Origin of the sequence: Streptomyces sp. 2323.1 (assembly GCF_900221035.1) — a bacterium.
Lineage (GTDB): Bacteria > Actinomycetota > Actinomycetes > Streptomycetales > Streptomycetaceae > Streptomyces > Streptomyces sioyaensis.
This window is the reverse complement of record NZ_LT907981.1, coordinates 4,975,099-5,202,411: the sequence shown is the minus strand read 5'-3', so window position 1 is coordinate 5,202,411 and position 227,313 is coordinate 4,975,099. Positions and strand designations below refer to the sequence as shown.

Below are 227,313 nucleotides of genomic sequence, written 5' to 3'. Positions count from 1 at the left end.
ACGGCGGCCGCCTGTCCCTGGGCGTACCAGGTGGCGGGGAAGAGCCGGGTGCGGCTGCGGCGGGCGATGAACCACAGGGCGGGGGCGACGGCCAGCGCGACGACGGTGAGCAGCGGGGACAGCAGCACCATCACGACCAGCGAGATCACGAACAACAGGACGTTCCCGATCATCATCGGGATCATGAACAGCAGGCTCTGGATCAGCTGGAGGTCGCTGGTGGCGCGGCCGACGACCTGGCCGGTGCTCAGCTCGTCCTGCCGCCGGCCGTCGAGCCGGGCGATCGCGGCGAACATCCGGGTGCGCAGATCGTGCTGGGCGTCCAGGGCGAGCCGGCCGCCGTAGAAGCGGCGTATGTAGGTGAGGACGTAGACGACGACCGCGGCGACGACCAGCAGGCCGGCCCAGGGGCCGAGGGGGCGCGTATGCCGGACGATGACGTCGTCGATGATCAGCCGCGGGACGAGCGGGACCAGGGCCAGCACCGCCATGCCGGCGAGCGAGGAGCCCAGCGCGAGCAGCACGTCCTTCTTGTACTGCCAGCAGTCGCGGGTCAGCCGCCGCGCCCAGCCCACTGGTTTCCTGTCCGTCCCCGCCACCCGGTGCCTCCCGCGCCTCGACACTTACCGCATGGCCCAACACCGCCGGCGGCGGATTTCATCCCGCCGTGACATTTCCGGCGGCCGCGGGGCCGGGCGCGCGCCGGTGCGGGCAGCGCGACGGCCCCGTCCCGCGGGTGCGGGGCGGGGCCGTCGCCGGGTGCGGCGCAGCGGGCTACTTCAGGCGCTGCACGGTCAGCTCGGTGATTCCCGGATGCGGCTTGGGCTTGCCGCCGGCCGCCGGGGTCCGGTCGCCCTCGACCGTGACCCGTACGTAGCGCGCCGTGGTCCGGCCCGAGTATCCGGTGCCCGTCCAGTGCTTTCCGTCCCGGGAGACCTGGACGTTGTACGACTTCGGGCGGGTCGCGGTCCAGTGCGGGGTGATCTGGCCGATGAGGGTGGGCCGGCCGAGGTCGACGGTGAGGGTGCCGGTGGCGGCGTTGGGCACCCATGCGGTGGTGGTGTTGCCGTCCAGCGCGGCGCCCGCGTACAGGCCGGGCTCCTCCGAGGTCGCCGTGGCCGTGGTGCAGCGGGCCGCGTTCGACGTCGGCGTCTGATCCGGGCGGCGGGTCTTCAGGACGGCCGGCACGCCCCGGCTGACGATCTTGTCGCCCTCGGGCGTCTCGATCTTCATCGGTGCCCCGGCGGTCAGCCGCACGGTGGTCTGGTGCGCGCCGATCTCGATGTCATAGGTCCGGCCCTGCCAGTGCAGCCCGCGCAGGGTGACGCCCTGGGACAGCTGAGGCGGCAGCATCGGGTCGAGGTGCACCGCGTTCTCCCGCAGCCGCAGCCCGGTCAGGCCGTTGGTGAAGGTCTGCAGGAAGCCGCCCTTGCCGGTGAGGAAGTCCTGGGCGGGCTTGCCGGCGTGCGGGTCGGTGGCGCCGGCCTTGTTGCCGCGCGCCTCGGAGAACTCCTTGAACGGCCCGCGGACGAACGGCTTGATGGCCCGCTGGAGGTAGGTGTAGGTCGCGCAGCCGGGCTCGCCGATGGCGGCCGCGTCGATGGCGTGCACGGAGTCCGTCATGGCCGGGCCGTCCGGGTCGGTGTGCCCGGCGTAGAAGTCCAGCGTGCGGGCCGCCTGCGCCTTCGACATCGGCCATTCCAGCGGGTACATCAGCAGCACGGTGTCGGCCTGCTTGATGGTCGTGCCCTTGTACCCGGCGTACTGCTCGAAGATCTTCTTCTTGCTGTCGTAGGGGATCCGCAGCTTGTCGGCGATGGTCTTCCAGGAGGCCGGTGCCTTCTCGCCGAGGATCCCGGCGACGCGGGTGGCGTTGCGCAGCGCGGTGGCGGCGCCGGCGTTGGTGAAGACCCCGTCGTTGACGCCGTTGCTGTACTCGTCGGGCCCGGCGACGTTCTTGACGGAGTAGCTGCCGTCGGCGTTACGGGTGGCCCGGGAGGCCCAGAATTCGGCGATTCCCTTGAGGACCGGCCAGCCGCGGGACTTCAGCCAGGCGGTGTCCTTGGTGGCGAGGTAGTACTGCCAGGCGGCCAGGGAGATGTCGCCCATGAGGTGGTTCTGGGTCTTGCAGTGCGGCGGGTCCCAGCTGTGGCACTCGTTCCACAGGTTGCCCTTGCTGCCGCTGGTCCAGGGGTAGAACAGCCCGTCGTAGCCGAGCTTCTTGGCGTTGGCGCGGGCCCCGGCGCGGGTCTTGTAGCGGTAGTCGACGATGGACCGGGCGAGCGTGGGGTGGGTGGCGAGCAGCCCCGGGTACATCCAGGTCTCGGCGTCCCAGAAGACCTCGCCGGCGTAGTTGTCGCTGGTCAGGCCGGTGGGGCCGATGCTGTTGTCGCTGCCGGCGCGAGTGGAGGAGAGCAGTCCGTACTGCGCCGAGCGCACCCAGGACTGCATGTCGGGCTGTCCCTTGACCTCGATGTCGCTGCGCCACAGCCGCTGCCAGGCGGCGGTGTGCCGGGCGAACAGGGCGTCCCAGCCGCGGGCCGCGGCCCGGCGCGAGGCGGCGTCGGCGGCGGCCCGCGGGGAGCGGGAGGTGAGCGCGGTGTCCACGCCGACGTACTTGGTCAGCTCGTAGGAGCGGCCGCTGCGGACCGGGAAGGACACCCGCTGGCGGTTGCTCAGCTTGTCCTTCTGCGGCTCCTGGCGGGGCTGTTGTGCCTGCACGCCGGGCCCGGTCCGCAGGGTGGAGGCCACCGTGCCGTCGGTGTTCGTCCCGTCGGTGCGGAACCCGACGTCCATGGTGCGGCCCTTGTGCGAGCCGCCGGCGGCGGACGGCGCCATGCGGCGGGCGCCCCGGCCGTCGAGGCCGTCGGTGACGGTGGCCGCGCCGCTCCAGTGGGGCGTCATCCGCAGCCGGACCGCGCCGGTGTGGGCGTCGTTGCGGTCGGCGAGCACGTCGTAGACCAGGTCGGTGCGGCGCCCGTCGGCGGCCGTCCAGGTCAGCGAGGTACGGACGAAGCCGCAGCGCAGGGAGAGGGACTGGCGGTAGTTCGAGATCCGGCCGGGTGCGGTGGCCGAGGAGAAGGTGTCGGGGCGGGCCCCGCCGGTGGCCACGTCGAGCGTGGACCAGGTGGGTATCGCGGCGATCGCCTGCCGGCCCTGCACGTCCTTGGGGCCCTTGGCGTACAGCCCGGACACGAACGCGCCGTCGTAGGCGGGCGTCTTCAGCGGCCAGCCGGTCTTGCCGCCGGGTGCGGCGTAGCCGGTGCCGTTGGGTGCGACCCGCGCGCCGAGGTACCCGTTGCCGACGTAGGCGTCGTAGCCGCCCTTGGGGTCGATCTTGGTGGAGGTGGCGGTCCAGCCGTCGCCGCCGTCGCCGTCCAGGCAGGGCTCCTGTTGAGCGCCACCGGCTGGCGGGCCTCCTGCGGGCACCCGCTCGGGCGCCGCGGCCGAGGCCGAGACGGGTGCGAGGACCGCGACCAGGGCCCCTGCGAGCAGCGGGGCGACCAGCTTGCGCGAGCGGCGGGCAGGCCGGGGCCGCCGCTCCGCCTCGTCCCGCGGCGGCCGGTCGACGGGGTGCTGTGCCGAATGATCCATGGTTCTCCGTTGTGACGTGCGCGTCCGTACCGCGTCATGGCATGCGGAACGGACATCACCTTGAACATCATCAGGCCCCCGCCTGCACGGCACCCTAGGACGTATCCGCCGTTCAGGTCACGGGATCCGCCGCACTTGGTCACCAACGGTTTCGTTCCGGGCCCCCGATTGGTCAGCGAGCTCCCTGCGGCTACACTTTTAGACTGACCAGTCAGATCAAAGGGGAGGGGTGTTCGTGAACACCACCCGCCAGGGGGCGGCCGTCAACGCCCGAGGAATAGGAGTGGAGGGCCCACGGGGGTGGGCGTTCCAGGGCATCGACATCACCGCGGAGCCGGGCGCGCTGATCGCCGTCCAGGGCTCCTCCGGTTCCGGCCGTACCTGCCTGCTGCTGGCCCTCACCGGCCGGATGCGGATCACCGCGGGCGAGGCGACGGTCGCCGGACTCCCGCTCCCGAAGCGCATGGGCACGGTGCGCAGCCGTACCGCCATCGCCCATGTACCCGGCGTCGTCGAACTCGAACCGGCCCTCACGGTCGGCGAACACCTCAAGGAACAGGCCCTGTTGGGCCACCGCTTCCAGGGCCTGAGCGCCTCGCTCCCCTGGGGCAAGCGACACAAGGAAGCCACCCGGGCCCGGATCGACGCCGCCCTCGCGGCCGTCCGGCTCGACCCCGGCACCCTCGTCAAGGGTCTGGGGACGGCCGTGCGGGACCTGGAGCGGATCGAGGCGCTGCGGCTCTCCGTCGCCCTCGGGATCATGCACGGCCCGCAGCTGCTGGCCGTCGACGATGTCGACCTCAAGCTGTCGGCGGAGGAACGCGCCGAGGCCTGGCAGATGCTGCGGCACCTGGCGCAGGCGGGCACCACCATCGTGGCCGCCGGCAGCGAGGCCCCCGCGGACGCCCTGGTCGTACGCACCACGCCCGCACCGACGACCGCGGCCAAGACCGAGGCGGCGCCTGCCGACACCGAGGCCGACGCGGCGCCCGAGGCCGAGGCCGACGCGCCCGCTGACGGCTCCGGCACGGCAGGCGGCACCCACACCGACGAGACCGACAAGGAGGAAGCAGCGCATGCGTTCGCCGAGACTGGCCGCGCTTGAGCTCCGGCGGTTCGGCCGGGGGAAGCTGCCCCGGCTGGGCCTGGTGGCCCTGACGCTGATCCCCCTGCTGTACGGAGCGCTGTATCTGTGCTCCTTCTGGGACCCCTACAGCCGCCTGGACAAGATCCCGGTGGCCCTCGTCAACGAGGACCGCGGCGCCACCGCCGACGGCAAGAAGATCACCGCGGGGGACGACCTGGCCGACAAGGTCAAGGACAGCAAGACCTTCCACTGGGAGGAGGTCAGCGCCGCGGACGCCGCCAAGGGCGTCGAGAACGGCACGTACTACCTCTCGCTGACCGTCCCGCAGGACTTCAGCAAGCGGATCGCCTCCAGCTCGGGCGACGACCCGCAGACCGGCGCGCTCAAGGTCCGTACGAACGACGCCAACAACTACGTCGTCGGCTCGATCTCGAGGTCGGTGTTCTCCGAGATCCGGGCCAAGACCTCGGCGAGCTCGTCGCGCGCCATGCTCGACAAGATCTTCGTGTCGTTCTCGGACCTGCACGACCAGACCGCCAAGGCGGCGGACGGGGCCGGGAAGGTCGACAAGGGGGTCGGCTCGGCCAAGAAGGGCTCCGGGGACCTCGCGGACGGCCTCGGCAAGCTCAACGAGGGCGCCGGCAAGGTCAGTCAGGGCGCCGGTGACCTGAGCAAGGGCGCCTCTTCGGCCGTCGCCAAGGCCCAGGAGCTCAGCGCGGGCGCGGGCCGGGTCGCCGACGGCACCCAGCAGCTCGCCGACAAGGTCCACGGCATCGCCAAGAAGGACCTGCCCTACCTGCGCAAGCACGGCAAGGAGATCGGCGAGGGCGCGCAGTTCGTCGCGAACGCCACCGAGACCCTCGACGACGTCCTCGACACCCTGCCGGGCGACTCCGCGAAGGCCGCCACCCAGGCCCGCAAGAACGCCGACAACGCCGCGGAGATCTACCAGGACCGCTGCGGCGGGCTGCTGGACACCGACCCCGACTGCACCAAGCTGAAGGCGCTCGCGGACGGCAGCAAGGTGGCCGCCGACGCGGCGGAGAAGGTCAACGACTCCATCGCCGGGGCGGACTTCGGGCCGATCCGCAGCAAGCTGCACGAGGTGCACCAGGGCGCGGTGATGGTCGCCGAGCAGGCACCGGGCATCGCCCAGCGCGCGGACACCGCGATCCGTCAGATCAACGCGCTCAACGCCGGCGCCCACAAGGTCTCGCAGGGCGCGGGGCTGTTCGCGGACGGCATCGGCACCCTCGCCGACGGCGCGGGCAAGGTCGCCGACGGCGCCGGCAAGGTCCACAGCGGCGTCGGCACCGCCAAGGACGGCGCCACCAAGCTCACCGGCGGTCTCTTCAAGCTCAAGGACGGCACCAACCAGCTGGCCGACGGCCTGCACAGCGGCGTCGCCAAGATCCCGGACTACAACAAGAAGGACCGTGACGCCCGCACCGAGGTGATGGCCGACCCGGTCGAGCTGGCCTCCCAGTCGATGCACAAGGCGCCCAACTACGGCACCGGCCTGGCGCCGTACTTCATCCCGCTCTCCCTCTGGGTCGGCGCGATGGTCGCGTTCATGCTGCTCCCGGCGCTGGGCAAGCGGGCCCTGGCCGCGGGCGCCCCGGGCTGGCGGATCACCCTCGGCTCCTGGCTGCCCGCCTACGCCGTCGGCGTCGTACAGGTGCTGGCCCTGATGGCCGTCCTGCACTGGGGCCTGGGCCTGCAGATGGCCCGCTCGGCCGGCACCGTCGGCTTCCTGCTGCTGGCCACGGCCTGCTTCACCGCCATCATCCAGCTGCTGGGCGCGTTCTTCGGACCGGCCGGCCGGGTGCTGACCCTGATCGTGCTGATGCTCCAGCTGACCTCGGCGGGCGGCACCTACCCGGTGCAGACCAGCCCCGGGTTCTTCGCCGCCATCCACCCGTTCCTGCCGATGAGTTACGTGGTCGACGGCCTGCGCCGGCTGATCACCGGCGGTGACCTCGGCATCGTCTGGCAGGGCTGCGGTGTCCTGGTGGCCTTCACCCTCGGCGCGCTGGCCCTGACCGCCCTCACGGCGCGCGGCCGGCAGGTCGTACGGATGAAGGATCTGCACCCGGAACTGAGCCTGTGAGTGTGCTCCCGGTCTCCCGGGGCGGTGCCGGCGACGGCGCCGCCCCGGGGGCCGACCCCGCCCCCCGGCGTGCCTCGACCCGCCGCCGGCTCTTCGACGCCGCCGTCGTCCTCATCGCCGAACAGGGCTTCTCGGCCACCACCGTCGACGAGATCGCCGACCGCGCCGGCGTCGCCAAGGGCACCGTCTACTACAACTTCGCCAGCAAGAACGTCCTCTACGAGGAGCTGCTGCGGGACGGCATGGACCTGCTCGCCGGCTCGCTGCGCCGGGCCGCCGACTCCACGGTGGCCGCCGGCGGCACCCGGGTCGACGCCCTGGACGCCATGATCCGGGCCGGTCTGGACTTCATCGCCGGCTCCCCCGCCCTGATGCAGCTCTACGTCGCCGAACTGTGGCGCACCAACCGCACCTGGCGCGCCACCCTCACCTCCGTCCGCGGCCGGGCCCTGACCGTCGTCGAGTCCGTCCTGCGGGACGCCGTGGCCGCCGGCGAACTCTCCGCCGAACTCGACATCTCCCTCACCGCCTCCGCCCTCCTCGGCATGGTCCTGGTGGCCGCCCTGGACTGGCAGTCCTTCCAGCCGGACCGCTCCGTCGAGGACGTCCATGCGGCGCTGTCCCGGCTGTTGCAGGGGCGGGTGGGGGCGGGCGGGCCGTAGGACCGGTCGCCGTACCGCTGCCGCACGAAGGCCGGCCCGGTCGTGGACAACTGCCCACGACCGGGCCGGCCGCACGCTTGCGGGCTCAGCCGGCCGGTGACCGGACCGGGGTCAGGGTTCGATGACCCCCGCGTGGGCGCTGGACGGGGACAGGATGGCCGTCGGGGTGGTCGCTCCGGCGAAGGTGGCGTCGTAGCCGCCGTTGAGGAGGATCAGCGGCAACAGCAGCGTCTCGTTGAACCGGGCGGTGCCCTGGGCATCGGTGGCGCCGGTGCCCATGATGTTGCTGCCGATGTGGAACACGATGGTCTGGCCCGGCACCGGCAGGCCGGTGACCGTGTCGGTCAGCGTGGCCGTCAGGAACGGGAAGTACACGTGCGGCGGGAACAGCTTCGTCAGCGCCGGGGTCGCGGTCAGCGAGGTGGCGTGGGTGGGCGCCACGTAGGTGAAGCCGCCCACCAGAGTGGCGCTGCCGGCAGGAGTGGTGACGGTGACGTCCGCGGGACCGGCCACCCCGGGCGGAGTGATCGCGGTGAGCTGCGTTCCGGTGGAGTTGACCATCACGCCGGTGGCGGGGTTGCCTCCGATGGTGACGGTCGCCCCGGTCAGGTTGGTGCCGTTGATCGTCACCGGCGTGCCGCCCGCGACGGGCCCGCTGGTGGGGCTGATGCTGGTCAGCGTCGGGTCGAACTGGATGACGCTGACATTGGCCCCGGCGATGTTGGTGACGTAGACCTTGTTGTTGGGGGCGACCACCAGGGCGATCGGCTGGTTGCCGACGGGGATCGGGACGCCGATGACCATGTTGGTGGCACTGTCGATCACCGAGACGTCGTTCGACCCCCGGTTGGCCGTGTAGACGTTGCCGTCGGCGCCGGCCGTGATGCCCCAGGGGTTGGTGCCGACGGGGATCGGGGCGCCCACGACGGTGTCCGAGACGGTGTCGATCACCGTCACGTTGTTCGAGTTGATGTTGGCGACATAGGCGTTGCCGTTGGGGGCGATCGCCACGAAGTCCGGCCCGGAGCCGACGGGAATCGTGGTGAGGACGGTGCTGGTGGCGGTGTCGATCACCGTCACGTTGTTCGCGTTCCGGTTGGCGACATAGGCCTTGCCGTTGGGGGCGACCGCGATGCCGACCGGCCCGCTGCCGGTGGGGATCGCGGCGCCGACGGCGGTGTTGGTGGTGGTGTCGATCTCCTGCACACTGTTCGCCGTGAAGCGGCTGACGTAGACGTTGCCGCTGGGGATGACCGCCGCCGCGGCGGGGCCGCCGCTGAGGGGGATGGTGGCGATGACCATGCTGGTGGCGGTGTCGATCACCGTCACGGTGTTGGAGACGTTGTTGGGGACGTAGGCGCTGCCGTTGGGGGCGACGGTCAGCCAGACCGGTACCGTGCCGGTCGGGATCGCGGCGCCGATGACGGTGTCCGTGGCGGTGTCGATGGTCTGCACATTGTTCGACCCGGAGTTGGTGACGTAGAGGTCGCCGTTGGGGATGAACGCCAGCCCGACCGGGTTGGTGCCGACGGGGATGGTCGTGGTCGCGAGGAAGATCTGCGCCGCCGCCCGGCCCACCTCCCCGGCCAGGGCGGCCGCCTGCGCCTCGCCGGAGAGGAACGTGGTCTGCAGCAGCTCCTGCTGCGGTGACTGAATGCTGGTACTCATGTGGACCCCTTCGGTCGGGGCCGCCCCGAGCCTGGCAGGCCCCGCACGGGAGCAGCACAGGTCCGGCGATCCCTGTCCGGGGCACCACGAACCACAGCCACAGCCATGGCCACAGACCGCACGTCACCACAACACGACGGGCTGCACACCCCCGAGAAGGGATGGGCAGCCCGTTTGGTTCGGTACGGGCTTCGTCCCCAGGCGGCGAGGCGGCGAAACCTCCGCCCGCGCCCCGCCCGTCAGGCGTCCAGATGCGTCGGCGCGAACATCCGCAGGCGGGCCGGGAGGACGACGACCGACGGGCCGGGAGCCGCCAGCGCCGCCGCCAGGTCCGTACGGAGGTGCTCCGGGCTCGTACGGACCGCGGGCACGCCGAACGACTCGGCCAGCGCCACGAAGTCCGGCCGGGCCAGTTCGGTGGCGGTGGCCGCGCCGAACGCGCCGGTCATGTATTCGCGCAGGATGCCGTAGCCGCCGTCGTCCACGATGAGCCAGGTCACCGGCGCGTCGTACTGCCGGGCGGTGGCGAGTTCGGCGAGCGAGTACATGGCGCCGCCGTCGCCGGAGACCGCCAGCACCGGCCGCGCCGGGTCCGCGGCGGCCACCCCCAGGGCCGCCGGGAGGCCGTAGCCCAGGCCCCCGGCGCCCTGCGCCGAGTGCAGGGCGTTGGTCCCCCGCGGGTCGAAGGCGGACCAGGCCCAGTAGGCGAGGATCGTCATGTCCCAGCAGCTGACCGCCCCGTCGGGCAGGGCCTCCCGCACCGAGGCCAGGAGCTGCTGCTCCAGGTCGAGTTGCTGCCCGGCGATCCGGTCGCGGACGCGCGCCAGGAGGGCGGACACGGCGGCCTCGGGGGCGGGCGCCCCGGCGCTGCCGGCCGCCTCGGAAGCGGGCGCCCCGGCGCTGCCGGCCGCCTCGGAAGCGGGCGCCCCGGCGCTGCCGGCGGCCGCGGGCTCCCGCTGGCCCACCTCCTTGACCAACGCGGCCAGCGCCGCCCGGGCATCCGCGTGGAGGCCCAGCGCGGCATGGTTCGACTCCAGCTTGCCGAGGTCCGCCTCGATCTGGATGACCCGGCCGCGCGGCCGGAAGGTGTGGTAGTTCGAGGAGAGTTCGCCCAGCCCCGAGCCGACGACCAGCAGGGTGTCCGCGTCCTCCAGGAAGGCCGTGGTGTGGCGGTCCTCCAGCCAGGACTGCAGGGAGAGCGGATGCTCCCACGGGAAGGCGCCCTTGCCGCCGAAGGTGGTGGCCACCGGCGCCCGCAGCCGCTCGGCGAGCGCCAGCAGCTCCGCCTCCGCCCCGGCCCGTACGACTCCGCCGCCGGCCAGGATCACCGGCCGCCGGGCCTCGGTCAGCCGGCTCGCCGCGGCCGCGATCAGTTCCGGCCGCGGCGGCAACTCCCTTGGCATGACGTGCAGTTCGGCCACCGGAGGGACATCGACCTCCGCCAGCAGCACATCCTGCGGGATCTCCAGCCACACCGGCCCGTGCGGGGTGCTCAGCGCCGACTCCCAGGCGGCGGCCACCGCGGAGGGGATCTGGGAGGCCGTACGCGCCATGTGGACGGACTTGACCACGCCCCGGAACGAGGCGCTCTGGTCGGTGAGTTCGTGCAGATAGCCGTGGCGGCCGCCGCCCATCCCGGCCAGCGGCACCTGACTGCCGACGGCCAGGACGGCCGCCGAGCCGGCCGCCGCCTCCTGGAGCGCGGCCAGCGTCATCAGCGCGCCGGGGCCGGTGGAGACCAGCAGCGGTGCGACCCCGTGCGTGGCCCTGGCGTACGCATCGGCGGCGAAGCCCGCGTTGTTCTCCACCCGCAGCCCTACGTAGCGCAGTGCGGAGCGGCGCAGTGCGTCGAACACCCCGAGCGCATGCTGGCCCGGCAGCCCGAAGACGGTGTCTGCGCCCAGGGCCGTCAGCGACTCGACGACCAGATCGCCGCCGGTGCGCTTCGCCTGCTCCGGCACGGGTTCGGTGGTGCTCGTGCTCATCTGCGGTCGGCTCTCCGTTTCGTGATGGGTGGGGAGGTGGGTGTCGTACGGCCCGGCGGCCGTACGTCGTCAGACGCGGGACAGGGGGGACGACGGTTCGTCCGCCCGGCCGGCCAGCCGCTCCCGCCAGACGGTCAGCACCGCCTGGTCCGTGGGACGGGTGGCCAGGCTGACGGCCACGTATGCGGCGAGCGAGGCGAGCAGCCCGTAGTAGATCGGCTCATTGGCGAGGACGCCGAGCGAGACCATCAGGCCGATGACGGTCAGCCCGCCGGCCGCGACCGAGGCGAGCGCGCCGGCGGCGGTGCCCCGCTTCCACAGCAGCCCGCCGAGGATCGGCACCAACAGGCCGCCGACCAGGAGGTTGTAGGCGAGGGTGAGCGCCTCGACGACGTTGTTGAGCGCGCTGGCGATGACGATGACCGCCAGGCCCATCAGCAGGGTGAAGCGGCGGTTGCCGCGCACCTCGTCGGGTGCCTCGTTCCGTTCGCCCTGCGGGCCGCCGGCCGCTCCGGACGCGGCCTCCGCGGCCGGGTGCCGCCGCGCCCGGGCGGCGCCCTTGAGCCGCGACCAGATGTCGTTGTGGGCGACCGTGGCACAGGCGATCAGCGCGCCCGAGGAGGTGGACATCACCGCGGACAGCGCCGCCGCCAGCACCAGTCCGCGCACGCCCACCGGCAGCGTGTCCTTGACGATGGTGGCGAACGCGTCGTCCGGGCTGCCCAGATGCGGGTAGAGCACCTTGGCAGCGGTGCCGATGACCGCCCCGGCCAGGGCGTAGACCAGGCAGTACGTACCGGCCGCGGTGCCGCCGAGGCGCGCGACCCGGTCGCTGCGGGCGGTGAACACCCGCTGCCAGATGTCCTGCCCGATCAGCATGCCGAAGGAGTAGATCAGCACATAGGTGAAGACCGTCTGGCCGCCGATGCCGAGCGGGGCGAAGTAGTCGTGCGGCAGCCGGTCGGCCATCGCGCCGAAGCCGCCCGCCTTGACGACGGCGATCGGCAGCAGGAGCAGCAGCACCCCGATCGTCTTGACGACGAACTGGACCATGTCGGTGAGGGTGATCGACCACATGCCGCCGAGCGTGGAGTACGCGACGACGATGGCTCCGCCGAGGACGATCGAGACCGTCCGGTCCAGGCCGAAGAGCACATCGAAGATGGTCGCGTAGGCGATCGTCGAGGTGACCGCCAGCATCAGCGTGTACGCCCACATGACGACGCCGGAGATGAGGCCGGCGGCGCCGCCGTAGCGCAGGTCCAGCATCTCGGAGACGGTGTAGACCTTCAGCCGGGCGATCCGGGCGGAGAAGAAGACGCTCAGCGCGAGCAGTCCGAGGCCGATGGCGAAGACCATCCAGGCACCGGAGAGGCCGTACTGGTAGCCGAGCCCCACCCCGCCGATGGTGGAGGCGCCGCCGAGCACGATCGCCGCCATGGTGCCCGAGTACATCGCCGGGCCGAGGCGGCGCCCGGCGACGAGGAAGTCGCTCTTGGATGTGGCGCGCCGCATCCCCCACCAGCCCATCGCGAGCATTCCGGCCAAATAGAGCACGATCACCGCATAGTCGACAGCCATGGGCCATCCCTTCCAGCTGCACCGAGGGGAGGAGGGAGAGGAGCGAGAGAAGACGGGAGCAACGGGGCGTGGGGGAGGGCGCGGCGGGCGCCCGGTGAGCGGGGGTCTCGCCGAGCGCCGCGCCTCGCGTGGGTTGACCCTAGGAGCCGGAAAGGCGACGCTGAAGTGTACGTTTCCTCCATTCACCGCCCGCCGATGTGGATGGTTCGCACATGCCGCCCCCTCTGCCCCCGCCGTCCACCCCGCCGGTGCCGCTCGCGGAGCTGCTCGCCCGGACGGATCTGGGCCTGCGCCAGCTGGCCGGGCCCCGCGAGGGCGTCGCCATCCACTGGGTGCACACCTCCGAGATGGCCGACCCGGTGCCGTACCTCCTGGGCGGCGAGATGCTGCTGACGGCGGGGGTACATCTGGCGGAGGTCAGCGGGGGCGCCCCCGCCGTGGACGCCTACCTCGACGGCTACGCCGCCCGCACCGTCGCGGCCGGTGCCGCCGCCCTCGGCTTCGGGATCGCGCCGGTGCACGACACCGTCCCGCCCGCCCTGGTGGCGGCCTGCGACCGGCACGGCCTCCCGCTGGTCGAGGTCCCGGCAGGCACCCCGTTCACGGCGGTGGAGAGCGCCGTATGGCAGGCGGTCACGCAGGCCAGGCACCGCGAGCTGACCCGGCTGAGCGAGGCGCAGCGTGCACTGGCCGCGGCCGCCGCCCGCCCCGAGCCGGCCGCGGCGGTGCTGCGCGCCCTGGCCCGCCATGTGCACGGCTGGACCGCGCTGCTCGCCCCGGACGGCGCGGTGCACGGCTCGGCCGGCCCTCGTCCCACCCCCGCCGTCCGGGCCGCGGCCGGGCGCCTCGCGCAGATCGTCGGGTCCGGCGGCCCGTCCTCGGCGACCAACACCCTCCCCGGTGCCTCGCTGTCCGCCTACGCCCTGACCGGACGCGGCCACGGCCCGCAGGCGCTCGCCCTGACCGTGGCCGCGGACCCGCACGACCCGCCCGCGCACACCATCGCCGGCGTCGCCGCCGTACTGCTCTCCCTGATCACCGGCCCGGCCACCGAGCCCGGTCCGGCCGCGGCCGGGCACTGTGCGGCCCTGGTCCGCCTGCTGCTCGGCGCCCGCCCGGACGAGGCCGCCCCGCTGCTCGGCCCGCGCCTGTGGTCCGTCGTCCACGCCGAGCGCCGCCGGGACACGACACAGCCGGCCGCCGGCCTGGCCGCCGCGCTCGGCACCCCGCTGATCGACCCGGGCCCGGAGCGGACGGCGGCCCCCGGCACCGGATCCGGCCCGCCGGCCGCCCCGGACGCGGACCGCCCCGTCCGTGCCCTGATCCCCGCCGAACGGGAGATCACCGCGCAGCCCGGCTGGACGCTCGGCGTCAGCCCACCCGCCCCCGTCACGGAGCTGCCGGCCGCCGACCGGCATGCCGCCGCCGCCCTGCGCCGCGCCCTCGCCACCCGTTCCCCCCTGGTACGCCCCCACGCTCCCGGCCCGCACGGCATCACCTCACTCGTCGCCGCCGACGACGCCCGCCAGCACGCCCGGGCCCTCCTCGCCCCGCTGGACGGCGCCCCGCAGCTCCGCACCACCCTCCACAACTGGCTTTCCCTGCACGGCAGTTGGGACCGCACGGCGACCGCGCTCGGCATCCACCGCAACACCGTCCGCCAACGCATCGCCCGGACCGCCGCCCTGCTCGACACCGATCTGGACGACCCCGACGTCCGCATGGAGCTGTGGTTCGCGCTGCGTGCGCTCGACCGGGACACGTCGGCGGGCCACCGGGACAACACGTCTACGGACTGAGGGCGCTGAGCCGTTCCCCCGGGGGGGGGAACCGCCTCCTGGGTTCGTCAGCCGAGTGCGGAGGCTCCGCGGTGCCGACTACGGTGGACGATCATGGATGTCATCGACTCGATCAAGGACGCCCGGATCGTCGAGGCTCGTACCTTGGCCACCCGTTCCGGGCGGCTGGCCGCGGGCCGCTGCCTGGTGGTGGGTGAGGGGCTGATCGGCCAGGTCGTGACCGCCGGAGCACGCCTGGAGTACGTGCTGTCCTCCGCGGGTTCCCACACCCCAGGCCTGACACAGAAGTTGCAGGCCGCCGGTGTGCCCGTCCACGCGGTGCGGGAGGGGCTGCTGCGCAAGGTCACCGGCGGGGCGAAGCCGGTCGACTGGCTCGCCGTGGCCGTCCTGCCCGCTGAGGCCCCGGCCGGCGAGGCGTACGGCGACTTCGCCGTGGTGTGCGAGCAGGTCGCCGACCCGGGCAACCTCGGCACGATCGTGCGCACGGCACGCGCTTTGGGGGTGCGGGACATCGTCCTCACGGACGAGGCGACCGACCTGACCTCCCGCCGCGTCCTGGACGCGGCACGCGGCGCCGTACTGGACTGCCGGGTGCGGCGCTTCGCCGACCCCGCCCGCGCGGTGCACGCTCTGCGGGGGTCCGGGTTCCACATCGTGGTGACCAGTCCGAGGGGCGCCCATCTGCAGTCGATGGCACCGCTGCGCGGCCGCAAGGTGGCTCTCGTCGTCGGCAACGAGACCGACGGCGTCAGTGATGCCGTCCGGGACGCGGCTGACCTGGTGGTGCAGATTCCGATGGCCGGTGCGGTGGAGTCGCTCAACGTCGGTGTCGCGACCGGCATCAGCATCTACGAACTACGGATGAGGATGATCCTGACCATGCTGACCGACCGCATCCGTGACACCCTCGGCCGGAACTTGACGGCGGCCTCCCACCTGGTTCAGCAGGCTCTCGATGCGCACCTGCGACAGATCGGCGACCTCGACGGCGCCCAGGTGATCCTGCTCATGGTCCTGGCCTGCGAACGCAGCGCCCCGCTGCGGCAGTTGCACCGCGACATCGGCGTCGGGGCCGAAGACTTCCAGGCGCTGCTGGGGCCGCTGCGCGAACGCGGTTACCTCACCGACCAGGACGACAGGGTCATGATCACCCGCGACGGGGAGCAGGCCGTCGCGGCCCTGTGGGCGGTGCAGGAACGCGTCGAGGAGGGCCTGTACGCGGGCTTCAGCGCCGCCGAACGCACCCAGTTGACCGATCTGCTGCACCGCGTGCAGCGCAACGCGGCCCAACTCGCCACGTCCGTCGGCCAGGATGCGGCCTCGCCGGACGTCCAGAGCCCGAGCTGATCACGACCGGAGCCGGATCACGAGCGCGGCGCCGTCCGCGAACCACAGCTGGTGGCGGAGGGCCCGGCCCTGCGCACGAACGCCGGCCCGCCACGTCCCTCCGTGACGGGCCGGCGTTCCGGGTGCCGGGTACGCGCGGCCCCACGGGGCCGCTCCTCGGGCCTACTGCCCGTCCCGCCCCGCCGCGATCTGCCGCGACATGATCGTCGTCAGCTCGTACGCGGTGTGCGACGCGGCCACGCAGGTGATCTCCGCGTGGTCGTACGCCGGAGCGACCTCGACGACGTCCGCCGAGACCAGGTTGCAGGACGACAACCCGCGCAGGATCTCCAGGAGTTCGCGGGAGGTCAGGCCGCCGGCCTCGGGGGTGCCGGTGCCGGGCGCGTGCGCCGGGTCCAGCACGTCGATGTCGATGGAGATGTACAGCGGACGGTCGCCGATGCGCTGGCGCAGCTGGTCGGCGACCTCGTCGACGCCGCGCCGCATGACATCGGCCGAGGTGACGATGCCGAAGCCCATCTTCTCGTCGTCGTCGAGGTCCTTCTTGCCGTAGAGCGGACCGCGGGTGCCGACGTGGGAGAGCGCGGAGGTGTCGAGGATGCCTTCCTCGACGGCCCGGCGGAACGGGGTGCCGTGGGTGTACTCGGCGCCGAAGTAGGTGTCCCAGGTGTCCAGATGGGCGTCGAAGTGCAGCAGCGCGACCGGGCCGTGCTTCTTGGCGACCGAGCGGAGGAGCGGCAGGGCGATGGTGTGGTCGCCGCCGAGGGTCATCATCCGGGCGCCGCCGGCGAGCAGATCGTCGGCCGCGGCCTCGACCGTCTCCACGGCCTCGTTGATGTTGAACGGGTTCGCGGCGATGTCACCGGCGTCGGCGACCTGGGCGAGCGCGAAGGGGGACGCGTCCTGGGCCGGGTTGTACGGCCGCAGCAGGCGGGACGCCTCGCGGATGGCGTTGCCGCCGAAGCGGGCGCCGGGGCGGTAGGAGACGCCGGTGTCGAAGGGGACGCCGACGACGGCCACGTCGGCCCGGCCGCCGACCTCGTCGAGGCGGGGCAGCCGCGCGAACGTCGCGGGCCCGGCGTAGCGCGGGACACGGGAGGAGTCGACGGGGCCCACGGGCCCGGAGGAGGTGGAGGTCATGAGGGTGAGGGTAGGGAGAGCCCGGCGATTGGCCCATGGACATTTGCGGGGCGCGAGCCAGCGGCATTCGACAATTTGGCCAGCCGCCCGTACGGGACTCCCGCACCCCGGTGACCTGGCATTCCTCCCCTACACACCCCGGCGGCGCCGTACCACTCCCCACACCCCCGTGTCCGGGCTGCGGAACCATCCGGCCCCGCATCATCCCTACGGGCACAATGGCGCTATGCCGATAGCCTCCGCAGCCACCGCCCCCACGCGCGCCGAACTCGTCGATCATCTCGTACGGACCCGGATCGCCGGTGAGGTCGCCACCCCCCGCGAGAACAACCTCACCCACTACCGCAGGCTCGCCAACGGCGACCGCCACTACTGGTTCGGCCTGGAGTTCGGCGACCGGTGGGCGGACGAGCAGGACATCCTGGCCGTCATGGCGGAGCGCTGCGGCGTGAACGACGATCCGCACCACCGGCAGGGCCAGGACACCATCGACCCGGAGCTGACGGTGGATGCGCTGGACCGCGCGGCCGCGGTGCTGCGCAAGGCGGCGGCCGACCGGCAGCGGGTGCTGTTCGCGACCGGCCATCCGGGCGGGCTGCTGGACGTGCACCGCGCCACGGCCGAGGCGCTGCGCGCGGCGGACTGCGAGATCGTCGTCATCCCCGACGGGCTGCGGGCGGACGACGGCATGGTCTTCCAGTTCGCCGACGTCGCAATGCTGGAACGCGGCGCAACGCTCTGGCACACCCACTCCCCCGAGCCGATGGCCGCCATCCTGGACGGCCTGGAACGGGAGGGACGCCCGCTGCCGGACCTGGTCGTGGCCGACCACGGCTGGGCAGGCTGCGCCGGCCAACGCGGCCTGGACGCGGTCGGCTTCGCCGACTCCAACGACCCGGCCCTCTTCCTGGCCGAGGCCGAGGGCACAGTACGGGTAACGATCCCCCTGGACGACCATGTCCTGAGCCCGCGGCATTACGACCCGTTGACTGCTTATTTGTTGGATGCGGCGGGGTTGGGCTGAACGAGCCCGGCGGAGCGGGCCGACCGACAAAGCCCCTGGGGCGGAACCGGTTCGGTGGGCCCGTACTCAGCGAACGGACCTGACCATCGCCATCAGGACCGGTGAGGCGGGCGAGGGCTGGCTCTGGCCGATGTCTGCGTATCCCCAGGACTCGTAGAGGCGGTGTACCTTTCCGTTTCCGGCGAGCGGGTTGACCATGAGCGAGACGTACGGCTCGTTGCGGTCGGCAAGGAGGGCGTCGTGGATGCGCCGGGCGATGCCGGTGCCGCGCCATGGGATACGAACGCCGATTTCTTTGAGGGCTACGGCATGCCGCTCGGTGTATTCAGCCGGCGGAGCCGGTGTGACGCGTTTCCACCAACGGTCCTCGGCATCAACCGTGTTGGCGTACGCATAGCCGATGGGCTCGTCCTGCCCATACGCAAGGAGCGCTACCCAACCTGGTTCCTGGGAATGCCGGTCGAGGCGCTCAGCGAAGGCAGTGACCGCGTAGTTCGGCAGGTGCAAGAGATCTGCACGGACATCGGCATACACGTCCAGGAGGTCTTGCCGGGCCGGTTCGAGCGAGTGGAACGTGCGCAGCTCGACGGTGGGCGTCATGCCGATTCCTTCCAGGTGGTGTGTACGTACTGATTCCACATGCGGGTGGTCTGACTGTTCGGCGCCATGGTGTGAATCTTGATGTGGAAGCCGCGGAGCATCCGGGCGACCCGCGGGTGATGTGCAGCAGCATCGAGGGGGACCGACATAGCGGTGGCGACAGCGGGCCCTACATCCTCCTGGCCGAGTTGGGCGCACGCCAGCCGAGTAGTGGCGATGGCCTTTGACCGTTGCATGTGGGGCCGGAGGGCCGCCAAGCATCGGTGCGCGTGCGCTTCCGCCGTCTCATAGTCGCCGAGGGCGAGGTATCCGGTGAGCGCGAGCGAATCCAACTCCGCCTGGTCATAAAACGAGGTCATCCACACGGGGCGGTTGGCGCGCGGATCGGCGCGGTCCATCGCTTCCTGGGCCTGAGCGAAGCTGCGTCGGGCAGCCGTGACATTTCTGGCCACACCGTGAATGGCTGCCTGCCTGGCAAGACCGAGGGATGCGAACAGTGGATCACGACGCGTGAGGGAGAGGCTTCGGGCAACGTCATTCGCAGCCATTGCTTCAGCGGGGCGCCCCATGTGCCGGTACAGCGTTCCGGCGTGTGACCAAATGCGGAATTTGATGGCCGGGTCGGCTGATAATTCGGCGAGTGCTTGGGCTTCCCGCATATGGACCATCGCCTCTTCGTAACGCCGCCCGTCGATCGCGGCCCACATCGCCGAGGACCGGAATGCCGCCGCGCATGCGTACACATACGCACGCACTCGCTGACTGGCGCTCCCGGAATTCTGTAGGGCCAGGGCCTCGTCGGCGAGCGCTACGGCTTTCTGCTCGATACCGAGCCGGCCGCCGTGCCGGTGATCGCTCGCGATGATTTCGGCGAAACGTTGTCGGAGTCGGTCAACGTCGCTCGTTCCGATCCGGCGGTGGGAACGGGACACAGGCGTGGCCGCGGCAGCGGCCACGGCCGTCCCGGCGGTGAGGAAACGACGACGTTCCACAGGGTCCTCCGGCGGTGGTGCGGGGGCGGACGACGGGGCACGGCCCCGCGGTACGAACCCTAAGGCGGTGGCGGGCAGCCCGGTGACTTTCTCCAGCGCCACCCGGGTCGCCGACTTCGGCCACCGCACCCGGCCCGCTTTCCAGTCCCGGACCGATGAGCCGTCCAGCCCTCCGACTTTCCCGGTGAGGTCCCCGACTGCCGAATTCACTGCCTCGGCCAGCGAATTGGAGCTGTAGCCGTTTTCCGTCATCCATGCTTCAAGCGTCGCGTTTCGCACAGCACTCATGCACGCACCGTAGCCCCGCAGTCACCGCATCGTCAGCTAAAGGGGTAGCCAAATCGCCCTAGGGGTGGTGAAAAAGAGATGGCCCGATCTCCCTAATCACCTTGCCCTGGCACCGCGTTAGCTGGTCATGAGCCGACTGCGCGGCTCCGGTGCCTGAGTGGCCGCGACACACACCTCTCGGGATTCCGGGACGACGCGACGGCTCTTCGGGCCGTCGCGCTCCCGTCGTGGCCGCCCGCGTCCACAGCGAACTGGAGGACCAGCAAGATGCCGACTGCATCAACCACTCACCACCCCCTCGCCGATGCGGCTGCGCACTCGCGATCGGCATCCTCCGTACAGGCCGGCACAAAACGCCTGCCACCTGAAGCTCGCGCTTTCCGCCGCCGACACGGCGACCCCGTCGGCTGGGACTCAGGCGAGTGGGCCGCCTACCTCGGCCTCGGAGGCGCGTCATGACCACGGGGTGGGATGCAGTTCCCGCCCCGGAGGCTTGGACGGTCCACGAGATCACGGGCCAGGCGTGCCCGTGCTGCCACAGCATCTACAGCCTGGCACGGGAGAAGGTCACCGGTCCGGACGGCCGGCACACATGCCGACCCTGCACCGTCCTGCTGGGCGTCGCCACGGAAGCGGAGGCCGCGCGGTGAGTCCCCGGCAGTCGCCGGAGGTCGGCGATGAAGTCGAGTACGCCCCTGGGCGGCTGGCCGTGCTGACCGACATCCGGACAGGCATCCTCTACCTGCGGATTCCGGGAAACAAGGAATGGCCGGTGCAGGACCCGACCACGTTGTCGGTGAAGCGGACTCGTGCCGAGCGGATCGCGGCCGACGACTTCCGTTGAGGCCAGGAGTCCTGGGTCCCTCAACACCACATCACCCCTACCCATCGAGAGGAGCACAGCATGAGTCCCACACAAACCCCGGAGCAGGTAGAACTGGGAAGGTTCTTTGAGGTCAGCGCCCGGGAGTTCGAGGCAGGCAACGCCGCTCCGGAGATGTTCTCCCCCACTGTCGATGCAGCATGGCATCGGCTGGCGGGCACTCCCGAGTACGCCCCGTTCTGCCATCAGCACGCCCGGCAGGTCTTCGGGCACGTCACCAGCCATGGGTCGGGAAAGGTTTCCTGGATCCGCACGTACGAGGAAATGTTCGGGCCGCTGCCCGGCATCTGGTTCACGGACGCAGACGGCACCGTCGACGAGAAGGCCGCGGACTACTACCGGGCAACCGGCGAAGTGTGGGCCGAGTGGAACTGCTCGCCCGTACCGGAAGACCCCGAAACCGCTCCGAAGCGGCGGAAGGTCACCATCCGGTGATCACTGCACACATCGGCGGAGCGTCCCGGCCTACCGCAGGGGCGCTCCGCCTCGTCGAGGGCCGGACCACGCGACCCCAGACGGCGGACATCAGCGACTACGTCCGTGCGGTGGCCCCCCACTGCCCGTTCCTGATGCCGTCGGTGGCACGGGGACTGACGGGCTGGACGGTGTACGAGATCGCCGAGGACGCCCGGGCAACCGATGTTGAGGCCGAGGTGTTCCACGCGGGGGTGCAGGCCGCAGAGTGGATACGGCCGTTGAGGACCCGGCGGCACGGCACGCTCGTATGCGAGAACATCGTGCTCCTGGGAGGCCACGCCACTCCCCATCGCGCACTGATGGCGTGGCCGCACTGGGCGCTGAAGCACCTCTACGGACCGGTGGGGCTGATGTTCGGCAAGTTCTGGACCGGCGAAGAAGGCGCCGCCCAACGCGGAGAACGCATTCCCGCACCGCCCGTCTCGTTCCTCGCCGTGCGCTGCGCCGTCCGGCCTGTCGACCCCCGGTTTCTTGCAGACACCCCGGACCTCGCTCTTTCGCTCTCAACAGCTGTGGATGACGGACGCGAGGTGTTTCAGGGGCTCCCGTACGAATGGAAGGCAGTGAAGAAATGGGCGAGTTCCCTGGTTTCCCCACAGCCGCCGTAGCCGCCACCGAAGCGGCCTGCGGCATTCCGGTCGCGCTGAAGGAGATCTCCTACCGGCGTGGCGCGGCGGTGTGGAAGGCGACCGGCCCGGAGGGGGCGGTGGCGGTCAAGGCCGGCGACGGCGAGGGTGCGGCCGTCACTCAACGGGAGGCAGCGGTCCTCAAGGCGATCGGTTGGCCCGACTACCTGCTGGCCTCCGGCGGGGACGAGGGTGCTGCCTGGCTGGTGACCCGATGGTTTGGGGGGCCTTCGACCTGGCAGGCCTTCGCTCCTGTGCGGGGTGCGGCGGACGGGAAGAATGGCGCCCTGTCAGCCTCCGTGGACCTGTGCCGGGCCGTGGCCGAGCTCCACTCCTCCGGCTGGATCCACTCCGACCTCCAGCCCTCCCATGGCCTCCATACCGACCACGGCGTACGGCTGATCGACTGTTCCTGGTCCTGGCGCGAAGGTACGCAACCGGTCACCGGATTCCGCGGCGGCATCACCCACCTGGTAGCGCCGGAACTGGCCGCGTCCATCAATGCCGGCCAGCCGGCCACCCCCAGTACCGCCGGCGACGTGTACGCCCTCGCCGGAACGTTATGGACCTGCGTCACCGGCCGCTGGCCACTGGACTACGCCGTGGCCGGAATCGAGCCCGGCCGGCTCACCCCGGCAGAAATCCGCGCGCACATCGCCGGCCATCGCATCCCCCTCGACACCGCAGCCCCCTGGCCGGCGTTCCAGGACCTCCTGCGGCTGGTCCTCCTAGGCAGGGCGAGTGACCGGCCCACGGCCGCCGAACTCGCCGAAACCCTGGCGAAGGTGGCTAGGTGATCGAGCTCCGGGAACTCGTCATGGAGGACGCTCCCGCGCTCCAACGGATCTATCGCGGCGCGTCCTTGAAGTACATCGAGCGCCGGGCACTCACCCTCGACGAGGCCGCTGACCTGGCGGCGAACACACTTGCCTGCGCCCGCGCCGAGCCACGTGACCGATGGGCGTTCGGCATCGCAGCCGACGACGACCTGCTCGGGATGGTCCGGCTGCGATGCCGCACCGAGCGGCACGCCATCATCAGTTACCTCCTGCGCGAGGACTCATGGGGCCGGGGATACGCCACTCAAGCCGTCGCCGGCATGCTGCGCCACGCCTTCACCACCACCGGGATCACGAGCGTCGGCGCCCGGCACCACCCCGACAACACCGCCTCCGGCCGGGTCTTGCAGAAGAACAACTTCATCTACCGGGGCACCCGTGACGGCTGGCCCTCATACGGCATCCACAGGCCCGACAACAGGCGGCCGTGAACCACCTCGTCCCCTGGGGGGATCCCTGCCAGGGTGCCGGCCAGCCCCTACCGCCGCAGCACCCGGATGACCTCCTGGATCACCGACACCGTCGGCTGTCTGTCCGCCGTGAAGATGCGGCCCTTGCCGATGTCGCGGCCGCCCTGGGCGGTGGGGGGTTCCTTGTCGTAGAGCACCACCCACCTGCCTACGCCCGCGGCACCCGAATAACCCCCTCCTGAATCACCGAAACCGCCAACGCCCCCTCCGCCGTAAAGATCCGCCCCTTGCCCAGCCCCCGGCCGCCCTGGGCCGTAGGCGACTCCTGGTCGTACAGCAGCCAGTCGTCGGCGCGCACTGGCCGGTGGAACCACATCGCGTGGTCCAGGCTGGCGCCGACGACGTCGCCGACCGCCCAGCCGCCGCGGCCGTGGGCGAGCAGGATCGAGTCCAGGAGGGTCATGTCGGAGACGTAGGTGACCAGGCAGATGTCGAGGAGGGGGCGGGTGACGGTGTCGCTGCAGTCGGCGCCGTCGGCGAGGGCCTTGTCCAGGTCGCCGTTCGTGCGGAACCAGACCTGGGAGCGGGGCTCGCGCACCTCGCCGACGGTGGCGTAGGGCGGCTCGTCGACGTATCGCAGGTCGATCGCGGCCCGGGCCTCCAAGAGCCGGTCGGCGACGGCCGGGGTGAGGTACCGGCCGGCGTGCCGCGGAAGGATCTCGGCGGGGGTGGGCAGGGTCAGCGGGTCCGGTGCGGGCGGCATCGGCTCCTGGTGTTCCAGGCCCTCCTCCTGGGTCTGGAAGGAGGCCGAGAGGTGGAAGATCGGCTGGCCGTGCTGGACGGCGACGACCCGGCGGGTGGTGAAGGAGCGGCCGTCGCGGATGCGGTCGACGGTGTAGACGATGGGCGCGCCGGGGTCGCCGGGGCGCAGGAAGTAGGCGTGCAGGGAGTGCGGCGGCCGGTCGGCGGGGACCGTCCGGCCGGCCGCGACCAGCGCCTGGGCGGCGACCTGGCCGCCGAAGACGCGGGGCACGACCGAGGCACGGCTCTGCCCGCGGAAGATGTCCTGCTCGATCCGCTCCAGGGAGAGCAGACCGAGCAGCGACTGCAGTGCGTCGTTCACGTGCGTATGGCCTGTCGGAGTCCGTTCCGGCCTACAGCCCCATGGACTTGGCGATGATCATCTTCATGACCTCGCTGGTGCCGCCGTAGATGCGGTTGACGCGGTTGTCGGCGTACAGGCGGGCGATCGGGTACTCGTTCATGAAGCCGTAGCCGCCGTGCAGCTGGAGGCACTTGTCGATCACACGGTGCGCGACCTCGGTGCAGAACAGCTTGGCGGAGGCGGCCTCGGCCGGGCTCAGCTCACCGGCGTCCAGGGCCTCCAGCGCGCGGTCGGCGACGGCCTCGGCGGCGTCCACCTCGGCCTGGCAGGCGGCCAGTTCGAACTTGGTGTTCTGGAAGGCGGCGACGGGCTTGCCGAAGACGGTGCGCTCCTGCACGTACTCCTTGGCGAACCGGACGGCCGCCTTGGCCTGGGCGTAGGCGCCGAAGGCGATGCCCCAGCGCTCGGAGGCGAGGTTCAGCCCCAGGTAGCCGAAGCCCTTGTTCTCCTCGCCCAGCAGGTCCTCGACCGGGACCTTGACGTCGACGAAGGCCAGCTCGGCGGTGTCGGAGACCTTCAGGCCGAGCTTGTCCAGCTTGCGGCCGACGGAGTAGCCCTCGGACTTGGTGTCCACGGCGAAGAGCGAGATGCCGAAGCGGCGGTCGTCCTCGCGGGGCGCGGCGGTGCGGGCGCAGACGATGACGCGGTCGGCGTGCACACCGCCGGTGATGAAGGTCTTGGCGCCGTTGAGGACGTAGTGCGTGCCGTCGTCCGACAGCTTGGCGGTGGTCTTCATGCCCGCGAGGTCGGAGCCGGTGCCCGGCTCGGTCATCGCCAGCGCCCACATCTCCTCGCCGCTGACGAACTTCGGCAGGAAGCGCTTCTTCTGCTCGTCGGTGGCGAGCATCTCGATGTACGGCAGACCGAGCAGCACATGCACGCCGGAGCCGCCGAAGGAGACGCCCGCGCGGGAGGTCTCCTCGTACATCACGGCCTCGAACTTGTGCGAGTCGATGCCGGCGCCGCCGTACTCCTCGGGGACGCGGATACCGAAGACGCCCAGCTCGCCGAGCTTGTAGTAGAAGTCGCGGGGTGCCTGGCCGGCGGCGAGCCACTCGTCGTGCACGGGCACGACCTCGGCCTCGATGAAGGCGCGTATGGTCTCGCGGAACGCCTCGTGATCCTCGTTGAACACCGTACGGCGCATTGCTACGTCGCCTCCTCCAGGTCGCCGGTCCAAGCGCATGGCTAAGCGCTTGCTCAGCGAAAGCTACCCGCCAGTCACCAAGGCTGTCCAGAGGTCAACGAAAACCCGTACGGGCCGGGGCCCGCCCTACGCGCCCGGCACCGCCGCCGCCATCGAGCCGTCCGCCGCGGACTCCTGCGCCACCGCCCCGAACGCCCCCAGCGCCAGCCCGTGCAGCAGCTCCGCCATCTCCGTACGCCCCGGGAGGGCGCCGGGGCGGCCGAGGTGCGGGGTGGAGTTGAGCAGGCCGAAGACGGCGTGCACCGCGGCGCGGGCCCGGGACTCGGAGGGGCCGGGGTGGACCTGCCGGACGACCTCCACCCACAGCTCCACGTACTGCCGCTGGAGCTGGCGGACCCGCTTGCGGTCGGCCTCGCGCAGCCGGTCCAGCTCGCGGTCGTGCAGGGTGATCAGCGGGCGGTCGTCCAGCGCGAAGTCGATATGGCCGTCGATCAGCGCGCGCAGCACCGCCTCGGGGCTCTCGCCGCCCTCCGCGACCCGCATCCGCCCGCCGGCGAGCAGCCGCTCGCTGATGCCGACCAGCAGCTCGGCCAGCATGGCGTCCTTGCCGGCGAAGTGCCGGTAGAGACCGGGGCCCGAGATGCCCACGGCCGCCCCTATCTCGTCCACTCCGACGCCGTGAAAACCGCGCTCCGCGAAGAGCCGGGCCGCCTCCCGGAGGATCTGCTCACGGCGACTGATCGGGGCGGGGGCCTGCGCATTACTCATGCCGTCGATTGTAGACAGCCGGGTTAGTGCTCGTTAACCTGAAGGGAGTGTGGTTAACGACCATTAACCCGGTCGCCGACCCGAACGGCCCGGCAGCCGCGGATCGCGGTGACGGGACAGCGACCGAGCAAGGGGGCTCGTTTGATGGAGCAGGCACCGGTGCTGGGGAGTACCGCCGATCCGGCGTCCGACTCCTGGCGTGCCAACGAGGCCGCGCACCGCGAGCTGGCCGCCCAGCTGCGCGAGAAGCTCGCGGCGGCCCGGCTGGGCGGCGGCGAGAAGGCCAGGGCGCGGCACACCGCACGCGGCAAGCTGCTGCCGCGCGACCGGGTGGACACCCTGCTGGACCCCGGCTCGCCGTTCCTGGAGCTGGCGCCGCTGGCCGCGGAGGGGATGTACGGCGGGGCCGCGCCGGCCGCGGGCGTGATCGCCGGCATCGGCCGGGTCTCCGGCCGCGAGACGGTGATCGTCGCCAATGACGCCACGGTCAAGGGCGGCACGTACTACCCGATGACGGTCAAGAAGCATCTGCGGGCGCAGGAGATCGCCCTGGAGAACCGGCTGCCCTGTCTGTATCTCGTGGACTCCGGCGGCGCCTTCCTGCCGATGCAGGACGAGGTCTTCCCCGACCGGGAGCACTTCGGGCGGATCTTCTACAACCAGGCGCGGATGTCGGGCGCGGGGATTCCGCAGATCGCCGCGGTCCTCGGTTCCTGCACGGCCGGCGGCGCCTACGTACCCGCGATGAGCGACGAGGCCGTGATCGTCCGCAACCAGGGCACGATCTTCCTGGGCGGGCCGCCGCTGGTGAAGGCCGCCACCGGCGAGGTGGTCACCGCCGAGGAGCTGGGCGGCGGCGAGGTGCACGCCAGGACCTCCGGCGTCACCGACCATCTCGCCGAGGACGACGCCCATGCGCTGCGCCTGGTGCGCACCATCGTCTCCACCCTCGGCGAGCGCGCGCCGCTGCCGTGGACGGTGCGGACCGTCGAGGAGCCCAAGGCCGATCCGGCCGGGCTCTACGGCGTGGTGCCCGCGGACTCCCGTACGCCCTATGACGTCCGCGAGGTGATCGCCCGGCTCGTGGACGGCTCGCGCTTCGCGGAGTTCAAGGCGGAGTACGGCACGACGCTGGTCACCGGCTTCGCCCATGTCCACGGCCATCCGGTCGGCATCGTCGCCAATAACGGCATCCTGTTCTCCGAATCCGCCCAGAAGGGCGCCCACTTCATCGAGCTGTGCGACCAGCGCGGCATCCCGCTGCTGTTCCTGCAGAACATCTCCGGCTTCATGGTGGGGCGCTCGTACGAGGCCGGCGGGATCGCCAAGCATGGCGCGAAGATGGTGACGGCGGTGGCCTGCACCCGCGTCCCGAAGCTGACGGTCGTCATCGGCGGCTCGTACGGGGCGGGCAACTACTCCATGTGCGGCCGGGCCTACTCGCCGCGCTTCCTGTGGATGTGGCCGAACGCCAAGATCTCGGTGATGGGCGGCGAACAGGCCGCCTCCGTCCTCGCGACCGTCAAGCGCGACCAGCTGGAGGCGCACGGCGAGGAGTGGAGCGCCGAGGAGGAGGACGCCTTCAAGGCGCCGGTCCGCGCGCAGTACGAGACCCAGGGCAACGCCTATTACGCGACCGCGCGGCTGTGGGACGACGGCGTCATCGACCCGCTGGAGACCCGGCAGGTGCTGGGCCTGGCGCTGACCGCCTGCGCCAATGCGCCGCTCCCCGAAAAGGACCGCACCGCGCCCGGCTACGGCGTCTTCCGGATGTGAGAGGGATGTCCCCAGGTATGCCCACCAATTTCGACACCGTGCTCATCGCCAACCGCGGCGAGATCGCGGTCCGTGTCATCCGCACCCTGCGCGCCCTCGGCATCCGCTCCGTCGCCGTCTTCAGCGACGCGGACGACGGGGCCCGGCACGTCCGCGAGGCCGACACGGCCGTCCGGATCGGCCCGGCCCCGGCCGCCGAGAGCTATCTGTCCGTGGAACGGCTGCTGGACGCGGCCGCCCGTACCGGTGCGCAGGCGGTCCACCCCGGCTACGGGTTCCTCGCCGAGAACGCCGCCTTCGCCCGGGCCTGCGCGGACGCCGGGCTGGTCTTCATCGGCCCGCCCGCCGACGCCATCGAGCTGATGGGCGACAAGATCCGCGCCAAGGAGACGGTGCGCACGGCCGGGGTCCCGGTCGTCCCCGGCTCCTCGGGCAGCGGGCTGGACGACGCCCAACTGGCCGCCGCTGCCCGGGAGATCGGCATGCCGGTGCTGCTCAAGCCGTCCGCGGGCGGCGGCGGCAAGGGCATGCGGCTGGTCCGCGAGGAGACCCTGCTGGCCGACGAGATCGCTTCCGCGCGCCGGGAGGCCCGCTCCTCCTTCGGGGACGACACCCTGCTCGTCGAGCGCTGGATCGACCGGCCCCGGCACATCGAGATCCAGGTCCTGGCGGACGGCCACGGCAACGTGATCCACCTCGGCGAGCGCGAATGCTCCCTCCAGCGCCGCCACCAGAAGGTCATCGAGGAGGCCCCCTCGGTGCTGCTGGACGAGGCCACCCGCGCCGCGATGGGGGAGGCGGCCGTCCAGGCGGCCCGCTCCTGCGGCTACCGCGGCGCCGGCACCGTCGAGTTCATCGTCCCGGGCAAGGACCCCGCCTCGTACTTCTTCATGGAGATGAACACCCGTCTCCAGGTGGAGCACCCGGTCACCGAGCTCATCACGGGTCTCGATCTGGTGGAGTGGCAGCTGCGGGTGGCGGCCGGCGAGCATCTCCCGTTCGCCCAGGAGGACATCACCCTGACCGGGCACGCCATCGAGGCGCGGATCTGCGCCGAGGACCCGGCCCGCGACTTCCTGCCGACCGGCGGCACGGTGCTGGCGCTGCACGAGCCGCAGGGCGGCGGGGTCCGCACGGACTCCGGGCTCTCCGAGGGCGGCGAGGTCGGCAGCCGCTACGACCCGATGCTGTCCAAGGTCATCGCCCATGGCCCGGACCGGGCCAGCGCACTGCGCCGGCTGCGCGCCGCACTGGCCGACACCGTCACCCTCGGGGTGACCACGAACGCCGGTTTCCTGCGCCGGCTGCTGGCCCACCCGGACGTGGTCTCCGGCGAGCTGGACACCGGCCTGGTGGAGCGGGAGGCGGCCGGACTGGTCGACGGCGCGGTGCCGGACGAGGTGTATGCGGCGGCCGCGGCGGTGCGGCAGGCCGCGCTGGAGCCGGCGGCGGACGACGGCGGCTGGCGCGACCCGTTCGCCGCCCCCAGCGGCTTCCGGCTCGGCGGCGAGCCCGCCCCCGTCCGCCACTGGCTGCGGGTGCCGGGCCATGACCCCGTCGCCCGGGACGTCCGGCCGGACGCGCCGGCCGGGCAGGTCACCCCGGACCGGGTACGGGTCACCGTCGACGGCGTGGTGCACAGCTTCCACCGCGCCGGCGACTGGCTCGGCAGGGACGGCGACTCCTGGCAGGTGACCGACCACGACCCGGTAGCGGCGGCGCTGCGGGGGGCCGCCGGGGCACACGGCGCGGACACCCTGGCGGCCCCGATGCCGGGCACCGTCACCGTCGTCAAGGTCGCCGTCGGCGATGAAGTGGCCGCGGGCCAGGGCCTGTTGGTCGTGGAGGCGATGAAGATGGAGCACGTCATCTCCGCACCGCACGCCGGACGGGTCACCGAACTGGACGTCACCGCGGGATCGACCGTCGCCATGGACCAGATCCTGGCCGTGGTCGCCCCGCACGAGGACCCCGACGAGGCCGCCGCATCCGCCGGCGCCCCCGAGGGCGGGCAGGAGAGCGCCTCATGACCGCAGCCGGACTGCCGATGGAGATCCCCGCGGAGGGGCTGCCCGCCCGCGTACGGATCCATGAGGTCGGCGCGCGCGACGGCCTGCAGAACGAGCAGACCGTCGTCCCCACGGAGATCAAGGCGGAGTTCATCCACCGCCTCGCCGCGGCGGGCCTGCCGCTCGTCGAGGCCACCAGCTTCGTCCACCCCAAGTGGGTGCCCCAACTCGCCGACGCGGAGCAGCTGTTCCCGCAGCTGAGCGACATCGATCCGCACCGGCTGCCCGTCCTGGTGCCCAACGAACGGGGTCTGGACCGTGCGCTCGCCCTGGGCGCCCGCCGGATCGCGGTGTTCGGCAGCGCCACCGAGTCGTTCGCCCAGGCCAACCTCAACCGCACGGTCGATGCGGCGCTGGCGATGTTCGCCCCGGTCATCGCGCGGGCCAAGGACGCCGACGTGCACGTCCGCGGCTATCTCTCGATGTGCTTCGGCGACCCCTGGGAGGGCCCGGTGCCCGTGGCGCAGACCGTCCGGGTCTGCCGGGAGCTGCTCGACCTGGGCTGTGACGAGCTGAGCCTGGGCGACACCATCGGCGTGGCCACCCCCGGTCATGTGCAGCAGCTGCTCGCCGCCCTCAACGAGGCGGGCGTGGCCACCTCCCGCCTGGGCGTCCACTTCCACGACACCTACGGGCAGGCCCTCGCCAACACCTTCGCCGCACTCCAGCACGGCGTCACCACCATCGACGCCTCGGCGGGCGGCCTCGGCGGCTGCCCGTACGCCAAGAGCGCCACCGGCAATCTCGCCACCGAAGACCTGGTGTGGATGCTGCACGGCCTCGGCATCGAGACCGGCGTCGACCTCGGCCGGCTGACCGCCACCAGCGCGTGGATGGCCGAGGTCCTCGGCCGGCCGAGCCCCTCACGTACCCTCCGCGCCCTCTCCCACAAGGAGTGACCCCCATGTCCCTGGACCACCGTCTGCCCGCCGAGCTGGAAGAACTCCGGCGCACGGTCGAGGCGTTCGCGCACGACGTCATCGCCCCGAAGATCGGCGAGTACTACGAGCAGCATGCGTTCCCGTACGAGATCGTGCAGGAGATGGGCCGGATGGGCCTGTTCGGCCTGCCGTTCCCCGAGGAGTACGGCGGGATGGGCGGCGACTACCTCGCGCTCGGCATCGCCCTGGAGGAGCTGGCCCGGGTCGACTCCTCGGTGGCCATCACCCTGGAGGCCGGCGTCTCCCTGGGCGCCATGCCGATCTACCACTTCGGCACGGAGGAGCAGAAGCGCGAGTGGCTGCCCAAGCTGTGCAGCGGTGAGGTGCTCGGCGCCTTCGGCCTGACCGAGCCGGACGGCGGCTCGGACGCCGGCGCGACGCGGACGACGGCTGTGCGCGACGGCGGAGATTGGGTGATCAACGGCAGCAAGTGCTTCATCACCAACTCCGGTACGGACATCACCGGTCTGGTCACGGTCACCGCCGTCACCGGCCGCAAGGCTGCATCCGACCCCTCTGGCGGCTCCCCGCTGATCTCCTCGATCATCGTGCCGTCCGGTACGCCCGGCTTCACGGTCGGCGCCCCGTACTCCAAGGTCGGCTGGAGCGCCTCGGACACCCGCGAGCTGTCCTTCTCGGACGTCCGGGTCCCGGCCGCCAACCTGCTGGGCGAGGAGGGCCGGGGCTACGCCCAGTTCCTGCGCATCCTCGACGAGGGCCGGATCGCCATCGCCGCGCTGGCCACCGGCCTGGCGCAGGGCTGTGTGGACGAGTCGGTGCGCTACGCCAAGGAGCGGCAGGCCTTCGGCCGTGCGATCGGCAGCAACCAGGCGATCCAGTTCAAGCTGGCCGACATGGAGATGCGCGCCCACACCTCCCGGCTGTCCTGGCGCCATGCCGCCTCCCGGCTGGTGCACGGCGAGCCCTTCAAGAAGGAGGCCGCGCTCGCCAAGCTCTACTCGTCCGAGATCGCGGTGGACAACGCCCGCGAGGCCACCCAGATCCACGGCGGGTACGGCTTCATGAACGAGTACCCGGTCGCCCGGATGTGGCGGGACGCCAAGATCCTGGAGATCGGCGAGGGCACCAGCGAGGTCCAGCGGATGCTGATCGCCCGGGAGCTGGGGCTCTGACGCCGGACCGGCCGGGCGTCCGCGGACGCCCGGCCGGCGGGCTCACTTACCGGGCCAGGGCACGTCCGGTGAGCGGTAGTAGTTGATGCCCAGGGCGTCCCAGCGCGGCCCCTGGGCGGCCAGCCGCACCTTGTAGCCGTCCCAGTCGTGGCTGTCCGCCGGGGACCAGCCCAGCTCCGCGATGCCCGGCAGCCGCGGGAAGGCCATGTACTCGATGTGTGCGGTGGTGGAGAGGGTCTCGGTCCACAGCGGCGCCTCGACGCCGAGGACGGATCCCGCGGGCGCGCCGTCGAGATAGCGGCCCGGGTCCCAGTCGTAGGACCGCTTGACGTCGACATAGCCGGCCCAGGACAGGCCCAGCGGGGTGTTCCGGTCGTACTTCATGTCGAGGTAGGCGCGGTCGGCCGGCGAGAGGATCAGCCGGGTGCCGTTCCTGGCGGCGTCGGCGACCTGGGTGCGCTCCGCCGTGCCGGTCTTGTCATAGCCCCAGTACTGGGCGACGGCGCCCTTGACCGGGTGCGCTCCGGTCAGCTGGTGCCAGCCGATCACGGTCTTGCCGTACTTGGCGACCACCGGCTGCACCTTGTCCATGAAGGCCACGTAGTCCGCATGGCTGGTGGAGTGCGCCTCGTCGCCGCCGATGTGGAGGTAGCGGCCGGGCGTCAGGGCCGCCAGCTCGCGGATGACGTCGTCCACGAAGTCGTAGGTCACCTGCTTCGGCACGCACAGCGAGCTGAAGCCGACCTTGGTGCCGGTGTAGAGCGGCGGGGCCTGGCCGTTGCAGTTGAGCTCCGCGTAGGAGGCGAGCGCGGCGTTGGTGTGGCCGGGCATGTCGATCTCGGGGACGACGGTCAGATAGCGGTCGGCGGCATAGCGGACGATCTCGCGGTAGTCGTCCTTGGTGTAGTAGCCGCCGGGGCCGCCGCCGACCTGGGTGGAGCCGCCGTAGGTCGCCAGCCGCGGCCAGGACTTGATCGCGATCCGCCAGCCCTGGTCGTCCGAGAGGTGCAGATGCAGCTTGTTGATCTTGTACATGGCTAGCTGGTCGATGTAGCGCTTGACCTGCGCGACGGTGAAGAAGTGCCGGGAGACATCGAGCATCGCCCCGCGGTAGGCGTAGCGCGGCGCGTCGGTGATGGTGCCGCCGGCGATCCGCCAGGGCCCACGGCGCGCGCCCTGCTGCCCGTCGACGGGCAGCAGCTGGCGCAGCGTCTGGACGCCGTGGAAGAGGCCGGCCGGGCGGGCGGCGCTGAGGGTGACCGTACGGCCGGCGGAGGTCAGCCGGTAACCCTCGGCGCCCAGGCCCCCGGTGCCGCGGCCGCCGAGCCGCAGGACGATGCCGTCCCGGCCGTCCTTGGTGGTCACCGGGAAGCCGAAGCCGGTGGCGGGCCGCAGCAGCCCCGCCAGCCGGCCGGCGATCTTCCGGGCCTCGCCGGAGCCGCCCGGGACGCGGATGGGGGTGTGCGCGCCGAGGGTGACGGCGTCCCCGCCGCCGTGCACGGACGCGGGAGCGGGGATCACCTGGTCCAGGGGGGTGGCGGCCCGGGCGGTGGCTCCGGTGGCGCCCGGCGGCGGTACGGCGGCGGTACCCAGCCCCGCCGCGGCGACCAGGAGCAGGGAGAACAGCAGTCTGCGTCGTCTCATCGACGATCCCTTCGGCGAACGTCGTACATGGCATCGTGCATGGCATGGAGCGACCGAACGGTGACCATGCGTACCGCGACCCTCTGATCCGGTCAAGGTCCAGACCACTTTCCGGCCGCCAAACCGGGGATGTGCCCGATACCGGGCAGATTTCTTGCGATTCCTCGCGCCGCCACGCAATATCGACGGGTGCTCGAACGCCGTAACCGCAGCGCTGACGCGCCGCACGAAGACCTGGTGGACCACCTGGTGCGCAGCACACCGCTGCAGCGCGGTGAGGCCGCCCGGGTGGTGCTGGACGTGCTGGCGTACTTCGACGAGACGACGGAGGAATTCGTCCGCCGCCGCCATCGGGAGCTGCAGTCCCAGGGACTGCGCAACGAGGAGATCTTCGAGCGGATCCGCCACGAGATGCCGCACCGCGCCGTGGCCCCGCCCGATCTCTCGGCCCGCCAGCTGCGCCGCCTCGTCTACGGCTGACGCCCCCGCCACGGGCGCCGGGTACAACCATTGCCACACGATTTTTCTCGGAGGGTCACTGTATGTGCGGGATCGTCGGCTACATCGGCAAACGTGATGTCGCTCCGCTGCTCCTGGAGGGCCTGCAGCGCCTGGAGTACCGCGGCTACGACTCGGCGGGCATCGCCATCCACGCCAAGGGCACCGGCAAGGCCGCGGGCGGCCTGAAGACCGCCAAGGCCAAGGGCCGGGTCCGGGAGCTGGAGTCCCGGCTGCCGAAGCGCTTCGCGGGCTCCACCGGCATCGCGCACACCCGCTGGGCCACCCACGGCGCGCCGACCGACGAGAACGCCCACCCGCACCTCGACACCGAGGGCAAGGTCGCCGTCGTCCACAACGGCATCATCGACAACGCCGCCGAACTGCGCGCCAAGCTCACCGCCGACGGCATCGCCTTCGCCTCGGAGACCGACACCGAGGTCCTCGCCCACCTCATCGCCCGTTCCGACGCCGAGAAGCTGGAGGAGCGGGTCCGCGAGGCGCTGCGGCACATCGAGGGCACCTACGGCATCGCCGTACTGCACGCCGACTTCCCCGACCGCATCGTGGTCGCCCGCAACGGCTCCCCGGTCGTCCTCGGCATCGGCGACCACGAGATGTTCGTCTCCTCCGACGTCGCCGCGCTGGTCTCGCACACCCGGCAGGTCGTCACCCTCGACGACGGCGAGATGGCCACTCTCAAGGCCGACGACTACCGCACGTACACCACCGAGGGCTCGCGTACGACCGCGACGCCGGAGACCGTGGAGTACGCGGCCGAGTCCTACGACCTGGGCGGCCACGACACCTACATGCACAAGGAGATCTCCGAGCAGGCGGACGCGGTGGACCGCGCGCTGCGCGGCCGGATCGACGACCGCTTCTCCACCGTGCACCTCGGCGGCCTGAACCTCGACGCCCGCGAGGCGCGCGGGGTGCGCCGGGTCAAGATCCTGGGCTGCGGCACCTCGTATCACGCCGGCCAGATCGGCGCCCAGATGATCGAGGAGCTGGCCCGCATCCCCTCGGACGCCGAGCCGGCCTCCGAGTTCCGCTACCGCAACCCGGTCGTGGACCCCGACACGCTGTACGTGGCGGTCTCCCAGTCCGGTGAGACCTACGACGTCCTGGCGGCCGTCCAGGAGCTCAAGCGCAAGGGCGCGCGGGTGCTGGGCCTGGTGAACGTGGTCGGCTCGGCGATCGCCCGGGAGACCGACGGCGGCATCTACGTCCACGCGGGCCCCGAGGTCTGCGTGGTCTCCACCAAGTGCTTCACCAACATGGTGGTCTCCTTCGCGCTGCTCGCCCTGCACCTGGGCCGGATCCGTGACCTCTCGGTCGCGGACGGCAAGCGGATCATCGAGGGCCTGCGCAAGCTGCCCGGCCAGATCGACGAGATCCTCAAGGGCGAGGAAGAGATCAAGAAGCTGTCGGCCGCCTACGCGGACGCCAAGTCGATGATGTTCATCGGCCGGGTGCGCGGCTACCCCGTGGCCCGTGAGGCCTCCCTGAAGCTCAAGGAGGTCTCCTACATCCACGCCGAGGCCTACCCGGCCTCGGAGCTCAAGCACGGCCCGCTGGCCCTCATCGAGCCCGCCATGCCGACCGTCGCGATCGTCCCCGACGACGACCTGCTGGAGAAGAACCGCGCCGCCCTGGAGGAGATCAAGGCCCGCAGCGGCCGCATCCTGGCCGTCGCCCACCAGGAGCAGGAAAAGGCCGACCACACCATCGTCGTCCCGAAGAACGAGCCCGAGCTGGACCCGATCCTCATGGGCATCCCGCTCCAACTGCTCGCCTACCACACGGCCCTGGCGCTGGGCCGCGACATCGACAAGCCCCGCAACCTGGCCAAGTCCGTCACGGTCGAATAACCCGGCCCAGAAACCTCGCCAAGCCGGTGGTTGTGGAGTGATCCACCCCACAACCACCGAAGCGACAATTGAGCACCCCCCACGGCGAGCAACCCCCTCCGCGAAAGCGGCGCCGGTTCAGGCGCAAAGGGGAGCCCGCAAAACAGCAGCTCCGCGCGTTGCCACCTAACGCGCGGAGCCGCCGCCTCCCCTTTGCCGGCGTCGCCCATACGCCGGCAGGATGCCGCCGCTCCGGGAACCGTCACCACCCGGGCGGCAGCACGCAGTTGCCGTGTGCGCGGCCGCCGGGCCCGAGATGCGGCGCGCCCACGTGACCGTTTTCTACCCCTCACAAGCGCACAATCCACCTCCGCCGGCCGGCGAAATGCGCCTGCGCACAATCCCCATGACGCCCCCTCACCTGTGGACACACAGCGGAGAGTCGAGGCGGCACGGGGACGGCACGCGACGGCGGCCGTGCCAGGGATGCATCCGGGGTACGTCAGGGATGCGCCAGGGGTACGTCAGAGACGCGTCAGGGGATCACGATGACCGGGCGCTGCGCCCGGCGGGCCAGCCGTCCGGCGACCGAGCCGAAGATCCGGCCGACCAGGCCGTGCGTGGAGCCGACCACGATGGCGTCGGCCTCGTACTCCTGGCCGACCTCCTCCAGCTCGTGACAGATGTCACCGCCGCGCTCGACGAGGATCCAGGGGACCTCGGAGAGATGATCGGCACAGGCCAGCTCCAGGCCGAGGACTTCGGTGCGGTGATCCGGTACGTCCACGAAGACCGGGGGCTCACAGCCCGCCCAGACGGTCGTCGGCAGCCGGTTGGCCACATGGACGATGATCAACCCGGAGCCGAGGCGCCGGGCCATACCGATTGCATACGCCAACGCCCGCTCGCTCGACATGGAGCCGTCGAAGCCGACCACGACGCCATGACGGAACGCGGGGTCGCAGGAGTGGCGCGTCTTTTCCGCCGCTTCGAGGTCCGCCATCGGATCGGCGACCTGCTTGCGGTCCGCGGGTTCGGGGATTTCGTGACCGGCCATTGATGTCTCGGCGAGGGCGTCCTCTTGCGGAGGGGCGAACGGGGAACAGCGATTGACTTGATCCGGCAGTTGACTGAGCTGGCTCGATCGAGGACCGGGAGCCATAGTTCAAAGAGGAACAACACGACTGGGAATCATCTTCCCAACCCGATACCCCAAGAGTACGGCGCCACTCCCCCGCTGCCCAGAGCACGCCGAGGACGCGGAGCGCCCGCGCGAGCCGGGTGGGGCCTCGAACGTTCCCCGGAGCATGCCGGAGCGTGGCGCGGATGGCAATGCCCCGGCCTGCCCCCGTACGTACCCTCTGACGGTGACCCATGATCGCCGGCGGCGTTGTATCCAGCAGCCCGTCCGAGGGGAGCACATGGTGCCGTTGCCGTCCGACAGATCACCCGACCCGGTGAGCGATGTGGTGCGCTGGGGCGCGTTCAGCTGCGCCCTGGTGCCCTTCGTACTGATCCTCAGCGGTGCCTCCTGGGCCGGCGCGGCCGGCGCCGCCGCCGGCCTGGGCGCGGTGACCTGCGTCTGCCGCGCGCTGTTGCGGCAATCCGAACGGACCGCCGCCCGGGTCCGGGTCCGCGACTTCGGAAGACACCGGGACAGAACGGGACGTCCGGGTCCGGCAGCGCACGGGGGCGGGCGCCATTCCGGAGGGCGTACGCCGGTCAACTGAGGCCTCTGCAAGTCTGCGCGCGACCGTTTTCAGCCAACTTCCGGCCGAGGTCCATACCTTCCCCTGAGCCCCCCTCAACCCTGGTGTGAGCAGGGAGGAAAGGACCGCTGGGCATGGTTGTGCCCTACTGCGAACGGGCAGAGCCGAGACGCGTACTTCCCATGGAGGCCCGACGAGTGGAACGCTTCGTGATCGAATGCTTCGCGCCAAGTTGCCATATCGACATACCAGCGGGTGGTGAACTTGGCACTCCATCCTCACGGAACACAGTAGATTCGATCTTGGTAGTGACGGCGGGGGAACTGTGCAGGACCGAGAGGGCGAGACGACCGAGGGGGGCTTAAGTGCCATGAGCCAGGACTCCGCTGCCGTACCAGATGCCGCACGCAAGCTCGCCGCCCGACGACGCCGCGAAATAGTCGCGGTGCTCCTCTTCAGTGGCGGCCCCATTTTCGAGAGCTCCATTCCGCTCTCGGTCTTCGGCATCGACCGCCAGGACGCAGGTGTCCCGCGGTACCGGCTACTTGTGTGCGCGGGCGAAGATGCGCCTTTGCGCACGACCGGGGGGCTCGAACTGTCGGCCCCCTACGGGCTGGAGGCGATCTCCCGTGCCGGGACGGTCGTCGTACCGGCCTGGCGTTCCATCACCCAGGCCCCGCCGCCCGCCGCGCTCGACGCGCTGCGCCGCGCGCATGAAGAAGGGGCCAGAATCGTCGGGCTGTGCACGGGGGCATTCGTCCTCGCCGCGGCCGGACTGCTCGACGGCCGGCCGGCCACGACCCACTGGATGTACGCACCGACGCTCGCCAAGCGTTATCCGTCCGTCCATGTGGATCCCCGCGAGCTCTTCGTCGACGACGGCGATGTGCTCACCTCCGCGGGAACGGCGGCAGGCATCGACCTGTGTCTGCACATCGTGCGCACCGACCACGGCGCGGACGCCGCGAACGCGCTGGCCCGCCGGCTCGTCGTGCCGCCCCGCCGGACCGCGTCCGACATGGGGCACCAGCGCTACCTCGACAGGTCATTACCTGAAGAGATCGGCGCCGACCCGCTCGCCGAGGTCGTCGCCTGGGCGCTGGAGCACCTCCACGAGCAGTTCGACGTGGAGACGCTCGCCGCGCGCGCCTACATGAGCCGGCGCACCTTCGACCGGCGCTTCCGCTCCCTGACGGGAAGCGCTCCGCTCCAGTGGCTGATCACCCAGCGGGTCCTCCAGGCCCAGCGGCTGCTGGAGACGTCCGACTACTCGGTGGACGAGGTCGCGGGTCGCTGCGGCTTCCGCTCGCCGGTGGCACTGCGCGGCCATTTCCGGCGGCAGCTGGGCGCCTCACCCGCGGCCTACCGTGCGGCCTACCGTGCGGCCTACCGCGCGCGCCGGCCGCACGGGGCACCCGAGCCCGCGCTCAGGCCGGAGCGGGCCGACCGCGCCGAGCGGCCGGAGCGCGAGCGGGCGGCGCTGGGCGCGAGCGGCGGGGAACGGTTCGCCCCCGCGCTGGCCGGCCACGGTCTGGCGTCCGCGGAACCGGGCGAAGCGGGCAAACCGCAGCCGGAGGGCTACGCCTCCCGGCTGGCGGAGGCCGCGGTCGGGCGGGGACCGGCCCGCCCCGTGCTGCCCGGACAGCGCGAGCGCCCCGTAGGGTGAGATGTATGAACGATCGCATGGTGTGGATCGACTGCGAGATGACCGGACTCTCGCTGGCGAATGACGCGCTCATCGAGGTGGCCGCCCTGGTCACCGACTCCGAGCTGAATGTGCTGGGCGACGGGGTGGATGTGGTGATCCGCCCTCCCGCCGAGTCGCTCGGCACCATGCCGGAGGTGGTGCGCCAGATGCACACCGCCTCCGGGCTGCTGGAGGAGCTGGACGGCGGGACGACGCTGGAGGCGGCCGAGGCGCAGGTGCTTGCGTACATCAAGCAGCATGTGCCGGAGCCGGGGAAGGCGCCGCTGTGCGGCAACTCCGTCGGCACCGACCGCGGCTTCCTGCTGCGCGACATGCCGACGCTGGAAAGCTATCTGCATTACCGGATCGTCGACGTCTCGTCCGTGAAGGAACTGGCCCGGCGCTGGTTCCCGCGGGCGTACTTCAACAGTCCGGACAAGAACGGCAACCACCGGGCGCTGGCGGACATCCGCGAATCCATCGCGGAGCTGCGCTACTACCGCGAGGCGGTCTTCGTACCGCAGCCCGGACCCGACTCGGACACCGCGAAGGCGATCGCCGCCAAGCACGTCCTTCCTGCTGAGCCGCAGTCCACGCCACAGTGAGCCGTGGGGGTGCGTGTCGTGTGGTTCCTTGCGGGTCCGCCGTGACCCGCACGACACGCCCTCGGTCCCGGGACGCAAAACCTGGGCGCGAGCACCCCTTGGGACCCTGTACACTTTTTCTCAGCCGGTGGGGAAAAAGAACCACACAGCACCGGTCATGGTGGGTATAGCTCAGCTGGTAGAGCACCTGGTTGTGGTCCAGGATGTCGCGGGTTCAAGTCCCGTTACTCACCCCACTTCAAGGCCCCCGACCTCAGGTCGGGGGCCTTGGCGTTTGTCGGCGACGGAGGCGAGGCCCAGTCGAGAATGTCGTCGCCGGTGGTCACCGTGGGGTTCGTGTGGGTGATGGTGATCTTCGCGGGCCGCGGACGGGCACTGCCCCGGTCGTCTTCCGTACGGCGGTGCGGGGCGGGACCGTACGGGCCGGTGGGCTGCCGTGGAGACGCGGCGGCGGGACGCGGCGGTAGGGGGAGTCCGCCGCGCCCCGCCGTGGGGGCGAGCGGCCCGGGCCGGCGCCCGGGCCGCCGGTGGGGGGTCAGCCGGTGAAGGCGCCGAAGGCCTTGGTGAAGTCCAGCGGCTTCTGGTCGATGGAGCTGCAGGTCGGCTGTGCCGAGGGGGCCGGGCCACCCGGGCAGGCCTGGTCGCGGGTCGAGGACCACATCGACAGCCCGCCCAGGTGCTTGCCCCTGGCGAACGCCACCAGCTGCTTGGCGTCGTCGAGCCGGAAGACCTCCTGCTGGACGTCGTTGACGCCGATCATCGGGGTCACGGCCAGGGTCTTCCAGGCGGCCGCGTCGCGCAGCCCGAGCGCCTTCTTGAGCTGGCCCTGGGTGGCGGTGGCGGCCTGGGTGGCGTAGGTGCCCATGTCGCCGCTGTAGGAGGCGCCGTAGTCCATCGCCATGATGTTGACGGCGGAGATCTTGACGCCGTTCTTCTTGGCGTCGGCGACCAGGTTCACCCCGTCCTGGGTCAGGCCCTCGGGCATGACCGGCAGGGTGAAGGAGACGTCCAGGCCGGGGTGGGTCTTCTGGAGCTTGGCGATGGCCTGGGCGCGGCGGGTGTTGGCGGCGGTGTCGGGCAGCGCGCCGCCCTCGATGTCGAAGTCGGCCTTGGTGAGCTTGAACTGGTCGATGACCTTGCCGTACGCGGCGGCCAGCTGGTCGGCGGAGCCGCAGACCAGGGCGAGTTCGGAGCCGGTGGCGCCGCCGAAGGAGACCCGGACGTCGCCGCCGGCCTTGCGCAGCGCGGGTATCTGCTGGGCCACCGCGTCGTTGCCGAGCTCGCCGGAGCCGCCCCACTTGGGGTCGCAGCCGCCGCCGGAGGTGATGAAGGCGAGGGTGAAGTGCTTCACGCCGGTCTTCTGCGCGGTGCCGGGCAGGTCGTAGGCGGGGGTGAGCGAGGTGTCGACGTACGGGGCGAAGCCGGCGGCGGCCTTGGCGGTGGTGCCGGCGGTCCGCGGGGCCTTGGCGGCCATGGCACCGCCGGCGACGGCGACGGCACCGCCCGCCGCGACCACGGCGGCCGCGCCGGTCACGATCAGCTTGGTGGTGCGGCTCTTGCGCCGGCGGTGTGCCGAGGAAGTCATCTCGTGCCTGCCTGTCGTCACGTGGGGGGTGGGAGGGGGTGCACCGTGGTGCGTCCCGCACGCTAGCGGCAGGGAAACGGACAAATGTCGGTAATGGTGCGGAGGTTGGGGGACTTATGACCGCCTTAAGGAAGCGGAAGGGGGTGGTTAAGAGCCAGGGGCACATGCCCCGCCGGGCGCCGGGGCATGTGCCCCAGCGGGCGGCCGGTCAGGAGCCGGTGCGCGTGGCCCGCCGCCGGCGGCCGAGGGTGCGGCGCAGCCGGTGCCCGCGCCGTCCGCCCTGGCGGGCGCGCCGGTCGTCCAGCGCCAGCCAGACCCGTACCTCGGTGCCACCGAGGACGGAACGGCCCAGGCGGACATCGCCGCCGGTGGATTCGGCCAGCCGCCGCACGATGTCCAGGCCGAGGCCGGTGGACCCTCCCCCAGCTACCGCTGGGCGGTGCCCCCAACCGCCCCCGCCCGACCAGCCGCGGCGCAGTGCGGCGTCCGGGTCGGCGATGCCCGGGCCGGCGTCCGAGACCAGCACGATCACCGCCTCGTCCGCGTTGTGGACGTCGACCGCGAAGGCGGTGCCCTCGGGGGTGTGGCGGAAGACGTTGCCGAGCATCGCGTCCAGGGCGGCGGCGAGTTCGGGGCGGGCGACCGGGACCCGTACGGGGCGGTCGGCGCCGGCGATGCGCACGGTGCGGCCCTCGTCCTCGGCGAGCGCGGACCAGAAGCCCATCCGCTCGCGGATCACCTCGGCGGCGTCACAGCCGGCCGCGGCGGCCGTCTGCTGGGTCTGGGCCTTCTGTTCGCGGACGGTGCGGATGATCTGGTCGACCTCCCGCTCCAGCTGGGCGACGGCGGCCCGGGTCTGCTCGGCGGCCGGGGTGTCGCCGAGCGAGGCGGCGTTGAGCCGGAGCACGGTCAGCGGGGTGCGCAGCCGGTGCGAGAGGTCGGCGGCCAGTTCGCGTTCGTTGCCCAGGAGTTGGACGACCTGGTCGGCCATGGAGTTGAAGGCGCTGGCCGCCAGCCGCAGTTCCTTGGGCCCGTCCTCCTGGACGCGTACGCCGAGCTTGCCCCGGCCGAGGTCATGGGCGGCGCCGGCGAGCCGCTGCGCGGGGCGCACCATGCGGGTGCCGAGCCGGTCGGCGACCGCGACCGAGCCGATGACCAGCGCCAGGCCGACGCCGGCCAGCACCACCCAGGCGGTGGTGACGCCGTTGGTGAGCGCCGCGTCGGGGACGAAGACCTCCACGACGGCGATCCCGGAGGCGACGGCGGTCGGCTGAAGGAGCGCGGAGCCGCCGCGGACCGGGGAGATGGAGGCCCGGCCGAGCTTCACGGCGGCCGCCACGTCCGCCTCCGCCGCGCGCCGGGCGCCGATCTCGGCGGGCCCGTTCCGGCCGCTCGCCGGCACATGGACGCCGATCCGGCCGCCGGGGCCGGTCTCGGCGCTGGCGACGGCGCGTTCGAGCTGGGTGCGGTCGGTGGTGATGGCGAGGACCGGACCGATCGTGGCGGCCTGCCGCTCGGCATTGGAGTACGCGCGGTCGCGGGCCAGTTCCTTGACGACCAGGCCGAGGGGGACGGCGAACGCCACCACGACCATGGTGGTGACCGCCAGCGCCACCTTGACCAGGGCCCATCTCACCGCGGCGGCTCCAGCTTCACGCCGACGCCGCGCAGGGTGTGCAAGTACCGGGGCCGCGCGGCGGTTTCGCCCAGCTTGCGGCGCAGCCAGGACAGATGGACGTCGATGGTCTGGTCGTCGCCGTAGGACTGCTGCCAGACCTCGGCGAGGAGTTCCTTGCGGGCGACGACGACACCGGGCCGCTCGGCGAGGAAGGCCAGCAGATCGAATTCCCGGCGGGTCAAGTCGAGTGCGGCGCCGTCGAGTTCGGCCTGCCGGCGCAGCGGGTCGATGGACAGGCCGCCGACCCGGATCACCCGTGAGGGCGGTTCCGCGCCGGCGGCGGTGGCCCGGGAGCGGCGCAGTACGGCCGCCATCCGCGCCGAGAGGTGCTCGACGGAGAACGGCTTGGTGAGATAGTCGTCGGCCCCGTCGTTGAGCAGCCGGACGATCTCGGCCTCGTCGTCCCGGGCTGTGGCGATGATCACGGGCACATCGGTGATCCCGCGCAGCATCTTCAGCGCCTCGCCACCGTCCAGATCGGGCAGGCCGAGGTCGAGGATGACCACGTCGAAGCCGACCTGAGCCACCTCGCGCAGTGCCTCCAGGGCGGTGCCGACGCTGCGCACCGTATGGGCGGCCTCGGTCAGATGCCGGATCAACGCCGAGCGTACGAACTGGTCGTCCTCGACGACGAGCACACGTGCCATGGGCGGCACCGTACGCCATTCGGGGCCGGTTTCCCGCCGGGTGTTGACACCGTGACAGAGCGGTCGGCCGTGCTCCAGCGGGCTGCGTCCGCGTGGTCCGGTGGTGCAGTATGAGCCGGATGCAACGAGGACTGGTTCACGCGGTGGCCTGGACGCTGGCGACCGGCGCCGCGGTCACGCTGTCGTGGTTCGGGGTGCACACCGTGCTGTCCGGCACCGCGTACGACCCGCCGCGCGCGCTGCCGCTGTCCGCCCGGGTGTCCGGGGCGCAGCCGGACGGCGGCGCCTCCCCGCAGGTCTCCTCCACGCACCGCCCCAAGCCGTCCCGTTCGCCGGACCGCGGCCCGGCGCCCGCCGACGGCAAGCCCTCCGGTCCGGCGTCCCCGTCCGCCACGAGCGGCGACCGGCCGCAGCACCCGGGCCCCTCCCCGCAGGACGGCTCCCCGCCGGCCTCCGACGCCCGGATCAAGAGCTACTCCACGGCGGGCGGCCGGGTGGTCTTCGATCTGGGCGGCCGCTCGGCCGAGTTGGTGTCGGCGACGCCCGACTCGGGGTGGCAGATGCAGGTGTGGAAGCAGGACGGGTGGATCCGCGTCGACTTCTCCGGCAGCGCCCATACGTCGGTGTTCTGCACCTGGAACGGCCATCCGCCGACCGTGCAGATCAGCAGCAGCGGGGCGTAGCGCCGGGCCGCCCTGCCCCCGACGTCCGGCCCCCAGCCCCTGGCCCTCGACTCAGTCGAAGGCGCCGGCCGGCGGGGCGGGCGAGGCAAGGGCGGTGGCGTCGGTGACCGGTGCCGCGCCGCCGGTGAAGTCCAGCAGCGCCCGCCCGTGTTCGACCCGTGCGGCCTGCGGATCGGTCGCCGCCCGCCGGGTCAGTTCGGCGACGGGCAGCTCCCCGTCGGCGGCCAGCAGGATGGCGTTGCCGAAGCGCCGGCCGCGCAGGACGGCCGGGTCGGCGGTCAGACACAGCTCGGGGAAGACCGTACGGACGGTGGCGATCTGGCCGCGCAGGAACCGCAGCGGCGGCCCGTCGGCGAGGTTCGCCGCGTAGAACCCGCCGGGGCGCAGCGCCCTGCGGACCTCCGTCACGAACTCCGTGCTGGTCAGATGCGCGGGCGTGCGCGCACCGCCGAAGACATCGGCGATGATCAGGTCCGCCCAGCCGTCGGGGATCTTCGCCAGGCCGGCGCGGGCGTCGCCGCCGCGCACCCGGATTCGCCAGCCGCTGTCCCACGGCAGCTGCCGGCGTATGAGCTGGACCAGCGGGGCGTCGATCTCCACGACCTGCTGGGTGGACCGCGGGCGGGTCGCCGCGACATAGCGGGCCAGCGTCAGGGCACCGCCGCCGAGGTGGACGACGCGCAGCGGTGCGCCGGGCGGGCCGGCGAGGTCCGCCAGATGCCCGAGGCGCCGCTGATAGGAGAAGTCGAGAAAGGACGGGTCGTCGAGGTCCACATGGGACTGCGGGGCCCCGTCGATCAGCAGCGTCCAGCCGCGCGGCCGGTCCCGGTCGGGCCGTAGCTCGGCGAGTCCGCCGTCCACCGTCTCCGTGACGGTCTCCGGGCCGCCGCGCCCGCGTCTGCTCTTCGCCATGCCCTCCAGTATGGCCCGTGGGGTGACGCCGGAATCCGCTGGTCAGCGCAGGGGCCCGTCTCTTGCGACGCGGCCGCCTCCGGTGGTGCGGGGGCAGAGTGGCGAACCACCCACGACCGGAGCCGGAGGTGGTCCGCCAACTTCACCTCACGAACCGAGCCGGCCCGATGGTGCCTTGGACCGGCCGGCCGATCAGCGGTTGATGCAGACGTTCCCGAAGGCCGGGTTCAGCAAGCCGGGCGCGTTGACGCTGTTGCCACAGATGTTGATCGGGATGTTGATCGGCACCTGGACGTTGTTGCCGCTGAGGATGCCCGGGGAACCCGCGGCAAAGCCCGCAGCGGTGGCACCGCCGAAGCCCCGGCCCTCGCGACCGAAACGACCGTTGTCGCCGAAACGACCGTGGTCGCCGCGGCCATGGCGGCCGTGGTTGCCGTGGTGACCGTCCACGCTTGCTGATGCGATGCCGGCGCCGCTGAGCACAACGGCACAGCTGGCGGTGGCGATCGCGGCGGTCGTAACAAACCGCTTCATCCCATTCTCCTTTCAGTTCGTGAATGGGGCAACCGGTCACAACGAGCGAAATGAGTCAGGGATGCGGGGGTTCCCCCGTCCGGGAAATCGTTAGCCCTTATGGCAGTAACGAAGCGGCTCCGCCGAAGTCCGGTATTCCGCTGTTCGGGAACCCTGACCCGGGTCCGGCGTGCCTGCCACAGTTTCCAGCATGATTTCTGTCAGAGTGCTCTCCTGTTTGACTGATTGAAGTCGGAGAGGAAGACATGCGGAAGTCGATGGACCGCACCGGGCGCGGCGTCGTATGCGCACTGGCTTCCTTGGCATTGTCGGCCGCACTGTCCTCGGCGGCTGCCGCGCCGGCCTCCAGGGATTCCGCAGGAATTCCCTTCACCGAGCGCTATCACGTCACCCAGCACGGCGGTATCGCCCGCGCGGCGAACTCCTCGGTCGTCTGCAAAGCGCCGGCCGGCCGCACGGGCGGACCGTGCGCGGCGGCCCGGCAGGACGTGGCCGGGCGAACAGGCCATTACGGGACGGCATACCCCGACGTCGACTCCGACGCCCGCACCGACAGCTCCAGCCGCGCGACCCTGCGGATCCCGGCCGGCTCCCGGGTCAGCTACGCCCGGCTGTACTGGGGCGGCACCCTGCGGGCCGGCACGCATCAGACCGCCGGGAACAACGGACAGGTGCTGGTCGCCGGGCCCGGCGGCCGGTACCGGACGGTGCGCGCCGACACCCTCGTCGGCCACCGCGGCAGGGCCGCGGCCGACGGCTTCCAGGCGTCCGCGGACCTCACCGGGCTGGTGCGCAGGAGCGGTGCCGGCGCCTACACGGTGGCGCAGCTCAAGGGCGCGAAGGGCCCGTCCGCGGCCGGTACAGGGGGCGGCTGGACCTTGGTGGCCGTATACGAAAACGCAAAGGAACCGCTGCGCAGAATCGCGCTGTGGGACGGTTTCCGGTCGCTGACGGCGGACCGTCGCGCGTTTACCGTACGGCTCAATGGACTACACATTCCGGCGAATTCACGGGGCCGCGCCGGCGTGGTCGCATATGACGGATACCGGGGCCGGGGAAATGACGCACTCACCGTACGGGCCGGCCGCCACCACCCGCTGAAGGTGCACGATTCCGCCAACCCGGCGAATGATGTGATGAACTCGACCATCACCGACTTCGGCCAACCGGCGGCGCGGCGGCCCGCTTACCGGAACACCCTCGGATTTGATTCCGATGTATTCGACATCACCCCCGCACTGCGGTCCGGCGCCGATCGGCTCACATTCCGTTTCACCACCCGCAACCCGGGATATCTGCTCGGCGCGCTCTTCGTCCAGGCCGATACCAGGCACTGAGCGGCGCGCCCGGAATTTCCCGCAGAGAGTTCTGTCGGCTCGCTATTCAGGGGAGCAGTGCGTGCTGCCGCAAGACCCGCAGTACCCAGCGCGGCCCATGGCTTCGGGCGCCCCCCGGCCCGTCGACGGCGGGGCGGGGCCCGGTGTGCCGGGCACCAGGACCAGGGAGCCGATCAGGCGATGACGACGGACAGCGCGGATGCGCCCCACTCCGCCCGGGTCCGGCCGCCGGCGGCCCCCGGATCTGCCCCCGGATCTGCCCCCGGACCGGCCTCCGGACCGGCCTCCGGACCGGCCACCGCCGCGGTCCACCCGCCGCGCGGCCCGGCCCGGGAGACCCTGCCACCGCCCCGGCCCGGCCGCGGCGTACGACCGCGGGCCGTCGCCCCGCTGCTGGCCGCCGACTGCCTGGCCACCGTCGGCACCGCACTGGCCGTCCTCGGCACCGGCACCGCGCCGACGGCACTCGCCCCCCTGGTCCCGGTACTGCTGCTGCTCCACTCCCGGGCCGGGCTCTACCGTCCGCATCCCGCCCCGAGCCTGCTCGGCGAGCTGCCGGCACTGCTCGGCCGCGGCGCCGTCTGCTGGTGCGCGGTGGCCGCGGTGCTCGCCGCCGTACGCCCCGGGCAGGCGCTGCCGCCGACCGTGCTGGTCGGCGCGGTGGCGCTGCACACCGCGCTGGTCTGCGGCGCCCGGGCCCTGGTCCACCGGGCTCGGCGCGCCGCCGCCCGCCGACACCCGCGCGCCACGCTGATCGTCGGCCCCGACCCGGCCGCCCGGCAGCTCGCCGCCGTGCTGCACGCCCGCCCCGGGTACGGGATGCGCCCGGTGGGCCTGGTCACGACGGGGACGCCGGCCGGGCCCGAGGTGCCCCCGGGCCACGCCGGGCCGCCGCGGCTGACCTCCCCGCACGACATCACCCGGGCCGTCATCCGGCACACGGTGCGGGACGCGGTGTTCACCGTGCCGCCGTACGGCGATCCGTACACCGCCGCGCTGCTGCGCCGCTTCATCGACCAGGGCTCGGCGATCTGGCTGGCCGGTGCCGCGGCCACCCTGGAGGGCCGCCCGCCGCCGTCGGCGTCCGGCCATCTGTGGGGCTTCGCCTGGCGGCGGCTGGAGACCGCGCCGCCACGGCACGGCGGCGCGGACAAGCGGGCGCTGGACCTCGTCCTGGCGGCGGTGGCGCTGGTGGTGACTGCCCCGGTGCTGCTGGGCGGTGCGCTGGCGGTACGGCTCGCGGACGGCCCGGGGGTGCTCTGCCGGCAGGAACGGATCGGCCGGGGCGGCCGCAGCTTCCTGCTGGTGACGTTGCGCACCCGGCGCCCGTGCGACGGGGACGCGGCGACGGTGCCCGGGAGCGGGACGGACCTCCGGACGAGCCGGGTCGGCCGGCTGCTGCGGCGCACCGGGGTGGCGGGGCTGCCGCGGCTGTGGAACGTCCTGCGCGGCGAACTGAGCCTGGTCGGGCCGTGCCCGGAACACCCCCGCACCGTCGAGCGGTTCAGCCGGAGCTGCCCGGAGTACGGCGCCCGGCACCGGATGGCGCCGGGCCTCACGGGGCTGGCGCAGGTGCACGGGCTGCACGGCGGCTCCCCCGTGGAGGACCGGGCCCGCTTCGACAACCTCTATATCGACAGCTGGTCGTGGGGGCAGGACGTCCGGATCATGCTGCGGGCCGCGGCCCGGCTGCTGCGGCGGGAGGGCCGATGAGCGCCGGCGCCGCGCCCACCCCCTGGCGTCCGCAGGCCCCCCGCCGCCGTGCGCTGTCCCCGGACGGCCCGGTCGACCCGGCCCGCCCGGCGACCGCCCACCAGATCACCACCCCGGCCGCTATCCCTGGAGGCATCCGGTGAAGGTTCTGCATGTCATCACAGGCCTCGAAGTGGGCGGCGCCGAACAGCAGTTGCGGCTGCTGCTGCGCCGGCTGCCCGCGTACTGCGAGGTCGTCACCCTGACCGGCCCGGGCCCGGTCGCCGAGGGCATCGAGGCCGACGGCACCCGCGTCACCCACCTCGGCATGACCGGCGAGCGGGATCTGAGCGCACTCCCCCGCCTTGCCCGGCTGATCCGCGACGGCGGCTACGACCTGGTGCACACCCACCTCTACCGGGCCTGCGTCTACGGCCGGATCGCCGCCCGGATGGCCGGCGTCCGGGCCGTGGTCGCCACCGAGCACTCCCTGGGCGACGCGGTCATCGAGGGCCGCCGGCTGACCCGTGGCGTACGGACGCTCTACCGGGCCACCGAACGGCTGGGGGCGGCGACGGTCGCCGTCTCGGACACCGTCGCCGCCCGGCTGCGCCGCTGGGGCGTACCGGAGCAGCGGATCCATGTGGTGCCCAACGGGATCGAGGCACACCGTTTCGCCTTCGACCCGGCCGCCCGGGCCCTGGTCCGCACCCGGCTGGGGCTGCCGCTGGACGCCTTCGTGGTCGGCGGGGCCGGCCGGCTGGTGCCCGGCAAGCGGTTCGACGTCCTGGTCCGGGCGGTGACCCAGCTGCCGGGCGTGCATCTGCTGCTGGCCGGCGAGGGGCCGGAGCGGGAGATGCTGCGGCGGATGGCGGAGCAGTTCGGCTCCGGCGACCGGATCCATCTGCTGGGCACACGGGGCGGCGCGGTCGAGGCCGAGGCCGCCGGCGAGGAGTCCGCCGGGCCCGATATCCCCGGTCTGCTCTCGGCCGTCGACGTCTTCGTCTCCCCCTCCCCGTCGGAGGCGTTCGGGCTGGCCGTGGTGGAGGCCCTCGCATCCGGCCTGCCCGTACTCCACGGCAGCTGCCCGGCGGTCGACGAACTGCCCGCCGACCAGGCGCCCGGCGCCCGCCACTTCAGCCCGGTCGTCCATGAACTGGCCACCGCACTACGGGAGTTGCGCCGCGGGGGGCCGGACCGATTGCCGGTCCCGCCGGTGGTGCGGCGCTATGACATCACCCGCAGCGCCGCGGCGCTGATGTCCGTCTACGAGCAGGTCCTGGCCGGCGCACCGGTACGGCGGCGCAGCCCGGCGCAGGTGTCCCCGGTGCCGGTGCCCCCGCCGCAGGGACGGGCGGCCGCGCTCCCGGTGGCGAGCGTGTCGCTGCCGGACCCGGCCCGCTCCCCCGCCCCGTCCCCGCTCTCGAACAGGTAGGCAGCGCCATGGCCGAGACCGTGCAGCAAGCACCCCCGGAGGAAGGGCCGGCGGGGGCCGGGGCCACCGGGGGCGCCGTGGTCCCGCTCCCCCGCACGGTCCGCGGTCGTGGCTGAGGGGCTGCGCGCGGTGCCCTCGTTCGACACCGAGGTGCCCGTCCTGCTGCTCCGGCTCGACCCCGGCCCCTTCCCCCGCAGCGCCCTCGGCGTCGTCCGCTCGCTGGGCCGGGCGGGCATCGAGGTGCACGCGTTGGCCGCATCGGCGGACGGCCCGGTGGGCCGGTCGCGGTATCTGCACCGGATGTACGCCAGGCCGCCCGGACCGATGGCGCACGCCCCTCTGCTGGACCTGCTGCGCGACCTCTCCGAGGGCATCGGCCGGCCCGCCGTGCTGCTCCCCATGGACGACCGGGGCGCGATCGCCGCGGCCCGGCTCGCCGGCCGGCTGCTGGGCCGCTATCTGCTCCCCGCCCAGCCCGCCGGCCTGCCCGAGCGACTCGCCGACCGGGCCCAACTCGCCCTGCTGTGCCGGGAGCTCGGCCTGCCGCACCCGGCGACCGTCGTCCCCGCCGGTGCGCGGCAGGCCGCCGACGCGGCGGCCGGGCTCGGGCTGCCGCTGGTCGCCAAGTGGAGCCGGCCGTGGCTGCTGCCCCCGTCGGCCGGGCTGCCCGGCACCATCCTGGTGCACACCCCCGACGACGCCCGGCGGCTGTACGAGCAGACCGAACGCGCCGGCAGCGCCCTGCTGTTGCAGCGCCTGCTGCCCGGCGGACGGGGCACCGACTGGTTCTTCCACGGCTGCTTCACCGGCGAGGGCGGGTGTCTGATCGGCGGCCCGGGCCGCGCGGGCCGCGGCCGGCCGTGGGCGGGACCGGCCGCGGCCGGCCGCCGGCTGCCCAACCCCCAGATCGAACGGGCCGCCCTGCGGCTGGCCGGACATCTGGGCTACCGCGGCCTGCTCGACCTGGACTTCCGCCGGGACGCCCACGGCCGCTACCACCTCCTCGGCGTCAGCGGCCGGCCCGGCGACCGGTTCCGGCTCTTCACCGACCCGTCCTCGGGACTCGACGCGGTCCGGGCGCTGCACCTGGACCTGACCGGCCGTACGGTGCCGCGCGGCCCCGGCGCCCCCGGACGGCGGTTCCGCCCGGGCACGTACCGCCGGCGCGCCGCCCCACCGAACGGCGCCCCGCCCCCACCGCTGCCCGCCCGCTCCTCCGCGGCGCCGCACGGCATGCCCCGCGGCGTGCCCCCCGCACCCACACCCGGGGCGCCGCCACGGCCTTGAGGGGCACGGCACCTGACGACTTGTAGCCGGGGCGGGGCGCTCTCCGGGTCGGAGGTGCGCGCCGCCCCCGGGGGCCGCCTCCGGCCCCGGGGCCCCGCCGGCTCGGGGCCCTCCACACCGCACCCAGAGAAAGAGCAGGGACCTTCCATGTACGACCTCGTGGTGGTGGGCGCCGGCCCCTACGGACTCTCGATCGCCGCACACGCGGCGGCGGCCGGACTGCGGCTGCGGGTCCTGGGCCGGCCGATGGCCTCCTGGCGCGACCACATGCCCGACGGCATGTTCCTCACATCCGAACCCTGGGCTTCCGACCTCTCCGCCCCGGAGGGCGCCCACACCCTCGCCGACTACTGCGCCGCCCACGACCTGACCGCCGAGCACGGCGTCCCGCTGCCCCTCGACACCTTCACCGCGTACGGCAGATGGTTCGGCGAACAGGCCGTGCCCCAGGTCGACGAGGTCACCGTCACCGCCGTACGCCCCGACGGCGACGGCTTCCACGTCGAGACGGACACCGGCGAGCAGATCGCGACCCGGACCGTGGCCCTCGCCGTCGGCGTGCTGCCGTTCGTCAACCGCCCCTGGCCGCTGCTCGAACTGCCCCCGGACCTCGCCTCCCACAGCAGCGACCACCGCGATCTGCGCCGCTTCGCCGACCGGGACGTCACCGTCATCGGCTCCGGGCAGAGCGCGCTGGAGACCGCGGCCCTGCTCGCCGAACAGGGCGCCCGGCCCCGCATCGTGGCCCGCGCCGACCGGCTGCGCTGGCAGGCCCCGCCGCAGCCGCTGGACCGCGGCCGGCTGCGGGCGCTGCGCGATCCGCACTCCGCGCTGGGCACCGGCTGGCCGAACCGGGTGTGGTCCCAGATGCCCTGGGCGGTGCGCCGGCTGCCCTCGGCGACCCGGCTGCGGATCGCGGAGCACGCGTTGGGCCCGGCCGGCGCCTGGTGGCTGCGGGAGCGCTTCGAGCCGGTGGTTCCGGTGCTGCTCAACCACCGGGTCCGGGCCGCGGCCGCCCGGGACGACGGGGTGCGGCTCCACCTCACCCATACGGAGGGCGGCACGGAGACGCTGGACACCCACCATGTGGTGGCGGCCACCGGGTTCACCCCCGACCTCGGGCGGCTGCGGCTGCTCGCGCCCCAAGTACGCACCACACTCTGGACGGTGGGCGGCAGCCGGGCACCCGAGCTGAACTCCGGCTTCGAATCGACCTGGCCCGGGCTGTTCTTCGCGGGGCTGCTCACCACGCCGTCGTTCGGCCCGTCGATGCGCTTCGTGCACGGCGCGGCCTTCACCGCGACGCGGCTGGTGCGCGGCGTCCAGCGCCGACTCGGCGAGCGGCGCGGCGCCACCACGATCCCCCGCCCGGCCCGGGACAGCGAACCGGCCGCCCGCTAGGCCCTGTCGTCAAACTCCCGCCTGCCGCGCGGCGCCTGGCACGCACGCTCTCCCCCACGCCTGAACGGCGCGGGGGGACCCCCACCGTTGTCGGGATCATCCACGTAGATCCACTACGAGGACGACCCTCCGCCTTGCGATCGCACGCACCAGACGCCGCGCGGCCTGCCCTTCGGGCAGACGACAGGAGTTTGACGACAGGGCCTAGCCCGGATCACCCGGGGGCCGGCCCCGGACACACCGAGGGCCGCCCGGCACCGGCCGGGCGGCCCTTCTTCACGGTCTCTTCAGGTCTCGTCAGGCCTCTTCAGGTCTCTTCCGGACGAGCCGTCGCGTACGGGCCGGCCGCTGCCTGCGACCCGTTGACGCGTAGGACCCGACCGCCCCTACTGGCAGCGGTCGACGGCCTCGATCGTGCGGGCGGCCTCGCCGAGTGCCGCGCGCAGTACGGCCGGGTCGGTGGCGTCGGCGCCCGCGCCCTCCGGGGGCACCAGCCAGCCGGTGCCGGTGGCCGGCGGCTCCACCGGGGTCCCTTCGCCGCACAGCGCCGCCAGGTTGATGCCCCGTCCGGAGGTCTGCGTACAGGCGCTGCCGGGCACGTCCCAGCCCGCGGCGGTGCCCGGCGGGACCAGGAAACCGAGGGTGTCGCAGGCGCCGTCGTGCAGCACCGGGCCGACGCCGTCCCGCAGCCGGAGGATGTCCACGGCTTCCAGCCCCTGCCGGGCCGGCACCGTGACGAGATCACACTGCCGGTCCGCTGCGGGCGGTGCCCCGCCCGTGACGACCTGCCCCCGCCGGCCGCCGGCCTGGCCCGCGGACCCGTTGCCGCCCCTGCTCACGCCGGTCTCCCACACGGAGAACCCCTCCTCCTGCACGCGGTGCGCCCTTTACACCGGGTTCAACGTCCAGGCGTGTCAACAGCTACGGCGGCGTAACGCTGCAAAGGATGGCAGTTCATGGCAGATCGCGCGTGAGATATCCGATTTGCGGCCAAACTGTGCGTATCGAAGCCATCACAGCCGGTACGGTCGTCCCGCCGCACCGCCAGGAGGCGGCAACGCCGCAGGATGGCACGGAGAGGGCACGGAGAGGGTCCGCCATGGCGTCGCCAGAAGCAAGATCAGCGTCGTCCCGCACCGTACCCGCCCGCCCGAACCTCGCTTTCCGACAGCTGCGCGGCCGGCTGTCGCCAGGCGAGTTCGCGGCGGCGGTCCGACGGTCCGCCCGTGAGATCGGCGAACAGGTCTCGTGTGACGCCCGCTATGTCGGGCGCGTCGAGTCCGGGGAAATCCGGTGTCCGAACTACGCCTACGAGCGGGTCTTCCGGCACATGTTCCCCGGGCTGACGCTGCCCGACATGGGGTTCGCGCCGCGCGAGGCGGTACGCGGACGGGGGGCGCGTGCCACAGCGGTCAGCGCCGCGCCCCTGGCACCCGTTCCCGACCACCGCGATACCCGTATCCAGATCTGCGAGGAGAGCGACGTGCTGCGTCGCGCGTTCATCACCGGCGGCCCGGCAGCAGCCCTGGGCATTGCCGCCCTGCATCCCATCGAGGCCGCTGCCGCCGCTGTATCCGCCCCCGTGCCGGGGCCCCGTACACCACCCGCCGGACGGGCCGGGGCCGCCGAGGCCACCGCCGTCGAGGAGGCGGTCCGGCACATCCGGCTGCTGGACGACCGGCACGGCGCGGAGGGCCTCTACCGCCGCGCCGCCCAGCCGCTGCGCGCCGCCTACGAGCTGTTGGACGCGGATGTCCAGCGCCGCTCGGTGTCCGACCGGCTGCACGCCGGCGCGGGCGAACTCGCCATCTCCGTCGGCTGGTTGGCGCACGACTCGGGCCGCTTCGACGACGCCCGCTCGCACTACGCGGAGGCGCTGGCCACCGCCCGGGTCTGCGGCGATGCCGCCCTGGAGGCACACGCCTTCTGCAATACGGCCTTCCTGGCCCGCGACGCCGGCCGGCCGCGCGAGGCGGTGCGTGCCGCGCAGGCCGCGCAGCAGGCCGCCAAGCAGCTGGCCTCACCGCGGTTGCTGTCGCTGTTGGCGCTGCGGGAGGCGGGTGGCTGGGCCGGGCTCGCGGACCGCTCCGGCTGCGAGCAGGCGCTGGCCAGAGCGGAGCGGCTGTTCGCGGGCGGGCCCCGGGACGGCGACCCGGAGTGGATGACGTTCTACGGCGAGGCCGAACTGGCGGGCCTGGAGGCGCAGTGCTGGTCGGCGCTGGGGGACGCGGAGCGCGCGGTGGAGCACGCGCGCCGGGCGGTGGCCCTGCAGAACCCGCACTTCACCCGCAATATCGCCCTGTTCACCGCGGAGCTCGCCGGCGACCTCGCGGACAGCGGGGCGCACGAGGAGGCCGCCGCGGCCGGGGTCCGGGCGCTGACGCTGCTGACGCAGGTCCGCTCGGCCCGTATCCGCACGATGCTCGACCGCACCGCCCGGACCCTGCGGGCGCACCGCGACCGGGGTGCGGTCGACGACTTCCTGGCGCGGCACGCGGCATCGGCCGCGGCGGCAGCGGCCTCCGCAGCCGGCGTCGGGACGCCGGACGCGGCTTCCGGATGAGCGGGCGGGCCGGGGCCCGGCTGACGCCCCGTCGGCCACCGGACAGGCCCTGGCCCGCCGGCCGGTCAGCCGAGGTGGCCGGTCAGCCGAGGTGGCCGGTGTCGTTCCAGCGCTCGATCGCCGGCTCCCCGTAGGCCCAGCCGAGCACCGACAGGGACGTCGGCTCCAGCCGGATCCGGGCGCCGAAGGAGATGTCCAGGCCGAGCCAGCGGGCGCCCAGGGCGCGCAGGATGTGGCCGTGCGCGAAGACCAGCACATCGCGGTCGGCCGACCGCGCCCAGCCGATGACCTCGTCGGCCCGGGCGGTGACCTCGGCGAGCGTCTCCCCCTCCGGCACCCCGTCGCGCCAGATCAGCCAGTCCGGCCGCCCGGCTTTGATCTCGTCCGGGGTCAGGCCCTCGTACGCGCCGTAGTCGATCTCCATCAGGGCGTCCCACGGCTGCGCCCGGTCGCCGAAACCGGCCAGCTCGCAGGTCTCCTTCGCGCGCACCAGGGGGCTGGTGCGGACCTCGACGTCCGGCAGGCCGTCCCAGGGGGCGCGGTGCAGCCGCTCGCCCAGCAGCTTGGCGCCGCGCCGGCCCTCGTCCAGCAACGGGACGTCGGTACGGCCGGTGTGCCGGCCGGACAGCGACCACTCGGTCTGTCCGTGCCTGGCCAGGAATATGCGCGGTGCCATGGTCGTACCTCTCGCCGGCTTCTCGGCTGATCGTTGCTCGGTGCGGGCGGCGCTGACCGCGGGCCTTCCATCATCGCGCATCGGGTCGTTTTGTCCCCGGCCGGGGGGAGGCCGGCCCCGGCGGGGAGGGGCCGGCCCTCGGCCGACGGGCGGGCGGACGCCCCGCTTGTCGGTGCCGGATGCGAGACTTCCGCGGGTGAACGTTTCACGCGACGGCCGACCCGCGTCGGCCGCCCCTCCCGCGGGGCGGCCGGCGGCGACACCGAGCCTGCGCCAGCGGCTCACCGAACTGCGCGGCCCCGGTGTCCGCCCCCGCTCCCTCGACGCCCGCGCGCTCGCCGCACTGGCCGCCAACCCCGGCTGCCGGCGCCGGGCGCTGCTGGACGGCGCGGGCATCGACAAGGGCGCGCTGGCCCAGGCGCTGGGCTCGCCCGCGGCGTACGGCCAGTCCCAGTTCGCGATCGTCCGCGGCCATGCCTTCGAGGCCAAGGTGACCTCCGACGGCGGCACGGAACTGCTGCGGCTGCTGCACGAGCGGCTGGCGCCCGGTACCCCGCCGCCCGCGCCCGACGAGGTCGCCACCCCGGATCTGTCCGCGGCCGGACCCGAGGGCCGTACGGCGCGGACGGCGCTGGCGCTGCGCGAGGCGACCGCGGCCAGCGGCTGGGCGCTGCTCCGGCATCCGATGCTGGCGGTCGAGGTGGCCGGCTCGCCCGCCTATGTGGAGCCGGATGCGGTGGTGGTGCATCCGGACGGCAGCTGGACGGTCGTCGAGATCAAGTCCTTCCCCATGATCGACGGTGCGGCGGACGCCGCCAAGGTGGGCGCCGCCGCCCGGCAGGCCGCGGTGTACGTCCTGGCCCTGGAGCCGGTCGCCGGCCAGGTCGGTGCGTACACGGGCCGCGAGGTGACCGTCCGCGACCGGGTGCTGCTGGTGTGCCCGAAGGACTTCTCCAACCTCCCCACCGCCGCGCCCGTCGACGTCCGCAAACAGCTGGCCACGACCCGGCGGCAGCTGGCCCGCCTCACCCGCGTCGAGGACATCGCCGACGCGCTCCCCGAGGGGACCACCTTCGACCTCCGCCTCGGGGACGACGGGAAGACGGCCACCCGCCCGCCCGAAGAGCTCGCCGAGGCCGTCGAGGCGGTCGGCGCGGCCTACGCCCCCGAGTGCCTGGCCGCCTGCGAGCTGGCCTTCCACTGCCGCAAGCGGTCCCGCGAGGAGGGCGCGGTGGAGACGCTGGGGCGCGGCGTACGGGGCGAGTTGGGCGGGCTGCGTACGGTGGCGGAGGTGCTAGCGGCGGCCGGTCCCGATGCCCCGGAGCCGTTCGATGCCCCGGAGCCGCCCGTGGCCCCCGGCGGCCCGGACGACCCGGACGACCCGGCCGTCGTCGCGCTGCGCCGGGCCGCCGCGCTGCGCGCCGAGGTACTGGCCCGGGCCGCAGTTCCCGGCCCGCGAGCGGAGGAGCCGGGATGTCCCTGATCGACACGCTGGCCCGGATGGAGGCGGTCGCCGCGGGCCGCGCCCGACCGCGGTGCACGGTCCGCCACCGGCATCTGTCCCAGCGGCCGCTGGTGCTGGTCCCGTTGACGACCGCGGGCGAGGCCGGTGCCCCGCTGGGCGCGCTGGTCGGCACGGACCGCGAGAAGCCGGCGCTGCTGGCCGTGCCCCAGCCGCGCGACCGTGAGCTGCGGTTCGCGTTCCTCGCCGAGCTGGCCGAGGCGGTGCTGCCGTATCTGGACGGCTTCGCGGACGCCGTCGAGTGGGAGGAGCGCAAGGAGACCGACCCCGCGACCGGCAAGAAGGTCCCGGTGCAGGTCGAACTGTGCGCGGACGCACCGCAGTTGATCGTGCCGAGCGGCAGCGGAATCGAGTTCGTACGGCTGCTGGGCCGCTCGATGCGGTTTAGGCGCACGGCCGAGCAGGAGCCGGAGGCGCCGTATCCCGCGCCGCCGCACGTCCCGCTGCTGGGCCGCTGGCTGACGCATGTCGGCGAGCGGGCGCGGGTCCCGGGCTCCGGTCTGCTGCTGTCCATGACGGACCTGCTGACCCGCCACTGGGCCACCGGCCAGAGCGCGCTGGAGGACCAGCATCTGGGCGCCCTGCTGTCGTGGATCGACCCGCCGCCGGGGATGTCGGGGCGGGCGGCCGCCGAACGCGCGGAGTGCGCGCGGGACGCGGACGGGCAGCTGCTCTGCCCGCCGGCCGGCCCGGCCACCGACCCGGCGTTCGACAACCGGCTGCTCGCCCCCGCGATGGCCCGCTACGACGCCGGGCTGCCGGGCGCCGAGGAGGCGCTCCGCGCCCTGGTAGAGGGCCAGTTGCGGCCGACCTGGGACGCCGTGTGGCACGGCATCGACCTGCTGCGGGCGCTGCCGGAGGGCGCGCGGGTCGCCGAGCGCTGGAAGCGCGACCGCTGGTCGTACACCGCACACCGGGACCGGGTACGCGCTGGCGAGCCCCCGCAGCCCCGGCAGGACGACGCGGTCACCGCCGCACAGAAGTTGTCGGCCCGGGAGACCGCACAGGCCCGGCTCGACGCCCAGGAGGCCCTGGACGACCCGCTGGTGATGGCGGGGCGCCGGCTGGCCGGCGAGGCGTTCCAGGGCACGGTCACCGCCGTCGAGATGGCCTTCTCCGAGGGGAAGCGGCCGATGCCGCGCCCGCTGGTCACCTTGCGCACGGACGACCGTCCGCAGCTGTCCGAGGGCGTTCGGCTCCACCGCCCGCTGGCGGACGGCCGCACGCAGACCGCGGAGTTCGTCGCGTTCGAGGGCTCAGAAGACGGGGAACGCAGCGAACACGGGGAACACAGCGCGCCGGTCGTACGGCTGACGGGCGGGATGGGGCGCGGGAAGACCCCGGAGCCCGGTTCGGTGCCGGAGCCGGGCGACACGGTGTGCTGGACGCTGTTCGAGCACTCCCCGCGCGGCGGCCCGGAGCTCCCGGACCCCGAGGACACCCCCTGGACCCACGGCGGCCCGCCGCCCGGTGCCGCCACCGAGGCGCCGCACGACGCCCCCGACCCCGTGACCGCGGAGGACTTCCTGTGACCCGTGCCCGGCCCTCGACCGCCCTGGAGAACACCGCCGTATGACGGCCACTCAGGCTCACCGTCCCGACCCGGGCCGGCCCTTCGACCCCGCCGCCGCGGCCGCCGCGGCGACCGACCGGATCCTGCACGACACCCTGCACGGCACCCTGCGCGGGGTGGTCGTGGACTCCCCGCCCGGCGCCGGCAAGTCCACCCTCGTGGTGCGGGCGGCCCGCGAACTCGCCGCGGCCGGACGCCCGCTGATGGTGGTGGCGCAGACCAACTCCCAGGTCGACGACCTCGTGCTGCGGCTCGCCGAGAAGGACCCGCAGCTGCCGGTCGGCCGGCTGCACAGCAGCGAGCCCGGAGCCTTCGACCCGGCGCTGGCCGGACTGCCCGCGGTCCGTACGTCCGCGAAGATCGCCGAGCTGGCCGGGATGGACATCGTGGTCTCCACGGCCGCGAAATGGGCGTACACCAAGGTCGACGAGCCCTGGCGGCACGCCATCGTGGACGAGGCCTATCAGATGCGCTCCGATGCGCTGCTGAGCGTCGCCGGGCTCTTCGAACGGGCGCTGTTCGTCGGCGACCCGGGCCAGCTGGACCCCTTCAGCGTGGTCGGCGCGGAGCAGTGGGCGGGGCTGGCGTACGACCCGTCGTCGAGCGCGGTGTCCACGCTCCTGGCCCACAACCCCGGCCTGCCGCAGCACCGGCTGCCGGTCTCCTGGCGGCTGCCCGCCTCGGCCGCGCCGCTGGTCTCCCGCGCGTTCTATCCGTACACCCCCTTCCGCAGCGGCACCGGCCCCGGCGACCGCCGGCTGGCGTTCGGGGTGCCGGGCGACGGCTCGGGCGTGGACCGCGTCCTGGACGAGGCCGCCGAGTCCGGCTGGGGCCTGCTGGAACTCCCCGCCCGCCACACCCCGCGCACGGACCCGGAAGCGGTGCGCGCGGTGGCCCAGGTCGTACGCCGGCTCCTCGACCGCGGCGGCGCCACGACCAGCGAGGCCGGACCGGCCGCGGCCGGGGAGGCACCCGCCCCGGCGCCCCTGACGGCCGCCCGGATCGCGGTCGGTACGGCCCACCGGGACCAGGCGGCGGCCGTCCGCACCGCGCTCGCCGATCTGGGGGTGACCGGCGTCGCGGTGGACACCGCCAACCGCCTCCAGGGCCGCGAGTTCGATGTCACGGTCGTGCTGCACCCGCTCTCCGGCCGCCCCGACGCCACCGCCTTCCATCTGGAGACCGGCCGGCTGTGTGTGCTCGCCTCCCGCCACCGCCACGCCTGCATCGTGGTCTGCCGGGCGGGCGTCGCCGACCTGCTGGACGAACACCCCTCGGCCGAACCGGTCAGCCTCGGCGTCACGGTCAAGTTCCCGGACGGCTGGGAGGCCAACCACGCCGTCCTCGCCCATCTGGCGGAACACCGGGTGGGGTGGCGTCCGTAGGCCGGGCGGCCGCCGGTCTCCCGCCGCCGCGGTCGGCCGGTACGAGCCCGCGGACGCTCCTGGGCGGGGCGTACTTGCGCGGGGCGGGACAATGGAATGCGGCACCCGATCTGGAGGTAGGTACATGTCCGAGCCGCAGCCGGCTCCCGACCCGCGTGGTGCGGCACCCGGACCACGGCGCATGAAGCCCGCGCAGCTGCTCTTCGAGCCGCCCGAGGCCGCCGCCGATCCCGAGCACTTCTTCGATCTGGAGTCGATGGAGGATCCGCGCGAGCTGCTCAGCCGCGCCACGGAGCTGACCCTCGCCTTTCGCGCCGCGGCCGACCGCGCCACGGAGTTCCAGGCGCTGGCCGCGGCCCAGCTGGCCGACCCCAGCCGGTTCGACCGGCTGCCGCTGGCCGTGCTGGCCGAGCAGGCGGAGTGGACCGAGGACTATGCCCAGAAAATGATCGAGTTCGGGCGCAGCCTGATGCGCAGCAGCAGCTCGTTGCCCGGCGACATGGACTGACGGCTCCGCCCCCGGCCGCTCCGGGGGTGCTGCCCGCCCCAGGTGTCCCCTCCGGCTCATGGTCCATGATCATGAGCCGGAGGCATATGCAGGGCGCGAAAGATACCGGCTCCCACACCGCCCCGCCCGGATTTCCCGCAATCAGCCAAGACCTGGCGCTCCAGCTGGGTAGACCTGTCCCCATGAGCGACTGGCTGCCTGACACCCCGCGCACCCTGGCCTTTCCCACCTCGGCATATGTCACGCTCGCCGGCGCTGACTGGCTCGCCTCCGCCGGCCCCGATCCGGACGCGATGCAGGCGGCGTGGGCCGCCCAGCCGGCCGCGCCGAGCGTGCTGCCGTGCGGCACCGCCTTCGACGTCATCAATGCCCCCGCACTCTTCGGGCGGCGGATGGTGGACCACTTATGGTCCACCGGCCCCGGCTCGGGGCCGGTGGCCGCGCACCGCGGCCGGATCCTGCTGTTCGCCGCCCCCGGCGCGGCCCAGCGACTGCCCGCGCTGCTCGTCTGGGAGGAGTGGGCCGCCGCCGTCCCCCCGCTGCTGTGCCACGGCAGCGGCGATGCGGTGACCGTCCCCCCGCTGCACCCCGGCCACGGCACGGCCGAGGTCGCCGCGGCCGCCGAGGACGGCCCGGCCTCCTCCCGCTGGCTGGTGGCACCGGATGTCCGCAACCCCTGGCTGCCGGGTCCGGACGTGCTGCTGTGGGCGTGCGTCCGGGCCGCCCGCTCGATGGCCGGGCCGGAGCGGGACACCGCAGCTCAGCACCGCGTTTCGGCGCTCACGCCGGGCTGAGACAAACCGATTTTTGCCCTCCCCGGCCAGGATGCTAATGTTTTCCCCGTCAGCAGGCGCCGCTAGCTCAGTTGGTTAGAGCAGCTGACTCTTAATCAGCGGGTCCGGGGTTCGAGTCCCTGGCGGCGCACAGACAGCCGAAGGCCTCCACCATGGTGGAGGCCTTCGTCGTATGCGCTCCGGTGGTGCGCCGGGCAGGGACGTCAGCCGTGCCCGATCTTGACCGCCCAGTCCCCGTCGGTGGTCCGGCCCGCGACCTGGATGCGGACGCCGTCCTTGGCATCGTCCATGCTCTCCCCGACGCCCAGCGGCGCGTCCGCGAGCGGCGGATAGACCGAGGTGCCCCAGCAGGCCGAGGTGCCGGGGTGGCCGTCGAGGACCTGCACGGGCCCCGAGCCGGAGGCGGTGTCGCTGTGCACGCGGTAGACCAGGACGCCCTCGGCGCACAGCGAGCGGTCGTTGCCCGTGGCATCGCGTGCCTCGATGGCGAGGGCGCTGTCGTGCCCCGTACGCAGCACCAGGAGCCGCGGCCGGCGCCGGGCGCCGGATTCCCCGGGGGCGGACAGCGTCCGCAGCGAGTGCATGGCCGGGCCGGCCAGATCGATGCACTCGACCTGCCGGTCGGTGATCCAGCCGAGCCGCCACTTGTGCCAGGCGAAGGGGTCGGGCGCCAGGCCGAACTGGCTGCCCATGAGGTCCCAGTCGCCGACATAGGTGTCCCAGTCGCCCTTGCCGCCCTCCGGCCGGTGGTAGAGGTCCGGCAGATCGAAGACGTGCCCGGTCTCGTGGGCTAGGACGTTGCGGTCCGGCGGGCTCTGCTCGAAGACGGTGACGAACCGGCGCAGATCGCGGTCGTCGGCATGCATCGGCTGGTCGAGGTTGACGACCTTGGTGGCGTCCGAGTCGACGCCGGGGGCGTCCGGGTCGGCGACGAAATAGACCACGTCGTAGCGGCTGAAGTCGACGGACGGGTCGGCGGCGGCGACCGCGTCGTGCAGATAGGCCGAGCGCCGGTCGGCGTCCCAGTCACGCTGTATCCCGTACGAGGCGGAGGCGCGCGGCATCCGCACCCAGGAGCGGTGGATGTGCGGCCGCAGCCGGAAGTGGCCGTACGAGGCGCGGGCGAAGAAGCCCGAGGTGGCCGGGAAGTAGTCGTGGGACAGCTCCTGCGGGGTGCTCTCGGGCCGGGCGTCCGGGAAGGACAGGTAGATCATGACGGCGTCGAGCCGGCGGTCCGGGCGCGGATAGGAGCCGTTCCAGCCGTCGACCCCCTCGGAGTGGTGCGCGTCGGTGCGTCCCAGGGCGCACGGGAGCACGGCCTCGGAGGCGGTGGCGGGGCCGGCGACGATGGAGGTCGCGATGAGCGCGCTCAGGGACGTGGCGACGGCCGCGAAGCGCCGCAGACGGCGGCGGTCTCCCCCGTCGGGGGTCCGGGCGCGCGGCACATATACCTCCAGGGACGGATTCGGAGACCTCATCTACCCTGGGGCGATTTAATGCTATTCGGCCCGTTTTGGAGACCCGGACGAGTGACCGGCGCGTCTTCGTTGACTCGTAACGGAAAGTCACAAACGACCAACTGGGCATTCGGCGCGAACACAGGCGGACAGAAATGGCTGAAGTTCCGTCATGCGGGCGGAGGATCCCGGTTGCGTCGCTGGATCGGCCGTTGCGCCAGCCTCTATGATCGCCACACTTTCCAGCGCGAGATCCCCCCTCCATCACGAGACAAGCGCCATGCGGGAGCGAGCAGTGAGCGGACACCCCGACAGCCCGGGCCGCACGCCCGGGGCGACGCTCCCCTCAGTGACGGAGCGTAATGGCACGACCAAAGAATCTGCCGAGACCCGGCCCGCCCCCGCCGGCCGCTGCGACGACGGCGCGGCCTCGCTCGGCGACTACCGCGCGGCCTTCTACGCCGGCCGGCTGGCGATGGCCGTGCTCAACCGCGACGGCCTGGTGCTCGCCGCCAACCCCGCCTTCGGCGAACTGGTCGGCACCGACCCGGAGGAACTGGTCGCCACCACCGCGGCGGACCTCACCGACCTCGGCGCCGATCCCCGGCTGTGGACCGCCTACCGCGAGGTGCTGTGCGGGCGCAGCGAACGGCTGCACTGCACCCGCCGGCTCAAACACACCGAGGGGCACTCCGTCTGGGTCGAGGTGACCGTCGAGCCGCTCACCCCGGAGCCGCTCAGCGGCGAGGAGCGGATGCTGCTGTCGGTCGCGGACATCAGCGACCGGCACGATCTGCTGGCCCGGCTGCGGCATCTGCAGATGCACGACCCGGTGACCCGGCTGCCCAACCGGGCGCTGTTCTTCGAGCGGCTCTCCACCGCGCTGGAATCCGCCTCCCTCGGGCCGTCCGGCACCGGCCGGATCGGGCTGTGCTACCTCGACCTGGACGGCTTCAAGGCCGTCAACGACACCCTCGGGCACCGCGTCGGCGACCGGCTGCTGAGCGCGGTGGCGCAGCGGCTGACGCGCTGTGCGGAGAGCGCCGCGGACCGCGGGCCGGGCCGCGCCGGGCATCTGGTCGCGCGACTCGGCGGTGACGAGTTCGCTCTTTTGGTGGAAGACTCCACCGGCACCGAACAGCTGGCCGAGCTCGCCCAGTGCGTCCTGGACGCGCTGCAGCACCCGTTCGACCTGGCCGGGCAGCGGCTGTCGGTCTCGGCGAGCATCGGCGTGGTGGAGCGGGCCGCCGACGGCACCACCGCGACCGGGCTGATGCAGGCCGCGGACACCACGCTGTACTGGGCGAAGGAGGACGGCAAGGCCCGCTGGACGCTCTTCGACCCGGAGCGCAACGCCCACCGGATGACCCGGCAGGCGCTCTCCAGCACCCTGCGGCCGGCCGTCGACCGCGGCGAATTCACCCTGGAGTACCAGCCGCTGGTCGGTCTGGGGGACGGCCGCGCGCAGGGCGTGGAGGCGCTGGTGCGCTGGCGGCATCCGCAGTTCGGGACGCTGTCGCCGAATCGGTTCATCGCGCTGGCGGAGGAGAACGGCGCGATCGTCGAGCTGGGCCGCTGGGTCCTTACGCGGGCCTGTTACCAGGCGCGCGCCTGGCAGCTGGCGCACCCGGGCCAGCCGCTGTTCGTCAGCGTCAATGTGGCCGTACGTCAGGTCTGGGACTCCGACCTGGTCGCCGATGTCGCCGGGATCCTCGCCGAGACGGGGCTGCCGCCGCATCTGCTGCAGCTGGAGCTGACCGAGTCGGCGGTGATGGGCTCGGCCGGCCGGCCGCTGCAGGCCCTGCAGGCGCTGAGCGACATGGGCGTACGGATCGCCATCGACGACTTCGGCACCGGCTACTCCAACCTCGCCTACCTCAGCCGCCTGCCGGTGTCGGTACTGAAACTGGACGGCTCCTTCGTCCGCGGCTTCCGCTCGCAGGAGCACCCCAACCCCGCGGACGAGATGATCGTCGAGGCACTGGTGGCACTGGCGCACCGGCTCGGCCTCACGGTCACCGCCGAGTGCGTGGAGAGCGCCGAACAGGCCGAGCGCCTCCGCCGGATCGGCTGCGACACCGGCCAGGGCTGGCTCTACTCCCGCCCGGTGGCACCGGACCGGGTGGCGGCCCTCCTCGACGCGGGCCGTCACACGGGCGCCTGAGCGGACCACGTACGCCCAATAGCTCCCGGGCGCGGGCGGACCCGGACGCGCCGGTGCGGGCGGAACAACGTTCCGCCCGCACCGAAAAAAGAATCCCGCCGCAACGGCGCGCAACCCCCACGGCGGGGGCCCGGCGGAATCACCACCGCCCGCAACCACCACGTACGAACGCCTACGCCGGCAGGCCATACGCATCGGCGATCAGCTCGTACGAACGCAGCCGGGCCGCGCCCCCATGGGCGTTGGCCGTGATCATCAGCTCGTCGGCGCCGGTGCGCTTGGCGAGGTCGTCCAGGCCCTGGCGGACCGCGTCCGGGGTCCCGTGGACGACATTGCCGAGCCAGCTGTCGACGAAGCGGCGCTCCGCCTCCTGGAAGGGGTACGCCTCGGCCTCCTCCGGGGTGGGGACCAGACCGGGGCGGCCGGTGCGCAGCCGGACCATGGACAGCGCGCCGGTCATGACCTGACGGCGGGCCTCCTGCTCGTCCTCGGCGGCCAGCGCCGCGACCCCGATCAGGGCGTACGGCTCCGCGAGCACCTCGGAGGGGCGGAAGGAGGCGCGGTAGAGGTCCAGCGCGGGGAGGGTGTGGGCGGCGGAGAAGTGGTGCGCGAAGGCGAACGGCAGGCCGAGCGAGCCGGCCAGCCGGGCGCTGAAACCGGACGAGCCGAGCAGCCACACGGGCGGCCGGTGGGCGGACTGGACCCCGCCGGGCGAGGTGGCCTGGACCGGGCCGGGGACCGCATGGATCCCGGCGTACGGATGGCCGTCGGGGAAGGAGTCGTCGAGGAAGCGGGTCAACTCGGCCAGCTGCTGCGGGAATTCTTCCGCACCCTCGTGGTGCGGACCCCTGCGGAGCGCGGCGGCCGTGGCGCCGTCCGTGCCCGGTGCCCGGCCCAGCCCCAGGTCGATGCGGCCGGGAGCCATCGCCTCCAGGGTGCCGAACTGCTCGGCGATGACCAGCGGGGCGTGGTTGGGCAGCATCACGCCGCCCGAGCCGAGCCGGATGCGCTCGGTGTGGGCGGCGAGATGGGCGAGGAGGACCGCGGGCGAGGAGGACGCGACGCCGGGCATGGAGTGGTGTTCGGCGACCCAGTAGCGGTGGAAGCCGCGGCGTTCGGCCGTACGGGCCAGCTCGACGGCGGTGCGCACCGCATCGGACGCGGTGTGGCCGGCGCCGACCGTCACCAGGTCGAGCACCGACAGCGGGACCGGGGCACTGCCCAGAGCGGTGCCCCGTATCCCGTCGCCGCCCTCGCGGATCGTCTCGCTGCTGCCCCGGATCTCGTCCGCTTCACCGCTCACGGTGCGGTCCTCCTCGCGTCGCTGGTCTGCCGGGAGGACAACCGGAGAGTATCTCCACTTATTCCCGGGTCAGATCCCGTGGGGAGGACCGCTTCCCGGGCCGGGGCGCGGGCCGCAGCGTCCGGCCGCCCGGGGTCAGACGTGCGCGGTCCGGGAGAAGAGGGTGCCGAGCACCGGGCAGGAGAGCGTGCGGTCGAGCAGCCGCAGCCCCTCCCAGACCGTCACCTGGTTCGCGGTGAGCACCGGCTTGCGCAGCTCCGCTTCGAGGGCCGGCAGATGGTCGGCGGTGTGCAGCGCGGTGTCCGGCAGCAGCACCACCTCGGCATCGGGATGGTCGCCGGCGCGGGCCAGTGCCAGCACCTCCTCGCGGCCCCAGGTGCCGACCTCGGCGGCGGTGATGATGCCGCTGGCGCGGGTCGAGACGACCTCCGTCCCGGCGGACTTCAAGAACGCGTGGAAGTGCTCGGCCACGTCGTCGGGGTAGGTGGCCGCGATCGCGACCCGCCGTGCCCCGAGCGCCTGGACGGCATGGGCGAACGCGAAGGACGTACTGGAGGCGGGCAGGCCGGCGGTGGCGGACAGCTCCCGGACCTGTTCGTGGGCGCCTTCCCAGCCGAAGACGAAGCTGGCGCTGGTGCAGGACCAGACGACGGCCTCGGCGCCGCGCTCCTTGAGCTCGTCGACGCCGGCCGCCAGCCGCGCGGCGGAGCCCATCTCCAGCAGCGCGTCGACGCGGTGGGCGTCCTCGCCGATGTCGGTGTGGACCAGCGGCAGGCGGACCGTGCCGCCCAGGAACTCTTCGATCCGGGGGTAGTCGTCCTCCGCGGAGTATCCGGGATAGAGGAAGCCGACCGATGCCATGCATGTCTCCCTTGCGTGTACGACTGCGGGTGCCGGGGCGTTCGTGGATGCGTTGACGGGTGGAGCGGTGCGGTACGGACGGAGCACTGCCGGCGAGCGGGATCACGCCGGCAGCGTCCGGGCCCGGGGCGGACCCTCAGACCGGGGGCAGACCTCCGGTGTCCTCGGGTGGGTAGGGCGGCGGTTCGAGGCCGTCGGCCACCTCCCCCTCCGGTGGCGCGGGAGGCCCGGCGAAGGCGGCCTCGGGGGTCGCCCGCGGTCCGGTGTCCACCGGCTCCGATCCGTTCATCGCGGCCGGCCCGCGCCGTGCCACCGGATCGAGCAGCGCCTGATACGGCCCCACCGCCGCGACGCCGATGGCGCGCAGCGCGGCCCACATCGTGACCTGGTTGGCCGACAGCACCGGCATCCGCAGCTCGGCCTCCAGCTGCGGGATGACGTCGTACGTCGGCAGGTTCGTGCAGCTGATGAAGAGGGCCTCGGTGTCACCGACCACGGCCGCGCGGGCCATGTCGACGACATCGCGGTAGGGCACCTTCCAGATGTGCCGGGTCAGCCCGAGATAGGCGCGGCCGGTGACCGTGATGCCCGCCTCGCCGAGGAAGTCCTCCAGGGAGTCGGTGACCGATTTCGTATAGGGCGTGACCACGGCGATGCGCCGTGCGCCGATCTCGCGCACCGCTTCGATCAGCGCGCCCGAGGTGGTGAGGGAGGGCACCTCCCCCGCCTGGACCATGGCAGCGCACATGGCCCGCTCGCCCGCCACCCCTCCGACGAAGCTGCCGGAGGTGCAGGCATAGGAGATGACCTGCGGTGATACCGCGCACAGCGCCTGGACCGCGGCGTCCAGGGTTTCGTGCTCGCTGACCAGCCGGGCCAGGTCGAGGCTGACCTCGACCGGCACGAAGGGTGTTCGGGTGAGGTGGAGGGACACGTCGTCGGGCACCCATCGCCACAGCTCTCGGTCGAGCGCGAAGTCGAAGGGAGCGACAACACCCACGCCGAGCTGCGGCTGTGGGCCACCCAGAAAAGAGACGTCCATGAAGGCCCCTAGAACAACAACGAAGGGCTGGAATGGCCAGGCCAGTGGCCGAGGAGGAGGTGCAGCCGGATCAAGCCGGGACGTCGGGACAGTGCCGTTGTTGACACGGTAGATACGACTTCTTAGCGTGGTCAATCCTCGCATCTCAGGCATCTGTCGGCGCCCCCTTTCCATTGAAGGGGGCTCACGTTTCAGAACGGTTTCTGGCTATGTCCGAAAGCACCGTCCTCGTCCTTGGATCCGACCCTCCGCCGAAGCTGGACCGGCTCGCCGGCCGGGCGCGGGTGATCTTCACCGACGAGGAGTCGCTCGCCGACCGACTCCCCTCCGCCGACGTGTTGTTGGCCTGGGATTTCACCTCCGAGGCGATCCGCAGAGCCTGGCCGGAGCAGGGCCCCAAACCGGGGTGGGTGCACACCGCCAGCGCGGGAGTGGATCAGCTGCTGTGCCCGGCGCTGATCGCCGACGACACCGTGGTGACCAATGCCCGCGGCGTCTTCGAGCAGCCGATCGCCGAGTACGTCGCCGGGCTGGTGATCGCGATGGCGAAGGACTTCTACGGAAGTTGGGAGCTCCAGCGGCAGCGGCGCTGGCGGCACCGCGAGACGCTGCGGCTGGCCGGGAGCCGGGCCGTCGTGGTGGGCTCCGGGCCGATCGGCCGGGCCATCGGCAGCACCCTGCTGGCTCTGGGCATCAAGGTCGATCTGGTCGGCCGCCGGGAGCGCCGGGACGATCCGCGCTTCGGCCGGGTGCACCCGAGTGAGGCGCTGGACGGGCTGCTGCCCCATGCGGACTGGGTGATCTGCGCGGCGCCGCTGACCGACGCCACCCGCGGGCTGTTCGACAAGGCGGCCTTCGAGCGGATGCCGCAGCGGGCCCGGTTCATCAACGTCGGGCGCGGGCCGCTGGTCGTCGAGGCCGATCTGGTCGCGGCGCTGCGCGCCTGGCGGATCGCGGCGGCGGCGCTGGACGTCTTCGAGCAGGAGCCGCTCACCACGGACAGCCCGCTGTGGGACGTACCGCATCTGATCGTCTCGCCCCACATGAGCGGCGACACCCTGGGCTGGCGGGACGCCCTCGCCGAGCAGTTCCAGGACAACTTCGACAAGTGGTCGGCGGGCGAGCCGCTGGACAACGTCGTCGACAAACGGCTCGGGTACGTACCGGTGCATTGACGGCGCCCGGCCGCCTGGCCCGGCGCGCGGCAGTCCCGCTCCCCCACCGCCCCGCCGGGGCGGCCGACGCTCGGAGGACGCATGACCACCGAACCGACCCACCTCGCCGACCTCACCGCCACCCGGCTCACCGCCGGGTACGCGGCCGGCGAATTCTCCCCCGTCGAGGCGGCCCGGGCGGTGCTGGAGCGCGCCGAGGCCGCCCAGTCCGCGACGAACTGCTTCACCCGGATCGACGCGGACGAGGCGCTGGCGGGCGCCCGGGAATCGGAGGAGCGCTGGCGGGCCGGTGAACCGGCCGGTCCGCTGGACGGGGTCCCGGTCACCGTCAAGGATCTGATCCTCACCCGGGGCGCCCCGACGCTGCGCGGTTCGCGCACGGTGCGGGCCGAGGGCCCCTGGGACGAGGACGCCCCGTCGGTCGCCCGGCTGCGGGAGTCCGGTGCGGTGTTCGTCGGCAAGACCACCACCCCCGAGTTCGGCTGGAAGGGCGTCACCGACAGTCCGCGGCACGGGGTGACGGGCAATCCGTACGACCCGGCGCGCACCGCGGGCGGCTCCAGCGGCGGCAGCGCGGCGGCGGTGGCCTCGGGGGCGGGGCCGCTGAGCCTGGGCACGGACGGCGGCGGCTCGGTGCGCATCCCGGGGTCGTTCTGCGGGATCTTCGCGCTCAAGGCGACCTACGGGCGGGTGCCGCTGTATCCGGCGAGCCCGTTCGGGACGCTGGCGCACGTCGGGCCGATGACCCGGGACGCGGCGGACGCGGCGCTGGCGATGGACGTGATCTGCGGGGCGGACTGGCGGGACTGGTCCCAGCTCGGTCCAGCGGCCGGCTCGTTCCGAGCGGAGCTGGCCGGCCCGGTGTCCGGACTGCGGGTGGCCTACAGCCCGTCGCTCGGCTGGAAGGTGCCGGTCGCTCCGGAGGTTGCCGCGGCGGTCCGCCGGGCCGTCGACACCCTCGCCGGGCTCGGTGCGTCCGTCGAGGAGATCGACCCGGGCATCGCGGACCCCGTGGAGGCCTTCCACACGCTGTGGTTCAGCGGCGCGGCCCGGGTGGTGCAGCATCTGGACGACGCGGACCGGGCCCTGCTCGACCCGGGGCTCCAGGAGATCTGCGCACAGGGTGCCCGCTACAGTGCGCTGGACTATCTCGCGGCGGTCGACACCCGGATGGCGCTCGGTCAGGCCATGGGCCGCTTCCACAGCGCCTACGACCTGCTGGTGACCCCGACGGTACCGATCACCGCCTTCGAAGCGGACGCCGAGGTGCCGTCCGGATCGGGCCACACCCGCTGGACCGGCTGGACCCCGTTCACCTACCCCTTCAACCTCACCCAGCAGCCGGCCGCGACGCTGCCGTGCGGGGTGGACGGCGACGGGCTGCCGATCGGCGTCCAGCTGGTCGGTGCGCGGCATGCGGACGCGCTGGTGCTGCGCGCCGCACATGCCCTCTACGAGGCGGGGACCGCACAGATCCCCGCGCCCGCTACGCCCGCCGGAAGCTGAGGGTCTCCCCCAACGCCCCGGCCCGCCACAGGTCCTGACAGGCGTCGGCCATCCGGTCCAGGTTGTCGACGACGCTGCCCCACACAATGCCCGGCACCCAGCCCGCGTCGCCGTTGATCAGCAGATTGTTGCGCTCGTAGAACAGCGCGAGATCGACGACGGTGGCGCGGCCCTGGTGTGCGGCCTGGGTCTCGTAACCGTAGGACTTCGTCCCCAGTTGTGTGTCCGTGAAGGTGAAGTAACACAGATCGCCGGGGATCGGAGTGATCGTCGGGTTCTCCAGCGGCGGCTCCTCAGGAGCGAACGGCGCGAGCAGGGCGTAGATCTCGTTGCGGGCGTATTTGGCGTGGTAGACGTCGCCGCCGAGCGGGAGTGCGTCCCACACGGCATTGCAGGTGATCGGCGCGCGGTCGTCGAGCAACTTGGCCGTGCAGCTCACGCCGCGCTTGTCCAGGGAGACTTCGATGAAGCGATCGGTCATGCCCCCGATCGTAGGTGGGCAATACCGGCGTACGGAACAACTCCGCGGCGCTTGCATCAAGGGCCGGAAACGATCGGCATATATGCCGGGGGTCCGGGTAGTCGCGCGCCCATGGCTCCACCACAGGAGAACAGAATGATCAATAGAAAATTGACCGGCGGAATCCGACGCCGATCGCTGCTCGCGGGGGTGGCGGCGCTCGGCGCAGCAGGTGCGATGGGAGCGGGCACCGGCTGCTCACGGGTCGACGTCACCGGGGCGACCGGCGGCGGACACCAGCTGGAGGATCTGCGGAAAAAGGGCACCGTCCGCATGGGAATCGCCAGCGAACCGCCCTATGCCTCCATCAACAGCAAGGGTCAACTGACCGGCGAGGCCCCTGCGGTCGCCAAGACGATCTTCCGGCGGCTGGGCATCAAGAACTTCGAGCCGGTACCCGTCGAATTCGGCGCTCTGGTGCCCGGTCTGCATTCGTTCCAGTACGACGTGATCGTCGCGGGCATGTTCATCAACAAGGCGCGCTGTGCGGCCGTCCTCTTCTCCGACCCGGATTACGAGAGCAAGGACGCCTTCCTCGTCCTGAAGGGCAACCCGAAAAAAATCCACTCCTATGCGGACATCGCCAAGGGGAAATACCGGATGGGTTCCGGTATCGGCTATGCGGAGATCGACTACGCGGTCGGCAACGGCGTCAAGAAGAGCTCGATCCAGACCTACGGCGACCAGATCGCCGGCATGGAGGCCCTGGAGGCCGGCCGGATCGACGTCTTCGCCGGCACCGCGCTGACCATGATCGAGGCGCTGAAGACCGGCGCCCACCCCAAGGTGGGGATGACCAAGCCGTTCACGCCGGAGGTCGACGGCAAGCCCCAGCGCGACGGCGGCGGCTACGGCTTCCGCATCGGCGAGACCAAGCTGCGCGACGCCTTCAACCACGAGCTGCACAAGATGAAGAAGAGCGGCGAACTCCTGCGCATCGCCGAGCCGTACGGCTTCACCAAGGAGTTCCAGACCGACCTCACGGCGAAGGAGCTCTGTAAGAAGTGACCGGCGCTCTGTGGAATCTCTTCTTCGAGGGGCTGTGGATCACCATCCAGCTGATGGTCTACAGCGCCGCCCTGGCCGCGGTCGTCGCCTTCAGCATCGGCCTCGCCCGCACCTCACGGTTCTGGATCATCCGCTTCCTGTCCGGTGTCTATGTGGAATTCTTCCGCGGCACCTCGGCACTGGTGCTGATGTTCTGGCTGTTCTTCGCACTGCCGCTGCTGGGCTGGCAGTTGGTCGGCATCTGGGCGGGCACCCTGGCACTGGGCCTGTCGTACGGCGCGTACGGCTCCGAGATCGTCCGCGGCTCCGTCCAGGCGGTGGCCCCCGCCCAGCGTGAGGCGGCCATCGCGCTGAGCTTCACGCCCTGGCAGCGGCTGCAGAAGGTGATCCTGCCGCAGGCCGTCCCCGAGATGATGCCGCCGTTCAACAACCTGCTGATCGAGCTCCTCAAGGGCACCGCGCTGGCCTCGCTGCTGTCCATCGGCGAACTCACCTTCCAGGCCAAGCTGGCCCGGCTGTCGACCGGTCAGAGCGCCCAGATCTACGGCATCATCCTCGTCCTCTACTTCGCCGTCGCGTTCGTGCTGACCCGGATCATGCGGGTCCTGGAACGCCGCGCCAAGGCCTCGATCGGCCGGGCGGTGCCCAAGGGCGAGGGCTGGTTCTCCCGCAAGCTGCCCGTCGAAAAGCAGGGTCCCGAGGCGCTGGCCACCGGAGGCAAGCCGTGAACAACTGGTCGTGGAGCTATGTCGGCGAGATCATGCCCGACATCCTCAAGGGGCTGTGGATCACCGTCCAGGCGACGATCTACGGCTCGCTGGTGTCGTTCGCGCTCGGCCTCGTCTGGGCGCTGGCACTGCGCGCGCCGAGCCGCTGGGTGACCTGGCCGGTGAGCGTCTTCGTCGAGTTCATCCGCAACACCCCGCTGCTGGTGCAGCTGTTCTTCCTGTTCTTCGTCCTGCCGAGCTGGGGGCTGACCTTCGCCCCGCTGACCACCGGCGTCATCGGCCTGGGCCTGCACTACTCGACGTACACCTCCGAGGTCTACCGCGCCGGCATCGAGGGTGTCCCGCCCGGCCAGTGGGAGGCCGCGACGGCGCTGAGCCTGCCGGCCCGGCGCACCTGGATCGCGGTGATCCTGCCGCAGGCGTTCCGCCGGGTGGTGCCGGCGCTGGGCAACTACGTCATCGCGATGTTCAAGGACACGCCGCTGCTGGCCGGTATCACCGTCGCCGACATGCTCTTCCAGGCGAACAGCATCAGCGCCACCACCTTCGACTACCTGGAGCCGATCACCGTCGTCGGCATCCTCTTCGTGGTCATCTCCTACCCCACCTCCCTCCTCCTGCGAGCCCTGGAGCGTCGCCTTGTCCGCTGACAGCAATCACCCGAAGGACCACACCGGAGACACGGCGAACCCTGCGGCGGAGGGGGGCACTTCCCGGACGGAGTCCGGGGAAGGCGCCGAGCTGATCCGCTTCGACAAGGTCACCAAGCGGTTCGGGACCAACACCGTCCTGGACTCCCTGGACTTCACCGTCTCGTCGGGCAAGCACGTCACCCTCATCGGCCCGTCCGGCTCCGGCAAGACCACGATCCTGCGGCTGCTGATGACGCTGCTGAAGCCGGACGAGGGCACGATCAAGGTCGGCGGCCAGTATCTGACGCACGAGGAGAAGGGCGGCAAGCTCGTACCGGCCGGGGAGAAGCACACCCGCGAGGTCCGCAAGAAGATCGGCATGGTCTTCCAGCAGTTCAACCTCTTCCCCAACATGAAGGTGCTGCGGAACATCACCGAGGCGCCGGTGCACGTCCTCGGGATGGACAAGGACGCCGCCGAGGAGCGGGCCCGCGATCTCCTCGACCTGGTGGGCCTGACCGAGCATCTCGACAAGTACCCCACCCAGCTCTCCGGCGGCCAGCAGCAGCGGGTCGCCATCGCCCGGGCGCTGGCGATGCGCCCGCAGGTGCTGCTGCTGGACGAGGTGACCTCGGCGCTCGACCCGGAGCTGGTGGCCGGGGTGCTGGACGTGCTGCGGGACATCGCCCACACCACGGACATCACGATGCTGTGCGTCACCCACGAGATGAACTTCGCCCGGGACATCTCCGACGACGTCCTGATGTTCGACGCCGGACGGGTCATCGAGTCCGGCTCCCCGGAGAAGATCTTCACCGAGCCGGAACACGAGCGCACCCGGGAGTTCCTGAGCGCCGTGCTGTGAACGGCAGGCCGTAGGCGAGGGGTTGGGGTGGTGTGTCCCTGCGGGGGCACACCACCCGCTGCCGTTCCCGGCCCGTGCGAATGGCCGGATCCCCCTCGCGGCCCGACGACTCCCGGACATCCGGCCTTGTGACCTTGGCATATGCCAATGTCTCTCGCCCCAGTCCAGAAAACCGGAGCGCGCTTCTTTTCGGTCAAGACCCCCTCCGCCGAAGGCCGTTGGCCGCTATCGTGAGCGGCAGCCCCCGTTGTCCGGGAGCGGCCGGGCATCGTCCGCCGGCCCGTGACCACCGGCGGAGGTCACGACGCAAGCGGTACCAACCTGCTAGGGGGACACCGTGGCGCTGAAGCCCGAGCCGACCGCGCCGTTCCATTCGGTGCAGTACGCCCTTCGCGTACTCGAAACGATCTCCAGGCACGCCGGCGGCGTGACCGATGCGCAGATCGCCCGCGACACCGGCCTGTCCCCCGGCCACCTCGCCCACATGCTGTCGATGCTCCGGCGCGAGGGCTATGTCGAGCAGCTCTCCGACGGCGCGTACGTCATCGGCGACGCCCTGCTGCTCCTGGGCTCGGGCAGCGAACGCAACCGGGCCCTGCGCGACAAGCTTCAGCTCACCCTCGACCAGCTGCGCGACTCGGTCGGCGCGGCGGTCTACATCAGCCGGTACATCGACGGCGAGGTGAAGATCCTCCACTACGCCGACGGGCCGCTGGCTCCCAAGGTCAACGAGTGGGCCGAGTTCCACCGCACCGCGCATGCCAGCGCGGTCGGCAAATGCCTGCTCGCCCAGCTCGACCACGACGGCCGCAAGGACCACCTCTCCCGGCACAAGACCGCCCGGCTCACCTCCCGGACGATCACCAACGAGAAGGTCCTGTTCCACAAGCTCGACAGCCAGCCGCCCACGGTCCCCGTACTCGATCTCCAGGAGTACGCCGTCGGCACGGTCTGTGCGGCCGTGCCGATCACCGCCGGTTCGACGGTCGGCTGCCTGGCCCTGTCCATGCCGTTGGAGCACGCCCACCGGCTGCGCCAGGCCGCCGACGCCCTCAACCGCAAGGCCGCTCCGGTACTGCTGTCGCTGGCGATCTGAGCCGGGTCGCGACCGGGCGGGACCGGCGCCCGGCGCTCCTGGCAGTGGTCCGGAGCACCCCTCTCGACCAGGTAGTATTTCTTTCGTCAGCGCGCGCCGCTAGCTCAGTTGGTTAGAGCAGCTGACTCTTAATCAGCGGGTCCGGGGTTCGAGTCCCTGGCGGCGCACGTATCGAGTGGGCGTTTCCGGTTCTCCGGGAACGCCCACTCTGCTGTGTGGCGGGCCGACGGGCGGCCACCGGCTCAGCGGTCCAGAAGGTGCGCCCGGTCGTGCTCGCGGTAGAGCGCCAGGAGGGCGGACCGGTCCCCGGCGGTGAACGGGCGGTAGGTGCTGCCGGCGGGGAGGGCCCGGGCGGCCGGGCCCGTCGGGGTGAGCGGGGACCACCAGACCGGGTCCGGGCACCGGAACCCTTCCCGCCGCAGGGCGACGCGGTGCACCTTGTTCGTGGCGGTCGCCGGCAGCGCGGCCATCGTCCGGACGAAGCGGGGCGCCATCTTCGTGCCGAGATCGGGCTGGGCGGCGAGGAAGGCCATGAAATCGTCCGGGTCGAACGCGACGCCGTCCGGCACCGCGAGGGCCGCCATGACCTGGTCGCCGGCGACGGGATCGGGCACCGCATAGACGGCGGCGCCGGCGGCCGGGGCGTAACGGGCGAGGATGTTCTCGATCATCGTGGCGGCCAGATTCTCGCTGTCGACCCGCAGCCGGTCGTCCGTCCGCCCGGCGAAGTGGAAGAAGCCCGCGGCGTCCCGGAAGAAGAGGTCGCCGGTCCAGTACCAGCCTGCGCCGGTCCCCTCGGCGCCCCGGCCGCGGGTACGGGCGGCGGTCGCCTCCGGGTTGCGCCAGTAGCCCTCGAAGGAGCTGCGGCCGCGGTTGACCAGCTCGCCGATCGCCTCCGCGCCGTTCAGCAGCCGGCCGGCCGGATCGAGGCGGGCGGGTGGCAGCTCGGCGCCGGTCTCCGGGTCGACGACGGCGAGATCGTCGCCGGGCGCGGGCCGGCCGAGGGCGCCGGGCGGGGTGTCCGGGGTGCGCTGGAGCGCGGCGCCGCCCTCGGAGGAGCCGTACCCCTCCGTCAGGCGGACGCCGAACCGTTCGGCGAAGCGGGCGGCGTCGACGGCGCCCGCCTCGGTGCCGAACCCGCGGCGCAGCGGATGGTCCCGGTCGTCGGGGGCGGGCGGGGTGGCGAGCAGATACTGCACGGCCCGGCCGACATAGGTGAAGTAGGTGGCCCCGTAGCGGCGGACGTCGGGGAGGAAGGCGGAGGCCGAGAAGCGGCGGACCAGCGCCACGGCCGCGCCGCCGGCGAGCGCCGGGGCCCAGCCGGCGATCACGGCATTGCCGTGGAACATCGGCATGCAGAGGTAGTGGACATCGTCCCGGCGCACCCCGAGACGGCCGGCCAGCGCGTGCCCGGCGGCGGCCAGCCGGCCCTGGCTGCAGACGGCGGCCTTGGGGGCGCCGGTGGAGCCGGAGGTGAAGGTGAGCAGCATCCGGGTGGCGGGCGCCGGGGTGCCGCCGGGGCCGGAGGTGATCTCGTCGGGCGTCGTGCCCTCGTACGGCGCGAGCAGCTGCCGGTAGGCCGGGTCGTCCACGACGAGGATCCGCTCGGGCGGGAGCGGGAGGGCCAGGCCGGACAGGAGCGGCAGCCGGGCGCGCTCGGTGATCAGCAGCGCGCAGTCGGTGTGGGCGAGGTCGCGGGCGAGCTCCGGGCCGCGGCGGGTGGGGTTGAGCCCGGCGACGGCGGCCCTGGCGAGCGCCGCCGCACTCAGCCACAGCGGATACTCCGGGACGTTGTCGAGCAGCACCCCCACGTGCGGCGGCACCCCACGCGGCAGCAGCTCGCGCAGCAACGCCGCCCGCGCCGCGGCGCCGCCCGCCAGCTGGTGATGGGTGAGCCGCAGCTCCCCGTACTTCGCCCCCACCCGGTGATCGCCCCACTGCGCCCGGACGAGCTCCGCGAGGGTGGCGGCGCCGGAACTGCCGCTGGGGGCGAGGCTGTTGGCTGCCATGGGGGTGGAGGGTAGCTGACGTCGCGTCAGATTTGGAGACCGGCGCGTACGCTCCTGCGGCCGCCGCCGGGGGCCGCGGCCGCCGGGCCGACGGCCACGGTGGTGCGCGCCTCGGCGGCCGGGCGCGGCGGGGCGGGTCCGGGTCCGGAGGTCAGGCGGCCACCGTGAGCGGGGCCGTGCCGGGGCGGGCGGCCGCCTGTACCAGGGCCGCGTACGTACGGCGGAGGGCGATCAGCGACTCCTGGGCCTCGCGGTAGACGGCGGCGTCCGGGCCGCCGCGGTGGGCGAGGGTCCGTACGGGTGCGCAGTGGCGGTCCATCGCGCTGAGCCAGGCACGCTGCTGCGCCGGGAGATGACGCCGCAGGAGCTGGCGCCGGCCCTCGCCCAGCCGGCGGCCGCCGATGCCCAGCACCGCGTCGGCCGCCTGGAGGACCGGCGGTTCCAGGGCGCCCTGTTCGGCGAGCGCACCGAGCACCGCGCGCTGTTGCGGGGTGGCCGGGGCCGCCGCCAGTTCCGCCGCCTCGGCGAGCAGCTGGGCGCGCAGTGCGTGCTGGACGCGTACCAGCCGGCGCAGCGCCGTCGGAGTGGAGGAGTCGTCGGGCGAACGGCCCGCGAGGGTTTCGGCGAGCCGGAAGAGCCAGATCCCGTGGGCCTCCAGCCGGGTCGCGGCCAGCATCAGCCGGTCCAGCCGGCTGAGCGGCTGCCCCTCGGGGGCCCAGCGGACGATCGGCACCAGCGTTTCGGTGCGGGCCAGTTGGTCGATGGGGATATGGCGGCGCGGTTTGCGTTCGGGGGCCCAGTTGTGGAGCGCGAGGGTGGGCAGCGCGACGAACTGGTCGTGGTCGATACGGTGCGCGATCGCCGCCCACAGGTCGAGAAAGGCCTCGTCGGCGACCTCGCGGGCGGCCGGCGCCTGCGGGTCGAGTCCGCACCAGCCGCAGGACACCGCGATCACCGCGATCCGCATGGCCGCGGCCTCCGCGTTCCGCAGCGAGAGCCGGGAGACGCGCTGCCGCAGGGCGGCCAACTCACCGGCCCGGCGGGCCCGTTCCACCAGTGCGACGGCCGCCTCCCGGTCGGGTGCGGTCGCGGCGGCCCGCGCCATGGCGTCCAGCCGGGTCCAGGTGCCGATCATGGATCGGACCGGGGGCCGCTCGGGCAGAAAGCCGTGCGTGCGGGGGTCGTGCGAAGCGGCCGTGGCGGGTTCGCCGGCGGTCGCCTCGGCGCCGCCGCCCGCCGCCCGGCCCGGTGGCGCGGCCTGCCGCGCGGCGGGTATAGGGGAGGCGGCGGGCTCGGCCGCTCCCGCCTCCGGAGTCGCAGCCCCGTTCACAGTCACCCCCATGGGCTCGGCCCCGGTCGGGGGCCCGGTCGTGGTCGTGATCGTCATGTCCCCCATCAGCACTTCCCCGCGAGCAGCCGGGCCAGGTGGGTGTCCAGGTCGAGGTAGTGGCCCTCGTGGCCGGGCGGGACGATCGCCGCGGTCTGCTCCAGCCAGGGGGTCAGCTCACTCGCCCGTACCGACAGCTCACAGATGCTGTCGTCGGTGGACAGCTCGATGTGCACCCGCCGCGGTTCGCCCGGCCGGCGGAACGGCCACACCCGTACGTCCCCCTCCCCCGCCTCACCGTGCAGCCCGGCCAGCAGCAGTTCACGGGCGAACAGCCAGGTGGCGACCGTCCGGCCGCGGCTGATGAAGGCGACCTCGACCTCGTACGGGCGGTCACTGCGATAGCTGAACCGGCCGGCCACCGGAACTGCTTCGTCCGGCCCGAGGAGGAGCTGCATCTCTAGGGTGCGCTTGGCTGTCGACACCACGACGATCAACCTTTCCGACGGAGGGGCGAGTCCCGGGGACCGGTCCGGGGCGCGCGTCCTGGCAGACGTTGCTTTGGAGGGTGGGGTTGCAAGAGGCGAAGGATGAGTGACGGACGCCATGGCCGGCACCTCTGCGGGCGTGTGCAGTTTTTTCGTCCTGACGGTCGCCTCAGCCTCTCAACCATCGGTCGATATCGCATGTTGACGGGGCAACGGATGATCTACCGCCCATTCGCCCCTTGCTCTCCCCTTACTCCCCCCTTGCTCTCGATCCTCACAGAGCGATGCGGGCGGACGAGCGGTCGAAGGTCCCAAGATCGCGGGACTTTCGACCGCGGCGCGATGGACCACCGGCGGGGTACGGAGAGACGGAGCGGGCGCCGCGACGAGTGTCGGGGATCACACTGCCCGGGCGCGTGAGCAGCGCGGTCGGGGGTACGGAGCACCCTCCGAGTTCGTGTAAAGTTCTTCAGGTCAGCGCGCGCCGCTAGCTCAGTTGGTTAGAGCAGCTGACTCTTAATCAGCGGGTCCGGGGTTCGAGTCCCTGGCGGCGCACGTCACACTGAGGCCCCTCGCCATGCGGGGGGCCTCAGTCATGGGGCGGCCGAATGGCGGGGTACCTCCGCCGGCCGCCCGCTTCCCTTCCACGGGTCCGGAAGCCGAACGGCGTAAGCGAGCGCCCCCACCGTGCGTCGCGGGCCATGATCAAGCCGGGGCGGAGACCTCTTCGCGATATGCGGAAGGCAGCGGGCTGAAATTCCGGCGGTCACGAACGGTAATTGTTCGGTCGCATAGGGATTCGGAAGCCGGGGTTGTCATTCCTTTTCCGCTGACTCTCCCCTCGGACACTTTGCGGCTTTCGAGCTGCCCCGGATCCGCCATGGCGGGTATCGACCCTCGTGGCCGTGGGGGCGACGCCGGCGACACGACGACCGTCGCCCGAAATCCCGGCGGCGCTGTCCACGGATTGGGCACTCCAGCGCCTTCCGCGCGCCATCGCGCCGTCGGCCGGCCGAGAACTGGGGGATTCCCGGGGCATGGTTCACACCTTCGGCCAAATCGCCGTACGCGGAGGTAACTTCGACGAAGTCGTCAAACGGGCCGGACCCGGCACGGACCCGCCCTCCGCCCGCTTTGTCGGTGAATTCCGCCGGCTGCCGCCCGATGCCGCACGCGGAACGCTTCAAGTCCCTTGAGCAGGAGGTTTATTCACGACGCAGCGGCATCCGCAGCGTCCCGCCGAGGCAACCCGGAATCCTGCGGCGGGGTCCTATTCTTCAGCGTCCGATGACCGATCGGCGGCGGACTTTACCGGTGCGGGACACGCCTCTTTGCCCGCCGGCGCATGCGCGCCCACGAGCAGGACAGGGCTCGGCCATCGCCCTGATATCCGTCGACAGCGGGAAAATTAGCAGCAGTTCCGGATCAAATGATGTGCGCTGCATCACACCGCGCCCCGTATTACGCATTCTGTGAGCACATTTAGAGTGACTCTTGCCACCATGACGGCGGTTAGGGACCCTGGCCTGGTCCCTCAGCAGAAATCAGGCCGGGTTCTGTGACGGGGGAACAGTGGGGTACGCCGGGTGGCGTGATGTGAACACGGGGAACTCTCCGCTTGGCAAGATCGCGGAAGTGTTTCACACACAACCGGAAGATGGTCGCCGCCATCCGACGGTGCAGGTCGCCGACATTTCAGAGCGCCCGGGTGGGCCGCGGGGAACCGCGGAACCGGGCCATCAGCAGAAGGGCACGCAGCCAAAGTTGCGTGCGGGGGGATGGATTCATGACATCGCCGCCTGAGGGCGCCGGGACGCAGCAGCCGTACGACCCCTCCGCCACGACACGCCTGCGCATGCCACGCCATCGCCGGCAGCGGCAGGTCCCGCGCAAGGCGCTGCCGCGCTACGACTACGAGCACTACAGCAGGCTGGCCGGTCCGCTCACCCGGCCCGACCCGGACCAGCCCTACACGGTCCGCTACCGCTCGCTGCTCTCCGGCGAACCGCACCGCATCCGGGCAGCCGTGCTGCTCGGCGCCGCGCCGCTGCTCTCGTTCGGGCTGCTGATCTGGCTGATGCTGCCGGAGCACTGGACCGAACGCGACTACCCCGCCTACGACTTCCTCCCGACGCTGGACGTCGTCATGCTGGTCTCGATCGGGCTGATCGAGTTCTTCCGCTGCATGAACGTGCTGTCCAACGCGCACGCCACCCTCGTCGCCCGCGACCCCATACCCGTCATACCGGAGAGCGGCACCCGCGTCGCCTTCCTCACGTCCTTCGTGCCCGGCAAGGAACCCCTGGCCATGGTGACGAAGACGCTGGAGGCGGCGGTCAAGATCCGCCACCGCGGGCTGCTGCACATCTGGCTGCTGGACGAGGGCGACGACCCCGAGGTCAAAGAGGTCTGCCGGCGGCTGGGCGTCCACCACTTCACCCGTAAGGGCGTCCCGGAGTGGAACCGCCCCAAGGGCCCGCACCGCGCCAAGACCAAGCACGGCAACTACAACGCCTGGCTGCAGGCGCACGGCGACGACTACGACTACTTCGCCTCCGTCGACACCGACCACGTCCCGCTGCCCAACTACCTGGAGCGGATGCTGGGCTTCTTCCGCGACCCGGACGTGGGGTTCGTCATCGGCCCCCAGGTGTACGGCAACTACGACACCTTCGTCACCAAGGCCGCCGAGTCCCAGCAGTTCCTCTTCCATGCGCTGATCCAGCGGGCCGGCAACCGCTACGGCGCCCCGATGTTCGTCGGCACGTCCAACGCCGTCCGTATCAGCGCGCTCAAGCAGATCGGCGGGCTGTACGACTCGATCACCGAGGACATGGCGACCGGCTTTGAGATGCACCGGCACCGGAATCCGGCGACCGGGAAGAAGTGGCGTTCGGTCTACACGCCGGACGTGCTCGCGGTCGGCGAAGGGCCGACGGCCTGGACGGACTTCTTCACCCAGCAGCTGCGCTGGTCGCGCGGGACGTACGAGACGATCCTCAAGCAGTTCTGGAAGGCGCCGTTCACGCTGCCGGCGGGCCGGCTCTTCAACTACTCGATGATGGTCATCTTCTACCCGATGTCCGCCCTGAACTGGATTCTGGCGGCCCTCAGCTGCGCGCTGTTCCTGGGGCTGGGCGCATCGGGCGTGGAGATCGACCCGGCCGTGTGGATGATGCTGTACGGCAATGCCTCCGCGCTGCAGATCGGGCTGTACATCTGGAACCGGCGGCACAACGTCTCGCCGCACGAGCCGGAGGGCTCCGGCGGTATCGCGGGCATGGTGATGTCCGCGCTGTCGGCGCCGATCTACGCGCGTTCGCTGTTCGATGCCGTGCTGCGCCGCAAGAGCAAGTTCGTGGTGACGCCGAAGGGCGACTCGTCCAGCCCGGACACCCTGTTCGGCACCTTCCGGGTGCATCTGTTCTTCCTGCTCGTCTTCGGCGGCTCGCTGGTGGCCTCGTTCGTACTGGGCCACAGCCATCCGGCGATGGTCACCTGGGCCGTGCTCGCCATGCTGATCACTGCCGCGCCGATCGTGGCCTGGCGGATGAGCGTGCGGGAGGAGAAGCGGAAGCGGGGGGCGGCGGGGGCCGCCCAGGGGGCAGCACCGGGTGCCGCAGCGGCCGAGGGTGCCGCCGGGGCCGTTGCCGACACCGTTGTCGGGGTCGGGGTCCGTGTCGGTTCCGGTGTCGGTGCCATGGGTGGTGCGGCTCCTGGTGTCGGTGTGGGCGGCGGTGCCGAGGGCGCTGACCGCGGGCGGCGGGTGGCCGCGCATGCCAGGCGAACCGCTGACCAGGCGGAGGGCCCGGCCGCTGACCAGGCCGAGGACCGGGGCCAAGGCCGGGTCCAGGACCGGGGCACCGATGCTGCCGAGACCGCGGCCATCGACCGGACCCGCGAGGAGTCCGCCGCCGCGGCCACCGACCAGGTCGGCATCCGGACCGCCGCCCGGACCACCGCCCCGGCCACCGAACCGTCCGCCGCCGAACAGACCATGCAGATCGCCCTTGGGGGACGTCACACATGAAGTACCGTCCGACCCGTCGCACCCGCCGAGTGGCGATAGCGACGGCAGTGGTGCTTGCGCTGGCCGGGATGAACGGGCCGGCCCTCTACAGCTTCGCCTCGGAGCAGTACCACCAGTACAAGATCAACAAGCCCGAGTACAAGGCGGCGAACGGCCACTGGGACGTCGTCAACGTCCCGCAGAAGTACCGCATCAACACCATCCACGCGGCCCTGCTGCACACGGGGAAGGTGCTGCTGGTCGCGGGCTCCGGCAACAACGCGGCGAACTTCAAGGCGAAGTCGTTCCGTACGGTCCTGTGGGACCCGGAGAAGAACACCTTCAAGAACATCCCCACGCCCAAGGACCTCTTCTGCGCCGGGCACACCCAGCTCCCGGACGGCAAGCTCCTGGTGGCCGGCGGCACCCAGCGCTACGAGAAGCTGAACGGCGATGTGAAGAAGGCCGGCGGCCTCATGATCGTCTACAACGAGAACCCGGACGGCCCCAAGACGTTCCCGGCCGGCACGCTCTTCACGGGCAAGCAGAACGGGAAGACCTTCGCCTCCAAGGACCCGGTCGTGGTGCCGCGGGCGAAGAAGAAGACCGACCCGGCGACCGGCAAGGTCACGGTGGTGCACAGCGAGGCCCGGGTCTATGTCGAGGCCCTCAAGGACGGCCGCGGCTACTCCACCGGTTCCCAGGACAACTACCGCATCCACGGCCTGACCGGCGCGGACGCCCGTAACTTCTACGGCATCGCGCAGAAGCTGTCGTTCGACAAGAAGGACTTCCAGGGGATCAAGGACTCCTTCGAGTTCGACCCGGTGGCCGAGCGCTACATACCCGTCAGCCCGATGAACGAGGCCCGCTGGTACCCCACACTGACGTCCCTCCAGGACGGCAAGGTGCTCTCGGTCTCCGGCCTCGACGAGATCGGGCAGGTCGTCCCCGGCAAGCAGGAGATCTACGACCCGAAGACGAAGAAGTGGCGCTATCTGCCCAAGCGGCGCTTCTTCCCGACCTACCCGGCGCTCTTCCTCACCGACAAGGGCCGGATCTTCTACACCGGCTCCAACGCCGGCTACGGCCCGGACAACATCGGCCGCAAGCCCGGCATCTGGGACCTCAAGTCCAACAAGTTCCAGGTGGTGCCCGGGATGAGCGACCCGAACATCCTGGAGACGTCGATGTCGGTGCTGCTGCCGCCGGCCCAGCAGCAGCGGTACATGGTGCTGGGCGGGGGCGGCGTCGGCGAGGACCCGAAGTCCACCGACAAGACCCGGATCGTGGATCTGCACTCCCCCTCACCTCGCTTCAAGGACGGGCCGCCGCTCTATGCGAAGGCCCGCTACCCGAGCAGCGTGATCATGCCGGACGACACCGTGCTGACCACCAACGGCTCCGGTGACTACCGCGGGCGCAGCGACTCCAACGTCCTCAAGGCGGAGCTGTACGACCCGGCGGCCAACTCGGCCCGGCAGGTGGCCGACCCGCTGGTGGGCCGCAACTACCACTCCGGTGCGCTGCTGCTGCCCGACGGCCGGGTGATGACCTTCGGGTCCGACTCGCTCTACGCCGACAAGGACAACACCAAGCCGGGCGTCTTCCAGCAGCAGATCGATCTCTACACCCCGCCCTACCTCTACCGGGACTCCCGCCCCGAGCTGACGGACCGCGGGCCCACGACGGTCCCGCTCGGCGGCAGCGCCACCTTCGGCTCCCCGCACGCCTCCGCCATCAAGAAGATGCGGCTGATGCGCCCGGGGTCCTTCACGCATGTCACCAACGTCGAACAGCGCTCGATCGCAGTGGACTTCACGGCGACCAAGGACGGGAACGGGGTACGGGTCACCCTGCCCAAGGACCCCTCCCTGGTCCCGCCGGGGTGGTACATGCTGACCGCGGTCGACGGCGCGGGAACGCCGTCGAAGGCGGTGTGGGTGAAGGTGCCGGCGGCGCAGGGGTAGGCGTACCGCCCGCGCACGCTGGGGGGGCGGGACGTCGGGGACCGGACGGAGCGCGGGAGGCCAACCCGCCCCCGGCCAACCGGCCGCCGAGGCCCGGGTCTTCGCGGGCCTCTGTCAGTGGTGAAGGCGGCGGGAGCGAGGGGCTTGCCCCCGCCCCGCGCCCGTCCGCTACTTCGCGCCGCGCGCCAGACCCAAGGCGTACGCGGGCCACCAGGCGCCTGCCTTCGGGCCGCCCTTGCAGGTGCCGTCCGACTCACCCGGGCGCTTGATCCACAGGTAATCGGCCACCAGGGGATCGGCGGTCTTGGTCGTCGGTGGAGTGCCCAGGGCACGCCCGGGCGGGTTGCACCAGTTCTCCGGGTCATCGCCACCGGGCGCCGGGCCGTTGCCGTTGCGGCTGGTGTCGATGACGAAGCGCTTGCCGCCGACCATGGCGGACAGCTGCTTGCCGTACTTCGTGTTCTCCGCGGTGGTCTGGTAGTTGGAGATGTTCAGCGCAAAGCCGTCGGCCCGGTCGATACCGGCCCGCTTGAGGGGGTCGACCATCCGGCCCGGGTCCTTGATCCAGTGCGGATTGCCGGCGTCCAGATAGACCTTGGTGTGCGGCAGCGCCTTGAGCTTGCCGACCGCCTCCGTCAGCAGGGCGTACCGCTCCTCCTGGAACTTCTGCGGGGTGCACCTGTCCGCGATGTGCGGCAGCGCGTCGGGCTCCAGGATGACGGTGGTGGGACGGTCGCCGATGCCCTTGAGCACACCGTCCAGCCACGCCCGGTAGGCATTGCCGTCGGCGGCGCCGCCCTGGGAATAGCTGCCGCAGTCGCGGTGCGGGATGTTGTAGAGGACCAGCAGCGCCTCACGGCCGGCCTTGGCGGCCGCCTCGGTGAAGCCGCCGGCCTCCCCCTGCGGGTCGTCGACCCCTATCCATTCGGCAACCGGCTGCGCCGCGATCTTGTTGACCAGGCGGGCGTCGGCGGCTTTGTCGTCCTTGCGGTACGCGGACATCTGACGGGCCGCCTTGGTGTCCGGGTTGACCCAGAACGGCGTGACGGACTTGGGGCGTTGGCCCGGCGTGGCCGGCAGACCGTCATCCTTGCCGCCGTCGGACGAGGAACAGCCGGCGAGCAGCAGCAGAGCCACCGCTCCCGCCGCTGCCGCACCGGGATGCGCGAGACGCCGCCGGCCGGCACCGTACCGCCCCGTCGGCGGCCCGCCCCCGGCCGTCCGCCGCAGATTGCCGTCCATCCACTCCCCCTCGGAGCACGGAACACGACCGGCTGGAGATCACCGGCCGCCCCCATCGTGGCACACGGCCCCCCGTCCGGGTCGCCCTGTGGACAGGCCCTGCACCGTCCTCGCTAAGGCACTTGACGAAGCGGGCCCGTCATGATTCCCGACCCTCTCCCGCGTTCCCTGCCTGGAAGGACGTCAGATACGCCGAGACCACGACCACCTTCGCGGGACCACCCTCGCGCCGCGCCAGGGCACCGCCGTGGCGGCCGTCATCGACGATCAGCCGCAGTTCGGAGCGTCCCCGGTCGTGCGGGGCGTAGACCCGGTGCGGGTCGAAGCGGTCACGGTCGTAGAGCCGGACATCCTCGACGGTGAAGCGCGCGGTGCTGCCGTCGGCACGCCGTACGTCCACCCGCTGCCCCGGCTTGAGCCCGGTCAGACGCCGGAAGACGATCCGCCCGGCACCGGAGCCGCGGTCGGCACCGGCCCGTCCCACGAGCAGCGCCGCACCCGTCTCGCCCGGTTGCGGCCCTCCGGCGTACCAGCCGACGACATCCGGAGAGGCGGGCGGGGGCGGGGCGAGGAGGCCGTTCTCGTCGAGATCGTGTGCGGCGATACCGGCCGCCCGTACACCGAGCGCTTCGATGGTGAGCCCTACGGGATCCGCGGCCGCGGAGGCCGGTACCGGGGCATGCGCCTGCGCGGGCCCCTGACGCCCCAACGGACGGCCGACCGCGGCCACATCCCCCGTCGTGGCCAGCTGCGCGGCCACCCCGTCCGCCAGATCACGCCCCCACAACCACAGCCCCAGCAACAACACCGCCCAGGCCACACCCGCGACAAGCTGGCCCGGACGGTGGGTGGAGGCATTCCCCCTGGCTGTGTGGGTCGCTGTGGCTGTAGCTGTAGCTGTGCGTGTCGCTGTACCCGTGCTCGTCACCGTAGTTGTAGCCGTAGTTGTAGCCGCTGCCCTGGACGTTGCCGTAGCCGTACGTGCCGCTGCGGACCGATCGGGCCCTGCACCGGGCCTGGTTCCCGGAGGTGCTGCGACGCCCACCCCCGTACCGATTCCGGGACCTGCGACGGGCAGCTTCAGGGGTTGAAGCGGGCCTGGGGTGCCGTACGAGCCGGTGGCGCGGCGCGCGGCCCGCTCGGGTCTGTCGACCACATCCGCAGCACGCCCGCCGGACGGGGTCCCGCCTTCCTCGTCAGTGCTCATCGACGTCGCCCCGTCGCGTACGCCGCAACCGCAGCCGGAGGCGGAGCAGCTGTCCCGCGATGACGAGCACGGCGCCGCCGGCCAGCACCAGGCCGACGGCCGAGGTGCTGCTCAGCTCGCGGCGCGGGCCGGCGTCGGCGGCCGGCCGGGAGTCGGCAAGGGAAGCCTCATCGGCGGTCAGGGGCCCGGCGGGCCGTACGGGCGGGGCCGCGGCGGCCAAGACAGCCGAGCAGGCGGCGTCCCATGCGGCGTGACAGCCGGTGACCTGCCGGGCGACCGTGCTCCCCGAGGCGGACGAGACGTACGGGGTGTACGTGGCGTACGGGGCCGCTGCGGCAAGGGTCCGGCCGGTACCGGTGCCGCGTGCGCCCATGCCGTAGGCGGGCGCCGTCGTCACCGCGCACGCCGCGACCGCGGCACAGAGAGCAAGTTGCCGTGAGCGCATGGTGAACCTCCGATACCTCCGAAGGTCCGCCCGAGCGAGCCCGCCCGCATCCGGTGCGGTCCGTAGCTGCGCCGTTCGGGTGGGGCCGGGGCACCAGCCTCCGTCGCCCCGGGCCAGCGACAGCGACACCGGCAGGCCCTGGGCGCAGCGACAGCGATCAGACCAGGTCGATCAGGTCCGCGATCGAGTCCACCACGCGGGACGGGCGGAACGGGTGCCGCTCGATCTCCTCGGGACGGGTCAGCCCGGTCAGGACCAGGAAGGTTTCCATGCCCGCTTCCAGTCCGGCCAGGACATCGGTGTCCATCCGGTCGCCGATCATCGCGGAGGTCTCGGAGTGGGCGCCGATGACGTTGAGGGCGTGCCGCATCATCAGCGGGTTGGGCTTGCCGACGAAGTACGGGTCGACGCCCGTGGCCTTGGTGATCAGGGCGGCGACCGATCCGGTGGCGGGGAGCGGGCCCTGCGGCGAGGGGCCGGTCTCGTCGGGGTTGGTCGCGATGAACCGGGCGCCCTCATTGATCAGCCGGATCGCCTTGGTCAGCGCCTCGAAGCTGTACGTACGCGTTTCGCCGAGAACGACATAGGAAGGGGAATGGTCGGTCAGGACGTATCCGATGTCGTGCAGGGCGGTGGTCAGGCCCGCCTCGCCGATGACGTACGCGGTGCCGCCGGGCCGCTGCTCGTCCAGGAACTGGGCGGTGGCCAGCGCGGAGGTCCAGATGCACTCCCATGGCACGTCCAGCCCGATGCGGCTCAGCCGGGCGTGGAGATCACGCGGAGTGTAGATGGAGTTGTTGGTCAGCACGAGAAAGGGCTTGCCCGATTCGCGCAGCCGCTTGATGAAGGCGTCCGCCCCGGGGACCGGAATGCCCTCGTGCATCAGGACGCCATCCATGTCGGTGAGCCATGACTCGATCGGCTTGCGCTCTGCCACTGCCGGACTCCTGCCGTGCGTGATGACCAGGGGCGCCGACCGCCTCCCGCACGCGCCGTGGACCACGAGGGTGCTCCCCGGGTCGTACGTACGGCCGACTCCCCCACCCTAAGTCAGGCGACCGCGGCCCCGACCCGGCGAAGACTGCTGATCTTCGGCAGGGGTCGGGGCCACTGTCGCGGAGGCACAGGCTGCATCGCCAACGGGTCAGCTCCCCGTCGCCGTCCGCCACGCCTCGACGTACGACGTCAGGTTCTTGTCGATGTCGCTCCAGTCCGGCTGGAAGATCTCGACGTTCTTCATGATCGCGGCGAGGTGGGTGGCGTTGGCGTCGGTGGGCTTGACGTCCTTGCGGGAGGTGAAGCCGCCGCCGACGGCGGAGACCTGCTGCTGGACCTCGGGGGACAGCAGATAGTCGAGGAACTTCTGGGCGTTGGCGCGGTGCGGGGCGTTCTTGACCAGGCCGGCGGCGTACGGCAGGGCGAAGGTGGTGGGCTTGGCGCCGGGCCTGGCGGCGGGGAAGAAGATGCCCTGGTTCGGCATCGACTTCTGGTTGGCGTAATTCATCTGGACATCGCCGTTGGCGACGAGGAGTTCGCCCTTGTCGGTCTTGGGAGCGAGCTGGCCGGTGGAGGAGGACGGGCCGACGTTGTTGGCCTGGAGCTTCTTGAGGAACGTCATGGCCGGGCCCTGGCCGCCGAAGTCGTGCAGGGCCTTGATGAGCACGGCGGTGCCGTCGCCGGCGACGCCGGGCGTGGAGTACTGGAGCTTGTTCTTGAACTTCGGGTCCAGCAGGTCCTGCCAGGTGGTGGGGGCCTGCTTCAGCTGCTTCCTGTTGTAGATGAAGCAGAAGTAGTTGTTGACGATCGAGGTCCACTTGCCGGACGGGTCCTTGTCCGCGGCGGCGACCTGATCGGCGCCCTTGGGGCGGTAGGCGTCCAGCAGGCCCTTGCCGTCGGCCTGCTGGATGAACGGCGGGAGGGTGACGACGACATCCGCCTTGGTGTTGGCGCGCTCGCGGGCCAGGCGCTGGACGGCGGCGCCGGAGCCGGACTCGACGTAGTTGACCTTGATGCCCGTCTTCTTCCGGAAGTCCTGGAAGACCTTGTCGTAAAAGCCGTCGCCCTTCTCGCTCTTGAGGCCGTCGGCGCTGTAGACGGTGATCTCCTTGGCGTCGGGGTCGGCGGTGGAGGCGCCGCCGCAGGCGGTGAGCGAGGCACCGAGGACGAGGGTGGCGCAGCAGGCGGCGAGCGGCTTGCGGAAGGGGCGGATGCCGGGTACGGACATGGCGGGGTAACTCCTGGTGAGTGCAAGGGGATTCGGGGGAGGTCAGCGGTAGGAGGCCTTGGTGCGGAGGCGGGAGAGGCTGAGGAGGACCAGCAAGGTGGTGGCCATCAGGGCGACGGCCAGTGCGGCGCCGGTGAAGAGGGAGCCGCGGTCGGTGGCGGCGAAGATCTGGACCGGCAGCGGCAGCCAGTCCGGGGGATAGATCATCATCGTGGCGCTCAGCTCGCCCATGGACAGGGCGAAGCACAGGCCCGCGGCCGCGGTGAGGGACGGCAGGAGCAGGGGGAGCTTGACCCGCCACAGGACGTAGGCGGGGCGCGCGCCGAGACCGGCCGCGCTCTGTTCGTACGCCGGGTCGAGGCGGGCAAGTGCGGCGGTCACGGACTGGTAGGCGAAGGCGGTGACCAGGACGGTGTGGGCGAGGATCACGATCTGCGGGGTGCCGTTGAGCAGGAGCGGCGGCCGGGAGAAGGCCACGAGGAGGGAGAGGCCGACCACTACGGAGGGGACAGCGACGGGGAGCAGGAACAGGGCGTCGATGATCCGGCGGGTGCGGCGGGTGCGCTTCTCGGCGGCCAGGGCCGCCCAGGTCCCGGCGGTGAGCGCGGCCAGGCTCGCGGCGAGGGCGGTCAGCACGCTGGTGAGCAGGGCGTCGAGCGCCTCGCCGTGGGCGATGTCCCGGTAGTGCGCCAGGGTCGCGCCGGAGGGGAGGGCTCCGCTCCAGCCGGTGGCGAACGACGCGGCGACGATCACCAGCAGCGGCAGCGCGAAGACCGGGACGAAGAGGGCGAAGAAGAGGAGGTGGATGGCCCGGCGGGCGGACTTGCTAGGCACCAGCACGGTCAGCACCTCCGGTGCGACGGGCCCGACCGCCGCCCGTACGGGACATCACCGTCCGGTACAGGGCGTACAGCGCGACGGACAGCACGATGTTGACGACGGCGACGACGCAGGCTCCGGTGTAGTCGCCGTCCAGAAGCGCCTTGGTGTAGACGAGCATCGGGAGGGTGACCACGTCCTTGGCGCCGGTGAAGAGCACGATGCCGAATTCGTTGAGGCCGAGGACCAGGACGAGTGCGCCGCCCGCCGCGAGCGAGGGCAGCGCCTCCGGCAGGATCACCGTCCGTACGATCCGCCACGGCCGGGCGCCCAGCGAGGCGGCGGCCTCCAGTTGTCCGGACTCCACCTGGGAGAAGGCGGCGAGCAGCGGGCGCATCACGAACGGCGTGAAGTAGGTGACCTCGGCCAGCAGCACGCCCCAGGGGGTGTGCAGGAAGTCCAGCGGCCCGTGGGCGGCACCGGTCACGTCCGTCCACAGACCGTTGGCGATGCCGACGGTGCCGTAGAGGAACAGCAGCGCGAGGGTGATCAGGAAGGAGGGGAAGGCGAGGAAGAGGTCGATGACGCGGCTGATCGCCCTGCCGCCGGGGAACGGGACGAAGGCGATGACGAGGGAGAGCGCCAGGCCGAGGAGGAGCGCGCCGACGGTGGCGCCGACCGCGAGGAGCACGGTGTTCGTCAGCGCCGCGCGGAAGGAGGCCTCGGCGAAGACCGCGGTGTACGGGGCGGTGGAGTGGCCGCCGTCCTCGGGGCTGAAGGACTGCCACACCACCAGGGCCAGGGGGTAGAGGAAGACCAGGGCCAGGGCGGCGATCGGGGGGAGGGTCCATAGGGCGGCGGCCGATGTGCGGCGGGGGCGGGGGCTCGCCGCGGGCGGGGCCGGCGTGGCCGCCGTGCTGCCGGCCGTCGCCGCTTCGGTCCTGGCCGCCGTGCCTGCCGTCTCCGTTTCCGTCCTAGGCATGGTGCGCACCGTCCCCGGCATCGCGCGCACCGTCCTGGGCATCGCGCGCTCCGTCCTCTGCCAGCCCCGCCGGGACGAGAACCGCGTCCTCGGGCGCGAAGTGCAGTGCGATGTCCTCGCCCAGGGCGGGCGTCCGGCGCCGTTCGGGTACGTCAGCCAGGACGCGGTGGCCGTCGACGGAGACATACAGCCGGTGGGTGGCGCCGCGCCACTGCACTTCGGTGACCGTGCCGCGCAGGGTATTGCCGGGGCCGCCGCCGTGCGGGCGCTCGCCGAGGCCGACGAGGTGCGGGCGCAGACAGAGGGTGGCGGTGGCGCCCCCGGCCAGGCCGTCGCCCACCGGAACCGTCAGCTTCCGCCCCGCGAAGTCGATGCCGCCGCGGTCCGCGCGCACCGTCACCGGCAGCAGATTCGCGGTGCCGACGAAGGAGGCGGTGAACTCGGTGCGCGGGCGCCGGTAGAGCTCCTGCGGTGTCCCGCAGTCCTGCAGCCGGGCCCGGTCCAGGACGGCGATCCGGTCGGCCAGGGTCAGCGCCTCGATCTGGTCGTGGGTGACGTAGAGGATCGAGACGTCGGGCAATTCGCGGTGCAGCCGGGCGAGTTCGGCGAGCATGCCGGAGCGCAGCTGGGCGTCGAGTGCGGACAGCGGTTCGTCCAGCAGCAGGACGCCGGGGCGGATGGCGAGTGCCCGCGCGAGGGCGACCCGCTGCTGCTGGCCGCCGGACAGCTCCCGGGGGTGCCGGCCGGCGTACGCGGCCATGCCCGTCATCTCCAGCGCCTCGGCGACCCGGCCGGGGATCTCGGCGCGCGGGGTCTTCTGCGCCCGGAGGCCGAAGGCGACGTTCTCGGCGACCTTCATGTGCGGGAACAGCGCGTACTGCTGGACGACCATGCCGATGCCGCGCCGGTGCGGCGGCAGCCCGGTCACGTCACGGTCGCCGATCAGCACGCGCCCCGCGGCCGGCTGGACGAACCCGGCGACCGTCCGCAGTGCGGTGGTCTTGCCGGAACCGGACGGCCCGAGAAGGGCCATCACCTCACCCGGTGCGACGGTCAGATCGAGGGAGTCCAGGACGGTGTGCTCGCCGCGCCTGCCGTACGTGACACTGACGCCGTCGAAGCGGATGCCCGATGCGGGGCGGCCAGGTGCCGAGGGGGCTTCCTTCAGGGTGGGTGCCGTGGCAGCCGGGGCGGGCATCTCACACCACTCCCAGCAGGGCGGGCAGTTCGGCGACCGAGCCGAGGACGTGGGTGGCGCCGGCGGACTCCAGCTGCGCGCGGTCGTGCGCCCCGGTGAGCACCCCGGCGACGATCCCGGCGCCGGCCCGCCGCCCGGAGAGCATGTCGTACGAGGTGTCGCCGGCCACCGCGATCCGCCGGACGGAGTCCGTGGCGCGGGTGCGCAGCAGCGCGGTGAGCACCATGTCGGGGTAGGGACGGCCACGGCCGCCCGCGTCGGCCGGGCAGAGGGTGAGGTCGGCCAGTTCCTGCCAGCCGAGCGCGGCGAGCAGGGCGTCCTGGGTGACCCGGGCGAAGCCGGTGGACAGCACCACAGTGCGGCCGGCGGCCCGCAGCGCCTCGATCGCCTCGCGGGCGCCGTCGACCGGCGCGATCCGCCCGCCGTCGACCAACTCTCCGTAGGCCGTCTCGAAGGCGGCGTTGGCGCGCCGGGCGGTCGGCTCGTCCCCGAAGAGATGGCGGAAGACAGAAATCTTGGATTCGCCCATGGTGGCCCGCACGTAGGCGAGTTGCCAGCCATGCTCGGCGCTGCCCGGCGCCACGCCCAGGCTGCGGGCAGCGGCCTCGAAGGCCTCCTCCACCAGGCCCCCGTCGGCGACGGTGGTGCCGGCCATATCCAGAACAACCAGCTGGATGTCGTCGGGGGCCGGGGTACGGTCGGGGTGCGTCAACGGTCTCACCATCCCAGTTCGTTCGCGGTGGTCTCGGCGATTGCCGGGGAGCAGGTCATGCCGCGGCCGCCGGGCCCGGTGACCAGCCAGACGCCGTCGCGGGCCTGCTGGCGGTGCACGACGCGGCTGGTGTCGGTGCACTGTGCGTAGACCCCGGCCCAGCGGCGGCGGATGCGGGGCAGCGGGCGGCCGAGGATCGACTCGACGACGCCGGTCAGGTGCTCGTAGGGCTCCTCGACGGTGTCGAAGGCGAACGGCGCCTCGTACTCATGGGTGTCGCCGATGGTCAGCCCGCTGTCGGCACGCTGGACCATCAGCAGCTGCATCTTGTGCGCGGCGGCGGTCGGCGTCTGGGCCTGGCCGGCCTGGAGCGCGTCCAGGGCATCGCTGCGGTACGCCGGGTAGTAGCGGAAGCTGTCGGCGTCGGCGACGGAGGTGGTCAGCGGCTCGCCGAGCGGGTCGGTCTGCATCATCTGCAGCCGTACGCGGCGCACCGGCAGCTCGGGGACCAACTCCCGGACCAGCCCGCCGAGCCAGGCGCCGGTGCACAGCACGACCGCATCGCCCCGGTGGATCTCGCCGTGATCGTCACGCACCGCCCGCTCCCCCACGACCTCACGGACCTCCCGGCCGCCGAGATAGGCGTACCTCCCGGACCCCAACAACTCATCTTTCAGGGCCCGTTGGGCAACTCGCGGCTCTACGGCGGCATCCCGCTCGCACCACAGCGCGCCGGCGAACCCGCCGCGCAGGGCGGGGTTGATCTCCCGCGCCTCCTCGGCGTCCAGCAGCCGGTACCCGCGGGCGGCGGCGTCCGGGCGGCGGGTGGCGGCCTCGGCGACCGCCCGCTCGGCGGCGTTCTTGACGACGGTCAGCGAGCCGATGGCCCGGAACCCGAGCCCGGGGACCCGGTCGCCGATACCCTCCCACAGCTCACGGGCGCGCAGCGCGGTGGCCAGCTCCTCTCCCCCGGCCCGGCCACTGACCCAGATCTGCCCGAAGTTACGGACCGAGGCACCACGGGCCTCGACCTCCCGCTCGATGTGCAGGACCTCATGACCCCGCTCGACCGCCTGCCAGGCATGCATGGCCCCCAGCACCCCGGCTCCGACAACTATGACTCGCATGCCCCCGACGCTCGCGGCGGCGGGTGGCCCGCCGGGGGCCCGTTGGCGACGCGACGGTGAACGGGGCGGCAAGTTTGGCCTAGACCAGTTATCTTCTCGTGACCAACCGGCCCGCTCTACGCGCACCCCAAGGCCGCGCGAAGCGGAACGGCAAACACTCCTTCGCGAAGAACTCTTTGCGAAGGAGTGTTTGCGGTTTAGTGTGCGCGGCATGACTGAACCGAACGAGAGGCCGCACGGCCCCGCCCCCGAGACGAACGCGGCCGTCCTGGACGCGAAAGGGCTGCGCGCCCTGGCACACCCGGTACGCCTCCAGTTGGTCGGGCTGCTACGGAAGCACGGCCCGTCCACGGCCACCCGGCTCGCCGAGCGGCTGGGCGTCAACTCCGGTACGGCCAGCTACCACTTGCGCCAGCTGGGTGCGGCAGGATTCGTCGAGGAGGACGCGGAACGTGGGAACGCGCGAGAGCGCTGGTGGCGCGCGGTACACCAGTCCACCTGGTTCGACGACCCGGAGCTGGCCGAGCGGGAGCCCGAGGCCACGATGGCCTATCTGCAGTCCGTCGCTGCCACGTACACCCTGCGCGTACAACGCGCGCTCAACGAACTCCAGACGATGCCCCGCGCATGGCGGGACACGTTCGACATGAGCGACTGGCCGCTTCGCCTCACACCCGAGGAGGCCTCGGCCCTGCACGAGGAACTGCGAGCGGTCGTCACCCGGTACCGGCCGGACACGCCGGAGGGGGCGGCCACGGCCCCCGACGGCGCCGAGCGGGTCTCCGTGATCACCCACTTTCTGCCCGAGCCGGATGCCACGTCCGTGCCGGCGGACTCGTCCGGTCCCGGGTCCGGGTCGGGGACGGAGGCATCGTGACGGAGATCGTCATGATCGACGACGGCATATCCGGCGGGCGGTCCTTACGGCCGCTGAGCGGGTTGCTCGCGGCGATGGCGGTGTCGTTGACCGGCACCCGCATCTCGGCCATCGCTCTGCCCTGGTTCGTGCTCGCCACCACCGGCAGCCCCACGCAGACCGGTCTGGTGGCCTTCTGCGAGATGGCCCCGTACGTCCTGGTCAAGGCCTTCACCGGGCCGCTGGTGGACCGGGCCGGCCCACGCGTCATCTCCTGGTCCACCGACCTGGCCAGCGCGACCGCCGCCGGCGCCGTCCCCCTGCTCCACGCCCTGGACCTGCTCTCCCTGCCGCTGCTGCTGACCCTGGTCGCACTGATCGGTGCCGCCCGCGGTCCCGGGGACCTGGCCAAGGAAGTCATGGTCCCGGAGGCGGCCGACCGCAGCGGCATGCCACTGGAGCGGGCCGCCGGCCTGGCCGGTGCGACCGAGCGGCTCGCCGCCACCCTCGGTCCCGCTGCCGGCGGTTCGCTGGTGGCGCTGTTCGGCCCGCTGACGGGTCTTGCCGTCAATGCGGGATGCTTCGTACTCGGCCCCGTGATCATGCTGCTGACACTGCCTCGCGGCATGGGGCAGGCAGCCGCGAACGTCCCGTCGCCCCACGACGCAACGGAGTTGGGCTACTGGAAACGGTTCGGCGAGGGGTTCGCCTTTCTGCGCGGCGATCCGCTGCTGCTCACGATCACCGTCATGGTGGCGATCACCAACCTCTTGGACACGGCCTTCAGTACGGTGCTCATGCCCGTGTGGGCCCGCGCGTCCGGTCATGGGCCGGCCATGATCGGCCTGACCAGCAGCGTGGGGGGCATTGCCGCGATCGCCGGAAGCGTGGTCGCTGCGGCGGCTGCGCACAGAATGCGGCGCCGGGTGGTGTTCTTCACCGGTTTTCTGCTCGCCGGGGCGCCGAAGTTCCTGGCCCTTGCCTGCCACGCCCCGATGTGGACGGTGCTCCTCGTCTTCGCCGTCGGTGGATTCGGAGGAGGCTTCCTCAACCCGGTGCTGGGAGCGGTCTCCTTCGAGCGCGTCCCGCGGCGGCTGCTGGGCCGGGTCAACGCCCTGGGTGATTCCCTGGCCTGGGCCGGGATCCCGCTCGGCGGACTGATCGCCGGAGCGGCGGTGGCCTCCTTCGGGCTCGTGCCCGTGCTGCTGGCCGGCGGTGCCGCCCACTTCCTCACGACGAACGTGACCGGACTGCGGCCGGAATGGCGTGAGATGGACCGCCTGCGCGAGCGGGGCGTCCCCACACAGCGACCCATGGCAGGCGAACGGGCGCCCCACGGCGACCTCGCCCCTTGACTGCTGCGGGTGGCAGCACGAGCCACCGCACCCTGAGGACGTCTCCGTACGCCGCGGCCCCGCCGGACCGCCTCAGCCCCCCGCCGCCCTCCCCAGATGGGCAGTGAACGAGAACCGGTCCCCCCGGTAGAGCGAACGGACCCGTTCCAGGGGGCGGCCTCCCGTATCCCGTGACAGTCGATGGATCAGCAACATGGGCAGGGCGCCCGGGGTGCCGATCAGCAGGGCCTCGCGTGGGGTGGCGAGGACGGTTTCCAGGCGTTCGTCGGCGTCGCCGAAGCCGATGCCGAGGCTCCGGTGGAGGTAGGCGTAGAAGGAGGAGTCCGGGTTGAAGTCGGTGGCCAGGTCCGGGACCCGTTCGACCGCGACATAGGTACTCTCCAGCCCGACCCGCTCCTCGTCGGCGAGCAGGACCCGTTCCATGTGCCATACGGCGTCGCCGACCGCCAGCCCCAGATCGGTGGCGAGCGCGGGCGGGCAGGGGAAGCGGTCGAGGGAGACGAGGCGCCGGCCGGGCTCGCGGCCCTGGTCCCGTACGCCTTCGGTGTAGCTCGCCAGGGACAGCGGCTGCGCCATTTTGGGGCCCGCGACGACCGTGCCGCGCCCCGCCCGCCGCAGCCGCCCCTCCAGGATCAGCTCCCGCAGCGCCTGGCGCAGCGTCTCGCGGGACACCTCGAAGCGCAGCGCCAGCTCGCGCTCGGCGGGCAGCACCTCGCCCTCGCCCAACTCCTCCAGCAGCGCGGCGATTTCGACCTTGGCCGCGTAGTACTTGGGAATGCGTCCGTGCTCGGGGATGCCGGACCGGATGGGTGCGCCAGGATCCTGGCCGTACGGGAACTCCACGCGGTGATCCTCGCACTACGACGCCGGGGCAAGGTCACGGGGCAGTGGGCACTAGGACCCCTCGGTGTCCTCGGCGGGCACTTCCGGCCGCTCCTTGGAGACGAAGGAGCCCAGGCCGGGCTCGGTGTAGATCAGACCCTCCGCCCGCAGCCCGCGATGCACCTTCTGACCGGTGGACGTGGCGATGCCGAATTCCTCCAGCAGCTCGACGACCGAAGGGACGCGCGTTCCGGGCTGGTAGGTGCCGTCGTCGATGCGCTGGCGAATGATTCTGGCGACCTGGCGCCAGCGGGGCTCGTCGGGAGCAAATTCGATCACATGACCAAACTAAGCAGGGTGTCGCGTGCCAGGCGAGATGCAGCATGGGGTACCTAGGGGTACTACGGTGCACTAGACTCAAGGAAGGAAGGCCCCGGCGGGTGGGTCAACACCCCCGGGGCGTGGCCAACGCCGCCCAAGGAGCGTCGACATGCCTCAACGTATCGCCCGCGCCATCGCCCGGTTACGGGCATCGCTCACCTCCCGCCCGGAGGCCGCCTCATGAGCGACCTCCTGCGGCTCCTCCCCTGGTCGGGAGCGGACGGCCAGCCCTGCTACGTATCGGCGGGCTCCGGCGGGGGCCCGGTCTCGCGGCTCGCCGACCGACTGGAAGAGCTTCAGCTCGACACCGCGGCGGAGCTGCTCGACCACATCGAGGAGCTCCTCCGCGCGCACCGGGTCTCGGCCGATGAACTGCGCTTCTGCGTCCACAGGTTGGTCGAGGCGCTGCGGGACGCATTACGCGTCGCCGAGAGCCGGGGCAGGCGGATTCCCGGGGCGGGCGACGACATGGAAGGGCACCCCGAGCCGCCGGATCTGTGCTGACGCGACCTCAGGAAGCGCCGAGCCCGCCCGTCAGGCCGGGCCCCCGCCCCCCGAACAGCGGCGCCAGCACCAGTTCCGCCGCGCCGTCCGCGACCGCTCGCGCGCCGCCCCCGGCGAGGGTCACCGGCACCGCTCCCCCGCCTCCGGCCCCGGACCCGCCGCGGATGCGGGCGAGCTCGGCCAGTGCCCCGGTCACGCCGTCGAGGAACGGCTCAGGGTGCTCCAGTACGGTGCGGCCGCCGAGCAACACCCGGTCGATGTCGAGGAGTTCGACGAGGTTGGCGGCGCCCACGCCCAGTGCGCGGGCCGCGGCCGGCAGGTCGCCGCGGGCCACCGCCGCCAGGCACAGCGCCTCGATGCAGCCGCGCCGGCCGCAGGTGCAGCGCGGCCCGTCCCACTGCACCGTCTGGTGGCCGAATTCGCCGGCGCCGGTGCGGGGGCCGCGGTAGAGGCTGCCACCGAGGACGAGTCCGGCGCCGAGGCCGGTGCCCAGGTGGAGGTAGCCGAAGGAGCCGGCGGCCTGCGGCAGGTCCTGGGCCAGGCCGAGGGCCGCCGCGTTGGTGTCCTTGTCGAGGACGACGGGCAGGCCGAGGCGTGCGGCGAGCGCGTCGCGCAGGGGGAAGCCATCCCACCGGGGGGCGCCGGTGACCCGGTGCAGCACGCCGGTGGTGTGGTCCAGCGGGCCCGGGCAGGCCACCCCGACGCCGAGCACCGGGGACCCTCCGGCCCGTGCGCGCAGCGCCGTGACCTCCCGGGCGGTGGTGGCGAGCACCTGCTCGGCGCCCGCCTCGAAGGCCAGCGGGGCGCGGCGTACGGCGACCGCCTCGCCCGCCAGATCGGTGAGGACGGCGGTGAGTTCGTCGCGGTCCAGGTGCAGGCCGACGGCGTACCGGGCGCCGGGGACCAGCCGCAGGACGGTGGCGGGCTTACCACCCGTGGAGGCGCGGCGGCCCGCCTCGGCGGCCAGGCCCTCGGCCCGCAGCCGGGCGGTGATCTTGCTGACGGCCTGCGGGGTCAGCCCGGTGTGCGCGGCGAGCTCCAGCCGGCTGACGCCCTCCTCGCCGGCCGCCCGCAGCAGCCCGAGCACCAGCGCGGTGTTGTGCCCGCGCAGTGCCGGGAGATTGGCACCCGGACTGCCAGAGAACCCGACGAACGGGAGATCGTTGCTGCTCACCCGTCCATTGTCCGGATCGCTTGCGCTTTGGCAACAGCGTTGCTTAAGTGGAGGCCATGAGTGAGAAGCGCGAGATGAGCGAGATGGGCGAGAAGAGCGGCGGCGTGGGCCACGACCGCCCGCTCCGCGTCGGACTCCTCGGCTACGGCCTGGCGGGCTCGGTCTTCCATGCGCCGCTGATCGCGGCGACCGAAGGCCTGCGGCTCGACCTCGTCTCGACCGCCAGCCCCGAGCGGCAGGCGCAGGCCCGTGCGGAGCATCCGCAGGTCCGTACGGTCGAGACCGCCGAGGCGGTGCTCGACCGCGCCGGGGAGCTCGACCTGATCGTGCTGGCGACGCCGAACAAGACCCATGTGCCGCTCGCCACCGCCGCGCTGGAGGCCGGCCTGCCGGTGGTCGTCGACAAGCCGCTGGCCGCCACCGCCGCCGAGGCCGAGAAGCTCGCCGCGCTCGCCGAGGACCGCGGACTGCTGCTGTCTGTCTTCCAGAACCGCCGCTGGGACAACGACTTCCGCACCGTCCGCAAGCTGATCGAGGACGGCGCGCTCGGCGACGTCCAGCGCTTCGAGTCCCGCTTCGAGCGCTGGCGGCCACAGCCCAAGGGCGGCTGGCGGGAGTCCGGCGACCCCACGGAGATCGGCGGACTGCTCTACGACCTCGGCAGCCACCTCGCCGACCAGGCACTGACCCTGTTCGGCCCGGTCGTCTCGGTCTACGCCGAGTCCGATGTCCGCCGCCCGGGCGCCGAGGCCGACGACGACACCTTCATCGCCCTCACACACGCCGGCGGCGTCCGCTCCCATCTGTGGGTGAGCGCCACCGCCGCCCTGCTGGGCCCGCGCTTCCGGGTACTGGGCAACCGCGCGGGCTACGTGAAGCACGGCCTGGACCCACAGGAGGCCGCACTCCGCGAGGGCCTGCGGCCCGGCACCGTCGGAGTGGAATGGGGCGTCGAGCCGGAGTCCCGCTGGGGCCACCTGGGCGCCGGATCGTCCCCCCAGACCGGGGGCGGCGAGCGGGTGCCGACGCTGCCGGGCGACTACCCCGCGTACTACGCCGCGATCGAGCGGGCCCTCCGTGGGGGCGGCCAGCCGCCGGTGACGGCCCGGGAGGCGGCGGCCGCGTTGCGCGTCCTGGAGGCCGCGAAGCGCTCCGCGGCGGAGGGCGTTTCGGTGCGGATCGCCGCTTGACGCGGCGCTTGGCCCCCACGTTGTCGGCTTTCCCGCCGTGGTGGTTTCTCGCCGTTGCGCCTGGCGGCGGGCGTGGGTGGTCGGGTGCGGTGCCGCTCCTCCGGACTCCGTCCTGCGGCGCGGCCCCTCCCGTGAGTGGGTGGGAAGACCAGGGCCTGTCCGGCGGATCATTGCCACGGCAGGTCAGTCTTGGTCAACGATCTGCGGGACGCGGCTGGGGACTGGTTGTCAGGGCATCGCGAACTTGGCGACGTACTCGTCAAAGGGCTCGATGCCGACTTCCGCACGGAGTTCGTCCATGCGCTCGGGCTCTTCACAAGGCCACGGAACGGGTGACCCGTCCTTCACGCCGGCGATCTGAGTGCCGTAGACCTGCTTGAGGCCCTCATTGACCAGCGCGCGGTCGCGTAGAAAGGCCAGCTCGCGCGGGCTGGCCGAGCCTGCCAACACCGCCTGCTGCATCAGCTGGAGGGCGCGCCGCTGGACGTCGAGCTGCCGGTCGGCGTGCTGGGCGATCAGCCACGCCGCGCGTGCGGCCTCCTCGCCGACCATTTCTGCCGTCGGCCAGCCGTACTCATCCATGATCTCGCCGAGTCGGTCGCCGTGCCGTGCGGTCAGCCGCCGCCACGCCAACTGCTCGGCCGGGTCATCGCTGTTCGCGCAGACGGAGGACTGGTGATCTGCCACGGCCATGTCCGTGAGTTCCACCGTCAGCGCGGCAACGTCGTGCTCCACTCTCGACTCCCGGGTTACGTCGGTGCGTTGTGCTCGTCGACCGCAACCCTAAAACCGCATATCAGGCACAAAGATCGTTCCGGAGAACGGTGACAAGTACCTCTCCGAACCCGGATAATGGATCTATGCCCGGAGCCAGAGCCGGATCGCGGTGATGGTCACGGTGCCCTGGAAGACGTAGGCACGATTGTCGAATCTCGTGACCACGGCCCGGAAGTTGTGAAGTTATTTCTTGCAGGTCAGGCCGCCCCGGGAGCACCCCAGCCCCTCGTCGGGGCGGTGCTGCCGGAGCGTTGTTCTTTTCCCCGGCACCGCGGAGATCTCCTGCGTGCTCCGGCCGCATGCCGGTGAGCCCGGCAGGAGGTGGAGTCCACGCCCACCATCGACCAGTCGATACGGCCCTTCACGTCGGCGCCGGCCAGGACGGCGGCGAAGGCCTTGTCCCACGTACCGTCCGCCGACCGCCCACCTGCACCCCCACCGGTCTCCCCCACCCCCAACGGGAGGGGCCGGACCGCAGGACGGAGTCCGGAGGGCCGGTCCCGCAGCCGAACAGCCAGCGCAGCGGCTACCAGCCCGCCGCAGGCGCAACGGCGAACAACACCCACGGCGGGCCAGCCGAAAACGTCCGGGGGCGCCGCAAAGCGCAACGGCGAGACGCCACCGCGGCGGGAAAGCCGACAACGTGGGAAAAACGGTCTACGCGTTGCGGAGCTGCTGCCGCTGCCGCCCCAACCCGTCAATCTCCAGCTCCACCACATCCCCGTCCCGCAAATACGGCTTGGGGTCCGGGTGGCCCATGGCGACGCCGGACGGGGTGCCGGTGTTGAGGACGTCGCCGGGGTACAGGGTCATGAAACGGCTGACGTAGCGGACCACTTCGGCCACCGGGAAGATCTGCTCGGCGGTCGTTCCGTGCTGTTTCAGCTCGCCGTTGACCCATAGCCGCAGGCCGAGGTCCTGCGGGTCGGGTACCTCGTCTGCGGTCACCAGCCAGGGGCCCAGCGGGTTGAACGTCTCGCAGTTCTTGCCCTTGTCCCACTGGCCGCCGCGCTCGATCTGGAATGCGCGCTCGGAGACGTCGTGCGCCACGGCATAGCCGGCGATCGCCGCCAGCGCCTGCTCGTCGGTCTCCAGGTAGCGGGCCGAGCGGCCGATGACGACCGCCAGCTCCACCTCCCAGTCGGTCTTCGTGCTGCCCCGCGGCACCAGCACGGTGTCGTCGGGGCCGACGACCGTGTCCGGGGCCTTCATGAAGAGGATCGGCTCCTCGGGGGGCGTGGCCCCGGTCTCCCGGGCGTGATCGTGGTAGTTCAGGCCGATGCAGACGATCTTGCCGATCCGGGCCAGCGGCGGACCGGTGCGCAGTCCGTCCGCATCGAGCCGTGGCAGCTCACCGGACGCGGCGGCGGCGCGCAGGGCCGCCAGCTTCCGCTCGTCCGCGAGCAGCGTTCCGTCGATGTCCGGGACCAGGCCCGACAGGTCCCGCAGGACCCCGGACCCGTCGAGCAGCGCCGGGCGTTCCGCCCCCACCGTGCCGACACGCAGCAGCTTCATCGGTTCCCCACTCCCGTGGTCATAGGTCGGCCGGGAAGGGCTCTTCCGGGCCGGCCGATGGGGGACGGCCATCGAGCGATTCGGACGATCGTCCAAGAACGGGGTCCGGGACGCAAGACCCCGTTCACGGAGTGGACGACCGCTGGCTCGCAGTCGGCGCGGTGGCCTCGCCGGTCCCGACGCCGCGCGGTGCGGTGTCGGCTGCCGGGCGGGCGCCGGCCCGGGAGTTGGCCCGGGCCCGGGCCGCTCGCTGCCGGGCCGCGCGGCTCTTCGGCGCGCGCTGCGGCGCCGGGCGGCGGGCCGGGGTGCGCGCGTCCGGGGTGGCGGCGGAGCCGTTCGCGGGCGTCGCCGCGGCATCCGACGGCTGCGCCGCCGCGTCACCGTCCCCACGGTCGCGATGCAGCAGCGCCCGCTCGCACGCCGTCCAGATCGTCGTCGTGACCGTGTAGAGCCCGGCGGCCAGCGGCACCACGGCGACGGTGATCAGCATGCCGAAGGACAGCAGCGGCATGACCTTGGTCAGGGCAGCCATACCGGGCAGGGCTGCGTTCGGCGCGCCGGCACCCGTGGCCGGGGCGGGGGCCTTCGCCATCGTGACGCGGGCCCGCCGGAAGTTCCAGGTGGCGACCGCCGCGATCAGGGCGAACAGCGCGAGGTAGACCAGGCCCTGCGGGCCGAGGACACCGCCGTCGGCGAGTGCCTGGCTCCAGTGGCCGCCGAGCGGGGCGCCCAGCAGGGTGTGGTCCAGCAGGCCGCCCCCGCCGGTGGAGAACAGGTGGTACATCACGAAGAAGACGGGCAGTTGGAGCAGGGTCGGCAGGCAGCCGGCCAGAGGGGTGGAGCCGGTCTTCGCGTACAGGGCGGAGATCTCCTTCTGGAGCCGCTCGGGGTCGCCCTTGTGCTGGCGCTGGAGTGCGGCCAGCTCCGGGGCGAGGGCCGAGCGGGCCTTCTCGCCGCGGGCCGCGGCACGGGCGAGCGGGTGCAGCGCGGCGCGGACGCCCAGGGTGCACAGGACGATGGCGGCGGCCATGGCCGCGGGGCCGAAGAGCGGGGTGAGCGCGTCGGCGCCGTGCGCCAGCGCGTCACCGAGGAAGCCGAACATGGACATGGGTGAGCCCTCCACGGGTCTCGTCGTGCCGGGATGCGGAATCGGCGTGACGAGCCGCGCGGACGCGGAGTGCGGTGCGGGGACCGGAGTGTGCGCCTACGCGGCCGTCGGGAGGGGACGGCCCGGTGCTCGGGGACGCGGGCGGCCGGCCGCGTCGGGATCGCGCTGTGGCAGGAAGGCCGTACGGCGCTCGCGGTCGCGGATGGCGGTTCGGATCCGGCCCGGGGGCAGCGGCCGGGCGGCGGCGGCGACCAGGAAGGCGCTGCACAGCAGCAGCATCGCCGCGGTGGTCGCGGCGGCGGTCAGGGCCGTGGTGAGGCCGGTCTGCGAGAGCAGGAGACCGGCCAGGAGGAAGAACAAGGCTGAGGTGTACAGGCGCCAGGCATCGACGATGCGGTACATCCGGCGTCCTCCTCAGGTTGTCCGGTGTTCAAGACTTGTCGTCTTCCGCTCAAGAGTAGCCATAGATCTGGGCAGCCGGGACACCTGCCGGTAACTTGCCCTGCCTGCCGTCGGGACGTCGGCAGGACCAGGGGGAATCAAGGGGGAACACCAAGGAGGTGCTGTGCGCGATATCAGCGTTCCGGCCCTGGCGGCTCCACTGCGGACCGGCGGTCTGGCCGACTCCGTCTTCGACACCGCCACCCACCAGCCGGACTTCGCGCAGCTCGCCCGTCGCGACCCCCGGGCCGGCGGCGGCTGGCAGGAGGTGTCCGCGGCGGAATTCCGGGACGAGGTCCTGGCGCTGGCCAGGGGGCTGCTGGCGGACGGGATCCGGCCCGGTACCCGGGTCGCCCTGATGGCCCGGACCCGCTACGAGTGGACACTGTTCAGCTATGCGCTGTGGGCGATCGGCGGGCAGCTGGTGCCGGTCTATCCGACCGCGTCGGCCGAGCAGCTGCGCGCCATCCTCACCGGGGCGAAGGTCACCGCGATCATCGTGGAGAACGAGGCCCAGGCCATGACCGTGGCCGAGGCCTGTGACGAACGGGCGCTGCGCCGGCTGTGGCAGCTGGACCTGGACTGTGTGCAGCGGCTGACGGAGGAGGGCACCCGGCTGACCGAGGCGGATGTCCACCGGCTGCGTCATGCGGTCGACCCGGAGGACATCGCGGCGATCGTCTACACCTCGGGGACCACCGGCCGCCCGCGCGGCTGTGTGATCACCCATGCCAATCTGGCCGCCGAGTGCGACACCCTGTATGCGGGCTGGGGCGGGCTGCTGGCCGCGCCCGGCGAGCGTCCGTCGCTGCTGGCCTTTCTGCCGTTCGCGCATGTCTACGGGCTGATGGTGCAGGTGGCGTGCCTGCGCGGCGGGGTCAAGCTGGCCCATCAGCCCGAGGTGTCGTCGAGCGAACTGCTGCCGGCCCTGGCCTCGTTCCGTCCGACGTTCCTGTTCGCGGTGCCGTACGTCTTCGAGAAGATCTGCTCCCGCGCCCGGCAGGTGGCGGAACAGGCGGGCCGGCAGCGGACGTTCGACGCGGCGATGACGGTGGCGGTGCGCTACGCGGAGGCGCTCGCGGAGCAGGAAGCGGGCACCGGGCGCGGTCCCGACCCGTTCCTGCGCGCCCGGCATGCGCTCTACGACCGGCTGGTGTACTCGCGCATCCGCGAGATGCTGGGCGGCCGGGTGCGCACGGCCGTCTCCGGCGGCTCGCCGCTGCTGCGGGAGCTGGGGCTGCTCTTCGCCGGTATGGGGATCACCGTCTACGACGGCTACGGCCTGACCGAGACCACCGGCGCGATCACCGTACAGCCGCCGGGCAGGGTGCGGTTCGGGACGGTGGGCCTGCCGCTGCCGGGCAGTGCGGTGCATCTGGCGCTGGACGGCGAGGTGTGGGTGCGCGGTGCGGTGGTGTTCGCCGGCTACCTCGACGAGGGCGGCAGCCCGGGCGGCGGGCTGTACGACGGCTGGCTGCCGACCGGTGACCTCGGGCACCTGGACGAGCAGGGCTATCTCGTCATCACCGGCCGCAAGAAGGACATCATCATCACCAGCAACGGCAAGAGCGTGGCGCCGCAGGGGCTGGAGCAGCGACTGTGTGCCCATCCGCTGATCTCGCAGTGTGTGGTCGTCGGCGACAACCGGCCCTATGTGACCGCGCTGATCACCCTGGACCCGGATGCGCTGGCGCACTGGCGCAAGCTGCGGGACGAGCCGAGCCCGGACAGTACGGCACCGTCGCCGGAGGAGCAGTTGCAGGCGGAGGTGCGGCGGGCGGTGGCGCGGGCGAACGCCTCGGTGTCGCGGGCCGAGTCGATCCGCGCCTTCCGGGTGCTGCCGGGCGAGTTCAGCCAGGAGTCCGGGCTGGTGACGCCGTCGCTGAAGCTGCGGCGGGCGGCCATTGTCGGGGCGTACGCGGCGGAGATCGAGGCGCTGTACGCCCAGGGCCGCAGCGAGGAGCCCGAGTCGCGGCGGGAGCGCCGCCGGTGGGCGGCGGCGAGCCTGTACGCACGCTGAGCGGGCAGGGCGGAGCGCTGGTGCGGGCCCGAACCGGGCATACGGTATCCGGCGCACGTCACCCGTTCACCCGGTCGGGCCCGCACGCGGCACCGTAGCAGTGCCGCGGCGGGCCCGGCCGTTATTTGTCCAGGGGTGAGGACCCGCGACCGCAGGGCCCGCGCGGCATTTAGCGTCCGGTGGCATTCCAGTAAGACGAACCGGGAGGCCGTGTGCGGATCCTCAGCAACTCCGCAACATCCGGGCGGGCCATCGCCACCGGACTGGTGGTAGCCGCGCTCGTGGCGACACTGGCGGCACTGCTGCTGCCCGTTCAGCTCTTCGGCGAGACCGCAGCCGCGGCGACCACCACTCTCACGTACGACGACGACGGCGGGGGCACGGTCAGCACCCGCTACGGTCCGCTCACCGCGATGGACCGGGACTTCGTACGCAAGGTCAAGCTGGCCGGGCTGTGGGAGCTGCCCTCGGGCCGGATGGCGCAGCAGCGCGGGACGACCGAAGCAGTCCGCACGGCCGGCAACCATCTCGTCGCAGGACACACCGAGTTGGACCGGCGGTCGAACGAGGCCGGGCGGGCGCTGGGCATCGATCTGCCCACTGAGCCCAACGCCGCCCAGCAGGGCTGGCTCGGGCAGCTCAACGCCGCCCAGGGCAAGGACTTCGCCCCGCTGTTCGCGGAGCTGCTGCGCCGGGCCCACGGCAAGGTCTTCGGGCTGGTGGCCCTGGTCCGTGACCAGACCAAGAACACGATGGTGCGCGCTCTGGCCGACCGCGCCAACGACGTCGTGCTGGACCACATCACGTTCCTGGAGAAGACCGGTCAGGTCGACTTCAACACCCTGCACTCCAGCTGACCTTGCGCAGGCGTCCCACCGGGAGGCGCTCATCACCGCCCCTCTGTGAACCGAAACAGGACGACACCCCTCACATCGGACGAAGCGAAGTGATCTCATGAGGCAACGGCAACAAGCCCATAAACGCTCGCGTTTGACGAACAGAATGCTCGTGGGGGCCGCCGCGCTCCTGCTGGGCGGCGGCGGTCTCGCCGTGGTCGCGACGACAGCGCTGGCCGGTAACCAGCAACCGCAAACGGGCTCCGGCCACCAGCACATGGTGTCCGCCGCCTTCACCATCTCCTGCCCCGACGTGGGCGAGCGGCTGCGCAAGGTGCCGCACAGCGCCCAGCTCCCGGTCTCCAAGGGCCTGTCCTCGCTCGACCGGCAGGTGCACGACGCCTACCACAAGATGATGGGCGGCAGCGGCTCCAGCGTCCTCGGCGGGCTCAAGGCGCAGCGTGAGAAGACCATCAAGATGATGGTCACGGCGATCGCCAAGAACTCCAAGCGGCCGAGCTATCTGCTCAAGATGAGCGGCTGCACCATGAAGCCCATCAATGAGGGCGCGGGCGCGGGCGGCAAGGACTCCACGAAGTCCGTGCAGGACGGCTGGTACCAGGGGCAGACCCAGAACCAGACCCAGAACCAGACCCAGGGGCAGGACCCGAACCAGAACACCGGCCAGCAGCAGAGCCAGGACCCGAACCAGAACGGCGGCCAGCAGCAGGGCCAGCAGGGCGGCCCGTCCCCCGACGACTTCGTCGACATCACCACCGTCCAGCCGAACGCGGACGCCCCGCCGTTCGCCGCCCCCAAGGGAGGCAACGCCACCACGGGCAGCTTCACCACCGAGTGCGGCCGCAATGAGGACGGGCACTTCAACTCCGACAACGTCATCGTGACGCCGGGCGTGAGCAACGGCGCCCACCACACGCACGACTACGTCGGCAACAAGGCCACCGACGCCTTCGCCGACGACAACAAGCTGGCCGCCTCCGACACCACCTGCAACAACGGCGACCAGTCCACCCATTACTGGCCGGTGCTGCGCAAGCTGGACGGGGCCGCGGAGCAGAAGCCGGGAGCGGCGCAGGACGCCAATGTCGGCACCACGCTGACGCCGGCCACGGTGACCCTGAAGTTCCGGGGCAGCCAGGCCGGCCAGGTGACCGCGATGCCGCGCTTCCTGCGGATCATCACCGGTGACGCCAAGGCGTTCACCAACGGCACGAAGAACGCCAACGCCTCGTGGAGCTGCACCGGCTTCGAGGACCGGCAGCTGAAGGACAAGTACCCGCTGTGCCCCCAGGGCTCGCAGGTCGTGCGCACCTTCGCGTTCCAGAACTGCTGGGACGGCCGGGACATCGACAGCGGCAACCACCGCGACCACGTGGCGTTCTCCGACCAGAACGGCACCTGCCCCAACGGCTTCAAGGCGATCCCGCAGCTCACCCAGCGGATCACCTACGACGTCCCGCAGGGCGACAGCTTCGCGGTGGACAGCTTCCCCGAGCAGCTGCACAAACCCGTCACCGACCACGGTGACTTCATCAACGTGATGCCGGACGACCTGATGAGCAAGGCCGTCAACTGCATCAACAACGGCCAGAACTGCACCTGAGTGAGGCAGGAGATGCCCCTCAGGGAGAGGTTCCCTGAGGGGCATTTCTTGCTGCGCCGGAGGGTGGCGGCGGCGGCCGCGACGCCCTGACGCAGCGGCGGTCCGGGACCGTCCGCCCAGCGGCCGTCCGGGAATCCGGTCCGCCCAGCGGCCGTCCGGGAATCCGGGACCGGAGCGGTGGTCCAGGAAGCCGGGACGGCCCGCAAGTCACCCCAGAGCGACAGTCAGCCCGGGAAGCAACGACAGAGCGGCGGTCGGTACGGCATGACGGAGCAGCGCCCCGGAGGCCAAAGCCATGAGGCACAGGTCGCCCATGACGAAGCAGCGGCCCCGACCCGGGGTTTCCGGGGGTCGGGGCCGCTGCGCTGCGCCGGGTGGCTGCCGGGGTGCCGGTGGGCGCTCGCCGGGCCGGGCGGCTGTCAGCTCAAGGCGTGTGGTGCTTCATTCGCCGGTACGTCAAAGGCCGTTGACGCGGGCCTCGCGGGCCACGCCCAGCGGGCGGATGGAGGACGCCACGGCCCGGGCGCGGCGGCCGGCCCGTGCGCGGTAGCTGCGGACGTGTGCCATCAGGCGGCGGCTGCGCAACGCCATCTCCAGCTCGAAGCGGGTCCGCGGATCGCGCAGCACCGGGCCGAAGAGCTTCTCTATCTGACGGAGGCGGTAACGGACCGTCTGCGGGTGCACATGCAGCAGCTTGGCGGCCTCGGGCGCTCCGCCGCCCTCCAGCCAAGCCAGCAGCGTGACTTCGAGTCGTTCGCTCTGCCGGGGCGTCAGCTCCTCCAGCGGACCGAGCCAGCGGGACGTCAGCGCGTCCGCCAGCGACTCGTCCTGGAGCAGCAGCAGCGCCGAGAGATGGTCGTCGACGAACGCGGGCCGCGTCTCCGGGCCGACCCGGCCGGGAGCCAGCGTCAGCAGATAGCGGGCCCAACGCAGCGACGAGGCGGTGTCGGTGGCGGGCACCACGTGTCCGACCGCCGCCGGCCGTCCCTTGAGCGCCGCCTCCAGGCGGGCCCTGGTCTGGGTGGCCGGGTCGGGGACGAACAGACAGGTGTAGCCGTCGACACTGCCGATGAGGGCGTGTCCCAGTGCCGCGGCCAACTGCGGTGCCTCGGCGGGGGTGGCAAGCACTACGGCCTGGAGGGTCTCGGGGATGGGCCAGCCGGCCGCGCGGGACAGCTCGGTCAACCCCTCCTCCGGCATCTCGCGTTGTCCGGCGAGCACGTCGAACAGGTCCTGGCGAGCCCGGGCTACGGGCATCGGGGTCACCACAGAAGGTCCTGCCGGAGGTTTACTCTCCGACTCTTTTTGGTACCCAAGAACTGTCAGCAAGGCCTGTTCAAGCGCCCAATGTGCCTCTTCTACGGGAGTATCCCCGAGAAGTGCGGACAATGCGGGAAATCCGCGTTGCAACTCTGCGACCAACTTCGCGGAGAGATCGGGGAGTTCATTTCTGACTACCCGGGTCCACTCTCCTCGCGGACGCGACCAGATGCGGTTCAGGAGATCACACATCGCTACCTCGATCCTGGCGGGGATGCGGCTGTTACGGGGGGTGGCGCACCCCGTGCGCCTGATTGGGCATCATCCGGAGTCGTGCCGCGCGCCCGCGATGCCACTGCAGGAATTTGTCACAGCGCGATAAACCTTACGAAATCCTGAACACGTTCGTAGATGCTTTTGACATCCGGATTACGGCCCTGCGTATCCACCCGGTTACAGAATGTTTAGTGTTACCGGGGGTCACCCGAACAAAAGCCCCGGGGCAAATACCGCCGCCGGGAGATTTCATGGAAATTCGCATCCCGTACCCGTGCCCGAACACCGGGAGGATCGATGTCGACTCCGCGTCTGCAGTCCCGTCAGGGCCGTCGCGCACACCGTGCCCGGTCCTCGCCACTCGTGCCTCGCCCCCGGCGCCCTCCGAATGAACCCGGGCCGCCGTCCCGCCGACCGGTCGGCGGCTTCGCCGGAACCGCCGTACTCCGCCCGGCGCTTCCGGCCGCACTGCTGCTCTTCCTCGCCGTCCTGATGCGCTCCGGCGCGATGGACGGCCTGCTGAACTTCCTCGACTACGGCGCCGGGGTGCTCGCGCTGGTCTCGCTGTCGGTCACCGTGCTGTGGGGTCTGGCCGCCACCGACCGCATGGTGCTGCACTCCGGCCACCGGCTGCTCGCCCAGGCCGTGCACCGCGGCACCGGCATCGCCGGCCTCGGCTTCCTGGGCCTGCACATCTGGGTCAAAGTCACCGAGGGCCACACCGATGCGACGGCCGCCGCGGTGCCGTTCACCGACGGCGCCCGCCCCGGCCTCATCGGCCTCGGCACCCTCGCCGCCTACGTGTTCATCGCCGTGGCGGTGACCGGCGCGGTGCGCGGCGCCTTTACCGGCATCACCGCTTCCCGGTGGTGGCGGGGGCTGCACATGAGCGCGTACGCCGCCTGGGGGCTGGCCCTGGTGCACGGCCTCAGGGCGGGCCGCCCCCCGGCCGGCTATGCCCTCGTCGGCTACGCCATCTGCCTCACCGCGGTGGCCGTACGGCTCGCGCTGCGGCTGCGCGACACCCGCAGGAAATCAGGAGAACTCCCATGACCGCCCCCGCCCCCACCCGCATGCTGCCGGCCCTCACGGGTCCGGAGCCCGTCCCGACGCTGGCGTCGCTGGGCCCGCCGCGACTGCTGGCCGGCCTGGACGAGATGCCCCGCATGGACCGGGTGGCGCATCTGGCCCGGCACGGCAGCCTGCCCCAGCTGACCTCTCAGGAGCTGGTGGCGCTGGCCGAGGACATCGATCTGCGCGGCCGCGGCGGTGCGGGCTTCCCGTTCGCCCGCAAGGTGTCCGCGGTCCTGGACGGCATGCAGCGGGCGGACGGCAAGGGCGCGATCGTCGTCAACGGCAGCGAGGGCGAGCCCAGTTGCCTCAAGGACACCGCGATGCTGCTGCATGCCCCGCATCTGGTGATCGACGGCGCCCTGCTGGCCGCCGACTCCCTCGGCGCCCAGGAGGTCGCCATCGGCGTGACCCGTACGGACGTCCTGAACTCCGTACAGCGGGCCATCGACGAACGCGGCCCGGTGCGGCCGACGTTACGGGTCACCCTGCTGACCGAGCGGTTCGTCACCGGCGAGGGCTCCGCGATGACGAACGGCCTGGGCGGCGGCCCCGGCCTGCCCTCCGGCCGCAAGATCCGCTCCAGCGAGCGCGGGCTGAACGGTGTGCCGACCCTGCTGTCGAACACCGAGACCTACGCCCAGCTCGCCGTGGCCGCCCGCCTCGGGGCGCTCGGCTACCGCACCGCCGGCCTGCCCACGGAGCCCGGCACGCTGCTGCTGACCGTGGCCGGCAGCCGCGTGGTCGAGGTCCCCTACGGCGTCCCGCTCAACCGGGTGCTCGCGCTGTGCGGAATGGACGCGGGGCAGGGCGTGCTGATCGGGGGTTACCACGGCACGTTCATCTCGCCCGTCGACGCCCAGACCGCGACGCTGTCCCGGGACGACCTGAAGATCTACAACGCGGTGCTGGGCGCCGGTGCGGTCCTCCCGCTGCCGTACGACACCTGTCCGGCGGGCGAGACCGTCCGCGTCGCGAAGTGGATGGGCGCCGAGTCGGCCGGCCAGTGCGGCCCCTGTGTGCTGGGCCTGCCCGCGCTCGCCGACCAGCTCGACCTCGCGGTCCGCGGCGGCGGAGACGCCGCACTGGACGCCGTGCAGGCCCGGATGCGGGCCGTGGAGAAGCGCGGCGCCTGCAGCCACCCGGACGGCACCGCCCGCTTCGTGGCCTCGGCCCTCGCCGCCTTCCCCGAGGAGTTCGAGCGCCATGCGCGGGGGTTCGGGTGCGGCCGCCCGGTGACCGGGGCCCTGCCGGTCACCGGGCACCTGCCGCTGCTGCCGTCCGTCACGTCCGCCGCCGCCCCGTCGGCGCCCGCCGCGCCGCCGCAGGAACGGCTGCTGGTCGACTGGACGCTGTGCCGCGGCCACGGCCTGTGTGCGGACGTGGTGCCCGGCATCGTGAAGCTCGGCCCGGACGGCTACCCGGAGAAGGCCAGCATGGCGCTGCCCGCCCGGATGCGGCGCCGTGCGCAGCTCGCGGTGCGCCGCTGCCCGGCGCTGGCGCTGCGGGTGCAGGGCGGCAACTGACTCTGCATGCAGGGTTTTTGCGCGCGGAGAAAATTCTTCGCCGCCGTTGAACGCCCGGCCCCCCGTAGCCCGTAATCCCCGGCGACGGCACCCCGCCGGACCCGGCCCGCAACGGCACGGGCCCCCGGACAGGCCCTTCAGCTCCACCTCAGCAAGCACGGAACGACCAACCGTCAGAGGAGACATCATGATCACGCGACGTCGAGCGGGCCTTGCGGCCATGGCGGTCGCCACCCTGGCGCTGACCGCCGCCTGTGGCAGCAGCGACAACCAGAGCGCCGGCACCACCCCCACCCAGGACCAGGTTCAGCCGGCCGGAGCGGGCAGCGACTACAAGTACGGCTCCTCCGGGGCCGGCCAGGGCGACGGTTACGGCGGCCAGGCCGGCGGTGACAGCGGCGCGGCACCCCAGTCCGCGCCCCGCGCCGGGACGCTGGCACTGCACCAGGACGCCAAGCTCGGCCCGGTCGTCACCGACTCCAAGGGCATGACCCTCTACCGCTTCGACAAGGACACCGCCAAGCCGCCGAAGTCCAACTGCTCCGGCTCCTGCGCCACCACGTGGCCCGTGGTCCCCGCCGACGGCGCCCAGGCCCCCGCCGGCATCGCCAAGAGCGCACTGGGCTCGGTCACCCGCGCTGACGGCACCAAGCAGCTCACCATCGGCGGCTGGCCCGCCTACCGCTACGCCAAGGACACCAAGCCCGGCGACACCAAGGGCCAGGGCGTGGGCGGCACCTGGAACGCGCTGGCCGCCGACGGCAAGAAGGCCGTCGCCCAGGAACCCGGCGACGTCTCGGTGCTCAACCAGCCCGAGCTCGGCGACATCCTCGTCGACGGCAAGGGCATGACCCTCTACCGCTTCAACAAGGACAGCGCCTGGCCGATGAAGTTCGGCTGCAACGACGCCTGCCTGGACACCTGGAAGCCCGCCAAGCCGGCCGACCGCTCCAAGCTGAAGGGCATCCCGTCCAAGCTCATCTCCACCGTCACCCGCCCCGACGGCCTCCGTCAGCTGGCCGTCGACTGCTGGCCGGTCTACACCTTCACCGGTGACAAGCAGCCCGGCGACATCAACGGCCAGGGCAAGATGGGCCTGTGGTTCGCGGTCTCCAAGGAGGGCAAGAAGATCACGACGACGCCGGAGGGCTGACCGCGGCGTCCTGCGGCCGAGCCCGCTGCCGGGGGAACTCCTCGTCCAGCGCCAGCACTTCGGCGTCCGGCCGCTCGTCCGCCCCCCGCGGCCCCAGCCAGGTGACCGCCAGCGCCACCGCCAGATTCGCGGCGAGGCCGACCAGCCCCGCATTCACCCCCCAAACCGGGTCGTGTCCCCCGAAGACCAGGACACAGACGAGCACAAAGCCCACGACCAGGCCGCTCACCGCGGCGTGCACCGTCAGCCGCCGCCACACCAGCCCCAGCAGCAGCATCGGCACGAGCTGCGCCATGCCCTCGTACGAGATCAGCGACAGCCGGACGAGGGTGTCGGGGGCGGTGTAGGTCAGCAGCAGCGCCAGGGCTCCGGCCACCACCACGACCAGCTGCGAGAACAGCTTCTGCCGGCCCTCCGGCGCCGCTGCCCGCTCTCCCCCCTCGGCCGCTCCCGTCGCCCCGGTACGCAGGCGCGGTATCGCCCCCAGCACGCTCCTCCCCCACATCGTGCCGATGACCAGCATGAACACGGCCATCGGCACGATGGAGGAGAGGGCGGCGGCCACCCCGATCAGCCCCACGGCCCAGGCCGGAAGGGAGTCCACCACCAGCTTGAACAGCGCGAGATTGGAGCCCGCACCGGTCAGGTGCGGCACCACGAACAGCGCGGCCATCCCCAGCAGCACCGGCACGAACAACAGCACGTTGTAGAACGGGAGATACATGGCATTACGGCGCAGGGCGTCGGCGTTGCGGGCGCCGAGGTAGCCGGCCACGGTCGTCGGAAAGATCACCACCGTCAGGGAGTTGACGAGGGTGGTGGTGGCGAACCAGACCTGGCCCAGACCGCCCGACGCATGCCCGGGGAAGGTCAGCCACTGCGGCTTCTCGGCGACGATCCGGTGCAGCAGGGGCCCGTAGCCGTCGAAGTAGTGCCACGGCACATAGACCGCGAGGAAGCCGAGGGTGGCGATGACCAGGACGTCCTTGAGCACGGAGACCCAGGCGCTGCCGCGCAGCCCGCTGACCGTGACGAAGGCGGTGGTGACCGCGAAGCTGAGGAAGTAGCCCCAGTTCAGGCTGATCGCCCCGTAGGAAATGGTGGAGACGACCACGCCCATGCCGGTGATCTGGAGCTGGATGTACGGCAGCAGACAGACGGTGGCGAGCAGCGCGACGGCGGCGCCGAGCCAGGGCCGACGGTAGCGGTGCGCCACGATGTCGGTGAGGCCGACCAGGCCGTGCCGGCGGGCGTAGCCCCACAGCATCGGGCCGACGACGTACCCGAGCGCATAGCCGCAGGACATGTAGGCCAGCACATAGAGCACGGGGGCGCCGAACTGGTAGCCCCAGCCGGCGGCGCCGAGGTAGCTGAAGCTCGTATAGCTCTCGCCGGCCATCAGCACCCAGATGAAGACGGTGCCCAGGCTCCGGCCGCCCACCGACCACTCGGTGAGCCCTCCGCCCGCCCCGCGCCCCCGCACCGCCAGCAACCCGAGGGCGACGGTGAGCACCATGAATCCGCCGAACACGGCGGTGGAAACGGTGGCGTTCATCCCCGGCCCCGAACACGGTCACCGCGCCGCGCCAGCCAGACCGCCAGTGGGGTCGCCAGCGTCGCCAGCAGCGTCCAGAAGAACAGGAACGGCAGCCCGAGCACCGTCGGGGTCACCCGGTTCACCAGCGGCAGCACCGCCAGGAACAGCACATACGGCAGCAACAGCCACAGCAGCGCGGGACGTTTGCGGGAGCCCGGGGGTCGTCCTGGGGAGGTCTGGTGAGGCACGAGGCGAGAGCCTAGGCGACGCGCGGCCGCGCTCACCGGGACTGTGTCGACCGCAACACGCCCCACACCACCAGCCGGTAGGTCGAGGTGTAGGCCGGCGTACAGGTCGTCAGGGTCAGATAGGCACCGGGAGCGGTGAAGCGGTAGGCGGGGTGCACTTCGCTGTACGGCACCGCGGCGAGCACCGTGCCGTCGCCGGGTGTGGTGCGCGGCAGGATGCGCCGGACGGTGTAGGTGGCGCGGGCCCGGGCGGTGTCGAGGACGACGGTGTCGCCGGTGCGCAGCCGGTCGAGGTGGCGGAACGGCTCGCCGTGGGTGTTGCGGTGCCCGGCCAGCGCGACGTTGCCCCACTCGCCGGGCTGCGCGGTGTGCGGATAGTGGCCCACATAGCCCCTGTTGAGGACCGCTGGCTTACTGACGCCCTGGGCGACGGGGACGGTCAGGCCGAGCCGGGGGATGCGCAGCACGGCGTACGCCAAGTCCGCGCGGGGCGGCGGGTCCGGGGCGGCGGCGCGGTGTCCGGGAGTACCGGGTGACGAGGAGCGCCCGGCGGCCCGCGCCCCGTCGGCCGCCTCACCCCCGGGCGCCGCGGACGCATCGGGCGACGGCGGCCGGGCCTCCCACTGCCGCTCCAGCCGGTCCACCTGGTCCCGGGCCGCCTCCTGCGCCTGACGGTTCGTCCACCACAGCTGGTGGACGACGAGCAGCAGCAGGACGGCGCCGAGCGTCACGGCCAGCTCCGCACCCGTCCACAACACCCGTACGACAGAAGGTCGGCGGCGTCGCCGCGCCTGTACGACCACCGGTATCCGCTCGCGCACGCGGGCACCGTAAGCCCTGCGGGCACAAGCCACCAGAGGCAGTGCGCGGCCCGCGCGGCGAACGGGGCGTCAGCCGCCGAAGGCCTGCGAGACGGCGTAGATCGCCAGGCCCGCCAGGGCGCCGACGACGGTGCCGTTGATGCGGATGAACTGCAGGTCACGGCCGATGTGCGCCTCGATCTTCTTCGAGGTGTGCTCCGCGTCCCAGCCGGCGACGGTGTCGGTGATCAGGGCGGTGATCTCGCTCTGATAGGTCGTCACCACATAGACCGCCGCGTTCTCCAGCCAGCCGTCCACCTTGCCCTGCAACCGCTCCTCGGCCGCCAGCCGCCGGCCCAGGGACAGCAGCGCCGCCCGCACCCGCAGCCGCAGTTCGCTGCGCTCGTCCTCGGCGGCGGCGACGATCATCCCGCGGACCGAGCCCCAGGCCGAGGCGATCAGATCCTGCACCTCGCTGCGCCCCAGCACCTCGGCCTTCAGCCGCTCGACGCGGGCCCGGGTGTCGGGGTCGGACTGCAGATCGTCCGCGAAGTCCCGCAGGAAGCGGTCGATCGCGCCGCGCGCCGGATGCTCGGGCATGTCCCGCATTTCGGTGACGAAGCGCAGCAACTCCTTGTAGACCCGGTCGCCCACCTTGCGGTCGACGAACCGCGGGGTCCATCCGGGGGCGCCGCCGGAGACCGCGGTCATCACGGAATCGCCGTGCTCGACCAGCCAGTCATGGGCCCGGGCGACGACCAGATCCACCACCCGCGTGTGGCCGCCCTCGGCGACGATCCGCTCCAGCAGCCCGCCGAGACCGGGCGCGATCTCCTGGGCGTCGGCGCGGCGGGTGATCGCCTCGCCGACCACCGCCTGGACGTCGGAGTCGCGCAGCACGGTCAGCGCGCCGCGCAGCGCGGTGGACACCTCGGCGGTGACCCGGTCGGCGTTCTTGGGCTCGGCGAGCCAGCCGCCGAGCCGCCGGCCGACGGCGACGGAGTGCAGCCGGCGGCGGACGACCTCGCCGGAGAGGAAGTTCTCCCCGACGAAATCCCCCAGGCTCTGACCCAGTTGGTCCTTCTTGGTGGGGATGATCGCGGTGTGCGGGATCGGCAGCCCCATCGGCCGCTTGAACAGCGCGGTGACCGCGAACCAGTCGGCCAGCGCACCGACCATGCCGGCCTCCGCGGCCGCCGCGACAAACCCGGTCCAGCCACCCGCCCCCGCAGATCCAGCCCATTTCGCCAGGACATAGACGAGCGCGACGCCCAGCAGCATGCCGGTGGCCAGGGTCTTCATCCGGCGCACCGCGCGCCGGCGCTCCTCGTCGGCAACGCCGTAGGCGAAGCCGGCCGCTGCGAGCCGGCCCGTCGACGTGGCATCCGTCACCGGGGTCCGCGCCGCATTCGCCGCCGTGTCCGAATCTGTGCGTTCCATCCGCTCCACCGCTCCCACCGCGTTCCCCCGTCATCCCTACGGCCTATGCTGCTCCGGACCGGCCTCCGTCCGGCCCCGTGTCCCACTGTGACCTACTCCTGGAACGAAGCACGAGTTCCCCGCGTCCATGCCATGGCGGCACGGTCCGGGGCGCCGGGCGGCTTCCCGGAGGTCCGTGGGATCATGAAGGACCGATCGGACCGCAACGGTGCCGCTGATCATCCGCTGCCCTTGCCCGCCCGGAGCGTGTTGCTCCGCTTTCCCCAGGAGACCCCTCCCGCATGAGCAAAAGTGTGGGTTACGCCCTGTTCGCCGGCCTGGCGGCGGTGTGTGTGCTGATCTCGACCGCGATATTCGTCGGCTTCGGCGGCGAGGGCGGCGGCCTGGGCAGCTCCCCGCACAAGCCCCGCGACCCGGCGGCCCCGGCGGTGTCCGGGCAGTGGGTCGGCACCTGGTCGGCGGCCGCCGCGGCGGCCGAGCCGGGCACCCTGGCCGGCTACGCGGGCATGTCGATACGGAACGTCGTGCACACCAGCGTCGGCGGCTCCGGCGTGCGCATCCAGCTCTCCAACCTCTACGGCACCCGCCCGCTGGTGGTCAGCCATGCCTCGCTGGCGCTGGCCGCGGCCCCCAGCAACCCCACCGCCGCGACCGGCACCATGCGGCGGCTGTCCTTCGGCGGCAAGCCCGCAGTGACCATCCCGGCGGGCGGCGCGGTCACCAGCGACCCGACCCGGCTGACCGTGCCGGGCGACGCGGACCTGCTGGTCACCACGTACTCCCCGTCGGCCTCGGGCCCCGCCACCTATCACCCGTACGCCCGGCAGACCTCCTACCTGGCGCGCGGCGACCGGGCGGAGGACGCCACCGGCGCCGCCTACACCGAGCAGAGCCCGTACTGGCGCTATCTGACCGGTGTGGACGTGTGGAGCACCCAGGCCCGCGGCGCGGTCGTCGCCATCGGCGACTCCATCACCGACGGCATCACCTCCACCGCGGGCGCCAACCACCGCTGGACGGACTTCCTCGCGGCGCGGCTGCGCAACGAGCCCGGCGCGCCCCGCTACGGCGTCCTCAACCAGGGCATCAGCGGCAACCGCCTGCTGGTCAACGGCAGCAGGTTCTCCCCGAACAACGGGCCCAGCGTGCTGTCCCGCCTGGACCGCGACGCGCTCTCGCGTACCGGGGTGAAGGCGGTGATCGTCGAGATCGGGCTGAACGACCTGTTCAAGTCACCGCGTCAGCTCGACCCGCAGAAGATCGTGGCGGGGATGCGGCAGATCGTCCGCCAGGCGCATGCCCGCGGGCTGCGCGTCACCGGCAGCACCCTGACTCCGTTCGGGGGACACCGCGGCTACTCCGATCAGCTGAATTCGGTGCGCCAGCAGGTCAACCGGATCATCCGCGCCGGCTCCGTCTACGACGAGGTCGTGGACTTCGACAAGGCGCTGCGCGACCCGTCGGCGCCGGTGCGGCTGCGGCCCTCCTACGACTCCGGTGACCATCTCCACCCGAGCGACGAGGGCTTCCGGGCGATGGCCAACGCCGTGAATCTGGAGCACCTCAAGCAGTCCGCGCCCGCCTCGCTGTGACACCGGCGGGGCAGGCGCCGCCGCTCAGTCCAGCTCCTTGCGCCGCTCGTCCTTCAGGCGCCGCTTCTCTTCCTTGAGGCGGCGCCGCTCCTCCTTGAGCAGCTTGCGCTCGACGGCGACGCCGCCCATCAGCGCCAGCCCCTTGACGATCACCCGGGGCGCACCGGGCTCGCCCGGTACCCCGTCCTCCTGCGCGTCGAAGCCGCCCATGATGCCCAGGCCCCGCACATCGACCTCGACGCCCGGCGGCACCACGATGCTGACCCCGCCCATCAACGCCCAGCAGCTGATGACGACTTCGGGCCCGGCGAAGTTCGCCTCGCGCAGGTCGAGCTCGCCGCCGCCCAGCAGGCACACCGCCGTGAAGCGGCGCCCGATGGTCCACCGCCCCTTGCGCTGGAAGCCCCCCAAGATGCCGATGCCGGCCGCGGATCCGTCCGTGTGGCTCACGATCCGCTCCGACCACCCCGTCACCGCCGCGGTGTCCTTGCGCAGCGACAGCGGTGCGGGGGCCGCCGCGGCCGCCGGCAGATCGGCGGTGATCGGCTCCAGCTCCCCGTAGGTGCGCGCCCGGTACGTCGCCCCCAGCCGCTCGTCGAACTCCTCCATTGCCAGCCGCCCTTCGGCGACGGCGTCCCGCAGGATCTCGGCGACCCGCTCACGGTCGGCGTCGGAGGCGCGCAATTCTGGGAGGTCTTCAGTCATGCGGACAGGTTAGAGGGCGCGGTCGACTTTTCCCCCGTCTACAGCGGCATCCAGACGCTTCCCGCCACCCGCGTACAGCTCGGCGATCAAGGACTCGATGTCCGGCTCCCGGACCGACAGATCCACCAGCGGATAGCGCGCGGCGACCGCCGCGACCAGCGGGGCCGCGCTCTGCGACGCCGGGAAGGCCAGCCACTGCCGGGGACCGGCCACCTTGACCGTGCGGGCGCCCGGGACGCCCTCGATCGGCGGGAGTTCGCGCTCCAGCTCCACCACCAGCGTCCGTTCCCCGCCGCCGGCCGTCCGCAGCCCGTCGAGGCCGCCGTCGTAGACCAGCCGGCCGTGGTCGATGACCATCACCCTGCGGCACAGCTGCTCGATGTCGGTGAGGTCATGGGTGGTCAGCAGGACGGTGGTGCCGCGCTCGGCGTTCACCTCGTGCAGGAACGCGCGCACCTTCGCCTTGCTGATCACATCGAGGCCGATGGTCGGCTCGTCCAGATACAGCACCTCGGGGTCGGGCAGCAGCGCCGCCGCGATGTCGCCGCGCATCCGCTGCCCCAGCGACAGCTGCCGCACCGGTACGGCCAGCAGCGGGGCCAGGTCGAGGAGTTCGACACAGCGCTCCAGGTTGGCGCGGTAGACGGCGTCCGGGACCCGGTACATCCGCCGCACCAGCTCGTAGGAGTCCTTCAGCGGCAGGTCCCACCACAGCGTGGTGCGCTGCCCGAAGACCACGCCGATCCGGCGGGCGAGCCGGGTGCGTTCGCGCGCCGGATCGATGCCGGCGACCCGCAGCCGGCCGCCGCTGGGCACCAGGATGCCGGTCAGCATCTTGATGGTGGTGGACTTCCCCGCGCCGTTCGGCCCGATGTAGCCGACCATCTCGCCGCGCGACACCCGGAAGGAGATCCCGTCCACGGCCCGGACCTCCTCGCGCACCCGGCGCAGCCGGCCCGCCTTGCGCCGCACCGAGAAGACCTTCTCGACGCCGTCCACCTCGATCAGCTGCTCCGTCTCGGCACCCACCACAACCGCCCCCTTGTCGTCCTGTGCGGCACGCCCGCCATATGACACCGCGTCAACTTCCGGTGCTGCGGTACGCCCGGAGCCCCATCCGCCACACCAGCCCCGCCCCCGTACACATCAGCGCCGCCACCACGGGCCCCAGGAAGTCCACCCAGCCCGGCAGCCCCAGCGGATCGGGGTGGCCCAGCAGCCGCAGCGCGGGCAGCCAGTTCACGAACGCCAGCGGGACGAGGAAGGTGACCCCACGCACCAGTTCCTTCGCGAACACCGTCGGCGGGTACTGCAGCATCGCATTGCCGCCGTAGGTGAAGGAGTTCTGCACCTCGGCCGCGTCCTGCGCCCAGAACTGGAAGGCGGCACCGGCCGTGTACACCGCCGCGAAGATGGCCGTGCCGCACACCGCCATCAGCGGCACCAGCAGCACCCGGCCCACCGTCCAGTCCACCTCGATCCGGGGCAGCGACCAGCCGAGCACCAGCAGCGCCTGGGTGATCCGGCCCAGCCGGCGCAGCGCGAAACGGTCCGCCGCCATCTGCGCGAAGACCGGTGCGGGACGCAGCAGCAGGGTGTCGAGGGTGCCGTCGCGCACCCGCCGGCCCAGCCCCTCGATGCTGCCCAGCGCCAGATCCGCCAGGCCCAGCGCGACACCGGAGGTGCCGTACAGAAAGGCCACCTCCGGCAGCGAGAAGCCGCCGAGCGCATCGATCTGCGAGAACATCAGCATGATCGCGACGAAGTCCAGGGCGTTCGCCGCGAAGTTGCCGCACGCCATCAGCACGAACGAGGTCCGGTAGGCGAGGCTGGAGCGCACCCACATCCGCACGATCAGCCCGTACGCCGACAGCCCCTGCGCCACCTCCGCCACCCGGCCGCGGGCCGCCCCCCGCCAGTCCGCCGGCCGCTCGCTAGCCACCGTGCACCACCACCTTGCGGGTCGCCGCCGACTGCACCAGCCGCCCCAGCGCCAGCAGCGCCACGGCCCACGCCGCCTGGAACACCAGCCCCCGCACCAGAGCGCCCCCGCGCAGCGCCCCCACCAGCACATCGGCCGGCGTCTGCAGCACCGCGGCCCACGGCAACAGCTGGGCGACCTCCCCCAGCCCCCCGGGGAAGACCCGCAACGGCAGCAGCATCCCCGAGAAGAACATGCAGGCCAAGCCGCTGATCAGGGACAGGCCCGAGCCGTCGAGCAGCCAGAACGAGGCCAGCGCCACCAGATACCGCAGCGCGAAGCTGACCAGCACCCCGAACAGCACCGACAGCAGAAAGCAGCCCCAGGTCAGCGGATCACCGGGCAGCGCGAGCGGAAAGGCCAGGGCGCCCACCGCCATCGGCGCCACCCCGCGGCCGAGCAGCTGGAGAGCGGCCCGTCCCAGGTCCGCGGAGAGCCACCACAGCTGCAGATCCGCGGGCCGGTAGAGGTCCACCGCGATGTCCCCGCTGCGGATCCGCTCCTGCAACTCCTCCAGGCCGCCGCCGCCCATCAGCGCCGCGGTCGCCAGCAGCGCCTGCGCCGTCCACACGAACGTCAGCGCCTGCGCCTGGTCGTAGCCGCCCAGATGCGGCCGCTCGTCCCACAGCGCGATATAGGTGTAGGCGACGATGAAGCCGAAGACGGTGTTGGTGAACACGCCCGCCACGGTGGCGATTTGATACGTGGCGTACCGCCGGAAGCTGCCGGCCGCCACCGCCGCGTACCACACGCCGCGCACCCTCCCGCACGTCGTTCGGGCCGGACACCCAAAACACCGGAGCCTAGGGCGCGGGTCGGGCGGGCACCATCGAATTATCACCGCTTCGGGTGAGCCGTGGGCGCCATTCAGCCGGTCAGGAGGCGGCCGCGGGTGCGCGCCACCCCTCCTGACCGGCACGGATGATGCGAGAGTTGCCCCGTGTGCGGCAATTGCTCCGCGCGGCGCACACATCCCGATATGACACCGACCCGCCGCAGTACAACCTCCGGCGGCGTCCGAGGAGTCCAACCGACATGAGCGGACAACGCACGGGCTGGCGCCGTGTCCTCCCCACCTGGCGCACGGTGCTGGGCACCGTGCTGCTGTTCCTGCTGCTCATCGTCGGCGGAATGATCGCCGGCTATCTGCTGGTCGGCATCCCGCCGGCCAACAGCGCCGCCAAGGCCCAGAGCAACGTCTACCTCTACTCCGACGGTTCGGAGCTGGCCCGCGACGGCGAGGTCAACCGGCAGAACGTGACGCTCAGCCGGATCCCCAAGTCCGTCCAGCAGGCCGTCCTCGCCGCCGAGGACCGCGACTTCTACGCCGAGTCGGCGGTCGACCCCGCCGCGATGCTCCGGGCCGCCTGGAACACCGTGACCGGCAAGGGCAAACAGTCCGGCTCCACCATCACCCAGCAGTACGTGAAGAACTACTACCTCGGCCAGGAACAGACCGTCACCCGCAAGGCCAAGGAGTTCTTCATCGCCATCAAGCTGGACCGCGAGGTCAGCAAGGACAAGATCCTGGAGGGCTACCTCAACTCCAGCTACTACGGCCGCAACGCCTACGGCATCCAGGCCGCCGCCCAGTCCTACTACGGCCGCAACGCCGAGGCGCTGACCACCGCCCAGGGCGCCTACCTCGCCACCCTCCTCAACGCCCCCAGCGCGTACGACCTCACCGCCCACCCCGGCAACCGCCCGCGGGTGCTGGCCCGCTGGAACTACGTCCTGAAGGGCATGGTGACCAAGAAGTGGCTCACCCCCGCCGAGCGGGCCGCGCTGCGCTTCCCCGAACCGAAACCCGCCAAGGCCTCCGCCGGCCTCACCGGCCAGCGCGGCTACCTCGTCGAGGCGGTCAAGGACTACCTCACCGACCACAAGATCCTCGAAGAGGAGACCCTGCGGGCGGGCGGCTACCGCATCACCACCACCATCAGCAAGAAACGCCAGAACGCCTTCGTCAAGGCGGTCAACACCCGGGTGATGGACCGGCTCGACGACTCCCGGAAGGTCGACGGCTACGTCCGGGCCGGCGGCGCCTCCATCGACCCCGCGAGCGGCCGGGTGGTGGCCCTCTACGGCGGCATCGACTACGCCAAGCAGTACGTCAACGGCGCCACCCGCAGCGACTACCAGGTCGGCTCCACCTTCAAGCCGATCGTCTTCGCCGCCGCCGTCCAGCACCGCTCCACCACCCAGGACGGCGAAAGCATCACCCCCCAGACCGTCTACGACGGCACCAACAAGCGGATGACGATCAGTCACGGCCGCCCCACCGGCTTCGCCCCCGCCAACGAGGACGACCGCTCCTACGGCCCGATCACCGTCAGCGAGGCCACCGACAAGTCCGTCAACGCCGTCTACGCCCAGATGGGCATCGACGTCGGCCCCGGCAAGGTCAAGGCCACCGCCGTCGATCTGGGCATCCCCGCCGGCACCCCCAGCCTCGCCGCGTCCCAGGGCGCCATCTCGCTGGGCACCGCCACCCCCAGCGTGCTGGACATGACCCAGGTCTACGCCACCCTCGCCCACCACGGCACCCACCGGCCGTACACCCTGGTCGACAAGGTCACCAAGGACGAGGAGGACATCGAGCTGCCCGAGCGCGAGGAGACCACCGCCGTCCCGCGCGCGGCCGCCGACACCACCACCTCGATCCTGCGCAGCGTCGTCGACGGCGGCACCGGCACCGCCGCCCAGGGCGCCGGCCGGCCCGCGGCCGGCAAGACCGGCACCGCGGAGGACGACAAGGCCGCCTGGTTCGCTGGCTACACCCCCGATCTCGCCACCGTCGTCGCCGTCCTGGGCCAGAACCCGGAGAGCGCCGCACAGGAACCGCTGTACGGGGCGGGCGGCCTGTCCCGGGTCAACGGCGGCGACTACCCCGCCCAGATCTGGGCCGACTACACCGCGGCCGCGCTGAACGGACAACCGGTCCGCGACTTCGATCTCCAGCTGGAGGAGGGCGCCGAGTCGCCGTCCCCGGAGCCGTCCACCAGCGACTCCGAGTCGCCCGGCGCGTCCGACTCGCCCTCCACCGGCCCGAGCGACTCCGCCACCCTCCCCGCCCCGCCCACCGGCGCCCCCACCCGGCCCCCCACCGAGCCGACCGCCCCCACCGTCCCCGCCGAGCCCACCCCGACCACGGAGCCCACGAACGACTTCCCGACCGTGGCCCCCCAGGCCTACGACCTGGACCAGCACCTTCCTCCGGAGTGGGGCGACTAGGTGTTGTGCTGCCCGGGGCCGGGGGCCGGGGCGCCCGTACGACTTCCCGGCTTCCCACCCTCCCGCTGTCAGTGCCCCGACGTCGCCTTGAGCCCGACGACCGCCACCAGCAGCAGACCGATGAAGAAGATCCGGGCCGCGGTGGCCGGCTCGCCGAGCAGCGTCATCCCGGCCACCGCCGCACCGGCCGCCCCGATGCCGACCCACACGCCGTAGGCGGTACCGATCGGCAGGGTCCGGGCCGCGTACGAGAGCAGCAGCATGCTGGCGGCGATGCCCGCGCCGGTGAACACACTGGGCCACAGCCGGGTGAACCCGTCGGTGTACCTCATGCCGACCGACCAGCCGACCTCCAGCAGACCGGCGGCCAGGAGCAGGATCCATGCCATGGCGGCACCTCCGTGAAAGAGCTTCAACAGGGGTGCGTCGTCTTGTCCTGACCCGGTACGGCGCGTCTCGTCGGGTACCTCCCGAGGCTAGCAAAGCGCAGCACGGCGGGCGGTGACCTCGGTCACCGCCCGCCGCCGCCCCGCTTCAGGGGCACTGTCCACAAACTACGGGATCACAGATACAGCCCGGTCGCGTCCTCCGCGCCCTCCAGGCGCTCCGCGGCCACCGCATGCAGATCGCGCTCGCGCATCAGCACGTACGCCACGCCGCGCACCTCGACCTCGGCCCGGTCCTCCGGGTCGTACAGCACCCGGTCGCCCACCTCGACGGTCCGCACGTTCTGCCCGACCGCGACCACCTCGGCCCAGGCCAGGCGACGGCCGACCGCCGCGGTCGCGGGAATGACGATGCCCCCCGACGAGCGGCGCTCGCCCTCGGGGATGTCCGTCCGGACCAGCACGCGGTCGTGCAGCATCCGGATCGGCAGCTTGTCGTGGGTGTCCTTGGTGTTATTCGGGCTCACGGCATGACCGTACCTGCCCGGCGCCGTCCGTCCCGCACCACGGGCGCCGCGGGGGCGCTCCGGTCGGCCTCCGCCGGACGGAACTACCGGCGCCGCCGGGTGCGCAGAGCCAGCAGGCCGATCACGGCCACCCCGACCATCGCCACCGGAATGACCCGCTCCAGCCGCGGCGTCCCGTTCTCCGACACCAGCTGCGCCCGCACGTCCGACACCGCGCGGTTGGCCGCCACATAGGCCCGCCCCGCCGTACGGTCCACGGCCTCCGCCGCCTTCGCCTTCGCCGCATCCATGATCGTCGTCGGGTGCAGCCGCACACCGATCTCGTCGAGCGTGACGGCGAGCTCCTGCCGCCTGCGGACGATATCCGCCTCGATCTGCGCCGGGGTCCTGGCTTCCGCCACCGCGCTGCCTCCGTCGTCTCGCGCCGATGCGTACGGGGGCCGGGCACGGGGCCCCGTACGGAACCGGCCACATAGCTGACTGCCGATTCGTGATGGACAGTCTGTCAGCTCCCACCCCCGGGCGCCCCACAGCACCCCCGTTTCGCGCCGCCCGGACTCCCGGGCCCGCACCGCCCGGCGGGGCTGGCTAGTGTCGGAGCGTACGGATCCATCCTGAGGAGAGCCATGAGCGAGCGACTGCAGCCCGGCGACACCGCCCCCGCCTTCACCCTCCCCGACGCGGACGGCCAGCAGGTCTCGCTCGCCGACCGCCGGGGCCGCAAGGTCATCGTGTACTTCTACCCGGCCGCCCTGACCCCCGGCTGCACCAAGCAGGCCTGCGACTTCACCGACAACCTCGACTTCCTCGCCGGCCACGGCTACGACGTCATCGGCATCTCCCCCGACAAGCCGGAGAAGCTCGCCAAGTTCCGCGAGAAGGAGGACCTGAAGGTCACCCTGCTCGGCGACCCGGACAAGTCCGTCCTGACCGCCTACGGCGCCTTCGGCGAGAAGAAGCTCTACGGCAAGACCGTCACCGGCGTCATCCGCTCCACCGTCATCCTCGACGAGGACGGCAAGGTCGAGCGCGCCCTCTACAACGTCAAGGCCACCGGCCATGTCGCCAAGATCATCAAGGATCTGGGGCTGTAGGGCACCACGGGCGGCGGGCGCGGCTCCCGGATCGGCCGGAGGCACCGTCGCGCGCCTCACGGCTCGGTCGGACACACCCTCCCCGCCCGCTCGGGCAGTTCCAGCACGGCCTCGGCGCCGCCCTCCGCGGCGGCGCCGAAGTCCAGCCGCGCGCCCAGCACTTGGGCCTGCCCGGCCGCGATCGTCAGCCCCAGGCCGTGCCCCGTCCCGCGCTCCGGCGCCGCCGTACGGAACCGCCGCGGCCCCTCCGCGCACAGCTCCGCCGGATAGCCCGGACCGTGATCGCGCACCACGATCCGCACACCGGCCACCACCACCTCGATCGGCGGCTTTCCGTGCTTGGCCGCGTTCGCCAGCAGATTCACCAGCACCCGCTCCACCCGGCGCCGGTCCGTCTCCACGATCCGCGGCTCGCCCTCCACGGTCACCGACACCTCGTCCACCCCGCGCTGCCGCGCCGCCCGCTGGACGATGCCGCGCACCAGTGACGGCAGCTCACAGGCGTCCAGATCCGCCCGCTCCACCCCCGCGTCCAGCCGGGAGACCTCCAGCAGATCCTCCACCAGCCGCCGCATCGCCTGCGCCCGGTCCTGCACCAGCTCCACCGCCCGCGGCTGCGGCAGCAGCTCCGCCGCCGCCACCAGACCGGCCACCGGCGTCCGCAGCTCGTGCGCCACATCCGCGGTGAACTCCCGCTCCGCCTCCACCCGCGCCGCCAGCGACATCGCCATGTGGTGCACGCTGCGGCCCAACTCGGCCACCTCGTCGCGCCCCTGACTGGCCAGCGCGTCCGCGTCGGGCTCCGCACCCGCCGCGATCCGCCGCGCCGCCGCCGCACTCAGCCGCAGCCGCCGCGACAGCCGCTGCGAGACGAACCACGACACCACCGCCATCAGCACGACCGTGCCGCACCCCGCGATCAACAGCGCCCGGTCCAGCGCCAGCTGCGCCGGATCGTCGTCCGGATACGGCGCCGACACCGACAGCGACCGCACCGGGCCGCTCCCGGCGCCGTCACCGACCCCGGTCGCCGCCCACACCCGCGGGTCCTCACCGCCACTGACATACGTCCCCGACTGCTTCTTGAACACCGCGGCACGCAACGGCGACGGCAGCGTCCCGTCGTCCAACTGCGCGCCCAGCGCCAGCGTGCCGTCCCGCTCGTAGATCTGCAGCGCCGAACTGAGCCGGTCGTCCTGATACGCCCGGGCCGACCGCTCCCGCTCCGCATCCGCTATGTGGTGCACGGAAAACCCGAGCACCACCACGGCCAGAGCCGTCATACAGGAAATGGCCAGGGCGATCCGGCCTCGAATGCCCATCACGCGAGGTTGTACATCTCCGTCGTGTCCCCGAGCGGCGTCGAGCCCTCGTACGTCACCTCCAGGCCGGTGAAGGCCAGCCCGCCGTCGACCCGCTTCGGACCGTAGAGACGGAAGGTCGCCGGGAATCCGGCATCCGTCTCCGCTCCGCCGGCGGTCTTCTCCACCTGCACCACACCGACCCCCAACGCATCCTTCGCGCCGTACTTCTTCCAGCTGATCTCGGTCGCCACCATCCCGACGTCCGTGCAGGTCAGCGTAATCACTCGCGGTTTGACCTCGGGCGCACCGATACCGCAGTCACGCACGGTGGGCAGACCGTCGGACGGCTTGCTGTCCTCCTTGACGTCCTGCACCGCGGCCGACGTCTTGGGTGCGGCGTCCACCGCCGACGCCCGGTCCGAGGTCTGGCCGAGCCACACCCCGCCGGCCGCCAGCGCCGTCACCACGGCAAAGGCCAGCAGCGCCGTACGCCCCCGACCCCACCGGGGCCCTCCGCGGTCCGTCATCACGATCTCCTCCCGAGGACCAGGCCCCGTACCCCCACCAGCAAACACGAATGCCGCGCCCGGCGCTGCCACTCTCCCGTCCCCTGGACACAAGCTGATTGCCCGAACACGGCGGTGACCGCGCGGCTGTGTACCAGTCCTGTAACAAGCCCTGTGACACCCCTGGCGTGTCCCCGTCACCGCACTGCCGGCCTCACACTCCGCTGCTCCGTACGGCGCACTCGCGCGTGACGTACCTCGCTTCCTCCCGCCAGAGTGGTTTGATCCGCGCGCGATTGTGCAGGCGCACCTGTCGTATCCCGCGCGCACCCGCGCGCTGACAGACCGAGAGGACCGCCTCGTGCCGACCGGCAGCACTGACGCCGACGCCGCTCCCGACCAGGACCGGGAAGCGCGCAAGCGCCACCGGGTGCTCTTCCGTGCCGTCGCCCGGCGCAAGAACCCCAGACTGCGGCGCACCGACATCACCGTCACCGACGAACGCGTCGTCCGGCGTGCCGTGAAGGCGGCCGCGCTCGGCAACGCCATGGAGTGGTTCGACTTCGGGATCTACAGCTATCTCGCGGTCACCATCGGCAAGGTCTTCTTCCCCGGCGGCAGCGACACCACCAGCCTGCTGTCGTCCTTCGCGACCTTCGCCGTGGCCTTCCTCGTACGCCCCCTCGGCGGCGCCTACTTCGGCCCCCTCGGCGACCGCATCGGCCGCAAGAAGGTCCTCGCCCTCACCATGATCATGATGGCGCTGGGCACCCTGTGCATCGGGCTGATCCCGTCCTACGCCAGCATCGGCTTCTTCTCCCCCGCCCTGCTCATCCTCTTCCGCCTGGTCCAGGGCTTCTCCACCGGCGGTGAGTACGGCGGCGCCTCCACCTTCATCGCCGAATACGCCCCCGACAAGAAGCGCGGCTACTTCGGCAGCTTCCTGGAGATGGGCACCCTCATCGGCTACACCGGCGCCGCCGGCATCGTGCTGCTGCTCAACACCACCCTCGGCGACGACGCCATGCTCCAGTGGGGCTGGCGACTGCCCTTCCTGATCGCCGGTCCGCTCGGCCTGGTGGGTCTCTACCTCCGGGTCAAGCTCGACGAGACGCCCGCGTTCCAGAAGTTCGAGGCCGCCCAGACGCACAGCGCCACCGGCTCCGTCGTCGAGGCCGAGGCCGAGTTCTCGCACCTCTCCGAGAACGCCCCCAAGAAGAAGATCAGCGAGATCTTCGCCCAGCAGTGGCCCACCCTCATCCTCTGCATCGCCCTGGTCGGCGCCTACAACATCACGGACTACATGCTGCTGTCGTACATGCCGACCTACCTGACGGACACCCTCCACTACGAGGAGACCCACGGCCTGCTGATCCTCCTGGGCACCATGGCCGCCCTGATGTGCGTCATCAGCACCGTCGGCAAGCTCAACGACCGCTACGGCCGCAAGCCCCTGCTGATGACCGGCATGCTCGGCTTCTTCGTCCTGGCGATCCCGGCCTTCCTCCTGGTCAAGCAGGGCAGCATCCCCGCCGTCTGCGCCGGCATGGCACTCCTCGGCCTCTCCCTGGTCTGCCTCCTGGGCACCATGTCCGCGGCCCTCCCGGCCCTCTTTCCCACCAACGTCCGCTACGGCTCCCTCTCCATCGGCTACAACCTGGCCGTCTCCCTCTTCGGCGGCACCACCCCCCTGGTGATCACCGCCCTCATGGACGCCTTCGGCCAGAACGTCATGGTGCCCGCCTACTACACGATGGCCGCCGCCCTCATCGGCGTCATCGCCGTCGCCTGCATGAAGGAAACCGCCCAACAGCCCCTTGAGGGCTCCCCGCCCTCGGTGGCCACCAAGGAGGAAGCGGTGGAACTCATCACGGCTCAGACGGCGGAGCCGCGGTTCTGATTCACGCCTCCCAGCCGAAGCGGGCCTCGCGGATTCTTCCCCGAGGCCCGCTCTCTTTTCCGCCACTCCGCGTAACCGGCCTCGCGTTCGATCGTTGTTCAGTTCGAGAGGGCGCGGGGAGGGGCCCTGCGCACGGGACGGGGGACATGGATCATGGCGAATGTCTATACGCGTGAGGGGCTCGTCGAGGCTGCGCGTGCGTCGGCGTCGTATGACGAAGCCGTGCGGTGGTTCGGCAGTGCGCCAACACCGGGCCGCCGACGATATGTACGCGCCAGGATGCGCGAAGCGGGCGTGGACACCGCCCACTTCGTGCCGACGGGCGTACGGCACACCGAAGCCAGGCTCCGTGCGTTGGTGGCACGCTCGCGCAGCGTCGCAGAGGTCGTGCGCCGCCTCGGTATCAACCCGGTCGGCGGAAACCAGGCGCATATCGGCCGACGCATCGCCGAACTCGGCATTGACACCTCCCACTTCACGGCCGTACCCCGACAACCCCCCACCGGCACCCGGCGCCGGCTCGTTCTGGGGTCACCCGCAGACGGCCGTCTCCCGGGAGAGCGCCTGCGCCGGGAGTTACTGCGGCTAGGAGTTCCGGAGCGGTGCGCGAGCTGCCGCACGGGGGCGCACTGGAACGGCAAACCGTTGCGGCTGGAGGTCGACCACATCAATGGCCATTGGTGGGACAACCGGCCGGGCAACCTCCGCCTACTGTGCCCCAACTGCCATGCGGTGACGGACACCTATCGCGGCCGCACACCCCGGCGGAAGTGACCGCCGCTGTGCCCCCGCGCGTTTCGTACCCCCGTGACCTGCTCGTCCGCACGGCAGCTGTATCCACCAGTCCGGTCGACATGCTGCGGCGGCTCGGTGCCCCGTTGGGCAGCGAGCAACGCCGGTATCTGCGCAACCGGCTGCGGCATTACGGCATCAGCACCGCGCACTTCGTCGACGAGCCGCTCCCCCACCGGCCACGCCGTGTGTACACGGAGGCGCTGCTGCGAGAAGCGGCCGTTCGGTCCCACAGCATCCGGGACATGCTGGAGTACATGGAGGTGGTGCCGTACGCCAGCGCATACAGCCATCTCCGAAAGAAGCTGGACCAGTTCGGCATCGACACCTCACACTTCACTGGCCGAGGAAACGGCTCTCTTCCTCCACGAGCCGACCTGGCCAACGCTGTGGCCGCCTCCCACAGCCTCGCCGGTGTCATCAGACACCTGGCTCACGGCGGCAGCGCCCCGTCCCGCCAGGCCGTCAAACGCAGCATCGAGGCATACGGCCTGTCGACCGCCCACTTCACCGGCCAGGCGCACCTCCGTGGCCGCCCCTCGCCCTCCCGCAGGCCGGCCGACGACATCCTGCGGCGTCGTGAGCCGGGTTCCCGACGGGAGAAGACCACGCTTCTGCGCCGTGCCCTCGACGAGAAGCAGATGTCCCACCGCTGCGCGGAATGCGGCATCGGCGACACCTGGCAGGGCCGGCGCCTGGTCCTGGAGATCGACCACATCAATGGCGACCGGCTGGACAACCGCTTGGAGAACCTCCGCTATCTGTGCCCCTCCTGCCACAGTCAGACGCGGAACTTCTCCCGCACGTCGGCGCACCCGCCCATCCCTGCACGGCCGCGCGACGGGGCACAGTAAGGTAGGCGCCGCGGGCCCGTACCCCAGCTGGCCAGAGGGCGCCGGTTTAGGTCCGGTGTGTCGTGGGTTCGAGTCCCACCGGGCCCATTTGCGCATACGGCCTCCCCCGTCCATGGACGGGGGAGGCCGTTCTGCTGCGCGGGCCTCAGCCCAACAACTCCCGCACCACCGGTGCCAGCGCCCGGAAGGCCTTGCCGCGGTGGCTGATGGCGTTCTTCTCGGCGGGGGTCAGTTCGGCGCAGGTGCGGGTGTCGCCGAGGGGCTGGAGGATCGGGTCGTAGCCGAAGCCGCCGGTGCCGGTGGGGGTGTGGCGCAGGGTGCCGTCGAGGGTGCCCTCGACGACGCGCTGGGTGCCGTCGGGGAGGGCCAGGGCCGCGGCGCAGGCGAAGTGGGCGGCGCGGTGGTCGTCGGCGATGTCGGCGAGCTGGGCGAGGAGCAGTTCGAGGTTGGCGCGGTCGTCGCCGTGCCGGCCGGCCCAGCGGGCGGAGAAGATGCCGGGGGCGCCGCCGAGGACGTCGACGCAGAGGCCGGAGTCGTCGGCGACGGCGGGGTGGCCGGTGGCTTTGGCGAGGGCGTGCGCCTTGAGCAGGGCGTTCTCGGCGAAGGTGACGCCGGTTTCCTTGACGTCGGGGACGTCGGGGTAGGCGTCGGCGCCGACGAGTTCGACGCGGAGATCGGCCGCGTCGAGGATGGCGCGGAGCTCGTTGATCTTGCCGGCGTTGCGGGTGGCGAGGATCAGGCGCTGGGGTGCGGGGTCAGGGCCGGTGTGAGGCTGCATGGGCAGTGATTATCCCGGTGTGCAGATCTCGGCCATGTCCCCGGCCCCGTCGGCGATCGGCTGGACATCGGGGACCTGGTTGCGGTCGAGGGCCCGGCGGGCGTTCGTGATGCCCTTGTTCATGGTGTGGATGGCCTTGGCGAGGTCGGGGTCGCCGGTGTCGTTGCCGACCTTCCGCAGGTTGCTCTCGACGCTGTCGAGGGCCTGGCGGGCCTGTTGCGGGTCGTCGAGGGCGTGGCCGGCGGCCTGCTGGAGCTTGTCGACGGCGTCGACGACGGAGCCCGCGGCCCGGGTGCAGTCCATGGCCTTCTGGACCGCTCCGCAGCCGGTGAGCAGCGGTATCGCGAGCAGGGCGGCGGCTGACGCGGCGAGTGCGGCGGTGGCGGGGCGGCCGGGCCGGCGCGGGCGGAGCGGCATGGGTGGTTCCTTCCCTGGCGTCGTACGCGGACGAGGGAAGACACGCAGGGGGCGGTGATTCGGTTGCCCGGCGCGCCGGGGCGGGGACCCGAACCGGCCAGGCCGGCAGCGGTATGCGGCGGTCCGGCCGCCACGGCCGCCGGAGACGGGACCCGAACCGGCCAGGCCGTCACCGGTACGCGGCCGTCCGGTTACCCCGCCCGCCGGGGCAGGGGCGCGCACCGGTCAGGCCGTCAGACCAAGCCGGTCTGGGTGAGCAGCATGGCCAGGACGAGGACGAGGGTCCAGCCGAGGAGGTGCTCCAGGAGCGGGGAGTCGCCCTGGGGCCCGCCGGTGCGGGCGCGGGGCGCGGTCGCGGCAGTGGTGGGCATGGGTCCACAGTGCCTGCGCCGGGGCGGCTTTCCCAGAGTGGGAGCTCCCGTGAGCAAAGGGTCACAGGGGGAGGAGCAGCCCCTCCCCCTGCGGCGGGTATCTCAGAGCGTGCGGGCGAGCGCTTCCCGCTGGGTGGCGTCGAGCGTGCCGCAGCCGGCGACGGCGAGGTCGAGGAGGGCGTTGAGCTCGTCGCGGGCGAAGGGCTCGGCCTCGGCGGTGCCCTGGACCTCGACGAAGCGGCCGTCGCCGGTGCAGACGACGTTCATGTCGGTGTCGGCGCGGACGTCCTCTTCGTAGCAGAGGTCGAGGAGGGGGGTGCCGTCGACGATGCCGACGCTGACGGCGGAGACGGTGCCGGTCAGGGGCTTGCGGCCGTGCTTGATGAGCTTCTTGGACTGGGCCCAGGTGATGGCGTCGGCGAGGGCGACATAGGCGCCGGTGATGGCGGCGGTGCGGGTGCCTCCGTCGGCCTGGAGGACGTCGCAGTCCAGGACGATGGTGTTCTCGCCGAGGGCCTTGTAGTCGATGACGGCGCGCAGCGAGCGGCCGATGAGGCGGCTGATCTCGTGGGTGCGGCCGCCGATCTTGCCGCGGACGGATTCGCGGTCGCCGCGGGTGTTGGTGGAGCGGGGCAGCATCGAGTATTCGGCGGTGACCCAGCCTTCGCCGGTGCCCTTGCGCCAGCGGGGGACGCCTTCGGTGACGGATGCGGTGCAGAAGACTTTGGTGTCGCCGAAGGAGATGAGGACGGAGCCTTCGGCGTGCTTGCTCCAGCCGCGTTCGATGGTGACCGGGCGGAGTTGTTCGGGGGTGCGGCCGTCGATGCGAGACATGGCGTAGACCCTATCGGCAACGCGAGGGCCCCACTCCGGGCGGTGGATCGTCCGGTGCGGGGCCTTCGGGGGAGGCGCCACACCGGACGTGCGGGGCCTTCGGAACGAGGCGCGCTGAGCGGGGCTCAGGTCCTCACATCAGGTCTTCGATCTCGGCGGCGATGGGGTCGGCGTCGGTGCCGATGACGACCTGGATCGCGGTGCCCATCTTGACGACGCCGTGGGCGCCGGCGGCCTTGAGGGCGGCCTCGTCGACGAGGGAGGGGTCGACGACCTCGGTGCGGAGGCGGGTGATGCAGCCCTCGACCTCTTCGATGTTGTCGAGTCCGCCGAGCCCGGCGACGATCTTCTCAGCCTTGCTGGCCATGTCCACTCCTGCTTGTCTCGGCCGCCGACGGTTCCGCCGGGCGGTTTCACACCGTAACGCACGTTCGGCCCAACTATGTGGGCGTTTGTCCGCTGTCTGACGAAGGATGGCGATCACCGGAGTGCGCACCGGACGGCCCGGAAAGACCGGCCGGAACGCACCCACGAGTGGTCTACACCACCAGTATGCGGCAAGCACCAGGGCGGTTGTCGACGGGCCGACTGCCGGGAGGACACCGATGAGTTCGAACGCAGCGGCGGCGGCACCGAAGAGGCACTGGGGAGCCAACCTCTTCCAGGGGCTGCAGAAGATGGGGCGCAGTCTGCAGTTGCCGATTGCCGTACTGCCCGCTGCGGGGATTCTCAACCGTCTCGGGCAGCCGGATGTGTTCGGCGCGGACGGGCTGGGCTGGGACGCGGTCGGCAAGGTCTTCGCGGCCGCGGGCGGCGCCCTGCTGGATTCGGGGCTGGGGCTGCCGCTGCTGTTCTGCATCGGTGTGGCGATCGGCATGGCCAAGAAGTCGGACGGGTCGACGGCGCTGGCAGCGGTGGCCGGCTTCCTCGTCTACTTCTCGGTGATGCACGCGTTCCCGGCGGGCTGCGCCGCGGGGCAGACGTACACCCAGGCCGGCCTGTGGAGCGGGGTGTGCGTCGACAAGACGCTGACCGTGACGCAGGCCTCCTTCCAGAACCCGGGGATCTTCGGCGGCATCGTCATGGGATTTCTGTCCGCCTGGCTGTGGCAGCGCTTCCACCGGGTGAAGCTGGTGGACTGGCTGGGGTTCTTCAACGGCCGCCGGCTGGTCCCGATCATCATGGCCTTCGTCGGCCTGGTCTTCGCGGTGCTGTGCCTGTTCGTCTGGCAGCCGATCGGTGACGCGCTGACGAGCTTCAGCGAGTGGCTGACGGGGCTGGGGTCGTGGGGCGCCGGGCTCTTCGGCGTCGCCAACCGCGCGCTGCTGGTGATCGGCCTGCACCAGTTCCTGAACACCTTCGTCTGGTTCCAGTTCGGCAGCTTCACGAAGCCGGACGGCACGGTCGTGCACGGTGACATCAACCGGTTCCTGGCGGGCGACCCGACGGCCGGGCAGTTCACCACAGGCTTTTTCCCGATCATGATGTTCGCGCTGCCGGCCGCGGCGCTGGCGATCGCGCACTGCGCCAAGCCGCACCGCCGCAAGGAGATCGCCGGCATGATGCTGTCGGTCGGCCTGACCTCGTTCGTGACGGGCGTGACCGAGCCGATCGAGTATTCGTTCCTGTTCGTCGCGCCGCTGCTGTACGTGATCCATGCCGTGCTGACGGGTGTGTCGATGGCGGTGAGCTGGGCACTCGGGGTGCACGACAGCTTCAGCTTCTCGGCGGGCCTGATCGACTACGTCATCAACTGGGGGCTGGCGACCAAGCCCTGGCTGATCATTCCCATCGGTCTGTGTTTCGCGCTGGTCTATTACGCCCTCTTCCGCTTCGTGATCACGAAGTTCAATCTGTCGACGCCCGGCCGGGAGCCGGATGAGGTGGGGGACGCGATGGAGCAGGAGAACGTGAAGTAGGAGCCGGCCGGGGGCCACCGAGGTAGGGCCAGAACCCCTCACCGGTGGCCGATTCGCCTGGAAGCGGCGGGAGTTGTGGGGGCACTCCCCCGGCTGCCCGGCCCGTCCCGAGGCACGGAACGGCCCAGGGCCTGCACCGCCACCCCGTCCCGCCCGATACGTCACAGCACGGCAGCCGTCGCCGCCCCGCACCCGCAGCCCGCCCACGCCCCGCCCGTCGCGGGTATTGCGACCGCTTCACGGGGATTCCGCTGCGGCGAACCACCGTGGTAAGAATGGTCTAAACCACTGACCGGTATAGACCAGGAGGCCGGTGGCCCCCCACCGAGTCCCCGCCTCACCAGGAGGAATCCGATGAGTTCGGCCACCGCGACAGCGGCCCCCGAGAAGAAAGGCCGCGGCGCCGGCGCCATGGCAGTGGCCCAACGCATCGGCCGCAGCCTGATGCTACCGATCGCCACCCTGCCCGCGGCCGCGCTGATGGTGCGGCTCGGCCAGCCGGACATGCTCGGCCGGGAGTCGTTCCCCGCCTTCCTGAACAAGATCGCCGCGTTCATGGCGGCCGGCGGCGGCGCCCTGCTCGACAACATGCCGATGCTCTTCGCCGTGGGCATCGCGATCGGCTTCGCGAAGAAGTCCGACGGCTCCACCGCCCTGGCCGCGGTCGTCGGCTACCTGGTCTTCAGCAAGGTCCTCGGCACCTTCCCGGACAGCAACCTGCCCACCGTCCAGAAGATCGTCGACGGCAAGATAACCGATGCCGCCCCGCCGGTGGACGCGGGCGTGCTGGGCGGCGTCGTGATGGGCATCGTGGTCGCGCTGCTCTACCAGCGCTACAGCCGCAAGAAGCTTCCCGACTGGCTCGGCTTCTTCGGCGGCCGCCGCCTCGTGCCGATCCTCGCCGCCTTCGCCGGCCTCGTCATCGGCATCGTCTTCGGCTACATCTGGCCCGTGCTCGGCGCCGGTCTGCACAGCTTCGGCGCCTGGCTCGTCGGCTCGGGCGCGGTGGGCGCCGGCATCTTCGGTGTCGTCAACCGTGCCCTGATCCCGGTCGGCATGCACCACCTGCTGAACTCCTTCCCGTGGTTCCAGGCCGGTGACTACCACGGCAAGCACGGCGACATCGCCCGCTTCCTGGCCCACGACCCCTCGGCCGGACAGTTCATGACCGGCTTCTTCCCGATCATGATGTTCGCGCTGCCGGCCGCCTGCCTGGCGATCGTGCACTGTGCCCGGCCCGAGCGCCGCAAGGTCGTCGGCGGCATGATGTTCTCCATCGCGCTGACCGCCTTCGTCACCGGCGTCACCGAGCCGATCGAGTTCACCTTCATGTTCATCGCCCCGGTGCTGTACGCCATCCACGCGGTGCTGACCGGTGTCTCGATGGCGCTGACCTGGGCCCTGGGGATGAAGGACGGGTTCGGCTTCTCGGCCGGCGCGATCGACTTCGCGCTGAACCTCGGCATCGCCACCAAGCCGTGGCTGCTCGCCCTGATGGGGCTGGTCTTCGCGGCGCTGTACTACGCGGTGTTCCGGTTCGCGATCCTCAAGTTCAATCTCCCGACCCCGGGACGGGAGTCCGAGGAGGAGATCGCCGCGGAGGACAAGGCCCAGTACAAGGGCTGACCCGCGGCAGGTCCGCAGCAGCGCGCAGGGCGGGGCCCCGGAGACCGTACGGTTTCCGGGGCCCTCGCCGTGCGTCGTGGAATTCCCGCGGGGGATCGGATCCCCGCCCGGTTCAGATCTCGTAGACGGCGCCGGCCTTGGCGACCTCGACCGGCCCGTCGTACACCTTCTGGGCGTCGCGGATGCTGATGTCCGGGTCGGTCCACGGCGGGATGTGGGTCAGCACCAGCCGCCCCGCACCGGCCCGCCGGGCGGCCTCGCCGGCCTCCCGCCCGTTGAGGTGCAGATCCGGGATGTCTTCCTTGCCGTAGGTGAAGGACGCCTCGCACAGGAAGAAGTCGGTGCCCGCGGCGAGGATCTCCAGCGCGTCGCAGGGGCCGGTGTCCCCGGAGTACGTCAGCGACCGGCCGCCGTGTTCGACCCGGACGCCGAAGGCCTCGACGGGGTGGCTGACCCGCTCCGTACGGATCGTGAACGGCCCGATGGTGAAGGTGCCCGGCGACAGGGTGCGGAAGTCGAAGACCTCGCTCATCGCGCCGTCGTAGGGCAGATCGGCGTGCGCCACGGTCAGCCGGCGCTCGGTTCCGGCCGGGCCGTAGACCGGCATCGGCGCGCACCGCCCGCCGTCCGGGCGGTAGTAGCGCACGACGAAGTAGCCGCACAGGTCGATGCAGTGATCGGCATGCAGGTGCGACAGGAGTACGGCATCCAGGTCATAGAGACCGGTGTGGCGCTGCAGCTCACCCAGGGCGCCGTTGCCCATGTCGAGGAGCAGCCTGAAGCCGTCGGCCTCCAGGAGGTAGCTCGAGCAGGCCGATTCCATCGAAGGGAACGACCCCGAGCATCCGACGACAGTGAGCTTCATACGGGCGTGAACCTCCGTGGGCGGGGGCGGCGGTCAGGCGCCTCCCCTCGCTCTCACTGGAGAGCTCGGGGAAGGATCCATGCGGGGCTTCCCGGCGGGGCCCTGCCGGGTCGTTGCCGGTCCTTGGCGGTCTGTGCGGTGCCCACGAGCGTAAGGCGCAAAAGGGGCTGTGGCGCCTCCAGCGGGGCGAGCTGTGGGCGGAATCACCAGTCCGGGCTGACGCCCCGTACGCCCGTACGCAGTGGCCGCTGCCACCGTCCCGTCCACCGGCCCCAGGCCGCCTGCCCCGGCTCCCGGCCGCCGCGTGCGCCCCGGGATGCGCCGGGGCTCCCGGGGCCCGCGCTCGTTCCGGCACGCCCGAGCGTGTCGCCCGTCACCCGGGGTGCCGGAACCCGCGCCGCTCTACGCCCAGAGCTGCCCGTGCAGCGTTTCGATCGCCGCCTCGGTGGACTCGGCGGTGTACACGCCCGTGGAGAGGTACTTCCAGCCGCCGTCGGCGACGACGAAGACGATGTCGGCGCTCTCCCCCGCCTTGACGGCCTTCTTGGCGACGCCGATCGCGGCATGCAGCGCCGCACCGGTGGAGACGCCCGCGAAAATGCCTTCCTCGGCGAGGAGTTCGCGGGTGCGGCGGACCGCGTCCTCGGAGCCGACCGAGAAGCGGGTGGTGAGAACGGACTCGTCGTAGAGCTCGGGGATGAAGCCCTCGTCGAGGTTGCGCAGACCGTAGACCACGTCGTCATAGCGCGGCTCGGCGGCGACGATCTGGACGCCGGGGACGTGCTCGCGCAGATACCGGCCGACACCCATCAGGGTGCCGGTGGTGCCCAGACCGGCCACGAAATGGGTGACGGAGGGGAGGTCGGCGAGGATCTCCGGGCCGGTGGTGGCGTAGTGCGCACCGGCGTTGTCGGGGTTGCCGTACTGGTAGAGCATCACCCAGTCCGGGTGCTCGGCGGCCAGCTCCTTGGCGACCCGTACGGCCGTGTTGGAGCCGCCCGCCGCGGGCGAGGAGATGATCTCCGCGCCCCACATGGCGAGCAGCTCCCGCCGCTCGGACGAGGTGTTCTCCGGCATCACGCACACGATGCGGTAGCCCTTGAGCTTGGCCGCCATGGCGAGCGAGATGCCGGTGTTGCCGCTGGTGGGCTCCAGGATGGTGCAGCCGGGGGTGAGCCGGCCGTCCTTCTCGGCCTGCTCGACCATGTGCAGCGCGGGCCGGTCCTTGATCGAACCCGTGGGGTTGCGGTCCTCCAGCTTCGCCCAGATGCGGACATCGTCGGAGGGCGAGAGGCGCGGCAGGCGGACGAGCGGGGTGTTCCCGACCGCCGCCAGCGGAGAGTCGTACCGCACGTCAGACCAGCCCGTCCCGTCGCCCGACCGCCACCCCGGCCGGACGCGGCTTCGCCGCGGCAGATCCACCCGCCACCGCCGGGAGGATCGTCACGTTGTCGCCGTCGGCGAGCTTGGTGGAGATGCCTTCCAGGAAGCGGACGTCTTCGTCGTTGAGGTAGACGTTCACGAAACGGCGCAGCTGCTCGCCGTCGACCAGGCGCTCGCGGATGCCGGTGTGCCGGCTCTCCAGGTCGGTGAAGAGGTCGGCGAGGGTGTCTCCGCTGCCCTCGACGGCCTTCTGGCCGTCGGTGTAGGTGCGCAGGATGGTCGGGATTCGGACCTCGATGGCCATGGAGTGCTCCAGTCGGAGTGCGGGGTGGGGGCTGGGTTCCCGGGCGCACGGCGTACGGCGTGCCGGGAGGGCGTCGGGTGACGCGGGACGTGCGGGGTGCCGAAGGCGCGCGCCGCGCGCCCGGGGCAGGCCGGGTCAGGCGGCGGCGCAGCGCGGACAGATCGCGCTGGAAAGGCGGCACAGATCGACGTGCAGCCGTGCGGCTCCGCAGCCGAACGCGCCCAGCAGAGCAGATGCGGAGCGACGCGTGGCGAGCGGAGCGAGCAGCAGCATGCCCGGCCTCTTTTCGCTCACGTCAGGGTCAACCATGCGGTCATCGTATCGATTCCCGGTCCGGGTATTGGAACCTCGTCCCATGATGCGGACGATTGGTGTACGCCAGGTGGGACGCGCTCAGGAGTACGCGGCCACGACCTCGACCTCTTCCTCGGTCACCGTGCCGTCGACGATACGGAACGACCGGAACTGGAACGGCCCGGCGTCATCGGTATCAGCGGTGGATACCAGGACATAGTGGGCAGCCGGCTCGTTGGCGTAGGAGAGGTCGGTGCGCGACGGGTAGGCCTCGGTGGCGGTGTGCGAGTGGTAGATGATCACCGGCTCCTCGTCCCGGTCGTCCATCTCCCGGTAGAGCTTGAGCAGGTCGGCGGAGTCGAATTCGTAGAACGTGGGCGAGCGGGCGGCGTTCAGCATCGGGATGAACCGCTCGGGGCGGCCGCTGCCGGCCGGGCCCGCGACCACGCCGCAGGCCTCGTCGGGGTGGTCCTGCCGGGCGTGCTCGACGATCTGGTCGTAGAGGGCCTTGGTGAGGGTCAGCATGGCGCCAAGGATAGGAGGAGCCCGCGGAGCGCTCAGCTGAGGGTGGCGGCAGGAGCGGACACACAGCGGGCCCGTACGTACCGAAGACTGGTACGTACGGGCCCGCATGCTGGACCTACGGGGCGTTGCCCGTTCCTTCCGGGGTGCTGCCTCAGTTCTTGGCGTCCTTGGCGGCGGCCTCCTGGGCCGACGTGCCGGCCGTCAGGCCGTTCGCCGCGTCGCGCCGCTTGATGCAGAGGTAGCCGACGCCCAGGATCAGCGCCCAGAGGGGAGCCGCGTAGAGCGAGATCCTGGCGTCCGGGTCGGCGCCCATCATCACGATCACCATGGCGATGAAGGCCAGCGCGAAGATCGAGGTGTAGGGGCTGCCGGGGGCCTTGAACTCGGACTGCGGCAGCTCACCGCGGTTCGCCTTGGCGCGGTAGCGCAGCTGCGAGGCCAGGATGACGATCCACGCCCACATACCGGAGATGGTGGCGAAGGAGACGACGTAGTTGAACGCGTCACCGGGCCACTGGTAGTTGATGTAGACGCCGAACAGCATCATCGCGACCGAGACGCCGGTGCCCCAGGTGGGCAGGCCGTTCTTGCTGAGCTTGGTGAAGAACTTCGGGCCCTGGCCGTTGAGCGCGAGGTCGCGCAGCATCCGGCCGGTGGAGTACATACCGGAGTTGGCCGAGGAGAGCGCGGCGGTCAGCACGACGAAGTTGACGATGCCGGCACCGGCCGGCAGGCCGATCTGCTGGAAGGCGGCCACGAAGGGGCTGACGCCCGGCTTGAAGGCCGTCCAGCTGACGACGGACAGGATGATGATCAGCGCACCGATGTAGAAGAGGCCGATCCGCCACGGCACGGTGTTGATCGCCTTGGGCAGGACCTTCTTCGGGTTGGTCGCCTCGCCCGCGGTGACGCCGACGAGTTCGACGGCGAGGAAGGCGAACATCACGATCTGCAGCGTCATCAGCGTGCCGCCGATGCCCTTGGGGAAGAAGCCGCCGTGCGACCACAGGTTGGCGAAGGAGGCGGTGTCACCGGCGTCGGAGAAGCCGAGGGTGATCACGCCGAGGCCGATCAGGATCATGCCGATGATCGCGGTGACCTTGACCATCGAGAACCAGAATTCCAGCTCACCGAAGATCTTCACGGAGATCAGGTTGATACCGAAGAGCGCGACGGTGAAGACCAGCGCTGCGGCCCATTGCGGTATGTCCTTGTTCCAGTACTGCACATACGTGGCCGCGGCGGTCACTTCGGTGATACCGGTGACGACCCAGAACAGCCAGTACGTCCAGCCGGTCACAAAGCCGACGAAGGGGCCGAGGAATTCTCGCGCGTACTCCGAGAAGGAGCCGGAGACGGGCCGGTACATGAGCAGTTCGCCCAGGGCCCGCATGATGAAGAAGATGACCAGACCCACGATGGCGTAGGCGAGGATGATGCTCGGCCCGGCCATCGAGATCGCCTTGCCGGCTCCGAGGAAGAGACCGGTACCGATGGCGCCACCGATGGCGATCATCTGGATCTGACGGTTTCCCAGACCGCGCTGATAGCCCTCTTCGGGGGCCTCGTCAGCTGCCTCGTTGCCGTCGTGTTGCTTGTCGACCTGCACAGAGGTCATGTGTGGTGCGCCTTTCTCCATACCGACCCGGTCTGTCCGGATCGGGTCCCGATCCCCCCGGATGGAGTCCTGCACGCCGACGGTCGGCCGGCTGAGCGCTCCCGCAGCGACAAGGGTGGCGTCACTCACGGCAGGTCGTGAACATCTATCACGACGCTCCGAAGATCGCCTAGAGATGGCGTGAACCACACCACGTGGAAAAGGGGGCAATCCCTACAAGTGGCCACAACTTGCATGGCGGCAGTGATGCGATCGTTATGCGGATTTGAGCATCCGCTGAGCGAACACTGCGTGAACTCCCGGGGGCACTATGCCCGGGTTTCACCCCATCAAGGACTCGACGAGAGTCTCCTGGAGGCCGCCGAGCCAGAGATACGCCATCACCATCGGCTTGCGAGGATCGCTGTCCGGCAGCCGCAGCAGCTCGCCACCGTCCTCCTCATCGGTCACTTCAAGCCGCGTCCCGATGGCCAGCCTGAGGTCGTTGAGGGCCCCCAGCCACTGCCGGCACTCCTCGGGCTTCAGCCGCAGTTCGGCGCTGCCGCCGCCGGCCGGTGCCAGCGTGTCCAGCGCGCGGATCAGCGCGAGGGCGTCCTCGCGCTTGCGGGAGCGCAGGTCGTTCTCGGTGTAGCGGCGGAACTCGGCGGAGGCGGCGCGGACGTCGTCGTCGGGGACGAGGTCGGGACCGCCGTAGGCATCGGGGAAGAGGCGGGCCAGGACCGGGTCGGCGGGCGGTTCACTGGGTCCGTCGTTGAAGATCGACGCGAGCAGGTCGTCGCCCTCGCGCTCCCCGGCCTCCTCGCCCGGGCCGATCAGCTCCATCAGCTGGACGGCGAGGCTGCGCAGGATGGAGATCTCGACCTCGTCGAGGGGGACGGCGGCACCGCCGTCGGGCAGCGGTTCGAAGTGCCCGGTCATCGGCGGTCCTGCTGAAGCGTCGCCCACAGGCCGTAGCCGTGCATGGCCTGCACGTCGCGCTCCATTTCCTCGCGGCTGCCGCTGGAGACCACCGCGCGGCCCTTGTGATGGACGTCGAGCATCAACTGGTGTGCCTTGTCCTTGGAGTAGCCGAAGTACGTCTGGAAGACGTAGGAGACATAGCTCATGAGGTTGACGGGGTCGTTGTGGACGATCGTGACCCACGGGAGGTCGGGCTCGGGGACCTCGAAGGGAGCCTCGCTCGACTCGGGACGCTCGGTCTCGACCGGGACACTGAGGGTGCAGTGGTGCGGCCGGAGCGTGATCGTGGGTGACGGGTGGGCGCTCACAGGCCCCATGCTGCCACCCGGGGACCTGCGACGCACAAATGCCCCTCGCGCGGGCCGCGTCGGCGAGCCGCGGCCGCCCGCCGCCGGGGGTCCCCGGAGGCCCTCACCCCACTATCGTCAAAGTGACGAGTATTGGGGGTAGCATCTCCCCTATGAACACAGCAGACCTGGGGCTGCCGGTGGCCGTGCCGTCGACTGCGCTCTTCACCGACCAGTACGAACTCACCATGCTGCAGGCCGCGTTGCGGTCCGGCACCGCGGACCGGCGTTCGGTCTTCGAGGTCTTCACCCGCCGGCTGCCCGAGGGCCGCCGTTACGGCGTGGTGGGCGGCACCGGCCGGGTGCTGGACGCGGTGGAGAACTTCCGCTTCGACGGAACGATCCTCGGCTTTCTGCGCGAGCGCGGCATCCTCGACGAGCCGACCCTCGACTGGCTGGCCGGCTTCCGCTTCCGTGGCGACATCTGGGGCTACCCGGAGGGCGAGGTCTACTTCCCCGGCTCCCCCGTCATGCGGGTCGAGGGCACCTTCGCCGAGGCGGTGCTGCTGGAGACGGTGATCCTCTCGATCCTCAATCACGACTCGGCGGTGGCCGCGGCCGCCTCCCGGATGTCGGTGGCGGCCGGCGACCGCCCGCTGATGGAGATGGGCGCCCGCCGCACCCACGAGCTGGCGGCGGTGGCCGCGGCCCGGGCCGCCTACGTCGGCGGCTTCCACACCACCTCCGACCTGGCGGCCGGCTTCCGCTACAACATCCCCACCGTCGGCACCAGCGCACACGCCTTCACCCTGCTGCACGACACCGAGCGGGACGCCTTCACCGCCCAGGTCGACACCCTCGGCAGCGGCACGACCCTGCTCGTGGACACCTTCGACGTCGCCGAGGCGGTGCGCACCGCCGTGGAGGTGGCCGGGCCCGGCCTCGGTGCCGTACGGATCGACTCCGGCGATCTGCTGCTGATCGCCCACCGGGTGCGCCAGCAGCTGGACGAGCTGGGCGCCACGAAGACCAAGATCGTGGTCACCAGCGACCTGGACGAGTACGCCATCGCCTCGCTGGCCGCCGCGCCGGTGGACGCGTACGGCGTCGGCACCCAGCTGGTGACCGGCAGCGGGCACCCGACCTGCTCGATGGTCTACAAGCTGGTCGCCCGCGCCGACAGCGACGAGCCCGGTGCCCCGCTGCGGCCGGTCGCCAAGCGGTCGATGGGCGCCAAGAACTCGCTCGGCGGCCGTAAGTGGGCGGCGCGCCGGATGGACGCGGAGGGTGTCGCCGAGGCCGAGGTCATCGGCACCGGGCCGGTCCCGGCCGAGCTGGCCGACCGGCAGCTGCTGGTGCCGCTGGTGAGCGGCGGCATCGTGGTGGCCCGGGAGCCGCTGGACGCCGCCCGCGAACGGCACATCGCCGCCCGCGACCAGCTGCCGCTGTCGGCGACCCAGCTCTCCCGGGGCGAGGCCGTGCTGCCCACCGAATACGTCTGACGCATCCGTCCGACCCGCCCGCGGCGGAGCGCCGGCGGCCGCGGTGCGCCGGGGCGGCGGCCGGGCTCCGCCCCACTCCCGCAATCCCCCGCCAGTGGCTAGCCTCGGTCACACCACACTCCGCGCCCCTCCCCCGTTCCCAGCCGGAAGGCACGCACCATGCACCGGGCATTGATCGTCGTTGATGTGCAGAACGACTTCTGCGAGGGCGGCAGCCTCGCGGTGGCGGGGGGTGCGGATGTCGCGGCGGCCATCACCGATCTGGTGGGCCAGGCGGCCGGCGGCTGCTACCGCTACGTCGTGGCCACCCGTGATCATCACATCGACCCGGGCGACCACTTCTCCGACCACCCGGACTACGAGCACTCCTGGCCGGTGCACTGTGTGGCCGGCACGGAGGGCAGCGGCTTCCACCCCAATTTCACCCCGGCGATCGCCTCCGGCGCGATCGACGCGGTCTTCGACAAGGGCACCCACTCCGGGGCGTACAGCGGCTTCGAGGGCCGGGACGAGAACGGCACCCCGCTGGAGGACTGGCTGCGCCAGCACGACGTGACCGAGGTCGACGTGGTGGGCCTGGCCACCGACCACTGCGTACGCGCCACCGCCCTGGACGCGCTCCGCGCCGGGCTGCGCACCCATGTCCTGCTGGATCTGACGGCCGGCGTGGCCGCGCACACCACCGAGCGGGCGCTGGCGGAGCTGCGCGCGGCGGGCGCCGAGCTGACCGGGAAGCCGGTGGTCCTCGGCGGCTGACACCCACCGGGGCGGGTGCCCCGGCGGGTGTCGGTCAGCGGGTGTCACGGCGGCCGTCCGCGGGCCTCCTCCGGGCCCCGCGGCCTACCCCGCGGCCCGGTAGTCGGCGGCGGGCGCCGGGTGGATCTGCGGTCGCATCAGCGCCCGTATCGGGTGCCACGACTCGGTGTCGTCCTCCGGGGTCTCGCGCCAGACCACCCCGTCGGGGTGGTGCAGGACGGCCGTGATCTCGTCGGGTGTGGGCGGCTCGGTGTTGCCGCGCAGGTAGACCCTGCGCAGCCCGAGGTTGCGCAGCCTGGTCAGGGCGCGCTGGCGGTTCACCGCATGGACCAGCACCCGGACCCGGCACCCGCAGTCGTACGGGCCGGGCCGCGGGCCGTGTGCCGGCCTGGGCAGTGAGAGGGCGACCACCACGCTCCCTCCAGGGAGCCTGATGTAACCGCCTCCGGACTTGGTCATTTCTCCCCCGTGAGACTTCGCGTCAACAAGGAACTGTAGAACGCATCTAAACGCTAATCGGCCGCCGCCCGCTAGGGGGCGACGGCCGAATAGCATCTGACCTGCGGTTTTACCTTCTACTTACCGGCCGGGCCCACCTGGACCGTCACCGTGGAGCCGTCCCGGGCCTCCTTGAGGATCTTGATCCGGGTGTTGGTGTCAGGGACGATCACGCCACCGGTCGGGTTCGTCTTGTCGTAGTAGACGCCGTGCCGGTCGTCGAAGAGCGTCACGCCCTTCTTCGAGGTGATCTTGACCTCCTTGCCGTCCCGGTGGAGGGTCAGCGCGTCGGTCGGGAACCGCGTGAAGGTCGAGTCGTAGCTCTGGAAGCGGTTGCGCATCAGCTTGCCGTCGGCCCAGTGCTCGGCCTTGGGGTGCGCGTCGACCGGCAGGATCTGCCCGTAGCCGGGGTGCTGGCCGACGTTGTTGTCCGGCTGCGAGGTGTCCCACAGCCAGATCAGCACGCCGTTCTGGTACGGGAAGTGCTCCACCCAGTCCGGCTTGGCCGTGGTCCAGCCGAAGTTGTACGGGCCGACCTTGAGGGTCTTGTCGTACGACACGTACTGGCGGTTCTCGGCGATGTAGTACTGCGGGTAGGACTTGGTGAACGAGGCCCCGATCCGCGAGAAGCCCTTGCTGGTCCAGCCGTTGTCGCCGCTCTCGGCGTTGTCACTGAACAGCGGCGTGCCGTCGGCGGTCACGCTGATGGTGTCGGCCGCGAAGCCCTTACCGGAGGTGCCGCCGTCGGTCTGGTAGCGGAAGCGCAGGGCGATCTTCTTGCCCGCGTAGGCGTCCAGCGGGTAGGCGAGGTCCTGGTAGGCGGCCACGGTGCCGGTCAGGGCGGGCTTGTCGCTGCCGTCGCGCGGGATGGCCTTGCCGCCCGCGGTGCCGTCCAGCGCCGTCCAGTTGTTGCCGCCGTCGGTCGAGACCTCGGCGTAGAGGTAGTCGTAGTCCTTCTCGATGTCCCACCAGCCCTTGAGGCCCAGGGACGCCTTGGACTTGCCGGTGAGGTCCACCTGCCGGGTCAGGGTGTTCTTCAGGTCGTCGCCCCTGCCGCCCCACCACTGGTGCGAGCCTTCGGCGGGCTGGACGACCTCGGTCTTGACCTGCTTGGCGGGCAGGGTGACGACCACTGCCTGCTTGTTCTTGGTGTTGTACTCGGAGACGCCCAGCTTGTAGGAGGACTTGGCCGCGGCCTTCGCCTTGCCGTAGTTGAGCCAGCCCAGCTGCAGCTTGTCCCAGGCGCTCATGTCACCGGGCAGGTTGCCGATGCTGTCCTTGCCGGTGCCGAGCCAGGAGCCGCCCGACATCAGCGACCAGAAGTCCACGGAGGATTCGCCGGTGCCGGAGGTGTCGTACTCGTCCGGCAGGCCCAGGTCGTGACCGTACTCATGGGCGAAGACGCCGAGTCCGCCGTTCTCCGGCTGCATGGTGTAGTCGCCGACCCAGATCCCGGTGTCGCCGATCTGGGTGCCACCCGCCTTGTTGGCACCCGGGCCGGTCTTGCCCGCGTCGGTGCCGTAGGCGTACCAGCGGTGTGCCCAGAGAGCGTCGGTCTTCTGGACGCCGCCACCGGCGGACTCGTCCTCGCCGGCGTGCACGATCTGGAAGTGGTCGATGTAGCCGTCGGGCTCGTTGAAGTTGCCGTCGCCGTCGTGGTCGTAGCGGTCCCACTGGTCGTACTTGGCGAGGTCGGCCTTGATCTGGGCGTCGGTACGGCCCTTGGCCTTCTGGTCCTTGGCCCACTGGTTGACGCCGTCGCGGATCAGGTCCCAGACGTTGTTGCAGTTGTGCTGGCCGCAGTAGTTGGAGCCGTAACGGGCCTCGTTCGAATCGACCTTGACCCAGTCGGAGACCTCGCCGTTGACCGAGTAGCGGCCCGAGGACTGCTTCTCGTAGTACTTCGCCAGCGACTGCTTCTTCTTGTCGTGGGAGAAGTAGAGGTCCTGGAAGTGCTTCTGGTTGAAGTCCTTCTGCCAGGCCGTGCTGTTGTCCTTGGCACGGTCCGGCTGGGCTATCCGGTTGTGCGCCGGGCCGGGGTCGCCGCCGTACTTCTTCACCGGCGGCAGGGGGCCGTCGCCGTCCGGGTCGAACATCGTGGTGTCGTCGACCTTGTCGCCGAAGTCCACCAGGATCGTGAAGATCTTGTCGGTCTTCTTCCGGGCCAGCTCGACGTACTTGCTCTTGCCGAGCTTGACGACCGCCGAACCGCCCCGCTCGGTCGGCTTGGCGTCACCGGCGAGGACCTGCTGGAGCGCTTCCTTGCGCTCGGCCGCCTGCCGGTCGCTGAACGGGCCCTTGAGGTCGTGGGCCACGGTCCGCTCAGGGGCCGGGTCATGGCGCCTGGCGACGGGCGACGGACCCTGCGGGTCTGCCGAAGCCACCCCCGAAGACAAAGCGGCCGCCCCGATCGCGGCGATTGCCGTGGCCAGGGCGGCCGATCTGAACACCCTTCTCTGCTGTCTCACTTGGCGCTGTCCTCCCCTTAGAACCGGTCACTGTTCGAGGGCATTCGACCGGAAGTACGGGGAAAAAGACAGATCTTGACTTGGGCACGACAGCGAAGTACGTTACTCGGTCCGCCAGTTGCGGCTATCGGACACCGGAAGGCGACGCGGTGGCGGAGGTCACCTCATGTCACCCACCCGGGCAGGGACCGGGCGTATATGCCCGCTGGGCATGCGCCCCCGCCCCCAACTGGCATGACGCCACGCCCCCCGCGCGCAGCAGGCCGTTTCGTGCGCCCCTGTGCTTCGGAACCGTGGGTTAGGTCACGCTTACTTGGCGTTCCGCCCGGGCAGTCAGGACCGTAGGCTCCTTCGATGGCGCGTGCTTGACCGACACCCCCTGCCGACCCTCTGAGGACGGATTCCGCCATGCCTCGTCCGACTGCCGCACAGCTCGCCTACGGTTCGGCCACCGTCTTTTTCTCCACCCTCGCGATGCTGCTGCTGTCGCAGACGCAGACCGGGATCGGGATTGCGGTCATCGCCATCGCCGGACTCGGGCTCGGGCTGCTGGTCGCCATGACGGTGCCGATGCCCGAGGTGCCGCGGGTGGTCCGCCGGCATGCCGGACGGGCCAAGTCGCCCGCCGCGCCCGCCCCTTTGCGGGCCGTGCCGTCGCCGTCCCGGCGTATCCGGCCGGCGAGGTCCTCGTCCCGTGGCGGCCGGTGGAAGGTCACCGAGCCGGCCGCGGCCGCCCGGGGCCGGCTCGGCGAGCACTCACGCTGACGGGGTCCGGGCCGGCTCCGTGGACACCACCACGGTCTTTGCCGCCTTGTCGTGCAGACACTGCTGATACGGCTTGTCCCAGGTACACCACAAGACGTTGATCAGCCAGAAGATGAAGCCGCAGCAGGGCACGATCTCCGGCAGCGTATAGACCGCGGCCCGGGTCCAGCCCGCCTGGGGCGTGGGGATCGAGCCGTTCGAGAGCATCGCCACCCGGATCTTCATCGCCATCTTGCCGAGGGTCTGGCCCCGGCTGCTGAGCATCAGCCCCTCGTAGATCAGATACGCCAGCATGGTGACGCCCGAGACCGTCCACTGCGCGCCGGCCTCGTCGCTGTTGGTGCTGAAGTAGTTCACCCCGCCGACGATCAGCGACATGATCACGCCCACCGGCACCCCGATGATGATCGCGTCGATGATGCGCGCGACGAGCCGGCGACCGCGGTTGGCCAGCGGCGGCATCCCGGCCAGCGGATCGGCCGGCTGCCCGTACTGCCCGCCGTAGGGATCGCCGGCATACGGGCCGCCCGGGTACGGGCCACCGCCGTAGGGGCCACCTCCGGGGGGCGGGGTGCCACCGGGAGGCGGAGTCCAACCCGGAGGCGGGGTCCCACCAGGAGGCGGAGTCCCACCGGGGGGCGGCGGAGGCTGCTGGCCGCCCGGGGGTGGTGCGGCGCCCTCGCCGCCGCCCGTCCCGTTGGCGTGGTTGTTGCGCGGGGAACCGTTCTCGCGCGAAGAGCTGTTGCGGGGAGCGCCGCCCGCCGGGGGCTCCTGCGGCTTCTTCAGGAACGGCTCGTCCTCCGGCGGCTCACCGGCGCCGGGCCCGGGCTGGTCGGTACTCATGGCCCGAGTCGACCGCTTGTCGCGGCCCGCCGCATCCGGCCAAGGCCCGTTCGGGGGACGGGCACCGGCCCGACGAAAACGCCGCCGGCCGCAACCGGACCGCGACGGCGCGGGCCCGCATGCGAAGGACCGGTCACCCGGTCAGCGGGCGGCCGGTCCACGAACGCGCTCAGTCGGACGCGACGAACGTCCGCGCCACCTTGTCGTGCCAGCACTGCCGCCACGGCCGGTCGAACAGACACCACACGGCGTTCAGCACGCCGACCGCGAGGACGCCGAGCACGCCGTAGACGAACCAGCGCTTGAGCGCGGCGCCGAGGGTCGGGGTGTCGTGGCTCTCGATGTCGAGGACCCGGACCCCGCACAGCTTCTTGCCCAGGGTGCGGCCCCACTTGAGGGTCGGCAGCGCCTCGTAGAGCGCACCGCCGATCAGCAGGACGGCCAGGATCGTGGCGAAGACCGGGATGGTCGTGCCGTCGATGAGATAGACCGTCACCTGGCGGCCGGACTGCTTGGCCGCCTCGACCTTGGCGGCGAGGTGGTCCGTGACGGTGCCCCACATGGGAACGGCCACCGCGGCGGTGACCGCGCCCAGCACCACGGTGTCGATCAGCCGGGCCGCGAACCTGCGGCCGAGGCCCGCCGGGTGGCCCTGCGCCGCCTGGAGGGCTTCGTAGAACGGGTCGGCGGCGGCCGGCGGCTTCCAGGGGATGACCCCGTCGGCGTCGCCGCCCTGCGGGCCGGGCGCGGCCGGCGCGGCACCGCCCTGCGCCGGGAAACCGGCCGCGGCTGCAGGCACCTGCTGACCGGGCGACTGCTGCGCCGGGGCCTGCGGGGCGGACGCCTGCGGGGCCGGGACCTGCGGGGCTGCGGCTGCCTGCGGGCGGGAGGCCTGGTGCTGCGGGGCCTGTTGCTGCGGGGCCGGGCGGTTCTGCTGCTGGGGTGCGCCGACGGACGGGAGCGCCTGCGGGGACCCGGCACCGGGCGCCGCGGAGGCCGGGCGGCCGGTGCCCGCGGCGCGGAAGGTCATCGTCTCGTTGCCCTTGGCGGGCTCACCGGCGTCCGGCCGGACCGCACGGATCGCGGTGGTGCCCTGGTCGCCGGAGCCCTTGCCGCGGCGGGCGGCCGGGTTCACGGCGCGGATGGCGACCGTCCCGTCCGACGGGGGCTTGGGTGCGGCGGGGGCGGATGCCTCCGCGCCCGCCGGTTCCTCGCGCTGCGGCGGCACCGCACCCCACGCGGGGGCGCCCGACGGGGTGCCGGGAGGTGCCTGCTCCGGCGAACCCCAGGAGACCCGGTGGTCGCTCTCGCCGGCGAACCCGCCCTGGCGGGAGGCGTCGGCCCCCCAGGCGGCGCCCGCTTCGGGGCCGGCGCCGTGCAGCCGGGCCGTGTCGTCCCAGTTCGCGGCGGGCCGGGCGGCGACCTCGCCGGCGCGGCGGACGGCCGGCAGCGCGGAGCCCCCGGCCGCGTCCTCCTCGTCGAAGAAGACCGGGCCGGTCTCCTCGACGGCAGGGGACGGCGGGGCCGCGCCGGGCGGCGGGGCCGGCATGGCCTCGCCCTCGGCCGGGGCCGGCCGGCTGGTGCCCGGCACCCATGCGGCACCGTTCCAGTACCGGATGTAGCCGGGGATGGACGGGTCCGGGTAGAAGCCTGGCGTAGGGCTACCGCCGGCGGATCCTGAGGTAGGGGCGCTCATGTCCGAAGTCCCGTATCTGTACTCGGCCTGTGGAATGTGGAGTGCAGTCTGCCGCAACGCGGCGTCCACATCTATCAGACCCCGGGTTGCACGGTGCCCATGCCCGCCCACGACCACCTGGAAGAGGCGCGGGAAAAAAGTTGTACGAAGTCGCGTAAGAGTCCGGCTCCTGGCGCCTCTCCTACCCTGCGGGCCGCGATTCGGGCGTCCGCAGGGAGCGAAGAAAGGCGGACGTCATGTACACCGTGGTGGAACGAGAGCTGGAGCTGGGCCTGGTCCGATCGCCGGAGCGAAGCATTCCGGTGCCGGCCCGGCTGACCTACCGGACGGACGACCCCTACGCCGTCCATGTCACCTTCCACATCGGCTCGGACGCCCCGATCCAGTGGACCTTCGCCCGCGAACTGCTCGTCGAGGGCGTGTTCCGGCCGTGCGGTGACGGCGATGTGCGGGCCTGGCCGACCCGGGTGGACGGCCGCAGCCTGGTCTGCCTGGCGCTGGCTTCGCCGGACGGCGAGGCGCTGCTGCAGGCGCCGGCCGCGGCGGTCTCCGCATGGCTGGAGCGCACCCTGCGGGTGGTCCCGCCGGGGTCCGAGCAGCAGCATCTCGGGCTCGACAAAGGGCTGAGCGACCTGCTGGCCCTGGCGCCGGGGGACGAACTGTGGCCGGGCGGCGCCGCGTCGGAGGACTCCCCGGACCCCGGGGCGTGACGGGTGAGGTACGGGGACTCGTCCGGTTCGGGCCGCCCGAGGCTCCGCGGTCAGCCGCGGTACGCCTCCAGCAGCCGCAGCCACACCTCGCTGATCGTCGGGTAGGAGGGCACCGCGTGCCACAGCCGCTCGACGGGGACCTCGCCGGCCACCGCGACCGTCGCGGAGTGCAGCAGCTCCGCGACGCCGTGGCCGACGAAGGTGGCGCCGAGCAGCACCTCGCGGTCCAGGTCGACGATGATCCGGGCCCGGCCGCGGTAGCCGTCCGCGTAGAGGTACGCCCCGGAGACGGCCGCCAGGTCCTGGTCGACCACCCGGATGCGGTACCCGGCCCGCTCCGCCTCGGCGGCGCTCAGCCCCACCGCGGCGGCTTCCGGATCGCTGAAGACGACCTGGGGGACGGCGCGGGTGTCCGCGGTGGCGGCGTGCGCGCCCCAGGGATCGGACTCCAGGATCGGGACGCCCCGGGCGCGGGCGGAGATCGCGGCGCCGGCGATCCTGGCCTGGTACTTGCCCTGATGGGTCAGCAGGGCACGGTGGTTGACGTCGCCGACGCCGTAGAGCCAGCCGCCGGTCACGCCCTTCACCCGGCAGCTGTCGTCGACGTCCAGCCAGGAGCCGGGCTGCAGACCGACCGTGTCCAGGCCGATGTCCTCGGTGCGCGGGGCCCGGCCGGTGGCGATCAGGAGCTCGTCGGCGACGATCTCGTCGCCGGAGTCCAGCAGGACGGTGACCGGCCCGCCGGGTGCCTCCCGGCGCACCTCCCGCACCTCGACGCCGGTGCGCAGGAAGGCGCCCGCCTCGGCGAGTGACTCGGCGACCAGATGGCCGGCGAACGGCTCCATCCGGGGCAGCAGCCCGTCACCGCGCACCAGCAGGGTCACGGAGGCGCCCAGGGCCCGCCAGGCGGTGGCCATTTCGACGCCGACCACGCCGCCGCCGACCACCACCAGACGGCCCGGCACGGTCTTCGCGCTGGTCGCCTCGCGGCTGGTCCAGGGCCGGGCCTCGGCAAGACCGGGGATGGGGGGCAGCACCGCGCGGCTGCCGGTGCACACCGCGACCGCATGGCGGGCGGTGAGCACCCGGCCGTCGACGACGACCCGGCGGGGCCCGGCCAGCCGGCCCTGGCCGCGTACGAGGTCGATACCGGCCGAGTCCAGCCAGCGGACCTGGCCGTCGTCCTTCCAGTACGAGACGACGGCGTCCCGGTGGCCGAGGACGGCCGGGGCGTCCAGGGGGCCGTCGGCGGCGTCCTTGAAGCCGGGGGCCCGGCGCGCCTCGGAGCGGACGGTGACCGGGCGCAGCAGGGCCTTGCTGGGCATACAGGCCCAGTAGGAGCATTCGCCGCCGACCAGTTCGCTCTCCACGATCGCCGCGCTCAGGCCCGCGGCGTGCGCCCGGTCGGCGACGTTCTCGCCGGTCGGCCCCGCCCCCAGCACGATCACGTCATACGCCTCATCAGCGGCGTTGGTCGCTTCGGTGGCTGCCATCGGCTCTCGCTTCCTGCGTGGGCATGAGGTGGCCCGGTGGGGCCCGACGGTCCTTCTGGCCATCCTCTGCCCAACTGGCCGTCAGCGCATCCGGCGTTCGACCGCTTCCTTGGCCTCGACGAGCCCGGAGCCGGTGAGCTCGCGGTGCACCTTGATCGCCTGGATCTTCTTGCCCTGGGTCAGCAGCTCGTCGATCTCGGCCATCCGGGGGTCCTCCGGCTCCGCGACCCCGGCGTGGGCGAGCAGCAGGTCCACCTTCTTCTCCAGCCGCTGGAGCCGGCGCTCCAGGGTCTTGGAGCGGCGGTCGGTGCCCGAGGCCACCATGGCGATGGCGAGGACGAGCAGGGCTATTCCGGGGAGCAAGGAGTCCATGACGGAAAACTTTACGAGGCGGCGGCGCGTGCCATGGACACGGCAGGCCGAAACGGCGTGCCGGGCGCGGATGCCGAGCGAGTCGAAGACGTCGCGGGTCGAAGACGTTCTTGACACCGCGCGGCAACTCCTCCCCCACCGGCCCCCGTTCGCGGCCCGGCCGTGCCTCGGTGCCGGGCGCGGCACCGTCGCCCTCGGAATGCCCTTACCCGACGTGGACCGCGGTCCAGGCCTTCGCGACGGTCCGGTATGCGGTGCTGCCCTTGCCGTACAGGGCGGCCGCGGCCTTCAGGGTTCCGGCCCTGGCGCCCTTGTAGTCGGTGGCGGAGGTGAACTGGGTGGTCAGTGCCTTGTACCAGATGCGGGCGGCCTTGTCCCGGCCGATGCCGGTGACCTTCGCACCGTCGTAGGTGGGGCTGTTGTACGTGGTGCCGTTGATGACCTTTTTGCCACTGCCTTCGGCCAGCAGGTAGAAGAAGTGGTTGGCCACCCCGGCCGCATGGTGGGAATTGTCGCGGCGGCCGATGCCCGGCTTGTAGAAGTCGGGGGACTTGCCGTCCTTGGACGGCTTGTCCATGTAGCGGAGCGGCTTGCCGTCGCCGTAGTAGTTGGCCTTCTCGCCGATGAGGTAGTCGGGAGTGTCCGCCGGAATGTCGGCCTGGAACTCCACCATCGTGCCGAAGATGTCCGAGGTCGCCTCGTTGAGCCCGCCGCCTTCGCCGCTGGAGGCGAGCCGGGCGGTGGCCTGATTGATGGAGTGCGTGTATTCGTGCGCGACGACGTCCAGAGAGGTGACCGGGTTCTTGCCGTCCTTGCCGTCGCCGAAGAACGAGCCGTTGTCGTCCGAATAGGCGTCGGCCTGGTTTCTGCCGTAGTGGACGGTCATGGCAGGGCCTTTGCCGTCACCGTGGATACCGCTGCGACCGAAGGTGTTCTTGAAGTAGTCCCAGGCTTGTCCGGCAGCGAAGTGGGCGTCGACCGCGGCGGACTGACGGCTTTTCATGGTGCCGTCGCCCCACACATTGTCCTTGTCGGTGAGCGGTTTCTCGTTGTCGGCGGCGAAGAAGTCGTGGGTGGACAGGCCCCCTCGGGTGGGGTCGATCAGCTCGTAGGTCCCGTTGTGCTCCCTCGTGGTGAGGGGGACCGTGCCGACGCGTACGCCGTGGCCCACGCCGGTCCGGGCCGGGGACGCAGTGGTGTGCGCGGCCTTCGCCGGGCCGCTCCCGTGGGGTGGGGCCGCGGCGGCCGCAGCTCCCTGTACGGCGATCAGCGCCGCCGACACTCCCACTACAGCTACCAGCGCCGACTTCTTCCGCCTCATGCGTACCACTCTCCTCAGGTGCTGCTCGCTGCGTTCGTACGCATCTGAAGAGGGCGGAACCGGCGGGGGCGTGCTGCGGCCTCGCGACGCTGTTGCAGAATCCGAATATTTCGGGAGACCGTCGCCGCCGGGAAGATCAGAACAGCTTGCCGGGGTTGAGAATCCCGAGCGGGTCGAAGACCTGCTTGATGCCGCGCTGCAACTCCACGCCCACCGGCCCCAGTTCGCGGGCCAGCCACTCCTTCTTCAGGACGCCGACGCCGTGCTCCCCGGTGATGGTGCCGCCCAGTTGCAGGCCGAGCGCCATGATGTCGTCGAAGGACGCGCGGGCCCGGCGCGACTCGTCCGGGTCGGCGGCGTCGAAGCAGACGGTGGGGTGGGTGTTGCCGTCACCGGCATGCGCGCAGACGCCGATGGTCAGGTCGTACTTCTCCGCGATGGCGGCGGTGCCGTCGAGCATCTCGGCGAGGCGGGAGCGCGGTACGCAGACGTCGTCGATCATGGTGGCGGAGGCGACCCGTTCCAGCGCGGTCAGGGTCAGCCGGCGGGCCTGCAGCAGCAGATCGGACTCGGCGGCGGTCTCGGCGGGCACGACCTGGGTGGCGCCCGCGGCGGTGCACAGCTCGCCGACGGCGGCGAGGTCGGCGGCCGGCTCCGGGGTGTCGAAGGCGGCCAGCAGCAGCGCCTCGGTGCTGTCCGGGAGGCCCATCTGCGCCATGTCGTTGACCGCGCGGATGCTCGTGCGGTCCATCAGCTCCAGCAGCGAGGGGGCGTGGCCGCGGGCCATGATCTCGCAGACCGCCGCACACGCGGCCGCGGTGGAGGGGAACTCGGCCGCCAGCACGAGCTGCCCGGGCGGCTGCGGCTTGAGGGCGAGGACGGCGCGGACGACGATGCCCAGGCTCCCCTCGGAGCCGACGAACAGCCGGGTGAGGTCGTAGCCCGCCACTCCCTTGGCGGTACGGCGGCCGGTCGTCAGCAGCCGCCCGTCGGCGAGGACGACGTCCAGGCCGAGGACGTACTCGGCGGTGACTCCGTATTTGACGCAGCACAGGCCGCCGGAGGCGGTGCCGATGTTGCCGCCGATCGAGCACTCTTCCCAACTGGAGGGGTCGGGCGGGTAGTAGAGGCCGTGGGCGCCGACCGCGCGGGACAGCGCGGCGTTGATGACGCCGGGTTCGACGACCGCGATCCGGTCGACGGGGTTGATCTCCAGGATCCGGTCCATCTTGACCAGGGAGAGCACGATGCAGCCGTCGGAGGCGTTGGCGGCGCCGGACAGTCCCGTGCGCGACCCCTGCGGGACGACGGGGACCCGCAGCTCCGTGGCCGTCCGCATGACGTGCTGGACCTCTTCGACGGTGCGCGGCAGGACGACCACGGCGGGCGTCCCGGCCTCGCAGAAGCTCGCCATGTCCTTGGCGTAGGAGCCGGTGACGTCCGGGTCGGTGAGGATCGCTTCATCCGGGAGGCCGGCGCGCAGCCGTGCGATGAGGTCCATGTCCCCAAGCCTCGCATCCGTGGGCCGTACACGGAAGATCGTGTACGGCCAACGGACGGGCGGGTCACAGGTTGCCGCGGCGCTCCTGCTCGCGCTCGATCGCCTCGAAGAGGGCCTTGAAGTTGCCCTTGCCGAAGCCCATGGAGCCGTGCCGCTCGATCATCTCGAAGAACACGGTCGGCCGGTCCTGGACCGGCTTGGTGAAGATCTGCAGCAGATAGCCGTCCTCGTCGCGGTCGACCAGGATCTTCAGTTCGCGCAGCGTCTCCAGCGGCACCCGGGTCTCGCCGGCCCACTCGCCGAGGGTGTCGTAGTAGGAGTCGGGCGTGTCGAGGAACTCCACACCGGAGGCGCGCATCGCCCGGACGCTGGCGACGATGTCATTGGTGGCCAGCGCGATGTGCTGGACGCCGGGGCCGCCGTAGAACTCCAGGTATTCGTCGATCTGCGACTTCTTCTTCGCGATCGCGGGCTCGTTGATCGGGAACTTGACCTTGAGCGTGCCGTCGGCGACGACCTTCGACATCAGCGCGCTGTATTCGGTGGCGATGTCGTCGCCCACGAACTCCTTCATGTTGGTGAAGCCCATGACCTCGTTGTAGAAGGCCACCCACTCGTTCATCTTGCCGAGTTCGACGTTGCCGACGCAGTGGTCGATGGCCTGGAAGCGCCGCGGCCCGGGCTCCACCAGGGGCTCGACGGCCACGAAGCCGGGGAGGTAGGGGCCGTGGTAGCCGGTGCGCTCGACGAGCGTGTGCCGGGTCTTGCCGTACGTGGCGATGGCCGCCAGGACGACGGTGCCGTGCTCGTCCTCGACCTCGTGCGGCTTCTCCAGGCCGGTGGCGCCGTGCGCGACGGCGTGCTCGTAGGCGGCGCGGGCGTCCGGGACCTCCAGGGCGAGGTCGATGACGCCGTCGCCGTGCGCCGCGACGTGGTCGGCGAGGAAGCGGCCCCATTCGGTGGTGGGCTTGATGACGGAGGTGAACACGAACCGGGCGCCGCCGGATTCGAGCACGTAACTCGCGGTCTCGCGGCTGCCGTTCTCCGGTCCGCGGTAGGCGACGCGCTTCATGCCGAAGGCGGTGGAGTAGTAGTGCGCGGCCTGCTTGGCGTTCCCGACGGCGAAGACGACCGCGTCCATCCCCTTGACCGGGAACGGGTCCGCCTGCCGGGCCGTGTCGGGGGTGAGGGGCTGAGGGTGCATCGTGGTGTCTGCCATGGTCGGAGCGTCTCTCCGATCCACAAGGTGCGCAATAGTTAGCGTATTTCCTGGGCATTATGCATAGCGCAGGGCCGGATCTTCCGGGCTATCTGTACATGATGACCATTGAAATCCAAGGGGCAGGCGATGGCGATCGATCATTTGGACGGGGAGCTGCTGGAACTGCTCGCACAGGAGCCGCGGATCGGGGTCCTGGAGGCGTCCCGGCGGCTGGGGGTGGCGCGCGGGACGGTGCAGGCCCGGCTCGACCGGCTTCAGGCGAATGGAGTCATCCGGGGCTTCGGACCGGAGGTGGACCCGGCGGCGATCGGCTATCCGGTGACCGCTTTCGCCACCCTTGAGATCAAACAGGGGCAAGGTAATGACGTACGCGCCCACTTGACGACCGTTCCCGAAGTGCTGGAGCTGCATACAACGACGGGACATGGGGACATGCTCTGCAGGCTCGTCGCTCGGTCGAACGCCGATCTACAGCGGGTGATCGACCGGGTTGTGGGCTTTGATGGGATCGTGCGGGCCTCAACGGCAATCGTCATGGAAAATCCGGTTCCGTTGCGGATCATCCCGCTGGTGAAACAGGCATCGGGAGACTGAACCGAGGAGACCGAGTGAGCTTCTGGGAGTACGTCGGCACCCGGCACGCCCAGCTGCTGACGGACACGTATCAGCACGCCAGCGCGGTCTTCCAGTGCATGGTGCTCGCCACCTTGCTGGGGGTCTTCATCGGCGTCGTGACCTATCGCAGCGAATGGGCGGGCAACCTCGCCACCACGTCCACCGCCACCATCCTGACCATTCCGTCCCTGGCCCTGATCGGTCTGCTGATCCCGATCGTCGGCCTGGGCGTGCCGCCCACGGTGATCGCCCTGACCCTGTACGGACTGCTGCCGGTGGTCCGCAACTGCATCGTCGGGCTGCGCGGGGTGGACCCGTCGCTGGTCGACGCGGCCCGGGGCATCGGGATGTCGCGCACCGCACAGCTCTTCCGCGTCGAACTGCCGCTGGCCTGGCCGCCCATCCTCACCGGCATCCGGGTCGCCACGCAGATGCTGATGGGCATCGCCGCCATCGCCGCCTTCGCCTCCGGCCCCGGCCTGGGAAATGAGATCTTCCGCGGGATCGCCTCGCTGGGCAGCGCCAACTCCCTGAACCAGGTGCTCTCCGGAACCCTCGGGATCGCCATCCTCGCCCTGCTCTTCGACGCCGCATACGTCCTGATCGGACGCCTGACCATCTCCAGGGGGATCCGTGCCTGAGACGCCCGAGACCACCACCACCTCCGGCGCGAGCATCCGGCTGGAGAATCTGACGAAGGTCTATGCGGGGAGCGCCTCCCCCGCGGTGGACAACGTCAACCTGGAGGTCAAGGCCGGCGAGATCGTGATCCTCGTGGGGCCCTCCGGCTGCGGCAAGTCCACCTGCCTGAAGATGATCAACCGGCTGATCGAGCCGAGCTCCGGACGGATCCGGATCGGCGACGAGGACGTCACCGACATGGATCCGGTCAAACTGCGCCGCACGATCGGTTACGCCATCCAGGCGTCCGGTCTCTTCCCGCACATGACGGTCGCCCAGAACATCGCGCTGGTCCCGAAGATGCTCGGCTGGTCCAAGACGAAGGTCAAGAACCGGGTCGAGGAGATGCTCGACCTGGTCGGCCTGGACCCGGGCGAGTTCCACGGCCGCTATCCGCGCCAGCTCTCCGGCGGTCAGCAACAGCGCGTCGGGGTGGCCCGCGCGCTCGCCGCCGACCCGCCCGTCCTGCTGATGGACGAGCCGTTCGGCGCGGTCGACCCGATCACCCGCGACCACCTCCAGGACGAGCTGATCCGGCTCCAGCACGAGCTGCACAAGACCATCTGCTTCGTCACCCACGACTTCGACGAGGCCATCAAGATCGGCGACCGGATCGCGGTGCTCCGCGAGCGCTCGCACATCGCCCAGTTCGACACCCCCGAGGCCATCCTCACCAACCCGTCCGACGACTTCGTCTCCGGCTTCGTGGGCGCCGGGGCGGCACTCAAGCGGCTGAATCTGACCCGCGTACGGGACGTGGGCGTGGTCGACTTCCCCACCGCGAGCATGGACGACCCGCTGGAGTCCATCTTCGAACGGCTGCGCTCCGGCCCGCACAACGAACTCCTGCTGCTGGACCACAACCAGCGCCCGTACAAATGGCTGCGCCGCGGCGATCTGTCCCTCGCCAAGGAGTCGCTGGCCCGGGCCGGCACCCTGGTACAGCACACCGTGTCCCGGGACGCGACGCTGCGCGATGCGCTGGAGGCCGTACTCACCGACAGCGCGGGCCGGGTCGCGGTCACCGGGCGGCGCGGTGAGTACATCGGCGTGGTCGACATGGAAACGCTGATGAACAACGTCCAGGAACTGCTGGAGGCGGACCGCCTCGAAGCCATCGAGCAGCAGCACCTGCTCCGGGAGCTGCGGGCCCGCCAGACCCAGCTGGCCCAGGAGGGCCTGGACGAGGGCGCCACCGAAGGCGGCCGCGCATGAGCCCCCGCGACGGGAGCAGCCCGCGCGACAACGGCCCCCGCCACCGGCACCCCAGCGACCACGAGGCGCTGGCCTTCCGCGACGGGGTCGAGATGGAGGAGCGGGAGCAGGCGGCCGGTGAGGAGCCCGCCCCGTCCGCGCCGCCCGGTGTGCGCCGAATCAGCTGGCAGAAGTGGACCTTCATGCCGGCCTTCCTGGTCGTCGCCCTGCTCATCACCTTTCTGTGGTTCCGCGGCGCCCGGCTGGACTCCATCGCCCACCAGGCGGTGGACAACGGCAAGGTGTGGCTGGCGCTGCAGCAGCACATCCAGCTCACCGCGATCTCCACCTTCTTCGTACTGATCATCGCGATCCCGCTGGGCATCGCCCTGACCCGGGGAAAGCTGCGCCGGGCCACCCCGGTCGCGATGGCCTTCGCCAACCTCGGGCAGGCCGTACCGGCCCTGGGTCTGCTGGTCCTGCTGGTCATCTGGCTGGGTATCGGGGCCCGTTCGGCGATCGTCGGCATGGTCATCTACGCCGTGCTGCCGGTCCTCGCCAACACCATCGCCGGGCTGCGCGGGATCGACCCGACGCTGACCGAGGCGGCCCGCGGCATCGGCATGTCCGCCCGCGGGGTGCTGACCAAGGTCGAACTCCCCCTGGCCGTCCCGCTGATCCTGGCCGGCGTCCGCACCGCGCTGGTACTGAACGTCGGCACCGCGACGCTGGCCACCTTCGGCGGTGGCGGCGGCCTCGGCGACCTGATCTCGGCGGGCATCGTCACCCAGCGGATGCCCGTCCTGATCCTCGGCTCCGTGCTGACCGTGGCGCTCGCCCTGCTGGTCGAATGGCTGGCCTCGCTCGCCGAACTGCTGCTGCGGCCGCGCGGCCTGGACGTGGGGGAATGACCATGCATCCTCGGCACCCGGCCGTGCGCCGCCCCGGACGGCGCCGGGCCCGCCCCGCCGCCGCACTGCTCGCCCTCGTCTCCCTCGCCGTCCTCGGCGGATGCGGCCTGGTCAGCGGCAGTGCGATGTCCGACACCGTGCTGCCGGGCCCGAAGGCCGGCTACCCGGACCGCCCGCTCACCGGCGCGCATCTGACCGTGACCTCGAAGGAGTTCACCGAGCAGATCGTCCTGGGCCAGATGATGGGGCTGGTCTTCGAGGCGGCCGGCGCCCTCGTCATCGACAAGACCAGCATCCAGGGGTCGATCGGCGCGCGGGAGGCCGTCAAGACCGGCACCGCGGACGCCGCGTTCGAGTACACCGGCACCGGCTGGATCACGTATCTCGGCCACACCAAGCCGATCGTCGACCCCCGGCAGCAGTGGAAGGCGGTCCGCGACGAGGACCGGAAGAACGGCATCGTCTGGCTGCCCGCCTCGACCCTGAACAACACCTACGCGCTGGCGCTGAACACCGCCAACCAGAAGAAGCTGGGCGTGCACAACCTCTCGGAGGTCGCGGCGCTGTCCCACAAGAACCCCGGCGCCGTGACGATGTGCGTGGAGAACGAGTTCGCCACCCGCAACGACGGACTGCCGGGCATGGCACGCGCCTACGGCATGAACGTGCCGTCCGGCAACATCCGCAAGATGACCGGTGGCGTCGTCTACACCGAGACGCAGAAGGGCACCTGTGCGCTGGGCGAGGTGTTCACCACCGACGGCCGGATCAAGGCGATGCATCTGCACGTCCTCGCCGACGACAAGCACTTCTTCCCCAACTACAACGTCGCCCCCGAGATCAACGCCAAGGCCCTGAAGAAGTACCCGGCCATGGCCGAGGTCCTGGCCCCGGTCACCAAGGCCCTCAACAACACCGTCGCCCAGGAGCTGAACCGCAAGGTCGACGTGGAGGGCCAGGACCCGCACGAGGTCGCGAAGAACTGGCTGATCCAGGAGGGGTTCATCAAGGCGGGGTGAGCCGCAGGAGGAGACCGGGGGGAGCAGGCAGTACGGCGGCTCGGTGCCGCCCCGGCCCGTTCCGCCGCAGTGGCTCAGCTGCCGCAGCTGGGCACCTTGCCCCCGGTCTGCAGCGCCTTCAGGGCCTGCACCGCACCGTCGAGCGTGGTGACCGGGATCAGCCGCATCCCCTTCGGCAGCTCCGCCTGTGCGTCGGTGCACTCCTTGCGCGGGACCAGGAAGACCGAGGCACCGTCGCGGTGCGCGGCCTGGGTCTTCAGCGGGACCCCGCCCACCGCACCCACCGCGCCGCCGGCCGTGATGGTCCCGGTGCCGGCGATGGTGTGTCCGCCGGTGAGGTCCTTGCCCGCGCCGTTGCCGTTCAGCTTGTCGACGATGCCGAGCGCGAACATCAGCCCGGCGCTCGGCCCGCCGACGTCCGCGAGGCTCAGCTTGACCTTGATGTCCTTGGCGGACTTGCCGACCGCCCCGAGCGCGGCGCTGGTGGCGGTGTCCTGGGACTCCCGCATCTGCTGCGCATTGTGCTCGGCGATCTCCTCGGTGTTGTTGCCCACCGGGTAGACCGCCTCCCGCGGCATGACGGCCTCGTCCGTACGGAACCAGCCCTTGATCATGTCCGGCAGATGGACGGAGGCGTCCGGGCCGGTGGCCACGATCGAGGTCATCCGCAGCTGCCCGCTCGTCTTCCGGGTGGCGGCACCGGTGATCGTGATCACCGGCTTGCCCTTGTCGTCACCGAGGACATTGGCCGTCATGCCCGGATAGGCGATCGAGTACGGCAACGGCGCGAAGGCCGCGGCGACGAGGAGGGCGAGGACGAGGGCGGTGCAGACCGCCAGAGCGCGGGCACGTGAAGACACCCCGCCACCCTAATTGACACCTGCCCCACCAGGACGTTAAGGCGCCGCGGCCTCACCACACAGCCACCGCGCCTTCACACCCCGCAGCCGCCGGACGGCCGCCTCAGCGCAGCGCCTCGGACACCTCCCGGGCCGCGTCGACCACCCGCGGCCCGATCCGTTCGGAGACGGCGTCGGCGAGCATCACCACGCCCACGCTGCCCTCGATGCCGCTCACCCCGAGCAGGGGTGCCGCGGCGCCGCTCGCACCGGCCTCCAACTCCCCGTGCGTCAGGGCGAGTCCGGCGTCGTGGGTGCGGCCCTGCCGGGCCTTGAGGATCGCCCGCCCGGCGGCCCCCCGGTCCAGCGGATGACGGAAGCCGGCCCGGTAGGCCACGTGGAATTCGGTCCAGGTCGGCTCCACCACGGCGACGGCCAGCGCCTCCGTACCGTCGACCAGGGTGAGATGCGCGGTGGCCCCCACGTCCTCGGCGAGCGCGCGCAACGCGGGGAGTGCGGCCTCTCTGACCAGCGGATGCACCTGGCGGCCCAGGCGCAGCACACCCAGGCCGACCCGGGCCCGGCCGCCGACGTCACGGCGCACCAGGGCGTGCTGCTCCAGCGTGGCCAGCAGGCGGTAGACGACGGTGCGGTTGACGCCGAGCTTGTTGGACAGCTCGGTGACGGTCAGCCCGTGGTCGGTGTCGGCGAGAAGTTTGAGGACACGCAGTCCTCTGTCGAGTGTCTGGGAGGTCTCTGCGGTCACGACGCCCCCTCCTGGGTGAGTGGCGGCGCTCCGACGCGACGCGCTGCGAGTCCCGGAACAGCGCGCGAGGGAGGCCGCCGGCCGCATGGCACCGGCTGCGCTCCGCGGCGGCGCTGCCACGGGGCGTGTAGGTGAGCGGGACAGTAGCGAGCCGGTCCGGTGAGCGGAAGAGTCCGTCCAGAATCCGGTCTCCCCTGCCCGGAATATCCCGATAGGTCCGTCCAGACGGTGCCCTGCGGTGTTTCAGCGAGCGCTACATGTGTTCCAGGGAGGGGTACGCATGTTCACAGAGCGATACGCGGAGGGCACGGGGCGCGACGCGCTGCCGGGGCCCCGGGGAAACGGACATGGGCCGGCGCACCACGGAAACGGATGCGGGCCGGCGCCCCTCGGAAACGAACGTGGGCCGGCGCGCCGCCACTGCGGCACACCGGCCCACGCGTACGGGCCACGGGTCCGGGCGACGGGTCACGGCCCACCCGGGCCACGCACGGACTCACCGCATCCGCGTGGCCCACTCCCGTACCTTCTTGATCCGCTCGTTCAGCTGCCCGGCGGTGGCCTCCGCGCTCGGCGGACCGCCGCACACCCGGCGCAGCTCGGTGTGGATCACACCGTGCGGCTTCCCGCTCTGGTGGACGTACGCGCCGACCAGCGTGTTCAGCTGCTTCCGGAGCTCCAGCAGCTCCTTGTGCGTGACCACCGGCCGCCGCTCGGCCGGCAGTTCCAGCAGGTCGGCCTCCTCATCCGGCCGCTTCTTGCTGTGCGCTATCTGCCGGGCCTGCCGCTTCTGCAGCAGCATCTGCACCTGGTCGGGCTCCAGCAGCCCGGGGATGCCGAGGTAGTCCTGCTCCTCCTCGCTGCCCGCGTGGGCCTGCATCCCGAACTCGGCACCGTCGTAGAGCACCCGGTCGAAGACCGCCTCCGACTCCAGCGCCTCGAAGGAGAACTGCTCCTGCTCGCCGGTGTCCTCGTCCTGCTCCTTGTTCGCCTCGTCCATCTCCTTCTCGGACTCGGCGTACGGGTCTTCCTCCCCGTCCTTCTTCGGCTTGTCGAGGACGTGGTCGCGCTCGACCTCCATCTCGTTGGCGAAGCCGAGCAGCATCGGGACGGTGGGCAGGAAGACCGAGGCGGTCTCGCCACGCTTACGGGACCGCACGAACCGCCCGACCGCCTGTGCGAAGAACAGCGGGGTCGAGATGGTCGTGGCGTACACCCCGACGGCCAGCCGCGGCACGTCGACGCCCTCCGACACCATCCGCACCGCGACCATCCAGCGGTCCTGGGAGTGCGCGAAGTCGTCGATGCGCTGGGAGGCCCCGGAGTCGTCGGACAGCACCAGGGTGGCGCCCTCCCCCGTGATCTCCCGGATCAGCTTGGCGTACGCCCGCGCCTGCTCCTGGTCGGAGGCGATCACCAGCGCCCCGGCGTCCGGGATGGACTTGCGGACCTCGCTCAGCCGCTGATCGGCGGCGCGCAGCACATTGGGCATCCACTCGCCGCGCGGATCCAGTGCCGTACGCCAGGCCTGCGAGACCGCGTCCTTGGTCATCGGCTCGCCGAGCCGGGCCGCGATCTCGTCGCCCGCCTTCGTCCGCCAGCGCATGTTGCCGCTGTAGGAGAGGAAGATGACCGGCCGGACGACGCCGTCGCCGAGCGCGTTGCCGTAGCCGTAGGTGTAGTCGGCCGAGGAACGCCGGATGCCGTCGTTCCCCTCCTCGTACGTCACGAACGGAATCGGGTTGGTGTCGGACCGGAAAGGCGTACCGGTCAGCGCCAGCCGCCGGGTGGCCGGCTCGAACGCCTCCAGGCACGCCTCGCCCCACGACTTCGAGTCACCGGCGTGGTGGATCTCGTCGAGGATCACCAGGGTCTTGCGCTGCTCGATGCGGTTGCGGTGCAGCATCGGCCGGACGCCCACACCGGCATAGGTGACCGCGACGCCGTGGTACTCGCGGCCCAGCGGCCCCGCGCTGTACTCGGGGTCGAGCTTGATGCCTATCCGGGCCGCCGCCTCCGCCCACTGCTTCTTCAGATGCTCGGTCGGCGCGACGACCGTCACCTGCTGCACGACGTGATGGTGCAGCAGCCACGACGCGAGCGTGAGCGCGAACGTCGTCTTGCCGGCTCCCGGCGTCGCGACGGCCAGGAAGTCTCTCGGCTGCGTCTGGATGTAGCGGTCCATGGCCGCCTGCTGCCAGGCGCGCAGCTTGTTCGCGGTACCCCAAGGGGCCCGTCCCGGAAAGGCCGGGGACAGGTGATGGTTATTGGTGGCGCTGGTGGTGGTAGTCACGGTCTCCGTCGGCTGAGGTCGGCGATCGGCAACCGCGTCAGCCTACCGGTGCTCCCGTTCACGCTCCGGGGGTACCGCACCGGGTCACCCTGGGGTGGGACCGAGCTCACATTCGTCCGCCGACCGCGCCGGGCCGGCAGCCACTTGATCCACCGGCCGCATCGTCCGCTCCGCCGGCAGTTCCGTCCGCAGGCCGCTGCCCTGCCCGGTGCGGCGCCGCCCGTCCGGCCGGCTCCGCGCCGTCACCCCGGCCCGGGCCGCAGCCGGCCCGCTACCCCGGCGCCGGCCAGGGCCACCACCGCCATCGCCGCGAACACGGCCGCGAAGGCCGCCGGGTGACCCGCCCCGCCGGCCGCTGCGGTCGCCGCGGGCCCGTCCGCCGCGATCGAGCCCCCGCCGAAGGCCACGAACAGCACCCCGCTGATGCCGACGAAGGTGACGTTGCCCAGCGCGTCCGACATCTGCAGGGACGCGGAGTTGCTGCCCGCGTCCTCCGGGCGGGACAGCTTCAGCAACAGCACACCGCCGCTGGAGATGTTCAGGCCCATGCCGAAGCCGCCGACCGTCCACGCCGCCGCGACGATCCAGGACGGCACCCCGTCGAGCATCGCCAGCGGCACCGCCACGATGGCCGCCGCCAGCAGCACCATGCCCAGCCCCATCAGCCGCTCCCGGTACGGCTCCAGCCGCGGCCGGCTCTGTGCGTACGAGCCGAGCGCCCAGGTCAGCCCGCCCCCGGTGAGGGAGAGACCGGCCAGGGTGGCGGACAGCCCGCGCTGGGTCACCAGCATCAGCGGGACGAAGCTCTCGGCAGCGACCAGCGACCCGGCGGCCAGCCCGCGCATCAGCACCACGGTCGGCAGTCCGCGCGCCGCCCGGAACGTGCCGCGGGGCAGCAGCCGCACGATGCCCGGCACCAGCAGGGCCAGTCCGGCGGCCGCGGGCAACAGCGCGAGCCAGACCGGATGCTGGCCCGCGTACTGCAGCAGGCAGGCGCCCACCGCGACGGCGAGCGCGAGCAGACAGCGCCGGTTGCCCAGGATCTGCCGTACGCCGTTGCCCGGGCCCGGGCGGGTCCGCGGCAGCGTGCGCAGCGCGGGCAGCATCACCGCGAGCGGCAGCAGAATCAGCACCGGGATGGAGAGGAACACCCAGCGCCAGCCGAGCTGTTCGGTAACGGTCCCGGCGACCAGCGGACCGACGATCACCGGCATCACCCAGGCCGCCGAGAACGCCGCCATGATCGAGGGACGCAGCCGCTCGGGATAGGCACCGCCGACGACCACATACAGCGACACCACCACCAGTCCGCTGCCGATGCCCTGCACCCCGCGGCCCACGACGAACATCCCCATGCTCTGCGCACCGCCCGCGACCAGCAGCCCCACCCCGAACGCGGCGATCCCGGCGAACAGCGGCGCCAGCGGGCCGCGCCGGTCGCTCCACTCCCCCGCCAGCGCCATCGCGAACAGGCTCGCCGTGAAGCAGGACGAGAAGGCGAAGGCGTACAGACCGATGCCGTGCAGGGCGCGGGCGGCCACCGGCATCGCGGTGTTCACGGCGATCGCCTCGAAGGCAACCAACGAGACGACGGAGATGATGCCGAGCGTCAGTCCCCGGTAGGCGCGGCCGAGGACACCGGCGCCGGAGGTGTCCCCTTCGTGGCTGCCGAGGTCGCTGGTGGCGCCTGTGGTGCTGGTCATGCCTGTGTTGCTGGTCGTGCCGAGGTCGCTGGTCATTCCGGTGTTACTGGTGGTGCCGATGTCGGTGGTGGTGCCTGTGTCGGTGGTCGTGCCGGTGTCGGTGGTCGTGCCGGTGTCGTGGGGGCGGTCAGCGGTCATCGGGCCAGCGTAAGAGTCATCCGCTGGCTGCGCCCCTGTCGGGAGACGGGGATCGGATCGGCCATCGGTCCTACGCCGCCCGGCCCGCGCGGGCCATCCCGCTCCGCCCGCTCACCACCCCACGTGGGGCAAGCTGTCCGTATGCCGCACTTCCGCACGTACGACGATGCCGAGCTCCACTACCGCGTGCTCGGCCCGGCCGACTCGCCGCTGCCGCCCCTGGTCTGCCTGGCCGGCGGGCCCGGTCGGGACGCGGCGTATCTGGGCGACCTCGGCGGGCTGTCCGCACACCGGCAGCTGATCATTCCGGACAGCCGTGGCACCGGCGCCTCCCCCGCCGCCGACGACCCCTCCCGCTACGCCTTCCCGCAACTCGCCGAGGACATCGAGGCCCTCCGCGCACATCTGGCTCTGGAGCGCTTCGCGCTGCTCGCGCACGACGCAGGGGCCGCGGTCGCGCAGGCGTACGCAACAAGCCACCCACAGCGGCTGACCCGACTGGTACTGGTCTGCCCCGGCTCCCGCCTCCAGGGCGAACTCCCCGACGACGCCCGGGAGATCTTCGAAGCACGCGCCCACGAGGACTGGTGGCCGGAGGCCTCGGTCGCCGTGCAACAACTCACCGAGGCCTCCGACATGAGCGACGTACGCGAGCTGCTGTTCGCCGCGGCACCCCTCGCCTACGGGCGATGGGACGAGCCGCAACGCGCCCATGCCGCCACGGAAGGCGCACAGTTGGGCCCCGTCCCGCGGGCGGGATTCTGGCAGGGCGTGGACGAGCAACTGCGCCTGGCACTCCTGTCCGGCCTGCGCGAAGTGACCTGCCCGGTGCTGGTGCTGACCGGCGACCGCGACGCGGTGGCCGGCATGCGAGCCGGCGAACTCGTGGCCGCATCCTTCCCGGACGCACGAGTACGCCCCCTCCACGAGGTAGGCCACTACCCGTGGGTGGACGAACCCGACCTGTTCGCCCCGGTGGTGGAGGAATTCCTGCACGGGATGTGAGGGGGACGGGCAGCCTGGCGGATCCGGATGCGCGGGGCGCCATTCATGAACCCCGTATTGCCGCTCGTTGCCGCACATTGCCCCGCATTGCAGCTCCGTGGCGCCCGGCCCCACACCCTTGCCGGCCACCCTGCCCCGCGGCCTACAGTCGGGAACACACCGCAACTTGGCCGTGTGCCCGAGTGGTTCAGGGGCTCGCCTGCAAAGCGAGTTACGCGGGTTCGAATCCCGCCACGGCCTCCATGCAATCGCATGTCACGTGGCGCGCACGAGGACTGTGCGCGGTGTCCGGAGGCGGCCCCAACAGTCGTGGGGACCGCCTCCGGGACATGCCGCGGCGTCGCGTCCGGGCCCCCCGTCCCCCGTGTCCCACGGCCGTTGCTCACCGCACCCTCAGCGCCCCGCCGTTCCTCACCGCCCGGTGCTCAGAGGGGCCACGAAGCGGTAGATGTCGCCGGCCTCGCCCTCGTCCGTGGGGCGGCGTAGTTCCACCAGTGCCAGGGGGCGGTCGATCGGCTCGCCCGTGTCCGGGTCGAAGGCTATGTGGCCGCTGATGCCGCGGACCCGGGATCTGCCGTTGGTCTGCTCCAGCATGGCCAGGACCATTCTGGCGGTGACCTGGCGGGTGCCGTAGACGACGACGGCGTTCCGGGCGGCCTTGCCGATGGTGTACGTGGCGTCATGGCCGAGCATCGCCTGGCCGCTGGCGAGGGCGGTGGTGGGGCCGCCGACCTCTGCGCGAAAGGCACGCGCGAAGTCGGCGAACGGGCCGCTCGGGCCGTTCCCGGGGCCGCCGTAGACCTCCTTGGATATCGCGGGGTGGGTGAAGGCGGTGTAGTAGACCGTCAGTTGGCTGTACTTCCACCGCTCGGCGAGCATCGCCAGCTCGGCACGGTGCTGGGCGCCTCCGGTGTCGAAATAGACGCCCAGCGCACTGGAGCCGGAGAGCACCGTCGTACGGCAGTGCCGGCCGCCCTCGCCGGCTGCCTCTATGAACCGGCGCAGTTCCCGGCCACGGCCGGCGAAGTACACCGCGTCCGGCGGCTTCGGGGCGCCGCAGACCTTGTCGGCGACCAGGGACAGCGCATTGCCCGCCGTCGCCGCCTCGCCCTCCCCGGAGCGGAAGGGGATGACCTCGTCGTCCACCGTCAGGCCGGTGCGCCGCGCCGCCGCGGAGAAGTCCTCGTAGAGGGAGGTGTTGTAGTCGTCCTGCTCGTTGCCGTCCCTGATCACCTGGACGCGGTAGCCGGGGTGCTTGCGCTGCTGTTGCTTGAGGTAGCCGGCGGCGGCCGCGGTCTGGTCGCGGTTGGGGAAGGAGACCCGGTAGAACCCGGCCGTACGGGAACTCAGCCCGTCGGCCGCCACGGTCGCACCGACCATCGGCAGCCCGGCGGCCCGCAGCCGCTTGACGGCACCGGCCGTGCGCTCGTTGCTCTGCCCGAATCCCGCCACGGCGACGAGGTGTTCCTTGTCCCGCATCGCGATGAGCTGATCGACGACCTGGCTCCAGTGGCGGTCCCCGCGACCGGTGTTGGCGAGCAGCAATCGGATCTTGGGGATCGTCGAACGCTCGGAGTTCAGTGCGCGCTGGGCGAGGTAGGCGCCGCTGACGGCCTGCCGGGTGGCCTCCGGCCCCCGGTCGGCGGAGCCGCCTGCCATGGCCTCGATGTAGGCGATGGCGACCGACCGTTCCCCGGACTCGGCCACCTTGGCGTTCTCCTCATGGATCTTGCCGCTGAGCCCCTTCATGTTGCCGAAGGCGTACGCGCCGTCCGTGACGCCCACGCACTCGCCGCCGGCCACCTCGCGGACGCCCTCGCCGCACCGGCCGGCCGTGTCGACGATCTGCACCACCGCCACGGCCACGAGCGCCGCCACCACCAGCGCCGAGACGATCCACAGCCCCCAGCGCCGCGGCGGCCTGGGCGGTTCGAAGAGACGGGTGCTCACAGCCACGGCTCCTTTCCGTACTGCTTCGTCTTCCGCAGCAGCGCCGAGGTCCACGGGACGCTGTCGGCGTGCACCGCCAGGGTGTGCAAGCGGGCCTGGATCTCGCCGTACAGCTCGGCCACGGGGTCGCCGAGCGGATCGCGGTAGGGGTCGCCGATCCGGTCCGTACGGGGGTCGTCCGGCGGCTCGGGGCTGATCCACATCGCCGCGAGCAGCCGCGTGATGGTCCGCAGCTGCTGGTCCACGGCCCCGTCTCCGAGATGGTCCACCAGTCGTTCGTAGCGCTCCCACAGCGGCTCTTCGAGGGCCTCGCCGGTCTCGGCGAGCGGGGCCCGCCGCAGCCGGCACAGCTGCGTGCACCACTCCTCCGGGGTGAGCCGGTCGAAGGCGTCGTCCAGATAGGCGGCCGCCGCTGCGAGCCCGCCGCCCGCCAGCGCGTGGTAGGCCGCGGTGGCCTCGTCCCCCGCGGCGGCCGCCCGGTCCCGCAAGGCGGCGTGCACGGTACGCCGCCCGCGCACGCCGGACGCCCCCTCGGCGCTTCCGGCTGAGCCTGGCGTCACGCCGCCCGGCTCGGGGACCGTGGCGAGTCGGCGCAGCAGCAGAAGTCGCAGCAGCGGGTGGGGAGTTTCCGCACGGCCGTCGGACTCCTCCTCGCCGCTGTCCAGATGCATGGTGCGCAGCACGTCCGTACAGAAGTCGTTGAACTCCTCCTGGACGCGGGTGCCCGACTCGTCCCACAGCGCCCGGCCCGCCTGTGCCTGAGCCAGGTCGACGGCGGCCGCGGCACGGGCCAGCGCCTGCGCCAGCTCGCCGCTCGCGTCGATCGGCAACAGCCGCTCCAGCAGGGCGTCGACGAGCTCCGAGGACGGCTGCAGGACCTGCCGCAGCCGCGCCTCCCAGCCGGTCTCCGCCGAGCACTCCAGCAGGGCCGCCAGCAGTTGTGCGGTGCCCGCCGGTTGACCGCGGGTGAGTTCATGCACCACCCAGCCCAGCCATTGCACACCGTTGTCGGCGGCCGGCGCCGGCACCCGGCGGCCGGCCGACCGCAGCACCTCCTTGGCCTGCTGTTCGACCTCGTGTCGGGCAAGGTCGCGCAACTGGCCCACCACCAGCCCCTTGACGATCCGTTCGGGGACGAACTTCTCCTCCTCCACGGGCCACCGGCCGGGAAGTGCCCCGGGACGCCGCGGACCGCCGAACGCGAAGCCCTCCAGCGCCGCCGGGTAGCTGCCTGCCGTGGCGAGCACCAGCAGCGAATCCTGGGCCTGGGCCTTCCGCCGGGCGTCCAGCAGCGCTTTGAGGAAGTCGTTGCCCAGCGGACTGTCCACGTTGTCCAGCAGCACCAGGCACTGCGTCGTACGCCGCTTGTCGCCGCCGCGCGAGCCGTACGCCCGCTGCAGGTCGTCCAGGAAGGCGTCGAAGAGCACCGCCTCGGCCCTCTGCCGCTCGGCCGCCTCGCGGTCGCCGTAGCGCTGGTTGAGGTCGATCAGAAAGCCGTCGACGGAACCGGCGCCACGGCTGCGGCTGCGGATGCGTGCCAACTGCCAGCGCACCCGCACCCGCGCCCAGTGGCGCTGCCACTCCGGCAGCAGGGGCAGCGCGGCGGTCACCACGGTCGGAGCGCCCAGGACGGTTGCGGCGTAGGTGGCGAGATGGTTGATCACCTCCGAGCGGCTGCTCGGCGGCCCGACCAGCGCCGCTTCCATCTGCCGTACGGCGGCGTCCCGGTCGGCGGCTTCCACCCGTGCCGCAACCGCGATGGTCAGCAGCCCGAACGCCGGAAACCGCAGCCGGGCGAAGTCCTTCTTCTTCGCGTTGAGCTGGAAGACCAACGCGGCCAGCACATCGATCGGCTTACGGCCCTCCTGCCCCAGCGCCGCCAGATCGAGGCGGGCCACCGGGGCCCGCCGGGCCCAGTCCGCCAGATGCCGCAGCACGGTCGTCTTGCCGCTGCCCCGCGGCCCCAGCAACAGCGTGGCAGGTAACTCGGGCCGGCTGCCCGGCCTGCGCACCAACAACTCCTGGACGTAACGCTCCACGGCCCGGTCCCGACCGGACTCCCCCGCCCATTCCTGCGGCATCCCGCTCCCCCTCGGCCTCGCGCTCCCCGTAAATCCTGCGATCCCGCGATCCCCTCGCACCTCACGGCCGGTCGCCCCTCACTCCGGCCGCCCCAGGATCCTCCAATTCCTGTGCACTGCAAGCGCTTTGGCCCCATCGGGCCGCTTCTCTCCCCTCGCTCGGCGCCGCCTCATCCACCGGAAATCACTCTAAGTGACCACACTGACAATTCGTGTGACGGAGGATGCAGTCGCAGGTCAGCGGACGAGTGGCCGGAAGGCCACGAGAGCCGGGCAGGTGCGCACGCGCTGTCAGCCGCGGCATCGTGCGCGGGCCCGGCGCGGCACCGTGCGCGGCCCCGGGCGTGAGCCGACCCGTCGTGCGCGAGCGTGCCCGAAGTCGCCGCCAGCCACACTCACGCACCACGTGGCTCACGCATCACGTGACTGACGCACGTACCCGCGCACATGTCCCGGAAGTCGGCGGCCCGCACCCCCGCGGCCCCGCAGCAGCCCCACCCCACGCCCCCGCACCCCGCCCCCCGCACCCCGCGCGCACGAACCGAACCCGAACCGGCCCACATACACCCGCCCACCCCCCGAAGGGGGGTGGGCGGCGGGGAAAATACAGCGGCGGGGAAATTACGCAGCACGGTGCGGCGGGAAAGTTACCCAGCCGGGGCGGCGGGGGAAATTACCCAGCCGAGGCGACGGGGAGATTACCCAGCCGGGACTGCGGAGAAATCACCCAGCCGGGGCGGCCGGAAAAACCCACCCCCACCCACCCCTACTGCTGCACCACCTGTGCCACCGCCGCCTGCGGGCGGATCGGGAGGCGGCCGATGGGGCGGCCGGTGGCGGCGCGGACCGCGGAGGCCACGGCGGCCGGTGAGGTGACGACCGGGACCGCGCTGGCGGGCTTGGCGCCGAAGGGGGCGACCACGTCCCGCTCCTCGACGAGCTTGACGATGCGGATGTCCGGGGCGTCCAGGGCCGTCGGCAGGGCGTAGCCGGTCAGGTCGGGGTGGCGGACCTGACCGCGGGTGGTCCGCAGGTTCTCCATCAGGGCGGCACCCAGCCCCTGCGTGACACCGGCCTCGATACGGGCCCGCAACTGGCGGGGGTTGAGCACCCGCCCCACATCCTGGGCGACGGTCATCTCCACGACCCGGATGGTGCCGAGTTCGATGTCGACATCGGCGACACAGCGGATCGCGCAGAAGGCGAGACCGACGAACGCGTCGCCCTGACCGCTCTCGTCGAGGGGTTCGCTCGGATGCGGCCGGCACTGGGCGGTGGCCCACAGTTCCTTGCCGTCCAGCGCCTCGGCGACGGTGGTGCTGAGCACCCCGTCGTAGGAGGTGATCTTGCCGTCGTTGATCTGCAGCAGCTCGGTGGACATGCCGAACTTGTGCGCCAGCGGCTGGAGAAGCTGCGTACGGACCATCTTCGCGGCGCGTTCGACGGCGCCTCCGGAGACCCAGGTGTGCCGGCCGTGGCAGGCCGGGCCGGCCGGCGGCTGGTCGGTGTCGACGGGCGCGACGTGCACCTCCTCGACGCCGAGGGTCTCCTGCACGATCTGCCGCGCCAGGGTGGAGAACCCCGAACCGGTCTCGACGGCGGCGCAGATGACGGTGGCGACCGAGCCGCTGACCTTGACGGTGGCGGTGGAGACCTCGTCGGTCCCCTCCGCGCCGAGCATGTGCACCATGCCCAGCCCGTAGCCGACGCCGCGGCGCACCGCGCCCGGCTCCCCCGCGCCCTCGGGTCCGCCCGGCAGGAGCCACTCCGCTTCGGGTGCATCCTTGGGCAGTTCGGGAAGCGGCGCTTCCTTGACGGCATGCAGGAGTTCGGCCACCGGGGCCGGGCAGGTCACCGTCTGCCCCGTAGGGAGCAGATCACCGGTGGCCATGACGTTGCGCAGCCGGATCTCGTCGGGCTCCAGGCCCAGCCGGGCGGCCAGCTTGTCCATCTGACCCTCATAAGCGGCGCAGACCTGCATCGCACCCTCGCCGCGCACATGGCCGGACGGCGGGTTGTTGGTGCGCACCGCCCAGCCGTCCACGACGGCGTGCGGGACGACGTACGGGCCGCAGGAGAAGGAGACGGCGGCGGCCAGCGCGTCGGCGGAGGTGTCCGCGTAGGCACCGGCGTCCATCAGGATCTGCGCCTCCACCTTGACCAGCGTGCCGTCGGCGTCCGCGTGGTGGCGGTAGCGCAGCAGCGTGGGGTGGCGGTGGGCGTGCGTGAGGAAGGACTCCTCACGGGTGGCGGCGAGCTTGACGGGGCAGCCCGTACGCAGCGCCAGCAGGCCGAGCGCGAGCGAGACTCCGGGGTCCTCGCGGTCGGCGGTGGCACCGGGGACGCCGGTCACCACGACCTTGACCTGTTCCGGCGCGAGACCGAAGGAGGCGGCGGCCAGGTCGCGGTCGGTGTGGGGGTCCGTGGAGGCGGTGTAGATCTCCACGCCGCCGTCGGGGCGCGGCACCGCGAGCCCCGCCTCGGCCCCGATGGGCGCCGGGTCCTGACGGCCGATCCGGTAGAGCCCCTCGACCATCACCTCGCCCACGGCGTCGGGGTCGCCGAAGCGGAGCGGGATGTGCCGGATGAGGTTGCCGTCCGGGTGCAGCGGCTCGGCCTCGAAGGCCAGTTGGGGGTCGGTGACCGCCTCCTGGACCTCGTACTCGACGGCGATGGCGGCGGCGGCCAGCCGGGCCGTGTCGGGGTGGTCGGCGGCCACCGCGGCGATCGGCTCGCCGTGGTGGCGGACCTCGTCCTTGGCGAAGACCGGGCGGTCGGCGGTGCCCCGGCCGTGCGCCGCGTCGCCGGGGACGTCCTCGTGGGTGACGATGACGCGTACGCCCGGCATCTCCACGGCGTGCTTGGTGTCGATGGACAGGATCCGTGCGCGCGGGTGCGGGGAGCGCAGCACCGCGGCCCACAGCAGCCCTTCGGCCCACAGGTCGGCGGCGTACGGGAAGGTGCCCTCGGTCTTGGCCGACGCGTCCTCGGACGGCAGGGAGACGCCCAGGCCGTGCGGCGGTGGCTCGTCGGGGATCTGGACGCCCGCCGCAGGGGTCGCGGTGACGGCAGCTGCGCCGTCGGACGTGCCACTCATGCCGAAACCTCGCTTCGCTCGGCCTCGCATTCGCTCAGCGCGCACCTCACCCTGCTGCTCCCCCGGCCGCCGGCCGGGGAGACCCCCATGCTGCGCTCGCTCATGCGGAGCCTCCCATGTGCGGATCCTGGTCGTGCGGGGCGTGGCCCATGGGGTCGGCAGGGCCCGCCTGGTGGGGAATACGGGCGGTGTCCGGCGGCGCCTCGCCGCCCGTCTCGTCCTCCGCGGGGTCGGCGGCCTCCGCGCGGGCCTTGACGACCTCGTCGACGGCGTCCAGTACACCCCGGTAGCCGGAGCAGCGGCAGAGGTTGCCGCACAGTGCCTTGCGGGTCTCCAGCTCACTGGGGGCGTGGTTGCCCTCCAGGAGGTCGTGGACGGTCATGGCCATCCCCGGTACGCAGAAGCCGCACTGCACCGCACCGGACGCGGCGAGCGCGCGCTGTACGTCGGAGGGCACGCCGTTCTCCGCGAGCCCCTCGACGGTACGGACCTCGCTGCCGGCCGTAGTGGCCGCGGGCACCAGGCAGGATGCCACCAGCCGGCCGTCCACCTGGACCGAGCACGCCCCGCACTCACCCTGCGAGCAGCCGTCCTTGGCGCCGGCCAGGCCGAGCCGCTCACGCAGGACGTAGAGCAGTGATTCGCCGATCCAGGCGTCGGTGACCGGCCGGTCGATGCCGTTCACCCGCAGCACGAAGGAGGCGGCGGGGTGTTCGTCGTGATCGTCGTGATCGCCCTGGACATCGAGGCCGGAGCCGGACACCGGGTCCGAGTCGACGGCGTCGGCGAGGGGCTCGATGCCGGCGAGGGGCTCCCCGTCGCCGGCGGTGCCGTCGGCGACGCGGTCGTCCGTGCCGGCACCGTCGTCAGCGTCCCTGCCGTCCTCCGGGCCCGCGAAGTCCTCCGGGCCCGCGAAGTCGTCGGGGTCCGGGTGCGCGCCGTGCTCGGTGTGCGCGCCGGGCTCGTTGGTCCCCTGCGGGGCGTCCTGCGCGGCGCCGTCGTCCTCGGGCGCGGCGGACTCGGCCGGGTCGTCGGGGTGCGCGAAGTCGCCCGGATCCTGCGGCTGTTCGCCGTCAATTCCCGGGGCCGGCCATCCAGCCACGCCGGTCATGTCGGGCATGTCCGCCATCGCATCGGACGGTTCGGCCGCCTCCTGCCGCTCCGGCGCACCGTCGCGCGACGGCTGTGCCGCCTCCGTGGCCGGCGGCCACTGGGCCAGCGCATCGGCCGGCAGCGACCAGTGCCCGGTCGCCTCGCCGGCCGCGGGGTGCAGGCCACCGCCCGTCGCGTACGGGTCGCCGCTGCCGGGCAGTTCGGGCTCGGCGCCATGGCCGGAAAGACCGCGCTCGCGTGCGTACGGGTCGCCCGCGGGGACCCCGAAGGGGTCGTGCGCGTCCCCGCCGTGCGCCTCCCCGCCGTGCGCGGCCTCCTGCGGCTGCGCGGGGTGCGCCTGCGTCCCGCCCGCCGCATCCAGCCCGGCGGTGAAGTTCCAGTGCCCGGTCCGGGCGGCCTCTTCGGCGTCCGCCTGGCTCGGTGCCCCGTCGTACGCGGCCGGGTTTCCGCCGTCCTGGTAGCCGGCGGCAGCGCCGTGCCCCGTAAGGCCCGGATGCCCCGCATGCCCCGGATAACGCTGGTGGCCATGGGCGCCCGGATAGCCGCCGGTAAGTCCCGTATGCCCCGTCAGTTCGTCGTCGCCGAGCAGATACTCGCCGGATTCCTCCGGTCCGTCGTCCGCCGCCGCGGGGACCGACCAGGTCCCCGTGCCGCCCGCCTCCGGGCTGCCCGCCACGGGCCAGTCCACCCGCTCGCCCCACGGCGGGGCCGCCTCGGGGGCGCCACTGTGGTACGCCGCGGAGTGGCCCTGGTGGGGCGCCTGCTCGGCATGGGCCGGGTATCCGGCGGACGGGTCGGCGTATCCGGCCGAGCGGTCCGCGAACGGCATCGTCCACTGGCCGGTGGCGGACGGGTCGGCGTCCGGGGCCGGCGGCGGGCCGGTGTGCGGCGTGAAGGAGGACGGCGGGGTGTAGCCGTGGCCGGGGGCCGCGAGCGGTTCGGCACCCGGGGTGCCGTAACGGGGCGCCCGTCCTTGGTAGATCCCGCTGGTGAAGCCCTCCGGGAGCTGTACGAAGGCCGTCGCCTCCGACTCGTACTCGCCGCCCTGCGGCAGCGGCTGCCAGCCCTGTTCGGGGTGCGGCTGATACGGATGGCGGTTGTCGGCGTCGCTCATGCCGAGCCCTCACTTCGCTCGGCCTCGCATTCGCGAGGCGCGCACCTCTCCATGACTCTCCCCCAGCCTCCGGCCGGGGGGACCCCCATGCTGCGCTCGCTGCGCTCACTCATGAGAGCGCCCTCCCCAGTGCGCGGCGGGCCAGGGCTGCCACCGTACGGCGCAGGTGCAGTGCGGCCGGCGGCAGGGTGGCCGGTTCCGAACCGTCCTCGGGCGGCGCCGGGTCCGGGATGCAGGCGGCGGCGACATAGTCGCCGAAGGCCGTCAGCGCCTCGGGAACCAGGCCGCGTTCGCCGTCCCAGTCGATGAGCGAGGCCACCCACTGTTCGGCCTCCAGGGGGCGCAGCGGCATCGCGGCGACCGCGCCCACCGCGCAGCGCACCCCGCGCCGGGCCGGGTCCAGGACGAGCGCCACCGAGGCGGTGGCGCGGCCGGGGCCGGTGCGGCCGGTGGCCTTGAGGAAGGTCTGCGGGGCGTGCAGCAGCGGCACCCGTACGAAGCCGACGAGTTCGCCGGGGTTGAGCATCTCGCGGCCGGCCAGGAGGTGGCTGACCGGGATCTCCCGGCGGCTGCCCCCGGGGCCGGCGATGATCACCGTGGCTTCGAGGGCGGCGAGCACCGGGAGGGTGTCCCCCGTGGGCGCGGAGGTCACGATGTTGCCGCCGAGGGTGCCGGCGTTGCGGATCTGCGGCGGGCCGGCCGCGCGGGCGGCCGCGGCCAGGCCGGGGATCAGGGCGGCGAAGTCGGGGCGTCCCATACGGGCGAGGGTCAGGCCGGCACCGAGCAGCGCATGGCCGTCCAGGTATTGCCAGCCGCGCATCTCACTGATCCGGTTGAGACCCACCAGGGCTGCGGGTCTGAGGTGTCCGGCGTTGACCGCCGCCATGAGATCGGTGCCACCCGCGACGGGCACGGCGGTGGGCATGGCGGTGAGCGCCGCCACCGCCTCGTCGAGCGAGGCCGGCAACGTCACCGTGTGCGACGCGTGCGGTGCGTGCGTGGTCAAGCCAGCTGCCCCTTCCCCGGTGTCCCGGCAGTTCCGCTCCGCCGTACGGTACGTGCTCACAGCCCGGACGTGGCAACTCTGGCACATCTTCCCGGGCCCTCGGCGCGAGGGTCCACGAAGCGGCGGTCGGTCCCGGGACAGGGTTCTCGTCCGGTTTCGTCCGCCACCGACGGTACGGGCACTGCGGTGTGACGCGTCGGCGGCGGCGCCCGGAAAGGTGCAGCGGGACGCGCCCGCCGGCACATGCGGTGCTCGGTACGGCAGGTGCGGGGGGACCGCCGTACCGCACCACCGTCCCAGGGACCGGCCTTACGGGCGCCCTCCTTGCACCGGGGCTCACACGTTTGGGGGCGCCCCGTCGATCGGGCGTCCGAGGACTCCGGGCCGTTTCTGCCGGGGAGGGGGCCGCCGGGCGGGCGGTGGTCGACACCGAGGGCGTCGGGACGGGCGTAGTGGACGGCCATCCGCCGGGTGAAGTCCTGGTGGGCGAGGCGCTGCTGGCTGTCCATGACCTCGGCCCAGGCGTTGACCTGGGGCCCAGGACGTGCGCGGCCCGCTCCGGGGACAGTTCGGGCGGCACCGGCTCGAAGCGGTGGACGCCCTCCAGGATTTCGTCCCAGCCGATCAGCCGGCGGCCGCGGGCGGCGAGCCAGCGGTCGAAGTGCCCGAGGAACCAGCTCTGCAGCGCGCCCTCGCCGGCCGACGGCAGCCCGGCCCTCCGCGTCCGGGCGGTGGCGGACGCCCGCCACTGGCTCTTGGGACATTCGTCGCCGCCGAGGTGCACGAACGGCGACGGGAAGAGCGCCAGGACCTCCGCCAGCACAGCGCACGCTCGTAGAACCGCAGGGTGTTGTCGGTGGGTGCCAGTACGTTGGGGTTGACGCACCAGGGGTCCCCACACCCTGCACAGGCCCGGAACGCCGAGGGGCCCCGGTCCACGAAGGACCCGGGCCCATACCGAGGCGGGGCGTCACCGCAACCGCCGCACGACGCACAGCCGGACGGGCCGTGTCCTCAGATCGTCACCCTGCTTGCGCTTGCACTCGCGCGCGCACGACCGGCCGTCGCCGGCCGGGAGTTACGGTCCGCGGCGGTTACTTCTTGCCGCCGTCCTTGCCGCCCTTGTCCTTGTCGCCGCCGGCGCCCATGGACTCGAAGATCTCCTTGCACATGGGGCAGACCGGGTACTTCTTCGGGTCGCGACCCGGGACCCAGACCTTCCCGCACAGCGCCACGACGGGCGTGCCGTCGAGCGCGCTCGCCATGATCTTGTCCTTCTGGACATAGTGGGCGAAGCGCTCGTGGTCGCCGTCGCCGTGCGACACCTGCGGTGTCGGCTCTACGAGGGTCCCCGTACCTGCCCCGCGCTCGGGCTCAACAGTGCTCATAACAGCCAAGGGTACTCACGCCCGCCACAACCCGGGAGCGTCGGCCCGGTGCCGGTGCCGGGCCGGGCGCACGACCCCCAGGACTACGAGGCGACCGCCATACCGCCCCGGTCCCCGGCCGTCAGGCCGAGCTGCGCGGCGAAGGCCAGCGCGGCATCCGGCCGGACGTCGTACCAGGAGTCCTTGTCGCAGACCGCGTCCAGCAGCGCCGCGATGTCCGGCGCCGCTACCGTGCGGGCCGCGGCGATGGCGAGGAAGGCACGGACCGCCGCACCGGGGTCGACCTCCGTCTCCGCCCGTGCCACGAGGTCCTCGACGAGCTTGTCGATCGCGGCGTCACCGGGCGCCGCCCAGTTCATCGCCATCTCCAGGCCGTCGTCCGGCATCTTCGCGGGGTAGGGCGCACGGGCCCAGCCGCCGTCCTGCCACCAGTAGACGAACCCGAGGAGATTGCCCTCGGCGTCCTCCCGCAGCCGCTCCCAGGGCAGCCACTCGGGGCCGCCGGCCAGGAAGTCGATCTGCCGGCCGCCGTCGTGGGTGTAGCTGCCGTCCGAGTCCTGGCCGCACAGCAGGGCCCGGCCGCCCTCGAAGAGCTGCAGCCGCCACCAGTAGCTGCCGCCGTCGTTCCAGCACTGCAGGCCGTTGCGGCCCCAGCTGTATTCGTCGCCGTCGTCCACGCCGGCGGCCACCACCGCCAGGGTCGCGGCGCGCGCCCACAGGCGCTCCGGATGGTCGAGGTCCTCGGGCACGCTCGGCCTGTGCATGGCGCTCTCCCCCGCTTGTCCGGCGCGGCCCCGCCGACGCGGCCGCACACCCGCCTGTCACCACCGAACCCTAGCGACGGGGTCCGACAATTCCCCATGACCGAGCCGTCACAATAATCCAGTCGTCAACAAAATTCGGGGCCCCGCGCCGAATTGCGGGGCAGTCGCCCGGCCGACGCGCACCCGCGCCCGGACAGGGTTCAGTTCAGCGACGGGTCGTCCGGATACGTGGCCACCATCGCCAGTTCGTTGCGCTGGCGGCGCAACACCGCGCGCCACAGCTGCTCCGGGTCGGGCGAGGAGACATCGCCGGGCTCGGACTCGACCACGTACCAGGCGCCCTCGACGAGCTCGTCCTCCAGCTGGCCCGGGCCCCAGCCCGCGTACCCGGCGAAGATCCGCAGGCTGCCGAGCACCGCGGCGAGAAGTTCCGGCGGAGCCTCCAGGTCGACCAGACCGATCGCGCCGTGCACCCTGCGCCAGCCCAGCGGCTCGTCACCCGATTGGACGTCCGCCCGGTCCGCGGCCGGGGCGGCGGGGGCGCCGGCCGGCTCCGCGCCGTCCCCGCCCGCCAGTGCGCTCCCGTCCACGGAGGGGACGCCGCCTTCGCCGGACATTCCGCCGGGCACCACGGCCACCCCGAGCGCGGAGTCCAGCGACACCGGGCCGCCCTGGAAGACCACCCCCGGTTCGCCGGCCAGCGCGGCCCAGGGGGCGAGGATGTCCGCCACGCCGACCGGGGTGGGTCGGTTGAGGACCACGCCGAGGGAGCCCTCCTCGTCGTGGTCGAGGAGCAGCACCACCGCGCGGTCGAAGTTCGGATCAGCGAGCGCGGGTGTCGCGACGAGCAGCCGCCCTGTGAGCGAGGACACCTCGGTCATGGCCACATGATCCCGCACTTCTGCCCGGAGCGGGGAGTCAACGCCGAGGCCCGTGCGAGAGCAGGGCAGGGCGTACGGCGGCAGCACCGGCGCACGACCTCGGCACCAGATAGCCCATTCAAGACAATCCCTGGCAATTTCAGCCAAAGGTCGATTACAGATCCAAGGCGGAAGGTAGCGGAGCGTGTTGTCGCAAAGCCATTACACACGCGAAACCTGCACGGGCCTACGGAGTCACCCCCGGCCGCCCTTACCATTTCAGCTTGGCCCCTGCCCGTCTCCAGGAACGCGAGATCCATGACCGTCTCTACTGACGACGTACTGCTTGTCCACGGCGGCACCCCGCTTGAGGGCGAGATCCGGGTTCGCGGCGCGAAGAACCTTGTACCGAAGGCCATGGTCGCCGCCCTCCTAGGCAGCGGCCCCAGCCGGCTGCGCAATGTGCCCGATATCCGCGACGTACGCGTGGTGCGCGGGCTGCTGCAGCTGCACGGCGTGACGGTACGCCCGGGTGACGAGCCGGGGGAGCTGATCCTCGACCCGTCGCACGTGGAGAGCGCCAACGTCGCGGACATCGATGCCCACGCGGGTTCCTCGCGGATCCCGATCCTGTTCTGCGGCCCGCTGCTGCACCGCCTCGGCCACGCCTTCATCCCCGGCCTGGGCGGCTGCGACATCGGCGGCCGCCCGGTGGACTTCCACTTCGACGTGCTGCGCCAGTTCGGCGCGACGATCGAGAAGCGCGCCGACGGGCAGTACCTGGAGGCCCCGCACCGGCTGCGCGGCACCAAGATCCGGCTGCCGTACCCGTCGGTCGGCTCGACCGAACAGGTGCTGCTGACCGCCGTCCTGGCCGAGGGCGTCACCGAGCTGTCGAACGCCGCCGTGGAGCCGGAGATCGAGGACCTCATCTGCGTACTGCAGAAGATGGGCGCGATCATCTCCATGGACACCGACCGGACGATCCGGATCACCGGTGTCGACAAACTCGACGGCTACACCCACCGCGCCCTCCCGGACCGCCTGGAGGCCGCCTCCTGGGCGTCCGCGGCGCTGGCCACCGAGGGCAACATCTTCGTCCGCGGCGCGCAGCAGCGGTCGATGATGACCTTCCTCAACACCTTCCGCCGGGTCGGCGGCGCCTTCGAGATCGGCGACGAGGGCATCCGCTTCTGGCACCCGGGCGGTTCGCTCAACGCCATCGCCCTGGAGACCGACGTCCACCCCGGCTTCCAGACCGACTGGCAGCAGCCGCTGGTCGTTGCGCTGACCCAGGCGTCCGGCCTGTCGATCGTGCACGAGACGGTGTACGAGTCCCGGCTCGGATTCACCTCCGCGCTCAACCAGATGGGCGCACACATCCAGCTCTACCGGGAGTGCCTGGGCGGCTCCGCCTGCCGCTTCGGCCAGCGCAACTTCCTGCACTCCGCGGTCGTCTCCGGACCGACCCGGCTGCAGGGCTCCGACCTGGTCATCCCCGACCTGCGCGGCGGCTTCTCGTATCTCATCGCGGCGCTGGCGGCGCAGGGCACCTCGCGGGTGCACGGCATCGACCTGATCAACCGCGGCTACGAGAACTTCATGGAGAAGCTCGTGGAGCTGGGCGCCAAGGTCGAGCTCCCGAACGGCGCACTGCGCAGCAACTGACCACGGCACAGCGGTCTTCTCGACGGCAGCGGGCCCCGGCGTACACCGCCGGGGCCCGCTGCCGTGCGGCGTCCCGCATACGGCAGGACAACTCGGCGGGCGCCACGCACCGTTCAAGCCGTCCGTTCCCGCGGCCCAGGTCTCACCCGTACGGCGGTCCCGTACGGGACCGGGACGGGACCGGTGCGGCGCCGCCAAGGTCGCGCGGACGTCCGGCCGTCGAGGACGCTCCCAGGGGCGCCCCGGCGGCGCCCGGCGCGGGGGCGCCGGCGGATCCGGCCGCGCCGGGCGGCATTTCCGGCCCCTGCAGGGCTCTGGCGGCCTCGCTGGCGGGCGTACGCCCGGCGGACTTCCCGTTGACCGCGGACGGCCGGATCCGGCCGTCCACCGGCCGTCCGCGCCGTGGAACGTGACAGGGCGGCCATCCCTGGAAGGGATGGCCGCCCTGGCGTGCCGTGCTGAGGGTCTTACTTACCCTTGGCGGCTTCCTTGAGCTTGGAGCCCGCGGAGACCTTCACGCTGTAGCCGGCCGGGATCTGGATCGGGTCGCCGGTCTGCGGGTTGCGCGCGGTGCGAGCGGCACGGTGGGTGCGCTCGAAGGTCAGGAAGCCGGGGATGGTGACCTTCTCGTCGCCCTTGGCGACGACCTCGCCGGTCACCTCGGCGAGGGCGGCCAGAACGGCGTCGGCGTCCTTGCGGGTCACCTCGGCGCGATCGGCCAGAGCGGCCACCAGCTCACTGCGGTTCATGTTTGTACTCCCGTGTTCTTCTTGCCAATGAGGCGTGAGATCGAAGCCGATGCTGCCAGGGTCCTCGGACAGTCCCCGGACCCGGGTCTGGTGCCAGACCCTCGCGCCCGATTACGCATCCTGCCCCTACCTGCGGCGGTAAAGCCAATCCGGCACCCAGGAGGGTCACACGAAAAGTGCCACTGCCTCGTTGGTGGTCACGCTCCGTATCATTCCCGCTCCGGGCCGGCCCCACAGGGCGGCGGTCGCTTGCTGCCCGCCACCCTATGGGCGCCCCAACGACGGCGTGTCCAGCGACGCGCCGACTCAGAGCGTCGTGGCAGCTGTCACAGCCGTTTCGCCGCTCTTCGCCGCGTTCCGGACCGCGTCGGCCACCGCTCCGGCGACCTTCTCGTTGAAGACGCTGGGGATGATGTAGTTCGGGTTGACCTCGTCCTCCAGGACGACGTCCGCGAGGGCGCCGGCCGCGGCCAGCATCATCTCGGTGTTCACCGTACGGGAGTGGGCATCGAGGAGGCCGCGGAAGACACCGGGGAACACCAGGACGTTGTTGATCTGGTTGGGGAAGTCGGAGCGGCCGGTGGCCACGACGGCGGCGGTCTGCCGGGCGATGGTCGGGTCGACCTCCGGGTCCGGGTTGGCCAGGGCGAACACGATCGCGCCGTCGGCCATCTTCGCGACGTCGTCGCCGTCCAGGACGTTGGGCGCGGAGACGCCGATGAAGACGTCCGCGCCGACCACGGCCTCCTTGAGGGTGCCGGTGACGCCCTCGGGGTTGGTGTTGTCGGCGATCCAGCGCAGCGGCGAGTCCGGGTCGGCGTCGACCAGGTCCGTGCGGCCGGCGTGCACCACACCGTGGATGTCGGCGACGACGGCGTGCCGGACGCCGGCCGCGATCAGCAGCTTGAGGATGGCGGTACCGGCCGCGCCGGCGCCGGACATCACGACCCGGACGTCCTCGGTCTTCTTGCCGACGACGCGCAGGGCGTTGGTGAGCGCGGCGAGCACCACGATGGCGGTGCCGTGCTGGTCGTCGTGGAAGACCGGGATGTCCAGGGCCTCGCGCAGCCGCGCCTCGATCTCGAAGCAGCGCGGGGCGGAGATGTCCTCCAGGTTGATGCCGGCGAAGCCGGGGGCGATGGCCTTGACGATCTCCACGATGGCGTCGGTGTCCTGGGTGTCCAGGCACAGTGGCCAGGCGTCGATGCCGGCGAAGCGCTTGAAGAGGGCCGCCTTGCCCTCCATGACGGGCAGCGCGGCCTTGGGGCCGATGTTGCCGAGGCCCAGCACCGCGGAACCGTCGGTGACGACCGCGACGCTGTTGCGCTTGATCGTCAGCCGGCGGGCGTCCTCGGGGTTGTCGGCGATGGCCTGGCAGACGCGGGCGACACCCGGGGTGTAGACCATGGAGAGGTCGTCACGGTTGCGGATCGGGTGCTTCGACGACATCTCGATCTTGCCGCCGAGGTGCATCAGGAAGGTACGGTCGGAGACCTTGCCGAGCGAGACGCCCTCGATGCCGCGCAGCTTGGAGACGATCTCGTCCGCGTGCGCGGTGGACGACGCGGCGATGGTGACGTCGATCCGGAGTTTCTCGTGGCCGGATGCCGTCACGTCGAGGCCGGTGACCGAGCCGCCGGAGGACTCCACGGCCGTGGTGAGCTGGCTGACCGCGGTCCCGCTGGCAGGGACCTCCAGCCGAACCGTCATCGAGTACGAGACGCTGGGCGCCGTTGCCATGGCCGACTTCCTCTGCTTTCCCTGGTGCTCTCTAAGCGGCTCCGTGGCCCGGGGGTACCGGGTCCGGAGCAATGTTGACCGATCGTCGCACCTACCTGCCGGTACGCGGTAACCAGCCACGACTTTCGGAAAGGAGATTTCACCATACGAGAGGTGAGCGGGGGTGCGGAACCCCGGTGAGCGGCCCTGAGGAACATCTCGGGCAACGGCCATCCGCCCGTCGCCGGCCGTTCAGCCGGCACCGAACGACTGCGGGCGCCTCTCCCGCAGGAGAGACGCCCGTAGTCGACGATCAAGCGGCACCGACCCGCCATGCTCGCCTCGCGGCAAGTGGTCGCTCGTAGCGACGATGGTTGGGCCCGGGGGCTTGGATCGAGCCGGTGCCGTCACCAAGGCTAACAAACCATCCCCGGAAGCGAATCCCGTCCCGGGGGGCCGATCTGAAGACCCCTCGTACGGCGGTGCCCGGCGCCCGGCCGGGGCCGCCGTACGGGTGCCGGGCAGGGCCGGCCGGGTTCAGTCCCGCAGCAGATCGGGCACGCCGGACGCGTCCGGCTCGTCCCGCTCGGCCGACAGGACGGTCAGCTGCTGGGTGGCCCGGGTCAGCGCCACGTACAGGACCCGTAGGCCGGCCGGGGACTCATCGGCGATCTCGGCCGGCGAGACCACGAGGGTGGCGTCGTACTCCAGCCCCTTGGCCTCCAGGGAGCCCAGCGCCACCACCCGGTCGCCGAGCGGGGCCAGCCAACTGCGGGCCTGCTCGCGGCGGTTCATGGCCACCACGACGCCGACCGTGCCGTCCACCTCGCCCAGCAGCCGCTCGGCCTCGGCGACCGTGGCCCGTGCCAGCGCCTCGTCGCCGGCCGGGCCGCTGCCGTCGAAGGTGAGCGCGAAGCGGGGTTGGAGGCCCGTGGAGCGGACCGCCTTCGGCGACTGCATACCGGGCATCGCCAGCGCCAGCACCCGGGACGCCAGGTCGGCGATCTCCGCGGGGTTGCGGTAGTTCACGGTGAGCGTGAAGCGGCGGCGCGGGCGGGTGCCGAGCGCCTCGTCGCGGGCGACGGCGGCCTCGTCCGGGTCGGACCACGAGGACTGCGCCGGGTCGCCGACCACGGTCCAGGTCGCGTGCCGGCCGCGGCGGCCGACCATCCGCCACTGCATCGGCGTCAGGTCCTGCGCCTCGTCGACGATGACATGGGCGTAGTCGGTGCGCTCCTCCTCCAGCCGCTCGCGCCGGCTGCGGCCGCCGCCGTTGCGGTCGGCGTAGGTCGTGAGCTCCTCCAGGCCCGTCAGATGGTCCAGCGGATCGGCCTCGCGGGGGCGGGCCGGGCGCATCGGGGCGCCGAGGATCAGCTGCAGCTCGTCCAGCAGCGCCACGTCGTGCACCGACAGCGGGCCGTGTCCGCGCGCGTCCAGCCGCTGGAGGGAGCGGGCCAGTTGGCGGACCTCGCGCTGGTTGAGGGTCCGGCGGGCCCAGCGGCCCAGCAGCCGCTCGTCGGCCATCGCGGCCAGTACGCCGCGCGGGGTCAGCTCGGGCCACCAGGCGTCCAGGAACTCCTGGAAGTCGTGCTCGGTGGTGATGTCCTCGTCGAAGCCCTCGCGGGCCTCGGCGGCGAGTTCGGGGTCGGTGTAGCGGCGGGCGGCGCCGGATTTGGCCCACAGCGCGTCCAGGATCAGCCGGCGGGCGCGCGGGCGCAGCAGGTTGACCGGTGCGGTGCCGCCGAGCGCGGACTGGCGGATGGCGTGCAGTTCGTCGGCGTCCAACTCGATCCGGCCGCCGAAGGCGACGACCCGCAGCCGGGCGGGGGCGGCCGCGGCGGGCCGCGGGGATCTGGAGCGGGTGCGGCGGGCGCGGCGGGTCTCCTGCGCGGCGCCGCTGTCCGGGGGCGGGGCGAAGAGGTCCTCCAGGGACAGCTGGCCGTCCTGGTCCGCCTCGGCGGCCGGGCCGGTGCCGTCCTGCGCCGCCGGAGCCGCCAGTTCCAGCGCCCCGCGGGCCGCCTTGCGCAGCAGCTTCTGCATCCGCGCGGAGCCCTTGATCCGGGCGACGGCCTGCGAGTCGTACGCGGTCGCCTCGGCGCCCTCCACCAGCGAGCCCAGGGCCCGGATGGCGACCTGGCCCTCCTCGCCGAGGGAGGGCAGCACGCCTTCGGTGTACGCGACCAGCAGCGGCGTCGGGGAGACGATCAGGATGCCGCCCGCGTAGCGGCGGCGGTCCTGGTAGAGGAGGTAGGCGGCGCGGTGCAGGGCGACCGCGGTCTTGCCCGTGCCGGGCCCGCCCTCGACCTCCGTGACGGAGGCGGCGGGGGCCCGGATCACCATGTCCTGCTCGGCCTGGATGGAGGCCACGATGTCCCGCATGGTGTGGCTGCGGGCCCGGCCCAGCGCGGCCATCAGCGCACCGTCACCGATCGCCGGCAGCTCCCGGCCGCCCAGCGTCGCGGTGACCTCCGGGCGCATCAGATCGTCCTCGACGCCGAGGACCTTGCGGCCCTTGGAGCGGATCACGCGCCGGCGGACGACCCGGCCGGGGGCGACCGGGGTGGCCCGGTAGAAGGGCGCGGCGGCCGGCGCCCGCCAGTCGATGACCAGCGGGGAGTAGTCCGCGTCGAGGACCCCGAGGCGGCCGATGTGCAGCGTCTCGGCGATCTCGGCGCGGTTGTTCTCGATCGCGCCGTCGGCGGGCTCGACGGAGGTGAAGGCCCCGTCCGGGCCCTTCTTGCCGTCCTTGCCGAGGAGCAGGTCGATCCGGCCGAAGAGGAAGTCCTCGTACTCGGAATTCAGCCGGTGCAGATGGACACCGGCCTGGAAGACCTGGGCGTCGCGCTCGGCGTACGCGCCGGGCGTGCCGACCTGGCCGCGCTTGGCGGCGTCGTCCATCAGGAACTCGGCCTCGTGGATCTTCTCCTCGAGGCGCCGGTAGACGCGGTCCAGATGCGTCTGCTCGGCGTCGATCTCACGGTCGCGTACGGAATCCGAAGCGTGATCCGGTGCGTGCGTGGCGTTGTGCGCGGCCACCCAGGTCCCCTTCTGCTGTGCGTAGGGCAGCCGTCAACCGTACGCGAACCGGGCATCATGCGCACCTGGTCAGAAGGACAAAGTCGGACGAGTTCGGTCGGATGTTGATGCAGGCCATGGCTCCGGGGGTGACGCGGACCGTGGCTCCGGGTGGGGCCGGTCGGAGGAGGCGCCGGTCCGGCACGGGGTGGTGCGTGACCGGCGCCCCGGGCCGCACCGGGCCGGGGCGCCGGGGGCGGGCCTCAGACGTTCACCTTCGCCAGCCGCTTGCCGTCCAGCGTGTTGATCTCGAAGTGGTCGATGTCGCCGCGGTTGAGGGCCGCGCCGCCCGCCGCGTACAGGGGCTCGCGGTTCCACTTCGCGGTGCTGCCCGGGATGCCGTAGCCGCCCTTGGGGACGGCCCAGGTGGTGACGGTCTGCCGTTTGCCGTCCTTGCCGACGGCGACCAGGTCGCAGGCGAGCGGCCCCTTGACATTGGCGAGCTCAAGGACGACCTGGGTGCCCCAGGGCCGGGCGGCCATGGAGACGCCCGCCGACACCTTGGTGTCCGGGTCGACGGAGCTCACCTTCTCGCCCGCCGCGTACTGGGCCCGGACGGCGTTCGCCAGCGGCGGCGACGGAGGGCTCTCGGGAGCCTCCGTCCCCTTCAGGGCGAAGGTGGCGACCGGTCCGCCGACGATCAGTACGACGGCCGCGGCGACCAGGAACAGCCGGCGCCGGGCGCGGCCGCGCCGGGTGGTGGTGACCACGTCGAGCAGCCCGTCCAGCATCGCCGGGCCGGGGACGGCGGTGATCGTCTGCGGGGTGGGGGCGGACTGCTTGAACTCCGCCATCACCGGTGTGAGACGCATCAGTTGTTCCAGCTCGGCCGCGCACCGGTCGCAGCCGACGAGATGCGCCTCGAACCGGTCCGCGTCGGCGGCGTCCAGGACGCCCAGGGCGTAGGCGCCGACGTCGGTGTGCCGGTCCGGCGGCATGGGCGGGGTCACTCCGTTACTCCTCGTTCCTCGAGCGAGAGCTTCAGGGAGCGCAGCGCGTAGAACACCCGGGACCGCACGGTCCCGGCCGGCACCCGCAGCACTTGCGCTGCCTCGCTGACCGTACGTTCCTTGAAGTACGTCTCGACGAGGGCCTCTCGGTGGGCCTTGCTCAGATCGCTCAGCGCCTCGGAGATCGTCATCAGCCGCAACGCCCGGTCGATCACATCGGCGGCGGGCATCGTCTCCAGGGGCGTCGCATCGACCTCTTGCGGCCGCGCCTTGCGGCTGCGGTGCCCGTCGATCACGATCCGCCGGGCGACCGTCACCAGCCAGGGCCGGATGGATCCGGTGGCCCGCTGCAACTGATCGGCGTTGCGCCAGGCACGGACCAGCGTCTCCTGCACCACGTCCTCCGCGCGATGCCGGTCGCCCGCCACCAATCGCAGGACGAAGGCGAGAAGCGGGCCCGCATGATCGTCATAGAGGGCTCGCATGAGCTCCTCGTCAGGTGTCGTCCTGTCTGCCACGACGGCATCCTTACGCACTCCAACTCCCGGGTCGATAGCCCAGATCGCCCAAGATCGCCGGGGACCGCGCCATGAATCGGACTTGCAGTGAGGAGTACGGACGGGACGGACGGGGTGTTCAGCGGCCGGCGGAATATTTTTCCGCGCCGGGCACGGGCCCCTGACCGGCGCTTCCTTCCTGCTTCCTGCGCACCGTCGTACGCCTGCGGTGCCGCGCCACCCGCTCCCGGTTGCCGCACACCTCGCTGGAGCACCAACGGCGGCGCCGGCCGCGGGAGGTGTCCAGGTAGACCAGCGTGCAGCTCTCGCCCTCGCACTGGCGGAGCTGCCGGCGGGCCTCCGCGTCGGTCAGCAGCCCGATCGCGTCCCGGGCCACCGCGGCCAGCAGCCCGGCGCAGTCGGGCGGGCCGGGGAGCGTGCGGGCCAGGACGCCGTCCGCGCTCCGTACGGCACATACGGCGGGCGGCGCTCCGGCCCCGGCCGCGGAGTTGAGCAGCGCCAGATCGGCGTCGGCCGCCCGGTCCCGCAGCTCGTCGTGCACCACCCGGCGCAGCAGCTCCCGCAGCGCGCGGAAGCGGCCGAGCCAGCGGACGTCGACACCGTCCAGCGGGGTGCCGGGCGGCACCAGGCCGGCGCCGACCAGCCAGGCCCGCAACTCCTCGGGGCCGGCGAGCCGTTCGGCCGGGATGCCGTCGGCCGTGGCCGCCAGGTCCAGGCAGATCCGCCCGCAGTCGAACCGCAGGTCACCATGCGCCGCCATGTGCCTGTCACTCCTTAGGGACCACACACCTGTGCCCCCAGAGTGCCCGGCGCACGGTCCGGCCGGAACCCTCCGGAGCCAGCCACTCCGGGGAGGGAGTGCACCTGGACGCGGCAGGTAGACCCTGCGTGTATACATCTAGCGTATAGTCCGTTGGCGGGTGATCCGCGAGCTCTCACGCTCCGGTTCGTCCATTCTGTCCGTATGTCCGCCCTGTGCTGTCTGTACGTCCGCCCCGTCCGTCTGCCGGCCTGCCCGTCTGTCCGTCCGCCTGCTTGTCCGTCTGCCGGCCTGCCTGTCGCAATGCCCTCAGCCACTCCAGGACGAAGGTCTCCATGTCGCGCAAGTCCCTGCTCACGAACCGCGCCGGCCTGACCCACAAGATCGGGTACGCGGTCCGCCACCCGGCCCGGATCACCCCGTACGTCAAGCGCACCGCCCGCGACACCTGGCTGCGCCTCAAGCACCCCGACCACATCGCGTACTACCGGGCGGTGATGGCCTCCGACGCCGGCCGCAACCCGGAGGCCGCGGTCGGCAGCCGCAGCCATGAACGCTGGCTGGCGCTGGGCGAGATGCAGTTCGACTACCTGGCGGAGCACGGTCTGCGGCCCGGCCACCGGATGCTGGACATCGGGTGCGGCAATCTGCGCGCGGGCTGGCGCTTCATCGCCCATCTGCACACCGGCCACTACTACGGCATCGACATCTCGCCGGACATCCTGATATCCGCGAAGCGGACCCTGACGACCTACGGACTCCAGGACAAACTGCCGCACTTGACGATCACCCAGGACCTGACGCTGGACTTCCTGCCGTCCGCCCATTTCGACATCGTCCATGCGCACAGCGTCTTCTCGCACTCGCCGGCCGAGGTCATCGACGAGTGCCTCGCCCACGTCGGCCGGATCCTGGCCCCCGGCGGCTTCTTCGACTTCACCTTCGACCGCACCGAGGGCCCCGAACACCAGGTGCTGCGCGAGGACTTCTACTACCGGACCGAGACCCTGCTGGAGCTGGCCCGCCGGCACGGCCTGGAGGCACGCTTCATGGAGGACTGGGAGAAGCGGCCGCACGGCCAGTCGAAGATCCGCGTGAACAACCCGGAGTAGGGCGCGTGCGGGCTCCGATCCGACGGGGCGGGCTTGGTTCGCGGGAGGCCCCGATCCGCGCCCGGCCGCCGCTCCCCGCCGGACCGGCCCCGAGCCCCGCGCGGCCGCTAAGGCCCCCTCCGCCCGGCCGCTCCCCTACTCCCCGCCGTACTTGTCCGTCTCCGCATGTGGGTTCAACGACAGCCGGTAGCCGCGCTTGACGACCGTCTGGATCAGCTTGGGCGCGCCCAGCGCCACCCGCAGCCGGGCCATCGCGGTCTCCACCGCGTGCTCGTCGCGGCCCGCGCCCGGCAGCGCGCGCAGCAGCTCCGCGCGGGAGACCACCCAGCCGGGCCGGCGGGCCAGCGTACGCAGCAGCGCCATCCCGGCCGGCGGCACCGGACGCAGGGCGCCGTCCACCACCGCGGCGTGCCCGCGGATCTCCAGCCGCTGCCCGGCCACCGGCAACGCCCGCACCCGGGACGGAAGTTCCTGGCACAACAGCTGCACCAGCGGGCCGAGCCGGAAGCGCTCCGGCTGAAGGGTGGGGATCTCCTCCTCATGGAGCGGCAGCGCCGTCACCGGTCCCACGCACACCACCAGCACGTCCTGCCGCAGCGCGGCCAGCACGTCCTCGCGGATGCCGCGCTCCCCCGCCCGGCGCAGCAGCGACGCGGCGGCCGGCGCACTGGTGAAGGTCACCGCGTCCAGGCCGCGCGCGAGCACCGCGTCCAGCAGCCGGTCGACCGGACCGATGTCCTCCGGCGGCATCCAGCGGTACACCGGGACGCCGATGACCTCCGCCCCGCCGGCCCGCAGCGCCTCGACGAACCCCGGCAGCGGCTCCCCGTGCAGCTGCAGGGCCACCCGGCGGCCGGAGACGCCCTCCGCCAGCAGTCGGTCCAGCACCTCGGCCATCGATTCGGAGGCCGGGGACCACTTCTCGGTCAGCCCGGCGGCCCGGATCGCGCCGCGCACCTTGGGCCCGCGCGCCAGCAGCTCCACCCCGGTCAGCCGGTCCAGCAGCGCCTCGCCCAGCCCCCATCCCTCCGCGGCCTCCACCCAGCCGCGGAAGCCGATGGCCGTAGTGGCCACGACGACATCGGGTGGATGGGCAATGAGGTCCCCGGTCACCGCGAGCAGCTCGGTGTCGTCCGGCAGCGGGACGATGCGCAGCGCAGGCGCATGCAGCACCTGTGCGCCGCGCCGCTCCAGCAGCGCGCCGAGTTCCTCCGCCCGCCGGGCCGCGGTCACGCCGACGGTGAACCCGTCCAGCGGCCGGACGGCCGGGGCCGGCGCCGTCCCCTCCTGCTCACCGTGTTCCTGCTGCTGCTCGTACATGGTCGTCCCGCTTCGCCCAGAGTGGTGTGCTGCCGTGCGGCGCCCGTACCGCCGCGGCTCGGGCGGCACGCGGTGCCGAGAGCCCAGCGTGCCAACGGCACGTGACAGCTCCGGTCCTCCAGTATTTCCCTGCGGTTACGGGGCGTCGCGCGGGGGCGGCCGCGGCGCCCTCCATGCGGCCGCCCGCGCGCGACGACCGTCGCTCACACCTCCGCGTACGCCGGGCGCGCCTCCCCCTCCGCGGCCGGGGCCTGCGCCGTACGCCGTACGGGCGCCGCGGGCCGCAGGTATACGGCCCAGGTCACCGCGCCGCACACCGCGTAACAGACCAGGAACGACACGAACGCGGGCGTGCCCGAGCCGGTCGCCATGAACGACTGCCGGAAGGCGAGGTTGATCGCCAGCCCGCCGACCGCGCCCACCGCCCCGATCAGCCCCATCGCCGCGCCCGACAGCCTCCGCCCGTACGCCGCGGCCGCCTCCCCCGCCAGCCCGCGGCGCACCGCCAGGGCCTGGAAGATCCCCGGGATCATCTTGTACGTGGAGCCGTTGCCGAGCCCCGACAGCACGAACAGCGAGATGAACCCGACGAGGAACACCGGCAGCGACTTCATCGCGGACGCCCCGATCACCACCCCGGTGGCCAGGGCCATCGCCGCGAAGGTGCCCAGCGTGATCCGGGCGCCGCCGAACCGGTCCGCCAGCCGCCCGCCGACCGGCCGGATCAGCGAGCCCAGCAGCGGCCCGATGAAGGTCAGCGACGCCGCCTGGAGGGGCGTGCGCGCGAACTGGCTCTGCAGCACCAGACCGAAGGCGAAGCTGTAGCCGATGAACGACCCGAAGGTGCCGATGTAGAGGAGGGACATCACCCAGGTGTGCGGTTCCCGGGCGGCGTCGACGGCCGCGCCGGTGTCGTTCGTCACCGGGGCGAGATTGTCCATGAACAGCGCCGCGAGCACCGCCGCGAGCACGATCAGCGGCACATAGACGGCCAGCACGAGCCGCGGCTGCGCGGCCCCCGCCGTCCCGATCACCAGCAGCCCCAGCAGCTGGATCACCGGCACCCCGATGTTGCCGCCACCGGCGTTGAGCCCCAGCGCGTACCCCTTCTTCCGCAGCGGAAAGAAGGAGTTGATGTTCGTCATCGACGAGGCGAAGTTCCCGCCGCCGACCCCCGCGAGCGCCGCGACCAGCAGGAACGTGCCGTACGAGGTGCCCGGTTCGATCACCAGCGCGGCCACCGAGGCCGGCACCAGCAGCAGCAGCGCGCTCAGCACCGTCCAGTTGCGCCCGCCGAACCGCGCCACCGCGAAGGTGTACGGCACCCGCAGCACCGCGCCCACCATGGTCGGCATCGCCACCAGGAAGAACTTCCCGGCCGGGTCGATCCCGTACTCCGGCCCCATGAACAGCACCATCACCGACCACAGGCTCCAGATGGAGAACCCGATGTGCTCACAGAGCACGGAGAACACCAGGTTCCGCCGGGCGATCCGCTCCCCCGTCTCGGCCCAGAAGGCCTCGTCCTCGGGGTCCCAGTGCTCGATCCACCGCCCACCGCGCCGCCGCACACGGCCAGCGGCGGGATTGTCGTCGGGGCTATTGGTACGGGTCTCCGCGGCCTCGGCCGTCATTGCGCCTCCCAGGGGTCAGGTCCTCTCCTCGACGCTAGGGACGGCGGATTTCCGTACGGTGCCGCCCGGTGACACGGACGAAACCTTGCACTCACGGGGTGGGGCGGGGGGTGGTGAGGCCGGGCGGCCGCCCTTGCGGGGATGATCTACGCATTCCCTCCGACGATGGTCGCGCTCCGTAACTATGCTGACGCGCTATGTGGACCCGTACTCCTGGTGAGTACGGGCGCACACACGGTCACGGGCATCCAAGTACGGGGAGTGGAAGGCCATGCAGCCGCCAAAGAAACCCAAGAACCGGCACTCCGCAGCGATGGAAGTCATCGGCGCGCAACTGGCGATGTACCGCATCAAGGCCGGCTTCACCCAGCGCAGCCTCAGCGAACGGACCACCGCCTCCGAGGAGACCATCGCCTCCGTCGAGCAGGGCAGGCGGGTCCTGATGCCGCACCTGGCGACCGAGTTCGATCAACTCCTGCTGACCGGCGGTGCGTTGGCTACGGGGGTGGGGAAGCTTCCGCCGAAGGAGAAGTATCCGATCTGGGCGGAGGACTTCATCACCTACGAGAAGCAGGCCGTTTCCCTGTCGGGGTACGAGAACCAAGTACTTCCCGGCTTGCTGCAAACAGGGCCGTACGCCCGCGCGACATTCCGCAACGACCTTCCGTCCCTGAGCAAGGAGACGATCGAGCTGCGCGTGGAAGCCCGACTCGAACGCCAAGAAGTCCTGCACCGCGACGCACCCGTCATTGCCAGCTTCATCATCTCGGAGGCCGTCCTCAGGGATCACCTCGGCAGCCGTGAGGTCATGCGGGAACAGCTGCGGCATCTGCGGGCATGCGCCGAACTCCCCGGAGTGGCAATCCAGGTCATGCCGTTCGGCAACACCAGCCATGCCGGCCTCTCCGGGCCGTTCGTGCTGCTGGAGACCTCCGACCACCAACACCTCGCATACTCCGAGACGCAGATCGGCAGCCACCTCATCTCGGACCCGGACAAGGTCAGCAGCCTCACGCAGAAATATGGAATGCTGCGAATGCAGGCCCTCAACGCCGAAAAGACCATGGGTCTGCTGGACCGGCTGCTAGGAGAGCAATGACCGACCTGACATGGTTCAAGTCCCGCTACAGCAGCGACGAGGGCGGCAACTGCCTCGAAGTGGCATACGAGTGGCACAAGTCCAGTTACAGCAGCGAACAAGGCGGCAACTGCCTCGAAATCGCCTACACCTGGCACAAGTCCAGCCACAGCAGCGACGAAGGCGGCGCCTGCGTAGAAGTCGCCGCCCACCCCGCCACCATCCACGTCCGCGACTCCAAGGCCCCCCAGGGCCCGCACCTCGACTTCTCGCCGGGCGCCTGGGCCGCATTCACCTCGTTCGCCGCTCGCTCCGCCCTTACGGCAACGACCCCGTAACCGGCGCTACTCGGCCGCTTCGTACGGCGCGCCCATCCATATCGAGTCCGCGCAGACGTTCATCGCCTGGCGTTTGCCCGCCTCGTCACGGACCTCGACCGCGCGCCGGCCCGGGTAGTCGCGCGGTGCGGACACCACGGCGACATCGTTGCTGACCATGAAGGGGTCCGACGCGGCGCCCCGGCGGCAGTCCTTGTAGCGCAGGCTGGTCACCACCCTGCCGCCGCGTCGCAGGTCTATCGGCATGATCCGGCCGTGCCCGCGGGCGTCGGACTCCGGCCCCTTGCCGAGGTGGACCTCGAAGGCCGGGAACCCGCGGAACACACAGGGCTTGTCGCCCGTGTTGACGACGGACAGCCGGGCGTCGCGGTGCGGGGTGTGCGGCTTCTTCTTCAGGACCGTGAGCTTCCACCGCAGGCCCTTGGTCTGGCAGTTGGCGTGCAGGGCCGCCATCCGCGGTGAGCCGCAGCCCGTCAGGGCCAGGCCGGCCGTGACACTCAAGGTCAGCGCGGCCGCCACTGTCGCAAGAAGTGAACGCCGTTGCACGGATTTCCCCTGTTCGTTGCTCACACACTTCCTTGCCGTTAAGGAAAGCTTCCGGGCGCCCGGGGTTGCCTGGGCCGCCGTAGGTTTTCGGTACCCGCCGAATCCTGACGTGGCGTCAGGCAGCTGTCCCCATCGTCTGCGCGTCCGCCTCGGGGAGCCACCATGCGTCGTCGGGCAGCGTGAGCCAGCCGTGCCGCGCGGCCCGTTCGCGGGCGGCCGCCCGCAGGGCGTCCAGCCCCGGATGCCGCAGCCCCCGCCGCCACACCATCGAGACGGGCGACAGCGGTACCGGCTCCACGAGCGGCCGCAGCACCATCCCCGGCACCTCGATGAACTCCTCGCTCGCCAGCACCGACCAGCCCCGCTTGCGCACCACCCGGACGAATTCCTGCGAGCCCTCGATCTCCGGGAACGGCGCGGCCATCGCGATACCGCGCCCCTCGAAGAGCCGCGCGGCCAGCTCCGTCCACTCCGCGGTGCGCGGATTGCCGGCACCCGCGTAGAGCGTCTCGCCGGCCAGCTGCGCGAGCGGGACCGCCGGCCGGGCGGCCAGCGGATGCTCCTCGGGCAGCAGCACCGCCATCCGCTCCAGCCGGACCGGCTGGTGGCTCAGCTGCGCCCGTACGGCGGCCGGCAGCGCGGCGATCCGGCCGAAGGAGACATCGAGCCGGCCGTCCGCCACCTCGGCCGCCGCCCCGGCCAGCCCGCTGTGGAAACGGGCGACCAGCTCCACGCTGTCCGCCACCCGCTCCCGGGCCGCCGCCAGCACCCGGTGCGCGGTGCCGACCGGGGCCCGCACGTCGACCAGCAGCGGCCGCTCGGGAGCCGGCCGGAACGCCGCGGCCAGCTCGTCGTGCGCGCTCAGCACCCGGCGCGCGTACGGCAACAGCCGCTGCCCGTCCGGGGTCAGCGCGACCTGCCGGGTGCTCCGGACGAACAGCGTGGCGCCCACCTCCCGCTCCAGCCGCCGGATATCGCGGCTGAGCGCCTGCTGGGCGACGTGCAGCCCGGCGGCGGCCCGGGTGAAGTGCAGCTCCTCGGCGACGGCGGTGAACGCGCGGAGCAGACGCGGATCGATGTCGTACGGCATCGGGCCATCCTGACAGTGCCGCCGGGTGCCGCCACCCACCGCCCATTGACAACTCAGGTGCGTCAATGGGCGCCGATCAGGTGTTGGACGGGCCGGGGGCGCGGCCGCGACCGTAGACGCATGATCCTCTTCCTCGCCGCCCGGCCGGTGACCGCCCCTCCCGTACGCCCGGCCCCGCGGCGCCGCGGACTCCGCCTGCTGGCGCCCTACCGCCGGATCTTCGCCCACCCCGGCACCCGTGCCTTCACCGCCGCCAACCTCCTGGCCCGGCTGCCCATGGGCATGCTCAGCGTCAGCGCGGTGCTGATGATCGCGGGTTCGCGCGGCTCGTATGCGCTGGCCGGGGCGGTCACCGCGACCGGGCTGGCGGCGACGGCGCTGGCCGGCCCGTGGACCGCGCGGCTGATCGACCGGCACGGCCAGGCCCGTGCCGCCGTCCCGGCCACCGCACTCGCCGTCCTCGGCTCGCTCTCGCTGCTGCTCTGCGTCCACTACGGCGCGCCCGACTGGACGCTCTTCGCCTCGTACGCCGCGACCGCCACCACGCCCAACACCGGCGGGCTCTCCCGTGCCCGCTGGGCCCATCTCCTGCGCGACGACCCGGCCGCCCGGCACACCGCCAACTCCTTCGAACAGGCCGCGGACGAACTGTGTTTCCTGCTCGGGCCGGTGCTCGCCACGCTGCTGTGCACCACCCTCTTCCCGGAGGCGGGCACGGCGGTGGCCGCGGCCTTGCTGCTGACCGGGATGCTGCTCTTCGCGGCCCAGCGCGGCACCGAACCCCCGGTGGTCGCCCGGCCCGCGGCCCGCACCCGCTCGCCGCTGCGTCTGCCCGGCCTCCCGCCGCTGCTGCTCACCTTTGTCTGCACCGGCGCGGTCTTCGGCTCGATGGAGGTGGTCACCCTGGCCTACGCCGACGCGCACGGCATCCGTTCCGCCGCCGGCGCCCTGCTGGCCCTCCAGGCCGCCGGGTCCGCCGTCGCCGGGCTGCTCTACGGCCTGCTGCGCCCTGCGGGCCGGGTCACCCGCCGCTTCCGCGGCTGCGTCGGCGCGATGGCCGCCCTGATGCTGCTGCCGCTGCTCGCCGCCACGGCCGGCGGCCCGGCGGCGCTGGCCGTCGCGCTGACGGCGGCCGGGATGGCCACCGCGCCGGCCATGGTCACCGGCATGGGGCTGGTCCAGTCCCGCACCCCCGTGGGCCGGCTGAACGAGGGGATGACGCTCGCCGTGACGGCCCTGCTGGCCGGTATCGCGGCCGGCTCCGCCACCGGCGGCTGGGCCGTGGAGCAGCTCAGCGGGCCCGGCCTCGGGTATGCGGTCCCGGCCGCGGCCGCCGCCCTGGCGCTGGCCACCTCGCTCCGGCACCGGGCGTGAGCGGGTCGGCACCCGGCGTGAGTGGGTGCACACAAAGCAGCGGCCCGCGAGAATCTCGCGGGCCGCTGCTTTACATGGGATGAGTGGAGATGGCGGGAATCGAACCCGCGTCCAACGGTGCAGAATCAGGGCTTCTCCGAGTGCAGTTCGCTGCGATTTTCTCGGCCCCGGAGATCACGCGAACAAGTCTCCGACGGGCCCAGTCACTGTTTGATTTCCTTCTACACCCCGTGACCGGGTCTAGAAGTTTAGTTCCCTAGCTGATGCCAGGATCCGGGTCGGGAACATCCCCGGGCTGACACTTCGCAAGTCGCTACTTAGGCAGCGAGGGCGAAGGAATCGCGCTTGGTGTTGGCGATTATTGGTTGCGACATATGGTTAACGAGATCATTGCCGCTTCCTCGACTCGCTTCCCCTGCTTCGACATCCGCTGTCGAAACCGATCATCCCCATGTTGATTTATCAAGGTGGTGCCACACCCCTCGTGGGGTGCGGAGCCATCGTACGTGAACAACGCGTGCGGTTGCCAGCGTATTCCGTGGCAGCGGCGACGGGGCCGGGGCCGCAGGGGGCTCGTCAGGCCCGCTGCCGCCGCCGCGCCGCCGAGATCGCCCGGTCCGTCTCCCGGCGGTCCTGCTGCTCGCGGAGCGTCTGCCGCTTGTCGTACTCCTTCTTGCCCTTGGCCAGCGCGATCTCGACCTTCGCCCGGCCGTCCTTGAAATAGAGGGCCAGCGGCACGATGGTGTGCCCCGACTCCTGGCTCTTGGACTCCAGCTTGTCGATCTCGGCGCGGTGCATCAGCAGCTTCCGCTTGCGCCGGGCCGCGTGGTTCGTCCAGGTGCCCTGGGTGTATTCGGGGATATGTACGTTGTGCAGCCAGGCCTCATTGCCGTCGATCTGGACGAATCCGTCCACCAGCGAGGCCCGGCCCTGCCGCAGCGACTTCACCTCGGTGCCGGTCAGCACCAGGCCACACTCATAGGTGTCCAGAATGTGGTAGTCGTGCCGCGCCTTCTTGTGCTGCGCCACGAGCTTGCGCCCGGGAGTCTTGTCCTTGCCCTTGTCCTTAGCCATAGTGCGGCCATTTTCGCACTATGCACCGCCCCCGAGGCCACTCAATACCGTGCGGGCCCGTTTCTCGGCACCGTGCCCGACGACCAGGTCGGGGGTGATCCCCGCATCGTCGACGGTCCGGCCGGACGGGGTGCGGTAGTGGCCGACGGTCAGCTCGGCGACCGAGCCGTCCGGCAGCGTGCTGGGCATCTGCACCGAGCCCTTGCCGAAGGTCGGGGAGCCGATCACGACCGCCCGTCCGCGGTCCTGGAGCGCGCCGGCCAGCAGCTCGGCGGCGCTCATCGTGCCGCCGTCGACGAGGACGACCAGCGGCACCCGGGTGTTGCCGCCGCGCTCGGCGTACAGGGCCCGCTGGCTGCCGCGCACGTCGTACGTCGCGACCAGGCCGCCGTCCAGGAAGGCGGAGGCGGTGGTGACGGCCTCGGTGACCAGACCGCCGGTGTTGCCGCGCAGATCGAGCAGCATGCCGTGCCGGGGGGAGGCGTCGCGCACCGCACGGCGGACCGCCTTGCCGGTGCCCTTGGCGAACGCGGCGACCTTGACGCGGGTCGGGCCGTGGACCCCGTCAGGGTGGTCGGTGACGACGTTGCGGGATCTGAGCCGGGTGCGGTGAAGGGTCGCGGTCCAGTGGCGGGCGCCGCGCTGGAGGTCCAGCGCGACGGGGGTGCCGGCAGCGGCGGCGGAGGCGCGGGAACCGTCGGGGGCCACGCCGCGCAGCCGGCTGACGACCTCGGTGACCGGGGTGTCGAGGGTGGGGTGCCCGTCGACGGCGCGCAGCAGGTCGCCGCGGGCGATACCGGCCCGTGCGGCGGGCGAGCCGGGCTGGACCCGGGACACCTCGATCCGCCCGCCGTCCGCCTGCCGCACCCAGAGCCCGACGCCGACATAGGCGCCGCCCAACTGCTCCTGGAAGTCCTCGAACTGGCCCGGTGTGTAGATCGTCGACCAGCGGTCGCCGCTGCGGCTGACGACGTCGGCGGCGGCCTGGGCACCCGATTTTCCGTCCTCGACGGCCTCGGAGGCGGCACGTTCGACGGCCTTGCGGTCCGCGAAGGCGGAGGCAGGGGCGTGCGCCTGGGAGGCCTTGCCGTCCGGGGCGATCCGTCCCGCGGCGTCGGCCGCCTCATCGCTCCAGGTGCCGGTCACGGCACCGGTGGCCAGCACACCGGCGAGGAACAACGTCAGGGCCGCCCCGCGGCGAATGCGGCGAGGCCGGTCGTACGAACACGGGCCCGACATGCCGGTGAGTCTAAGGGACAAAAGGGCGCCGTACGGTGAGTTGACCGTACGGCGCCCCTTGGCAAAGCTCACACCTTGAGGTACTTGCGCAATGCGAAGAACGCGGCGAGCGCGGGCATCAGCAGCCCGATCAGAAGGACCAGCGGGAGGACCGCGGCCACCGAGTCCCAGCCGATGAAGTTGATCACCTGGATCTTCTTCGCCAGCCAGTTGTTGACGAGGACGTACTTGCCGCCGACGATCAACACGCAGGCGAAAGCGGCGCCCAGCAGCCCCGCAATGGCGGCCTCCAGGATGAACGGCATCTGGATATAGAAGCTGGACGCTCCCACCAGCCGCATGATCCCGGTCTCCCGCCGACGGCTGAACGCCGACACCCGCACGGTGTTGACGATCAGCATCAGCGCAACGACCAGCATCAGCCCCATCACGACGAGGGCGGCGATGTTCATGCCGTTCAGGAGGTTGAAGAGCGGTTCGACGGTGTCCCGTTGGTCCTGGACCTCCTGGACGCCGGGCCGCTCGGAGAACGCCGACTTGATGACCGTGAACTTCGTCGGGTCCTTGAGCTTGACGCGGAAGGACTCCGGCAGCTGGTCGGGCGTCACCAGCCCGGCGACGGGGGTGTCCCCGAACTGCTCCTTGTAGTGCTTGTAGGCCTGGTCACTGGACTCGTACTGCACGTTCTGCACGAGCGGCAGCCGGTCCAGCTCCGCCTTGATGTCGTTCTTCTGCTGCTGGGTGGCCGCGCCCTTGGCGCAGTTGGCACCCGAGTCGGCGTCGTTCTTGTTGCAGAAGAAGATCGAGACGTTGACCTTGTCGTACCAGTAGCCCTTCATCGTGCTGACCTGGTCGCGCATCAGCAGCGAGGCGCCGAACAGGCCCAGTGACAGGGCTACGGAGACGATGACGGCGAAGGTCATCGTGAGGTTTCGGCGGAGACCGACGCCGATCTCCGACAGGACGAACTGGGCGCGCATGGCGTCCTTTCAGTGCTGGTAGCCGTACACGCCGCGCGACTGGTCGCGTACGAGCCGGCCCTTCTCGAGTTCCATGACCCGCTTGCGCATCTGGTCGACGATCTGCTGGTCGTGGGTGGCCATGACCACCGTCGTACCGGTCCGGTTGATCCGGTCCAGCAGCTTCATGATGCCGACCGAGGTCTGCGGGTCGAGGTTGCCGGTGGGCTCGTCCGCGATGAGGAGCATCGGACGGTTGACGAAGGCCCGTGCGATGGCGACGCGCTGCTGCTCACCACCGGAGAGCTCGCCCGGCATACGGTCCTCTTTGCCGCCTAGGCCGACCAGTTCGAGGACCTCGGGCACCGTCTTGCGGATCTGGCCGCGCGGCTTGCCGATGACCTCGAGGGCGAAGGCGACATTTTCCCCGACGGTCTTGTTGGGGAGCAGCCGGAAGTCCTGGAAGACCGTCCCCACCTGGCGCCGCATCTGCGGAACCTTCCAGTTGGAGAGCTTGCCGAGGTCCTTGCCGAGCACGTGGACGTGGCCGTGGCTGGCCCGCTCCTCGCGCAGCAGCAGCCGCAGAAAGGTGGACTTTCCGGACCCGGAAGAGCCCACCAGGAAGACGAATTCGCCGCGCTCGATTTCGAGCGAGACATCCCTGAGTGCAGGGCGGTTCTGCTTCGGGTAGGTCTTGGAGACGTTGTCGAATCGGATCACTGATGCACCACGGTCGACCTGGATAGCGGCACGGGTTGCCGAGTTGCGGCTCCCGTCGGTGTGCGTGACCATACGCGAACCTCGTGGGGTGGTGCAGTCGGCGTGGAGGGTTGGTGCATTTCCTCACGGCACCTACAGGACAAAAGACGCACAATCCCGCGGGACGCGCCGTTCCGTCGACGAGCTGGCACAGTGGAAGAGGGAACCAATGCGCCTTCCGGTGCGTTGGTGCAGTGGAGAAGGAGGTCGCATGACGTACGACCGACTGGTGTGCGCCAACTGCGCGGCCCCTGTGAGCGAGGGCCGCTGCCCCGTGTGCCGGGCGAGCAGAGAACGGCTTCAGCAGCAGGCGGGCGGTATCTTCGCCCAGCTCAGCCCCGCGGTGCTGGTGGCGCTGATGATCCTGCTGATCGCGCTGGGCGTGCTGCTCCACCAGATCGCCTGAGACCGGTACAGCGCTGCCGGGCCGGCAGCCGCCCGGGTGGCAGCGGGGCCACGAACGCCGAGGGGCCCGGGACGCTGCTGCGTCCCGGGCCCCTCCAGCTGTGACGCGCCGGCATCAGGCCGCCGCGGCACCGCCGCCGTTCTTGTTGATCAGGCGGGGCAGCATACGGAAGCCCACACCGCCCGCGATCATCGTCGCCGCACCGATGAGCAGGACGGTCGTGCCGGAGGAACCGGTCTCCGCCAGCTCCCCACCCTTGGCCTGCTGCTTGGCCTGGCCGGGCGTGTCAGCGATCTGCTCCTTGCCCTGGCCGGGCTGCTCGATCGGCTTGGAGCCCTCGTTGTCGGTGCCGGTGCCGGTGGAGTCGCCGCCACCGCTGTTGCCGCCACCGTTGCTGTGACCGCCGGTGGTCTGGCCGCCCGTGCCGTGGCCACCCGTGGTGTCACCGCCGGTCGTCTGGCCGCCCGTGCTGTGGCCACCCGTGGTGGAACCCGTGGTGTCACCGCCGGACGTCTGGCCACCGGTGGTGGTGTCGCCCGTGGTGGAACCCGTGGTCTCGCCACCGGTCGTCTGGCCACCGGTGGTGGTGTCGCCCGTGGTGGAACCGGTGGTCTCGCCGCCGGTGGTGGTGTCACCGCCGGTGGTCGTGTCACCGCCGATCTCACCGCCGGTGGCGTCGCCACCGATCTCGCCGCCGGTGGCGTCGCCACCGATCTCACCACCGGTGGTCGTGTCGCCACCGGTCGTGTCACCACCGCTGCTGTCGCCGCCGGAGTCGCCCCCGCCGATGACGCCGCCGAGGATGCCGCCGATGATGCCGCTGTCCTGGCCCGGGGTCTCACCCGGGCTGGCCGCGGAGGCCGCGCCGGCCGCGGTGAGCGACGCACCGGCCGCGATCACCGCACCGGCCGCAATGCGCGCTACGCGCAGCCGCGTCTTCTTCGTCATGTACTGCTACCCCCAGTAGCTGAACTCGTCATTGGAGCACCGTTGTGTACGGGGCGACGAGCCGATGGGGGTACGTGAGTCACGGCCGAGCACAGCTGCCGGCCCCTCATCTCCCCGTTGCACCACGCGCCCCATGACATACGCATGCCGCGCTCACCCTTCCCAGTTCGGCCATTATCGTCAAGGCCGAATAAAGGCTCGACGTCCGAATTGGCAAGAGTTGGGCGGTACATGAACATACGACTGTGACCAAACCGCCACAGCAAAAACAACTGCCTCCCCGAGGGAGACAGTTGTCTGATGCTCAGATCCGGGCCGGGCCCGTCACTTCTCCTGCTGCTTGCGCCAGCGGATCCCGGCCTCCAGGAAGCCGTCGATGTCGCCGTCGAGCACCGCGGTGGGGTTGCCGACCTCGAACTCCGTCCGCAGGTCCTTGACCATCTGGTACGGGTGCAGGACGTACGAACGCATCTGGTTGCCCCAGGAGTTGCCGCCGTCGCCCTTGAGCGCGTCCATCTTCGCCTGCTCCTCCTGGCGGCGGCGCTCAAGGAGCTTGGCCTGGAGGACGTTCATCGCGGTCGCCTTGTTCTGGATCTGCGAGCGCTCGTTCTGGCAGGAGACGACGATGCCGGTGGGGATGTGCGTCAGCCGGACCGCGGAGTCGGTGGTGTTGACGCCCTGGCCGCCGGGGCCGGAGGAGCGGTAGACATCCACCCGCAGCTCGGACTCGTCGATCTCGATGTGGTCGGTCTTCTCGACGACGGGCAGCACCTCGACACCGGCGAACGACGTCTGGCGGCGGCCCTGGTTGTCGAACGGCGAGATCCGCACCAGGCGGTGCGTGCCCTGCTCGACGGAGAGCGTGCCGTAGGCGTACGGCACCTGCACGGAGAAGGTGGTCGACTTGATGCCGGCCTCTTCCGCGTACGAGGTCTCGTAGAGCTCGGTCTTGTAGCCGTGCCGCTCGGCCCAGCGCAGATACATCCGCTGGAGCTTCTCGGCGAAGTCGGCGGCGTCCACGCCACCGGCCTCGGCTCGGATGTTGACGACCGCCTCACGGGAGTCGTACTCGCCGGACAGGAGGGTGCGGACCTCCAGCTCCTCCACGGCCTTGCGGACCTCTGCCAGCTCGGTCTCGGCCTCGGCGCGGGCGTCCTCGTCGTCCTCGGCCTCGGCGAGCTCGAAGAGCACTTCGAGATCGTCGACGCGGCTGCGCAGCTGCTCGGCCCGGCGCACCTGGCCCTGGAGGTAGGACAGCCGACTGGTGACCTTCTGGGCACTCTCCGGGTCGTCCCACAGGGACGGCGCCGCGGCCTGCTCCTCGAGCACGGCGACATCGGCCCTCATCTTGTCGAGGTCCAGGACGGCCTCGATCGACCCCATGGTCGAGGAGAGGGACTTCAGCTCTTCGGATACATCGACGACTGCCACGCACCCAGCCTAACGGCTGCCACCGTCTGCGTGACCCGGCCCCGGCAAGTGGAACCTGCCGGGAGCCGCCCGCACCGGGCCGGGGAAGGGTGCCACGCCGTCCGTCGCGACGCTCACCGCCGGGCCCGGCGCGCCCCCGGCGCCGTCACGGGGCGTCGGGTCCGGACCGGTGGACGCCCGGTGTGGCGTCGCCCGCCCCGTCGTCGTCGCCCGAGGCGAGCCAGCCGCCCAGGCCGGCCGCCACGATCACCGCGGCGGCGGCCGCGCCGAGCTTGATCCGGCGGCGGCGCACCGCCTCCTGCGAGGCGCGGTGCCGGGCCGAGCCCGCCCGGCGCTCGCCGGTGGCGCGCGGGGCGCGGGCGGTGCCGTGGGCGCCGCCCGCCAGCTCGTCCGGGCCCGGGACCCGCATGCTGGTGTGCGTGTCCCGGTTGGAGTCGGGGGCCGCGCCCTGGACGAGCGGGACGGCGCCCCGCGGCGGGGTGGCCTCCCCCGGTGCCGGCGACGGGTGGAACGCCTCGTCACGGGGCCCGGTGGCGCTCTCCGGGTCGTCGTCCGGCTGCTCGTCCTCCGGCTCGTCGATGTCCAGCGGCGGCATGCCGGCCAGCGAGGGCAGCAGCTCGCGCAGCCGGGCGGCGAGCTCGGGCGCGCGCAGCCGGGACGCCGGCGCCTTGGCCAGACACTGCAGCAGCAGCTGCCACAGCTCGTCGGGGATACCGGGCAGCGGTGCCACGCTCTCGGTCACATGGCGGCGCAGTACGGCCCCGGGGTGGCCGCCGCCGAACGGTGTGAACCCGGCGAGCAGCTCGTACAGGACGGTCGCCAGGGCGTAGACGTCCACGGAGGCGCGGGGCGGCAGGCCCTCGATGATCTCCGGGGCGAGGTAGTCGGGGGTGCCGATGACCTTGGTCGCCCTGGTCCGGCGCGGCGAGTCGACGAGCCGGGCGATGCCGAAGTCGGTGAGCAGGGCGGGGTGCGCGCCGCCGGGGCCGAGCGGGCCCTGCATGTCCAGCAGGACGTTCTCGGGCTTGACGTCGCGGTGCACGATCCGGGCGGCGTGCGCGGCGGCGAGCCCGTCGGCGACATCGGCGGCGATCGCGACGGCCGCCGCGGGGGCCAGCCGGCGTTCGCGCTCCAGCCGGGTGCGCAGGTCGGTGCCCCGTACGAGGTCCATGACCAGCGCCAGGTCGTTGCCGTCGACGACGAGGTCGCGGACGCCGACGACATGCGGGTCCGCCAGGCCCAGCAGGGCCGCCCGCTCCTGGACGAAGCGGCCGACGAGCTCCTGGTCGGCCGCGAGATCCTCACGCAACAGCTTGATGGCCACGGCCCCTTCGGGACCCTCGCCCAGCCATACCGTGCCGGCACTGCCGCGCCCCAGGATCTGGTGGGCGGTGTACCGGCTGCCGATCTTCCGTGCCAAGACTGCTCCGACGTGTCGGGCCCCCGAGCGTCCTGCGAGGGCTGAGGTTGGCGTCAAAGCTACGCGGATGCCAGGGGAGTTCGTGCCCCGTACGGCGGCAACCTTCACTTCTCCGGGCGAAATTGCCCGTCAGAAGTCGACAAATCCACTGAGTGGGTTCGGTGCCGCCCGCGGCGTCCCCCGCGGGCGGCCGGCGTCAGCCGCCGAGTTTCTGCACGAAGTGCTGCACGCTGTTGATGACGTGGCCGATCTGGGCGAAGAAACCCCTGGTCGTGCCGATCCACTCCTGGAGCGGGGTGAGCTCCCAGATCAGCCAGGCCGCCACGAACAGCAGGATGATCGTGAACAGACAGCCCTTGAGACAGCCCAGGCCGGGGATCTTCATCGGGTTGGCGCTGCGCGGGCGGGGCTCGCGCCGGGGCCGGGGCTCCGGGGCGGGCGGCCGCTGCGGTTCATAGCGCTGCGGCGGCGGCTCCTGGCGGCGCTGCGGGGCCTGCTGCTGGGCGTACGGCGGCGGCTGCTGCCGGTACTGGGGCTGCTGCGGGCGCTGCGGCGGCTGCTGGGGAGCCTGACGCTGCGGACGGCGGCGCAGCGGGTCCTCGGCGGGATCCAGATACTGCACCTGGGTCTGCTCGTTGCGGTCGCGGGCGGCCCGCATCTGGGACTCCCACGGATGGGGGCCGTCCGGATTCTGCGGTCCGCCGGCCGGTGCGCCCATGGGCATCGGCGGCATCGCACGGGTCGGGTCGCCCTGCCCGCCCCCGGGGCCGCCCTGTCCGCCCTGGCCGCCGGTGGACGGCAGCACGCTGGTCGCCGCGGCCGGGTCGTAGGAACCGGCATTGGACGGGAGCACCTGGGTGGGGTCGGCGTCGCCTCCGCCGGCCCCGCCGTCGCCGCCCGTCCCGGGGACGGTCGCGGGCGCGGGGTCGGGGGCGAGCAGCGCGGCCACGCCCAGCGCGGCCTCGGCCTGCGCCGGGGAGGCGTGCACCCCGATGCCGGACGCGACGGCGCGCAGCGCCCGCGCGAGGTTCTCGGCGCTGGGCCGCTCCTCGGGGCGCTTGCGCAGACAGCGCTCTATCACCGTCCACAGCGGCTCGGGGAGCGTGCTGGGACGGCGCGGCTCCTCGCTGAGGTGACGGTGCAGCACCTCCAGGGCGGTCGCCCCGGCGAACGGCGGCCGGCCGGTGACGAGTTCGTACAGCAGGATCCCGGCGCCGTAGATGTCCACGGCGGAGGTCTGCGGGCGGCCCTCGGCGGACTCCGGGGCCACGTAGGCGGGGGTCCCGACGAATTCATGAGTGCGGGTCAGGCCCGGGGAGTCGGCGAGGCGGGCGATGCCGAAGTCGGTCAGCATCGGGTGCATCTCGGCGCTGCCGTCCGACCCGGCTAGCAGGACGTTGGCGGGCTTGAGGTCGCGGTGCACCACGCCGTCGGCGTGGCTGGCGGCCAGCGCATCGGCGATCTGGGCGGTGAGCAGGGCGGCGGCCACCGGGCTGAAGGGGCCGTTGTCGCGGAGGTAGCGGTGCAGGTCGGGGCCGTCGACCAGGTCCATGACCAGGGCCAGCAGATCGCCCTCGACGACGAGGTCGCGGGTGCGGACGATGTTGGGGTGGGCCAGGCGCAGCAGGACGGAGCGCTCCCGCAGGAAGCGCATCACCACATCCGCGTCGTGCGCCAGCTCCTCCTTGAGGACCTTGATCGCGACCGTCTCACCGGGCTCTCCTGCCACGGCGGCCTCGGCGCCCGCCGTCTCCCGCTGGCGGGCACGCCAGACGGTGCCCGTGGCGCCGCGTCCCAGCGGTTCCTCGAGCAGGTACTTGCTGCCTACCGGCCGCACGTCATGCGCTCCCTGGTGGTGTGGTTCTCGTGGCCTGGCCCGCCGGGTCGGCTGGTTCGCCTCCGCACGGCCGTCCGACCCACTGTAGTGCCGTCGCACAATCTTTTCGGTCCGGACGGCCCGGTACAGGCTTGTGGGAAAGACGCGTGTTCGCGGCGGATGGTTGCCCGCCGCGGCCGGCCGGTGCGCACACCGACCGCACGGCCGGGCCGGGAACCGTTCCGAGCTGACCACGGCGGTCGAATTCCGGCCTGGCACGGCACGCAAGCAGGCACTTTTTCGCCCTTAGAAGACCAATCAAGATCACTGAACGGCGGTCGGCGGGCGTGTTGTCAGTGCCAGGTGCGAGGATGCACCCAGCACGACGCGGTGGGGGCGGGCGGTCTTTGTCGCGCCGTGCACTTGGGACTTGTCCGTGCCGACGTGCCCGGGTGCGGTGGGGGGATGAGCGGACCCCCTGCGGATCCCGGCAGAAGGGACCGTTGACGGCGATGCAGATCCGGCTGACCGTCCTCGGGCCGCGCAGCGGCCACACCACTCGGGCCTGCGACGTGCTCGTGACGGCCCCTGCCGGGACCGCGCTGGCGGCGGTGGCCGGCTCGCTCACCGCCTCCGTGGCGGGCTCGGGTGCGGATGTCGGCGGCTCGGGCGGCAGCAGCGCCCCCGTCGTGCTGTATGCCGGGTCCGAGCGGCTCGATCCGCAGCGCGCGGCGCTCGGCGAGCCCCCGCTGATCGACGGCGCGGTGCTCTCCCTCCAGGGCCCCGGCCCCTCCCCGGCGCACGGCCTGCCGCACGGCTCCGCGCGGCTGCGTGTCATCTCCGGCCCCGACGCCGGCGGCGTCCATCTGCTGCACGGCGGCCAGATCCGCATCGGCCGCTCCGCCGACGCCGATGTCCCGCTCGACGACCCCGATGTCTCCCGGCTGCACTGCGCCGTGACGGTCGGTCCCGACGGCGCGGTGACCGTGGCCGACCTGCGGTCCACGAACGGCACCGCCGTGGACGGCACCGAGCTGGGCGAACAGCCCGCGCCGCTGCGGCCCGGCGCGCTGCTGCGGATCGGCGAGTCCGCGCTGCGCCTGCAGTCCGCGCCCGGCGCCCCGGACCCGGCGCTGGCGACCGCGCCGGACGGCGAGGGACAGCTGCGGATCACCCCGGGGGCGGCCGGCGGAAGCGCTTCCCCGGCGGGGCGGGCGGCGGCAGGCGGGGGCGGTGCCGGCCACGGAGCGGCACCGGGCCCGCAGGGGGCCACCGCCGCGGCCGGCGGGGCGTATGCGGGAGCCGGGTACGGCCGTCCGGCAGCCGCCTCCGCTCCCGTACCGCCGTCCCGACCGGCGGCGGAGGCCGGGCGGCGGGACACCCCGCTGCGCGGCACCCCGGCCGGCGGCGACCAGCCGTGGCAGGGCGCGCCGGGCGTCGGCCCGGTCACCTGGCATGCTCCGGCGGCGGCCCCCTTCCCGGATCTCTCCGGCGGCCATGTCTACGACCGCACCGACGACGGTGCCCGGACCGACGACGGCGGCCGGACCGACGCCTTCGGAGCCCCGGAGCGCGCCGACGGCTTCCCCGGCGGAGCGCAGGACCGCACGCACGGCGGGCAGCAGGCGCTCGCGCCGGCCGAGGAGTCCTCCCGTAAGGGCGGGCGGCGGGGCGGGATCGGCGCCTGGGCGCGGCGGCTGGCCGGCGGCCGGCCCGCCGTGGAGCGGCCCGAGACCCTCCCGGTGGCGTACCCGCCGGCCTGCGGCGCGGAGGCGGCCCCCGCGGACGCATCCGGGGAGCCCTGCGCGGCGGACGCGGTGTCCGGGCCCGCCGCGGACGAGCGATGGCCGGACGCCGCCGCGATCCTGCTCACCGCCCTGGGGCCGGGCCCCCGGCTCTGGGAGCGCGGCCCGGACCACCCCGATGCGCTGACCGTCCGGCTGGGGACGGCCGCCCGCAGCGGCGGCCGGGCCGCGGCGCCGGTGACCGTCGGGCTGCGCCGGGCCGGCTCGCTGGGGCTGGCCGGACCGCGGGCCCGGCTGACCGGGCTGGCCCGCTGCGCCCTCGCCCAGCTCGCCGCGCTGCACTCCCCCGGCACCCTCGACATCGTGCTGATCAGCGCGGACCGTGCGCGCCCCACCGAGGAGCGGGTGGCCGAATGGTCCTGGCTCGGCTGGCTGCCGCAGGTCCGCCCGGCCCATGGCCAGGACTGCCGGCTGCTGCTGGCGTACGACAAGGAGCAGGCCGCGGCCCGTACGTCCGAGCTGGTGCGCCGGCTCGACGACGGCCCGCTGGGTCCCGGCTGGGCCGACGCCGGGCGAGCGGAGACCGCCGCCGCCGCGGCCCGCCATCAGGGCCCGTTCACCCTGGTGATCGTGGACGGGGACCCCGGCTCCGCCGCGCTGCGCGAGACCACCGCCCGGCTCGCGGCGGGCGGCCCGGCGGCCGGTATCCACCTGCTGTGCCTGGCCGAGACCCCGGCCGCCTCCCCCGCCTTCCCGCTGGCCGCGACGTACGAGGCGGCCCGGGCGGCGTCGCCCGCCTTCGGGGAGTGCGGCGCGGTCGCGGTGCTCAGCGGCGATGTCGCCACGGCGCTGCGCGTCGTCCAGCCGGGCTCCGGCCCCAATGGCACGGTCGCGACGGTGGACGCGGTCTCCGGTGCCTGGGCCGAGCGGTTCGCCCGGGCGCTGGCGCCGCTGCGCGAGGCGGATGCGCCGGCCGGGGGTGCCGCGGTGCCCCGTGCGGCCGTCCCGCTGCCGGATGCGGCGCGGCTGCTGGACGAGCTGGGGCTGGCCCGCGCCACCCCGGCGTCCCTGATGGCCCGTTGGGCCGCCGCCCTGGACACCGACCGGGCGGGCGCCGTCGCGGTGCTCGGCGCCGGTCCGCACGGCCCGCTGGGCGCCGATCTCGCCGCCGACGGCTCGCATCTGCTCGTGGAGGGCGCGGCGGCCACCGGCAAGACCGAGCTGCTGCGGGCGCTGGCCGCCTCGCTGGCGGCCGCCGACCGTCCGGATCTGCTGTCGCTGGTGCTGGTGGACGGCGGGGGCAGCGAGCGCGGTGAGGGGCTGCGGGTGTGTACGGACCTGCCGCACGTCACGACGTACCTCGCGGCCTCGGAGCCGGTCCGGATGCGGGAGTTCGCCCAGGCGCTGTCCTCCGAGCTGAAGCGGCGCACGGAGATACTCGGCGGTACCCCGTTCGCCGAGTGGCGCAGCCGGCATCTGCCGGCGCCGCGGATCGTCGCCCCGCGGCGGACGGCCGAGGGCACCAGCGGGTCGGCGGCCGGTGAGACGGACCCGTCGACGACCGGGACGCTGCGGCTGCGGGCGCGCAGCGGAGCGCCCACGGCGGACGGTGCGGAGGCGGCGGTGCCGATGCCGCGGCTGTTCGTGCTGGTCGACGACTTCGATGCGCTGGTGGCGCCGGCGCTGGGCAGCATGGGCCGGCCGGCCGCCGGTTCCGTGGTGCGGGCCCTGGAGGCGGTGGCCCGGGACGGGGCAGCGGTCGGGGTGCATCTGATAGCCGCGACCGGCCATCCGGACCGTACGGCCGAGACCGCGACGAGTGAACGGGCCGGTCTGCGGGTGCAGTTGGGCGCCGCCGACGAGGCGTCCGAGCCGGTGCCCCCCGGCCGCGGCCGGCTGCACCGCGCGGCGGACGGCTCCTCGACGCCGTTCCAGGCGGGCCGGGTGACCGGGCGGATACCCCGGACGTCCACCCTCCGGCCGACGGTCGTGCCCCTGGAGTGGGCGCGGATGGGGGACCCGCCGGCCCGGCGGCCGCTGCGCGAGCTGGGCAACGGTCCGACGGACCTGGCGCTGCTGGCCAGTGCGCTCCAGCGGGCCGCACAGTCCTCAGGTGCCGCAGCCGCCCCACCCCTGCTGTAATCCCCGGGTGCCGTCCGTAACAGCCCCATCACGAAAGGTCAGTTGACGCGGAACGCGGTATTGCGGACCCCGCGGCCCGGGCGTAGGACTGTCGCACACCGACCCGCACGACGAGGCGCAGCGCGACCACACCGCACCACCGCTCGGCACGACGCGAACGGCACCGCAGGGACGCCGCGGCACGACGTGACACGGCGCTCCCTTCGCACCCGGCACGGCAGGCGCAGCGATAAGGGGCTACGGGGATGCGCAGACGACTCGACCGCACGGCGCTTCGCACCACGACCGCGGTGGCGGCAACCGCGGTGCTCGCCCTGGCGCTGGCCGCCTGCGGCAGCAGCGGCGGCGGCAAGGACCACGCCGCCGGCGGCAGCAAGGGCGGCGGCACCGCCCCCACCGTCCGGCTCCCCCACCTCGACGGCCAGAAGCTGCAGGTGACCGCGGTCTGGACGGGGCCGGAGCGGGCCAACTTCGTCAAGGTGCTGGACGAGTTCGAAAAGCGCACCGGGGCCACCGTCGACTTCGTGCCCAGCGGCGACGACATGGCCGGTTTCGTCGGCTCCAAGATCGCCGGCGGCGGGCCGCCGGACGTCGCGATGCTCCAACAGGTCGGTGTGCTCCACGAGTTCGCGCAGAAGGGCTGGCTCAAGCCGCTCGGCGCGGACGCCAGGGCGCAGCTCACCAAGAACTACACCAAGGGCTGGCAGGACCTCGGCGCCCACCAGGGCACGCCGTACGGCGTCTACTTCAAGGCCAGCAACAAGTCGCTGGTCTGGTACAACGCCCAGGCGTTCGACAACGCCGGCGTCAAGGAGCCGAAGACCTGGCGGGAGTTCCTCACCACGGCGCGGACGCTCGCCGACTCGGGCGTCGAGCCGGTCTCGGTGGGCGGCGCGGACGGCTGGACGCTGACCGACTGGTTCGAGAACATCTACCTCTCGCAGGCGGGGCCCCAGAAGTACGACCAACTTGCGCAGCACAAGCTCAAGTGGACCGACCCGTCCGTCACCCAGGCGCTGACCACGCTCGGCGGGCTCTTCGGACACAAGGATCTGCTCGCCGGCGGTAACTCCGGTGCCCTGCAGACGGACTTCCCGACGTCGGTGACCCAGACCTTCAGCGGCGGCAGTGCCCCCAAGGCCGCGATGGTCTCCTCGGCCGACTTCGCCGCCGCCAACATCAGCCAGACCAAGGCCAAGGTCGGCACGGACGCCAAGGTGTTCCCGTTCCCCGCGGTGGGCGCGAAGTCCCCGGTGGTGACCGGCGGCGATGTGGCGGTGGCCCTCAAGGACACCAAGGCCTCGCAGGCGCTGCTGACGTTCCTGGCGTCGACGGACGCCGCCAAGATCTGGGCGCAGGCCGGCGGGTTCCTCTCGCCCAACAAGGCGCTCGACCAGGCGGCGTACGCCAATGACGTCATGCGCACGATCGCCAAGGCGCTGATCGCGGCGGGCGACGACTTCCGCTTCGACATGTCCGACCAGGCGCCCGCCTCCTTCGGCGGCAAGCCGGGCCAGGGCGAATGGAAGGACCTGCAGGACTTCCTGAAGAACCCCAAGGACGTCGCGGGCATCCAGAGCCGGCTGGAGAAGGACGCCGCCCGGTCGTTCGGGCACTGACGCCGACCGCCTCGACCGGGACCGGGGGACCGTCACGATGAGCGACGCAGAGGTCAGCAGGGTCAGCAGCGGGCACGGCGGACGGCCCAGCGGCGGGCGGCTCCGCAACGGACGGCCCAGCGGCGGCGGCCGGGTGCGGCCGCGCGTGCCGGGCACCCGGCCGTGGATCGCCGCGGGGTTCCTGCTGCCGGCGCTGCTGCTGCTCGGGGCGCTGGTCGTCTACCCCATCGCCTTCTCCGTCCACCGCAGCCTGTTCGACGCCTCCGGCAAGGGGTTTGTGGGGCTCGGCAACTACGGCGCGATGTTCTCGGACGACGGCATCCGTACGGCGCTGAAGAACAACGTCCTGTGGGTCGTGGTGGCGCCGACGGTCTCGACGGCGCTGGGGCTGATCTTCGCGGTGCTGACCGAGCGGATCCGCTGGGGCACCGCCTTCAAGCTGATCGTGTTCATGCCGATGGCGATCTCGATGCTGGCGGCCGGCATCATCTTCCGGCTGGTCTACGACCAGGACCCCGAGCGTGGTGTCGCCAACGCGGTGTGGGTCGGCGTCCATGACACGTTCGCCGACCCGGCGCCGTTCCCCGGCGCCAAGCCGCGGCCCAGGTCCAACCTCGCGCCGTCCGGCGACGGCGAGTACACCACGCGCGCGGCCGTCCGTGCGGGGTCCCCGGTCCCGCTGCCCCTGGTCGCCGTCCAGCCGGGCGATCTGCGCGGCGCCCGGCCCGCGGCCGCCGCCCGGCCCCGGCCCGGAGCGGTCACCGGCACCGTCTGGCTGGACTTCACCCGCGGGGGCGGCGGCCGCCCGAACGTCCTCGACGGCAACGAGAAGGCGCTGGCCGGGCTGACGATCGAGGCGGTCAAGGGCGGCCGGGTGGTCGCCTCGGCGACGACGACGGCCGACGGCACCTTCACGCTGCCCGGCGACCGGGCCGCGGGCGCCCGCCTCCGGCTCCCCGCGGCCAACTTCGCCGAGGCCTACCGCGGCGTCGACTGGCTCGGCCCGGCACTGGTCACCCCGGCCATCATCGGCTCCTACGTCTGGATGTGGGCCGGTTTCGCGATGGTGCTGATCGCGGCGGGGCTGGCGGGCGTCCCGCGGGAGCTGCTGGAGGCGGCCCGGGTGGACGGCGCCGGGGAGTGGCAGGTCTTCCGCCGGATCACCGTGCCGCTGCTGGCCCCGGTCCTGGTGGTCGTGCTGGTCACCCTCATGATCAATGTGCTGAAGATCTTCGACCTGGTCTACATCATCGCGCCGGGCTCCAGCATCCGGTCCGCCAATGTGCTGGCGCTCCAGCTCTTCCAGTCGTCGTTCGGCACGGATGTCGACGAGGGGCTGGGCAGCGCGATCGCCGTCTTCCTGCTGCTGCTCGTGCTGCCGGTGATGTACGTCAATCTCCGGCGCATACGGAAGGAGCGTCGCCGATGACGACCGTGGACCGAGTCGTACCGGCCGAGCGGCCCCGGGCGGCCGGTGCCGTACGCGCCCGGCAGCCGCTCCCGGCCCGGATCGCGGCGCGGGCCGGCGGCGGTGCGCTGCGGATCTTCCTGGTCCTGGTCGCGCTGTTCTGGCTGCTGCCCTCCGTGGGGCTGCTGCTGTCCTCGCTGCGCAGCCCGCAGCAGATCGCCGAGTCCGGCTGGTGGCGGGTCCTCGCCCAGCCGGCCCAGCTCACCTGGGACAACTACAGCCAACTGCTGTCCAACGGCAAGGTGATGGGCTCGCTGCTGACCACGGCAGCGATCACCGTGCCGGCGACGCTGCTGGTCGTCGTCATCGGCTCGCTGGCCGGCTACGCCTTCGCCTGGCTGGACTTCCCAGGCCGCGACGGCTGGTTCCTGGTGGTCGTCGGGCTGCTGGTGGTGCCGGTGCAGGTGGCGCTGATCCCGGTGGCCAAGCTGTTCGGCGCGGTGGGGCTCTTCGAGACGACGGCCGGGGTGATCCTCTTCCATACGGCCTTCGGGCTGCCGTTCGCGGTGTTCCTGCTGCGGAACTTCTTCGCCGAGATCCCGCGCGAGCTGTTGGAGGCGGCCCGGCTGGACGGGGCGGGCGAACTGCGGCTGTTCACCCGCGTCGTGCTGCCGCTGGGCGGCCCGGCGATCGCCTCGCTGGGGATCTTCCAGTTCCTGTGGGTGTGGAACGACATGCTGGTCGCGCTGATCTTCGCGGACAGCGGCCATCCGCCGATCACCGTCGCCCTGCAACAGGAGGTGCGGCAGTTCGGCAACAACATCGATGTGCTGGCGCCCGGTGCGTTCCTGTCGATGGTGGTGCCGCTGATCGTCTTCTTCGCCTTCCAGCGCCAGTTCGTCTCCGGAGTGATGGCCGGCGCGGTGAAGTGAGACCGCGGGCATACGGGGCGCGACGCCGCACGCCACCTTCCGTTCATTTTTCTCCCCCTACGATGCGGGTCCCGTGAAACGCATGGTGCGACCCGGCTTCGTCATGGAGACTGCCGGAGCGGCGCTCGAAACGACTCTCGAACCGAGCAGTGGCGCCCCCGGGCCCGGCAGGGCCGCGCCCGTGCGCAGCGGCCGCGACACCGGGTGCGACCCGGACCGCGAAGGCACCGACAACAACAGGCAGCACCGAGCAGCACCCGCATATCCACGGCGGACAGCGCCGGAACATATCGCCACAATCCCCCTCACCTACGCGTCGTCATTCGTCCTACGTTCCCGACCGTCTGGAGACGGACCGCACATGACTGCCCCCATCGCAGAGAGTGCCGCACTGCCGCGCCCCACCCGGCTGTCCGAGGTCAAGGGCTGGTTCTTCACCGCCGACCAGCTGATGTTCGACTGGTTCCTGGCACACCAGCAGGAGCAATCCGAGCCGGGGGATCTGCTCGAACTGGGCGCGTACATGGGCAAGAGCGCGATCTTCCTCGGTGCCCGGCTGCGCGCCGGCGAGCGCTTCACGGTCTGCGATCTCTTCGACTCCCCCGCCGAGGACGTCTCCAACTCCAAGGAGATGAAGAAGTCCTACGCGACCCTGACGCGGCGGGCCTTCGAGGCCAACTACCGTGCGTTCCATGAGGAGTTGCCCACCATCGTCCAGGGCCTCAGCTCGGTCGTCACCGACCATGTCGACGAGGGCTCGGTGCGCTTCGCCCATATCGATGCCTCGCATCTCTACGAGCATGTGCACGGCGACATCCTCGCGGTGCGCTCGCTGCTGACCCCGCACGGCGTCGTGGTGATGGACGACTACCGCGCCGAGCACTGCCCCGGGGTGGCCGCCGCCACCTGGCAGGCCGTTGCGAACGAGGGGCTGCGCCCCATCTGCATCACCGGCACCAAGTTCTACGGGACCTGGGGCGACCCCGAGCCGCTGCAGAAGGCGCTGCTGGAGTGGATAGCGGCCCGCGGCGACATCTGGCACGAGGTGCAGTTCGTCAACGACGCCCCGCTGATCCGGCTGAGCGCCAAGGGCGCCAGGGAACCCGCCCAGCCGGCCTCGCGGCACCGGTCCACGGGCGCGTCCGTCCCGCAGCCGGCACAGTCCCCGGCGGCCTCCGCGGCCCGCCCGGGCCCGCGCCCGCCGCTCCCGACGCGCAGCGCGATGCGGCGGGTGGCCCTGGACGTGCTGCCGCCGATCGTCACCCGCGCCCTGGTCAAGGCCCGCAAGCGGGCCCGCGGGCGCTGAGCCGCCGGGCGCGGACCGGAGCGGCCCGCCCCGGTCCGCGCTACCGCGGCACCTGCCCCACCAGCACGAACACATTGGACCGCAGCAGCATCCCGGCCGGGCGCGGCAGCGGATGGGAGTACGTCCGCCGCACCGCCAGGCCCGCGGAGGCGGCGAAGGCCCGCAGCAGCGCGAAGTCGGTGAAGCGCACCGGGGTCGGGCCGGCCCGGTGCCCGGCCTCCTGCGCGGTGATCAGCAGCACCCCGCCGCCCGGCCGTACATAGCGGACGTAGGCCCGCAGCAGGCTCTCGACCTGCTCGTCGTCCAGATGCTCCAGGACGTGCGCGGTCAGCAGCGCATCGAAGGCGCCGGGCCGGGCGTGCGGGCTCGCCAGGAACGTCTCGGCCGTATAGGCGGTCAGCCCGCGGGCCCGGCAGCGCTCCACGGACTGCGGGTCGTGGTCGATCCCGACGCTGCCGGGCGCGCAGCAGGCGAGGGTGTCGCCGTCCCCGCAGCCGATCTCCAGCACCCGGCCGGTGCCGATCCGCCGCAGCTGGCTGCGGAACGGGGACCGGGCGGGCAGCAGCCGCGCCGGACCACCGCGCCCCCGGTCGGCCGGCAGCCGCGCGGTGGAGGCGGACGGCGCGGTCCCCGCGGGGCGGGCGGGGCGCGGGGGCCGGGTGTCACCGCCGGGCGGCCCGGCGTCGAGGCTGTCGGTGGCGGCGGAGCTGTCGGTTCGGCCGGGCATCAGGACGCGGTCACCTTCCCTGAGGAATCGGGGCGCACGGGGCGCCGGCAAGCTGTGAACGGGTCTACGGCATCGAACGCGGCCCGGCACTACGGCGCGCCGACCGTGGCGCACGGAACGTCATCGAGGGAACGCGCGCCGCCGACGGCGACTCTCACCCTTTCAGCGCAGATCCGGTGACCGTGCCGCCGCGCGCGAGTTGAACGGACCGGTCTTGCGCATCGCCCGTCCGGAAAGGCTCGGTCCACGTATGAAGCCTCGGCTCACCGTCGTCATCCCGGTCCATCGCACCGAGGGATCCGAGCGGAATCTGGAGGAGTGCCTGGAGTCGGTCGCGGCGCAGACGCTGACCGCGCTGGATGTGGTGATGGTGGACGGCCCGCCCGCACACGGCGGCGAGGACGCCGCCGCGCCGGGCACGCCCGCGGCCCTCGCCCGCCGCTTCGCCGAGCGGGACCCGCGGTTCCGGATCGTCCACCACCCCGGCAGCGACCCGGCCCCCGGCTGTGGCGCGGTCCGCAACACCGGTGTCCGGCACGCCTATCCGCACACCGAATTCCTGGCCTTCCTCGACGCCGACGATGTGCTGCTGCCGCGCGCGTACGAGGACCTCACCGGCCTGCTGGACAAGTCCGGTGCGGACCTGGCGACCGGCAACGTCTACCGGCTCGGCGCGGCCGGCCGCAGCCAGTCCGCACACCATCCGGCCGGCCGCGAGACCGTACTGCGCACCCACATCAGCGAGGACCTCACGCTGCTGTCCGACCACTTCGCCCGCAACAAGGTCTTCCGCCGCGCCTTCTGGGACACCCACGAACTCGCCTTCCCCGAGGGGGAGTTCTGCCATGACGCGGCGGCGACCCTGCCCGCGCACTTCCTCGCCGAGGCGGTCGATGTGCTGCACGAGCACGTCTGTTACTGGCGGCTGCCGGAAGGGCCCGACCGCCACCGGCGGCCGGATGCCCGGGGCGTGCGGGACCGGTTCGCGGTGGTGGCCGGCATCCGGCGCTTCCTCGGCGACCCGGCCCGCCCCCGGCTCGGCGCCCACCGGCGGGACTACGACCGCGCCCAGCTCACCGACGGGCTGCTCGACCTGGTCGACGCGCTGCCCGCGGCCACGCCCGAGTACCGCACCGCATTCCTGGACTGCGCCCGCGAGTTCCTCTCCGGCGTCGACCCGCGGCTGTTCCGCACGCTCCCCGTGGAGCTGCGGATGCGCTGGTATCTGATCCGCACCGGACGGCTGACCGATCTGCTCGCCCTGCTCACCCATGAGGCCCGCAACCCGGCCGGGTTCACCGTCGCCGGACCGCCGCTGCGCAAGCAGGCGGTGCTGCCGCTGACGCCGCCGCTGGAGCTGCCGCCGGGGGTGACCCGCCTCACGGCGGACGACTTCCCGGTATGCGCCCGGCTTGTCTCGGCGACGTGGCAGGACGGCACGCTGGTGCTCCGCGGCTACGCCCATATCCGCAATCTGGACGCCGCGGCCCGGCACAGCTACCTCAGGACGGCGGTGCTGTCGTGCGGGCGGCGGCGGGTGCTGCTGCCGCTGCGGCCGGTCCTGATGCCGGAGGCGACCGCCGAGTCCGGTCAGGAGCTGCACTGTTACGACTGGTCGGGCTTCGAGGTACGGCTCGATCCGGCCCGGCTGCGCAGCGGCGGGCGCTGGGAGGAGGGCGAGTGGACGGTCGGGGTGCTGCTGGCGTCGGCCGGCGTGCTGCGGACCGCCCCGCTGGGGGCGCCCGAGACCGGCTCGGGCGCCGCCCCGTGCACCCATGACGTGGCCGCGGACGGTGCGGACGGCGCCGTACGGCTCACGCCCCGGTACGCGGACGGGCGGCTGCGGCTGTCGGTGGCCCGTCGTACCCGGTGGCTGGCCGGCCGGCACGCGGCGGCGGCCGGCACCCTGGACCTGACCGTCACCGCGCCCGGCCGCCCGCCCGCCGCGCTGCGGGTGACCCACCAGGGGACCGGCACGGTGGTGTCCTTCCCGGTGGAGACGGAGCCGCCGGCAGAGCTGGGTTCCGGGCAGGAGGAGGCGGCGCCCCCCGCGTCCGGCGCCGCGCGCCGCGCCCCCAGCCCCCGGCTGACCTTCCGTATCCGTCTCGACACTCTGGCCGCCGCGCGCCCCACCCGGGACGGGGCGCCCCGGGCCATCCCGCCGGCGCACACCGAGAGCTGGCTGCCCGAACTGGTCCTGGCCGGCGGCGGCACCGACCCGATCGCCTGCGACCCCTGGCTCGCGCCCCTCGCCTGTCCGCTCCCGCACGGCCGCGAACTGATCGTCGCGGCCACGCCGGCCGGCGACCTCGTGCTGCACGACCGCATCCCGCAGCCGTACCTGGACCGGGCGCTGTGGCGC

Annotated in this window: 195 protein-coding genes, 6 tRNA genes, 1 other RNA gene, 3 pseudogenes and 1 riboswitch (2 of these 206 cut by a window edge); of the genes and pseudogenes, 89 read left to right on the top strand and 116 right to left on the bottom strand. The window is 72.0% G+C overall.

What is annotated here, in order from left to right:
* Both CPH93_RS22390 and CPH93_RS22385 read right to left on the bottom strand, forming a co-directional pair.
* Positions 1 to 599, bottom strand: the beginning of a protein-coding gene (locus CPH93_RS22390; protein WP_096213868.1) for an ABC transporter ATP-binding protein. It extends 3,313 nt beyond the left edge of the window; 599 of the gene's 3,912 nt are visible here — the first part of the coding sequence; its start codon is at positions 597 to 599; the stop codon falls past the left edge of the window.
* A gap of 175 nt (positions 600 to 774) precedes the next feature.
* The gene (locus tag CPH93_RS22385; protein ID WP_096213867.1) at positions 775 to 3,594 is read right to left on the bottom strand and encodes a discoidin domain-containing protein; all 2,820 of its coding nucleotides are present in this window, start codon (positions 3,592 to 3,594) and stop codon (positions 775 to 777) included.
* Positions 3,595 to 3,829: 235 nt separating this feature from the next.
* Between CPH93_RS22385 and CPH93_RS22380 the strand changes: the two genes are divergently transcribed.
* The 3 genes from CPH93_RS22380 to CPH93_RS22370 are packed head-to-tail and all read left to right on the top strand — an operon-like array spanning position 3,830 to position 7,453.
* Positions 3,830 to 4,699, top strand: coding sequence for an ATP-binding cassette domain-containing protein (locus CPH93_RS22380; RefSeq protein WP_096215540.1), 870 nt, complete (start codon positions 3,830 to 3,832; stop codon positions 4,697 to 4,699).
* Complete coding sequence (locus CPH93_RS22375) at positions 4,671 to 6,791, top strand: YhgE/Pip domain-containing protein (RefSeq protein WP_096213866.1); 2,121 nt, start codon at positions 4,671 to 4,673, stop codon at positions 6,789 to 6,791. Before CPH93_RS22380 ends, CPH93_RS22375 begins: the two co-directional genes overlap by 29 nt.
* A complete protein-coding gene (locus tag CPH93_RS22370; RefSeq protein WP_093483335.1) occupies positions 6,788 to 7,453 on the top strand; it encodes a TetR/AcrR family transcriptional regulator in 666 nt (221 codons plus the stop codon). Before CPH93_RS22375 ends, CPH93_RS22370 begins: the two co-directional genes overlap by 4 nt.
* 111 nt (positions 7,454 to 7,564) lie before the next feature.
* Here CPH93_RS22370 and CPH93_RS22365 read toward each other — a convergent pair whose 3' ends face one another.
* The 3 genes from CPH93_RS22365 to CPH93_RS22355 form a co-directional block, all read right to left on the bottom strand.
* Positions 7,565 to 9,121, bottom strand: a complete 1,557-nt coding sequence (locus tag CPH93_RS22365) for a virginiamycin B lyase family protein (RefSeq protein WP_096213865.1) — start codon at positions 9,119 to 9,121, stop codon at positions 7,565 to 7,567.
* Positions 9,122 to 9,360: 239 nt separating this feature from the next.
* Complete coding sequence (locus tag CPH93_RS22360; RefSeq protein WP_096213864.1) at positions 9,361 to 11,106, bottom strand: thiamine pyrophosphate-binding protein; 1,746 nt, start codon at positions 11,104 to 11,106, stop codon at positions 9,361 to 9,363.
* Positions 11,107 to 11,175: 69 nt separating this feature from the next.
* Positions 11,176 to 12,687 (bottom strand): sodium:solute symporter, encoded by a 1,512-nt coding sequence (locus CPH93_RS22355; protein WP_096213863.1) that lies wholly within the window; start codon positions 12,685 to 12,687, stop codon positions 11,176 to 11,178.
* Between the two features lie 212 nt (positions 12,688 to 12,899).
* On the opposite strand from CPH93_RS22355, the gene CPH93_RS22350 reads away from it, so the two are divergent.
* Positions 12,900 to 14,486, top strand: a complete 1,587-nt coding sequence (locus tag CPH93_RS22350) for a PucR family transcriptional regulator (protein WP_096213862.1) — start codon at positions 12,900 to 12,902, stop codon at positions 14,484 to 14,486.
* 93 nt (positions 14,487 to 14,579) lie between these two features.
* On the top strand, positions 14,580 to 15,833 hold the full coding sequence (locus CPH93_RS22345; protein WP_096213861.1) for a TrmH family RNA methyltransferase: 1,254 nt from the start codon (positions 14,580 to 14,582) through the stop codon (positions 15,831 to 15,833).
* A gap of 162 nt (positions 15,834 to 15,995) precedes the next feature.
* Here CPH93_RS22345 and speB read toward each other — a convergent pair whose 3' ends face one another.
* A complete protein-coding gene (speB, locus tag CPH93_RS22340) occupies positions 15,996 to 16,973 on the bottom strand; it encodes an agmatinase (RefSeq protein WP_096213860.1) in 978 nt (325 codons plus the stop codon).
* A gap of 226 nt (positions 16,974 to 17,199) precedes the next feature.
* On the opposite strand from speB, the gene CPH93_RS22335 reads away from it, so the two are divergent.
* On the top strand, positions 17,200 to 17,997 hold the full coding sequence (locus CPH93_RS22335; protein WP_096213859.1) for a phosphatase: 798 nt from the start codon (positions 17,200 to 17,202) through the stop codon (positions 17,995 to 17,997).
* Positions 17,998 to 18,063: 66 nt separating this feature from the next.
* On the opposite strand, the gene CPH93_RS22330 is transcribed toward CPH93_RS22335, so the two are convergent.
* The gene (locus CPH93_RS22330; RefSeq protein WP_096215539.1) at positions 18,064 to 18,603 is read right to left on the bottom strand and encodes a GNAT family N-acetyltransferase; all 540 of its coding nucleotides are present in this window, start codon (positions 18,601 to 18,603) and stop codon (positions 18,064 to 18,066) included.
* Positions 18,594 to 19,877 (bottom strand): Tat pathway signal sequence domain protein, encoded by a 1,284-nt coding sequence (locus CPH93_RS22325; protein ID WP_096213858.1) that lies wholly within the window; start codon positions 19,875 to 19,877, stop codon positions 18,594 to 18,596. The genes CPH93_RS22330 and CPH93_RS22325 overlap by 10 nt, the downstream gene beginning before the upstream one ends.
* Positions 19,878 to 20,523: 646 nt before the next feature.
* Here CPH93_RS22325 and CPH93_RS22315 point away from each other — a divergent pair.
* The 5 genes from CPH93_RS22315 (at position 20,524) to CPH93_RS22295 (ending at position 23,133) form a co-directional block, all read left to right on the top strand.
* Positions 20,524 to 20,721, top strand: a complete 198-nt coding sequence (locus CPH93_RS22315; RefSeq protein WP_096213856.1) for a hypothetical protein — start codon at positions 20,524 to 20,526, stop codon at positions 20,719 to 20,721.
* Positions 20,722 to 20,781: 60 nt separating this feature from the next.
* A complete protein-coding gene (locus CPH93_RS22310; RefSeq protein WP_093483344.1) occupies positions 20,782 to 21,195 on the top strand; it encodes a hypothetical protein in 414 nt (137 codons plus the stop codon).
* A 110-nt stretch (positions 21,196 to 21,305) separates the two neighbouring features.
* Complete coding sequence (locus CPH93_RS22305) at positions 21,306 to 21,845, top strand: DUF6875 domain-containing protein (RefSeq protein WP_331716998.1); 540 nt, start codon at positions 21,306 to 21,308, stop codon at positions 21,843 to 21,845.
* Entirely contained in the window at positions 21,809 to 22,660 is an 852-nt protein-coding gene (locus CPH93_RS22300) for a hypothetical protein (protein ID WP_096213854.1), read from the top strand. Before CPH93_RS22305 ends, CPH93_RS22300 begins: the two co-directional genes overlap by 37 nt.
* Positions 22,657 to 23,133 carry a GNAT family N-acetyltransferase gene (locus CPH93_RS22295; RefSeq protein ID WP_096213853.1) on the top strand — a complete coding sequence of 159 codons (477 nt, stop codon included), beginning with the start codon at positions 22,657 to 22,659 and terminating at the stop codon, positions 23,131 to 23,133. The genes CPH93_RS22300 and CPH93_RS22295 overlap by 4 nt, the downstream gene beginning before the upstream one ends.
* A gap of 47 nt (positions 23,134 to 23,180) precedes the next feature.
* Here the strand turns inward: CPH93_RS22295 and CPH93_RS37310 are convergent, their stop codons facing one another.
* The 4 genes from CPH93_RS37310 to CPH93_RS22280 form a co-directional block, all read right to left on the bottom strand.
* Positions 23,181 to 23,309: a hypothetical protein gene (locus CPH93_RS37310; RefSeq protein ID WP_269460116.1), complete on the bottom strand. Its 129-nt coding sequence runs from the start codon at positions 23,307 to 23,309 to the stop codon at positions 23,181 to 23,183.
* Between the two features lie 11 nt (positions 23,310 to 23,320).
* Entirely contained in the window at positions 23,321 to 24,235 is a 915-nt protein-coding gene (locus tag CPH93_RS22290) for an acyl-CoA thioesterase (protein WP_096213852.1), read from the bottom strand.
* A gap of 31 nt (positions 24,236 to 24,266) precedes the next feature.
* The gene (locus tag CPH93_RS22285; RefSeq protein ID WP_096213851.1) at positions 24,267 to 25,424 is read right to left on the bottom strand and encodes an acyl-CoA dehydrogenase family protein; all 1,158 of its coding nucleotides are present in this window, start codon (positions 25,422 to 25,424) and stop codon (positions 24,267 to 24,269) included.
* Between the two features lie 126 nt (positions 25,425 to 25,550).
* Positions 25,551 to 26,192, bottom strand: a complete 642-nt coding sequence (locus tag CPH93_RS22280) for an SACE_7040 family transcriptional regulator (protein ID WP_096213850.1) — start codon at positions 26,190 to 26,192, stop codon at positions 25,551 to 25,553.
* Between the two features lie 144 nt (positions 26,193 to 26,336).
* Between CPH93_RS22280 and CPH93_RS22275 the strand changes: the two genes are divergently transcribed.
* The 4 genes from CPH93_RS22275 to CPH93_RS22260 are packed head-to-tail and all read left to right on the top strand — an operon-like array spanning position 26,337 to position 32,111.
* A complete protein-coding gene (locus CPH93_RS22275) occupies positions 26,337 to 27,968 on the top strand; it encodes a carboxyl transferase domain-containing protein (RefSeq protein ID WP_096213849.1) in 1,632 nt (543 codons plus the stop codon).
* 17 nt (positions 27,969 to 27,985) lie between these two features.
* Positions 27,986 to 29,998 (top strand): acetyl-CoA carboxylase biotin carboxylase subunit, encoded by a 2,013-nt coding sequence (locus CPH93_RS22270; protein ID WP_096213848.1) that lies wholly within the window; start codon positions 27,986 to 27,988, stop codon positions 29,996 to 29,998.
* Entirely contained in the window at positions 29,995 to 30,936 is a 942-nt protein-coding gene (locus CPH93_RS22265; RefSeq protein WP_096213847.1) for a hydroxymethylglutaryl-CoA lyase, read from the top strand. The genes CPH93_RS22270 and CPH93_RS22265 overlap by 4 nt, the downstream gene beginning before the upstream one ends.
* Positions 30,937 to 30,941: 5 nt before the next feature.
* Positions 30,942 to 32,111 carry an acyl-CoA dehydrogenase family protein gene (locus CPH93_RS22260; protein WP_096213846.1) on the top strand — a complete coding sequence of 390 codons (1,170 nt, stop codon included), beginning with the start codon at positions 30,942 to 30,944 and terminating at the stop codon, positions 32,109 to 32,111.
* 42 nt (positions 32,112 to 32,153) lie between these two features.
* Here CPH93_RS22260 and CPH93_RS22255 read toward each other — a convergent pair whose 3' ends face one another.
* Positions 32,154 to 33,755 (bottom strand): beta-N-acetylhexosaminidase, encoded by a 1,602-nt coding sequence (locus tag CPH93_RS22255; protein ID WP_096213845.1) that lies wholly within the window; start codon positions 33,753 to 33,755, stop codon positions 32,154 to 32,156.
* A 189-nt stretch (positions 33,756 to 33,944) separates the two neighbouring features.
* Here CPH93_RS22255 and CPH93_RS22250 point away from each other — a divergent pair, with 189 nt between their 5' ends.
* On the top strand, positions 33,945 to 34,235 hold the full coding sequence (locus tag CPH93_RS22250; RefSeq protein WP_006605447.1) for a hypothetical protein: 291 nt from the start codon (positions 33,945 to 33,947) through the stop codon (positions 34,233 to 34,235).
* 62 nt (positions 34,236 to 34,297) lie between these two features.
* On the top strand, positions 34,298 to 36,127 hold the full coding sequence (glmS, locus tag CPH93_RS22245; RefSeq protein ID WP_093483355.1) for a glutamine--fructose-6-phosphate transaminase (isomerizing): 1,830 nt from the start codon (positions 34,298 to 34,300) through the stop codon (positions 36,125 to 36,127).
* Positions 36,128 to 36,641: 514 nt separating this feature from the next.
* Here the strand turns inward: glmS and CPH93_RS22240 are convergent.
* A complete protein-coding gene (locus CPH93_RS22240; protein ID WP_006605445.1) occupies positions 36,642 to 37,163 on the bottom strand; it encodes a universal stress protein in 522 nt (173 codons plus the stop codon).
* Between the two features lie 310 nt (positions 37,164 to 37,473).
* Between CPH93_RS22240 and CPH93_RS22235 the strand changes: the two genes are divergently transcribed.
* The 4 genes from CPH93_RS22235 (at position 37,474) to CPH93_RS22220 (ending at position 40,343) form a co-directional block, all read left to right on the top strand.
* Complete coding sequence (locus CPH93_RS22235; RefSeq protein ID WP_331716949.1) at positions 37,474 to 37,836, top strand: hypothetical protein; 363 nt, start codon at positions 37,474 to 37,476, stop codon at positions 37,834 to 37,836.
* Between the two features lie 349 nt (positions 37,837 to 38,185).
* Positions 38,186 to 39,481, top strand: a complete 1,296-nt coding sequence (locus CPH93_RS22230) for a GlxA family transcriptional regulator (RefSeq protein ID WP_096213844.1) — start codon at positions 38,186 to 38,188, stop codon at positions 39,479 to 39,481.
* Positions 39,482 to 39,486: 5 nt separating this feature from the next.
* Positions 39,487 to 40,107: an oligoribonuclease gene (gene orn, locus CPH93_RS22225; protein ID WP_040899217.1), complete on the top strand. Its 621-nt coding sequence runs from the start codon at positions 39,487 to 39,489 to the stop codon at positions 40,105 to 40,107.
* A gap of 160 nt (positions 40,108 to 40,267) precedes the next feature.
* Positions 40,268 to 40,343, top strand: a tRNA-His gene (locus CPH93_RS22220).
* 299 nt (positions 40,344 to 40,642) lie between these two features.
* On the opposite strand, the pseudogene CPH93_RS22215 reads toward CPH93_RS22220, so the two are convergent.
* From CPH93_RS22215 to CPH93_RS22205, 3 genes and pseudogenes are all read right to left on the bottom strand, one after another.
* A pseudogene (locus tag CPH93_RS22215) lies at positions 40,643 to 41,557 on the bottom strand (chitinase); the annotation flags it as partial.
* 343 nt (positions 41,558 to 41,900) lie between these two features.
* On the bottom strand, positions 41,901 to 43,328 hold the full coding sequence (locus tag CPH93_RS22210; RefSeq protein ID WP_096213842.1) for a sensor histidine kinase: 1,428 nt from the start codon (positions 43,326 to 43,328) through the stop codon (positions 41,901 to 41,903).
* The gene (locus CPH93_RS22205) at positions 43,325 to 44,017 is read right to left on the bottom strand and encodes a response regulator transcription factor (RefSeq protein WP_096213841.1); all 693 of its coding nucleotides are present in this window, start codon (positions 44,015 to 44,017) and stop codon (positions 43,325 to 43,327) included. Before CPH93_RS22205 ends, CPH93_RS22210 begins: the two co-directional genes overlap by 4 nt.
* A gap of 119 nt (positions 44,018 to 44,136) precedes the next feature.
* Between CPH93_RS22205 and CPH93_RS22200 the strand changes: the two genes are divergently transcribed.
* Positions 44,137 to 44,700 carry a hypothetical protein gene (locus tag CPH93_RS22200; RefSeq protein ID WP_096213840.1) on the top strand — a complete coding sequence of 188 codons (564 nt, stop codon included), beginning with the start codon at positions 44,137 to 44,139 and terminating at the stop codon, positions 44,698 to 44,700.
* 51 nt (positions 44,701 to 44,751) lie between these two features.
* Here CPH93_RS22200 and CPH93_RS22195 read toward each other — a convergent pair whose 3' ends face one another.
* On the bottom strand, positions 44,752 to 45,612 hold the full coding sequence (locus CPH93_RS22195; protein ID WP_093483361.1) for a spermidine synthase: 861 nt from the start codon (positions 45,610 to 45,612) through the stop codon (positions 44,752 to 44,754).
* Positions 45,613 to 45,804: 192 nt separating this feature from the next.
* Positions 45,805 to 46,146 (bottom strand): chaplin, encoded by a 342-nt coding sequence (locus CPH93_RS22190; RefSeq protein WP_096213839.1) that lies wholly within the window; start codon positions 46,144 to 46,146, stop codon positions 45,805 to 45,807.
* 245 nt (positions 46,147 to 46,391) lie between these two features.
* Between CPH93_RS22190 and CPH93_RS22185 the strand changes: the two genes are divergently transcribed.
* The 6 genes from CPH93_RS22185 to CPH93_RS22165 all read left to right on the top strand — a co-directional run bounded on the left by CPH93_RS22185 (position 46,392) and on the right by CPH93_RS22165 (position 53,298).
* Positions 46,392 to 47,483, top strand: a complete 1,092-nt coding sequence (locus CPH93_RS22185; RefSeq protein ID WP_096213838.1) for a hypothetical protein — start codon at positions 46,392 to 46,394, stop codon at positions 47,481 to 47,483.
* Between the two features lie 180 nt (positions 47,484 to 47,663).
* Positions 47,664 to 49,196 carry a sugar transferase gene (locus CPH93_RS37305; RefSeq protein WP_096213837.1) on the top strand — a complete coding sequence of 511 codons (1,533 nt, stop codon included), beginning with the start codon at positions 47,664 to 47,666 and terminating at the stop codon, positions 49,194 to 49,196.
* A complete protein-coding gene (locus CPH93_RS35855; RefSeq protein WP_159395037.1) occupies positions 49,193 to 49,339 on the top strand; it encodes a hypothetical protein in 147 nt (48 codons plus the stop codon). Before CPH93_RS37305 ends, CPH93_RS35855 begins: the two co-directional genes overlap by 4 nt.
* Positions 49,336 to 50,610: a glycosyltransferase gene (locus CPH93_RS22175; protein ID WP_096213836.1), complete on the top strand. Its 1,275-nt coding sequence runs from the start codon at positions 49,336 to 49,338 to the stop codon at positions 50,608 to 50,610. Before CPH93_RS35855 ends, CPH93_RS22175 begins: the two co-directional genes overlap by 4 nt.
* 108 nt (positions 50,611 to 50,718) lie before the next feature.
* Complete coding sequence (locus tag CPH93_RS22170; protein ID WP_159395036.1) at positions 50,719 to 51,897, top strand: ATP-grasp domain-containing protein; 1,179 nt, start codon at positions 50,719 to 50,721, stop codon at positions 51,895 to 51,897.
* Between the two features lie 147 nt (positions 51,898 to 52,044).
* The gene (locus CPH93_RS22165) at positions 52,045 to 53,298 is read left to right on the top strand and encodes an NAD(P)-binding domain-containing protein (RefSeq protein WP_096213834.1); all 1,254 of its coding nucleotides are present in this window, start codon (positions 52,045 to 52,047) and stop codon (positions 53,296 to 53,298) included.
* A gap of 386 nt (positions 53,299 to 53,684) precedes the next feature.
* Here the strand turns inward: CPH93_RS22165 and CPH93_RS22160 are convergent, their stop codons facing one another.
* On the bottom strand, positions 53,685 to 54,152 hold the full coding sequence (locus CPH93_RS22160; protein WP_173909865.1) for a hypothetical protein: 468 nt from the start codon (positions 54,150 to 54,152) through the stop codon (positions 53,685 to 53,687).
* Between the two features lie 245 nt (positions 54,153 to 54,397).
* Between CPH93_RS22160 and CPH93_RS22155 the strand changes: the two genes are divergently transcribed.
* A complete protein-coding gene (locus CPH93_RS22155; protein ID WP_093483368.1) occupies positions 54,398 to 55,861 on the top strand; it encodes a transcriptional regulator in 1,464 nt (487 codons plus the stop codon).
* A gap of 82 nt (positions 55,862 to 55,943) precedes the next feature.
* On the opposite strand, the gene CPH93_RS22150 is transcribed toward CPH93_RS22155, so the two are convergent.
* Positions 55,944 to 56,537 carry a histidine phosphatase family protein gene (locus CPH93_RS22150; RefSeq protein WP_096213833.1) on the bottom strand — a complete coding sequence of 198 codons (594 nt, stop codon included), beginning with the start codon at positions 56,535 to 56,537 and terminating at the stop codon, positions 55,944 to 55,946.
* Positions 56,538 to 56,733: 196 nt separating this feature from the next.
* Between CPH93_RS22150 and CPH93_RS22145 the strand changes: the two genes are divergently transcribed.
* From CPH93_RS22145 to CPH93_RS22120, 6 genes are all read left to right on the top strand, one after another.
* Complete coding sequence (locus tag CPH93_RS22145) at positions 56,734 to 58,020, top strand: hypothetical protein (protein ID WP_096213832.1); 1,287 nt, start codon at positions 56,734 to 56,736, stop codon at positions 58,018 to 58,020.
* On the top strand, positions 58,011 to 59,591 hold the full coding sequence (locus tag CPH93_RS22140) for a hypothetical protein (RefSeq protein WP_096213831.1): 1,581 nt from the start codon (positions 58,011 to 58,013) through the stop codon (positions 59,589 to 59,591). Before CPH93_RS22145 ends, CPH93_RS22140 begins: the two co-directional genes overlap by 10 nt.
* A gap of 40 nt (positions 59,592 to 59,631) precedes the next feature.
* On the top strand, positions 59,632 to 61,017 hold the full coding sequence (locus CPH93_RS22135) for an AAA domain-containing protein (protein ID WP_093483372.1): 1,386 nt from the start codon (positions 59,632 to 59,634) through the stop codon (positions 61,015 to 61,017).
* 124 nt (positions 61,018 to 61,141) lie between these two features.
* Positions 61,142 to 61,525, top strand: coding sequence for a hypothetical protein (locus tag CPH93_RS22130; protein ID WP_173909864.1), 384 nt, complete (start codon positions 61,142 to 61,144; stop codon positions 61,523 to 61,525).
* Positions 61,526 to 61,707: 182 nt separating this feature from the next.
* A complete protein-coding gene (locus CPH93_RS22125) occupies positions 61,708 to 62,319 on the top strand; it encodes a bifunctional DNA primase/polymerase (RefSeq protein ID WP_096213829.1) in 612 nt (203 codons plus the stop codon).
* Positions 62,320 to 62,375: 56 nt separating this feature from the next.
* Positions 62,376 to 62,449, top strand: a tRNA-Lys gene (locus CPH93_RS22120).
* Positions 62,450 to 62,522: 73 nt separating this feature from the next.
* Here the strand turns inward: CPH93_RS22120 and CPH93_RS22115 are convergent.
* Positions 62,523 to 63,764 (bottom strand): M6 family metalloprotease domain-containing protein, encoded by a 1,242-nt coding sequence (locus CPH93_RS22115; RefSeq protein ID WP_096213828.1) that lies wholly within the window; start codon positions 63,762 to 63,764, stop codon positions 62,523 to 62,525.
* Positions 63,765 to 64,125: 361 nt separating this feature from the next.
* On the opposite strand from CPH93_RS22115, the gene CPH93_RS22110 reads away from it, so the two are divergent.
* Positions 64,126 to 65,940, top strand: a complete 1,815-nt coding sequence (locus CPH93_RS22110) for a putative bifunctional diguanylate cyclase/phosphodiesterase (RefSeq protein ID WP_096213827.1) — start codon at positions 64,126 to 64,128, stop codon at positions 65,938 to 65,940.
* A gap of 172 nt (positions 65,941 to 66,112) precedes the next feature.
* Here CPH93_RS22110 and CPH93_RS22105 read toward each other — a convergent pair whose 3' ends face one another.
* The 3 genes from CPH93_RS22105 to CPH93_RS22095 form a co-directional block, all read right to left on the bottom strand.
* On the bottom strand, positions 66,113 to 67,243 hold the full coding sequence (locus CPH93_RS22105; RefSeq protein WP_096213826.1) for an LLM class flavin-dependent oxidoreductase: 1,131 nt from the start codon (positions 67,241 to 67,243) through the stop codon (positions 66,113 to 66,115).
* A 135-nt stretch (positions 67,244 to 67,378) separates the two neighbouring features.
* A complete protein-coding gene (locus tag CPH93_RS22100) occupies positions 67,379 to 68,104 on the bottom strand; it encodes a maleate cis-trans isomerase family protein (protein WP_093483378.1) in 726 nt (241 codons plus the stop codon).
* A 136-nt stretch (positions 68,105 to 68,240) separates the two neighbouring features.
* Positions 68,241 to 69,146: a maleate cis-trans isomerase family protein gene (locus tag CPH93_RS22095; RefSeq protein WP_096213825.1), complete on the bottom strand. Its 906-nt coding sequence runs from the start codon at positions 69,144 to 69,146 to the stop codon at positions 68,241 to 68,243.
* 209 nt (positions 69,147 to 69,355) lie between these two features.
* Between CPH93_RS22095 and CPH93_RS22090 the strand changes: the two genes are divergently transcribed.
* Together CPH93_RS22090 and CPH93_RS22085 are read left to right on the top strand one after the other, a co-directional pair.
* Positions 69,356 to 70,321, top strand: a complete 966-nt coding sequence (locus CPH93_RS22090; protein ID WP_096213824.1) for a D-2-hydroxyacid dehydrogenase — start codon at positions 69,356 to 69,358, stop codon at positions 70,319 to 70,321.
* 81 nt (positions 70,322 to 70,402) lie between these two features.
* The gene (locus CPH93_RS22085) at positions 70,403 to 71,827 is read left to right on the top strand and encodes an amidase (RefSeq protein WP_096213823.1); all 1,425 of its coding nucleotides are present in this window, start codon (positions 70,403 to 70,405) and stop codon (positions 71,825 to 71,827) included.
* Here CPH93_RS22085 and CPH93_RS22080 read toward each other — a convergent pair.
* The gene (locus CPH93_RS22080; protein ID WP_006605414.1) at positions 71,808 to 72,308 is read right to left on the bottom strand and encodes a DUF3830 family protein; all 501 of its coding nucleotides are present in this window, start codon (positions 72,306 to 72,308) and stop codon (positions 71,808 to 71,810) included. The genes CPH93_RS22085 and CPH93_RS22080 overlap by 20 nt on opposite strands.
* Positions 72,309 to 72,443: 135 nt before the next feature.
* Between CPH93_RS22080 and ehuB the strand changes: the two genes are divergently transcribed.
* The 6 genes from ehuB (at position 72,444) to CPH93_RS22050 (ending at position 76,843) form a co-directional block, all read left to right on the top strand.
* Positions 72,444 to 73,355 carry an ectoine/hydroxyectoine ABC transporter substrate-binding protein EhuB gene (gene ehuB, locus CPH93_RS22075; protein WP_231976920.1) on the top strand — a complete coding sequence of 304 codons (912 nt, stop codon included), beginning with the start codon at positions 72,444 to 72,446 and terminating at the stop codon, positions 73,353 to 73,355.
* Positions 73,352 to 74,083 (top strand): ectoine/hydroxyectoine ABC transporter permease subunit EhuC, encoded by a 732-nt coding sequence (ehuC, locus tag CPH93_RS22070; RefSeq protein ID WP_093483383.1) that lies wholly within the window; start codon positions 73,352 to 73,354, stop codon positions 74,081 to 74,083. Before ehuB ends, ehuC begins: the two co-directional genes overlap by 4 nt.
* Positions 74,084 to 74,115: 32 nt before the next feature.
* Positions 74,116 to 74,733 (top strand): ectoine/hydroxyectoine ABC transporter permease subunit EhuD, encoded by a 618-nt coding sequence (gene ehuD / locus CPH93_RS22065; RefSeq protein ID WP_231977461.1) that lies wholly within the window; start codon positions 74,116 to 74,118, stop codon positions 74,731 to 74,733.
* Positions 74,723 to 75,580: an ectoine/hydroxyectoine ABC transporter ATP-binding protein EhuA gene (ehuA, locus tag CPH93_RS22060; protein ID WP_371126774.1), complete on the top strand. Its 858-nt coding sequence runs from the start codon at positions 74,723 to 74,725 to the stop codon at positions 75,578 to 75,580. Before ehuD ends, ehuA begins: the two co-directional genes overlap by 11 nt.
* A 337-nt stretch (positions 75,581 to 75,917) precedes the next feature.
* Complete coding sequence (locus tag CPH93_RS22055; protein ID WP_093483385.1) at positions 75,918 to 76,676, top strand: IclR family transcriptional regulator; 759 nt, start codon at positions 75,918 to 75,920, stop codon at positions 76,674 to 76,676.
* Positions 76,677 to 76,769: 93 nt separating this feature from the next.
* Positions 76,770 to 76,843, top strand: a tRNA-Lys gene (locus CPH93_RS22050).
* A 75-nt stretch (positions 76,844 to 76,918) separates the two neighbouring features.
* On the opposite strand, the gene CPH93_RS22045 is transcribed toward CPH93_RS22050, so the two are convergent.
* From CPH93_RS22045 to CPH93_RS22035, 3 genes are all read right to left on the bottom strand, one after another.
* Positions 76,919 to 78,685 carry an AMP-binding protein gene (locus CPH93_RS22045; protein WP_096213821.1) on the bottom strand — a complete coding sequence of 589 codons (1,767 nt, stop codon included), beginning with the start codon at positions 78,683 to 78,685 and terminating at the stop codon, positions 76,919 to 76,921.
* A gap of 151 nt (positions 78,686 to 78,836) precedes the next feature.
* Complete coding sequence (locus CPH93_RS22040; RefSeq protein ID WP_231976919.1) at positions 78,837 to 79,820, bottom strand: hypothetical protein; 984 nt, start codon at positions 79,818 to 79,820, stop codon at positions 78,837 to 78,839.
* Positions 79,821 to 80,080: 260 nt separating this feature from the next.
* Positions 80,081 to 80,500, bottom strand: a complete 420-nt coding sequence (locus CPH93_RS22035; RefSeq protein ID WP_231976918.1) for an SsgA family sporulation/cell division regulator — start codon at positions 80,498 to 80,500, stop codon at positions 80,081 to 80,083.
* Between the two features lie 481 nt (positions 80,501 to 80,981).
* On the opposite strand from CPH93_RS22035, the gene CPH93_RS22030 reads away from it, so the two are divergent.
* The 3 genes from CPH93_RS22030 (at position 80,982) to CPH93_RS22020 (ending at position 86,479) form a co-directional block, all read left to right on the top strand.
* Positions 80,982 to 81,055 (top strand) — tRNA-Lys (locus CPH93_RS22030).
* A gap of 1,231 nt (positions 81,056 to 82,286) precedes the next feature.
* On the top strand, positions 82,287 to 84,530 hold the full coding sequence (locus tag CPH93_RS22025) for a glycosyltransferase family 2 protein (protein ID WP_231976917.1): 2,244 nt from the start codon (positions 82,287 to 82,289) through the stop codon (positions 84,528 to 84,530).
* The gene (locus CPH93_RS22020; protein ID WP_096213820.1) at positions 84,527 to 86,479 is read left to right on the top strand and encodes a kelch motif-containing protein; all 1,953 of its coding nucleotides are present in this window, start codon (positions 84,527 to 84,529) and stop codon (positions 86,477 to 86,479) included. The genes CPH93_RS22025 and CPH93_RS22020 overlap by 4 nt, the downstream gene beginning before the upstream one ends.
* 168 nt (positions 86,480 to 86,647) lie before the next feature.
* Here CPH93_RS22020 and CPH93_RS22015 read toward each other — a convergent pair whose 3' ends face one another.
* From CPH93_RS22015 to CPH93_RS21970, 10 genes are all read right to left on the bottom strand, one after another.
* Entirely contained in the window at positions 86,648 to 87,721 is a 1,074-nt protein-coding gene (locus CPH93_RS22015; protein ID WP_096213819.1) for a glycoside hydrolase family 6 protein, read from the bottom strand.
* A gap of 139 nt (positions 87,722 to 87,860) precedes the next feature.
* Complete coding sequence (locus tag CPH93_RS22010; RefSeq protein WP_231976916.1) at positions 87,861 to 88,541, bottom strand: sortase domain-containing protein; 681 nt, start codon at positions 88,539 to 88,541, stop codon at positions 87,861 to 87,863.
* A gap of 376 nt (positions 88,542 to 88,917) precedes the next feature.
* The gene (locus CPH93_RS22005) at positions 88,918 to 89,373 is read right to left on the bottom strand and encodes a hypothetical protein (RefSeq protein WP_159395035.1); all 456 of its coding nucleotides are present in this window, start codon (positions 89,371 to 89,373) and stop codon (positions 88,918 to 88,920) included.
* Between the two features lie 157 nt (positions 89,374 to 89,530).
* Positions 89,531 to 90,310, bottom strand: a complete 780-nt coding sequence (locus CPH93_RS22000; RefSeq protein WP_093483392.1) for an HAD-IIA family hydrolase — start codon at positions 90,308 to 90,310, stop codon at positions 89,531 to 89,533.
* Positions 90,311 to 90,517: 207 nt separating this feature from the next.
* Positions 90,518 to 91,597, bottom strand: coding sequence for a 2-aminoethylphosphonate ABC transporter substrate-binding protein (locus tag CPH93_RS21995; protein WP_093483393.1), 1,080 nt, complete (start codon positions 91,595 to 91,597; stop codon positions 90,518 to 90,520).
* Positions 91,598 to 91,639: 42 nt separating this feature from the next.
* Entirely contained in the window at positions 91,640 to 92,437 is a 798-nt protein-coding gene (locus CPH93_RS21990; RefSeq protein WP_096213816.1) for an ABC transporter permease, read from the bottom strand.
* Positions 92,424 to 93,398, bottom strand: a complete 975-nt coding sequence (locus CPH93_RS21985; protein WP_096215538.1) for a 2-aminoethylphosphonate ABC transporter permease subunit — start codon at positions 93,396 to 93,398, stop codon at positions 92,424 to 92,426. The genes CPH93_RS21990 and CPH93_RS21985 overlap by 14 nt, the downstream gene beginning before the upstream one ends.
* Positions 93,391 to 94,596, bottom strand: a complete 1,206-nt coding sequence (locus CPH93_RS21980) for an ABC transporter ATP-binding protein (RefSeq protein WP_096213815.1) — start codon at positions 94,594 to 94,596, stop codon at positions 93,391 to 93,393. The genes CPH93_RS21985 and CPH93_RS21980 overlap by 8 nt, the downstream gene beginning before the upstream one ends.
* A 1-nt stretch (position 94,597) precedes the next feature.
* On the bottom strand, positions 94,598 to 95,320 hold the full coding sequence (locus CPH93_RS21975; protein WP_096213814.1) for a phosphonatase-like hydrolase: 723 nt from the start codon (positions 95,318 to 95,320) through the stop codon (positions 94,598 to 94,600).
* Complete coding sequence (locus CPH93_RS21970; RefSeq protein WP_096213813.1) at positions 95,314 to 96,435, bottom strand: TIGR03364 family FAD-dependent oxidoreductase; 1,122 nt, start codon at positions 96,433 to 96,435, stop codon at positions 95,314 to 95,316. The genes CPH93_RS21975 and CPH93_RS21970 overlap by 7 nt, the downstream gene beginning before the upstream one ends.
* Before the next feature lie 211 nt (positions 96,436 to 96,646).
* Between CPH93_RS21970 and CPH93_RS21965 the strand changes: the two genes are divergently transcribed.
* Both CPH93_RS21965 and CPH93_RS21960 read left to right on the top strand, forming a co-directional pair.
* Positions 96,647 to 97,312 (top strand): winged helix-turn-helix domain-containing protein, encoded by a 666-nt coding sequence (locus tag CPH93_RS21965; RefSeq protein ID WP_096213812.1) that lies wholly within the window; start codon positions 96,647 to 96,649, stop codon positions 97,310 to 97,312.
* 11 nt (positions 97,313 to 97,323) lie between these two features.
* Complete coding sequence (locus CPH93_RS21960; RefSeq protein ID WP_096215537.1) at positions 97,324 to 98,646, top strand: MFS transporter; 1,323 nt, start codon at positions 97,324 to 97,326, stop codon at positions 98,644 to 98,646.
* A gap of 72 nt (positions 98,647 to 98,718) precedes the next feature.
* Here CPH93_RS21960 and CPH93_RS21955 read toward each other — a convergent pair whose 3' ends face one another.
* Positions 98,719 to 99,489 (bottom strand): GntR family transcriptional regulator, encoded by a 771-nt coding sequence (locus CPH93_RS21955; RefSeq protein ID WP_096213811.1) that lies wholly within the window; start codon positions 99,487 to 99,489, stop codon positions 98,719 to 98,721.
* Positions 99,490 to 99,540: 51 nt separating this feature from the next.
* On the bottom strand, positions 99,541 to 99,807 hold the full coding sequence (locus tag CPH93_RS21950; protein WP_231976915.1) for a GntR family transcriptional regulator: 267 nt from the start codon (positions 99,805 to 99,807) through the stop codon (positions 99,541 to 99,543).
* A gap of 222 nt (positions 99,808 to 100,029) precedes the next feature.
* On the opposite strand from CPH93_RS21950, the gene CPH93_RS21945 reads away from it, so the two are divergent.
* Complete coding sequence (locus CPH93_RS21945; RefSeq protein ID WP_096213810.1) at positions 100,030 to 100,353, top strand: hypothetical protein; 324 nt, start codon at positions 100,030 to 100,032, stop codon at positions 100,351 to 100,353.
* A gap of 7 nt (positions 100,354 to 100,360) precedes the next feature.
* Here the strand turns inward: CPH93_RS21945 and CPH93_RS21940 are convergent, their stop codons facing one another.
* On the bottom strand, positions 100,361 to 101,527 hold the full coding sequence (locus tag CPH93_RS21940) for an ROK family transcriptional regulator (protein ID WP_096213809.1): 1,167 nt from the start codon (positions 101,525 to 101,527) through the stop codon (positions 100,361 to 100,363).
* An 83-nt stretch (positions 101,528 to 101,610) separates the two neighbouring features.
* On the opposite strand from CPH93_RS21940, the gene CPH93_RS21935 reads away from it, so the two are divergent.
* A complete protein-coding gene (locus CPH93_RS21935; protein WP_096215535.1) occupies positions 101,611 to 102,717 on the top strand; it encodes a Gfo/Idh/MocA family oxidoreductase in 1,107 nt (368 codons plus the stop codon).
* A gap of 228 nt (positions 102,718 to 102,945) precedes the next feature.
* On the opposite strand, the gene CPH93_RS21930 is transcribed toward CPH93_RS21935, so the two are convergent.
* The 5 genes and pseudogenes from CPH93_RS21930 to CPH93_RS21910 form a co-directional block, all read right to left on the bottom strand.
* A complete protein-coding gene (locus CPH93_RS21930) occupies positions 102,946 to 103,452 on the bottom strand; it encodes a DUF6624 domain-containing protein (protein ID WP_096213808.1) in 507 nt (168 codons plus the stop codon).
* 231 nt (positions 103,453 to 103,683) lie between these two features.
* Positions 103,684 to 103,913, bottom strand: a pseudogene (locus tag CPH93_RS36900) (IS5/IS1182 family transposase); the annotation flags it as partial.
* Between the two features lie 238 nt (positions 103,914 to 104,151).
* The gene (locus CPH93_RS21920; RefSeq protein ID WP_096213807.1) at positions 104,152 to 105,009 is read right to left on the bottom strand and encodes a fumarylacetoacetate hydrolase family protein; all 858 of its coding nucleotides are present in this window, start codon (positions 105,007 to 105,009) and stop codon (positions 104,152 to 104,154) included.
* A gap of 124 nt (positions 105,010 to 105,133) precedes the next feature.
* On the bottom strand, positions 105,134 to 106,117 hold the full coding sequence (locus CPH93_RS21915; protein WP_096213806.1) for a YidC/Oxa1 family membrane protein insertase: 984 nt from the start codon (positions 106,115 to 106,117) through the stop codon (positions 105,134 to 105,136).
* Between the two features lie 96 nt (positions 106,118 to 106,213).
* Positions 106,214 to 106,519, bottom strand: coding sequence for a DUF6412 domain-containing protein (locus tag CPH93_RS21910; protein WP_006605387.1), 306 nt, complete (start codon positions 106,517 to 106,519; stop codon positions 106,214 to 106,216).
* Between the two features lie 163 nt (positions 106,520 to 106,682).
* On the opposite strand from CPH93_RS21910, the gene CPH93_RS21905 reads away from it, so the two are divergent.
* From CPH93_RS21905 to CPH93_RS21895, 3 genes are all read left to right on the top strand, one after another.
* Complete coding sequence (locus CPH93_RS21905) at positions 106,683 to 108,578, top strand: AMP-dependent synthetase/ligase (RefSeq protein ID WP_093483406.1); 1,896 nt, start codon at positions 106,683 to 106,685, stop codon at positions 108,576 to 108,578.
* 212 nt (positions 108,579 to 108,790) lie between these two features.
* On the top strand, positions 108,791 to 109,435 hold the full coding sequence (locus CPH93_RS21900; protein WP_093483407.1) for a DUF4142 domain-containing protein: 645 nt from the start codon (positions 108,791 to 108,793) through the stop codon (positions 109,433 to 109,435).
* Between the two features lie 145 nt (positions 109,436 to 109,580).
* Complete coding sequence (locus tag CPH93_RS21895) at positions 109,581 to 111,038, top strand: DUF1996 domain-containing protein (protein WP_096213805.1); 1,458 nt, start codon at positions 109,581 to 109,583, stop codon at positions 111,036 to 111,038.
* Between the two features lie 456 nt (positions 111,039 to 111,494).
* Here CPH93_RS21895 and CPH93_RS21890 read toward each other — a convergent pair whose 3' ends face one another.
* The gene (locus CPH93_RS21890; protein ID WP_093488723.1) at positions 111,495 to 112,295 is read right to left on the bottom strand and encodes a PucR family transcriptional regulator; all 801 of its coding nucleotides are present in this window, start codon (positions 112,293 to 112,295) and stop codon (positions 111,495 to 111,497) included.
* Between the two features lie 576 nt (positions 112,296 to 112,871).
* Here CPH93_RS21890 and CPH93_RS21885 point away from each other — a divergent pair.
* The 3 genes from CPH93_RS21885 (at position 112,872) to CPH93_RS21875 (ending at position 116,324) form a co-directional block, all read left to right on the top strand.
* Positions 112,872 to 113,627: a hypothetical protein gene (locus CPH93_RS21885; RefSeq protein ID WP_093483409.1), complete on the top strand. Its 756-nt coding sequence runs from the start codon at positions 112,872 to 112,874 to the stop codon at positions 113,625 to 113,627.
* Complete coding sequence (locus CPH93_RS21880) at positions 113,624 to 115,171, top strand: NADH-quinone oxidoreductase subunit NuoF family protein (RefSeq protein ID WP_093483410.1); 1,548 nt, start codon at positions 113,624 to 113,626, stop codon at positions 115,169 to 115,171. Before CPH93_RS21885 ends, CPH93_RS21880 begins: the two co-directional genes overlap by 4 nt.
* A gap of 187 nt (positions 115,172 to 115,358) precedes the next feature.
* Complete coding sequence (locus CPH93_RS21875) at positions 115,359 to 116,324, top strand: SCO0930 family lipoprotein (RefSeq protein WP_173909862.1); 966 nt, start codon at positions 115,359 to 115,361, stop codon at positions 116,322 to 116,324.
* Here the strand turns inward: CPH93_RS21875 and CPH93_RS21870 are convergent.
* The 4 genes from CPH93_RS21870 to CPH93_RS21855 all read right to left on the bottom strand — a co-directional run bounded on the left by CPH93_RS21870 (position 116,302) and on the right by CPH93_RS21855 (position 120,349).
* Positions 116,302 to 117,879, bottom strand: a complete 1,578-nt coding sequence (locus tag CPH93_RS21870; protein WP_096213803.1) for a sodium:solute symporter family protein — start codon at positions 117,877 to 117,879, stop codon at positions 116,302 to 116,304. The two genes, CPH93_RS21875 and CPH93_RS21870, sit on opposite strands and share 23 nt — an antisense overlap.
* On the bottom strand, positions 117,876 to 118,109 hold the full coding sequence (locus CPH93_RS21865; RefSeq protein ID WP_093483413.1) for a DUF3311 domain-containing protein: 234 nt from the start codon (positions 118,107 to 118,109) through the stop codon (positions 117,876 to 117,878). Before CPH93_RS21865 ends, CPH93_RS21870 begins: the two co-directional genes overlap by 4 nt.
* 32 nt (positions 118,110 to 118,141) lie before the next feature.
* Positions 118,142 to 118,930 carry a class E sortase gene (locus CPH93_RS21860; RefSeq protein WP_231976914.1) on the bottom strand — a complete coding sequence of 263 codons (789 nt, stop codon included), beginning with the start codon at positions 118,928 to 118,930 and terminating at the stop codon, positions 118,142 to 118,144.
* A gap of 69 nt (positions 118,931 to 118,999) precedes the next feature.
* Positions 119,000 to 120,349: a DUF445 domain-containing protein gene (locus CPH93_RS21855; RefSeq protein ID WP_371126775.1), complete on the bottom strand. Its 1,350-nt coding sequence runs from the start codon at positions 120,347 to 120,349 to the stop codon at positions 119,000 to 119,002.
* Between the two features lie 281 nt (positions 120,350 to 120,630).
* Between CPH93_RS21855 and CPH93_RS21850 the strand changes: the two genes are divergently transcribed.
* Positions 120,631 to 121,941, top strand: coding sequence for an SGNH/GDSL hydrolase family protein (locus CPH93_RS21850; RefSeq protein WP_096213801.1), 1,311 nt, complete (start codon positions 120,631 to 120,633; stop codon positions 121,939 to 121,941).
* A gap of 24 nt (positions 121,942 to 121,965) precedes the next feature.
* On the opposite strand, the gene CPH93_RS21845 is transcribed toward CPH93_RS21850, so the two are convergent.
* From CPH93_RS21845 to CPH93_RS21830, 4 genes are all read right to left on the bottom strand, one after another.
* The gene (locus tag CPH93_RS21845; RefSeq protein WP_096213800.1) at positions 121,966 to 122,646 is read right to left on the bottom strand and encodes a DUF1707 SHOCT-like domain-containing protein; all 681 of its coding nucleotides are present in this window, start codon (positions 122,644 to 122,646) and stop codon (positions 121,966 to 121,968) included.
* A 9-nt stretch (positions 122,647 to 122,655) separates the two neighbouring features.
* A complete protein-coding gene (locus tag CPH93_RS21840; protein ID WP_096215533.1) occupies positions 122,656 to 123,675 on the bottom strand; it encodes an ABC transporter ATP-binding protein in 1,020 nt (339 codons plus the stop codon).
* A 52-nt stretch (positions 123,676 to 123,727) separates the two neighbouring features.
* The gene (locus tag CPH93_RS21835; protein WP_331716997.1) at positions 123,728 to 124,492 is read right to left on the bottom strand and encodes an ABC transporter permease; all 765 of its coding nucleotides are present in this window, start codon (positions 124,490 to 124,492) and stop codon (positions 123,728 to 123,730) included.
* Between the two features lie 88 nt (positions 124,493 to 124,580).
* Complete coding sequence (locus CPH93_RS21830) at positions 124,581 to 125,378, bottom strand: ABC transporter permease (protein ID WP_096213799.1); 798 nt, start codon at positions 125,376 to 125,378, stop codon at positions 124,581 to 124,583.
* 284 nt (positions 125,379 to 125,662) lie between these two features.
* Between CPH93_RS21830 and CPH93_RS21825 the strand changes: the two genes are divergently transcribed.
* A complete protein-coding gene (locus CPH93_RS21825; protein WP_107470891.1) occupies positions 125,663 to 127,861 on the top strand; it encodes a transglycosylase domain-containing protein in 2,199 nt (732 codons plus the stop codon).
* A 68-nt stretch (positions 127,862 to 127,929) separates the two neighbouring features.
* Here CPH93_RS21825 and CPH93_RS21820 read toward each other — a convergent pair whose 3' ends face one another.
* From CPH93_RS21820 to CPH93_RS21810, 3 genes are all read right to left on the bottom strand, one after another.
* Positions 127,930 to 128,250: a DMT family transporter gene (locus tag CPH93_RS21820; RefSeq protein ID WP_096213798.1), complete on the bottom strand. Its 321-nt coding sequence runs from the start codon at positions 128,248 to 128,250 to the stop codon at positions 127,930 to 127,932.
* A gap of 31 nt (positions 128,251 to 128,281) precedes the next feature.
* A riboswitch (guanidine-III (ykkC-III) riboswitch) is annotated at positions 128,282 to 128,342 on the bottom strand.
* Between the two features lie 81 nt (positions 128,343 to 128,423).
* Positions 128,424 to 128,726 carry a GroES family chaperonin gene (locus CPH93_RS21815; protein WP_048828920.1) on the bottom strand — a complete coding sequence of 101 codons (303 nt, stop codon included), beginning with the start codon at positions 128,724 to 128,726 and terminating at the stop codon, positions 128,424 to 128,426.
* A gap of 131 nt (positions 128,727 to 128,857) precedes the next feature.
* Positions 128,858 to 129,175, bottom strand: a complete 318-nt coding sequence (locus CPH93_RS21810; RefSeq protein WP_093483421.1) for a DUF3618 domain-containing protein — start codon at positions 129,173 to 129,175, stop codon at positions 128,858 to 128,860.
* Positions 129,176 to 129,400: 225 nt separating this feature from the next.
* Between CPH93_RS21810 and bcp the strand changes: the two genes are divergently transcribed.
* Positions 129,401 to 129,868 carry a thioredoxin-dependent thiol peroxidase gene (gene bcp, locus CPH93_RS21805; protein WP_006605366.1) on the top strand — a complete coding sequence of 156 codons (468 nt, stop codon included), beginning with the start codon at positions 129,401 to 129,403 and terminating at the stop codon, positions 129,866 to 129,868.
* Between the two features lie 56 nt (positions 129,869 to 129,924).
* Here the strand turns inward: bcp and CPH93_RS21800 are convergent, their stop codons facing one another.
* Both CPH93_RS21800 and CPH93_RS21795 read right to left on the bottom strand, forming a co-directional pair.
* Positions 129,925 to 131,190 (bottom strand): sensor histidine kinase, encoded by a 1,266-nt coding sequence (locus CPH93_RS21800; protein ID WP_093483422.1) that lies wholly within the window; start codon positions 131,188 to 131,190, stop codon positions 129,925 to 129,927.
* The gene (locus tag CPH93_RS21795; RefSeq protein ID WP_006605364.1) at positions 131,190 to 131,699 is read right to left on the bottom strand and encodes a hypothetical protein; all 510 of its coding nucleotides are present in this window, start codon (positions 131,697 to 131,699) and stop codon (positions 131,190 to 131,192) included. Before CPH93_RS21795 ends, CPH93_RS21800 begins: the two co-directional genes overlap by 1 nt.
* Before the next feature lie 340 nt (positions 131,700 to 132,039).
* Between CPH93_RS21795 and CPH93_RS21790 the strand changes: the two genes are divergently transcribed.
* The 4 genes from CPH93_RS21790 to CPH93_RS21775 all read left to right on the top strand — a co-directional run bounded on the left by CPH93_RS21790 (position 132,040) and on the right by CPH93_RS21775 (position 135,311).
* Positions 132,040 to 133,578 (top strand): MFS transporter, encoded by a 1,539-nt coding sequence (locus CPH93_RS21790; RefSeq protein WP_096213797.1) that lies wholly within the window; start codon positions 132,040 to 132,042, stop codon positions 133,576 to 133,578.
* A gap of 153 nt (positions 133,579 to 133,731) precedes the next feature.
* Positions 133,732 to 134,352: an HNH endonuclease signature motif containing protein gene (locus CPH93_RS21785; RefSeq protein WP_096213796.1), complete on the top strand. Its 621-nt coding sequence runs from the start codon at positions 133,732 to 133,734 to the stop codon at positions 134,350 to 134,352.
* An 80-nt stretch (positions 134,353 to 134,432) separates the two neighbouring features.
* Positions 134,433 to 135,224, top strand: coding sequence for an HNH endonuclease (locus CPH93_RS21780; protein WP_107470927.1), 792 nt, complete (start codon positions 134,433 to 134,435; stop codon positions 135,222 to 135,224).
* Positions 135,225 to 135,236: 12 nt separating this feature from the next.
* Positions 135,237 to 135,311, top strand: a tRNA-Leu gene (locus CPH93_RS21775).
* Positions 135,312 to 135,369: 58 nt separating this feature from the next.
* Here CPH93_RS21775 and rdgB read toward each other — a convergent pair.
* From rdgB to CPH93_RS21755, 5 genes are all read right to left on the bottom strand, one after another.
* Positions 135,370 to 136,002 carry an RdgB/HAM1 family non-canonical purine NTP pyrophosphatase gene (gene rdgB, locus CPH93_RS21770; protein ID WP_093483424.1) on the bottom strand — a complete coding sequence of 211 codons (633 nt, stop codon included), beginning with the start codon at positions 136,000 to 136,002 and terminating at the stop codon, positions 135,370 to 135,372.
* Positions 136,003 to 136,011: 9 nt separating this feature from the next.
* Positions 136,012 to 136,419, bottom strand: coding sequence for a hypothetical protein (locus CPH93_RS21765; RefSeq protein WP_093483425.1), 408 nt, complete (start codon positions 136,417 to 136,419; stop codon positions 136,012 to 136,014).
* Between the two features lie 233 nt (positions 136,420 to 136,652).
* Positions 136,653 to 136,790, bottom strand: a complete 138-nt coding sequence (locus CPH93_RS35480; RefSeq protein ID WP_107452761.1) for an SCO1431 family membrane protein — start codon at positions 136,788 to 136,790, stop codon at positions 136,653 to 136,655.
* 102 nt (positions 136,791 to 136,892) lie between these two features.
* Positions 136,893 to 137,624, bottom strand: coding sequence for a ribonuclease PH (gene rph, locus CPH93_RS21760; protein ID WP_093483426.1), 732 nt, complete (start codon positions 137,622 to 137,624; stop codon positions 136,893 to 136,895).
* A 133-nt stretch (positions 137,625 to 137,757) separates the two neighbouring features.
* Positions 137,758 to 138,108 (bottom strand): PTS glucose/sucrose transporter subunit IIB, encoded by a 351-nt coding sequence (locus CPH93_RS21755; RefSeq protein WP_308404713.1) that lies wholly within the window; start codon positions 138,106 to 138,108, stop codon positions 137,758 to 137,760.
* Positions 138,109 to 138,229: 121 nt separating this feature from the next.
* Here CPH93_RS21755 and CPH93_RS21750 point away from each other — a divergent pair, with 121 nt between their 5' ends.
* Together CPH93_RS21750 and CPH93_RS21745 are read left to right on the top strand one after the other, a co-directional pair.
* Positions 138,230 to 139,543 (top strand): PTS transporter subunit EIIC, encoded by a 1,314-nt coding sequence (locus tag CPH93_RS21750; protein WP_096213795.1) that lies wholly within the window; start codon positions 138,230 to 138,232, stop codon positions 139,541 to 139,543.
* Positions 139,544 to 139,897: 354 nt separating this feature from the next.
* On the top strand, positions 139,898 to 141,169 hold the full coding sequence (locus CPH93_RS21745) for a PTS transporter subunit EIIC (protein ID WP_096213794.1): 1,272 nt from the start codon (positions 139,898 to 139,900) through the stop codon (positions 141,167 to 141,169).
* A gap of 112 nt (positions 141,170 to 141,281) precedes the next feature.
* On the opposite strand, the gene CPH93_RS21740 is transcribed toward CPH93_RS21745, so the two are convergent.
* The 8 genes from CPH93_RS21740 to clpS form a co-directional block, all read right to left on the bottom strand.
* Positions 141,282 to 142,034: an MBL fold metallo-hydrolase gene (locus tag CPH93_RS21740; RefSeq protein ID WP_096213793.1), complete on the bottom strand. Its 753-nt coding sequence runs from the start codon at positions 142,032 to 142,034 to the stop codon at positions 141,282 to 141,284.
* Between the two features lie 402 nt (positions 142,035 to 142,436).
* Positions 142,437 to 143,387, bottom strand: coding sequence for a PLP-dependent cysteine synthase family protein (locus tag CPH93_RS21735; protein ID WP_093483430.1), 951 nt, complete (start codon positions 143,385 to 143,387; stop codon positions 142,437 to 142,439).
* A 1-nt stretch (position 143,388) separates the two neighbouring features.
* Positions 143,389 to 143,721 carry a MoaD/ThiS family protein gene (locus tag CPH93_RS21730; protein WP_093483431.1) on the bottom strand — a complete coding sequence of 111 codons (333 nt, stop codon included), beginning with the start codon at positions 143,719 to 143,721 and terminating at the stop codon, positions 143,389 to 143,391.
* Positions 143,722 to 143,856: 135 nt separating this feature from the next.
* A complete protein-coding gene (locus tag CPH93_RS21725; RefSeq protein ID WP_329150806.1) occupies positions 143,857 to 144,030 on the bottom strand; it encodes a putative leader peptide in 174 nt (57 codons plus the stop codon).
* Positions 144,031 to 144,114: 84 nt separating this feature from the next.
* Positions 144,115 to 144,540 carry a Mov34/MPN/PAD-1 family protein gene (locus tag CPH93_RS21720; protein WP_093483433.1) on the bottom strand — a complete coding sequence of 142 codons (426 nt, stop codon included), beginning with the start codon at positions 144,538 to 144,540 and terminating at the stop codon, positions 144,115 to 144,117.
* 151 nt (positions 144,541 to 144,691) lie between these two features.
* A complete protein-coding gene (locus CPH93_RS21715; RefSeq protein ID WP_096213792.1) occupies positions 144,692 to 146,158 on the bottom strand; it encodes an amino acid permease in 1,467 nt (488 codons plus the stop codon).
* A 321-nt stretch (positions 146,159 to 146,479) separates the two neighbouring features.
* Positions 146,480 to 147,076, bottom strand: a complete 597-nt coding sequence (locus CPH93_RS21710; protein WP_093483435.1) for a DUF2017 domain-containing protein — start codon at positions 147,074 to 147,076, stop codon at positions 146,480 to 146,482.
* On the bottom strand, positions 147,073 to 147,402 hold the full coding sequence (gene clpS, locus CPH93_RS21705; protein WP_040900653.1) for an ATP-dependent Clp protease adapter ClpS: 330 nt from the start codon (positions 147,400 to 147,402) through the stop codon (positions 147,073 to 147,075). The genes CPH93_RS21710 and clpS overlap by 4 nt, the downstream gene beginning before the upstream one ends.
* Positions 147,403 to 147,578: 176 nt before the next feature.
* Between clpS and CPH93_RS21700 the strand changes: the two genes are divergently transcribed.
* Both CPH93_RS21700 and CPH93_RS21695 read left to right on the top strand, forming a co-directional pair.
* Complete coding sequence (locus CPH93_RS21700; RefSeq protein WP_093483436.1) at positions 147,579 to 148,907, top strand: nicotinate phosphoribosyltransferase; 1,329 nt, start codon at positions 147,579 to 147,581, stop codon at positions 148,905 to 148,907.
* Between the two features lie 159 nt (positions 148,908 to 149,066).
* Positions 149,067 to 149,663 carry an isochorismatase family protein gene (locus CPH93_RS21695; RefSeq protein ID WP_093483437.1) on the top strand — a complete coding sequence of 199 codons (597 nt, stop codon included), beginning with the start codon at positions 149,067 to 149,069 and terminating at the stop codon, positions 149,661 to 149,663.
* Positions 149,664 to 149,747: 84 nt separating this feature from the next.
* On the opposite strand, the gene CPH93_RS21690 is transcribed toward CPH93_RS21695, so the two are convergent.
* Positions 149,748 to 150,122, bottom strand: coding sequence for a hypothetical protein (locus CPH93_RS21690; RefSeq protein ID WP_040899147.1), 375 nt, complete (start codon positions 150,120 to 150,122; stop codon positions 149,748 to 149,750).
* A gap of 116 nt (positions 150,123 to 150,238) precedes the next feature.
* On the bottom strand, positions 150,239 to 152,629 hold the full coding sequence (locus tag CPH93_RS21685; protein WP_093483438.1) for an immune inhibitor A domain-containing protein: 2,391 nt from the start codon (positions 152,627 to 152,629) through the stop codon (positions 150,239 to 150,241).
* A gap of 408 nt (positions 152,630 to 153,037) precedes the next feature.
* On the opposite strand from CPH93_RS21685, the gene CPH93_RS21680 reads away from it, so the two are divergent.
* Entirely contained in the window at positions 153,038 to 153,394 is a 357-nt protein-coding gene (locus CPH93_RS21680) for a hypothetical protein (protein WP_093483439.1), read from the top strand.
* Here CPH93_RS21680 and CPH93_RS36245 read toward each other — a convergent pair.
* A complete protein-coding gene (locus tag CPH93_RS36245; protein WP_173909861.1) occupies positions 153,386 to 154,237 on the bottom strand; it encodes an RDD family protein in 852 nt (283 codons plus the stop codon). The genes CPH93_RS21680 and CPH93_RS36245 overlap by 9 nt on opposite strands.
* 169 nt (positions 154,238 to 154,406) lie before the next feature.
* Positions 154,407 to 155,933 (bottom strand): RDD family protein, encoded by a 1,527-nt coding sequence (locus CPH93_RS21670; RefSeq protein WP_096213790.1) that lies wholly within the window; start codon positions 155,931 to 155,933, stop codon positions 154,407 to 154,409.
* 236 nt (positions 155,934 to 156,169) lie between these two features.
* On the opposite strand from CPH93_RS21670, the gene CPH93_RS21665 reads away from it, so the two are divergent.
* Positions 156,170 to 156,643, top strand: a complete 474-nt coding sequence (locus CPH93_RS21665; protein ID WP_093483442.1) for an SsgA family sporulation/cell division regulator — start codon at positions 156,170 to 156,172, stop codon at positions 156,641 to 156,643.
* Positions 156,644 to 156,693: 50 nt separating this feature from the next.
* Here CPH93_RS21665 and CPH93_RS21660 read toward each other — a convergent pair whose 3' ends face one another.
* From CPH93_RS21660 to hppD, 5 genes are all read right to left on the bottom strand, one after another.
* Positions 156,694 to 158,136 (bottom strand): dihydrolipoyl dehydrogenase family protein, encoded by a 1,443-nt coding sequence (locus tag CPH93_RS21660; RefSeq protein WP_093648899.1) that lies wholly within the window; start codon positions 158,134 to 158,136, stop codon positions 156,694 to 156,696.
* 81 nt (positions 158,137 to 158,217) lie between these two features.
* Positions 158,218 to 158,508, bottom strand: coding sequence for a ribosomal protein L7/L12 (locus CPH93_RS21655; protein WP_093488731.1), 291 nt, complete (start codon positions 158,506 to 158,508; stop codon positions 158,218 to 158,220).
* A 205-nt stretch (positions 158,509 to 158,713) separates the two neighbouring features.
* The gene (locus tag CPH93_RS21650) at positions 158,714 to 159,829 is read right to left on the bottom strand and encodes a M4 family metallopeptidase (RefSeq protein ID WP_093648900.1); all 1,116 of its coding nucleotides are present in this window, start codon (positions 159,827 to 159,829) and stop codon (positions 158,714 to 158,716) included.
* Between the two features lie 136 nt (positions 159,830 to 159,965).
* Entirely contained in the window at positions 159,966 to 161,330 is a 1,365-nt protein-coding gene (locus CPH93_RS21645; RefSeq protein WP_093483445.1) for an FAD-binding oxidoreductase, read from the bottom strand.
* Between the two features lie 64 nt (positions 161,331 to 161,394).
* Positions 161,395 to 162,549 carry a 4-hydroxyphenylpyruvate dioxygenase gene (hppD, locus tag CPH93_RS21640; RefSeq protein ID WP_093483446.1) on the bottom strand — a complete coding sequence of 385 codons (1,155 nt, stop codon included), beginning with the start codon at positions 162,547 to 162,549 and terminating at the stop codon, positions 161,395 to 161,397.
* Between the two features lie 129 nt (positions 162,550 to 162,678).
* On the opposite strand from hppD, the gene CPH93_RS21635 reads away from it, so the two are divergent.
* From CPH93_RS21635 to CPH93_RS21615, 5 genes are read left to right on the top strand one after another with little or no spacing between them, the layout of a single operon-like run.
* Complete coding sequence (locus CPH93_RS21635) at positions 162,679 to 163,146, top strand: Lrp/AsnC family transcriptional regulator (RefSeq protein WP_006605335.1); 468 nt, start codon at positions 162,679 to 162,681, stop codon at positions 163,144 to 163,146.
* 14 nt (positions 163,147 to 163,160) lie between these two features.
* Positions 163,161 to 163,808 carry an ABC transporter permease gene (locus tag CPH93_RS21630; RefSeq protein WP_093483447.1) on the top strand — a complete coding sequence of 216 codons (648 nt, stop codon included), beginning with the start codon at positions 163,161 to 163,163 and terminating at the stop codon, positions 163,806 to 163,808.
* Positions 163,801 to 165,063 carry a betaine/proline/choline family ABC transporter ATP-binding protein gene (locus CPH93_RS21625; RefSeq protein ID WP_096213789.1) on the top strand — a complete coding sequence of 421 codons (1,263 nt, stop codon included), beginning with the start codon at positions 163,801 to 163,803 and terminating at the stop codon, positions 165,061 to 165,063. Before CPH93_RS21630 ends, CPH93_RS21625 begins: the two co-directional genes overlap by 8 nt.
* A complete protein-coding gene (locus CPH93_RS21620) occupies positions 165,060 to 165,953 on the top strand; it encodes an ABC transporter permease (RefSeq protein ID WP_096213788.1) in 894 nt (297 codons plus the stop codon). The genes CPH93_RS21625 and CPH93_RS21620 overlap by 4 nt, the downstream gene beginning before the upstream one ends.
* Positions 165,950 to 166,972, top strand: coding sequence for a glycine betaine ABC transporter substrate-binding protein (locus tag CPH93_RS21615; RefSeq protein ID WP_443031398.1), 1,023 nt, complete (start codon positions 165,950 to 165,952; stop codon positions 166,970 to 166,972). Before CPH93_RS21620 ends, CPH93_RS21615 begins: the two co-directional genes overlap by 4 nt.
* Before the next feature lie 74 nt (positions 166,973 to 167,046).
* On the opposite strand, the gene CPH93_RS21610 is transcribed toward CPH93_RS21615, so the two are convergent.
* From CPH93_RS21610 to CPH93_RS21595, 4 genes are all read right to left on the bottom strand, one after another.
* Complete coding sequence (locus CPH93_RS21610; RefSeq protein WP_096213786.1) at positions 167,047 to 167,832, bottom strand: S16 family serine protease; 786 nt, start codon at positions 167,830 to 167,832, stop codon at positions 167,047 to 167,049.
* Positions 167,833 to 167,935: 103 nt separating this feature from the next.
* Complete coding sequence (locus CPH93_RS21605) at positions 167,936 to 168,577, bottom strand: IclR family transcriptional regulator (RefSeq protein WP_093483451.1); 642 nt, start codon at positions 168,575 to 168,577, stop codon at positions 167,936 to 167,938.
* Positions 168,578 to 169,073: 496 nt separating this feature from the next.
* Positions 169,074 to 170,870, bottom strand: a complete 1,797-nt coding sequence (locus CPH93_RS21600; RefSeq protein WP_093483452.1) for a DEAD/DEAH box helicase — start codon at positions 170,868 to 170,870, stop codon at positions 169,074 to 169,076.
* A gap of 242 nt (positions 170,871 to 171,112) precedes the next feature.
* The gene (locus CPH93_RS21595) at positions 171,113 to 172,711 is read right to left on the bottom strand and encodes an MFS transporter (RefSeq protein ID WP_096213785.1); all 1,599 of its coding nucleotides are present in this window, start codon (positions 172,709 to 172,711) and stop codon (positions 171,113 to 171,115) included.
* Positions 172,712 to 172,852: 141 nt separating this feature from the next.
* Here CPH93_RS21595 and CPH93_RS21590 point away from each other — a divergent pair, with 141 nt between their 5' ends.
* Together CPH93_RS21590 and CPH93_RS21585 are read left to right on the top strand one after the other, a co-directional pair.
* Entirely contained in the window at positions 172,853 to 173,716 is an 864-nt protein-coding gene (locus CPH93_RS21590; protein ID WP_096213784.1) for an alpha/beta fold hydrolase, read from the top strand.
* A 168-nt stretch (positions 173,717 to 173,884) separates the two neighbouring features.
* Positions 173,885 to 173,959, top strand: a tRNA-Cys gene (locus CPH93_RS21585).
* Between the two features lie 168 nt (positions 173,960 to 174,127).
* Here the strand turns inward: CPH93_RS21585 and CPH93_RS21580 are convergent.
* The 9 genes and pseudogenes from CPH93_RS21580 to CPH93_RS21540 form a co-directional block, all read right to left on the bottom strand.
* Positions 174,128 to 175,666 carry an ABC transporter substrate-binding protein gene (locus CPH93_RS21580; protein ID WP_096213783.1) on the bottom strand — a complete coding sequence of 513 codons (1,539 nt, stop codon included), beginning with the start codon at positions 175,664 to 175,666 and terminating at the stop codon, positions 174,128 to 174,130.
* Positions 175,663 to 177,747, bottom strand: a complete 2,085-nt coding sequence (locus CPH93_RS21575; RefSeq protein ID WP_096213782.1) for an ATP-binding protein — start codon at positions 177,745 to 177,747, stop codon at positions 175,663 to 175,665. Before CPH93_RS21575 ends, CPH93_RS21580 begins: the two co-directional genes overlap by 4 nt.
* Before the next feature lie 766 nt (positions 177,748 to 178,513).
* A complete protein-coding gene (locus tag CPH93_RS21570; protein ID WP_096213781.1) occupies positions 178,514 to 180,844 on the bottom strand; it encodes a xanthine dehydrogenase family protein molybdopterin-binding subunit in 2,331 nt (776 codons plus the stop codon).
* A gap of 100 nt (positions 180,845 to 180,944) precedes the next feature.
* On the bottom strand, positions 180,945 to 183,071 hold the full coding sequence (locus CPH93_RS21565) for a 2Fe-2S iron-sulfur cluster-binding protein (protein WP_096213780.1): 2,127 nt from the start codon (positions 183,069 to 183,071) through the stop codon (positions 180,945 to 180,947).
* A 109-nt stretch (positions 183,072 to 183,180) separates the two neighbouring features.
* Positions 183,181 to 184,077 carry an FAD binding domain-containing protein gene (locus CPH93_RS21560; protein ID WP_093483458.1) on the bottom strand — a complete coding sequence of 299 codons (897 nt, stop codon included), beginning with the start codon at positions 184,075 to 184,077 and terminating at the stop codon, positions 183,181 to 183,183.
* A 336-nt stretch (positions 184,078 to 184,413) separates the two neighbouring features.
* A pseudogene (locus CPH93_RS21555) lies at positions 184,414 to 184,971 on the bottom strand (family 20 glycosylhydrolase); the annotation flags it as partial.
* A 200-nt stretch (positions 184,972 to 185,171) separates the two neighbouring features.
* Positions 185,172 to 185,465, bottom strand: coding sequence for a DUF3039 domain-containing protein (locus CPH93_RS21550; RefSeq protein ID WP_078568732.1), 294 nt, complete (start codon positions 185,463 to 185,465; stop codon positions 185,172 to 185,174).
* 83 nt (positions 185,466 to 185,548) lie between these two features.
* Positions 185,549 to 186,229: a hypothetical protein gene (locus tag CPH93_RS21545; protein ID WP_093483459.1), complete on the bottom strand. Its 681-nt coding sequence runs from the start codon at positions 186,227 to 186,229 to the stop codon at positions 185,549 to 185,551.
* A 200-nt stretch (positions 186,230 to 186,429) separates the two neighbouring features.
* Positions 186,430 to 187,110: a YqgE/AlgH family protein gene (locus tag CPH93_RS21540; RefSeq protein WP_093483460.1), complete on the bottom strand. Its 681-nt coding sequence runs from the start codon at positions 187,108 to 187,110 to the stop codon at positions 186,430 to 186,432.
* Positions 187,111 to 187,407: 297 nt separating this feature from the next.
* Between CPH93_RS21540 and murA the strand changes: the two genes are divergently transcribed.
* Positions 187,408 to 188,757: a UDP-N-acetylglucosamine 1-carboxyvinyltransferase gene (murA, locus tag CPH93_RS21535; RefSeq protein WP_006605313.1), complete on the top strand. Its 1,350-nt coding sequence runs from the start codon at positions 187,408 to 187,410 to the stop codon at positions 188,755 to 188,757.
* Between the two features lie 467 nt (positions 188,758 to 189,224).
* On the opposite strand, the gene CPH93_RS21530 is transcribed toward murA, so the two are convergent.
* The 6 genes from CPH93_RS21530 to CPH93_RS21505 form a co-directional block, all read right to left on the bottom strand.
* Complete coding sequence (locus CPH93_RS21530) at positions 189,225 to 189,506, bottom strand: HU family DNA-binding protein (protein ID WP_006605312.1); 282 nt, start codon at positions 189,504 to 189,506, stop codon at positions 189,225 to 189,227.
* Positions 189,507 to 189,812: 306 nt separating this feature from the next.
* A complete protein-coding gene (locus CPH93_RS21525) occupies positions 189,813 to 191,246 on the bottom strand; it encodes an NAD-dependent malic enzyme (protein ID WP_173909860.1) in 1,434 nt (477 codons plus the stop codon).
* Between the two features lie 516 nt (positions 191,247 to 191,762).
* On the bottom strand, positions 191,763 to 194,261 hold the full coding sequence (locus tag CPH93_RS21520) for a HelD family protein (protein WP_096213779.1): 2,499 nt from the start codon (positions 194,259 to 194,261) through the stop codon (positions 191,763 to 191,765).
* Positions 194,262 to 194,503: 242 nt separating this feature from the next.
* Complete coding sequence (locus CPH93_RS21515; protein ID WP_096213778.1) at positions 194,504 to 195,250, bottom strand: anti-sigma factor family protein; 747 nt, start codon at positions 195,248 to 195,250, stop codon at positions 194,504 to 194,506.
* Positions 195,247 to 195,786 carry a sigma-70 family RNA polymerase sigma factor gene (locus CPH93_RS21510; protein WP_093483464.1) on the bottom strand — a complete coding sequence of 180 codons (540 nt, stop codon included), beginning with the start codon at positions 195,784 to 195,786 and terminating at the stop codon, positions 195,247 to 195,249. The genes CPH93_RS21515 and CPH93_RS21510 overlap by 4 nt, the downstream gene beginning before the upstream one ends.
* Before the next feature lie 100 nt (positions 195,787 to 195,886).
* Positions 195,887 to 196,528: a CGNR zinc finger domain-containing protein gene (locus tag CPH93_RS21505; RefSeq protein ID WP_096213777.1), complete on the bottom strand. Its 642-nt coding sequence runs from the start codon at positions 196,526 to 196,528 to the stop codon at positions 195,887 to 195,889.
* 335 nt (positions 196,529 to 196,863) lie between these two features.
* Between CPH93_RS21505 and CPH93_RS21500 the strand changes: the two genes are divergently transcribed.
* Positions 196,864 to 197,640, top strand: coding sequence for a class I SAM-dependent methyltransferase (locus CPH93_RS21500; RefSeq protein WP_096213776.1), 777 nt, complete (start codon positions 196,864 to 196,866; stop codon positions 197,638 to 197,640).
* A 135-nt stretch (positions 197,641 to 197,775) separates the two neighbouring features.
* Here CPH93_RS21500 and CPH93_RS21495 read toward each other — a convergent pair whose 3' ends face one another.
* On the bottom strand, positions 197,776 to 198,960 hold the full coding sequence (locus tag CPH93_RS21495; protein ID WP_093483467.1) for a uroporphyrinogen-III synthase: 1,185 nt from the start codon (positions 198,958 to 198,960) through the stop codon (positions 197,776 to 197,778).
* Positions 198,961 to 199,163: 203 nt separating this feature from the next.
* Entirely contained in the window at positions 199,164 to 200,594 is a 1,431-nt protein-coding gene (locus tag CPH93_RS21490; RefSeq protein ID WP_231976912.1) for a nitrate/nitrite transporter, read from the bottom strand.
* 313 nt (positions 200,595 to 200,907) lie between these two features.
* Here CPH93_RS21490 and CPH93_RS21485 point away from each other — a divergent pair, with 313 nt between their 5' ends.
* Positions 200,908 to 201,693 (top strand): helix-turn-helix domain-containing protein, encoded by a 786-nt coding sequence (locus tag CPH93_RS21485; RefSeq protein ID WP_096213775.1) that lies wholly within the window; start codon positions 200,908 to 200,910, stop codon positions 201,691 to 201,693.
* On the top strand, positions 201,690 to 202,010 hold the full coding sequence (locus CPH93_RS21480) for a DUF397 domain-containing protein (protein WP_096213774.1): 321 nt from the start codon (positions 201,690 to 201,692) through the stop codon (positions 202,008 to 202,010). Before CPH93_RS21485 ends, CPH93_RS21480 begins: the two co-directional genes overlap by 4 nt.
* A gap of 6 nt (positions 202,011 to 202,016) precedes the next feature.
* Here the strand turns inward: CPH93_RS21480 and CPH93_RS21475 are convergent, their stop codons facing one another.
* Entirely contained in the window at positions 202,017 to 202,580 is a 564-nt protein-coding gene (locus CPH93_RS21475; protein ID WP_231976911.1) for a DUF4232 domain-containing protein, read from the bottom strand.
* A gap of 91 nt (positions 202,581 to 202,671) precedes the next feature.
* Positions 202,672 to 203,646: a LysR family transcriptional regulator gene (locus CPH93_RS21470; RefSeq protein WP_093648903.1), complete on the bottom strand. Its 975-nt coding sequence runs from the start codon at positions 203,644 to 203,646 to the stop codon at positions 202,672 to 202,674.
* Between the two features lie 120 nt (positions 203,647 to 203,766).
* Between CPH93_RS21470 and CPH93_RS21465 the strand changes: the two genes are divergently transcribed.
* Positions 203,767 to 205,020 carry an MFS transporter gene (locus tag CPH93_RS21465; RefSeq protein ID WP_096213773.1) on the top strand — a complete coding sequence of 418 codons (1,254 nt, stop codon included), beginning with the start codon at positions 203,767 to 203,769 and terminating at the stop codon, positions 205,018 to 205,020.
* An 81-nt stretch (positions 205,021 to 205,101) separates the two neighbouring features.
* Here CPH93_RS21465 and ssrA read toward each other — a convergent pair.
* The 5 genes from ssrA to ftsE form a co-directional block, all read right to left on the bottom strand.
* Positions 205,102 to 205,471: a transfer-messenger RNA gene (ssrA, locus tag CPH93_RS21460) on the bottom strand.
* A gap of 125 nt (positions 205,472 to 205,596) precedes the next feature.
* The gene (smpB, locus tag CPH93_RS21455; RefSeq protein WP_006605297.1) at positions 205,597 to 206,094 is read right to left on the bottom strand and encodes an SsrA-binding protein SmpB; all 498 of its coding nucleotides are present in this window, start codon (positions 206,092 to 206,094) and stop codon (positions 205,597 to 205,599) included.
* Between the two features lie 18 nt (positions 206,095 to 206,112).
* Positions 206,113 to 207,333: a S41 family peptidase gene (locus tag CPH93_RS21450; protein WP_096213772.1), complete on the bottom strand. Its 1,221-nt coding sequence runs from the start codon at positions 207,331 to 207,333 to the stop codon at positions 206,113 to 206,115.
* 68 nt (positions 207,334 to 207,401) lie between these two features.
* Positions 207,402 to 208,313 (bottom strand): permease-like cell division protein FtsX, encoded by a 912-nt coding sequence (gene ftsX, locus CPH93_RS21445; RefSeq protein WP_093483472.1) that lies wholly within the window; start codon positions 208,311 to 208,313, stop codon positions 207,402 to 207,404.
* 9 nt (positions 208,314 to 208,322) lie between these two features.
* On the bottom strand, positions 208,323 to 209,012 hold the full coding sequence (gene ftsE / locus CPH93_RS21440; protein WP_018091242.1) for a cell division ATP-binding protein FtsE: 690 nt from the start codon (positions 209,010 to 209,012) through the stop codon (positions 208,323 to 208,325).
* Between the two features lie 250 nt (positions 209,013 to 209,262).
* Between ftsE and CPH93_RS21435 the strand changes: the two genes are divergently transcribed.
* Positions 209,263 to 209,457: a hypothetical protein gene (locus CPH93_RS21435; protein WP_093483473.1), complete on the top strand. Its 195-nt coding sequence runs from the start codon at positions 209,263 to 209,265 to the stop codon at positions 209,455 to 209,457.
* Positions 209,458 to 209,571: 114 nt separating this feature from the next.
* Here the strand turns inward: CPH93_RS21435 and CPH93_RS21430 are convergent, their stop codons facing one another.
* The 4 genes from CPH93_RS21430 to CPH93_RS21415 form a co-directional block, all read right to left on the bottom strand.
* Positions 209,572 to 210,405, bottom strand: coding sequence for a hypothetical protein (locus tag CPH93_RS21430; protein ID WP_096213771.1), 834 nt, complete (start codon positions 210,403 to 210,405; stop codon positions 209,572 to 209,574).
* Between the two features lie 324 nt (positions 210,406 to 210,729).
* Positions 210,730 to 211,836 (bottom strand): peptide chain release factor 2, encoded by a 1,107-nt coding sequence (gene prfB, locus CPH93_RS21425; RefSeq protein ID WP_096213770.1) that lies wholly within the window; start codon positions 211,834 to 211,836, stop codon positions 210,730 to 210,732.
* A gap of 145 nt (positions 211,837 to 211,981) precedes the next feature.
* Complete coding sequence (locus CPH93_RS21420; RefSeq protein ID WP_096213769.1) at positions 211,982 to 213,256, bottom strand: serine/threonine-protein kinase; 1,275 nt, start codon at positions 213,254 to 213,256, stop codon at positions 211,982 to 211,984.
* A 196-nt stretch (positions 213,257 to 213,452) separates the two neighbouring features.
* Complete coding sequence (locus CPH93_RS21415; RefSeq protein WP_096213768.1) at positions 213,453 to 215,093, bottom strand: serine/threonine-protein kinase; 1,641 nt, start codon at positions 215,091 to 215,093, stop codon at positions 213,453 to 213,455.
* A 491-nt stretch (positions 215,094 to 215,584) separates the two neighbouring features.
* Between CPH93_RS21415 and CPH93_RS21410 the strand changes: the two genes are divergently transcribed.
* From CPH93_RS21410 to CPH93_RS21390, 5 genes are all read left to right on the top strand, one after another.
* Entirely contained in the window at positions 215,585 to 218,959 is a 3,375-nt protein-coding gene (locus CPH93_RS21410; protein ID WP_096213767.1) for an FHA domain-containing protein, read from the top strand.
* 245 nt (positions 218,960 to 219,204) lie between these two features.
* A complete protein-coding gene (locus tag CPH93_RS21405; RefSeq protein ID WP_173909859.1) occupies positions 219,205 to 220,578 on the top strand; it encodes an ABC transporter substrate-binding protein in 1,374 nt (457 codons plus the stop codon).
* A gap of 37 nt (positions 220,579 to 220,615) precedes the next feature.
* Positions 220,616 to 222,007 (top strand): carbohydrate ABC transporter permease, encoded by a 1,392-nt coding sequence (locus CPH93_RS21400; protein ID WP_231976910.1) that lies wholly within the window; start codon positions 220,616 to 220,618, stop codon positions 222,005 to 222,007.
* Positions 222,004 to 222,918, top strand: coding sequence for a carbohydrate ABC transporter permease (locus CPH93_RS21395; RefSeq protein WP_093483480.1), 915 nt, complete (start codon positions 222,004 to 222,006; stop codon positions 222,916 to 222,918). Before CPH93_RS21400 ends, CPH93_RS21395 begins: the two co-directional genes overlap by 4 nt.
* 361 nt (positions 222,919 to 223,279) lie before the next feature.
* Positions 223,280 to 224,224 carry a class I SAM-dependent methyltransferase gene (locus tag CPH93_RS21390; RefSeq protein WP_096213766.1) on the top strand — a complete coding sequence of 315 codons (945 nt, stop codon included), beginning with the start codon at positions 223,280 to 223,282 and terminating at the stop codon, positions 224,222 to 224,224.
* 40 nt (positions 224,225 to 224,264) lie between these two features.
* Here the strand turns inward: CPH93_RS21390 and CPH93_RS21385 are convergent, their stop codons facing one another.
* Complete coding sequence (locus CPH93_RS21385; RefSeq protein ID WP_096213765.1) at positions 224,265 to 224,951, bottom strand: class I SAM-dependent methyltransferase; 687 nt, start codon at positions 224,949 to 224,951, stop codon at positions 224,265 to 224,267.
* Between the two features lie 250 nt (positions 224,952 to 225,201).
* Here CPH93_RS21385 and CPH93_RS21380 point away from each other — a divergent pair, with 250 nt between their 5' ends.
* Positions 225,202 to 227,313 carry the 5' portion of a bifunctional glycosyltransferase/CDP-glycerol:glycerophosphate glycerophosphotransferase gene (locus CPH93_RS21380; protein ID WP_096213764.1) on the top strand. It continues 1,524 nt past the right edge of the window, so 2,112 of the gene's 3,636 nt are visible here — the first part of the coding sequence; its start codon is at positions 225,202 to 225,204; its stop codon lies beyond the right edge, outside the window.

What these genes read in the sequence shown, in the direction of transcription:
- CPH93_RS22230 (WP_096213844.1), top strand. Translation starts at nt 38,186, where the DNA reads ATGAGCCAGGACTCCGCTGCCGTACCAGATGCCGCACGCAAGCTCGCC.
- CPH93_RS21500 (WP_096213776.1), top strand. Translation starts at nt 196,864, where the DNA reads ATGTCGCGCAAGTCCCTGCTCACGAACCGCGCCGGCCTGACCCACAAG.
- CPH93_RS21470 (WP_093648903.1), bottom strand. Translation starts at nt 203,646, where the DNA reads ATGCCGTACGACATCGATCCGCGTCTGCTCCGCGCGTTCACCGCCGTC.
- CPH93_RS21780 (WP_107470927.1), top strand. Translation starts at nt 134,433, where the DNA reads ATGCTGCGGCGGCTCGGTGCCCCGTTGGGCAGCGAGCAACGCCGGTAT.
- CPH93_RS21910 (WP_006605387.1), bottom strand. Translation starts at nt 106,519, where the DNA reads ATGTACCGCATCGTCGATGCCTGGCGCCTGTACACCTCAGCCTTGTTC.
- CPH93_RS21670 (WP_096213790.1), bottom strand. Translation starts at nt 155,933, where the DNA reads ATGAGCGCCCCTACCTCAGGATCCGCCGGCGGTAGCCCTACGCCAGGC.
- CPH93_RS21825 (WP_107470891.1), top strand. Translation starts at nt 125,663, where the DNA reads ATGAGCGGACAACGCACGGGCTGGCGCCGTGTCCTCCCCACCTGGCGC.
- CPH93_RS21695 (WP_093483437.1), top strand. Translation starts at nt 149,067, where the DNA reads ATGCACCGGGCATTGATCGTCGTTGATGTGCAGAACGACTTCTGCGAG.
- CPH93_RS22200 (WP_096213840.1), top strand. Translation starts at nt 44,137, where the DNA reads ATGCAACGAGGACTGGTTCACGCGGTGGCCTGGACGCTGGCGACCGGC.
- CPH93_RS21815 (WP_048828920.1), bottom strand. Translation starts at nt 128,726, where the DNA reads ATGCTGCACGACCGCGTGCTGGTCCGGACGGACATCCCCGAGGGCGAG.
- CPH93_RS22350 (WP_096213862.1), top strand. Translation starts at nt 12,900, where the DNA reads ATGCCGCCCCCTCTGCCCCCGCCGTCCACCCCGCCGGTGCCGCTCGCG.
- CPH93_RS21820 (WP_096213798.1), bottom strand. Translation starts at nt 128,250, where the DNA reads ATGGCATGGATCCTGCTCCTGGCCGCCGGTCTGCTGGAGGTCGGCTGG.
- CPH93_RS21870 (WP_096213803.1), bottom strand. Translation starts at nt 117,879, where the DNA reads ATGAACGCCACCGTTTCCACCGCCGTGTTCGGCGGATTCATGGTGCTC.
- CPH93_RS22150 (WP_096213833.1), bottom strand. Translation starts at nt 56,537, where the DNA reads ATGGCACCGCGCATATTCCTGGCCAGGCACGGACAGACCGAGTGGTCG.
- CPH93_RS21540 (WP_093483460.1), bottom strand. Translation starts at nt 187,110, where the DNA reads ATGACCGAGGTGTCCTCGCTCACAGGGCGGCTGCTCGTCGCGACACCC.
- CPH93_RS21480 (WP_096213774.1), top strand. Translation starts at nt 201,690, where the DNA reads ATGACCGACCTGACATGGTTCAAGTCCCGCTACAGCAGCGACGAGGGC.
- CPH93_RS35480 (WP_107452761.1), bottom strand. Translation starts at nt 136,790, where the DNA reads ATGCCCACCACTGCCGCGACCGCGCCCCGCGCCCGCACCGGCGGGCCC.
- CPH93_RS22190 (WP_096213839.1), bottom strand. Translation starts at nt 46,146, where the DNA reads ATGAAGCGGTTTGTTACGACCGCCGCGATCGCCACCGCCAGCTGTGCC.
- CPH93_RS22135 (WP_093483372.1), top strand. Translation starts at nt 59,632, where the DNA reads ATGACGGCCACTCAGGCTCACCGTCCCGACCCGGGCCGGCCCTTCGAC.
- CPH93_RS21720 (WP_093483433.1), bottom strand. Translation starts at nt 144,540, where the DNA reads ATGCTGACCCTCACCAAGGCCCTCTACGACCAGATCGTCGAGCACGCC.
- CPH93_RS22195 (WP_093483361.1), bottom strand. Translation starts at nt 45,612, where the DNA reads ATGGCGAAGAGCAGACGCGGGCGCGGCGGCCCGGAGACCGTCACGGAG.
- CPH93_RS21875 (WP_173909862.1), top strand. Translation starts at nt 115,359, where the DNA reads ATGATCACGCGACGTCGAGCGGGCCTTGCGGCCATGGCGGTCGCCACC.
- CPH93_RS21710 (WP_093483435.1), bottom strand. Translation starts at nt 147,076, where the DNA reads ATGACCGGGCACTTCGAACCGCTGCCCGACGGCGGTGCCGCCGTCCCC.
- CPH93_RS21490 (WP_231976912.1), bottom strand. Translation starts at nt 200,594, where the DNA reads ATGACGGCCGAGGCCGCGGAGACCCGTACCAATAGCCCCGACGACAAT.
- CPH93_RS21785 (WP_096213796.1), top strand. Translation starts at nt 133,732, where the DNA reads ATGGCGAATGTCTATACGCGTGAGGGGCTCGTCGAGGCTGCGCGTGCG.
- CPH93_RS21565 (WP_096213780.1), bottom strand. Translation starts at nt 183,071, where the DNA reads ATGAGCGACGCCGACAACCGCCATCCGTATCAGCCGCACCCCGAACAG.
- CPH93_RS21795 (WP_006605364.1), bottom strand. Translation starts at nt 131,699, where the DNA reads ATGACGGACCGCGGAGGGCCCCGGTGGGGTCGGGGGCGTACGGCGCTG.
- smpB (WP_006605297.1), bottom strand. Translation starts at nt 206,094, where the DNA reads ATGGCTAAGGACAAGGGCAAGGACAAGACTCCCGGGCGCAAGCTCGTG.
- CPH93_RS21550 (WP_078568732.1), bottom strand. Translation starts at nt 185,465, where the DNA reads ATGAGCACTGTTGAGCCCGAGCGCGGGGCAGGTACGGGGACCCTCGTA.
- CPH93_RS21590 (WP_096213784.1), top strand. Translation starts at nt 172,853, where the DNA reads ATGCCGCACTTCCGCACGTACGACGATGCCGAGCTCCACTACCGCGTG.
- CPH93_RS21395 (WP_093483480.1), top strand. Translation starts at nt 222,004, where the DNA reads ATGACGACCGTGGACCGAGTCGTACCGGCCGAGCGGCCCCGGGCGGCC.
- CPH93_RS21980 (WP_096213815.1), bottom strand. Translation starts at nt 94,596, where the DNA reads ATGCCCGCCCCGGCTGCCACGGCACCCACCCTGAAGGAAGCCCCCTCG.
- CPH93_RS21595 (WP_096213785.1), bottom strand. Translation starts at nt 172,711, where the DNA reads ATGACCGCTGACCGCCCCCACGACACCGGCACGACCACCGACACCGGC.
- CPH93_RS21435 (WP_093483473.1), top strand. Translation starts at nt 209,263, where the DNA reads ATGACGTACGACCGACTGGTGTGCGCCAACTGCGCGGCCCCTGTGAGC.
- CPH93_RS22085 (WP_096213823.1), top strand. Translation starts at nt 70,403, where the DNA reads ATGACCACCGAACCGACCCACCTCGCCGACCTCACCGCCACCCGGCTC.
- bcp (WP_006605366.1), top strand. Translation starts at nt 129,401, where the DNA reads ATGAGCGAGCGACTGCAGCCCGGCGACACCGCCCCCGCCTTCACCCTC.
- CPH93_RS21885 (WP_093483409.1), top strand. Translation starts at nt 112,872, where the DNA reads ATGTCGACTCCGCGTCTGCAGTCCCGTCAGGGCCGTCGCGCACACCGT.
- CPH93_RS22365 (WP_096213865.1), bottom strand. Translation starts at nt 9,121, where the DNA reads ATGAGTACCAGCATTCAGTCACCGCAGCAGGAGCTGCTGCAGACCACG.
- CPH93_RS21485 (WP_096213775.1), top strand. Translation starts at nt 200,908, where the DNA reads ATGGAAGTCATCGGCGCGCAACTGGCGATGTACCGCATCAAGGCCGGC.
- CPH93_RS22095 (WP_096213825.1), bottom strand. Translation starts at nt 69,146, where the DNA reads ATGGACGTCTCTTTTCTGGGTGGCCCACAGCCGCAGCTCGGCGTGGGT.
- CPH93_RS21570 (WP_096213781.1), bottom strand. Translation starts at nt 180,844, where the DNA reads ATGAGTGGCACGTCCGACGGCGCAGCTGCCGTCACCGCGACCCCTGCG.
- CPH93_RS35855 (WP_159395037.1), top strand. Translation starts at nt 49,193, where the DNA reads ATGAGCGCCGGCGCCGCGCCCACCCCCTGGCGTCCGCAGGCCCCCCGC.
- CPH93_RS22260 (WP_096213846.1), top strand. Translation starts at nt 30,942, where the DNA reads ATGTCCCTGGACCACCGTCTGCCCGCCGAGCTGGAAGAACTCCGGCGC.
- CPH93_RS21660 (WP_093648899.1), bottom strand. Translation starts at nt 158,136, where the DNA reads ATGGCAGCCACCGAAGCGACCAACGCCGCTGATGAGGCGTATGACGTG.
- CPH93_RS21650 (WP_093648900.1), bottom strand. Translation starts at nt 159,829, where the DNA reads ATGAGGCGGAAGAAGTCGGCGCTGGTAGCTGTAGTGGGAGTGTCGGCG.
- CPH93_RS22300 (WP_096213854.1), top strand. Translation starts at nt 21,809, where the DNA reads ATGGGCGAGTTCCCTGGTTTCCCCACAGCCGCCGTAGCCGCCACCGAA.
- CPH93_RS21505 (WP_096213777.1), bottom strand. Translation starts at nt 196,528, where the DNA reads ATGGCGGCGCATGGTGACCTGCGGTTCGACTGCGGGCGGATCTGCCTG.
- CPH93_RS21915 (WP_096213806.1), bottom strand. Translation starts at nt 106,117, where the DNA reads ATGTCCATGTTCGGCTTCCTCGGTGACGCGCTGGCGCACGGCGCCGAC.
- CPH93_RS21495 (WP_093483467.1), bottom strand. Translation starts at nt 198,960, where the DNA reads ATGTACGAGCAGCAGCAGGAACACGGTGAGCAGGAGGGGACGGCGCCG.
- CPH93_RS21745 (WP_096213794.1), top strand. Translation starts at nt 139,898, where the DNA reads ATGAGTTCGGCCACCGCGACAGCGGCCCCCGAGAAGAAAGGCCGCGGC.
- CPH93_RS22345 (WP_096213861.1), top strand. Translation starts at nt 14,580, where the DNA reads ATGGATGTCATCGACTCGATCAAGGACGCCCGGATCGTCGAGGCTCGT.
- CPH93_RS21645 (WP_093483445.1), bottom strand. Translation starts at nt 161,330, where the DNA reads ATGGACCTCATCGCACGGCTGCGCGCCGGCCTCCCGGATGAAGCGATC.
- CPH93_RS22375 (WP_096213866.1), top strand. Translation starts at nt 4,671, where the DNA reads ATGCGTTCGCCGAGACTGGCCGCGCTTGAGCTCCGGCGGTTCGGCCGG.
- CPH93_RS21655 (WP_093488731.1), bottom strand. Translation starts at nt 158,508, where the DNA reads ATGGACTCCTTGCTCCCCGGAATAGCCCTGCTCGTCCTCGCCATCGCC.
- CPH93_RS22280 (WP_096213850.1), bottom strand. Translation starts at nt 26,192, where the DNA reads ATGAGTAATGCGCAGGCCCCCGCCCCGATCAGTCGCCGTGAGCAGATC.
- CPH93_RS21935 (WP_096215535.1), top strand. Translation starts at nt 101,611, where the DNA reads ATGGGCGAGAAGAGCGGCGGCGTGGGCCACGACCGCCCGCTCCGCGTC.
- CPH93_RS21730 (WP_093483431.1), bottom strand. Translation starts at nt 143,721, where the DNA reads ATGGCCATCGAGGTCCGAATCCCGACCATCCTGCGCACCTACACCGAC.
- CPH93_RS22080 (WP_006605414.1), bottom strand. Translation starts at nt 72,308, where the DNA reads ATGACCGATCGCTTCATCGAAGTCTCCCTGGACAAGCGCGGCGTGAGC.
- CPH93_RS22385 (WP_096213867.1), bottom strand. Translation starts at nt 3,594, where the DNA reads ATGGATCATTCGGCACAGCACCCCGTCGACCGGCCGCCGCGGGACGAG.
- CPH93_RS21845 (WP_096213800.1), bottom strand. Translation starts at nt 122,646, where the DNA reads ATGACTGAAGACCTCCCAGAATTGCGCGCCTCCGACGCCGACCGTGAG.
- CPH93_RS22020 (WP_096213820.1), top strand. Translation starts at nt 84,527, where the DNA reads ATGAAGTACCGTCCGACCCGTCGCACCCGCCGAGTGGCGATAGCGACG.
- CPH93_RS22015 (WP_096213819.1), bottom strand. Translation starts at nt 87,721, where the DNA reads ATGGACGGCAATCTGCGGCGGACGGCCGGGGGCGGGCCGCCGACGGGG.
- CPH93_RS22205 (WP_096213841.1), bottom strand. Translation starts at nt 44,017, where the DNA reads ATGGCACGTGTGCTCGTCGTCGAGGACGACCAGTTCGTACGCTCGGCG.
- CPH93_RS21975 (WP_096213814.1), bottom strand. Translation starts at nt 95,320, where the DNA reads ATGGTGAGACCGTTGACGCACCCCGACCGTACCCCGGCCCCCGACGAC.
- CPH93_RS21765 (WP_093483425.1), bottom strand. Translation starts at nt 136,419, where the DNA reads ATGCCGCTCCGCCCGCGCCGGCCCGGCCGCCCCGCCACCGCCGCACTC.
- CPH93_RS22275 (WP_096213849.1), top strand. Translation starts at nt 26,337, where the DNA reads ATGGAGCAGGCACCGGTGCTGGGGAGTACCGCCGATCCGGCGTCCGAC.
- CPH93_RS22045 (WP_096213821.1), bottom strand. Translation starts at nt 78,685, where the DNA reads ATGGCAGCCAACAGCCTCGCCCCCAGCGGCAGTTCCGGCGCCGCCACC.
- CPH93_RS21635 (WP_006605335.1), top strand. Translation starts at nt 162,679, where the DNA reads ATGGCGATCGATCATTTGGACGGGGAGCTGCTGGAACTGCTCGCACAG.
- CPH93_RS22005 (WP_159395035.1), bottom strand. Translation starts at nt 89,373, where the DNA reads ATGCGCTCACGGCAACTTGCTCTCTGTGCCGCGGTCGCGGCGTGCGCG.
- CPH93_RS22360 (WP_096213864.1), bottom strand. Translation starts at nt 11,106, where the DNA reads ATGAGCACGAGCACCACCGAACCCGTGCCGGAGCAGGCGAAGCGCACC.
- CPH93_RS21575 (WP_096213782.1), bottom strand. Translation starts at nt 177,747, where the DNA reads ATGCCGCAGGAATGGGCGGGGGAGTCCGGTCGGGACCGGGCCGTGGAG.
- CPH93_RS21850 (WP_096213801.1), top strand. Translation starts at nt 120,631, where the DNA reads ATGAGCAAAAGTGTGGGTTACGCCCTGTTCGCCGGCCTGGCGGCGGTG.
- CPH93_RS22255 (WP_096213845.1), bottom strand. Translation starts at nt 33,755, where the DNA reads ATGAGACGACGCAGACTGCTGTTCTCCCTGCTCCTGGTCGCCGCGGCG.
- CPH93_RS21680 (WP_093483439.1), top strand. Translation starts at nt 153,038, where the DNA reads ATGCCTCGTCCGACTGCCGCACAGCTCGCCTACGGTTCGGCCACCGTC.
- CPH93_RS21430 (WP_096213771.1), bottom strand. Translation starts at nt 210,405, where the DNA reads ATGACGAAGAAGACGCGGCTGCGCGTAGCGCGCATTGCGGCCGGTGCG.
- CPH93_RS21725 (WP_329150806.1), bottom strand. Translation starts at nt 144,030, where the DNA reads ATGGTTGACCCTGACGTGAGCGAAAAGAGGCCGGGCATGCTGCTGCTC.
- CPH93_RS21450 (WP_096213772.1), bottom strand. Translation starts at nt 207,333, where the DNA reads ATGTCGGGCCCGTGTTCGTACGACCGGCCTCGCCGCATTCGCCGCGGG.
- CPH93_RS22025 (WP_231976917.1), top strand. Translation starts at nt 82,287, where the DNA reads ATGACATCGCCGCCTGAGGGCGCCGGGACGCAGCAGCCGTACGACCCC.
- CPH93_RS22125 (WP_096213829.1), top strand. Translation starts at nt 61,708, where the DNA reads ATGAGCGACTGGCTGCCTGACACCCCGCGCACCCTGGCCTTTCCCACC.
- murA (WP_006605313.1), top strand. Translation starts at nt 187,408, where the DNA reads ATGACCGTCTCTACTGACGACGTACTGCTTGTCCACGGCGGCACCCCG.
- CPH93_RS21400 (WP_231976910.1), top strand. Translation starts at nt 220,616, where the DNA reads ATGAGCGACGCAGAGGTCAGCAGGGTCAGCAGCGGGCACGGCGGACGG.
- CPH93_RS22040 (WP_231976919.1), bottom strand. Translation starts at nt 79,820, where the DNA reads ATGATCGGCACCTGGACCCGGCTGGACGCCATGGCGCGGGCCGCCGCG.
- ehuB (WP_231976920.1), top strand. Translation starts at nt 72,444, where the DNA reads ATGATCAATAGAAAATTGACCGGCGGAATCCGACGCCGATCGCTGCTC.
- CPH93_RS21855 (WP_371126775.1), bottom strand. Translation starts at nt 120,349, where the DNA reads ATGGAACGCACAGATTCGGACACGGCGGCGAATGCGGCGCGGACCCCG.
- rph (WP_093483426.1), bottom strand. Translation starts at nt 137,624, where the DNA reads ATGTCTCGCATCGACGGCCGCACCCCCGAACAACTCCGCCCGGTCACC.
- CPH93_RS21970 (WP_096213813.1), bottom strand. Translation starts at nt 96,435, where the DNA reads ATGCGAGTCATAGTTGTCGGAGCCGGGGTGCTGGGGGCCATGCATGCC.
- CPH93_RS21465 (WP_096213773.1), top strand. Translation starts at nt 203,767, where the DNA reads ATGATCCTCTTCCTCGCCGCCCGGCCGGTGACCGCCCCTCCCGTACGC.
- CPH93_RS22240 (WP_006605445.1), bottom strand. Translation starts at nt 37,163, where the DNA reads ATGGCCGGTCACGAAATCCCCGAACCCGCGGACCGCAAGCAGGTCGCC.
- CPH93_RS21880 (WP_093483410.1), top strand. Translation starts at nt 113,624, where the DNA reads ATGACCGCCCCCGCCCCCACCCGCATGCTGCCGGCCCTCACGGGTCCG.
- CPH93_RS21715 (WP_096213792.1), bottom strand. Translation starts at nt 146,158, where the DNA reads ATGACCTCTGTGCAGGTCGACAAGCAACACGACGGCAACGAGGCAGCT.
- CPH93_RS21740 (WP_096213793.1), bottom strand. Translation starts at nt 142,034, where the DNA reads ATGAAGCTCACTGTCGTCGGATGCTCGGGGTCGTTCCCTTCGATGGAA.
- CPH93_RS21945 (WP_096213810.1), top strand. Translation starts at nt 100,030, where the DNA reads ATGAGCGACCTCCTGCGGCTCCTCCCCTGGTCGGGAGCGGACGGCCAG.
- CPH93_RS21530 (WP_006605312.1), bottom strand. Translation starts at nt 189,506, where the DNA reads ATGAACCGCAGTGAGCTGGTGGCCGCTCTGGCCGATCGCGCCGAGGTG.
- ftsX (WP_093483472.1), bottom strand. Translation starts at nt 208,313, where the DNA reads ATGCGCGCCCAGTTCGTCCTGTCGGAGATCGGCGTCGGTCTCCGCCGA.
- CPH93_RS21965 (WP_096213812.1), top strand. Translation starts at nt 96,647, where the DNA reads ATGACTGAACCGAACGAGAGGCCGCACGGCCCCGCCCCCGAGACGAAC.
- CPH93_RS22185 (WP_096213838.1), top strand. Translation starts at nt 46,392, where the DNA reads ATGCGGAAGTCGATGGACCGCACCGGGCGCGGCGTCGTATGCGCACTG.
- CPH93_RS22165 (WP_096213834.1), top strand. Translation starts at nt 52,045, where the DNA reads ATGTACGACCTCGTGGTGGTGGGCGCCGGCCCCTACGGACTCTCGATC.
- CPH93_RS22310 (WP_093483344.1), top strand. Translation starts at nt 20,782, where the DNA reads ATGAGTCCCACACAAACCCCGGAGCAGGTAGAACTGGGAAGGTTCTTT.
- CPH93_RS21665 (WP_093483442.1), top strand. Translation starts at nt 156,170, where the DNA reads ATGTACACCGTGGTGGAACGAGAGCTGGAGCTGGGCCTGGTCCGATCG.
- CPH93_RS22130 (WP_173909864.1), top strand. Translation starts at nt 61,142, where the DNA reads ATGTCCGAGCCGCAGCCGGCTCCCGACCCGCGTGGTGCGGCACCCGGA.
- CPH93_RS21960 (WP_096215537.1), top strand. Translation starts at nt 97,324, where the DNA reads ATGATCGACGACGGCATATCCGGCGGGCGGTCCTTACGGCCGCTGAGC.
- CPH93_RS21615 (WP_443031398.1), top strand. Translation starts at nt 165,950, where the DNA reads ATGACCATGCATCCTCGGCACCCGGCCGTGCGCCGCCCCGGACGGCGC.
- CPH93_RS21545 (WP_093483459.1), bottom strand. Translation starts at nt 186,229, where the DNA reads ATGCACAGGCCGAGCGTGCCCGAGGACCTCGACCATCCGGAGCGCCTG.
- CPH93_RS21995 (WP_093483393.1), bottom strand. Translation starts at nt 91,597, where the DNA reads ATGTCCGTACCCGGCATCCGCCCCTTCCGCAAGCCGCTCGCCGCCTGC.
- CPH93_RS22090 (WP_096213824.1), top strand. Translation starts at nt 69,356, where the DNA reads ATGTCCGAAAGCACCGTCCTCGTCCTTGGATCCGACCCTCCGCCGAAG.
- CPH93_RS22355 (WP_096213863.1), bottom strand. Translation starts at nt 12,687, where the DNA reads ATGGCTGTCGACTATGCGGTGATCGTGCTCTATTTGGCCGGAATGCTC.
- CPH93_RS21700 (WP_093483436.1), top strand. Translation starts at nt 147,579, where the DNA reads ATGAACACAGCAGACCTGGGGCTGCCGGTGGCCGTGCCGTCGACTGCG.
- CPH93_RS36245 (WP_173909861.1), bottom strand. Translation starts at nt 154,237, where the DNA reads ATGAGTACCGACCAGCCCGGGCCCGGCGCCGGTGAGCCGCCGGAGGAC.
- CPH93_RS21690 (WP_040899147.1), bottom strand. Translation starts at nt 150,122, where the DNA reads ATGACCAAGTCCGGAGGCGGTTACATCAGGCTCCCTGGAGGGAGCGTG.
- speB (WP_096213860.1), bottom strand. Translation starts at nt 16,973, where the DNA reads ATGACCTCCACCTCCTCCGGGCCCGTGGGCCCCGTCGACTCCTCCCGT.
- CPH93_RS22155 (WP_093483368.1), top strand. Translation starts at nt 54,398, where the DNA reads ATGGCGTCGCCAGAAGCAAGATCAGCGTCGTCCCGCACCGTACCCGCC.
- CPH93_RS21800 (WP_093483422.1), bottom strand. Translation starts at nt 131,190, where the DNA reads ATGGGCATTCGAGGCCGGATCGCCCTGGCCATTTCCTGTATGACGGCT.
- CPH93_RS22335 (WP_096213859.1), top strand. Translation starts at nt 17,200, where the DNA reads ATGCCGATAGCCTCCGCAGCCACCGCCCCCACGCGCGCCGAACTCGTC.
- CPH93_RS21390 (WP_096213766.1), top strand. Translation starts at nt 223,280, where the DNA reads ATGACTGCCCCCATCGCAGAGAGTGCCGCACTGCCGCGCCCCACCCGG.
- CPH93_RS22270 (WP_096213848.1), top strand. Translation starts at nt 27,986, where the DNA reads ATGCCCACCAATTTCGACACCGTGCTCATCGCCAACCGCGGCGAGATC.
- orn (WP_040899217.1), top strand. Translation starts at nt 39,487, where the DNA reads ATGAACGATCGCATGGTGTGGATCGACTGCGAGATGACCGGACTCTCG.
- CPH93_RS21750 (WP_096213795.1), top strand. Translation starts at nt 138,230, where the DNA reads ATGAGTTCGAACGCAGCGGCGGCGGCACCGAAGAGGCACTGGGGAGCC.
- CPH93_RS22285 (WP_096213851.1), bottom strand. Translation starts at nt 25,424, where the DNA reads ATGCGCCGTACGGTGTTCAACGAGGATCACGAGGCGTTCCGCGAGACC.
- CPH93_RS21835 (WP_331716997.1), bottom strand. Translation starts at nt 124,492, where the DNA reads ATGTGGGTGCGCTCCAGCCTCGCCTACCGGACCTCGTTCGTGCTGATG.
- CPH93_RS37305 (WP_096213837.1), top strand. Translation starts at nt 47,664, where the DNA reads ATGACGACGGACAGCGCGGATGCGCCCCACTCCGCCCGGGTCCGGCCG.
- rdgB (WP_093483424.1), bottom strand. Translation starts at nt 136,002, where the DNA reads ATGCAGCCTCACACCGGCCCTGACCCCGCACCCCAGCGCCTGATCCTC.
- CPH93_RS21385 (WP_096213765.1), bottom strand. Translation starts at nt 224,951, where the DNA reads ATGCCCGGCCGAACCGACAGCTCCGCCGCCACCGACAGCCTCGACGCC.
- CPH93_RS22265 (WP_096213847.1), top strand. Translation starts at nt 29,995, where the DNA reads ATGACCGCAGCCGGACTGCCGATGGAGATCCCCGCGGAGGGGCTGCCC.
- glmS (WP_093483355.1), top strand. Translation starts at nt 34,298, where the DNA reads ATGTGCGGGATCGTCGGCTACATCGGCAAACGTGATGTCGCTCCGCTG.
- CPH93_RS22100 (WP_093483378.1), bottom strand. Translation starts at nt 68,104, where the DNA reads ATGGCATCGGTCGGCTTCCTCTATCCCGGATACTCCGCGGAGGACGAC.
- CPH93_RS21985 (WP_096215538.1), bottom strand. Translation starts at nt 93,398, where the DNA reads ATGCCTAGGACGGAAACGGAGACGGCAGGCACGGCGGCCAGGACCGAA.
- CPH93_RS21920 (WP_096213807.1), bottom strand. Translation starts at nt 105,009, where the DNA reads ATGAAGCTGCTGCGTGTCGGCACGGTGGGGGCGGAACGCCCGGCGCTG.
- hppD (WP_093483446.1), bottom strand. Translation starts at nt 162,549, where the DNA reads ATGGCAGACACCACGATGCACCCTCAGCCCCTCACCCCCGACACGGCC.
- CPH93_RS21895 (WP_096213805.1), top strand. Translation starts at nt 109,581, where the DNA reads ATGCTCGTGGGGGCCGCCGCGCTCCTGCTGGGCGGCGGCGGTCTCGCC.
- CPH93_RS21405 (WP_173909859.1), top strand. Translation starts at nt 219,205, where the DNA reads ATGCGCAGACGACTCGACCGCACGGCGCTTCGCACCACGACCGCGGTG.
- CPH93_RS21525 (WP_173909860.1), bottom strand. Translation starts at nt 191,246, where the DNA reads ATGGCAACGGCGCCCAGCGTCTCGTACTCGATGACGGTTCGGCTGGAG.
- CPH93_RS21410 (WP_096213767.1), top strand. Translation starts at nt 215,585, where the DNA reads ATGCAGATCCGGCTGACCGTCCTCGGGCCGCGCAGCGGCCACACCACT.
- ehuD (WP_231977461.1), top strand. Translation starts at nt 74,116, where the DNA reads ATGCCCGACATCCTCAAGGGGCTGTGGATCACCGTCCAGGCGACGATC.
- CPH93_RS21890 (WP_093488723.1), bottom strand. Translation starts at nt 112,295, where the DNA reads ATGCCCGTAGCCCGGGCTCGCCAGGACCTGTTCGACGTGCTCGCCGGA.
- CPH93_RS22140 (WP_096213831.1), top strand. Translation starts at nt 58,011, where the DNA reads ATGTCCCTGATCGACACGCTGGCCCGGATGGAGGCGGTCGCCGCGGGC.
- CPH93_RS22325 (WP_096213858.1), bottom strand. Translation starts at nt 19,877, where the DNA reads ATGAGTGCTGTGCGAAACGCGACGCTTGAAGCATGGATGACGGAAAAC.
- CPH93_RS21620 (WP_096213788.1), top strand. Translation starts at nt 165,060, where the DNA reads ATGAGCCCCCGCGACGGGAGCAGCCCGCGCGACAACGGCCCCCGCCAC.